We start from the raw sequence: 226,068 nt of genomic DNA, 5'->3' as shown, positions 1-226,068 counted from the left end.
TAAGGTAGAGCATGGGCACTTGGATCTCCCGGCACGATGCAAAGCCAAATGTTAACGAAGATAACTTATTCACGGCATAGGGTTTAGCCGAATGAGAGGACGTGCCCGTTCTCGGCGATTGCCCCCAAGCCGACGGCGCGCTGAACTATGTGTGAGCGGATGATGTTGGCGCTGCAAGATGAACCCGCGTCAGGGTGAGAACAGTAACCTTGCTGCAACTCGACATGCATCTTGGCGATCGTCTCCCTGAATCGCCCTGGGTTTTCTAGACACCTCTGAGCCTCAAACCTGAGGCCCAATAGGAGGTGCCATGAGCAAGCAGAGATACCCCGAAGAATTCAAGATCGAAGCGGTCAAGCAGATCACCGAACGAGGCCACAAGGTGGCCGATGTGTCGGCCCGGCTTGGCGTCAGCCAGCACAGCCTGTATCAATGGATCAAAGCCAGGCAGATGTCGCCTAACCAGCACCAAGCGCAGGGCTCGCAAGCCGACGAGATGCGCCGCCTGAAGGCTGAACTCAAGCGTGTGACCGAGGAGCGCGATATCTTAAAAAAGGCCGCAGCGTACTTTGCCAAGCAGTCCGGGTGAAGTACGCATTTATCGAGCGGCATGCACAGGAGCACAGCGTGCGCCGCATGTGCTTGTGTATGAAGGTGCACCCCAGTGGCTACTACACCTGGAAGGCCGATCCGATGAGCCCCCGTGCCCAGGACGATCAACGGCTGCTGGGCCTGCTCAAACACGCGTGGTTGGAGAGCGGTGGCGTGTACGGCTACCGCAAGCTCACCCTGGACATGCGCGATCTGGGCGAGTCCTGCGGCAAGCACCGCGTGGCCCGATTGCTCAAACTCGAAGGACTGCGCTCGCAGACCGGCTATCGCCGTCGCCCTGGCATGCGTGGTGGCAAGCCTGCGGTCGTCGCGCCCAACCACCTGCAGCGCCAGTTCACCGTGGCTGAGCCCAATCAATCCTGGGTGACCGATATCACCTACATCCGCACTCATGAGGGCTGGCCGTACCTGGCCGTGGTGGTCGATCTGTTCTCGCGTCAGGTGGTCGGCTGGTCCATGGGTAACCGCATCGATACCGGCCTGGTGCTCGATGCGCTGGTGATGGCCTTGTGGCGTCGTCGACCCAAGCAGCCAGTCACGGTGCATTCGGATCAGGGCCGTCAGTTCACTGGGCATGACTGGCAGGACTTCCTACGCGACCACAATCTGATCTCCAGCATGAGCCGTCGCGGCAACTGCCATGACAACGCGGTGGCCGAGAGCTTCTTCCAGTTGCTCAAGCGCGAACGCATCCGCCGCCAGATCTATCCAACGCGCGATGCCGCCAAGGCCGATGTCTTCCACTACATCGAGATGTTCTACAACCCAAAGCGGCGCCACGGCACTGCCGGAGATACTTCGCCGGTAGAGTTCGAACGCCGCCATTCCCAACGGCTCAAAAGTGTCTAGGAAATCCGGGGCGATTCAGTAGAGCTCTTGCCTCGCAACGCCCAGCCCTCAGGAGCAAAGCAACATGAACGAGACCACATTCGACCCGTCGCGCTTCTTGCAAGCTCAGGAAATGGTCTACGCCGACGTGCTGGAGGAACTGAGGGCGGGAAGAAAACGCAGCCACTGGATGTGGTTCATCTTTCCACAGCTTGCCGTACTGGGTCAGAGTTCGACCGCCCGCTTCTACGGGCTTGCCGGCAAATCGGACGCACAGGCATACGTCAATCACGCGGTGCTTGGCGGACGACTTCGGGAGTGCAGCGGGCTCGTCATGACCATTCAAGGACGCACGGTGAACCAAATTCTGGGCTCTCCAGACGACCTGAAACTGTGCTCATGCATGACCTTGTTCGAGGCGGCTTTGCCTGAGGAGCCAATCTTTGGCTCAGTCCTAGACCGGCTTTACGATGGAACGCGCGACAGATTGACGCTCGACTTCTTGCGTAGATCGGACTGAGCGGGCGTTGCAGCCGCGTTCCCGGCGGCATGCGCAAGCTGGCCGGCGAGGGTGTCCTTCAACGGGACCACAGCGAACTGTTCTGAAGGAATGAAACACGGACATCGCATCGAGTGGCACGGCGGCCGCCAGGGCAGGAGTGCGCCGGTGTTCAGCCGGCAAAAATCATCCTAGCGTCGCCTCGCAAGCCACTAGCGGCGTGCCGCGCGTGGGTGGGCTCCGCTCGCATCAGGCGGCGTGTCGCGAACCGGCATCGGAATTCCTCTGGCGGCCATCTGGGCGCGGATGCCGGCAGGGATGGGCCGGCATCCGCAGTGTTTGGCGTGAGCCAAATGCAGATGGCGAGTATCAGGCCCTATTCGCAATACCTCGAAGGCTTCGCGCGCGGCCTCGAGCGTGTCGGCTGGTTGGTGGTGGCGGCCCGTGCTCGGGCGCCGCTGGCAGGTTTGGACCGGGGCGAGCGCGCCCTGTACCAATACGCCTGCAACGCCTGCCACACCATCCCCGGGATCTCGGGCTCCACGCCCGCGGTCGGGCCGCCACTGGCGGGCATCGCCCGACGGTCGAAGATCGCAGGAAAGCTCGTCAACAACCCCGAAAACATGATCCGTTGGTTGCGCGACCCGAAGGCCGTCGACCCACTCACATCCATGCCGGCCATGGGCATCAACGAGCGGGATGCCAGGGACATGGCTGCCTACCTCTCCACGCTGAACTGAGTGATCGAGCGGGATTTGCTGGGGCGGCGGCCAGCGCGGGAATCACCTGAACAAGATGCCCGCGAGCAGCAGAATGGATGAGCATGCCTGCCGACCTCTGCCGCGCCGGGCCCGGGGTCGCGTAGCGCGTGCCGCTTCGGTTCTTGCGGTGGCCATCGCGGCAGAAAACGGGCGCAACAAGGGCCCCCGCAGCGGCTGACGCAAGGAGCTCGAGCACTGCGCTCGACGTTCGTCTAAGAATGCACGAGTCTCACTTCGTACCGCCGGGGTGCCGCGCGGCATGATCGATCACATCGGTAACCTCCTTCGGCTGCGTCATGAAGACCGCATGACTTGCCTGGACGTCCTGGACGGTCGCACCGATGCGTGCGGCCATCTTGCGCAGCATCCATCCATAAGGTGGCGACACCGCCATGTTGATGGGGACATGCAAGTCCCCCAGAAATGCGGGAGGCCGTGCCATGGGCAGGGTCGCAGCGGCATCGCCAACCTCGGGCAAGCGCGTTCAGCACTGACCTACACCGCCTGCGGCGCGCTGCGCCCATAAAAGACGGTCGGCCGAAGGACGTCCGCGGCCAATTTAGACCAGGAGCGCAACATGCCAAGAGGTGACAAGTCGTCCTACACGGACAAGCAAAGACGCCAGACGGAACACATCGAGGAAGGCTACGAGAAGCGCGGCGTTTCCAAGCCCGAAGCCGAGCGACGCGCCTACGCGACCGTCAACGCCGAGAGTGGTGGTGGCAAGAAGAGCGGCTCCGGTCGCGGCCGCCCGCTGAACCACGCACCATCGCGCAAGGGCGGACATGCGGGTGGCGCGGCATCGGGCCGCCGCACGGCTGCCGAGCGATCCGAATCCGCCAAGAAGGCCGCGGCCACACGCCGGCGCAACGCAGAGAAAGCGAGCTGATCCACCGCCCACATGGGTGCCAGCGCAGGGTCTGACGAAGCGGGCTGAGCGGCATCGGCCGGGAGCCGGCTCAGCCACGCGCAACCGGCGCCAATCCCGACGGCCGGCCGCGCGCCCAAAGAATTCCTCGCTGATCTGCAGGATCCAACGCGAACGTCATCCCCTACGTCCTAACCCAGACACGCCATGCATCTCGAAGGTTCTTGCCACTGCGGCAGCGTCAAGCTCTGTGCCGAGTCGAACGAATTCCTTCCGTTCATGCGCTGCTATTGCTCGATCTGGCGCAAGACCACCGACGCGGCGGGTTATGCGATCAACATCGGCCCGGACAACCGGACGATGAAGATCACCGGCAGACAACATCTGCGTGTCTATCGCGCCCCGCTCGACAACGAGACCCGACCTGATCCATCCACTGACTGCACCTCTTGGGCCACTCCTGCCGCACGTGGAGACCGGGCCTGGCAGCGAGGCGAACTGCGCCGACGTACAGCAGTCCGCTGGCGCAGCTGTCAATCACGCGCGACCGGCCCGCAAGCCTGCGGGTGAACCGCTGTAGGAGTGAAACCCTTATGACTCGCAAGAGCGCCCCTGAGCCGGTCGGCGTGACTGAATTGACGCACCGCAACATCGAATCAATTCTTTGTCTAGAGGATAAGGAAAAGCGCTCCAAGCCGTGGCTCTATAAAGCGGTCGCCAAGGCAGCGGCGTTCTGCGGTACCGTGGCCTTTCTTTGGGCCAACGTGGCCGTATTTGCAGCATGGATCGCGGTGAACGAAGTGTTCATTCGTGTCGATCCCTACCCGTTTACCTTTCTGCTCTTCCTGGTTTCTTTGGAAGCCATTTTCCTTTCGGTGTTGATTCTCATCAGCCAGAACATGGCTTCCGAGGTCAGCGAGCGCAGGCACCATTTGGACTTGCAAATCAATCTTCTGAACGAGCGTGAGATGACGGCGCTGCTCAAGCTGTCGCTGCGCATGGCGGAGAAACTGAAGATGGACGATGAGGACCTCACGGAAATCCGTGCCTTGACGGATGACACGGATCCCGGCGCCGTGCTGCACCAGATCGTCGACGCAGAGCTTGCCCACAAGTGAGACCCTGTGTGCGCTAGTGTCACCTTGCGAGCGTTTGCTGCCGATTGGAACTCCACACGTTCGGCTGCGCCGCTACCCGACAGTGCTAAAAGCCGGTGTTGCCGAGCTTGAGGCGCTGGGAGCGCCAAGTTTGGCCCCAGGAAGAAGACACTAGCGCGGTTGGCTGATGGTTGGCTTTCACAGACCGCCTGCTCGCTGTGCGATCAGGATCCCACAGATGGACCAGTTGGCCGGCCGACTGTGGGATCGCACCGTTTCCAGAGTCGCAGCGCATCGTCAAAGGTCACCCGATGCAGGTGCAGCGCGGCGACAAGCTCGTCCTCGTAGTCCGCATCAGCCCACTGCTCGAACACGACATCTCCGCGGCGGTAGACGTAGACAACGAACATTGGCCCCTCGTCGCTTCCGAAGCGAAGGAAGGCGCCACGATGCTCCTCGTAGTCGGCTTCGGTCAGGTGAGGATGGCTTTCGATGAAGACCTGCCTCAGCGCGTCTTCCAAGTCGCTGTCAGATGGGTCGCGAATGTCGCCGCCAAATCGGCGGCTGAGGATAAGAAACGATTCACTCAAGCAATGTCTCCTGATGGCGGTGGATTCGCAGGCCCTACAGTTCAACCGTCGAGAGTTGATACCTCGCAAACGAAGTGGCTCCTATCTTTACCACGCTATGCAGCTCGAATCCGAAGCTCTCATAGAGACTTCGTAGCCCTCGGCGGTCCGCGACGCAGTCCAGGCGAAGGTGAGCACGCCCAAGCTCTTGGGCTCGTGTCCGCGCATAGGACAGGAGCTCGGTCGAGACCCCCTTCTTCGCCCACGCTCGGCGAACGGCGAGCTTGTGAACAAATGCTGAGGTGCCAGCCAGGACCTCGGGCCAAAAATGGGCGTCCTCCAACTCGAACTTCATGACGCCAGCCACGTGTTCGCCTTGCCGGGCAACGTGGAAGAGCTCCCTGCTTACGTCCCGCAGGACGCGTTCGTGACCGATTTCGGCTGCTGACCAAAGAGCTCGACCGTCGCCGGCGAGCCATTCAGCCGCCTCTTGTAGAACAGCGGCAATCATCGGCACATCGGAGGAGCTCGCTTCCTGGATGTTCATAGACGAGAGTTCATTGAGCGACCGCAGCGAAGGTCCGGTGTTGGGCGATGGGGGGCTTACGGGCCCCGTGCTGCGACGCGGCGGTAACCCACCTGTGCAAGGGGCGACAAAGTTGGCGCCACCGAGTAGTGCTCATGAATACGCCACGGCGAGGAAAAGTCGGCGATGACCTCCGTCGCTGCTATCGCGAGCAAGTCTCTGTCCTCTGCAGTTGCCGCCGGGTCTATTTCATAGAGAAGGCTGACAATCTTTCGCGTGCAATCTGCGTCAATTGAAGCCTGGCGCAAACTGCTCACCACTACGCTCGAAAGTGCACGCTTCAACGAGGCCAACAAAAAGCTTTGGACTTCGATTTCAGTCATTTTATGGATGGAAGAATGTCCGCTTCTGGCCGAATTTTGCGGCACAGGCGAACGTCCGGTTCTGGCCGAATTCTGCCGCGCAGGCGAACATCCGGTTCTGCCGCTAAAAGCGGCCGGTCGCACGATGCCCCAGGGCACGTTCGATGCCCTGAACACGCGCTACGGCCGCGGGTCGATCCAGCTGGCCAGCGCCGGCGTTGGTGGGTCCGATCGGACTTGGACGATGAAGCAGGAGCTGAAGACGCCCAACTACACGACGTGCTGGAAGGATCTGCCGCGAGCGCGCGCTTAAGCAAATTCAGTTGCGGTTTGCGGATGTTCTCAGCTCACGTTCGACGACCGCTACTCGAGCGCCAAGCGCTTCGAAGCGATGCACCCAAGAATCCTTCGCTGCTAAGCTGACGTTGTCGACCAAAAGCGGCAAGGGCAATTGATGCTTGAGCTTCAGCAGGCTTGCGCCGGCGAGGTGCCTGTAGTCAGGATGCGCCTTGAGCGCGGTCAGCACCTGCAGGGGCTGAGGGCCTAGGTCCGTCAGGTGCGCCGTGTAGAAAAAAACCTTGGACGAAACCTCTTCTGCCAGATCTGGCGCATTGATTTCGATGCGCTCCATCAGCATTCGAAGATTCGGGAACAGCGGCTGCGGCGACCAGCGGCCGCTTCCGTGCCAGTCCCAGAGCACCGGCACTTCGGCCTGGCTGATGTCACCAATCAACGGATCGCCGTTGGCATTTTGCAGGACCACCCAGTGCGGCTGCCATTCACCGCTTTCCACGGCATCGCTCCACACTAGATGCGTCGGCGTACTCGCCTCCTGATCCAGGATGAAACGGTAGCCCTCCATGGACGCCAGGAGGCCGGGCACATCGACCGCACCCGAGCCGGTAAGCTCGCTATGGCAACCCTCGCGCCAATTTGCCTCGCTCAGCACGAGTGAATGGGTTCCCATGCTGCGACACCAGGTGAACCATTCCTGCATCGGTGGAGGCAAGGGCGGCAGAGCGAACTGCGCCGCCAACGAGGCCTGGATGTCGGCGGCATGAGGCCAGTCGTCGGGTGTCAGTGTCATGGATGTTCGAAGATTTCTCCAGCTTGCTTCCGCTGTCTGCGCTGCCCAGTGTCCGATCGTGGCCGAATCTTGCCGTCACCGGGTCTAGGCTGAAACCAGCGGCGGCTTCTTGAACATTACCGTCATCTCGCTCGTGGGGCGGCGATAGCCACAAGCCTCAAAGAATCGCTTGGCTTCTCCCAGGGCCTTTACGTAGACGGGAATGCCGGGAAACGCTTCCTCGACTGCGCCGATGAGTGCGCGTCCTATGCCCAAGCGCTGGGCGTTTGGACGAACGACCAGTTCACCCAACATCGTGGTGAACGCTCCATCGCTGAACGCAGAGACGTAGCCGAGCAAGAAGCCCTCGTGAGAGCGCGCATGCACGACCAGCGGGTAGGCGGAGTTCGACCGTCGAAACAAATCCTCGTCGTATCCCTCTCCCCACCCAGCCGACTCCATCAATGCAGCGAACTCTTGCCAAGTGACCGTTCGGCGCGACGAGATTTGGTAGCTCATGGAAGAAGCCTACTCGACGCGACCCGGCTCGCTTGATGTCTGCTTTTGGCCGCATGCAGGCGGCCCGTGGCGCGCGGACTGCATGGTTCTACGGCCGGGCCTGCGCTATACGGCCGCGAGAATGCACACAGCTCCATTTCGCGAACACGATAGGACAGCGAACCCGTCAAGATGCGACGAGAACCCTCACACTTGGCTTGTGTCTGCGCCAGATTTGCTGTGCCACAGCTGTGCCTCAAACAGGCGTTTTTCGGGGTTGGCAAGCGCTGCAAGTCGTTGATTTAATTGACTTTTAGCAGCCCGAATGCGCCTGCGGGTCCCCTTAGAACCGGCCCTTTCCGGCCCGCCCCGCTTCTCGGAGAACGGATCGCGCCCGCTGCGCGGCCAGCTGGAGCCAGGAGGACTTGGGCACGGGATCGGACGCCCGGTACTGCGGATAGTGCAATCGCAGCAGTTCCTCGTTGCCTTTCTCTGTGATGGCGACGACTTTGACCGCGCCCGCCGGCGGCTCCTCAGGTACGGCGATGACCAGGCCCGCTTGGCGCAGGATCCTGACGGCGTCGACATCTTTCGGGGTGGCGAAGGATGCCGGAAGTGGTGCGGCGGCGATCTGCCGCAAGAGCTCGATGGACATGACGTTCTCCTCTCTGATGTTCAAAAACCGGCGCGCAAAAGCGTAGCGATTTGTCGGTTTTTTTCAAGTCGGCGTGCGTCCTACGAGCGATCAGGTCGTGGTGCGTCGAGCGGCACTTCTCAAGTCCTGCGCAGTCCTCCGGCGGCGACGCACCATTGCTCACGCCCATGAAGCTGTGCTCAAGCCTCGGACCGGATCCTCGGTGATGGGGAAGGTGAAGCAGGCACATCGTTCATGGGAAGCGCGCAGCCTATGGGGATCCGAGCGACGTCCGGGCGGCCATACTCCAACCTCGAGGGCCGGTGTGACCGATGCGGTCAAGTTGCTCGGACGCCCTGCGGTCACCGGAGCGAGCAGAACCACGTCGTACGTCGATGCGGGGGTCGTGCTTCCGCGTATCCGTGGGCAGTGCTTCTTCGTGTTTCTTGAGGTCAGGCCAGCATGATGTCGCGCACATCGCGAAGCGATGCCGCGAAGGCTTCCCCCGCCTCGGCCAGGACATCACGCGCCGTGAGATCACCGAAAGACAGTCCCGTGATCTTTTCGATCGCAGCCAGTGGCCGCTGCTGGTTCTCGAAGTCACCGAAAACGAACGTCGGCTTGAGCTCGGCCACGGCTTTGGCCTGCGACGCCACGTAGCCTGTCGCCGTGAGCTCGCCCGTCTCGTCGTGCAGAAAGGCCACGACCTTCCAGAAGCGCACCGGTATCTTGATCCCTTTCACCACCGGATCATCAACCGCAAAGATCGGCCCCGTGAACACGCTCACCCGCATCTTGTCGCTGTTCGTGTTGGCCAGAATGTAGTCTTCAATATCGCCCCACAGACCCGCATTGAAATGCTGCACCTGGGGCGCTGCGTTCGTCGCGTGAAAGGTGTCCGCATCGGCCAGCGCGGCCACGGCCTTGGAACCCCAGTCGGGGTCCTTGCGGCGCGTCATGTGCCCACGGCTGAAATAGCCGTCACGCTCATTGCCATAGACCTCCTTGAGGATCTGGAATTTCTCGGGAATGCGCGGGTCGAATTTCCAGATATCACCCCGGTTGATCGCCTGGGCCTTGGCGCCATCGACGTTGCAGGCGCTGAAGATGGGCATGCGCCGCGATTTCGAGACCGCCGTGGAAAAGTGGGTGTAGTCCAGCACGTGCGTCTTGGCCCCCTTCCACGCGAAGGACACCGCATCGCGCTTGGCTGCGGCCCCCAGGCGCGGTAGCTCGACGGGGATGGTCGCATCGATGAAATCCGGCGCGTAGCCGGTCCGGTCCTCGTAGCTCTCGATCGGATCCGGGGTCAGGCGCACCCGCTGCGCATCCAGCTCCTGGGTCGGTGTGAACCGCAAACGCGGGGTGAGCTTCGTTTCTTTGACCATTTCGGATGCTCTCCGCCCAAGAAAAAGCCCGGTTGCCCGGGCCTGTTGTCGCCAGCCTAAACCGGCGCTTTGACGTGTTTGTGCGGCGGGGCAACCCCGACGCTGCGCACCGGAGAGAACGTCCAGTTCTGGCACTGCTGAACCACGGCCGCCACCTCGGCTTCGGGTCCCTCCACCAGGATAGAACCCGGCATGTGGTCAACCACCTTGGCCGTCTTCAGGGCGGACATGACCGAACGCTCCTCCTGACGCGAAGGATCGCTGGTGCCTTGGTAGAGAAGGACAAAACGGCTCATGACCGAAACACTTTACTTTAAAAGGCCAGCACCCTCAAATAGCGCACCGAAACCCATCGGCTGCGTGGTATTGAGCGCCAGTTTGACGATGGCGTCCGAGCGTTTTTGGTCGCGATCCATGCCCAGGATCTTGGGGTTGCGTCCCAGAAGCCGTGCCAGCGCCCCGGTCGTCACCGGACAGGCCATCGAAGTCCCATCCATGACGGCGTAGCCGCCAGGATAGGTGGACACGACGCCAACACCGGGTCCCACCAAGTCGACCTCGCTGCCTATGTTGCTGAACGATGCCATGAAGTTCTTCTTGTCCGACCCGAATGGCTTGAGCACCTCAAGGTCCTGCGCCGCGCCTGCCGGCCAGGTGCCTTTGCGGCCAAAGGCCGAGACGCCCATCACTGGGCTGTAACGCGCCGGGTAGTTCACTGCGCCGCGGTAGTCGTTGCCAGCGGCGGCAATGCACAACACCCCCATGGCGCGCGCCCGGTGAATTTCCCGGAGCACGTCCGGTACATCGGCTTCACCGCCCAGCGACAGGTTGATGAGATCGCAGCCGTCGTCCACGGCCTGCCGGATGCCCTTGGCGATGTTGAACGACAGCGCTTTTTCCTGTCCTTCGCCGAACACACGGTAGACGTGCAGCTCGACCCCGGGCGCGACACCACGCACCCCCTTGCCAGGCTGGCCGCGCCCAGCAATGATCCCGGCCACATGGGTGCCGTGGCCGAGCAGATCGGAAAAGTTCTTGGCACCCTCGCCCTTGACGACATTGAGCCCCTTGAAGCGCAGATCCGCGTGTTTGCTGGCGCCGGTATCGACCACGGCCACCTTGACGCCCTGCCCGTCCGTATCCGCCCCTTCGAAGCCAAAGTGCCCCCGTACCTCCTGCGCGGCCAGGTCGATGGGCTTGCAAGCCAAGGTGACGGCGCCGTCGGACATCGCCACACCCTTGGCATAGCCGGGCCAGTACCCCGAGGGCACAAAAGCCTCCACGGACTCCAGCATTGCAGCGCTGGCGGGGAACAGGAGCTTGGCCACGCCCTTGCCGTTGGTCTTGTTGCTGGCACCGATGCGGGCCGCGCGGTCGATCAGGCCAACGACATCCACGCCGGGCAACCCAGCGCCCGTTGTGGCATCTGTGACCGTCACCTCGATCACGACCTTCAGGCCGGCGGACACACCCAGAACCGGGGCAAGCCTGAAGCGCTGGAGCCACAAAGGCTCGAGTTCGCCAACCGGCACGACGCGCAACCCCGGGTGGGCACGCAGCAGATTCACCCGTTCGGACTCGCCCATCGACACCAGGACCGTGTCGCTCGGCGCGACTTCATCGACCAGCGTGACATCCAGGTCCGCCTTGCCAGGAGACAACGCGACAGGGGATTGCGTACCGGCGTGCAATTGTCGGCTGGCCGATCGAAGGAAAGCCTGCCCACCCCCTGGGTTGTCGGCGTTCCAGATATTCAGATTGGGAAGGATCACGAACAGTGATTTCCCGTGTCTTGCTTCTGCCATGGCCATTCCTTTTCAGGTTCGACGTTCCGGGTGCTCGTGGCACGGAGCCTTCGTTGCCGCACCCGTTTGATTCTTCATTGGATGACGTCCGTTGCCAAGTCGGCGCCGCATTGCGAAATGCTTCGAGCATGCGCGGAATCAACGCCTCCACGCTGACCGGCGCACCGTCGATCTGCGTGTGGAACGCTGCGTAGCGCTCCAGGCGGTCCTTCATCGTTGGTATGCGGATGAAGACGCAGGATCGAAGCCGAGCAGCCGAGCAGCCGAGTCGGCGCAGTCGTCATCGTGCCGTGACCCGAGCACGATCGGCTGCGGGAGGACGGCTTGGAAACTTGTCCCTCAGTTGCATGCACGAGGCAAAATCTCGCATTCCTCTCTAAAACTCACCGTATGACTAGCCAAATCCAGCTCGATGACAACAGGCTGTTGGAACTGCAAAGGTTTGAACTGCTGGTTTCGGCAATCCACGATTACGCAATCTACATGCTCGATGCACAAGGCTATGTGGTGAGTTGGAATACGGGAGCAGCCCGCTTCAAGGGGTATGCAGCCCATGAAATCATCGGTGAGCACTTTTCCCGCTTCTATTCACCCGAAGATCAAGCGTTGGGCATTCCGGGTCGGGCCCTGAAGACAGCGGAAGCCGAGGGGACGTTTCAAGCCGAAGGGTGGCGGGTTCGCAAGGATGGTTCGCGTTTCTGGGCGAATGTTGTGATCGATCCCATCTATACGGCCGACCGACGCCTGCTCGGTTTTGCCAAGATTACAAGGGACATCGGCGAGCAGCGCGCTGCCGAAGAGGTGCTCCGCAAGCGGGAACAGGAGTTCCGTCTTCTGGTTCAAGGGGTGACGGACTATGCGCTCTACATGCTCGACCCTTCTGGCGTGATCACCAGCTGGAACGCGGGCGCGCAGCGGATCAAGGGATACGCCGAAGCCGAAGTGCTCGGGACGCATTTCTCGCGTTTCTATACCCCGGAAGATCAGGCGTCCGGCCTGCCGAAACGCGCGCTCGCCACAGCGCTGGCCGAAGGCCGCTTCGAGCACGAGGGCTGGCGGGTTCGCAAGGACGGTTCCCGTTTTGTCGCGCACGTCGTGATCGACCCCATCCACGATGCCGATGGAAAATTCGTCGGCTACGCCAAGATCACTCGCGACGTCACTGAACGGCGAGCAGCCGCGGAGGCTTTGAAACGCTCGGAACAGGCCTTGCTGCAATCGCAGAAGATGGAAACCATCGGCAAACTCACCGGCGGCGTCGCCCATGACTTCAACAATCTGCTGCAGGTCATCGCAGGCAATTTGCAGCTGCTTTCCCGCGACGTCGCGGGCAACGAACGCGCCGAGCGACGTGTTCAGAACGCGATTGCCGGTGTGCGGCGTGGTGCCAAGCTGGCCGGACACCTGCTGGCATTCGGCAGGCGGCAGACGCTGGAGCCCAAGGTCATCCATCTGGGCCACTTCATCACCACGATGGACGATGTGCTGCAACGTGCCCTGGGAGAAGCAGTGCAGGTGCAGACCGACGTTGCAGAGGGCCTGTGGAACACCTGCATCGATCTCGCCCAGCTCGAGAACGCATTGCTGAACCTAGCCATCAACGCGCGCGACGCCATGGCTGGCGAAGGCAAACTCACCGTTGAAATCGGCAACGCCCTGCTGGATGACTCGTATGCGCGCGCGCATGCGGAAGTCGATGCCGGCGAATACGTCATGCTCGCCGTCTCCGATACCGGCAGCGGCATGTCGCCCGAAGTCATCGCGCACGCCTTTGATCCGTTCTACACCACCAAGCCCGAGGGGAAAGGAACGGGTCTGGGCCTCTCGATGGTCTACGGCTTCGTGAAGCAGTCCGGCGGCCACGTGAAGATCTACAGCGAGCCCGGCGACGGGACGACCGTGAAGCTCTACTTGCCGCGATCGACGGAGTCCGTACATCTGCTGGCTCCGGCTGATACGCGGCCCGCCGTCGGCGGAACGGAGACGATCCTGGTGGCGGAGGACGACGAGCAGGTGCGTGCCACGGTTGTGGAAACGCTGCAGGAGTTGGGGTATCAAGTGCTTGTCGCGAGCGGTGCCGAGGAGGCGCTTGCCGTGGTGAACAGCGGCATCAAGATCGATCTCCTGTTCACAGATGTCGTGATGCCCGGCCCTCTGCGGAGCCCGGATCTCGCGCGCATGGCAAGAGAGCGCCTGCCCGCGCTGGCGGTGCTGTTTACCTCGGGGTACACGCGAAACGCGATCGTGCACGGCGGCCGTCTCGACCCTGGCGTGGAACTCCTCAGCAAACCCTATTCGCGGGAGGACCTGGCGCGCAGAATTCGGCACTCCTTGGCGCGCAAGGTCTAGCGTCGTGGGGACCTGCGGCGCGCCAAGAGGTACGCCGTTCCCAACACTGCCACAACGGCCAGCGCTTTCTTCGCTGCGCCGACGGGGTTGTGTTGGAGTTCGGCCCGACCGCCCATTTCGGAATAGATGCGGGGGACGTGGCCGCTGGCCAGGTCCTCGACGAGCCCCTCTCCGACATCGATGCGGTCCGCCAGCAGGAGCAGCAGCCAGTGCCGCAGATCGTTCTCGCTGTAGCCGAAGGCAAAGCGCCGCATTCCCCCGCTGAGCCCGCGCGGCGGCTGCCCGCTGCCAAACACCGGCGTCATGGCGGGCCGTTCGGTTGAACGCAGCACCTCGACGTGCCGTGGCTGCATCTCGGGCTCCTTCCAATGCACAGGAGGATCGAGCCTGGGCGGCGTCCGCTCCTTGGGGTAGGCCGGCCGGTTCGCGTGGTCCAGATCGGAGCCCCATCCCTTGATGTGGGCGAACTTCGTGGGTGTGTCCATGTGGAGCTCCTGATCAGACAGTGACACCGGGCGGAATCAGCACCGGCTTGATGCAACCATCGAGCTTGCTCGAGAACAGGTGGTAGGCGTCAGAGACCTCCTCGAGTGGCATGCGATGGGTGATGACCTTGTGCGGTTCGATGTGCCCGGCCCGGATGTGCTCCATCAGCCGGGGCAGGTGCCGCTTGACGCTGGCCTGGTTCATTCGCAGCGTCAGGCCCTTGTTGACCGCGTTGCCGATCGGCACCGCGTTGAAGGTCGGTCCGTAGACGCCGACGATGGAGACCGTACCGCCCTTTCGCACCGAGTTGATCGCCCAGTGCAGCACCGTCGCGGAGCCTGCCTGCATCTTCAGTTTCACACCGGTCAGCCGCTGCAACGCGCTGCCTGCTGCTTCGCATCCCACGCAATCGATGCAGACGTCGGCACCCAGCCAGTCGGTCATCTTCTTGATGTGGATCGCCATGTCGTCCACCGACTTGAAGTCGATCGTCTCGCACTGCGCAAAATTGCGCACGAAGTCCAGCCGGTATTCCAGATGATCCACCACGATCACCCGGCCGGCACCGAGGAGCCATGCAGACTTGGCGGCAAAGATGCCGACCGGTCCGGCGCCGAAGACGACGACGGTGTCACCTTCTCGAATGCCGCCCATCTCCGCCGCTTGGTAGCCCGTCGGAAATGCGTCGGTGAGCATCAGCGCATCTTCGAGCAGCAGGTCGTCCGGAATCTTGGTCGGCCCCACATCGGCGAAGGGCACACGCACGAACTGGGCTTGACCGCCGTCGAAGCCGCCCGCCGTGTGGGAGTAGCCATAGATGCCACCGACGGCCGTGGCCTGCGGATTGGTGTTGTGACAGTTGCCGTACAGCTCGCGCTGGCAGAAATAGCAGCTACCGCAAAAAACGTTGAAGGGGACCAGCACGCGGTCGCCGCGCTGGAGGTTCTGCACGGAATCGCCGATGTCCACCACCGTACCGACGAACTCGTGGCCGAAGGTCGTACCGACGCGCGTGTCCGGTACCAAGCCGTGGTACAGATGCAGATCCGAGCCGCAGATGCAGGAACGCAGCACCTGAACAATGGCGTCATTCGGGTGTTCGATCACGGGATCAGGCTTTTGAGAGGCGCGCACCCGGTACGGGCCTCGATAGTTAAGGGCGAGCATGGATGAGCCTCGGGTGGTTGGTGCAGGAGCGATCAGTCGAGATCGCACACCTCCTCCGCCTTGTCCGCCGGAGTGTGAAATGGGCGTAGGAAGAGAACCACGCAGGCCTCTGCGATGCGATTCATCTCGCAAGAGCGAGGGGGCGAGGGGCGCGACGCGGCTGCCAGCCACTAGAGACCAGATCCACGTCGACCCGACGCATGCTTGCCTGTGGCTCTGCGGTAACGACGGTCCGATCACCCATCGGGTCGTCGCCCCGTAGTTCACAGCTGTCGTTGAGCGAGCAGCGCGCGAGTGCGCTTCAGGGTAGATGCCAGAGCACCCCTGTAGCCTGCGTCGCTGTCCAACAAGGCCTGCTCCGCTCGCTCTTCTGCGCCGCCGGGGGGCTTGCCACGAAGCCCGAGGTAACCGTAGAAGCGGAGTTGAAGCTGGCCGGATGCGTCTTCGAACAGCTCGTTGATGATGGCGCCTTCCCGCGGCCCGGTGGCTTGGAAGAAAGTGACCTTGCGCTCCGGTTCGAAACAGATGATCTCGCGAAGATCCTGGCCAGCGATGGTGGCTTCGCGGACGATGTGCGTCGCGCCCTCTTCAACGACATCGCACTTCGTGCAAAGGTCGGGCGGCAAGAACTCTCTCGCGTCGCGCGCCTTGAGAACCAGGCCGGCCCATGCCTGGGCGCGCGTGAGTGGCACCTCGCCTTCCGGATTGACCGGAACCGTGGCAGTCGAGTAAATCATCGGGAACTCCTTCGTGTGCGTCGGTTGAAAATGCGGGCTCAGGCCGATGCCGAGACTTCAGATGCGAATTCGCGGTACGAGCGCAGCGGGCGGCCCAGCAGCGTCGTCAGGCGCTCCACGTCACCTGCGTCCGGGGTCATGCCCTCGGTGAGGAAGCGTTCGCTCATGAGGCGCATGTCGTACGCCATCCAGCTCGGCATGACGTTCAGCAGGTTCTTCTCGAAGCCCGCACTGTCGTCGCCGCCGTAGTTGATCGGGCGACCCAACACGTTCGACCAGATGCCGGCGACGTCGGATCCCGTGAGCGTCTCGGGGCCAACCAGATTGATCCGGCTCAGGGGGAGTGATTCAGGTGCCTGTTCTCTGCGAAGCAACTCCAAGGCCGCGATTTCCGCGATGTCACGCGTGTCGATCATGGCCAGGCCCTTGCTGCCGATCGGCATCGGATAGACGCCGTAGCCGGTCACGACATCCTTCACGGTGAGGTCGTTCTGCATGAAGTACGCGGGCCGCAGGATGGTGGCGCCGAAGCCCATCTGCTCGAGCATCCGCTCCACGCCGAACTTGCCCGCGAAGTGGGGAACGTTCAGGTACTTGTCGCTGTGGATCACCGACAGATAGACGATCCGATCGATCCCTGCGTCACGCGCCAGGTTGAGCGCGACCAACGCCTGCGTGAACTCGTCGGGAACAACGCCATTGAGCAGGAACAGCGTGGACGCCCCGGTCAAGGCGCGCCGGAGCGACGCCACGTCCAGCAGGTCGCCTTGGATGACCTCGATCCCCGACGGGAAATGGGTTTTCGAGGGATCGCGGACCAGTGCACGAACAGGGGCTCCCCGATCGACGAGTTGTTGGACGACTTGACGGCCGATGGCGCCGCTGGCGCCGGTAACGAGGATGGTCATGGAAAACTCCGATTTGGTTGGAAAGAACCCGAATCTTCTTCGTTCCATCATCAACCCACTAGCCGCTATATTTAGACACTTCGTCTCACTTGTGGAACACATGGACCTGCTTGCCTTGGCTGACTTCAACCTCGTTGCACGGCACGGCGGGTTCGGGCGGGCCGCCCGCGAATCGGGACGACCCAAAGCAACGCTGTCCCGTCGCGTCGCCGACCTGGAGCGTGGGCTCGACCTGCGCTTGTTCGAGCGTGGAGCGCGTGCCCTGAAGCTCACCGAGGAAGGGCGCGCCCTTCACGAGAGGACCACCGTCCTGCTCACCGAACTCGAGGAGACGGCGGCAGCGATCGCTTCCGGCGGAGATGCGCCGCGGGGCAGCTTGCGGGTGAGCGCCCCATTGCTCTTTTCGCAGGCGGCCATGGGAAAGCTCGCGGCCCAGTTCGCCCTGCGGTACCCCGAGATCCGGCTCGAGGTCACCACCGAGGACCGGGCGGTCGACATGGTCGAAGAGGGCTACGACCTGGTCATCCGAGTCAATCCGGATCCGGACGCCCGATTGGTCGGACGGATCTTCATGAGGGATCGACTTGTCGTGGTCGCAAGCCCCCACCTTAGGCGCCCGGCAGGCCGGGCGACGGTTCCCGCCGTGGCACGTGGAAAAGGACCAGGCGACGCAACGGCCTCATGGGAATACACCGGCCCATCCGGCAAGAAGCGCATCGAGGTGGAACATGCGTTGCGCCTGTCCTCGTTGTTCATGGTGCGCGACGCGGTGCGTGCGGGTGTCGGTGCTGCGCGCCTGCCTCTGTCTCTCGTGGCTGGGGATGTGGCCGCGGGAACGCTGGCGCACTGGGGTGATGTCGAGGGGCCAGAAATTGCACTCTGGGCGCTCTACCCGTCTCGCAGGCTTCTGAGCAGCCGCGTTTCCACCTTCCTCGATTTCCTGAAGGAGGCCTTTCCGACCGGGTCGCCCGAGGAGTTGGCGTCGTTCATGGATTGAAGCTTGCCCAGTCGACCGCACACGAGGCGCCAGCCAGCCTCCACCGCCCATGGCGGCCCGCTGCCCGGTGCGGGTGCGGGCGAACAGGACGTGAGGTTCTGACGGCGCGATGTCTCGCCGCAAGGAGAAATCCGCCGTGTGGGCGGGAGTGCGGTCCCGCAGCCTCTCCGAATCGCGACCTCAGCGCACCATGCAGGGCCGCTTGTTGTCGAACTGCCAGCCCGGGATCAGGTACTGCATGGCCTGCGCGTCGTCGCGCGCGCCCAGGCCGTGTTGGAGGTACAGCTGGTGCGCCTTCTCGACCTCGTCCATGTCCAGTTCCACGCCCAGGCCGCCCTTCTGGGGAACCTGCACGTAGCCGCCTTCGATCTGCAGCGGTTCCTTCGTCAGGCGCTGGCCGTCCTGCCAGATCCAGTGGGTGTCGATGGCGGTGACCTTGCCCGGTGCGGCCGCGGCCACGTGGGTGAACATCGCGAGCGACACGTCGAAGTGGTTGTTCGAATGCGAGCCCCAGGTCAGGCCCCAGGCCTGGCACAGCTGCGCCACGCGCACCGAGCCGGCCATGGTCCAGAAGTGCGGGTCGGCCAGCGGGATGTCGACCGACTGCAGCGACAGGCTGTGCACCATCTCGCGCCAGTCGGTGGCGACCATGTTGGTGGCGGTCGGCAGGCCGGTGGCGCGGCGGAATTCGGCCATCACCTCGCGGCCGGAGAACACGCCTTCGGCACCGCACGGGTCTTCGGCATAGGCCATCACGCCGTGCAGGTCGCGCGTGAGGCGGATCGCGTCCTTGAGCAGCCAGCCGCCGTTGGGGTCGAGCGTGACGCGCGCCTCGGGGAAGCGCTCGTGCAGCGCACGGATCGCCTCGACCTCCTCCTCGCCGCGCAGCACGCCGCCCTTGAGCTTGAAGTCGGTGAAGCCGTAGCGCGCATGGCTGGCCTCGGCCAGGCGCACGATGGCCTCGGGCGTCATGGCTTCTTCGTGACGCAGGCGGAACCAGTCGTTGTCCGCCTCGGGCTCGCTGCGGTACGGCAGGTCGGTCTTGGTGCGGTCGCCGACGTAGAACAGGTAGCCGAGCATCTGCACCGCATCGCGCTGCTGGCCTTCGCCGAGCAGTGCGGCGACCGGCACGTTCAGGTGCTGGCCCAGCAGGTCGAGCAGCGCGGCCTCGGCGGCCGTGACCGCGTGGATGGCGATGCGCAGGTCGAAGGTCTGCGTGCCGCGGCCACCGCTGTCGCGGTCGGCGAACTGGGCGCGCATGGCGTTGAGCACCGCGTTGTGCCGGCCGATGGGCTGACCGACGATCAGGCCACGCGCGTCTTCCAGCGTCTGGCGGATCTTCTCGCCGCCGGGCACCTCGCCCACGCCGGTGTGGCCGGCGCTGTCCTTGAGGATCAGCAGGTTGCGCGTGAAGAACGGCCCGTGCGCGCCGCTCAGGTTCATCAGCATGCCGTCGTGGCCCGCCACCGGGACCACGCGCAGTTCGGTGACGACGGGAGTGGGTGACAGCGAAAAAGAGGAAGAAGAGGAAGGAGAGGATGTCGTCATGGCTTCGAAGAAGAGGAAGGGGCCGCTGCACGGCCCTGGGCTGTCAATCTGCAGTGATCTTCCGGGTGTCGATCAGGGTCTTCCAGCGTGCCCATTCCCGTGCCTGGAAGGCGGTGAACTCGGCCGGCGTGCTGGCCACGATCTCCAGGCCCTGCTCCACCATTCGCTTCTTCACCTCGGGGTCGTTGATGGCCGCGATCGCCGCTGCACTCAGCTTCTCCTTCACGGCCGGCGGCAGGCCCTTGGGCGCTGCCAGGCCCTGCCACGAATACACCTCCGCCCCCTTCACGCCCGCCTCGGCCAGCGTGGGGACGTCGGGCAGCACGGGGGAACGCTTGTCGCCCGTCACGGCAATGGCATGCAGCTTGCCGGCCTTGATGTGCGGCAGCACCGCATTCACGTTCTGGAACGAGAAGTCGACCTGGCCGCCCAGCAGGTCGTTGATGGCCGGCGCGCCGCCCTTGTACGGGATGTGCAGCCCTTCGGTGCCGCTCTGTTGCCAGAACACCTCGGCCGACAGATGGTCCGACGAGCCGTTGCCCGAGCTGGCGAAACTCACCTTGCCCGGGTTCGCCTTCAGCGTCGCGATGACCTCGGCCACCGTGCGCTCCTTCTGCTTCGGGCTGGCCACCAGCACGTTGGGCGCCTGCACCGGCACGCTGATGTAGTCGAAGTCCTTGGTGGCGTCGTACGGCACGTTCTTCTGCAGATGCGGCGTGACGACGAACGCGCCCAGCGACGACACGAGCAGCGTGTAGCCGTCGGGTGCCGCCCGCTTCACGAAGCCTGCACCGATCGTGCCGGTCGCGCCCGGCTTGTTGTCGACCACGAAGGGCTGGCCGAGCTTGGTCTGCATGTGTAGCGCGATGGCGCGGGCGACCATGTCGGTGGAGCCACCCGCGGGGAACGGCACGACGATGGTCACCGACCTCTCGGGCCATGCGGTCGTCTGGGCCATGGCGCTCAGCGAGAGCGCACACGACAGGGCCATCAGCATTTTTTTCATGGTGTCTCCTGGTTGGGATGAAGAGGGTTACTGGGGACCGAGCTTGTCGATCAATGCCTTGAGGATGTCCATCTCGTCGGGCTTGAGGTCCGTCAGCGGCGGGCGCACCGGGCCCGCGTCGTGGCCGACGATCTTGGCGCCGGCCTTCACGATGCTCACCGCGTAACCCTGCATGCGGTTGCGCAGCTCGAGGTAGGGCATGAAGAAGTCCTTGAGCAGGCGGTGCTGCGTGGCCATGTCGTCGTCGCGCACGGCTTCGTAGAACTGCATCGCGGTCTTCGGGATGAAGTTGAAGACGGCCGACGAGTACACCGGCGTGCCCATCGCCTTGTAGGCGGCGGCATAGACCTCCGCCGTGGGCAGGCCGCCCAGGTAGGCGAAGCGCTCGCCCATACGCTGGTAGATCGCGACCATGGTCTCGATGTCGCCGATGCCGTCCTTGAAGCCCACGAGGTTCGGGTTGCGTTCGGCCAGCTTGGCCAGCGTCTCGGGCTTGAAGCGGGTCGAGCCGCGGTTGTAGATGATCACGCCGAAGTCCACGCTCTTGCACACGGCCTCGACGTGCGCCGCCAGGCCTTCCTGGCCGGCTTCGGTCAGGTAGTGCGGCAGCAGCAGGATGCCGTGCGCGCCGGCCTTCTCGGCCGCCTGGGCGCACTCGATGGCGAAGCGGGTCGGGCCGCCGGCGCCCGCGATGATCGGCACCACGCCGCGGCAGGTGTCGACCGCGGTCTTGATGATGCCGGGGTATTCCGCGCCGGTCAGCGAGAAGAATTCGCCGGTGCCGCCCGCAGCGAACAGGGCGCTCGCGCCGTAGGGCGCCAGCCATTCGAGGCGCTTCTCGTAGCTCGCCTTGTTGAAGTCGCCGTTCGCGTCGAAGTCGGTCAGCGGGAACGACAGCAGGCCGGAGCCCATGATGGATTTGAGTTCTTGCGGGTTCATGAGATGTCAGCGACTAGTTGAACGAAGGCCTGCGCGATCTGATGTCGTGGACGCGGGACGGGTGCAAAGCCTCGATTGTTATCGTTAACACTCAAATGCGATTTCGGGTTTACCCCAGAACCCCGGGAATGGACTCGCACTTCACGCAGCTCCCACGTTCTCCCTGGGAATTCCATATCTTGCCGGGTTTGCCCTCAGAAATCGTGATCCTGGTTGCGCTAACAATCCCAATTTGTTAACGATAACCAAAAGGAGACGTCCATGAAGACATTGACGATGCTGGCCGTCGCATCGGCCGTGCTTGCCGGCTGTGGAGGTGGTGGCTCGAGCGATGCCGCCCCACCTCCCCCGCCGGCGACCGAAGCGCCTGCGACGGTAACCGCCGAGTGCGCGGCGCTACCCAATGCGGCTGCCGCGCCCTCGGCGGCGGCCGTTCCGCTGGTGCTTCAGACCATCAAGGTCAATGGCGAGGACCGCCAGTACTACGAGTACGCGCCGAGCGACGTGGCCGCCCTTCGCGAGAGGGATGCTCGCGGTGTGGAAGTCGTCATCTCGTTGCACCGCGCGGGCCAGTCGGCCGAGGACAATGCACGACTGACCGGCTGGCCAACGCTTGCGCAGGAGAAAGGCTTCGTCGCCATCTTTCCGGTGGCCAAGTCCGGTGGCTGGAATACCGGCAGGGACGCGGCGCGGTCCGACGATCATGCGTTCGTCGTGGCCGCCGCAGCGGCGGTTCGCACCCGCTACGGCCTTCCATCGACGATGTCCACGTTCCTGACGGGCGCCGGCGCTGGCGGGTCCATGGCGCAGGAACTTGCCATGCGAGAACTCGGCGTCATGGCCACCGGCGTCGCCGCGTTCGGTGCAGCCGCCGAACCTGCCACCCTGAATCTCCCGGCGGAAAGCCTTCCCAAGACGGCCATGGCCGTCTGGCAATTCCAGTGCGGGCCGGACGCCTTCACGAAGCAGACGGACTTCTGGCGGCAGGCGAATGGCACGAATGCGCAGGCCCAAGCGGCCGCGGGAACCCTGCCGACGGTGACCGATTTCGTGAAAGAGAACCCCGTCCAGCAGGTGAAAGTCTCACGACTCGATCGCCCCGCCGAGTCGACCGAGCTATCGAGGCTGGTGTGGGATGAAATGTTCGGGAAGGTCGTGCGCTTTCCGGACAACAAGTCCTACAACGGGACCTTGCATGCGGAGAAGAGCATCGCGGACATGGGACTCGCGGAGACCAACAAAGCGTTGCGTCCGGGCGAGCCACGGCGATGGTTGACCTATGTTCCGCCGCAGTACCAGCAACTGGTCGCAGAAGGCAAGAAGCTGCCCCTTCTCTTCTCCTTCCATGGCCGCAACGGCTCTGCCCGTTTCCAGGCACAGATATCCGAATGGCACGACGTCGCGCGCGACGAGGGCTTCATCGTCGTGTACCCCCACGGCCTGCAGGCGACCTGGACGACCTCCATCGACGCGAACAACACCGACGTCCAGTTCTTCCTCGACCTGCTGGATGAGATGAAGCGGACGTACCAGATCGACGAAGGCCGCGTCTTCCTGAACGGCTCGTCGCAGGGCACCGCGCTGACGAACCGCATCGCGGTTCAATATCCCCAACTCTTCGCCGCGATCGCACCCTGCTACTCCGGGCACCTGTCGGCGGCGAGCTACGCCAACCCGATCGTGCGCTCCGACATCGCATTGCCTGTGTGGCAATGCCGGGGCGAACAGGAACTCCCCAGCGAATTCCCGGGTGGCACGGCCGGCGAGACGGCCGCCAGAACGTTCTGGCGCGAGACAGTGAACCAGAACTTCTCGTCGCCGAGCATCGCGATCGACGGTCGGCGCACGACCGAGATCTGGAACAGCGGACGCGCGGAGTACCGCTGGCAGATCACGTCGGACATCGGCCACGCCTGGCATCCCGGCCAAGCCAGAAAGATGTGGGACGAGATGCTCAAGCGCTACCGACGGAACCCGGATGGGTCGCTGCAACGACTCTGAGGCGATCAGCGTCTCTTATCGCTCGCGCTGGCCATGGTCGCCTCGACAGGCAGCGCGCACCTTTTCCCCTGGAGATCACCCATGAAATCAGTTCTTGGTCGCTTGAATGTTCCTGCGGCGCTTGTTGTTTCCGCGCTTGCCATGGGCTGTGGCGGAGGCCACTCCGACGGCGGCTCCAACACGGGGGGTGGCGGCACCGTGACCCCGCCCGTGCCCTCGGAGCCGCTCGTCCGCTCGGCTGGCCTCGTCTACGGCCCCCCCACCACCACGCCGGGCAATGCGGGCAACGACACCGTGAGCGTCGCAGTGCTGACGCAGAGCGGCGTCAGAACCCTGTCGACCACGGTGGCCGCCACCAAGACGGCCGCCGTCGTGGCCAATCTGGTGCCCGGCAATCTCGTGGACTGGATACCCGGCAGCGATGCGAACGGCGTGGCCGTGCCGCCAGACGCTGCGCAGACCTTCAACGTCATCCTGTCCAAGAAGAATTCGACAGCCGCACAGTTCAACCTCAAGAAATACGGTGCCGCGGTCAGCCGGCACGACAACGCACCGGGTCCCATGGTCGCGGCGGGCTGGGTCTACGGCAAGACAGGCACCACCATCACGGTGGGCGACGGCAACACCGTGATGGCGGACCAGGCCGGACGGCCATACGCACAACCGATCAAGCGCTACGAGGAAACCTATGCCGTCGCGTCGGACGTGAAGGTGTTCAACGTCAACACCGCCGATTACGCGAAGAGCACGGTCGCCGACTTCGCCTCGATCCCGGTCACGGCCAACTACGACTACGCCACGACATCGCGCCAGAGCGCCTATCTGCTGTTCGACGGCAACTACCTCCAGGCCGACACGGCCAAGGTCGTCGCGATCTGGTACTTCACGCCGCAATCGACGACCGACGGCAAGCCGGTCTGGGACGTGCCGACGCTCAGCACGATGCTCGACGACAAGGGCAACGACCCCGTGTCCGGCCAGCCTTTCAACAAGATCAACGCGACCACCCCGACGACGGCGCCCTACTCCCGCAGCACCGAGCCGTTCGAGATGGTGAAGAACACGATGTATTACGTGGGCGACAACGAGGTGGCGTCGTACCTGCTGAAGGCCGACATGGGCACGCCCAACGATCCGTCCGACGACAAGGTGATCAAGGTCGACGCAGGCTGGCCCAACAGCGGCTACCAGTACTGGAAGAACATGGAGCTCGTCGGCGTCGATCCGCGTGCGGTCACCGACATCTGGCTGACGCACGGGCACAGCGATCACTACGGCACCGTCGTCGAACAGCTCAAGATGATGGACCACGCCGGCAAGCCGATCGCGCTGTGGGCGTCGAAGGAAGATGCCGTGGGTGTCACCGCCGACCTGCAAGGCAATGTATGGAACATTGCAGGTGCCCTCCCCGCCAGCGAAACCGTGATCCGCGAGCGCGTGTCCCATTCGTACGAGTACGACAAGTGGTACGACTACGGGAACGTTCAGATCATGGTCATCTGGTCGCCGGGGCACACGCCGGGAAGCACCAACATGCTGTTCAAGGTGAAGAACCCGGACGACGGAAAGTTCTACACCTTCGGCTATCACGGGGGCTATGGCTTCAACGGTCTCAACAGCCCGACCGCCGCCAACGGCTGGCTGCGGCTCTCGTTCCAGCATGGCTTCAGCTACCTGCAGAACACGCTGGACGTGGACTTCGTCGCACCGCAGCACACCAACCAGTTCCCGATCGTCGAGGTCTATCAGGCGCTCAAGGCCTACAACCGCGACCCGGCGAATGCAGGCGCCCAACTGACCATGATGGATGCGATGCGGTCGAAGGTGTTCGATTCGCCGGCGATCGGTGGCGTCAATCTCACGGGCGAGTTCTCCAACCAGCTCGAGAAGCGACGCTCGGTCGCCTCGTATGCCGCGAGCGATGCCGCGAACGCCACGTACAAGAGCATCGAAACCTCCGGGCCTTTCAAGCCAGGTCGCGAAGCCGGCCTGACGGCGGTATCGGCCAGGCTCCTCGACGACGGGAAGATCATCCAGGGCTTTGTCGGACCGCAGAACAAGAACCCGAGATTTCCGCTGCTGGCCAACGGCATCACGACCTCGACCGACCAGTACGTGAACGACCCGGGCGGCTACTACGTCCAGGTGGCGATCGACGTTCAGGACACGGCCTACAAGGGCTACATCCCCGAAGGATTCACCCAGTTCAGCCCGGGGCTGAATGCATCCATCGTCTACAAGGGTGGCCCCGTCGAATCGGTCCACGCGGAGAAGGGGACCTTTCACCCGCCGGAGTACCTGCGCACCCAGCGCCTGAATTCCCTGGCCGACGCTCAGGCCGTGCTGGCCACCATCGGCAAGGGTCAAACGAAGACGATCTCACTGACCCGTGCCAGCGAGATCGTGGTCCCCACGAACGTCACTCAGACCTTCCAATAGCTCCAGGAGCAGAAAGCCCGTGATGCCGTGTGCTCCTGCACAAGCGTCGCGGGCGCTCGATCAGCCATGACCATGAAACCGCCCTCGTCCAGACTGGCGTGTTCGTTCGCGGCCGCGCTGCTGCTCTGCGCAACGGCAGCTGCATCCGGGCAGACCGCGACGTCTCCTCCGGCGACGGCCGCCCTGGCCTCTTCGGCCGAGCTGCGCGTGGAGACGCTGTCGTCGCGCGCAAGCGCGGGGGATGCGCAAGCGCAGTACGAGCTGGGGCGAAAGTACGCCGATGGCAACGGTGTCCCGATGGACCGGCCGCGGGCGCTCACGCTCTACACCGCATCCGCCGGACAGGGATTTGCAAAGGCGGAGTACGAAGTAGCCAACCATTACGGTGGCCGCACCGGTCAGGCGCTGGACCTGCGCGAATCGTTCAAGTATCTCGAGCGCGCCGCAACGCACGGGCATCTGCCGGCGCAGGTCGATATCGGTTTCCTCTACCTCAATGGCAACAGCCTCACACCCAAGGACCCCGCGAAGTCGTATCCCTGGTTCAGGCGTGCCGCGAACAACGGCTCGGTGATTGCCCAATGCATGCTGGGCGACTTCCACAGGCTCGGCCTGGGCGGCGTCGCGAAGGATGCCCGCGAAGCGTACAAGTGGTACCGAAGAACCGCCACCCGATCCGATCGGTGTGCAGCGAAGTCTCAGTACGAGCTGTATGCCAGCCACATGTCGGGACAAGGCGCTCGCAAGGACATGGCCACGGCCATGGTCTGGTTGAAACGATCAGCGGACGCCGACAACCCCCAGGCGCAGCGCACGCTGGGGCGGGCCTACGAAAGCGGCACAGGCGTCCCTCGGGACCCTGTGCTTGCCCGGATGTGGCTCAGAAAGTCCCGGGAAGGGGTGGCGCCGCACGACGACCATGAACATGAGGACGAGCCACCGTCCGGACAGGCCCATCGCGGGCATGCGCACTGACCCCGAGGCGGACGTTTCCCGCCGCGCCTCAGGCGCTGGCGCGTCGGACGATCGTGAAGCCGACGTCCACGACCATCTCGGCCGGACGCCGCCCAGCGGCCCGCTCGACGATGCAGTCCGCGGCGATCTGACCGATGCGGCGCCCATCGATGCGCACGGTGGTCAACGCAGGATCGAGGTCCGCCGCGAAGTTCAGATCACCGAAGCCGACGACGGCCAGGTCGGCAGGAACGTCGATGCCGGCAACGCGCGCCTCGGTGAGGACGCCCAGTGCCAGCATGTCGGAACTGCAGAAGACGCCATCGATCGCAAGATTCGATTGAAGGATCGAGCGCAATGCGCGCCGGCCATCACTGAGCTTGGTAGGCGCAGGCACCAGGTGCGTGATCGGGGCCGCAGCGCCCTGCGCCTGGACCGCCGCCTTGAACGCCTCGGCGCGACGGACCGAGCGGGGGTCGTCGCCACCGATCAGTGCGAGACGCTGTCGACCTTTCTGCAGAAGAAAATCAGCCACGCTGCGTCCGACCGCCTCGTGGGAAAAGCCGACCAGCATGTCGATCGGGTCGAGCGCCACGTCCCAGGTCTCGACGATGGGAATGCCTGCCGCCAGAAGCCGCTGGCGGCCCAACGCGCTGGGCAGGACGCCCGTGAGCACGATCCCGTCGGGCCGACGCCCGATGATGTCGCGCACCAACTCGTCTTCGGTGGAACTGTTGTACCCGCTCTGCCCGACCATGAGCTGATAGCCCTGCTGCTGCAAGCGCGAGTTGAGCGCTTCGACCGTCTCCAGGAAGACGGGGCCAGAGAGGGTCGGCACCACCGCCGACACCAGGCGTGTCTTGCTCGAGCGCAGCCCGCCGGCGCCCCGGTTGGGCACGTAGCCGGTCGACGCGACCGCAGCCTGCACCTTGGCCAGTGTCTTCGCATGGACCGAGTGCGGCGCGTTGAACACCCGGGACACCGTCATTGCGGACACCCCGGCCAGCTTGGCGACATCCATCACGGTGACGCTCGGATGGCGAGGCTGGAGGAGACGATCTGTCATGGTGGTTGGGAGCGCACTATAACGGCCGGCCCGGCACTTGCCAGGCGTGCGCAGGTGCGCCCCGGTGCGGCTCTGGAACCGAGTAAGCTTTTCGAACCCCTACTCGCCTCTCTCGCATGCCGGCCCCTTCGAAGAAACCGCCCAGCGCCGCGCCACCTGCGTCCGCGTCGTTGCCCACGCGGCGTGGGCGCGCATCGGGCGGCACCACCCTCTTGGAGGTTGCACGATTGGCGGGGGTTTCGGCCATGAGCGTGTCCCGGGCACTGAACGCCCCGAACCAGGTGTCGCCCAGCATCCTCGCAAAGGTCCGCGCAGCGGTCGACGCGACGGGCTATGTGGCCAACAGGATCGCCGGAAGCCTTGCGTCCCGACGGAGTCGCCTGGTCGCCGCGGTCGTTCCCTCGATCGCGGGACCGGTGTTCCAGGGCATGGTCCAGTCGCTCATCGCCGAACTGGCGGCACACGATCACCAGTTGATGCTCGGTCAGAGCGGCTATGGCACACAGGAAGAAGATGCGCTGCTCGAGGCCATCATCGGGCGCCGCCCGGACGGCATCGTGCTCGGCGGCGTGGTGCCCTCCCCCGCGGGTCGACGGCGCCTGGCAGCGTCCGGCATCCCCGTGGTGGAGACATGGGACATGGTGGCCGACCCGATCGACATGCTGGTCGGCTTTTCGCACGAAGCCATTGCCGCGACCGTGGCGTCTTTTCTGATCGAGCGCGGCCATCGCCATTTGGGCTTCGTCGGCGGCAACCATGAGCGCGCCGCCCGCCGCGCGCGCGCCTTCGCCGATGCCGCGCTGAACCGCCCCGAGGGCGTCCCCGCGAGCACCGTCGTGGTCGAGACCGTGGTCGCGCCAGCGACGGTACGCAGCGGGCGAGATGCCCTGCGCGAGATGCTGCAGCGCGAACCCCGGACCGACGCGGTCTTCTGCAGTTCCGATGTGCTCGCGCTGGGCGTCGTGACCGAGGCAGGGGCCCGCGGTCTGCGCGTGCCGCAGGACATCGCCGTGATCGGCTTCGGGGATCTCGACTTCGCCGCGGACGTGTCGCCATCGCTCACGACCGTCCGCATCGACAGCACACGCATCGGCCAGCTCGCGGCGCAGTTCATCGTGCGCCGCAGCCAAGGCCTCGACGTCGACCACGCCCGGGTCGATGTCGGTTTTTCCATCGTCCCACGCGAAAGCGCCTAGATAGAAACCCGCGTACGGTGGCGGCGATGTCGTCGTACGATCGATCTTGGTAGCGCTACCAAATTAAATTCCCGAGACGATCCGATGTCCTCCACCATCCGCTCCGTCGAATGCCTCCAGCTTCGACTGCCCTTCGACCACGGCGCGCCTGCACCGCTGTTTGCCGGGCGCCCCCGCACCACGCTGGACAGCGGGCTCGTCCGCGTGGAACTCGACAACGGCCTGGTCGGCTGGGGCGAGTCGTACGGCGCCGAACTCGATGCGCTGTCAGCCGTCTTCCGCGGCCGCATCGCCCCGCTCGCCATCGGTCGCGACGCGATGGACGCCACGCTCATGGCATCGCTGGAACGCACGTTGCACAACATGGGCCGCTCGGGCCCCATCCTGCATGCCCTGAGCGGCGTCGACATCGCCTTGTGGGACCTGAAGGCCAAGATGGCTGGACTCCCATTGCATGCCTTGCTTGGCGGAGCGCGGCGCACCCGTATTCCGGCCTACGCGTCGCTGCTCCAGTACTACGGCGACAAGGCGCTGGTGCAGAAGAACGTGGATCGCGCCCTCGCGGCAGGCTTCGACCAGGTGAAGCTCCACGAGAAGACACTGGATGCAGTCGCTGCCGCGCGCGGGGCGATGGGGCCCGACGTGCCGCTGATGGTCGACACGAACTGCGCATGGACGGCCGACCAGGCGACCGAGGCCGTGGACGCCATGGCCGCATTCGACTTGCGGTGGATCGAGGAACCGATCTGGCCTCCCGAAGACATCGACGCGCTGCAGGCCCTGCGCGCGCAGACCGGCGTGGCGACGGCGGTGGGGGAAAACGCCAGCAGTGTGCATGAGCTGAGCTTCATCGCCCGGGCGGGCGGCGCCGATTTCCTGCAGCCCAGCGCGATCAAGTCGGGCGGCGTCACCACGCTGCTGCGGCTGTCGCGCGAGTGCGCCGGCACCGACGTGCATTGCGCACCGCAGTCCGCGTTCTTCGGACCCGGACTGCTGGCGACGCTGCACATGCTGGCGGCGCAGGAGGACGAGGTCCATGTCGAGCGCCTGTTCTGCGATCTCGGATTCACCCCCTACGGCGAAACCATCCCCTGCATCGACGGCGCCTTTGAATTGACGGATGCGCCGGGCCTGGGCGCCGATCCGGACCCCGCGCTGCTCGACAGCGGCTTCGTCCGCCACATCGGCTAACAAATTTCAGGAGACCACCATGCCGAAAACCAACAGGCGCACGCTGATCCTCGGCGGCGCCGCATTCCCGCTGATGGCTTCGCTCGGCGCAGTGCCGCGCGCGATCGCGGACACCAAGCCGGCCGTCCGACTCATCGTGCCCTACCCGCCCGGTGCAGCGACCGACACGCTCGGCCGACTGATGGCCCAGGCGCTGGAGCCCGCGACCAAGGCACCGGTGATCGTCGACAACCGCGGCGGCGCCGGGACGCAGATCGGTACGCGCGCCATCGCCACCGCGCCGCCGGACGGCCAGACGCTCGGCTTCGTCGACACGGCCTTCGTGATCAACCCCGGGCTGCTGGGCGCTGCCCTGCCTTACGACACGGAGAAGGACTTCGCGCCGATCTCCCTCATGGCGTCCGCGCCGTTGGTCCTCATCGTGCACAGCGCGGTGCCCGCGGCCACCGTCGCCGAATTCGTGGCGCTGTCGAAGAAGAAACCCGGTGGGTTCAACTACGGCTCGGCCGGTGTGGGCAGTGCGCCGCACCTGGCCGGCGAACAACTGCGCAAAGCTGCCTCGATCGACATCAACCATGTGCCGTACCGCGGCGGCGGTACGGTGTTGAACGACCTGCTCGCGGGACACATCCAGTTCGGATTCACCACGGTTCCGACCATGGTCGATCACATCCGGGCGGGAACGGTGCGCGCGCTCGCGGTCACAGGAGCGCGGCGCGCCCCCCAGCTGCCCGACGTCCCGACCATGCAGGAGGCAGGCATGCCGAGCGTCGACGCGACACCGATCTTCGGCCTCATCGGCCCGGCCAAGCTGCCGCCCAGCACGGTGGCCCTGCTGTCGTCCGCAGCCGCAGGCGCCGTCCGTGCCGGGCCGCTGCACCAGAAGCTGATGGAGCTGGGATTCGTCCCGGTGGGCAGTACCGCCGAGGAGTTCAGGGCGCGCATCCGGCAGGAGATCGACAAATGGGCGGCTGTCGTCAAGGCCGGCAACATCAAGCCCAATGCCTGAAGACAAGCCCACGGATGTGCATCGACAGACCCGGTTTCCTGGGACGCGGAACGCCCTGCGCACCGCGGTGCAGCGGGCGGCCCACGACCTGATCAAGGCGCGCCGCGGCCGGGTTCCCGCCCCCTATCTGCCGCTCCTCGGCAGTCCTCGCGTGGCGGATCTGTTCGAGCAGTTGTCTACCGAACTCTGGACCGGCACGCTGCCTCGATCCGTGTTGGAAGCCATCTTCCTCATGACGGCCCATCGGCAAAAGTGCCGCCATCAATGGCAGACGCATGCCGACAAGGCATTGGCTGCGGGCGTCACCGCGTCGATGATCGACACCATCGCTTCGGGCGGCATTCCGACGGATGGCGGTGCGCTGGAAATCGCTGGACGCTTCTATGCGTCGCTCGCGGATGCCCAACATGTTTCCGACGACGCCCTGCTTGACGCCATGCATCAATTCGGCGAGCAGGGCACCGCAGAGCTCGTCGCCTTCTGCGGCATGGCGAACATGGTCGCCATGCTGCTGAACGTGCAGTCCACCTTGGAGCCCTGTCCCATCCAAGCATGTTGATCGAACGGGAGAAAGACAAGAAGTCACGCACCGGAAAGGCCTGCGGTACATCAACGGCGAAGGACAAAAAGTGCCGGCGCGGTTGCACGGCAAGGGATTGGCCCGGCCCGTGTGGCCGCCTGCATCCGTGGCCGGCGGGCCTCACGCTGGTGATGACCACTCCGGCAGCGGCGCACGATCAGCGCCACCTCGGCCAGCGCACGTGCCGGATCGCCACGCATGAGCGGTCGTTGGCGTGTTCACCCTACGCCATCGCAACTACGGGCTGCCGGATTCGCGCCGGTCGATGCTGCTACCGCGCCGGCCAGAGCCAGTGTATGGACGTTCATGCCGTCGGTGATCGGTTTGGCATCGCCTGTAGAGTTAAGGGCAGCCATTCGCTGCACAGCAGACCGAGTGATCGACGCGCCGTCTCAAGAAGTCGAGCACCGTTTGGTTGAACTCCGGCGCCTTCTCGAAGTAGGCGGAGTGCGCGGCCTCCTCGACGACGACGACCTCGCTCCCTGGCAGGCGCTGGCCGAGTTCGCGCATGACCGTCGACGGAACAATGGGGTCTTCAGCGCCAACGAGAAACATCGTCGGGCAAGCCAGCTGGTCGAGCGCTGCGACGGCGAGCAGGTTCTCGGGCCGGTTCAGGCGCAGCACGGCCTCGCGCCAGACTTCGGGCGCAATGCTGTGCGCGCTCGGGTTGAAGTGGTTGATCTGCGCGTAAAGCGCTGCAAGCGCGGGCTGCGCCTTCAAGAACCAGGCGCCCAGCGAGCGCTGCTCGATGCTCACCGCGGAAACTGTCTTGAAGCGCCGCTCGATGCTGTCGACCAGCGTCGGGTGGTCGATGGCCAGCGACGTGTCGCACGCGACGAACGCGGCGACGCGCTCCGGATGGCGCAGCGCGAGCCGCAGCCCGATCATCCCGCCGAGCGATTGGCCGACGACTGTTGCGCGCTCGATGCCTTCGCGCGCCAGCACCGCCAAGGCATCGCCGACGAAGAGCTCCAGCGAGAACTCCTCCGGCGGCGCCACCGAACGACCGAAGCAGCGGATGTCCATCGTGAGACAGGTGTACTGCGGCGTGAAGGCCGGCAATTGCTGCCACCAGGTGGCGGCGTTCGAGCCGGCTCCGTGCAGGAACAGGATCGCCGGGCCGGCGCCGTGGCGCTCGTAGTAGATGTCGCGCTTGTTCGATGTGACAAAAGGCATTGGGTATGGGCTCGGGTCTCAGTTGGCCTTGAGTTGCAGGCTGCGCGTCAGTGCACCCCAGCGCTCGGTATCGCTCTTGACGACGCGCGTGAATTCGTCGGACGTCATCGTCATTGGCGTGATGCCTTCGGCGTCGAGCTTCTTTTGCACCTCCGGCCTCGTCATCGCTTCACGCACGGCTTCGTTGACCTTGCGCACGACCTCGGGCCGCGTCTTCTTCGGTGCCGACAGGCCCACCCACGAGATCACGGTCAGCTGCTTGTAGCCCAGCTCCTCGAAGGTCGGAACTTGAGGCAGCTCGGGGCTGCGCTTCGGGCTGGACACCGCCAGCACCTTGAGCTTGCCGCTCTGGATGTATGGCATCGAACCGCTCAACGGAATCACGGTGACAGCGACCTGGCCTCCCAGCACATCCATCAGTGCGGCCGCGCCGCCCTTGTAGGGGATGTGCACGAACGAGGTGTGGGTCGCCTTCTGCAGCAGTTCCATCACGAGATGGCCGGTGCTGCCGGCGCCCGAGCTCGCGTAGTTGATCGCGCCCGGCTCTCGTTTGGCGCGGGCGATCAGATCGGCGAAGGACTCGATGCCGGACTGGCTGTTGACCACCAGCCACTGCGCGCCGCCGCCGATCATGGCGACGTGGGCGAAGTCGTTGACGATGTTGAAGGGCACGTTGTCGTACAGGCCTTGGGCGATCGTGTTCACCATGCCCGTCATCGTGAGCGTGTAGCCGTCGGGCGCGGCCGTGGCGCCCGCCTGGGCGCCGATGATGTTGCCGGCGCCGGGCTTGTTGTCGATCACCACCGGTTGCTTGAGCAACGACGCCAGCTCCTGTGCGAGCGGTCGCATGGTGCGGTCGTAGGCGCCGCCGGGCGGGGTCGGCACGATCACCCGGATCGGCTTCGACGGCCAGACCTCGTCCTGCGCATGGGCCGGAAAGGCGCCGAGCAGGCAACAGACAACCGCGAGCAGCAGCCATGGTTTTTTCATTTTTTGTCTCCTGTCGCGTGGCTTGCTGCCCGCTATTTGTGAAGTCGTCATCATCCGTGGGCAAGCCATCGGCGACCAATTAAAAACGTCGCCCTCCCATTAGACTTGCCGATACCTTGAGCCATGACGCATCCGTCCTCTTGAACCGCCTGCTCGCGCGCGGCAAGTTTCGGCATGTGCAGATCCTCTTGAAAGTGGCAGAGCTGGGCAGCCTCCAGCGAGCGGCGGACTCGATCGGCATGACGCAGTCGTCGGTGACCCAGGGCCTCGCGTACCTGGAGCGGCTGCTGGAAGTTCAGCTCTTCGAGCGGCATGCGCGCGGCGTGCGGCCCACGCCGGCGTGCGAAGACCTCTTGCCCGTTGCGCGTCGCATGTTGATCGGCGTCGCCGACGGCGCCGAGGTCGTCGCCGCGCGACGGCAGCGCATCGGTGGCGCCATCCGCCTCGTCGCCTCGGTCGGCGCGATGAACGGGCTCCTGCTCGACGTGCTGCCTCGCTTCGCACAACGGCATCCGGATGTCACCGTCCAGCTCTCGGAAGCCGAAGGGGACGATCAGCTGCTGGCCATCGCGCGTGGCGAGGCGGATCTCGTGGCATGCCGACGGCCTCCCGCGATCCCGGAAGGCTGGCACTTCATGCCGGTGCGCGAAGATCGTTTCGCGGTCTTGGCGCGGGCCGATCATCCGCTGGCGCGCAAGCGTTCCCTGGGCTGGCCGCAACTCGCCAACGAGACCTGGCTGCTCGCCCCCACGGGTTCGGCCGCCCGTGAGCGATTCGACGAACTGACCGCGAACCTGCCTCGCCCGATCCGCACCTATCCGGTCGTCACTCGCTCGACCGCCATGTTGTGGTGGCTCTCGCAGCGAGAGAACCTACTGTCGTTCCTGCCGCTTAACTTCGTGCGGCCCCTCCTCGATGCCGGTTCGCTGCGCGAGTTGAAGCTACGGCCGCTTTACATGCTCGAGCCGCTCGGCTTGATGTGCCCGATCGCAGGACCGTTCGGGGCGTGGCGGCAACTGGTCGACTTTATGAACCCTGAAGCACCGCATTGACAGGGTTTGCGCTTGAAAAACGAATGCCCCGCACTACATACGAAGCATCTTTCCGGGGTTCATGATGCCGAGCGGGTCGAGTGCGCGCTTCACGTCGCGCATCAATGCAATGGCCTCGCCGTGTTCCACTTCGATCTGGTCGATCCGATGCAGACCTACCCCATGTTCGCCGGTGCAAGTGCCACCCATCCGGATGGCACGCAGCGCGACGCGCTCGGCCAATGACTCGGCCTTTGCACGCGCGGTCGGGTCCTTGTCGTCATAGATGATTCCAAGATGGAAGTTGCCATCGCCAACATGGCCGACGATCGGGGCATACAAGCCGCTTTCGCGAATGTCGGCTTCGGTTTCGGCGATGCAATCGACCAGCGCAGAGATCGGCACGCAGGCATCCGTTCCCATAGAACACCATCCGGGGTGCATCGCCAGGTTGGCGTGATAGCACGAGTGCCGTGCCTTCCAGAGGCGCGAACGTTCTTCGGGACGATAGGCGTAGCGAAAACCGCTCCCACCGTGGTCGTTGGCGAGCGCCTGCACCATTTCCACCTGCTCTGCCACCGCAGATTCGCTGCCGTGGAACTCGACGAACAGGGTCGGCCGCGCCTCGAACTCGTCCAGCTTGGAATAGCGAATGCAGGCGTCCATCTGCACGTCGTTCAACAGTTCGATGCGCGCGACTGGCACGCCCAGCTGGAGTGTCGAGATCACGGTGTCCATGGCGGCACGCAAGCTGTCGAACTGGCACACCGCGGCGACGACCTGCTCCGGCAGGCCGTACAGGCGCAGCTGCACCTCGGTGATGATGCCAAGTAGCCCCTCGCTGCCGACATACAGTCGCGTGAGGTCGAATCCCGAAGCGGATTTGCGAGCGCGTGTGCCCGTTCGCACGATGCGGCCATCCGGCGTTATGACCGTGAGACCCATGACCGTTTCGCGCATCGTGCCGTAGCGCACGGCCGCCGTGCCGGAAGCTCGCGTCGAGGCCATTCCACCCAGGGAGGCATTGGCACCGGGGTCGACGGCGAAGAAGAGACCGCTGGCACGCAAGTGTTCGTTGAGTTGTTCGCGCGTCACACCGGCCTGCACGCGACAGTCCATCGCATCGGTCGACACTTCCAGCACCTGATCCATGCGCGAGAGATCAATGCAGACGCCACCATGGATCGCGGCAACGTGGCCTTCCATCGACGTTCCGCTGCCGAACGCAATGATCGGAACAGCGGCGCCATGACAAAGGCGCACCGCCGCTGCGACCTCTTCATTGGTCAATGGGAACAGCACCACGTCCGGCTGCCCGGGATCGGGAAGCCCCTCACCGTGGCTATGGTGCGCCCGCACAGCGACCGACGTGACAGCACGGTCGCCGAGCAAATCGCGAAGGGCCGGCAGGAGTGCATCGACCGCCACGGCGGTTTGCTCGAGGGTCTGATGAAATGCCATCGTGCTCTCTTTCGGGGCGTCAGGCGCCGAGGTAGGCGTCGCGGACGTGATCGTCGTGCAGCAACTGCGCCGCCGTGCCTTCGAGAGCAATCCGTCCGCCCTCGAGCACGTAGCCGTAGTCGGCCACGCTGAGTGCGGCGAATGCGTTCTGCTCGACGATGACCACGGTACGCCCGGCGCGGGCGATGCGCCGGATGTCGATGAACATCGCCGTCGTCAGCTTGGGAGACAGACCCATCGACGGCTCATCGAGCAGCAGGATGCGCGGGCCGGCCATGAGGCCCCGTGCGATCGCGAGCATCTGCTGCTCGCCGCCCGACAGCACGCCGCCCATCTCGGTGGCCTTGCGCTTGAGCACGGGGAACAGCTCGTACACCTCGTCGAGTGTCGCGCTGACCGCGCCCTTGTCATGGCGCCGGACATAGGCGCCGACTTCGAGGTTCTCCTTGACGCTGAGCGTCGAAAAAATGCGGCGACGTTGCGGCACGCAGGCAATACCCCCCGCGACGATCTGCTCAACCGAATGGTCGACGATGCTCTCGCCGCGGTAAGTGACGCGGCCAGCCCCTGGTTTGAGGCGACCCACGATGAGATTCAGCGTGGTGGACTTGCCGGCGCCATTGGCACCGATCACCGCCACGATCTGACCCGAATAGGCGCGGATCGACAGGTCGAACAGGATTTGCACCTTCCCGTAGAACACGTCGACGTGCGAGAGCTCGAGTTCAGGGCACTCGGTGACCACCGAGCTGGGAAGGTCCGCTTGCATGGTGATGATCTCCGCGTCCACCGTCAGAACCTGACGGCCGAGCGCACGATCGGCTGACCGCCCTTGATCTCGACGATATTGACCTGCTTGTTGCAGTCCCCGGCCTTGTCGCACTTGTAGTCGGCAAGGAGTCCGTTGTAGCTAACCGTCGAGAAGGCAGCACGAATCTTTCCGACGTCGGTCGACTTGGCCTCGTTGATCGCACGCGCTGCAAGGATGGTCGCGTCGTAATAGGTGGCCGACCAGACATCGGGCGCCATCTTGAATTTCGCTTCGTACTTCTTCACGAAGGCCTGGACCGCTGGATTCGGATCGGTCGGCACGAAGTAGGACGCGCTCATCGAACCCTCGGCGGCGGTGCCGGCGAGCTTGAGGAAGGCTTCTTCGGACAGCACGGCGCCAGCGAATTTGAAAGGCAGCCCGAACTGTTTGGCCTGCCGCAGGATCAGCGCCGCGTCGGTGTCATGGGCCCACAGGATCACGAGCTCGGCGCCCGACTTCTGCAACTTGGCCAACTGTGCGGAATAGTCCTTGTCGCTCGGGTTGTGGCTTTCCACGGCCACCGGCTTGAGGCCGAGGGCTGCCATCTGCGCGACGACACGCGCCTGGCCTGATTTTCCAAAATCATCGTTGGCATAGAAAACAGCGGTCTTCTCGCCTGCCTTCAGCTCCTTCTGTGCGTAGGCGATGAGAGCCTTGGCCTGGACGTCGTCGTCCGAGCGCGTCCGGATCACATAGTTGCAGCCGCTCTGTGTGATGGCGACCGACGTGCCGCCGGTGACAGAGACCACCTTGCCGTTGCAGTAGGTCTTTTGCGTGGCCATCTGCGTCACCGAGTAGTGAGGCCCGATCATCACCGGCACCTTGCTCACCTGCATGATCTTGTTGACCGCGTTGATCGCGCCGTTCGGGTTGTCGCCCTGATCGTCTTCGAACACCACCTCCAGCGGTTTGCCAAGGACGCCGCCGGTGGCGTTGATTTCGCTGATCGCCAGTTCAACACCCTGCTTGAAATTGCGGCCCACCAGTGCCTTTGGGCCGGTCTGCGGCAATGAGACACCGATCAGGGCGTCAGCCATCGCCGGCATGGACATCGCCAGAGCGGCAGCGGCCACCCAGCGATAGCGTGAGAAGGCCATACGTTCGTTCTTCATGGTTTTGTCTCCAGTGGTTGCAAGATCGGGTTCAGACGGTGACTGGGGGATGCCGCAGGGGCTGCGGTGCTTCCTCGGGCACCCGTTCGCCCAGGTAGGCCTCGATGACGGCAGGCATGTCCATGACCTGCGCCGGCGTGCCGTCGGCGATCTTGTCGCCGAGGTTCAGCACCACGATGCGGTCGCACATGCTCATCACGAGCTTGATACGGTGTTCAACGACCAGGATCGACATGCCCTGCGAGCGCAAGTGCTGCAGGATCTGAGAGAGTTCCAGGATCAGCCCGCCCCGCAGACCCGCGGCCGGCTCGTCGAGCAACAACAGGCGGGGCTTGTTGACGACCGCGCGTGCCATCTCGACCAGCCGGCTCTGACCGAAGGACAGGTCGCCTGCCCGCCGATGCGCCAGGTGGCCGACGCCCATGCCGGTGAGCGCCTCGTGCGCCGCCGAGCGACTGTGCGCTTCGCGCGACCCCAACTGGCCGAGGGGTGCGCGGTAAGCGACCATGACGTTTTCCAGCACCGTCATCGATTCCCAGAGTCGGACGTTTTGAAAGATGCGCGCGACGCCATGGCCGTGGATGGTCCAGGGGGGCCGGTTGTCGATCCGGTCGCCGCCCAGTTCGATCGTGCCTTCGACGGCGACGGTGCCGGAACAAGCGTTGATCAGGGTCGACTTGCCCGAGCCGTTGGGTCCGATGAGCCCGAGGATCTCGCCACGGCGGACTTCGAAGCTCACGTCATTCAGGGCCTTGACGCCGCCGAAGGCGCGCGACACGCTGCGCACACGCAGGAGTGTTTCGCCCAAAGGCCCTGCATGGGGGTGACCCGTCAGCGCCGTGCTGGCCGCCATGGCGGCTGCCGTCAGGTTCAGCGGCGTGGCCGGCGCGTTGTCCACCGGCTTGCGCTCGCCGGTCAGGAAGGAACCGAGTAGCCAGTCGCCCACGACACCGAGGCCACGCGGTGCCACCAGCAGGATGACCACCACACCGATACCGAACGCTGCCAGGTAATAAGTCTGAAGGCCGCGGAGCGCTTCGGGCAACACCGTGATCACCAGCGCGCCCAGGAAGGTTCCTGCGATCGAGCCGAGACCGCCAAGTACCACCATCAGCATCATCTTGATACTCTCGAAGACGGTGAAGTTGCTCGGCGCCGTGAAGCCGACCAGCAGCACGTACAAGCCACCGGCCAATGCCGCCCACGTGCTGCACACGACGAACGCGATGGTCTTGACGCGTCGCGAGTCAACGCCCATGGCCTCGGCCGCAATCTCGTCATCCCGCACCGCGCGCATGCTGCGACCGATGCGCGTGCGATAGAAGAAGACCATCAAGGCGTAGGCGGCCAGACACACCCCGAGCAGCGGAAAGTACAGCTGCCTGTCGAGATGGTCGCCCAGTGCCGGGATGTTCAGGGTGGGGATATCGCGCATGCCCATCGGACCGCCGGTGAGCCACTCTTCGTTGAGCGCGACCATCCGGAAGATCTCGTTGAGCGCCAGAGTCACGATGGCCAGATAGTGGCCCTTGATCCGCGTGCTCACAGCGCCGAGCAAAACGCCAACCCCGGCGGTCAGCACCATCGCAGCTGGCAGCGCAACGAACCACGGCATGGACAGCCACATCATGAACAGGGCCGTCGCATAGGCCCCGAAGCCCACCAGCGCTGCCTGGCCGAGCACGATCTGGCCGGTGATTCCGGTCGCCACCTGCAGACCCAACGCGGCAATCGCGAAGATCCACGTCAGATTGAGCACGTGCAGGTAGTAGATGTTGAGGTCGAGCAGGAAGGGCAGCGCAAGCGCCATCAGCACCAGCAGCCACGCCAGAGGGCGCATCCAGGTCCTTGTCATGACGATGTCCTCAGGCCCGGTCAGCGTTGCGTTCGGGCAGCAATCCCTGCGGACGCACCAGCAGGAACACCAGCAGCACTGCAAAAGCGATCGCATCCTTGTAGGTCGAGGAGATCGTGAAGGCACCCACGTTCTCTATGACGCCCAGGAGCACGCCGCCCAGGATGGCGCCCGGCACGCTTCCGAAGCCACCGATGATCATGGCGACAAACCCCTTGAGGCCGACCAGCGTGCCCATCTCGGTCGTCACGTAGAAGAGCGGTGCCAGCAGGATGCCGGCAAGGGCTGCGAGCACGGATGAGAACGCGAAGGTGCCCGCAAGCACACGGTTGACCGGAATGCCCATCAGCAGTGCCGTCTCGCGATCCAGCGCCGTCGCGCGCATCACTTTTCCGATCATGCTGTACCGCAGCACCAGGTACTGCAGCGCCATGACCACGACGACCACCACCATGATCACGAGTTGCTGCACCGGGATGCGCAGCCCGGCCGCTTCCACCACGCCATCCCCGAAAGGACTGGCGTAGAGCAGCGGCTCGGGGCCGTAGATGATGCGGGCGAGCTCCTTCAGGAAGATGCCGAAGCCCACCGTGGCAATGATGGCCACCAGTGCCTTTTGCCGCTGCAGGCGCGCAAACACCAGCCGCGAGAAAAGCGCACCGAGCACCGCCATGACGGCCGCCGTCGCCAGTGCGGCCAGCCAGAACGGCAGTTGCAGGCTCACCGTGAAGGTCGCGATGAACACGAAAGCCGAGAAAGTCAAAAATTCGCCTGCGGCGAAATTGACGATCGCCATCGTGTTCCACACATAGGCGTAGCCGAGTGCGATCAGCGCGTAGATGCAGCCCATGGCCAGGCCGCTGACAACCACTTGTCCAAGCATTTTTTGTCTCCAGATTTGTTTGGCTTCGCTGGCCAGTCAGACGGCGTCGACCATGCGCTGCAAGGCGACCATGCCGGGGTCGTCCAGGCCGATGGTCTTGTCGGCAAACATGCGGGCGCGCCCCATGCGGTTGGGCTTGTCGCGAAAGGCGTCGAGCGCATCGCGTGCGGCCTGTCGTGCGGCGGGCCGCAGCGCAGCATCCTGCGGCGCCGTGGCGAGTGCCTGCGCGATGGCCTGCAGTCCATCGAGCACCGTCTTGTCGCCCAGCGCCGCACCGCCACGCGCCGACAGCACATGCACGATGTCGGTCAGCAGTTCGGCAAGATCGGTGCGCCCGAGCGATGTCGTACCGGCGCAGCGCTTCGCACCGGTCATCAGTGCGACGGTGAGCAGCGTCCCGAAACTGGAGCCGGATGCCTTGGCGGTCGCTTGCGCGCAACGCTTGAACACGCCCTCCAGCGTGTCGGGCATGTCGGGCAGCGCCTGCTCCACCAGCGTGGCGCATTTGTCGAGCGTGACGCCGAGATCGGCATCGCCAAGGCGGCCATCCAGCGCATTGAGTTCGGCCATGGCGTCGTGCATCGCGGCACACCAGCGCGGCAGCGCGGCGGTCAGGGCGGCAACGTCCAGCATCAGCGCACGCTCCAGAAGGGGCATTCGGCCGGTGCGGCCAGCAGCGTTTCCAGCTCGGCGTCGAGCTTCATCACGCTCAGCGAAGCACCAGCCATCTCCATCGAGGTCGCATAGCGACCCACCATCGGGCGCACCACCGTCACGCCGCGCTCTGCCATCACCTGCGCCACACGGCGGTACAGGATGTAGAGCTCTTCCGCCGGCGTGGCGCCCACGCTGTTGACGAGGACGGCCGCCCTGTCGCCGGCCGCGAGCGCAAGCTCCGGCAGCACATGCGCCAGCATCTCGTCGGCAAGTGCGTCGGCGTGCTTGAGCGGACCGCGCCAGATACCGGGTTCGCCATGGATGCCCATCCCGAACTCGACATCGCCCTCATCGATGGCGAAAGACGCCTGACCCGATTCCGGGACCACGCAGGGTGACAGGGCCACACCGATCGAGCGGCACGCCGCGTTGGCCTTGCGGGCCACCGCAGCGACCTGGTCCAGCGTGCCACCGGCGGCTGCCCTGGCACCGGCCACCTTGTAGACGAGCACGAGCCCCGCCACGCCGCGGCGCTTGTCGCCCTGCGCGGCCGGGGCACTGGCCACGTCATCGCACACACGCACCGAGGCCGTCGCCATGCCTTCGAACTCGAGCATTTCCGCCGCCATGTCGAAGTTCATGCGGTCGCCGCCGTAGTTCCCGTACAGCTGCAGCACGCCTGCGCCACTGTCGGCTGCGCGCATCGCCTCGATGCAGTCGTCCATCCGTGGCCCGGCGAACACGTTGCCCACGGCACAGCTGTCGAGCAGCCCTTCTCCGACGTAGCCCAGGAAGACCGGCAGGTGACCCGAGCCGCCACCCGTGACGATGCCCACCTTGCCGGGCACCGCGCCGCGGCTGCGAACGATGACCCGGCCGCCGTCGCCGCGACGTTGCAGTTCGGGATGCGCGAGGCAGAGTCCCTCGAGCATTTCATCGACGTAGGCGTTCGGGTCGTTGAGGATCTTTTTCACGTGGAATGCAGCCTTTGCAAAGAGAAGACGCGCAGCCGGATACCGGCGGGCGCGTGCGGCGGCCGGAGGTGCCCGGATGGGCGCGTGGATCGGGGTTTCAGTCGACCTTCAGGCGACCGTCTTTCGTGGCCTGGGCGGCCAATGTGTATTCGGCTTCCAGGATCTGTGCGAATTCCTGCGGGGTACTGGACAGCGCCACGCTGCCCAGTTCCCGGGCGCTGTTGACCGTCTGCGGGTCTTTGATGGCCTGAGCCAACGCCGACACGAGCTTGTCTTGCACGTCCTTGGGGAGGCCGCTCGGCGCGAGCACGCCCACATAGGTCGTGCCGTCGATGTTGCCGAAACCCAGTTCCGCAACGGTCTGCACGCCCGGCAGCAGCGGGTCCTGCGTGGGGCCGAGTACCGCCAATGCCTGAAGATTTCCGCCCTTGAGATGCGGCAGCGCACTCGGCACCTGGTCGAAATGCACGTCGATCTGGCCACCGATCAGGTCGACCAGGGCGGGCCCGGAACCTTTATAGCTGACGATGGTGAACTTGGTCTTCAACAGACTTTCCAGCTGCAGCAATGCCAGGTGGTTCGGCGTGCCCGGCCCCGAATGCGCGGCCGTCAGTTTCCCCTCGCCAGAGCGCGCATACGCTGCGAGTTCCTTGAAGTTGCGGAACCGTGTTTCGTTCTTGCGCGACAGCAGCACCATCGAACTCTTGTTGACCAGGCCAAGCGGTGCGAAGTTGGTCCGGCTGTAGTTCGTCTTGACCATCTCCGGAACGGTGACGATCACGCCGGCACCGCACAGCAGGAGCGTGTAGCCATCGGGCGCGGCGCGGGCCACCTGCGACGCACCGATGGAGCCGCCCGCCCCTGCCCGGTTGTCGACCACAACCGACTGACCCAGCACCTTGCCGAGCGCAACGGCCACGGTTCGGGCCACGATGTCGGTGTTGCCGCCCGGTGCGAAAGGCACGACCAGCGTCACCGGCTTGCTCGGGAAACCCTGTGCCCAGGCCGAAGTGCTCAATGCGCTGCCCGCCGCGGCGAGCGCGCCGAACGTGAGGATCTGTCTGCGTTGGATGGTCATTTTTGTCTCCAGTAGCGTTATCGCTTTAGTTGTCGAAGCGCAGCACGTTGTCCATCGCTGCCTTGATGCGGTTCAGTTGCTCCGGCTTGGTGGCTGGCATCGGTGCACGCGGCAGGCCTGCGTTGCAACCCTGCAAGGTGATGGAGGTCTTGATGTTGGCCGGCAGGCTGTCGCCCACCAGCGCGTTCCAGAACGTGAGCATCGCCGTGTGGATCTCGAGCCCCTTCTTGTGGTCGCCAGCCTGCACCGCGTCCCACAAGGTGACGCACACACCCGGAAGAGCAGCCGGCGTCGCCGCGATCGTGCCGTGGGCGCCCAGTGCGAACGACGAGTACAGCAAAGCGTCCACCGCCGAGAAGACCTTGCATCCCTCGGGCACCCCCAGCAGGAGGTCGGCCATGAGCTTGAGGTCGCCCTGGCTCTGCTTGATGCCCTGGACGCCCGGCAACTCCTTCATGAGGCGGATCATCTGCGCGGGGTTCAGGTAGTTCCAAGGCACCACGTTGTAGATCACGACAGGGACGTCCACCGCTTCGGTGAGCGCCTTGAAGTGGTTGTGGGTCGCCTCCTCGTCCGGCTTGAAGAGATAGTGGACCGGTGTCACCTGCAGGGCTGCGATCGACAGATGCGAGATGGCTTTGGCACGGTTGATGGCATCGCGCGTGCTGTTCGAGATGATGCCGGCCACGATCGGCACCTCGCCGGCCACTTCCGACGCCGTGATTTCCATGACGCGCTTGAACTCGTCGACCGTGAAGGTGTGGCCCTCGCCTGTGCTGCCGCCCGGACAGACGCCATGGACCTTCTTGTCCAGGTTGAACCGGATCACCTTTCGGAAGGCGACTTCGTCGATGCTGCCATCGGCGGTGAACGGCGTGACGAGAGGCGGAATGACGCCGGTGAGATCAAGACCCATGAAGTTGCTCCAGTGGAAGGTGTGTTGGCAAAGCGCGAAGGTCGCGGTGGACCGAACTATAAACTCACTGACATGTTAGTTGTATGTCAGTATTAACCCTAGTCGTGCACCAAGCGAGCGCCAACCCTTGTTCCGCCCTTACCATCCGTGTCATGAACCACCCTGCCACTGCCTCCGCGGCACCCCGGAAAGCCGCCGCGTCAGCCAGCACCGATGGCGCACACCTGAACCAGCGAAGCCGTGCGTACCAAGGTTTCCGGCAGCAAATCATCGACGCGCGGATCCGTCCGGGGCAGTTCGTCTCTCAACGCGAACTCGTGGAACTGCTGCAGATGCCGCTGGGCGCGGTGCGCGAATTGATCCCGCGGCTCGAAGCAGCCGGGCTGATCAAGACGGTGCCGCAGCGTGGTCTCCAGATTGCCTCGGTGGACATGAAGCTCATCCGCAATGCTTGGCAGGTCCGGGCGATGGTCGAACGCGAAGCCGTCGTCAATTTCGCGCGGGTGGCCAGCCAGGACACCATCCAGCGGTTGATCGACCAGCACGAGGCCATCTTGACGCGGGCGATGAAGCCCCTTCCGGACGACGACCTCGAACGCGACGCCCAGGCCGTGGATTGGGGTCTGCACGACCTGATGGTGGACGCCATCGGCAACGAGATCCTGACGGAGATCTATCGCGTCAACAGCTTGCATGTCCGCCTGATCCGCTACGACGCGGACTCCATGCGGCCGGTTCAGGTGGTGCCCGCGATGCGCGAGCACCTGGAATTCCTTCGTGCGCTTGCCGACGGTGATGGCGAAGGTGCACTGGCGCGGATGATGGCGCACATCGAACAGTCAAAGCACCGGGTGCTGGGCGGGATGCTGCGCGCTGGACAGGTTCCGGCTGGGTGAATCAACGGGCGATGACTGGGGCCAGACGTCCTCCGCGAGTGGCCTGCTGTCAAGGGCATGACAATGTCCAGCTGCGAGAATGAAGTCGCACGACATACCAGAGGATTCAGACATGGCCCAAACCTACTTACAACTCCAGCGACAGATCGAGGCACTCCAACGGCAAGCCGAGAAGCTCAAGACCCAAGAGATCAGCGGCGTGGTGCAACGCATCAAAGTCGCCATCGAGCACTACGGACTGACGGCCGAGCAATTGGGTTTCGGTCGAGCAAAGGCGATCTCACGGAAGACCGCGAACGCGGGTGCCACGCAGTCGTCCAAAGAATCCAGCGCTGCAAAGTACTCAGACGGTAAAGGCAACGTCTGGTCAGGTCGGGGGCCTCGTCCTCATTGGCTTCGCGATGCACTGGCTGCCGGGAGTTCACTCGAGAGCTTCGCGTCGGACGCCCAACCCACGACAAGTCGCAAGCGCAAATCCAAGGCGCCTGCAAAGCGTGTGGCGCAGCAATACCGGGACGACAGCGGAAACACATGGAGCGGCTTTGGCCCTCGCCCACGCTGGCTGAAAGATGCATTGGCTGCTGGCGCCTCGCTAGAGCAGTTCGCCTCCGACGGGACCGCGCGAGAACAAGCAGCGGCCTAGTCGGACCGGCTGCAGCGCCATCGGCTCCTTGATCATCTTGAGCTCGAGGTCACTGGTGTTCGACGGGTTGCCATCGAGATCCATCAATCTTGCAACCCCGAGTATCGACATCGAATCGTCAAAGGCCGAGGCACGTCAAAAGTTCGTCAAAGAGCTGACCGGCTGCCGCGGGGTAGCCGCAAACAGCGCTCGGAGGGCCGCATATTGGTGATCCGCTGCTCGAAATGCACGAAGACGAAGCGCGACAACCCCAAGCAGGCCACCAAACCAACGACCTTTGACAGTACGTTCACGGCAGTGCTCTCTCGAGTGCGGCCGAACAGTTCATACACCGTGAACAGCACGGGGATGTGGCTCAGATAGATGGAGTAGGACCATAGGCTCAGGTTTTTGATGGGCGTGCGCACGAAAACCAGTCGACCCGTCGGCATAGCGAGGCGCTGCAACCACGGAAGCATCAGCGCAAACGAGGCAGGGGCGAGCAGGAAAGTTGCGCGATACACGCCAACACCGTCCATGTCGAGCGCATACAACGCAAACAGCGCGAGCGTGAGCGTGAGCGACAGGCCGACCAGCATGCAGGCGAGACGCGCACGATCACCCAGGGGCCTGCGCCCCATCAAAAAGGCCGCGCCGACCCCGTAGAAGATGGCGTCCAGGCGCGGAAGCGTCATCATCCGCACATTCTCGGCTGGCGAGTGCATCAGCATGAACTCGCGCAGCGCCGAGGGTGCCACGATGAACACCACCGTCGTGGCAACGAAGGCCGCACGTTTGTGCAGTCCGGTGGCCGTGAAGGCGAGGATCACCAGGGGAAAAGTCAGGTAGAACCATTCTTCGACCGCCAGCGACCAAGACACGCCATAGAACGCGTTGTCGCCGGACATCATGTTCTGCATGAAGAGCAGATGCGCGGCCAGGTGGCGAGCCGTCGGCAGCCCCCCGAAGTACGCGTGGAAGAAAAGTGCGACGACCAAAAAAAGCAGGTAGTTCGGCACCGTGCGGTACCAGCGCCGCATCCAGAAGACCCGGACGTCCTCGAAGGACCAACGCGGCGTGGCCAGAAGCGAGCGATACAGAACGCCCCCGATCAGGTAACCGCTGAGCGCGAAGAACAACTCGACGCCGAAGATGCCGACGAATTCGAAGTCGTGTGCGAAATGGGAGAGGAGGACCAGGGCGATCGCGGCGACGCGTGCCATGTCCAGACCGAAACTGCGGGTCATGTGTGTCCAAGGTGACTAGGCGCCACGTCGCCATAGGACCGGGCACAACGTAATCAGATTGTAGTAAGCGATGTCAACGCGCAAGCGGCGAGTTGTCACAATGGGGTTGAAGCAGTAAGTCGATGCATGTATCGACACACTGCAAGCAGTTGCAAAGTGTCTCGCCGTGATTCGCCGCTGAACACTCGGCTAGAGTTGTCGTAGCGAGAGCCAGCGGCCGCGCGCGCCAGGGACGCATGAAATGGTCATTGACGGCCTAGATGCCGAGCAGGCCGTGAACCTGATGCCGCCCCGTCGAGACCGCGACGTGCCTCCGCAATCACCCCCCAATCAAGACCCATGGCATGAGCATGCACTTCAATCTCTTCCCCAACACAAAGCTCAAAATTCTTGAGTTCTTCGGCAGGTTGCCCAAAGAGCCATTGGAAACAGAACCTCGAACGGACGAGACTGCCGCGCGCTTTAAGGCAGCAATGGAACGGTTTTGGCTAGACGTCGACCAGGAAATTGTGACGCTGACAGACGACAACATTCATGAGGCGCTCGGCTTCTTTGGCATCAGCATTGATGAGACCGGTCAGGAGCTTCGTGCGCCAGGACCCGCTCTCTGACGGTCGATGGCGGTGGCCTGCGCACGCAGCAGGTCGCCCGTGGCCGCCACCAGCGCGTCGAGCTTGTCCGATCAGAGCCGCAAAGCGACTGGACGCCCCGCACTCACCCTGCGTCGACCCGCTCAGATCCACCGCGCCGAATAAGTTGGACTGGTGTCGCGCACCCGCTCCTTGTGGCATTCCTGGCACACGTAGATCTCCAGTGCGCCTGCCGCGCGCTTGTTCAACGCCTCGGCCCATGGCTTGGCGCTCAACAGTCGAAGGGCTGCATGCGGCGGCGTTTCGCGGGCCGAGTGCTGCACGAGTTCCACGCACAGCGGGCAGGAACTCGGCGTCTGGGAAGCTTCGGTGGACATGAGGGGCTCGATCACGGGTCTGCCCCGCCGACATGGCGGGACAAGCGCGAATGCTAACGGCTCGGCAATGAGTACCTAGGTTCGCATCGATGGCGGATTGCGTGAAATATGTCCGCTTTCAAGAACACAAAGGTATTCATTTATGGCCTCTTCGAGGTTCAATAGAGACCTCTGCCCGAATCCAATGATCGCCATGTCCGATGCCTCGAACCCCTTCACTTTCGAGTACGCCCTCGGCGCACTCGAGGTAACGGCCTGCGACCTGGTGGTCACGACGCCGCAGTCGCGCGACCCGATGGCCGACGAAACGGTGCGGAAGGTCTTGACGCTGCTGAAAGAGCAGCACGGCACCGACGCGGCATTCGTCGCCGAACTGCATGACGAATCACCGATGCAGCCAGCGACCGCCATGGCGCCGCGCAGCGGATTCCATGACGACGCGACGGGCGACGTCTATGTGCTGGCAGTCTGCCGTCAGGTGTTCGGCCCCTTCGCGCGATGCTTCATCCGCGTCCCGGTGGTGCTGGCCGACGGCCGAAACTACGGAACGCTCTATGCCGCCTGCAAGGGCCCGAGCGAAGACGAGCGCCGACGCGATGCAGCCCTGGTCGAAATGACGGCGCAGCTCACCGCACGTCTGGTGGATGCGCGTCGTGTGCCGGCGCGCTCCAAGTCCGTGAACGAAGCACAACCGCAATACGCCTGAAGCGGCGCAGTGCCCTGAACGGGCAGAGGCATCTGCCGTGGGGCGATCAGGCGCCCTCGCTCAGAGTCCGCCCATGAAGGTCGAGGGCTCGCCAGCACCTTCGGCCGCGGCAAAACGGGCCGACTCCTCATCACCCGGTCCGTTGGAGAACACAAGGGTTGCAAGTGCCAGGGCGAAGCACACCAGGATGGACACAAAGCCAAAGCTGTAGACCAACGCGGCCATCGCCAACGGGCCCAGAAGGAGTGCGATGAGTTTGTACATGTCCGCATCATTGCGGACAACTTGAGAAACGCTCTGTGATCAATGTCACAGATGACTGCTCGTCCTACGTCCGCCTACATGGATATTTATCCATGCGACTTCGCACGTAAGTCCAAAGAATTACAGCCTCGACGGGCGACGCGCCGTTGCCTCTGGAGGACCGTCAGTCCGGCTCGTCCAAGGCGGCGATGGTCGTCTCGACACGCTCGGCCATCTTCTGTTCGAGATGTCCCCATCCACGGTAGGTCGGCACGATCGTGAGCCACCCGATGCCGATCACGCAGAACAACGCCACGAACAGTTCGAAATCCATCGCTGCCTTACCTGCCTCAAGTTACTCACCTCGAAGAGAGGCAAATTCTAAGCATCGAAGCCCTGATTTCGTCCGAGTTGTCAGCGCTCCTCCAGGCGCCTGACGACGCCCAGACCCGAGAACCACGCGTCGATGGGGGTGGTGTGGGCCCGCTCGCCCATTTCACGGGGTCGGAAACAGAGCAGCTCGCCGGGCATCGTGACTGCCTCGAGCAAGACATAGTGAAACTCGCCTTCTTCCAGCTCGTTCACACTCAATGCCAATCGTCCAGAACCCGTCATGCTGCCTCCGGTGAATCTTCGATGGGGGTTTGTAGCCGCTCACGTCATGAAGGCCGAGGGACTTTTCCGCGCTTCTGCGTCGCCAGACCGTGCGCCGCTCGGTTTAAGACACACTTCGTGACACATTCCCGCAACAGGTGGTATTGCAAGGCGGCCGTTGGGAGAGACATCCCGCTCACGCCGGTCTGGCCTGCAACGGCCTGCCTTCCCCTGCTGCGGCATGGCCGCGCGCGCCCATGGTCATTTCGGTGATCCACGAGACGAGCAAGGTGCCATACGACTGCCGCCACTCCTCCTTGGACAGCGCATGGTCGGCGTCCGAGATGACGCGGTAGGTGACCGAACGCACGCGCTTGAAGGCCGCCAGGTAGTTTTCGATCACCGGATGCGGCACGGTCTTGTCGTGCTCGGACTCCACGATGAGCGCATCTCCACGGAAGGCCGCACAGGCCCCGAGCGCGCGATTGTCGGCGGCGCCCAGCGGGATGCGCCGGTAGGTCGCCAGGTCGTCCCGGTCCAGCTTGCCTTTGGGCACGTCCCAGTCGCCGTCCCGGTAGAGCGCAGGCGCGCGCAAGGCCAGCCAGCGCACCGGTCGCAGCGAACTCACGATGGCCCCCAGGTAGCCGCCGTAGCTGCTGCCCACGATGGCGATCGACTCCGGGTCGACGGTCGGGTGGCTGACCAGCACGTCGTAGGCCGCCAGCACATCGCGCAGGTTGTCTTCTCGCGTGACTTCCTGTCGCTGTGCGACATGGCGCGCATGACCACGCAGGTCGAAGGTCAGGCACACACAGCCCAATGCAGCGATCTGATGTGCGCGGCGGATGTACTGCTCCTGGTTGCCGTCCCAACCATGCACCAGCAGAACGCCGGGCACCGTCATGGAGGACGCGACGAGGGTGCCGGCAATGTGCTGGTCGTCGACGGGAATGTCGACGGTGTTGTGTCGGGTGTTCAGCATGCCGGGTCGATCAGGGTGTACTTGGTGAGCCTGCCGACGTCCGGCACCTCGCCCTCGTAATAGACCAGGGCGCCCGGTGGCAGGGCCCCCGGGTCACCGTGAACCTCGACGCAGCGCGCATGGACGCGGTCACGCTCCGGACGGCGATGGAAAAGCTCGAGCGCAGCGAGTTCGGCGCCGGTCGCGCCGCCCACGCGCCACGATTGCTCCAGCACGCCCGAGCGCCACTGTCCGAGCGGGCCACGGCCGCGCGCGACGTCGTAGTTCAGCCGGGAGGTGAAGAAGCCGGGGAAGCACTCGGCCACCGCGTCGTGATAGAGCCGGGCCTGATCGATCGCCAGGCGCACGTCGAAGGGTGGCCGGGTCGCCAGCAGGGCGTCGAAGCCGCCGCGCACCAGCCACAGGTCGGATCCGCCGTAGACCTCGTTCCCGCGTCGGTCGCGCGTCAGGTATTGGGTGCCATGGTAGGTCGCGGTGAGTCCGCCAACGACGACCTGCCCGACGCTGAAGGTGACGGGGTCCGTGAGATTCTCTTCCAGCACCACGCCATGCGCGCTCAGTTCGGCCTCGTCCATCTCGGCCAGACACTGCAGCAATGCCTCTGCGTCCGTCACGACCCGTTGCCCGCGCCCACCTGTCGCCCGCACGGGCTTGATGCGCACGGCCCCCAGGCGGAGCAGCGCACAGCCCGCGGCGCGTGCATCGTCCCGTGAGAAGGCGGTGAAGCCCGTGAGCACCGCGCCGGCCACGTGCGCGGCGAACTCGTTCGACCAGCCAACGGGGCACGCCGCATCCGGCTGCACCAAGGGATGGGTGATGGCCTTGGTCAAGACGAAGGGATGCGGCACCACCCCCCCGAAGAGGTCGTGCGGCCCCGTGATGCCCAGTGACTGCGCCTCACGCGTGTCGGACAGCGTGTCGCTCGGCACGAAGTACAGCGGGCGCTCATACGACTCTCCGGGAACATATTCACCCCGGAAATCCAGCCCCTTGAGCGCCGCGATGCGCTCGGCGAAGGCAAGACGCGTTGCGCACTCGTGCACGCTGGCGTAGGCATGGTCGTCCCGAGAGAGGGTGACGACGCAGCCGTCGTGTTGCGCCGCAGAGGCGCCGACGGAAACGACGGGGTCGCCGACAGCGGCGACGTGAAGGGCATCACGGGTCATGGTCGAGGCTCCGGCGGAGGGCGAGACGGTCGTTCCGCGCTCGCACCAGGGTTCGAGAAAACAGCGCTGTGCAACGCAGGGGCCTGCGCCGACAGCACCATCGTCGACGGGCCGGCCAGCCCTGTCTGTCGGAATTCGCCTGCACATGGACCGATACAGCCCCTGTGCGCCGGGTGGACCAGGTGCGCCAGCCACCCCGGCTTCGTCCCCCCGAAGGCTTGACGCGCGTCAAGCCTTCATGACCCCCGGACTTCCATACTGAACGCCTTCCCTCACCACGGAGCGTCTCTATGTACCAACGAATCCTGGTCCCTGTCGACGGCAGTCCGACGTCCGATCGCGGTCTGCAAGAAGCCATCCGCCTTGCGCGCCTCACCGACGGCAAGCTGCGATTGATCCATGTGGTGGACGACCTGTCCTTCGCGCTCGCGATGGACGCCTACGCCGGCTACTCGGGCGACTGGATGAACACCCTGCGCGACGGCGGCCGCAAGGTGCTCGAGGACGCGAAAGCTCAAGTCACCGCTGCCGGCCTGGAGGCCGAGACGGTGCTCTACGACAGCGTCGAAGGACGCGTGCACGAACTCACCGTGTCCGAGGCCAAGACCTGGCCGGCCGACGTGATCGTCATCGGCACGCACGGCCGCCGCGGCGTCGGCCGGCTGGTGCTGGGCAGCAGCGCGGAGTACGTGCTGCGTCTGTCGCCGGTGCCCGTGCTGCTCGTGCGCGCCGCAGACGCCCCGGCCGAACCCGTGCGCGAGACCGCCGACGAGAAGCCGCTGCGCGTCCACCTGCCCAGCGGCGCGCTGTCCATCGAATAGCGCCTGCGCATGCGACCGCCCGCCCTTTGACACGCCCGGACCCGAACCATGAAACCCCTCAGCCCCTCCGACCTCGTCAGTCTCGCCGAGCAGCTCGAAGCGATGCGCCGGAAGGCGCTCGACGAGCTCCGCGAGGTCGACGTGCCTGCGTCGCTCGCCCCCGAAGTGCACGACCGGGCCGACGAAGCCGAGACCGAGCGTGTCGACGACATGCGCCTGGCCGAAGCGGCCATCGACCGGGCCACCGTGCGCGACATCGCGCTCGCGGAGCACCGCATGAGCACGGGCGACTACGGCGTGTGCATCGATTGCGGAGAGGGCATCCCGCGCGCCCGGCTGTTCGCGCAGCCCACGGCCGTGCGCTGCGCGGCCTGCCAGACCGCGTTCGAGACGCACTCGCCCCACTGAGTCCCGGTTGGCAGAAGGTCACGCGCAGGCGCTAACATGCCGCCGTGACCTCCCCCCTCCACCTGGCCGTCCTCGACGACGAAGAAGACATCACCCGGCTGCTGGCCACGTATCTGCAGGGCCACGGCTTCCGCGTCAGCCAGCTGCACCGCGGCCGCGACCTGCTCGCCCTGATGGCCAACGACCCCCCGGTGCTGGTGCTGCTGGACCTGGGACTGCCGGGGGAGGACGGCTTCGTCATCGCCCGGCAACTGCGTGAGCACTGGCAATGCGGCCTGGTGATCGTCACCGGACGCGGCGACGCGGTCGACAAGGTGGTGGGCCTGGAGGTGGGCGCAGACGACTACGTCACCAAACCCTTCGACCTGCGCGAGTTGCTGGCGCGCATCAAGGCGGTGCTGCGCCGGATCGTGCCGGCACTCGCGCCCGCGAGCGCGGCGACACCGGCGACGCCCCCCTCGACCAAGCGCTTCGAGGGTTGGGAGCTCGACGTCGCGGCACGACGGCTGACCGCGCCGCAGGGCCATGAGGTCGTGCTGACCAGCGGCGAATTCGACTTGCTGCACGCCTTGAGCGACGCGCCGGGCCGGGTCCTTTCGCGCGACTACCTGCTGGAACGCACCCGCGGGCGCGATGGCGGCCCGTTCGACCGAACCATCGATGTGCAGATCGGACGCTTGCGCCGCAAGATCGAGAGCGACGCCGACAGCCCGCAGATGATCAAGTCGGTCCGCGGCGCGGGCTACCTGTTCGCGCCGCGGGTCGACACGGCCTGACCGCCCGCGATCGCCATGGACCATGTTCCCTTCAACTTCGATGCCGAGGACGGCAAGGTCTTCCGCTCGATCTTCACCGCCTACCCCGACGCGCTGCTGCTGGTCAACGCCAAGGGCACGATCGTCCTGGCGAACCCCTTCGCCGTCGATCTCCTGGGCTACAGCGGCGACGCGCTGATCGGCCTGCCGGTCGAAGCGCTCGTGCCCGACGCGGTGCGCCCGCGCCACGCGGCCTACCGCCATGCCTATGGCGAGCAGCCGCGCTCCCGCCCCATGGGGACGCAGATGGACCTGGTCGCCCGGCGGCGCGACGGCTCCGAAGTGCGTGTCGAGATCGCGCTGAGCCCGCTGCACGACCACGGCCTGCCCTACGTGGTGGCGGCCATTCGCGACGTGGGCAGCTACCCGCGCGTGCGGCAGGCCTTGCAGCGTGCCCGCTATGCGGAACACCTGGCGCACTTCGGTCGTCTCGCCGTCGATGCGCGCGACACCCAGGCGCTGCTCGCGCAGGTGCCGGCCATGGCCGCGGAAGCGCTCGAGGCCGATGCGGCCATGGTGCTGCTGCTCGAACCCGACGGGCTGACTTTCCGCATCGCTGCCGGCACGGGGCTCACGGCGGACAAGTGCGCCGGCCAGGCCGTGCCGGTGGAGGTGGTCGAACTCGCCACGCGCGTGGTCGCCACCGGCGGCACGGCACGGGCGGGCCCTTGCAGCGGCGCCGACACCGGCCACCTGCTGGCCGTACCGCTGTCGGACCGCGGCCGGACCATCGGTGCGCTGGCCGTGCGCTGCGCCTCGCTGCAGCACCTGGGCGACGACGAGTTGCGCTTTCTCGACTCGCTCGCCAGCCTGCTGGCGACGCTGCTGCAGCGCGAGAAAAGCGAAGAGGCCCTCAACCACGCCCAACGACTGGAAACCGTGGGCCAGCTCACGGGCGGCATCGCGCACGACTTCAACAACCTGCTGACGGTGATCTCCGGCAACCTGCAGGTGCTGGAAGAGCTGCCCGGCTACGCCGAGGAGCCGATGGTGCAGCAGCTCCTCGGTGCGGCCACGCGCGCTGCGCGCCGCGGCGCCGAACTCACCGGCAAGCTGCTCGCCTTCTCGCGCCGCCAGGTGCTGCAGCCGACGGTGATCGACGCCGCCGCCCTGCTGCACTCGCTGGGCGACATGCTCCGCCGCACGCTGGACCAGCGCATCGCGATCGCGCTGGACGCCGATGAGGCGCTGTGCCTGGCCGACCCGGTGCAGCTCGAATCGGCCCTGCTCAACATCGCCATCAACGCGCGCGACGCCATGCCCCAGGGCGGCACGCTGGCCTTCACCTGCCGCAGCGTGCCGGCGCTGCCGCCCGAACTGCGCGCCGAAGCCACCGGCCCCTCGGCAAGCGGCTACGTCGCGATCACCGTCGCCGACACCGGCACCGGGATGTCCGAGGCAGTGCAGGAACATGCCTTCGAGCCCTTCTTCACCACCAAGGAGGTCGGCCGCGGCACCGGGCTCGGCCTGTCGACGGTCTACGGCTTCGCCAAGCAGTCGCGCGGTGCCATCGGTCTGCGCAGCACGCTGGGCGTCGGCACGGCCATCACGCTCTACCTGCCGCAGTTGGGCGACGGAGACGACATCGACAACCCCGAGACCGATGCGGGCGGCCGCTTGCCCACCGGGCTGCGGGTGCTTCTGGTCGAGGACGATGCCGAAGTCCGGCAGGTGGCCCAGCAGTTCCTGCTGACGATGAGCTGCGCGGTCACGTCCTGCGCCACCGCAGAAGCCGCGCTCGAGGTGCTCGACACCGACACCGCCTTCGACCTGCTGCTCAGCGACATCTCCCTCGGCCTCGGCCTGCGCGGTACCGAACTCGCCCAGCGCGTCGAGCAGCGGCTGCCGCAGCTGCCGGTACTGCTGATGTCGGGCTTTTCGCAGGAACTGGCCGGCGCATCGTCGGGGCGCGAGCTGCTGCAGAAACCGTACACCCGCGAGGCGCTGGAACGCGCGATGGTGCGCGTGCTGCACACGGCCCGCTGACGGACTGGTTCGCGCGGCGCCTCGACCGAAAGCACGGCCGCAGCCTGGCCAACCGGCCGGCTGACCCGGAGGGCCCGACGTGCGAGCATCCGCTCATCCACCGCTCGGAGATGCCGATGCCCGCCACCGCCCCGCCGACATTCGCCAGCCTCTTCGACTGGCGGCTGCCCTTCAGCCTGCCCGGCAGCTTCGCGCCCAACCCGGGCTGGACCTTCGGCAATGTGGTGATCAACACCACGAATTCGCGGGCGCCGCAGGTCGAACAGGCCATCGTCGGCAAGCTCAGCTACGGCCGGCAACTGGGCAAGGTGATCGAGGCGGTCGAGGTGCTGTGCGCGTCGTTGAAGACCGACCGCGGCGATCCGCGGATCACCGCCTTCGAGGCTTTGGCAGACGAGGTGCGCGAGATCAAGCAGTCGATGGCCGCCGACCGGCTGTCGCAGTTGAAGCGCGAACTCGAGCAGCTGCGGGCGCAGGACCCGACCGCCTGGAAAAAGCTGGTCGCATCCAGCGGTTGACCACGGCGGGGCCACTGGGCTGTATATTCATCCAGTGAACTCCAGCCCACCCGCCGCCACCGACACCACGCCACTGCAGAACGTGTCGGTGCGCGCGCTGTGCGCCTTCGGTGCGAAGGCGGGCGACCTGGACTTTCGCTTCGTCCCGGCGCCGAGTGCGCAGGAAGGCGTGGCCGGGCATCTGCTGGTGCAGGCGCGACGCGGCGCCGATTACGAGTGCGAGGTCTCGCTGTCCCTCGCGTTCGAAGGCCTGCGCGTGCGCGGACGGGCGGACGGCTTCGACGCCGAGCGGCTGCGCGTGGAAGAGATCAAGACCTTCCGCGGCGAATTCGCCGCCCTCCGCGCCAACCACCGCGCGCTGCACTGGGCCCAGGCGAAGACCTACGGCTGGATGCTCTGCTGCGTGCGCGCACTGCCGGCCGTCGACGTGGCGCTGGTCTACCTCGACATCGCCAGCGGCGAAGAGACCGTGCTTGAGGAGCACTGCAGCGCCGAGGCACTGCGCACCCATTTCGAGGCGCTCTGCCACCGCTACATGGCGTGGGCACGACAGGAAACCGTGCATCGCACGGTGCTGGCGCAGGAACTCGGCGCGCTCGCCTTCCCGCATGCCGGCTTTCGCGCCGGCCAGCGCGAACTGGCCGAAGGCGTGTACCGCGCCGCCTCGACGCGGCGCTGCCTGATCGCGCAGGCCCCCACGGGCATCGGCAAGACGGTCGCCACCACTTTTCCCTTGCTGCGCGGCTGGGCCAACCAAGGCACCGACAAGCTGTTCTTCCTCACCGCCAAGACCTCGGGCCGCGCGATTGCACTGGAAGGCATCGGCCTGAGCGCGCAGTCGGCGAAGTCGCTGCGCGTGCTCGAGCTGACCGCGCGCGAGAAGGCGTGCGAATACCCCGGCCGCGCCTGCCACGGCGACGCCTGCCCGCTCGCGCGCGGCTTCTACGACCGCCTGCCCGCCGCGCGTGCCGATGCGGTCGGACAACGGCGACTGGATACCGCGACGCTGCACCGCGTGGCGCTCGCGCACACCGTGTGCCCCTACTTCCTCGCACAGGAGATGGTGCGCTGGAGCGATGTGATCGTGGCCGACTACAACTACTGGTTCGACGGCAGCGCCTTTCTCTATGCGCTGGCGAAGCAGGAGGAATGGCAGGTGGCGGTGCTGGTCGACGAGGCGCACAACCTGCTCGAACGCGCGCGCGGCATGTATTCGGCACCGCTCGACCTGGCCGCTCTCGACCAGGCCCGCGCCACGGCGCCCGCGGGCGTGCGCCCGACGATCGACCGGCTGCGGCGCGAGTGGCTCGCGCTGCAGCGCGACCAGTCCGACACGTACGTGGCGCACGACGATGTGCCCGAGCGCCTGCAGGCGGCGCTGCAGGAAGCCGTTGCCGCGCTGGCCGAGCATTTCGCGCAAGCGCCCGAGACTGCGCAAGGCCCCCTACAACGCTTTTTCTTCGACGCCCTGCAGTTCGCCCGGCTGGCCGATGCACTGGCCGACCACTCCGTCTTCGAGAGCCTGCGGCCGACGACCGACACGGCGGGCCGCCTCGCGATCCGCAACCTCGTGCCGGCGCCCTTCCTGCGGGCACGCTTCGCGGCGTCGATGACCACGGTGTGCTTCTCCGGCACGCTCGCGCCCTTCGCCTTCTACCGCGACATGCTGGGGCTGCCGCAGAACACGGCCGAGGTCGAGGTGGCGTCGCCCTTCCAGGCGCACCAGCTGGACGTGCGTGTCGTCACCGATGTGTCGACGCGCTACCGCGATCGCCCGCGCTCGCTGCCGCAGCTGACCGCGCTGATCGGCCACACCTACGCACGCCGGCCCGGCAACTACCTGGCCTTCTTCAGCAGCTTCGAATTCCTCGAACAGGCACACGCGCGCTTCGTGCACGAGCACCCCAGTGTGCCGACCTGGACCCAGTCGACCGCCATGCGCGAGGCCGAGCGCGAGGCCTTCGTAGCGCGCTTCCGAGTGGAGGGCCGCGGCGTGGGTTTCGCGGTGCTCGGCGGCGCGTTCGGCGAAGGCATCGACCTGCCCGGCGACCGGCTGATCGGCGCCTTCATCGCCAGCCTCGGCCTGCCGCAGCACGACGCGATGAACGAGGTGATGCGCGAGCGGCTCGACGCGCGCTTCGGCGATGCGCGGGGCTACGACTACACCTACCTCTACCCGGGCCTGCGCAAGGTGGTGCAGGCCGCCGGCCGCGTGATCCGCACCGAGCAGGATGCCGGCGTGCTCTACCTGTTCGACGAGCGTTTCGCCTGGCCCGAGGTGCATGCGCTGCTGCCGGCGTGGTGGGCGGTCGGCCGGTGCCGCACGGACGCCGCGCACGCGCCGGACGACCCCGCGCCCCACCCCTCATCCCAATGACGAATACGATAACGGCCATGAGCCCCGCACCGACCGCCGACCTGCCCTTCGACAACCCCTACACCCACGGCTTCGCGCGCCTGGCCGTGGCGGTGCCGCGCAACCACGTCGCCGACCCGGTATTCAACGGCCGCGAGACCGTGCGCATGCTGCGCGAAGCCGCGGCCGAGGGGGCCGTGCTGGTGGCCTTCCCGGAACTGGGCATTTCCGCCTACACCTGTGACGACCTGTTCCATCAGACGGCGCTGCTCGAAGGCTGCGAGGCGGCGCTGGCCGAGGTCATCGAGGCCTCGCGCGGCCTGCCCACCGTCGCCGTGGTGGGCCTGCCGGTGCGCGCCGACCATCGGCTCTTCAACTGCGCGGCGGTCGTCGCCGACGGCACCCTGCTCGGCGTGCTGCCCAAGACCTACCTGCCGAACTACGGCGAGTTCTACGAAGGCCGGCAGTTCGCCGCCGCCGACAGCGCCGTCTCCCGTGAGATCACCCTGTGCGGCCAGCGCGTGCCCTTCGGCACCGATCTGATCTTCCAGGCGCGCAACCTGCCGCTGCTGACGCTGCACGTCGAGATCTGCGAGGACGTGTGGGTGCCGATTCCGCCCTCGAGCTACGCGGCGCTGGCGGGCGCAACGGTGCTGGTCAACCTGTCGGCCTCGAACATCACCGTGGGCAAGGCGGACTACCGCCACAAGCTGGTGAGCCTGCAATCGGCCCGCTGCCTGGCGGCCTACCTGTATTCGTCGGCCGGCATCGGCGAATCGACCACCGACCTGGCCTGGGACGGGCAGGCGCTGATCTACGAGAACGGCGAACTGCTGGCCGAGAGCGAACGCTTCAGCAACCGCTCGCACCTGATCACCGCTGATGCCGACCTCGAGCGCCTCGCGCACGAGCGCATGCGGCAGAACTCCTTCGGCGTCTCGGCACAGCGCCACGCCGCCGTGCTGCGGGACTGGCGCACGGTCGAGTTCGACCTGCCGGGCCTGCCGCAACAACCCGGCGCGCTGCGTCGCAATGTGGAACGCTTTCCCTACGTGCCCGCCGACGCCGCCACGCGCGACGAGCGCTGCCAGGAGGTCTTCAACATCCAGGTGCAATCGCTGGTGCAGCGGCTGGAGGCGAGCAACATCCAGAAGGTCGTCATCGGTGTGTCGGGCGGGCTCGACTCCACGCACGCGCTGCTGGTGTGCGCGCAGGCCATGGACCGCCTGGGCCGCCCGCGCAGCGACATCCTCGGCTACACGATGCCCGGCTTCGCGACCAGCGACCGCACGCTCAAGCAAGCGCATGCGCTGATGGCCGCCATCGGCTGCCAGGCGAAGGAAATCGACATCCGCCCGAGCTGCCGGCAGATGCTGGCCGACCTGGGCCACCCCTTCGCCGACGGCGTGCCGCAGTACGACATCACCTTCGAGAACGTGCAGGCCGGCGAGCGCACCAGCCACCTGTTCCGCCTGGCCAATCACCACGGCGCGATCGTGGTCGGCACCGGCGACCTGAGCGAACTGGCGCTGGGCTGGTGCACCTACGGCGTGGGCGACCACATGTCGCACTACAACGTGAACGCCAGCGTGCCCAAGACGCTGATCAAGCACCTGGTGCGCTGGGTGGCCGACGCCGCCATCCTGAGCGACGACGGCAGCGACGTGCTGCGCGCCATCGTGGCCACCGAGGTCAGCCCGGAACTGGTGCCGTCGGACGATGCATCGGCCGAGCAGCCGGGCCAGCGCACCGAAGACACCATCGGCCCGTACGAGCTGCAGGACTTCCATCTCTACTACATCGTCCGCCACGGTTTCCGGCCGTCGAAGGTGGCCTTCCTCGCCTACACCGCCTGGCGCGATCGCCAGCGGGGCAACTGGCCCGACGCGCTGCAGGGTGAACGCAACGAATACACCCTGCCGGCCATCACCGGCCACCTGCGCACCTTCCTCTGGCGCTTCTTCAAGACCAGCCAGTTCAAGCGCTCCTGCGTGCCCAACGGCCCGAAGGTCGGCTCGGGCGGTTCGCTCTCGCCGCGCGGCGACTGGCGGGCGCCGAGCGACTCCGAAGCGGAGGTCTGGCTGGCCGAGCTGGCACGGGTACCGACGCAGCCTGAACAGCTGTTGCGCGGCCGTTGAGGGCGACGTAGGACTAATTCGCGGCTTTTCACCGGAATACGCCACCGTTCCCAACAGCGGTGCCGAAGGATGGTAAAAAGTTGACAAACGTTAACTCTCTCCTTTCTGCTGCATGAGCGCCTCGTTCCTCTTACCGCTCGACCAGCAGGTCGTCGTCATCACCGGTGCCTCCAGCGGCATCGGCCTTTGCACCGCCCGTCTGGCGGCCGCCCGTGGTGCCCGCGTGGTGCTCGTGGCACGCAGCGGTGATGTTCTCTACCAGGCCTCCCGCGACATCGACGCCGCGGGCGGCCGGTCGATCGCCGTGCCAGCCGACGTCGCCTCGCGCGAGCAACTCGAAGCCGCCGCGCAGGCGGCCATTCAGGCCTTCGGCCGCATCGACACCTGGATCAACAATGCCGGCGTGTCCATCTACGGACGGCTCGACGCCGTGACCGAAGAAGACAGCCGGCGCCTCTTCGCCACCAACTTCTGGGGCGTGGTGAACGGGTCGCTGGTGGCCCTGCCCTACCTTGAGAGGCAGGGCGGCCGCCTGATCAACGTGGGCAGTGCGGCGGCGGAAGCGCCGCTGCCGCTGCAGGGCATGTACGCCTGCTCGAAGCTGGCGGTCCAGAGCTTCACGGACACGCTGCGGGTCGAGGTCGAGGAGATCGACAGGAGCCCGGTGCGCGTCACGTTGATCCAGCCGTCGGCGGTGAATACACCCCATGCGGAGCACGCCGCCAACTATCTGGGTAGGGCACCGGTGCGGCCGACCCCGATGCTCGACCCGATCGATGTGGCCGACGCCATCCTCCATGCCGCGACGCAGGGCGGCCGCGACGTGAAACTCGGGGCGGGATCCCGGCTGGGCATGGCGGTCACCCAGTGGATGCCGTCCCTGGGCGACAAGCTGGCCGCGCGGCAAGCCGGCCCGCAGCCCGGCGAGCGTCCGGCGCATGCGTCCGAAGGCGCGCTCTACCATCCGGGCAAGTCGGGCCGCACCCACGGCCACGCCACCGCCTGAAGCACGGCGCGGTGGCCGCGCCTTTCAATGCAGTGCCAGCGCAGCCGACGGCGTCCTGGCCTGCTGCATGAAGGTGGTCAGCGCCTCGACCTTCGGGATCTGGATGTCGCGACGGCCCTTTTCCTTGAAGCGGATCACGTCGCCACGCGCCATGCGCGACAGCGCCCGACTGACCGTCTCAAGGGTCATGCCCAGGTAGTTGCCGATCTCGGCGCGTGTCATGCGCAGCGTGATCTCGTCGGCGCGCAGGCCGCGCTGCGACACGGCATCGGCCCAGTACCGCAGGAAGCCTGCGACGCGGGCATCGGCCGGCAGCGTGCACAGCGACGCCATCGAGTCATGGTCGCGCGCCAGTTCGCGGCTCATCGCCTGGTGCAGCGCGCCAAGCAGCGCGGGCGTCCGGATGCTGGCCTCGATCAGCGTGTCGTACGGGATCGCCCAGACCTCGCCGGTGTCCATGGCCACGGCGTCGCAGCCGTAGCGGCCGGTGGCGATGCCGTCCAGCCCGAGCCAGTCGCCACGGAAGTGCAGGCCGACGACCTGCTCGCGACCCTCGTCCGACAGGTTGACCATCTTGAAGAAGCCGGCGTTGACGACGTAGAGGCACTGGAAAGGCTGGCCGACCTGGCAGACCACGTCCCCGGCGTGCACCAGGCGCTTCTGCAGCGGCAGCGCGTCCTGGAGCAGCTGCAGCATCGTGGCGATGCGCTGGGCGGGTTGGTCGGCGGCGGTGCGGCGGGGGGTGTCTGCGTGCATGGTGGGCTCCGGTGCGGGTCGATGGAAGGAGCGTACGAAGGCAATGCAACACGACCGACAACGGGACTACCCCGTTGGTAACAGTGATTGACGTTTTATGTCTGAAACGTGTCCGAAGGCGCCGGCACGGCACCGGTGCGCCGCGCGATGACGCCGCCTTGACGAACGTCAACCCGTTGGCCGCAGGCATCCGTACGCTCGCAGCCGTGACCTCGCCTCTACCGTCTCCCGCCCTGCGCGCCCTCGCGTCCAACACGTTGCTGGACGCAGCGGCGGCCAAAGAGCTGCTCGATCTCGCCCGCCGGCTCAAGGCGGCATCGATCGCCGGCCACCCGGCCCTGCCGCTGCTTCAGGGCAAGAACCTGGCCGTGCTTCAGCCGGCGAGCGGTGCCACCGTGTCGGCACTGCACGACGCCGCGGCCGATCTCGGGGTGCGCGTGGCGCGGGTCAGTCTCGGCGAGCCACCGCCGGAGGTGGCCGAGTGCGCGCGCATCGCCCGCATGCTGGGGCGCATGTACGACGCCATCGACGTCGGAACCACCGCGCCGGCCGCCGCAGCCGAACTGGCCACCCATGCGGGTGTGCCGGTCTACCGCGGTCTGGCCGACGGCAGTCACCCTGCGTTGGTGCTGGCCCGGCGCCTCGCACCGACCGATGCCGTCGTGCCTGACGACGCTGCCGAGGGCGACAACCGCCGATTCATGCTGCAGGCCCTGCTGCTCGCCACCATCGGCTAGCGAGACGCCGTGCACCGCCTCTCGGCGGCTGCAGGCGCTCGCCGTTCGTCTCCCTCAATCTACTTGCACGGTGAACGTCACTGCGCCGGATGCCCCGGGCGACAGCACCCCCGTGAAGTGCCAGCTCAGCGCGCCCGTGCCGCCGCCGGCCTGCGCCGCGGCACACGCCACCCTCGGCCCTGGCGCGGGGTTCGCGGGCGTCGTCTTCTGGCAAGCGGTCAGTGTGGCCGGCGTGCTGCCGGCTTGTGCACCGACGAAGCCGGTGTAGCTGGGCGTCGTGTCGTTCACGCTCAGGTTACCTATGGCCGACGCGCCGTTGTTCGTGTAGGTGATGCGGTATTCCAGCGTCTCGCCCGACTTCGCCTGGTTGTTAATCCCGAAGGTGCCGCCCTGCGTGACGTTGCGCACTTCCTTCTTCAACTCGAGCACGCTGTCGGAGACGGTCGTGATGTCGTGCACCGTGTAGCTCGCGCCGAGCGCCGGGCCGGCGTTGCTGAAGTCGAAGCTGGCCTGCACGGGGGCGTTGTTGCTGTGGCCGTTCATCGCCGTGGCCGGCACAAACTCCTGCATGACGAGGCAGACGCTCTGCCCGGCCACGACCGTCACGGGCACCGACGGCGGATACAGCAGCGCGGCGCCTGGCTGCAGCGCACCGGTACACCCAGCGTCCGCGAAGATCTTGCCGCTCCAGCCCGCCAGCACCGGCGTGGCGACTTCGCCGGGAATGCCGAAGCGCACCACCCCACCGGTCTGCGCCTTGAAGGTGTGCGGGTAGCTCACCGTGCTGCCCGGCAGGCCGGTCTTGGCACCATCGGCGGCGAAGGTGTTCGGCGCCACATCGCCGAAGTCGAGGCTTGCAGGGCCGGTGCCTTCCCAGGCGAAGGCGATGCGGTCGGGCGTGCCGGTGCGGATATAGGTGTACGCGGTGCCCGCCACCGTCGTGGCCGTGCCCGACGGCAGTGCCGTGCCGCCCACCGACGCCCCGGTCGAGGTCCAGGCCGAAGGCGTCGCCGGATTCGTCTCTTCCACGCAGAGCGGGGCCGCCGCCGCGGTGGCGAAGGGCACGGCGAGGGTGTAGCGGCCGGCGCCATCGGTCACCGCGCTGGCGAGCACCGTGGCGGCGCAGTTCGTCAGCCGCACGGCGACCCCCGCGATGCCCGCTTCGCCGCCGTTGAGGAGGCCGTCGTTCGCGGTTCCCGCGCCCACGCCGTTGTCGTTGAAGACCCGCCCGCCCACGCTGAGGCCGAAGCTGTTGGTGAAGGTGCAGGTGATGGCCGCACCGGCCACCATGTTCGCGGCGGGAATGGTCAGCTGGTTCGCCACCAGCGTGCCGAACGTCGCGGTGGGCGTGGCGCTGGCGGTGTCCACGCAGCTGGCGCTCACGGGGTTGGCCGGCCAGCCGGTCGGCACCGTCTCCTTGATCGAGGCTTCCAGGCCAGCGGTGCCCACGAGCGTGGTGCTGCCGCTGGCCGTGCCCGCACCCGCCACGGTGATGGTGTCCGTCGGCGCCGACAGGCCGCTCAGCGCAAAGCCGAACACGTTGCTGCCGGTGCCGCCGACGGTGGTCTTGACGATCTGCACCTTGGGGTACGGCGGCGTGTAGGTGTTGGTGAAGGTGCAGACGATGTTGCTGCCGGCGGCGGTGGCGGCGGCATCCAGCACGACCTTGCGGTTCGGCAGGTCCGGCGTGGCGGAACCGCCGGCGCCCAGGCCGGTGCAGGCCACCGCCGTCAGCGCGTAGTTCGCCGGCAGCGGGTCTTCGATGACGGTTGTCACCGTGGCAGGGGCGGCCAGGGTCTGGATGCCCGCCGCGACCGCGGTGCCGGCCGTTGCCGTCACGACGCTCTGGGCGCGGAGCCCGTTGTTGCCGGTGAAGCCGAAGCTGCCCACGTTGCCGATCGAGATCTTCTGGATCGTGACGGTCGCCGAGGCCGAATTCGTGAAGAAGCATTGCAGCGACTTGCCGTACTGCACGCTGGTCGCCGGGATCGTGTACGTCCGCGCATCGCCCCCCGTCCCGAGGCTGCCGATCGGCGCCCCGGCGTCGGTGCAACTCGCGCTCGCCAGATTCCACCCGGGCACGGCCGCCTCGGTGATGGTCACCGCCGTGCCGACCGCCGTCCCGCTGAACGCCTGCAGCCCCGCCGTGGCCGTGTTGCCATCGACCTGCACCGGGGTACCGGCGGCCGTGGTGGTGACACTGCCGCTGGCTTGCGCCGTGTTCGTCAAGGAGAAGCCGAAAGGCCCACCCGCACTGCCCGTGGTGGTCTTCGACAGGGTGACCGTCGGCGGCGCACACACGGTGGTGGCCGTGGTCTGTGCAAGGAAGCCCTCGGCGCCAGGGCCGCTCTTGATGTGGACGACGACCGTGTTGGTGCCGGTGTGCCAGTTGCTGGCCAGCGTGGCGCTGGCCGCGGCACCGGCCACGAAGCCGGCGTAGAAGTACGGATTGCCGGGGTTCTGCGGCACGCCCGGGACCGTCTGCAAGACGCCGTTGACGAACACCTCGGCCACCGAGTTGTCGGCGTAGAAGTCCAGCTTCAGCGAAAAGCTCGACGGCGTGACCGAGGGTGCCAGGTTGAAGGTGAAGCGGTGGTACACGTCCACGTTGTTGGGGCCCTGCCCGGCCGTCGTGTAGTTCGAGTTCCAGTTGGCGTTGCCGAAGGGCGAATTGATCCAGCTGGCCGGTGCCTGGTTGCCGACGTAGGCACGCTGCCAGCTGGCCACACTGCCGGGGCCACCCGTCGCCGTGCCTTCGCCGGATTCCCACACGGTGTCGCGCCCGGTGGTCAAGGCGCCGCCCGGGCCGCCGTAGCCGGTGTTGAAGACGGCGGCATCCGTCGTGCAACTGATCGTCGGCGGAATCGGTGGCGGTAGGACAGTCGAGCCCGTGTTGGTGAAGGTGCAGACCAGTTCGCTGCCCGGCGGCGTCGCCGCCGCATTCAGGCTGAGCACGCGGCCGCTGAGCGTGGCCGTGCCGCCGGCGCCCATGCCGGTGCAGGAGGCAGCGGTCAGGGTGAAGCCGGCCGGTGGCACCGCCTCGGTGAGCGTCATGGCGGTGTTCGGCGCCGCCAGCGTCCGAGTGTCGGCGGCCGCCGGCGAGCCGGCCACCAGGGTCGTGATGCTCTGGGCCCCGACACCGTTTGTGCCCGTGAAGTCGAAGGTCCCGGTGGCATTGAGCGAGATCTTGCGGATCGTCAGCGTCGGCATGGCGCCGAACCGGTAGGGCTGCGGACTCGGCAGGTAGGTGTTGCCCCCGGCGGTGAAGGTACCGGCCAGGGCCACGCCGCCGACCGTGACCGGCGTCGTGCCGTAGATCGCGGCCACCGTGCTGGTGGCCGTCACCTGGCAGAGGCCGGTGGCCGCCGTGGTGCAGGTCCCGCCAGCGCCGACGGCACCGCCGTTGAACGCCACGTCCGGCGTCGCACCGAAGCTCACCACCGTGCCGGCACCGACGGGATTGCCGCCGGCATCGCGGACGAGCACCTGCAGCACGTCCTGCGCGACGCCGTTGGCCAGCGCGTTGTCGGTGACGACGCGCAAGCCCGACATCGCGGCGCTCGGCGAGCCGAGCACGAAGCTGTAGGTCACCGGGCTGGCATGGTAGGTGTTGCCTCCCGCCGTGAAGGCGCCGGTGACCGTGCCCGCCGCGATGTTCATGGCGCTGCTCTTCGGGCCGACCAGGGTGCTGGTGGCCGTGACCTGGCAGGTGCCGGCGGCGTCGGTGGTGCAGCTGCCGGCAGCGCCGACGGCACCGCCGTTGAAGGCCACGTTCGCGGTCGCGGCGAAGCTCACCACCGCGCCGGCCACCGGGTTCTGCGCCGCATCGCGCACCAGGGCCTCCAGCACGTCCTGCGCACTGCCGTCGGCCAGCTGGTTGTCGGTGACGGTGCGCACGCCCGACTGCGCGACGGCACCGGCGCCGGTGGCGATCGTGGTGCTCGCCTCCGCGCAGCTCACCGTCGCGTCGGGCGCGCAGGCGGCGCCCGGTGCCGTCGTGGCCGTGCCGGCACCGACCACACGCGTGTTGGCGTAGTTGGTCAGCACGGTGCCAGCGGCCGCCAGCGCCGGTGCGGTGGGCGCCGTCGCATTCAGCGTGAAGCCGCGCACGCCGGTCAGCGCGGGGATGCCTCCGGTGATGGTCATCGTGCAAGTGAGTGCGGCGCCCGCTGCACTGGGCAAGGTGCCACAAGCAACCGCGGTCACGCCGGTGCCAAGGGTGACGGAGGTGGCGACCACGCCTGGCGGCAACTGTTCGCGCACCACCACCGTGGTACCCGTCGCGATCGCGCCCGTGTTCGCCAAGCTCAGGCCATACGCGATGGCGCCGCCCGGCGCCACCATGGCCGGCGCCGTCTTGCTGAGCGCGACGATCGGCGCCGCAGTGTTGGTGAAGGTGCAGGTGATGACCGCGCCGCCCTTCATCACGCTCGCCGGCAGCGTGGCGGTGTTGCCCGACAGGCTCGCCAGGTTGGTCGTCGCGTTGCCGCTGGTGGCGGCGGCAGAGTCCAGGCAGGACACGGCCGCCGGGTCGGCGGGCCACCCCGCGGGCACCGTCGATTCGGTGAGCGTCGCCTCGACACCGACCGTCCCCGTGTGCACCACCGTCGATGCGACGGCGGTGTTGACGGTCACGACCGACACCGTGTCCGCCGGGTTGGTCACACCGGTGAGCGTGTAGCCAAAGGCCTGCGTGCCGGTCACGTTGGTCTTGACCTTGCGCACCGTGACGCGCGGCTGCGCCAGCACGAGGGTGACCACCGTGCTGGCGCAGTTGCCGCCGCCGACGCACGTCGGGTCGCCGCCGCCGTTCGCCGTCGCCGTGTTGCTCACGCTCGGCAGCGCGGTGACCAGCGGCGTGACCGGAATCACGAAGGACGCGGTGCCCGTCGTGGCCGGCAGGCCGGTCGGCACGGTGCAGCTGACGACCTGGCCGGCCGCGCTGCAACCCGTGGGCATCGTGCCCAGCGTGAGCGTGGCGGGCACGGTGTCGGTGATCACCGTGTCGGCCAGCGTCGCGAACACGCCTGTGTTGCTCAGCGTCAGCGTGTAGCTGGCCGGCAGGCCCACGGCGAAGCTGGGCGTGCTGGCCGTCTTGACCAGCTTGAGCGCCGAGACGGCGGTGTTGGTGAAGGTGCAGGTGTAGTCCGCCCCGCCCTTCATGTTGGCCGCGGGAATCGTGATCGCGGTGCTGGTGCCGGTGACGGGCGTCGTGTTGCCGGTGATGGCACTACCCGTATCCACGCAGCGCGTCGTGGTCGTGTAGCCCACGGCCGACGCCGCCACCTCCGTGACGGTCGCCGCCGTGCCGACCGTGCCGACATGGACCCCCGTCGACGCCACGGCGGTGCCCGATGCCGTGGTCGTCACGCTGTCGGTGCCGGCCGTGACGCCGGTGAGCGAGAAGTTGAAGGTGCCGCTGCCACCCACCGACATCTTCTCGACCCTGACCGTCGGCCGCATGGTGTTGGTGTAGGTGCAGCTCAGGGTGCGCGCGGCGGCTGTCACGGCCGTGGCCGTGGTGGTGCCCGTGGCCGGCGTGGTGACGGTGCGGCTGGCGCCGCTGCCGCTCACCGTCACGGCGGCGCCGTTGCCGTCGGTACACGCCAGCGTCGGGATGTAGTTGGTCAGCAGCGTCCCGGCGCCGGCGGTCTCGGCCAGGGTGACGGTGGCGCCGGTGGCCACCCGCACGGCGCCGGTCGTGCCGCCGTGGCCGACGTCGTTCGCCGGATTGGTCCCCCCCGACGGCGCACCACCGCTGATCTGCAGGTTGAACTTGCCGCCATCGGCCGGCACACCGACGATGGCCTTGGCTAACGTGACGTTGACGTCGTTGTCGAGGATGGACACGGTGGCGGCGGCCACGGCGGCGCCGCCGCAGGTGCTGGTCGAGGACAGCACGTAGGGGCTGGAGGGGGTCGATGCGCCCAGGGTGATGATCACCGTCTCGGTGTCCTCCACCATCGTGTCGTCGAGCAAGGCGAGCGTCGGGCTGGCGTTGACCACGGTCCCCGCACCGTAGTTGCCCGCCGGAATCGTGAAATTCGAGGTGGCGAGCGCCGCGTAGTCCGAGCCGCTGGTGGCCGTGCCGCTGACGGCGAAGGGCACCTGCACGCCGCTCGCAGGCACGATGCCCGCCACGCGCAGCTTCAACGTGACCGTGCCGGCCGACTCCGCCACCACGTAGGTGCTGGCCGAGGCGCTGTCGAATTCGACCATCGGCTTGAGCGTGAACTGGATGTTGTCCAGGAAATTGCCCGCACCCAGCACCCCGTTGGCGCTCGACACCGCGGCAAACCCGATGTCGTGCAGTCCGGAGCTCCCGCCCCAGGTGAAGGAGCCGCTGTAGCGGCCCCAGTTCGCCACCGTGCTCGCCGTGCAGCTGTTGCCGGTCACGCCGCCGCTGGCCGCCGGGCAGTCGCCAGCGACGGTGCTGATCGCGCCCGTGGCGTTGGTGCGTGCCCGTTGCACGGTGTTCGCGCTGCTGTCCACACTGAAGAGCGCGACGTCCAGGCCGCTTCGACCGCGATGGGAAAACTGCCAGTTCACGCGATCGCCGTTGACCATGCAAAGGCTCTGGCTCACGCGACCCGGGTTGAAGGCGTTCAACTCGATGTGGTTGTTGCCTGCATCCGCGGTCACGCCGTTGAAGCTGTTGGCCCAGAACTCGATCGCGCCGCCCGAGCCGGCGGCCACGCCACAGGCGCCCCCTCCGCCAGCCCTCGTTTCGGTGGTCAGCCATCCGCCGGCAAGCGATTGGCTGAGGTACTCGTAGCAGGCCCCCGTGAGAGCCGGCGTCTCGAAGGACGGATTCAGGATGCTGCGCTGCACGGCGTGCGCGGGCAGCGCCCACAGCAGCACGGAGAGCGCGAGGACCAGCGCACGGTGCATCATCGCGTCACCCCGTCGGTCGTCGTGGCGGGCAGGGTGTCGGGTGCGGGCATGGTCGTCTGCGATGGTGGGGAAATGTTCGTGCGCGTGGCGTCCGCGGCGCCGGCCGGCGCCAAGCCCAGCCCGGTCTCGTCGAACTTGAAGCGCAGGCGGATGTAGGCGCCCTTGCTGGTGTATTCGTTGGCTGTCAGGTCGCGGTCACGCAGGCCCACGACGTTGTAGCCCGCCGACACCCACAGGTCCCTGGTGAGCTGGTAGCCCAGTTCGATGCCGGCCGTGCGTTGCAGTGCGCCGCCCTTGCCGTACAGCAGGCCGGCCTGCAGGCCGATGTCCCAGTCGCGGTTCAGGTCCTGCGTGTAGCGGCCCTGCAGCAGGTGCGCCCAGTAGCGGCTGGCGAGCTCGCCATCGTCGGCACGCGAGACCTTGGCCGCGTAGCGCGCGGTGACGACGCGGCCGCGTTCGGGGTTGAAGTTGAGATGGGCCGAGACGATGTCGGCGCTGGTGGTGCCGGGCAGCGACGCGTTGCCGTAGTCGGCGCCGAAGACGCTGCCGCCGGACAGCGCACCCGCCGTGTTCCCCGCACCCACGATGCGTTCCGACCGGTGCTCGTAGCGGGCCAGCGCATTCCAACTGTCGGTGTCGACCGGCCGGTAGGCCACGCCGACCTGGTGGCGCTGCAGGTGCCGCTCGTTGCCGCCATTGCTGCCCTGCCCTTCGCTGTCGCTCACGACGCTGCGTGCCAGCAGGCTCCATGACGGGTCGATCTTGTAGCCGACGCCGGCGCTCACGAGTCGCGTGTCGGCGTCGTCGCCCTTGCGGCCTTCGACGATGCCGCTGGCCTTGACCCGGTCGTCGAGGTACTCCAGGCCGCCCGTGACGGCCGTGGACTGGCCGAGGCCGCCCGCGTAGCCGTTGCCGCTGTTCGCATGGTTGTCGTAGCCGCCCATCTGGCGCGTGTGCTCGAGGCCACCCGTCAGGCGCAGGCGATCGGTGAGCTTGACCGTGTTGCGCACGCCGGTGGCGGCCTGCGCGGCGCGGCCGTCCAGCGTGTCGGCCAGGCGGTACTCGTTGTACACACGCCCGCCTTCCATGTAGCTGCTCTCGATGCCCAGCACGCCGACGTTGTTCGACTGTGCGGCGTCCAGCACCTGCAGTCCGGAGACCAGCTCGTAGCGGCCGTAGACGCGTGTCTTGTCGGTCACCGCGACGTTGCCGCCGATGGCCAGCGCGTGGCGGTCGGACGCATGCACGTCCTGCTCGCCTTCGACGAAGACCTGCGCCTGCGGCAGCCCGGGCACCTGCGTCGACAGACGCGCACGCACCGTCGTCAGGCTTTCGCGCTCGGCGTTGGCCGTGGCGGCCGCCCCCAGCGCGGTGACGTTGTTGGCGTTCACGTTGCTGCCGAGCTGGCCGTTGTAGGTCGAAATCTGGCCATAGTCGAAGCCCGCGCTGGTGCCCATGGCGGTGTTGCTCTGGCCATGGCGCATACCGACCTCCGCCACCATCGCGTCGCCGAGTTTCTGCTGCAGGCTCACGGTGGCGCTTTTGCGGTCGCCGTCGAGCAAGGCGTCCTGGCTGTAGAGCAGCTCGCCGCGCACCGCGGTGCGCGGGTCGACCTTGTATTCGGCCCGGGTGGCGGCCTCGGTGCGGCCGGCCGAGAAGCTCGCGCCGGGGTTGTCGAAACCGTCGCTGGTCTTGCTCGCGAGCGCCACCACGGCGAGCTGCTCGGTCTGGTGGCGCAGCTCGGCCCGCGCCCCGTGGCCGCTGCCCTTTTCGTCGGACTCGGTGCGCACGACTTCGGCAGCCACCGTGGTGTTGTCGCCGACGCGCGCCACGGCCGTCAACGCACCCAGCTTGCGGCGGTTCTCGGGGTTCTCGTCGGTGCTGGCGACCACGCCGAGCTGCAGCCGCTCGCCGACCTTGGCCTGCACATCGGTGCCGGCCACGGTGAACTTCGGTCCGCCGCTGTCGACCTCGTAGGTGATGCGGATCGACTGCGGGTTGAGGTTGGCATCGACCGAGGCGATCGCATGGGTGAACAGCACGCGCCGCGTGAACGGCTCGATCGTGTAGTCGACGTAGCGCTCGACCGCCGTGCGCTGCAGCACGAGGTTCGGCTGGCCGCGGTCGCGCACCACGATCTCGACCTGCTCGCTGTTCTCGACGAACGCGCCGCCACCGGCGCTCAGGTAGTACGGGCCCGAGGTGCCCACCGCGCGGAACTCCTCAACCTGCTGCGTCTGCGTGGTGCGCGAGGCATACGTGGTAGTGCGCACGTTGGCGTCTTCATAGACATGCTTCAAGCCGGTGAGCGACCGGTTGCTCTGGCTCAGGTTGCGCACCTCGGTGCTGCTGGCGGTGGTGAAGTCGCCGTACAGCAGGTAGGAGCGGTTCTTGTCGATGCGCACGTACAGCTTCTGCGTGCTCTGCGCGTCGAAGCCCTTGACCGACGAGTCGCCGTAGACGGGGTAGAACTCGTCGGACCGGATGTCGCGGAACAGCCGGTCGTCGCGCGTCTTGTCGGAGTCGTAGGCGGCGGTCAGCAGGTACTCGCCCTTGACGGTGCCTTTCAGGAAGAAGGCGGCACGGCCGGCAGCGCGGTGGTTGTCGTGGTTGTCCGTGAGGCCCGTCAGCTCGCTCTCGAAGGCCGCACCGGCGGGCATCGCACCGAGCGGCACACCGCCGCGCTGGGTGAAGTCGAGCACGCCTTCGACGATGCCGACGGCCAGCATCGGGCGCATCTCGGGCAGCAGCGCGAGGCGCACTTCCTTCACGAAGGTGCCTGCGCTCACGCGCAGGCGCACATCACCTGGCTCGCCCGGCGGCACCAGACGGAAGTCGGCCACGCCGCCATCCATGAAGACCTGCGTGCCGGGCTCGGCGGGGTTCAGGTCCTCGTCGAGCCAGCGGCCGCGGTCGGCCTCCAGCGTGAGCTGCGTGCGCGCGGTGACGGGCACGCCGGCCGCATCGGTGAGGCGCACCTTGACGGCCACCGGCGTGCGCAGGTCGGCACGCGCCACCTCGGGCAGCGCGATGTCGATGGCGCCGAGCTTGTCGGGCGCGACCACCGTGATCTGCTGCGCGCCGCCGCGCACGTTGCCGAAGTCGTCGACCGCTTCGAGCGTCAGGCGATTGCGACCGGGCTGCAGCGCCACGCCGATGTATTCCCACGCACCGAGGGCCTTCGACGGCAGCTGCGTCTTCTTGCCGACGCGGCGTTCGTCCAGCGCCTGGCCGTCGACCGACAGCCGCAAGGCCACGCCCGCCGCGCCCTTGACCCGCACGTTGATCGAGGGGCCGGGCACCGTGTCGCCGTCCTTCAAGTCGATGAAGCTGAGCGTGTTGTCGCCCAGCTGCGGCAGCAAGGCCTCGAGCTCGATCGGGCTGGGCGCAGCCTGCGGCAGCAACGGCGCGCTGCGCCGCGCGAGCGTGGACTGCGCGGTGGCCGGCAGGCCGTTGAGCGCGGCGAACAGGCTGCCCGCCGGCGCAGCGGCCGTCGCCGACGATGTGGCGGTGCTGCCCAGTGTGCCGCTCAGGCTGCCGGCCGCGGCACCGACGAAGCTGCTGGCATTGGCCGCCGCGGCGGGCATGGCGATCAGCGGTCCCGAGGTGGTGGTCGTGCTGCCCACGCCGCCGCCGGCGAGCGCCTGGCCGCTGGCCGGCTGGGCCACCGAACGATTGACGGCGACGATAGTGTTCTCGGGGTCGAGCCGCAGCCGCACCTGGGCTTCGGCCTCGGTGTCGGGCAGCGCCGCGATGGCCGCGCGCCGTGCCGCCACGTCGGCGGCCACGGCGGGGTCGTCGCAGTTCGTGACGATGAAGTTGGCCTTGTGGAACTCGCCCTTCTTGAGGTCGACGAAACGGCTTTCGGGGCTGCCCGAATGGCGGTTGTCGAGCACCTCCATCCGCGCGCCGGCCGGCAGCGTGGTGGGGTCGACGCGTATCACGTGCGTGATCGGCTTCAGGCCGTAGAGGCTCCACTTGCCTTCGATGTCGGTGATGGCGTGGGTGCCGTCTTCCATGTAGAGGCGCACACCGGGAATGCCGATCTCGTCGACGCCGTCCTGCCGGCCGTCGCGCTTGCAGTCCATGTAGACCTTGCCGAACAGGAAGGCTTCGTCGGAGAACACGCCGCCGCTCACGCGCACCGTCCAGTTCGCCAGGTTCGACTGCAGCGGCCCCGCGATCGCGCGCGCCCGGTTCACCGCATCGCCGTTGGTCGGCGCGCCGACGCCAATGCGCACGCGGTAGCGCACCATGGCCGTCTGGTCGATGCCGAGCGTCAGCGTCGGGTAGCTGAAGACCAGCTGGGGCCCGGCGCCACCCGTCGGGTTGCCGGTGGCCGCGCCGTTGAGCCGCGCGCTGTTCGCCACGTAGGCGAAGCCGGGCGGCAAGCGATCGTCGAAAGTGACGCCGGTGATCGGCACGCCGGTCTTGTTGGTCACCGTCAGCGCGTAGTCGATGAAGTCGCCGAACTCGGCCTGCCGCTTGCTGCCGTCCTTGCGCAGCACCAGGCCGAGGATGTTGCCCGGGTCGAGCGGGATGTGGTTGTGCGTCACGTCGCAGGCGGCGCCCGCGGCGTCGAAGCCCGCGTTGACGCGGGCGTAGTGCGTCGTCGGGTCGGCGCCCTGCGGCGGCGCGGCGTTGGGCGCGACGGGGCTGCAGGCGGCGAAGGTGCCGGGCGTGACCGGGATGAGCTGCGACGGCGCCACGTAGCCGCTGCCCGCCGGCGGCACCACGCCGAGCGTGTAGGTGCACAGGCCCGTGACCGGCGGCGACTGCAGGAAGAACTGGTAGCTGCCGTCTGCGCCCGTGGTCATCGAGATGCTGCCGTTGGCGTTCACCGTGTAGGTCCCCGACGCGGCGCCGAAGATGTCGGCGGCCGTCAGCGGCGCGACCGGCCCCGCGCTGCAGGCCGCGCGCGTGAAGGTGACCACCGCGCCGGCCACCGGCGCGCGCGTGACCGCGTTGTAGACCGTGCCCTGCGGGTCGGCCAGCAGCGACTGCACGCTGTGGGCGCTGGCGGCCACCAGCATCGCCGGCGTGAGGTTGATGGCGTTCTGCTCGAAGGCCGCGGCCCAGGCCTTGTTGGTGACGGCCAGGCGCTTGCCGATGGCGGCCGGCTTCTCGGTGATGCGCACGCTGAAGCGGATCTCCTCGCTCTGGCCCGGCAGCAGCGCGCGACTGCCGTCGGTGAGGCTGAGTGCGACCTCGGTCGGCAGGTCGAAGGCGTCGGCGCTCGCCAGTGCGCCGCGGTTGCAGGCGGCCCGGCCGGTGAAGCTGCCGGCCGGGTTGAGCAGACCGCTGCGCACCGTCGGTGCGGCCGAGAGTTCCCACGACGCGACCTGGCCATCGGCCTTGTCCATGTCGAAGGTGCAGTTGAGGTTGTCGATCACGCGCACGTTCGGCGCCACACCCGCGCCGGTGTTGGTCACCAGCAGCCGGTAGTCGATCTCGTAGACGCCCGGCCCGGCCCGCCGCGGCAGCGAGGCGCTCTTGACCAGCGTCAGGGCCGGCAGCTGCAGCGACACCGGTGTGGGAGCAGCGTTGTTGTTCGGGTTGCCGTCGCCATCGGGGTCGGGGTTCGCGCCGTCGACCGAATCGTCGAAGGCGACCGGCACACCGTCCGGCGTGAGCGCGCCCTGCGAACGCACGCTGTTGTAGAGCGTGCCGGTACGGCCCGTGAGGTTGACCCGCACATCGAACTGCACCGTGAGCTGCGCGCCCACCGGCAGCACCGCGCCGGGCGCCAGCAGGTTCTGCGTCGATGCCGTGCCGGTGAACGCACCGTTGACCACGGCCACGGTGCCGCTCACGCCATTGCCCTGGTCGCTTGCGATGCGCAGCGAACCGGCGACCACCGTGTACTGGTGAGCGCCCGGCACCGCGGCGGGGGTGTAGCTGCCGAACTGTGTCGCGCCCGCGCCTTCCAGCAGGTCGGCCGCCTGCACGCCGTAGAGCCACACCGCGCCGTAGTTGCGCACGTTCACACTGAAGCGCACGGTGGCCGTGCCGTCGAGCTGGCCGTCGGCGCCGCGGTTGACCTGCGGCGCCGATGCCGACTTGGCCACGCCCATGCGGCTCTGGCTGGTGGGGATGAGCACGGTGTTCGACTGCGACACCGCCGGCCCCGTGCCGTCGCCGTAGTAGCTCTGCGCGGCGTTGCGGATGTCGCCGCTCTGGTCGGCCTTGACCTGCACCGCGAACTGCATCGCGACCGAGGCATTGCGCGCCACCGCCGTCGGCAGGCCGATGGCGACTTCGACGGCCGCCGCATCGTCGCTGGTGCGGTAGCTGAAGGGCGCGTCGCCCGGCAGCCGGAACAGGCGCACCGCGCCGGCCGCCGTGCTCTGCAGCGTGCCGACCAGGTACTGCGTGCCGGTGGGCACCACGTCGCGCACCAGCACCAGGGCGGTCGGCACGCCGTTGACCAGTACCGGCGTGCCCGCGGGCGCGGCCGTGTTGCCGGGCACCGCATCGCGTGCGCCGATGTTGGTGCCGGTCACGGCGAAGTCGATGCGCGTCTGGCCCGGCACCACGTGGCCGGGGTAACTCGCCGATTTGACGAGGGCGATGACGGCGACGTCGCCGACGGTGACGACGTCGCGATTGCTCGCCTGGAGGTTTTGCAGCGCCGTGGTCGCACCGAGCACGACGCAGGCGCTGCCGGTGGCCGTCGCCGGGATGGTGCCCTGCACCAGCAGCGACGCCGTCTCGCCCGGCTCCAGCGCCAGCGCGCCGACGGTGCCCAGCGGCAGCACCGGGTCGGCCGCATCGACCACGCCGTTGTTGTTGAGGTCGCGCACCAGCCGCAGCGCCGACAGGTCGAGCGTGTCGGCTGCGCAGCCGCTGCCGTTGTTGGCGAAGGCCAAGCTGTAGCGCGACGGCACGTTGCCGGTGTTGGTCAGCAGGTGGTTCAGCGTGACCACGGTCGCCGGCGGACGGTTCACGGACTGGTCCTGCGTGAGCACCAGCGCCTCGACCGGCAGCACATTGGCGACGACGCCGTTGGAGCTCGCGGTCTCGGTCTGCGCGAAGCCGGAGGGCACATAGGTGGCCTTCGCCACGTTGCGGATCACGGTACCGCCCGGGGCCGGCGCGGCCACGGCCGAGGCCATGCCGAACAGCGCCGACAGGCCGAGCACCAGTGCGGCACCGAGGCGATGCTGCCACGGCAGCGGGTACAGGCGCGAGCACGGGCTCGTTGAGTCTGAGTGAGATTGCACGCCGAGAGACCTTCCGTCGACCCTCCCCCCGGAGTGCCGTGAACACAGGGACTTTTTTCCGCTGGCGTCGGGCCGGTGACACGACCCGACGCCAATGGAAAAAAGCGAAGCGCGCGCCGTGGGGCGGCGCTTCGCACAAGCCGGCAGACCCCGAGGTCTGCCGGCGACTCAAACAGCCGTCAGTTGTTGATGCGCACCGCGAAGGTCAGCGTGGCGCTGCCGCTCGGTGACACGGTGTTGCCGGTGCTGCCGCAGCTCACGGCGGTGGCGCTCTGGGCGTAGGCCAGGGCGGTGCCGGTCACACCGGTGGCGACGCACTGGTTGGCCGGCTGCGTGGCACCGGTCAGGCTGGTGTACGCAGGCACTGCATCGTTGATGGCGATGTTGGTGACCGGCGAGGTGCCTTCGTTGGTGGCCTTGACCTGGTAGACGATGCATTGGCCGGGCTTCAGCGACAGCGGCGTGGCTGCGAAGACGCCGCCGTCGGCCGTACCGTCGCAGGTGAGGTCGGCCGCTTGCGTCTTGAGGACGCGGATCTGGCCGGTGATCACGGTGCTCAGGTCGGTCGCCGTCGGCGTGCCGCAGTTGGCGGCCGGGTCGGTGAAGGTGGCCGTCACGGTCGTCAGGTCGGTGGCACCGGCGCTGGCGCCGCCCGGCGCGAACACGCGCACCAGCAGCTTCTGCGCGCCGCCGACCGCGAGCGGACCGGCCAGCGGGCCGGTCACCAGCGTGTCGCCCGCATCGATCTGGCCGTCGCCGTTGACATCGAGGTAGATCGAGGTGGTCCAGCCCAGCGTGGCGTCGGCCGCCGGCACCGTGGCCGTCAGCGTGTACGCGCCGCAGCTCTGGTTGCCGGTGTTGGTCAGCGTGTGGGCGTAGACCACGGTGCCGCCAGGGGCGACCTGGCCGACGTTGTTGGGCGTCAGCGTGGCGCTCAGCGTGGCAGCGGCGACCACGGTCACGGCGTCGAGCTTGGTGTCGGTCACAAGCACGCCGGTCGAGGCGACCGCGGTCGACTGCACCTGGAAGTAGATCTTCTGGGCCGTCACCGGCGTCTGCGTCGCAGGCGGCGTGACGCAGGCATCGACCTGCTGCTGCGCGCCGGCGGCCACGCTCACGCTGGTGAGCGCGGCACCGGTGCAGGTGCTGCCGGCGGCCACGAACTTGACGGTCCAACCGCTCGGCAACGTGCCGGGGAAGCTGGTCGACTGGCTGGCCGCCAGGCTGTAGCCGTTGGCGGCCGTGTCGTTGTTCTTGACGAACAGCGTGAAGATCGTGCCGGTACCGGCCGCCGTCGTGTTGGTGGTGGTCGGCAGCGGGCTCGGGCCCGGGCCCAAGTCACCGCCGGCGACGGCGCCCGAACCGGTGCCGGCGGCGCTGTTGGTCAGGTCGACCAGCGAGCCGATGACGACCGTGACGACGTCACGGGTGGCATCGAGCTTGGACGTGTCGCCGGACGAACGGCCGGTGACCACTGCGGCGAACGGCCCGCTGCCCACCACCGCGCTCGCCGGCACGTTGGCCTGCACCACGATGGCGACGCTGCCGCCCGCGGCGATCGGGCCGGTGTCGGGCACGCCGTCACCGGTCGTGTCGAGCAGCGGCGTGACGCCGTCGGCCGCGAAGAACAGGAAGCTCGTCCCGGCCGGGAAGCTGCCGTTGGCGATGGTCAGGTTGACGGTGTCGGGCGCATTGCCGGTGTTGAACACGGTCTGCCCGAACTTCACGCTGCCGCCAGCAACCACCGACGGCTGCGTGGTCAAGTCGGCTGGCGTGCCGTTGGGCGTGCCGGGCACGGTGTCGACCGCAGTGGCGGCCGTCGACGGGGTCGTACCCACCGCGAGGCCGTAGCTGGCCGTGACCGTGTAGGCCGCCGGGTTGGTGCTCGACCCCACGGTGCCGATCGCCGTCGAGGTGGCGGCCGGCGAATCCGTCGGGTTGTACTTGGCAGTGTTGGTCGTGGTCGACGTGCCGATCGCCGCGGTGTTGTTGACCAACACCACGAAGCTGATCGTCTGCGTGACGTTCTGGCCCAGCGAGGCGACGACCGCGTTCAGCGTGTTGCCGCTGGCCGCGAAGTCGATGCCGGTCGGGTCGCCGTCGACACCGTCGCCCAGGGCCGTGCCCGGTGCGCTGCTCCACACCGCAGAGCCCGCGACGTAGGTCATGCCGCTCGGCAGGGTGTCCGACAGCGCGAACTTGCCCGCGCCGCCGCCGGTGTTGTTGAAAGTCAGCGTGTAGACCGTGTATTGGCAGGTCGCGCTGGACGCGAGGCCGGCCGACCAGGTCGTCGCACATGCACCCGAGGACGAGCGCGGGCCGCCGGTCGTGGCTGTGGGCCACGCCGCGCCGCCGGGCCCGGCGACTGCGGGGATGCCGATGCTCTTGGTGGCGTTGAAGGCGGCGAACGTGGTCAGGTTGACCTGGTCCTTGTCCGCGGCGACGAGATTTGCCGGGGCGTACAGGGCCGGTGTGCCGGCGGTGGCTGTCACGGTCGCGAGCGCATACGGGGCGGTCGGCGTGGTGGCCGTGCCGGGGATCGAATACGCGACGACGAACTGGAAGGTTCCGTTGCTGCCCGGCACGGTCTGCGCCGGCACATTGCAGGTGGCCGAGGGCACGACCGAGCACAGCGGCGTGGTGCCGTCCGGCAGGCCGTCGCCGTTGGCATCGGCGTAGACCTCGATCTTCGAGAAGCGCGTGGTGGCGTCTTCGGCGACCGCGAGCGTGAAGGTGTCCGAGCCGTTGCCGGTGTTGGTCAGCACGTGCGGCGCGTAGACGATGGAGCCGGCGGCGCCGATCTTCGTGTTGACGACCGTGGTCGTGACCGTGCCGAATGCATCGAGCGTGAAGGAGCCGACCTGCTGGACCGTGGTCTGCACCAGGTTCGAGGTGGCCAGCTGCGTATTGCCGCCGGCATCCGAGTAGGAGGCCGAGGCCTGGTTCCCGATGACGGTATTGGCGGGCGGTGCGGCCGCGAAGACGGACGAGCTTCCGAACAGGAAGCCCAGCGTCAATGCGGCGGCGCCGGCCCACGAAGCACGCGGCCTGAAGCCGGTGCGTGGGGTTGGCAGGGTGGGACTCACTTGGTTTTCTCCTCGGTTGTCAAAAGAAAGGGAACAGGAAGAACCCGGCCGATGCGCTTCCCGAAGGGAAGGCATCCACCGGATCGCGCGTTGTCGGTCGAAGGAAAGAGAGAGCGGGACAACCAAGCGAGGCCACGGTCAGTGCAGCGCGCTGGCGGACGGCGTGGCCGGCGGCGTCGCACTCGCGGTCTTAGGCACCGGCGGCACCACGACTTCGACCTTGGCGCGCGCGCTGACCGACGCCACGCCGCCCGCGGGCAGCTGGCCCAGCGTCCAGCGCAGCGCGCGGTAGTCGCTGTACGGCACGGGTTCGGCCTTGCCGTCCCGGGTCTTGCGCATCAGCGGCTCGGCGGCGAACGCACCGTCTTTCACCGCCGCCTTCACCAGGGTCGCACCCGGCTTGGCACTGCGCGGCAGGTACTCGAGCCCTTCCGGAATCGGCAGGTCGGCGACCAGGCCCGACACCGGCTTGCCGGTCTTGTTGGTGTAGGTCACCGTGTACTCGAGCACGTCGCCGGGCTTGACCGATGCCGCATCGAGCAGTTGCTCCTTGCCGTCGGTAGCCTGGACCACCTTGGATTGCTGGAGCTCCACGGTCACGGCGGCGGTCTCCATGGCCTTGGCCAGGGGCGACCCGGTTTGCGCGACGGTGGAGAAGGCACACGCGGCCCCCAGCAGGACGCCGACGCCCAGGCGCGCGACACGGTGCCAAGGCGCAGCGTCGCGCCGGAGGAAGAAAGCTTGAGTCGATGTTGTAGTTGGCATTGGATGCTCCAGTTCAAAAGACAAGCGGCGGCCCGACACGGCCCGTCGCACCCACGACGGCTCGGGCCGCCGATCCATTGCAGACGCGCACGCCCCCCGCGGGCTGCAGCACGGCAGCAATCTTTAAAAGAAAGGAATCCCTCGAAATACTTCTGTTGTTATTCAGCCGTCAATTCCGGGCCACTGACGGGCCGTTGGAATTGACTCGACCCGTCCCCTGTGCCGGTGTCGAAGAAATTCTTATTTTTGAATGTGAATAAATATACCTACCCGGGCGCGCAAAATACCGGAACTAGTTCACACTTCGCAGCCGGTACCGGCGGTTCCATTTCCGACAACCAAGGCGGCGAATGCGCCTTGCCATCGCATCGGCCACCAAGAATCAATTGGTTGACAATTAGGAGATTTGGCGGATGCCAGCCGGGCGTTCGGCTTGCGTTGCATCCAGAAGATATTCGACGAACGCCCTGATCTTTCTGGAATTGCGGCGACCCGGGAGGAAGACCAGGTTGATCTCTTCCTCCGCCAGAGGAACGAACGGCAGCACGGCCACCAGTTCACCCTTTTCCAGCGCCTCCGCCGCCAAAGCGGCGGGCACCAGGGCAATGCCGCGACCGGTGCGCGCCAGCGCCAGCAGCAGGTCCGGGTCGTTGCAATGCAGGACCGTCGCCGCAGCGATGCTGCGCGGCTGGCCCACCGTGGGCACGGTCATCTCGCCGACCCGGCGGTGCGCGCCGCCGATCAGGAAGGCGTGGCCCGCCAGGTCGGACAGGGTGACGATGGCGGCGCTTCGTCCCAGATAGGCCGGTGAGGCGCACAGCAGCATCGGCACGGTGGCCAGTCGACGCGCCACCAGTTCCTCGCAGCCCTCGCGCCCGAGTCGCAGCAGCACGTCCGCCTCGTCACGGAAGAGGTCGACATGGCCATTGCCCAGCTCGAGCGACAGCTGCAACTGCGGGTGGGCGGCCATGAAATCCGGCAGATGCGCGGCGAGGAGTTGGCGGCCTGCATAGGTCGGCGCGGCGATGCGCAGGCGGCCGGTCAGGGCGCGCTCGTCGGCGTAGAGGCTCGACATCGCCCGGTCGACGGCACGGAGCATGTCGACCGCCGTCTCGAAGAACTGGCGCCCTTCTTCCGTCAATGCGAACCGGGCCGCGCCCCGGTGCAGCAGCACGTGGCCGACGCTGGCCTCCAGACGCTGCAATTGGCGAGATGCGGAGGCCTTCGGGACATCCAGCACATCGGCGGCGAGCGTCAATCCGCCCAATTCGACGGCCTTGATGAACAAGCGCACGTCGGCAAGTGAAAAGTCTTTCATGGATCTTCTTATTCACTGTCATGGAGCCCTTGCAACGCGCCCCCTCCCAGGGCCGCGCCACCCCCATTTGATCCGCGTCGTTTTCGACGTCGGCGTTTGGGCTCACGATGCTTGCATTCTCAACACATTTGTCTCTGGTTACACGCGACGCAAATGACATTGTCTGATTTGACAGGAATAGATCGTTATTTTGTGTACTGGTTAACGCTGCGGCCCGCCCATGAAAAAACCCGCCCTCCAGAAAGAAGGGCGGGTTCCGCCGGAATCGGCGCTGACAGCGAACTGATCAGCCGATGCGCACCGGCACGAAGATCCGATCGCCGCCGCGCTGAATCAGCAGCGCCACGGATTTGCCGGCCTTGGCGGCCACTTCCCGCACCTGCTCCACGCTCTGGGCGGGCGTGCCGTTGATGGCCAGCAGCACGTCGCCCGGCTGGACCCCGGCCATGGCTGAGGGGCCGCCGGCGTCTTCGATCAGCAGCCCGCTCTCGACTTCCGCCTCGCGCTTCTCCTGCGGCTGCAGCGGGCGCAACGCCAGGCCCAGCTTGCCCTTGCCCGTCGCCTCGTCGTTCTTGGCGACGACGCTGCCCTTCTCGGACGCATCGCCGAGCTTCGCGGTGATCTGCTCGCGCGCGCCCTGGCGCCACACGTCCAGCGTGACCTGGCTGCCCGGCTTGCGCTGGCCGATGACGGCCGGCAGGTCGCCGGACGACACGATGGGCTGCCCGTCGACCGCGCGGATCACGTCGCCCGAGCGCAGGCCGGCCTTGTCGCCCGGGCTGCCCTTCTCGACGTTCGACACCAGCGCGCCTTCGGGCTTGTCGAGCTTGAAGGAATCAGCGAAGGCCTGGTTCACTTCCTGCACCGCGACGCCCAGGCGCGCGTGGCTCGCCTTGCCGGTGGCGACGATCTGGTCCTTGATCTGCACCGCCACGTCGATCGGGATCGCGAAGGACACACCCTGGTAGCCACCACTGCGGCTGTAGATCTGCGAGTTGATGCCCACCACCTCGCCACGCGTGTTGAGCAGCGGGCCGCCGGAGTTGCCCGGGTTGATCGCCACGTCGGTCTGGATGAAGGGCACATAGCTGTCGTCGGGCAGCGAGCGGCCCTTGGCGCTCACCACGCCGGCGGTCACGGTGTTCTCGAAACCGAAGGGCGAGCCGATGGCCAGCACCCATTCGCCGACCTTCAGGTCCTTGGTGCTGCCGAGCGCGACGGTCGGCAGGTCCTTCGCATCGATCTTGAGCACAGCGATGTCGGTTTTCTCGTCGGCGCCCAGCACCTTGGCGCGGAACTCGCGGCGGTCGGTCAGCTTGACGGTGACCTCCTTCGCGTCCTTCACCACGTGGGCGTTGGTAAGGATGGTGCCGTCGGCGCTCACGATGAAGCCCGAGCCCTGGCCGCGCGTGGGCACTTCGCGTTCCTGCTGCCGACCGCGCGGGCCGATCTGCCCGCCGAAGCGGCGGAAGAACTCGGCCATCGGGTCGTCCGGGTCCATGCCGGCGGTACCGTCGAACGAGGTCTTGGTGGTGCCGGTGACGCTGATGTTCACCACCGCCGGGCCGTCGCGCTGGGTGATGGTGGAGAAGTCGGGCATCGTCACCAGCGGCGCGGCGGGCGCGGTCGCGGCCGGGGGCGTCGCCACGGCACGCGCGCTGGTGTAGGCGCCGGTGCCCACCGCGCCGATCACGCCGGCGGACGCCAGCGCCAGCACGAGGCCTTTGGTCGAAGTCAGTCGGGTGTTCATGGAGATTCCTTTCGAGGGTGTGGGATGAAACACGATGGAAAGGAATGTGCGCGCCCAGACTTAGGCAACGCTTAAGCATGCGGCGCCGTGCCGCATGCCGCGGCGGTTCAGCGGCCGCGGGGAAAGCGCACGACGACGCGCAGGCCGCCGAGCCGTTCCGACGCGCCCAGCACGACAGTGGCGCCGTGCAGGTCCGCGATCGACTTGACGATCGCCAGGCCCAGGCCGCTGCCGGGCGCCTGCGCCATCTGCGCCTGGCCGGCGCGGTAGAAGCGGTCGAGCACGCGTTCGCGTTCTTCGACCGGCAGGCCGGGGCCGCTGTCGTCCACCTGCAGCTCGACCCCACTGTCGTCAGCGGCAATGCGCAGGTCGACGCGACCGCCCTCGGGCGTGTACTTCACGGCGTTGTCCAGCAGGTTGCGCAGCAGCATGCGCAGCGCCTCGGGGTGGCCCTGCACGACGGCCGCATCGGCCTGGTCGAGCCCGATGTCGATGCGCCGCGCCTGCGCCGCCGCCACCACGTCGGAGATGGCCAGCCGCGCGAGCGCGGGCAGGTCGACAGCCTCCGCCGCCGCGCCCGCCGCCACGCTGGCCTCGTGTCGCGCGAGCGCGAGCATCTGCTCGACCAGCTTGGTCGCGCGGTCGATGCCGGCCGCGAGCCGGCCTGTGGCCAGCGTGCGCGTGGCCTCGTCGTTCGCGCGCTGCAGTCCCTGCACCTGCAGCTTGAGCGCCGCGAGCGGCGATCGCAATTCGTGCGCGGCATCGGCCACGAAATGCTTCTGCGCGTCGAAGGCGTGGCGCACGCGCTCGAACAACAGGTTGAGTTCCTGCACCAGCGGGCGCACCTCGTCGGGCAGGCCCTCCTCGCCGACCGGCGACAGGTCGTCGGCCTGGCGCGCGGCCACCTGGCGCCGCACCCGTGCCACCGGTGCGAGCGAACGGCTGACGACCCACCACACGACCAGCATCAGGATCGGCGCCATCAAGGCCACCGGCATGACCGTGCGCACCGCCAGCGCGCGCGCCATCTGCCGGCGCACCGCCATGTCCTGCGCCACCTGGATCACCAGGCTGCGCGTCTGCATCGAGAACACGCGGTAGGTGGTGCCGCGCGCACGCACGTCGGCGAAGCCCAGCACCGCGATCTGCGGCAGCGCGGCCTGCTCGGCCGACTCGAAGATGCGCACGCCGTCGGCCGTCCACACCTGCACCACGAACTCGAAGTTCTGCTCCGCTCCGCCGATGCCACCGACCGCAGAACTCGGCGGCAGGCCAGAACGCAGCGACAGCGCCATCTGCTGCATGTGGTAGTCGAAGATCTCGTCGGCTTCCTTGAGCACGGTGCGGTAGGCGACGAAGGCCTGCGCGCCCGCGGCGAGCACGATGGCGGCCAGCAGGAACAGCAGCAGGCGCGCGCGCAGCGAGCCAAAAAGCGACGACGGCGAGGTCGGCACGAAGCTCATGCCTTGGGAACCATGTAGCCCACGCCCCGCACGTTGCGGATGAAGTCGGCCCCCAGTTTCTTGCGCAGGCCGTGGATGTACACCTCGACCGCGTTGCTGCTGATCTCGTCCTTCCAGCTGTAGAGCTTCTCTTCGATCTGCGCACGCGACAGCACCAGGCCGGGTCGGGCGATGAGCGGCTCGAGCACCGCCCATTCGCGCGCCGAGAGGATCACCGGCTGGCCATTGACCGACGCTTCGCGCGTGCCGGGGTTGATGCTCACGCCCAGGTGCTCGTAGACCGGCTCGGCGCGGCCCGCAGCGCGGCGCAGCAGGGCGCGGATGCGCGCGAGCAGTTCGTCGAGGTCGTAGGGCTTGAGCACATAGTCGTCGGCCCCGGCGTCGAGCCCCTCGATGCGCTGCTGCACCGAATCGCGCGCGGTGGCGATCAGCACCGGCATGCGCTGCTTGCGCGCCCGCAGGCCGCGCAGCACCTCGAGGCCGTCGCGCTTGGGCACGCCCAGGTCAAGCAGCACCAGGTCGTACTGCTGGGCGCGCAAGGCACTCTCGGCGGCCTCGCCATCCTTCACCCAGTCGACGGCGTATTGCTCGGCCCGCAGCAGGTCGAGCACGGCTTCGCCGATCATCACGTCGTCTTCGAGCAGCAGCAGTCGCATGAGGGTCTTCCGGTCAGAGCAGGGCGCGCACTTCGCGCGCCGCCTCGTACAGCAGCGGCAGCAGGTCGCGGCGCAGGGCGTCGTCGCTGCGGTGCGCGCCGGACAGCACGACATTGAGCGCCGCGACCGTGCGCCCGCGCATGTCGCGCAGCGGCACGGCGAGCGCCTGCACGCCGAGCTCGTGTTCTTCGTTCGCAATGCAGTGGTCGTCCTTGCGCACCTGCGCCAGGCATCGCCGCAGCACGGTGGTCTGCGTCACGGTGTGCGGGGTGAGCCGCGCCAGCGTGCGACCCTTGAGCCAGTGTGCGAGTTCCGCACTGCTCAGCGCGGAGAGCAGCATGCGACCGGTCGACGTGGCATGCGCCGGCAGGCGCGCACCCAGGTGCAGGCCGTAGGCCAGCACGCGCGTGGGCGCGCCGAAGGCCACGCTGCGCGCGACGATCACCGCTTCTTCGCCGTCGAGCACGACGGCCGAGAAGGACTCCTGCGTCTGTGCCGCCAGGCGGTTGAGCGTGGGTTGCAGTGCCCGCGGCAGGCGCGACGAGGCGAGGTAGCTGCCCGAGAAGCGCAGCACCTTGGGCGACATCCAGAACGAACTGCCATCGGTGTCGAGATAGCCCAGATGCGCGAGCGTGAGCAGGTGGCGCCGCGCCGCCGCGCGGGTGAGGCCGGCGCGCTCGGCGGCCTGCGTGGCGTTCAGGCGCTGCCGCTCGGTGTCGAAGCTCTCGAGCACCGCCATGCCCTTGGCGATGCCTTCGATGAAGTCGGGTTTGGCGATGGTCATGGGTGGCAACCGGTTGCTGCGCGATCATCGCACAGCCGTTCGGCGCATCGCACACTGGCGCTTTGCGCGACGATGACCCACCTGCCGCGCGCCCTACGCTGTCACGGCGAGTTCGCGAGTTTCAGGAGACAACCCCATGCGCACCCAAGTTGCCATCATCGGTGCCGGCCCGGCGGGCCTGCTGCTGGGCCAGTTGCTGCACGAGGCCGGCATCGACAATGTGATCGTCGAGCGACAGAGCGCCGACTATGTATTAGGGCGCATCCGCGCCGGCGTGCTCGAGCAGGTCACGATGGACCTGCTGGCCCAGGCCCGCGTCGATGCGCGCGCGCAGGCCGAAGGCCTGCCCCACGACGGCATCGAGCTGCTGTTCCAGGGGGCGCGCCACCGCATCGACCTGCACGGCCTGACCGACGGCCGTCGCGTGACGGTGTACGGCCAGACCGAGGTGACACGCGACCTGATGGCGGCCCGCGAAGCTGCGGGCCTGCACACCTTCTACAACGCAGACCGCGTCGCACTGCACGACTTCGACAGCGCGCAACCACGCGTCGACTTCGTGCAGGACGGCGTCGCGCGGACCATCGACTGCGACTTCATCGCCGGCTGCGACGGCTTCCACGGCGTGAGCCGCGCCAGCGTGCCGCCGGCAGCGCTGCAGCTTTACGAGAAGGTCTACCCCTTCGGCTGGCTGGGCGTGTTGGCCGATGTGCCGCCGGTGTCGCACGAACTGATCTATGCCAACACGGCGCGCGGCTTCGCGCTGTGCAGCATGCGCAGCACGACGCGCAGCCGCTACTACGTGCAGGTGCCGGTCGATGAACGCGTCGAGCGCTGGAGCGACGAGGCCTTCTGGAACGAGCTGCGCGTGCGCCTCGACTCCGAAGCGCGCGAACGCCTGGTGACGGGACCGTCGCTGGAAAAAAGCATTGCTCCCCTGCGCAGCTTCGTGGCCGAGCCGCTGCGCTTCGGCAGCCTCTTCCTGGCCGGCGACGCGGCGCACATCGTGCCGCCGACCGGCGCCAAGGGTCTGAACCTGGCGGCCGCCGACGTGGGGTACCTGTCGCGCGCGCTGGAGATCTTCTACCGCGAACGCTCGCCGTCGGCGCTCGACCGCTACTCCGACCTGTGCCTGCGCCGCGTGTGGAAGGCCGAGCGCTTCTCGTGGTGGTTCACCTCGCTGATGCACCGCTTTCCGGACACCGGCGAGTTCGGCCAGAAGATCCAGGAGGCCGAACTCGACTACCTGGTGCATTCGCCGGCCGCCTCGACGGCGCTGGCCGAGAACTACGTCGGCCTGCCGCTGGAAGACTTCTAGGCCTGCAGCGCCTGCCAGACGCGCGCCGAACTCAACGGCATCTGCAGCTTCGGCGCCTGCGCGGCCAGGCCGGCACGCGCGAAGGCGTCGGCCACCGCGTTGACGACGGCGGGCGTCGCGCCGATGGTGCCGAGCTCACCGACGCCCTTGACGCCCAGCGGGTTGTTCTTGCAGGGCGTGGACTCGTCCATCTCGGTGCGGAACATCACCTCCGACACCTCGGCGCGCGGCACCGCATAGTCCATCAGGCTGCCGGTCACCGGCTGGCCGGTTTCGCTGTCGTACACCACGCGCTCGTACAGCGCCTGGCCGATGCCCTGCACCGCGCCGCCGTCCAGCTGGCCGCGCACGATCATCGGGTTGACCACGCGGCCGACATCATTGACCGAGCTGTACGCCACGACGGTCACCTCGCCGGTCGGGGCGTCGATCTCGACCTCACAGATGTGGCAGCCGTTCGGCCAGGTCGGGCCGCTCACGGTGCTGGTCGAGTCGACGAAGATCTGGCCGTCGGGCTGCTTGCCGGCCAGCTCGAACAGGCCGAGCTTCAGGTCGGTGCCGGCCACCGTGAAGCTGCCGTTGGCGTAGCGCACGTCTTCGGCGGCGGCTTCGAACTCCTTGGCCGCCAGCTGGCGCGCATGGTCGACGGTGCGCTCGGCCCCGATGCTCATGGCCGAACCGCCGGTGAAGAGCGAGCGCGAGCCGGCGCTGCCGAAGCCGTCGCCGCGGTCGGTGTCGCCCAGAATCACACGCACCTTCTCGATCGGCACGCCGAAGACGTCGACGGCCAGCTGCGCCAGTGAGGTGGCGATGCCCTGCCCCATCGCGTTCACGGCGGAGAAGACCTCGATGAAGCCGTCGGGCTTGACGGCCACGGTGACGCGTTCCTCGAAGACGTTGCCGCCGGTCCATTCGAGGAAGGTCGCGATGCCGAGGCCGCGCAGCTTGCCTTCTGCCTTCGACTGCGCTGCCCGCGTCTCGAAGCCCGACCAGTCGGCCAGCGCCAGCCCCTGGTCCATCACCTTCTCGAACTGGCCGGTGTCGTACACCTGCTTCATCGGGTTGGTGTAGGGCATCTGTTCGGGCCGGATGAAGTTGCGGCGACGCAGTTCGACGCGGTCGATGCCGATCTGGCGGGCCGCCTCGTCCATCAGGCGTTCCATCATGAAGATGGCTTCGGGCCGGCCGGCCCCGCGGTAGGCACCGGTCGGCGCGCAGTTGGTGAGCACCGCCTGGAAATGGAAATCGACCGTCTGGATGTCGTAGACGCTGGTCTGCACCCAGGGGCCGATCAGCAGCTGGATCGCGACGCCGGTACCGGTCGCGTAGGCGCCGACGTTGGCCAGCGAATGGATGCGCAGCGCCAGGATCTTGCCGTCGGCATCGAGCGCGAGTTCGGCATGCGACGCGACGTCGCGACCGTGCGCGGAGGAGAGGAATTCCTCGCTGCGGTCGGCCACCCACTTGACGGGCCGCTGGAGCACATGCGCGCAGTACGCGACGGCGATGTCTTCCGGGTAGGCGCCGGTCTTCATGCCGAAGCCGCCGCCGACATCGCCGACCACCACGCGCACCTGTTCCTTCGGCAGGCCGATGGCATCGCACACCGAGTTGCGCACACCCGAAGGCATCTGCGTGCTCATGCGGATGCTGAGCCGGCCCGTGCCCTCCTCGATGTCGGCCAGCACCACGCGCGGCTCGATGGTGAGCGCCACCACGCGCTGGTTGACGATGTCGAGCGCGACCACGTGCCTGGCCTGCGCGAAGGCCGCGGTCGTGGCCTCGACGCTGCCGTGGCGCGCTTCGGCGGCGATGTTGCCGGGCGCCTCGTCGAGGATCTGCGGGGCGCCCGGGGCAGCCGCTGCCGCGAGGTCGACCACCATCGGCAGTTCTTCATAGTCCACGAACACGGCCTCGGCCGCGTTGCGCGCCTGCTCGACCGTTTCGGCCACCACCGCGACCACCGGCTCGCCCACGAAGCGCACGCGTTCGTGCGCCAGCGCGCGCCGCGGCGGCGATACGCCGGGCCCGCCGTCCGGCCGCTTGAAGCCCGCGGTGCCGGGCATCGGCTTGACGCCCGCCTCATCCAGGTCCGCACCGCTCAGGATGCCGACGACGCCCGGCATCTCGAGCGCAGCCGACGCATCGACCGAGACGATGCGCGCATGCGGGTACGGCGAGCGGACGAAGACCAGGTGCGTGAGCCCCGCCGGCTGCACGTCGTCCGTGTAGCGGCCGGCGCCGGACAAGAGGGCTTGGTCTTCCAGCCGGCGGACGGCCTGCCCGCTGCCGAAACGAAGGGGATCGGGGGATGTTGTGTCGTGGTCCACGCGAGAGTCCTGCTAGACGCGCGCACCGGCCGGGTCGGCCATGGCACAGCGCGGGAGGTTGTCGAGCGGCCACTATACGGGTTGACCGCCGACGCTGCAGCGGCCGACGCGACACGCCATCGCTACCAGGTGGAATCCGGCGGACGGGCTCGCTGCCGCAGGTCGAATTCGGCGACGCTCTCATCCGCAGCAGGAGGCAGAGGATCGCGCTCGTCCAAACGCACCCATGGTGGCGGGGCGGCCTCGGCGGTGCCGTGGCCGGGACCGTGCATGGCGTCGACCTCGAAGCGCAGCAGCCCGAGCTCGAGCACGTCGCCATCGAACAGCGCCGGCCGCTTGCCCACGCCAATGCGCTGGCCGTTCAGCGCACAGACCCATGAACGGCTCTGATTGCTGAGCATCCATTGACCGTCGATCCGCGCAATGAAGCATCGGTCGGCGTCTTCGCTATCGACGGGACTCAGCGGCGGCCCCCCCAGATTCAACGCCGCCGCCAGGCCGGCGCCTTCCGGCGGAATGGCGAAGGCGCCGGAGCGTGGCAACCCGCGGCTGCGGACCAGCCGCAGCACCAGCGGCTGTCCGCCGGATGCATCGTCCTTGCCGCTCTGCCGTGACGTCACGACAACCCGCCCCACAGCGTATCGAGGCGATCCGACGCATTCACATAGCGGCCACGGGAGTCCTGCTGCCAGAAGGCGCATTCACCCGGCATATGGCGAAGCCGTTGCGGCCAGTCGGTCCAGGGCAGGTGGCGCACCCCCCGGAACCGACGCCCGGGGTCGTCCTGCCGCACCGGACCGGCCATCCGGTCCAGCAAGGCCTGCACCCGGACGCGTGTCGGCGCGGGCACACCATGACGGCCGGAGGTTGCGATTTCAAGCCAGGTCGGCGCGTGCAGGCGCCAGAGCGCGTTGACCATCCGCTCCAGGGTACGAATGTCCGCAGCATCGCGCAGGCTCCCATGGCGGGTGACGGTACGGGCCAGCCAGAAGAACCAGTCGTTCGGCTCGCGTGCCTGGCGCCGGAAGTGACACGCGACCCAGCGCGGATGGGCCTCGTGGTAGATCACGAGCGGGTAGGGTCGGCCGAACCGATCGGACGAGGCCGCCACGACACCGACGACGAAACGATGCGGCGCAAAGGGCAAGGCCCCGGGGGCGAGGACGAAGGCTGTGGGCAAGGCCCGCGCGTCCTCGGCGCCATCGCCATCGACGACACCCTCGCCCTGCGCCTCGAGCCATGCACGCCAGGCCTCGCGGTGCGACGTACTCAAGCCGCTGCCGACGAAATCGGCATGCGCGGGCAGCTTGCCCCAGATGGCGGGCGGCGTGATCGACGACGCGGCGAGCAGTCGCTGCAGCATGGCCGACTCTTCACGCGCGGCGCCTGCAGGGCGTCGCGGCACACGGGCTGACAAGGTATCCCGCTACGGTTCCATTTCGCATGGTCACTTTTCCCCTGAGTCGTTCTTGTGCCGCTATTCTTGCGCGGCCTACCGGCGCCGCGGGTGCCGCCGAGCCGCTGGACAGCGATGAGCCTTCCGCAACCGGCCATTTCGTGAAGAAGTCCTCCTGAAGGCATCACCCTCAAACGTCAGAATGCTTGTCACATCGTCGACAGACTGTTAACGCAACACCCTTGTCTTACCTTTTGTTTTTTCGGCCTCTCCGGCGCTCCGTCGGACAGCGCTCGCCAGAGTTTTCGCCATGAATCTGCCCTGGCTTGCACCCGGTGACCCGTTGCCGACCCCGGTCGAGGCCTGGGGCGCCCACGACCCCGTACCGGGCCTGCTGGCCGCCGGTGGCGCGCTCGATGTGCCCACCCTGCTCGACGCTTATCGCCACGCGATCTTTCCCTGGTTCAGCGACGACCAGCCGATCCTGTGGTGGAGCCCCGACCCGCGGATGACGCTGGCGCCGGCATCGTTCCGGCTGCACCGGTCGCTGCGCAAGGTGCTGCAGACCTTCCGCAACGACGCGCGCTGCGAAATCCGCGTCGACCACAGCTTCGACACCGTAATCCGCGCCTGCTCGGCCGCACCGCGCGAAGGGCAGTCGGGCACCTGGATCGTGCCGGCCATGGTCGAGGCCTACGGCGCGCTGCACCGGGCCGGCCATGCGCACAGTGTCGAGACGTGGGTCGACGGCGAGCTGGTCGGCGGGCTCTATTGCGTGGCGATCGGGCGCGCCGTGTTCGGCGAGTCGATGTTCGCGCGCCGTACCGATGCCTCGAAGATCGCGCTGGCAGCGCTGGTGTGCCTGTGCCGCCGCCATGGCGTGCAGCTGATCGACTGCCAGCAGAACACCGCCCACCTCGCGAGCCTGGGCGCCAGCGAGATGCCGCGCGAGCGCTTCGTCGAGCACGTTGCACGGGCGCGCGAAGCGCCTGGCCTTTCATGGCATTTCGAGCCCGTATACTGGACTGAACTCCTGCCTGCGCGACCTTCTTCGACGACGTGACGCACCTCAAGGAACTCCCGCTCCACACGTTGCAGTTCTATGCAACGGCGCCCTATCCCTGCAGCTACCTGCCGGACCGGCAGGCGCGCTCGCAGGTCGCGACGCCGAGCCACCTGATCCACAACGACGCCTACTCCGACCTGGTACGCAACGGCTTCCGGCGCAGCGGGATGTTCACGTACCGTCCCTACTGCGACGGTTGCAGCGCCTGCGTGCCGTTGCGCGTGCGGGTCCACGACTTCCAGCCCACCCGCAGCCAGCGCCGCGCCATGAAGCAGCACGCCGACCTGCAGGTGCGGGTGCTCAAGCTGTGCTTCATGCCCGAGCACTACCAGCTGTACCTGCGCTACCAGAATGGCCGCCATGCCGGCGGCGGCATGGACCACGACAGCATCGACCAGTACACCCAGTTCCTGCTGCAGAGCCGGGTGAACTCGCGCCTGGTCGAATTCCGCGAAACGCTGCCCGACGGCGGCGCCGGCGCCCTCAAGATGGTGTCGATCCTCGACGTGCTCGACGACGGCATCTCGGCGGTCTACACCTTCTACGAGCCGGAGGAAGGCACCGCCTACGGCAACCACGGCGTGCTGTGGCAGATCGCGCAGGCGCGCCAGCTCGGCCTGCCCTACGTCTACCTCGGCTACTGGATCGAGGCCAGCCCCAAGATGAACTACAAGGCGCGCTACGCGCCGCACGAACTGCTGATCGACGGGCGCTGGCAGACTCCCGATTTCACAAGGTAAAATCGCAGCCCGGACATCACCGCGTTGCGCCCATGAGAAAACCACAATCAGACGTCCCTGCCACGCCGGTCATTCAGGTCATCGAGCGCATGTTCTCGCTGATCGACGTGCTGGCTTCGCGCGAGGAAGCGATCTCCCTCAAGGAGATCAGCGAGAAGACCGGCCTGCACCCCTCCACCACGCACCGGATCCTGAATGATCTGGCGGTCGGCCGCTTCGTCGACCGGCCGGAAGCGGGCAGCTACCGGTTGGGCATGCGTCTGCTGGAACTGGGCAACCTCGTGAAGGGGCGCCTGAACGTGCGCGACGCCGCATTGGCACCGATGCGCGAACTGCACAAGCTGACACAGCAACCGGTGAACCTCAGCATGCGCCAGGGCGACGAGATCGTGTACATCGAGCGCGCCTACAGCGAACGCTCGGGCATGCAGGTGGTGCGTGCCATCGGCGGGCGGGCCCCCCTGCACCTGACGTCGACCGGCAAGCTCTTTCTCGCCGCCGACGATCCGCAACGCGTGCGCAGCTATGCCACCCGCACCGGCCTCGCCGGCCACACGCGCAACAGCATCACGCAGTTGCCGATGCTGGAACGGGAGCTCGCGAAGGCGCGCCAGTACGGCATCGCGCGCGACAACGAGGAACTGGAATTGGGGGTACGGTGCATGGCTGCCGGCATCTACGACGACCAGAGCAAGCTGGTGGCCGGCCTGTCGATCTCTGCACCGGCCGATCGGCTGGACGAAGGCTGGCTGCCCAAGCTACAGGCGACCGCCAGCGAGATTTCCAGCGCGTTGGGATACAACCAGAGCGCTCCAACCGCCGGCTGAAGCGCGACCGACCGACCGCCGAGGTCAGTCGCCGGCGGCGTGCTGCGAAGCGGCCTGCAGCGTCGGCGACATCAGGTGCGAAGCCTCCACCCAGCGGCGCACGCGCTCGGCGTCGGCGATCCGGCTGAACTTGCCGGCGGAATCCAGGAACACCATGATCACCTTGCGGCCCGCGATACGGGCCTGCATCACGAGGCACTGGCCGGCTTCGGAGATGTAGCCGGTCTTCTGCAGGCCGATCTGCCAGTCCGGGCTCTTCACGAGCCGGTTGGTGGTGTTGTACTGCAGCACCCGGTTGCCGACCTCGACCTGGTAGGCCGGCGAAGTCGACAGCTCACGCACGGTCGCGTTGCCCGAAGCGGCATTCACCAGCAGCGCCAGGTCCTGCGCGCTGGACTGGTTCTGGCTCGACAGGCCGGTGGGCTCGACATAGCGCGTGTCCTTCATGCCGAGCAGCTTGGCCTTGGCGTTCATCATGCTGACGAAGGTGGCCAGCCCGCCCGGAAAGGTGCGGCCCAGCGCGTGGGCAGCGCGGTTCTCGCTCGACATCAGGGCCAGGTGCAGCAGTTCGCCGCGCGACAGCGTGGCGCCGATGCGCAGGCGCGAGCTGCTGCCCTTCTCGGTATCGACGTCGTCCTGCGTGATGGTCAGCAGTTCGTCCATCGGCAGTTGCGCTTCGCTGATCAGCAGGCCCGTCATCAGCTTGGTGAGCGAAGCGATGGGCAGCACGGCATGGTCGTTCTTGCTGAACAGCACTTCGCGCGTGTCCTGGTCGATGACCAGTGCCGCACTCGATTTCAGGTCGAGCGCATCGTCGGTGCTGTGCAGGCCGGCCATTTGCCCGTAGGACAGGCGAGCGGGTTGCTCCACGCGGACCACCGAGCGGCGCTGGACCGCAACGACGGTCTTGCCACCGCTCTTGCGGATGGTGGCGACGACATTCCTGCCACCGCGCACGCTTTTCTCTGTCTTGTCTGCCCTGGAGGCGCGCTGCGCGACCGGCGCGGTCTTGCGCTTGGCGTCCGCGGCGGGCTGGCTCTTCTTGGCGGCCACGGGCCGCTTGGCACTGGCGGCATGGGCGGTCGGGGCGATGAAGGCCACGGCGCACAGCGTGGCGGCGATCAGACGGAGAGCTTGGCGGACCCGCTGGGGCGAAACTCGGTAAGGACGGGCCTCAGGCATTCAGAACTCTCCAGCGGCGTAAAAGGTGTCCGCAGTGTATCGAAATCAAAAAAAGCACGCAATAACAGTTACTTGCGGGCCTTTCTTCATTCGAAGCAAAAAGGATCGCCCGAAACTAGCCTTGTGCGGCCACTCTCTCAGCTTGGCTCTGTAACTTGTTGAGCGCACTCAAATAAGCCTTGGCAGACGCCACCACGATGTCGGGGTCGGCCCCGACGCCGTTCACGACGCGGCCGGCGTTCTGCAAGCGTACCGTGACTTCGCCCTGACTTTCGGTCGATCCGCTGATGGCATTGACCGAATAGAGCACCATTTCGGCGCCACTTCGCACGTGAGACTCGATCGCCTTCAGCGACGCGTCCACCGGGCCGTTGCCGTCCGATTCGCCCGTGACCTCCTGGCCCTGCACGGTGAACACGACACGCGCCTGAGGCCGCTCGCCGGTTTCGCTGTGCTGCGACAAGGATACAAATCCAAACAAGTCACCAACGCTTGCGCCCTCCTCGTCGCTGACAAGCGCCAGGATGTCCTCGTCGAAAATCTCGCTCTTTCTGTCGGCGAGCTCCTTGAAGCGGGCGAAGGCGGTGTTGATGTCCGCTTCGCTCTGCATGCTCACCCCCAGCTCCAGCAGCCGCTGCTTGAAGGCATTGCGGCCGCTCAGCTTGCCCAGCACGATCTTGTTGTTGGCCCAGCCCACGTCCTCGGCCCGCATGATCTCGTAGGTGTCGCGCGCCTTGAGCACGCCGTCCTGGTGGATGCCGGAGGCATGGGCGAAGGCGTTGGCCCCCACCACCGCCTTGTTCGGCTGCACCACGAAGCCGGTGGTCTGGCTCACCATCCGGCTCGCGGCCAGGATGTGCTGCGTGTCGATGCCCAGGTCGAGCCCGAAGTAATCCTTGCGGGTCTTCACGGCCATCACGACCTCTTCGAGCGAGCAGTTGCCCGCGCGCTCGCCCAGGCCGTTGATGGTGCACTCGACCTGGCGCGCGCCGCCGATCTTCACACCGGCCAGTGAATTCGCCACCGCCATGCCCAGGTCGTTGTGGCAATGCACCGACCAGATCGCCTTGTCGCTGTTCGGGATGCGCTCGCGCAGCGTCCGGATGAAGTTGCCGTAGAGCTCGGGGATCGCATAGCCGACGGTGTCGGGCACGTTAATGGTCGTCGCGCCTTCGCTGATGACCGCCTCGAGCACGCGGCAGAGGAAATCCATGTCGCTGCGGTAGCCGTCTTCCGGGCTGAACTCGACGTCGGCCACCTGGTTGCGCGCAAAGCGCACCGCCAGCTTCGCCTGCTCGAACACCTCGTCGGGCGACATCCGCAGCTTCTTCTCCATGTGCAGCGGCGAGGTCGCGATGAAGGTGTGGATGCGCCCGCGGGCCGCCCCCTTGAGCGCCTCGGCGGCGCGCGAGATGTCCCGGTCGTTGGCGCGCGAGAGGCCGCAGATGGTCGAGTCCTTGATGGTATTCGCGATCAGCTTCACCGCCTCGAAATCGCCGTTCGAGCTCGCCGGGAACCCGGCCTCTATCACATCGACCCGCAGCCGCTCCAGCTGTTTGGCGATGCGCAGCTTCTCGTCCTTGGTCATGGACGCGCCAGGCGATTGCTCGCCGTCGCGCAGGGTGGTGTCGAAAATGATCAGCTTGTCGGTCATCGGGGGTCCTTGTCTTCTTTCTGTGGCCGGGGCGGCTCAGGCCGCGACCGTGTCGGATTGTGCGCTGGGTGCGTTGCGCGCCCGGGCACGTGCCAGCCCCGAGACGATCGCCTTGAGCGAGGCCGACACGATGTTGGGGTCGATGCCCACGCCGAACAGCGTGTGCCGGTCGTCGACCCGCAATTCAAGATAGGCCACGGCCTGTGCATCGGCGCCGGCACCGATGGCGTGCTGGTGGTAGTCGATCACACGGATCGCATGGCCGGTGCTTTCCGCCAGCGCCTGGATGAAGGCGTCGATGGGGCCGTTTCCACGCCCTTCGATGCGGCGAATCTCGCCGCCCCAGGGCAGGTCGCCGCGCAACACCACCGACGCAGCGGCGCCTTCGCCCTCTTCCTCGATCACGCGGTGCTGCAGGGCCTGCACGGTCTTGAGGCCATACTCGCGTTCGAACAGGGCGTAGAGATCGGCCGCGGTCAGTTCCTTGCCGGCAACGTCCATCACGCGCTGCACCGCCTGCATGAATTCCATCTGCAGCCGGCGCGGCATCTCGATGCCGTATTCGCTCTCGAGCAGGTAGGCCATGCCGCCCTTGCCCGACTGGCTGTTCACGCGGATCACCGCTTCGTAGCTGCGGCCCACATCCTTCGGGTCGATCGGCAGATAGGGCATGTCCCAGAGGTCATCGTCCTTGCGCGCAGCGAAGGCCTTCTTGATGGCATCCTGGTGCGAGCCCGAGAACGAGGTGTAGACGAGGTCGCCCACGTACGGGTGCCGCGGATGCACCGGGATCTGGTTGCACTGTTCGACGACGACGCGGATCTCGTCGATGTTGGAGAAGTCGAGTTCGGGCGACACGCCTTGCGTGTAGAGATTGAGCGCGATGTTCACCAGGTCGAGGTTGCCGGTGCGCTCGCCGTTGCCGAAGAGGCAGCCCTCGAGCCGGTCGGCGCCGGCCATCAGGGCGAACTCGCCGGCCGCCGTGCCGGTGCCGCGGTCGTTGTGCGGGTGGACCGACAGCACGATCGCATCGCGCCGCGCCAGGTGGCGATGCATCCACTCGATCATGTCGGCGAAGATGTTCGGCGTGGAATGCTCGACGGTCGACGGCAGGTTGACGATGCACTTGTGCTCGGGTGTCGGCTGCCAGACCTCGGTGACCGCATCAACCACGCGCTTGGAGAAGGCGAGGTCGGTGCCGGAGAACATCTCGGGCGAATACTGGAAGGTCCACTGCGTCTCGGGCTGCTTCGCCGCGCATTCGTTGAACATGCGCGCATGCGTGGTGGCGAGTTCGACGATCTGGTCTTCGTCCATGCCGAGCACCACGCGGCGCATGATGGGTGCGACCGCGTTGTAGAGATGGACGATGGCGCGCGGCGCGCCCTGAAGCGACTCGAAGGTGCGCGTGATGAGGTGGTCGCGCGCCTGCGTCAGCACCTGGATCGTCACATCGTCCGGGATGCGGTCTTCCTCGATGAGCTTTCGCACGAAGTCGAACTCGACCTGCGATGCGGACGGGAAACCGACCTCGATCTCCTTGAAGCCAATGGCCACCAGCGTCTCGAACATGCGCATCTTGCGAGCGATGTCCATCGGCTCGACCAGCGCCTGGTTGCCGTCACGCAGGTCCGTCGACAGCCAGATCGGTGCCTTCGTCAGCACGGCGTCGGGCCAGGTGCGATCCTTCAGGCCGATCGGTGCGAATGCGCGGTACTTGGCTTGCGGTTGCTTCAACATGACGATTCTTTCGGTGGTAGGTGGACCACCAGCAACCCCAAACAAAACGGCCCGTTGCTGGTGCGAACGGGCCGTGGTGAGGGATGCGCGTGCGCTACCGTCTCCGCCCGAAGGGGATGAGTAGTAGGGCCAGCGAAATCTTGTTCATGAGAATTGCGAATGTAGCACAGGCCGCGCTCAGTTGTGCAAGCCGCGCTCGTCCGGCTCGTCGGTGGAAATACTGATCACGCTCACCGGCTGCCCCTTGGCCTTGCGCCAGGCATACACCACGTAGCCGCTCAGCCCGTAGGCCACGAACACGCCGAACAGCACCGTCGGCGGATGGATGTTGATGACCGCGATGCCCAGTGCGATGAGCACGATCGCCGCGAACGGCACGCTCTTCTTCATCTGGATGTCCTTGAAGCTGTAGAACGGCGCGTTGGTCACCATCGACAGCCCCGAGTACAGGGTGAAGGCGAAGGTGATCCAGGTGATCTGGGTCCACGAGAGGTACAGCACCTCGCCGCCGCGCTTGCCCCATTCGGTCATGAGCCAGATGAAACCGGCCACCAGCGCCGCCGCCGCGGGCGACGGCAGGCCCTGGAACCAGCGCTTGTCGACCACGCCCGTGTTGACGTTGAAGCGCGCGAGGCGCAGCGCTGCGCAGGCGCAGTAGACGAAGGCGGCGATCCAGCCCCACCGCCCCAGGCCCTTGAGCGACCATTCGTACGCAATGAGCGCTGGCGCGGCCCCGAAGGACACCATGTCCGACAGCGAATCCATCTGCTCGCCGAACGCGCTCTGCGTGTTGGTCATGCGTGCCACGCGCCCGTCCAGGCTGTCGAGCACCATGGCCGCGAAGACGCCCAGCGCGGCGAGGTCGAAGCGCGCATTCATCGCCATCACGATCGAATAGAAGCCGCCGAACAGCGCGGCCAGCGTGAAAAGGTTGGGCAGGACGTAGATGCCCTTGCGGCGCTTGCGTGGCTGGATCTCGTCGGGAAGGGTGTCGTCGTGCATTTGTCGGCAGTTTAGTTCAGGCCCCAGCTGCGCCCGGAAAGAAAAAGGCCACCGCGAACGGTGGCCTTCGAGACGGCAGATGCCGATCAGTTCTTGGTCTGGTCGACCAGCTTGTTCTTCATGATCCAGGGCATCATCTTGCGCAGCTGCGCACCGACCACCTCGATCTGGTGCTCGGCGTTGATGCGACGACGGCTGATCAGCGCCGGCTGGCCTGCAGCGGCTTCCAGCACGAAGCTCTTGGCGTATTCGCCGGTCTGGATGTCCTTGAGCACCTGCTTCATGACCTTCTTGGTCTCTTCGGTCACGATGCGCGGGCCGGTGACGTACTCGCCGTACTCGGCGTTGTTCGAGATCGAGTAGTTCATGTTGGCGATGCCGCCTTCATAGATCAGGTCGACGATCAGCTTCAGTTCGTGCAGGCATTCGAAGTACGCCATCTCGGGCGCGTAGCCGGCTTCCACCAGCGTTTCGAAGCCGGCCTTGATCAGCTCGACCGTGCCGCCGCACAGCACCGCCTGTTCGCCGAACAGGTCGGTCTCGGTTTCTTCGCGGAAGTTCGTTTCGATGATGCCGGCCTTGCCGCCGCCGTTGGCGGTGGCGTAGCTCAGGGCCAGGTCGCGGGCCTTGCCGGTCTTGTCCTGGTGCACGGCCACGAGGTGGGGGACGCCGCCGCCTTGCGTGTAGGTGCTGCGCACGGTGTGGCCCGGGGCCTTGGGAGCGACCATCCACACGTCGAGGTCGGCGCGCGGCTGCACGAAGCCGTAGTGCACGTTGAAGCCGTGCGCGAAGACGAGCGAAGCGCCTTCCTTGATGTTCGGTGCCACGTCGTTCTTGTAGACGGCGGCGATCTGCTCGTCGGGCAGCAGGATCATGACCACGTCGGCCGACTTCACGGCGTCTGCGACTTCCGCGACCTTCAGGCCGGCCTTCTCGACCTTGGGCCAGGACGCACCGCCCTTGCGCAGGCCGACCACGACCTTCACGCCGCTGTCGTTCAGATTCTGGGCGTGCGCATGGCCTTGCGAGCCGTAGCCGATGATCGCGACGGTCTTGCCCTTGATCAGGCTCAGGTCCGCGTCCTTGTCGTAATAAACCTTCATGATTGCTCCTTCGTTGACTCGTTGGTGGGTGTGAACTGAAAAACTAGACGCGCAGGATGCGCTCGCCGCGACCGATGCCGCTGGCACCCGTGCGGACGGTTTCGAGAATGGCGCTGCGATCGATGGCTTCGAGGAAAGCGTCGTTCTTGCCGTGGTCGCCGGTGAGCTCGATGGTGTAGCTCTTGTCGGTCACGTCGATGATGCGGCCGCGGAAGATCTCCGCCATGCGCATCATCTCCTCGCGTTCCTTGCCGACCGCGCGCACCTTCACCATCATGAGCTCGCGCTCGGTGTAGGAACCCTCGGTCAGGTCGACGACCTTGACCACTTCGATCAGGCGGTTCAGGTGCTTGGTGATCTGCTCGATCACGTCGTCGGAGCCGGCCGTCACGATGGTCATGCGAGAGAGGCTCGGGTCCTCGGTCGGCGCCACGGTCAGCGATTCGATGTTGTAGCCACGGGCCGAGAACAGGCCCACCACGCGCGACAGCGCGCCGGGCTCGTTTTCCAGCAGGACAGCGATGATGTGTTTCATGTGTGCGAACTCCTCTTTTCGCCGCCCTCCCCCGCGCACGGTAATGCGCGGGCTCGGCGGGCAATAGATTCGTCGATTAAAAGTTGAAACCCGGTCCTTCGGACACGGGGACTTGTGGCTTCGCTCTCGCTCGCGCTAGAGGTCTTCGGAACCCAGCAGCATCTCGGTGATGCCCGCCCCCGCCTTGACCATCGGGAACACGTTCTCGGTCGGGTCGGTGCGAAAGTCCATGAACACCGTCCGGTCCTTGAGCTTGCGCGCCTCGCGCAGCGCGGGCTCCACGTCCTGCGGCCGCTCGATCAGCATGCCGACGTGGCCGTAGGCCTCGGCCAGCTTCACGAAGTTGGGCAGCGCGTCCATGTAGCTGTGGCTGTAGCGGCCGGAGTACTCGATCTCCTGCCACTGGCGCACCATGCCCAGGTAGCGGTTGTTCAGTGCGCAGATCTTAATCGGCGTGTTGTACTGCAGGCAGGTCGACAGTTCCTGGATGCACATCTGCACCGAGCCCTCGCCGGTGATGGTGAACACCTCCGACTCCGGCTTGGCCAGCTTGATGCCCATCGCATACGGAATGCCCACGCCCATGGTGCCCAGGCCGCCCGAGTTGATCCAGCGGCGCGGCTCGTCGAAGCGGTAGTACTGCGCGGCCCACATCTGGTGCTGGCCGACGTCCGACGTGATGTAGGCATCGGCGTCCTTGGTCATATTCCAGAGCGTCTCGACCACGTACTGCGGCTTGATCACGTCCGTGTTGCCGCGGTCGTAGGCCAGGCAGTCCTTGCTGCGCCAGGTTTCGATGGTCTTCCACCAGTCGGCCAGCGCACCGGCATCGGGCTTCTGCGAGGCCTCGCGGACCATCGAGATCAGCTCGGTCAGCACGTCCTTGACGTCGCCGACGATCGGGATATCGACCTTCACCCGCTTGGAAATGCTCGACGGGTCGATGTCGATATGGATGATCTTGCGTTCGTTCTGGGCGAAGTGCTTCGGATTGCCGATCACGCGGTCGTCGAAACGCGCGCCCACGGCCAGCAGCACGTCGCAGTTCTGCATCGCGTTGTTGGCCTCGATGGTGCCGTGCATGCCCAGCATGCCGAGGAACTTTCGGTCGCTCGCCGGGTAGGCGCCCAGGCCCATCAGCGTGTTGGTGACCGGGTAGCCGAGCATGTCGACCAGCGCGCGCAGTTCGTTCGTCGCGTTGCCCAGCAGCACGCCGCCGCCGGTGTAGATGTACGGCCGCTTGGCATTGAGCAGCAATTGCAACGCCTTGCGGATCTGCCCGCCGTGGCCCTTGCGCACCGGGTTGTACGAGCGCATCTCGACCTTGTCGGGATAGCCGGTGTACGTGATCTTCTTGAACGAAACGTCCTTCGGCACGTCGACCACCACCGGACCGGGCCGACCGGTGCGCGCGATGTGGAAGGCCTTCTTCATGGTCATCGCCAGATCCTTGGGATCCTTGACGAGGAAGTTGTGCTTGACGATCGGTCGCGTGATGCCGACCGTGTCGCATTCCTGGAACGCATCCAGTCCGATGGCCGCCGTCGGGACCTGGCCCGAGATGATCACCATCGGGATCGAGTCCATGTAGGCCGTCGCGATGCCGGTGACCGCATTGGTCAGCCCGGGACCGGAAGTGACCAGTGCCACGCCGACTTCGCCAGTGGCCCGCGCGAAGCCATCCGCTGCGTGCACGGCCGCCTGTTCGTGGCGTACCAGCACATGCTGGATGGTGTTCTGCTTGTAGAGCGCGTCGTAGATGTAGAGCACCGCGCCACCGGGGTACCCCCAGACGTACTCGACGCCTTCGGCCTGGAGTGCCTTGATCAGCACCTCCGCGCCCATGAGTTCTTGCGATTGTCCGCCGGCAGCTGCAGCCGCGGAAGCGATCTCCGCCTTGGAGATTTCCATGATGAACCTTTCGAGTTTTCGGGAACGAAAAACCTTGGGTGCCCCTTGCCAGCCCTTGTGAGACCGCGTCGGGACTTGAGGCCAAAGCCATGAACGGACTGATGTTCCGCCGGACCTTGACCCGTTTGCCTGTGTGAATTGCAGGGCGGATTATGGCATCCCCGGCCCGCCGGTCGTGGTGGGCACACCACGGAAAGGGCCGATGCGATAATCGGGGCCGACAAGAAAGAACCCTCCCCACGGGGGGAAGCCCCCCTTCTGGCGCCCGATGCGCCCCTGTCCTTGGCCACCGAAAAAGAACTGTCAGATTTCCTGAAAAGTGTGGAACGACGTGCCTTCAAGCGCTCGGTCTACCACGTGCGGGACGAGGAAGCGGCGCTCGACATCGTGCAGGACAGCATGATGAAGCTGGCCGAGCACTACGGCGACAAGCCGGCCAACGAGTTGCCGATGCTGTTCCAGCGCATCCTCTCGAACTGCACGCTCGACTGGTTCCGGCGGCAGAAGACGCGCCGCGCCCTGTTTTCCAACATGAGCGACTTCGAGTCCGCCGACGACGGTGATTTCGACCTCCTCGAGAACTTTGTCTCGCCCACCGACTCACTGGAAACGGAGAGCGCGGAGGACACCACGCGACGTGCCCAGGTCTTCCACGAAATCGAAGAACAGATCGCGGCTTTGCCGGGCCGTCAACGCGAGGCTTTCCTGATGCGTTACTGGGAGGAAATGGACGTCGCCGAGACCGCGGCCGCCATGGGCTGCTCGGAAGGCAGCGTCAAGACCCATTGCTCGCGCGCGGTCCATGCGCTGAGCAAAGCGCTCAAGGCCAAGGGAATTTCACTATGAACCGCTCGATTTCTACCGTCAACGACGCCGCGGAGGCGCGATTCGGCCACCGTGTGGCCGCACGCCTGTCCGCCGGGACCGATGCGATGCCGCATGACATCAGCGAGCGCCTGCGCGTGGCGCGCGCCCAGGCCGTGGCCCGCCGCAAACAGACCGACCGTCCAGCGGCCGTGGTGGTCGGTGCGGGTGGCGCTGCCGTGCTCGGGAGCGTCTGGTGGAACCGATTCGGTGCCGTTCTTCCGCTGGTGGCCCTGGTGGTCGGGCTCGTCAGCATCAGCGTCTGGCAGGAGGATCAACGCTTCAAGGAGCTGGCAGAGGTCGACTCCGCCCTTCTCACCGACGACCTGCCACCTGCCGCCTACACCGACCCGGGGTTCGCGCAATTCCTCAAGGCCGAAGGCAGCCCGAGCCGCTGATGCGCCCTTTTCTCCAAATCACGCCGATATCCCGCCCCGCTCCGCCTGCATGACGTCCGACCGTGCCTCCGCTGCCCATTGCGCCTCGCTGCTGCGACCGTCTCGCACGCGCAGCGCAGCGTGGCTGACGGGCACGGTGCTGTGGGTGGCCGCGGCCGGTTGGATGGGGCAGGTGCAGGCTCAGGCACCATCGAGCGCACCGGCGCCAGCGGCCTCCTCGGTCAAACCCCTGGCCAAGCCCCTCTGGCGCGACCTGAGTGCCAAGCAGCAGCAGGCGCTGCAACCGCTGGCCGCCGAGTGGGATGCGCTGAGCGAGGGCCACAAACGCAAATGGCTCACCCTGTCGCGCAACCACGCCAAGCTGTCGCCCACCGAAAGGGCGACGCTGCACAGCCGCATGACGGAATGGACGGCCCTGAGCCGGCAGCAGCGCGATCAGGCGCGCTTCAACTTCGCCGAAGTCAAGCAGGTGCCGGCGGACGAGCGCAAGGCAAAGTGGGAGGCGTACCAAGCCCTCTCGCCCGAGGAGAAGCGTCGCCTGGCCGAAAGCGCCGCGCCGCGCCCGCCCGGCGCGGCCGGCACGATCCGGCCGGTACCCGCCCAGAAGCTGGTGCCGCTTCCGACCGAGGCCACCAAGGGACAGCACAGTGCGCGCATCCAGCTGGCGCCGCCAGCCGAAGCCGTGGCGCCAGCGCCTATGATCGCGACACCTTCGGCCTCCGTCGAAGCGCCGGCCCCGACGCCCGTCATGTCGCCGCCGGCACCCGTGGTCCCGCCCCTGCCCTGATTCCCCTGTTGCGTCGATGAATCCGAGTTCCCCTGCCGCCGCGCGCTCCGGCGGGCCGGCCAGCGCGCCGGCGATGCAGACGCCCGGGCTGTGGCGCCGCATGGCCTGCTGGCTCTACGAAGGCATGCTGCTGTTCGCGGTGGTCTTCGTGGCGGGTTGGCTGTTCAGCACGCTCGGCCAGATGCGCGACGCCATGGATTCGCGCCGGCACCTGCTCCAGGCCTTTCTCTTCGTGGTGTTCGGCGTGTATTTCGTCTGGTTCTGGGCCAAGGGCCAGACACTGGCGATGAAGACCTGGAACATCCGCATCGTCGACCGCGCCGGCGCCCCCATCACGCAGGGCCGGGCCCTGGCGCGCTACCTGCTGAGCTGGGTCTGGTTCCTGCCGCCGCTCGCAGCCATCGCGCCGTTCAAGTTGTCAGGGCCCGAGTCCGCCTTGCTCATCGGCGGCTGGGTGGTGGTGTGGGCGCTGCTGGCGCGTTTCCATCCCCGCCAGCAGTTCTGGCACGACGCCTGGGCTGGCACGCAGCTCATCACGTCGCGCCCGATGAGCCGCCGATGAGCACCCCGGCCCCCGTCAACCCGCAGAAGGCACGGCGCGGCATGGCCCGCGTCTGGCACGCCGCGCTCATCTCGCTGGACGGCTTCCGCGCCGGCTGGAAGGAAGCCGCCTTCCGCCAGGAGGTGGCCTGCGCCGTCGTCATGCTGCCGGCAGCCTTCTGGGTCGGGCGCAGCTGGGTCGAGACCGCGCTGCTGGCGGCCCTGGTGGTGCTGGTGCTGATCGTCGAGCTGCTCAACAGCGGCATCGAAGCGGCCATCGACCGCATCGGCCCCGAATGGCACAGCTTTTCCAAGACGGCCAAGGACCTGGGCAGTGCCGCGGTGTTGCTGTCGATCCTGCTGTGCAGCGCCGTCTGGCTGGCCGCGCTCTGGCAACGCTTCGCGGCCGCCACCCCCTGAACGGCATGCGTCACGCAGCCACGGCATGATTGACCCCATGACTCCTGCTTTCTCGATTTGCGTCTATTGCGGCTCCCGACCCGGTGAGCGCCCCGAATTTACCCACGTGGCCGAAGCCGTCGGCCGATGGATCGGCGAACGCCGCGGCCAACTGGTCTACGGCGGCGGCCGCACCGGCCTGATGGGCACCGTGGCCGAGGCCACGCGCCAGGCCGGCGGCCGCGTGGTCGGCATCATCCCCAAGGCCCTGGTCGACAAGGAGCTCGCCAACACGCTGTGCGACGAGTTGCACATCGTCGACACGATGCACGAACGCAAGGCCATGATGGGCGAACGGGCCGACGCCTTCCTCGCGATGGCGGGCGGCATCGGCACCTTCGAGGAACTGTTCGAGATCTGGACCTGGCGCCAGCTGGGCTACCACGACAAGCCGGTCGGCATCCTCAACAGCGCCGGCTACTACGACGGCCTGCTCGCCTTCCTGGCGAACTGCGTGCGCGAGGGGCTCATGGGCGACTGGCAGATGGGGCTGATCCGCAGCGGCACCGAGACCGCCCCGCTGCTCGAAGCGCTGATCGACGAAGCCGGCCGCCACAGCGGCAGGGACCGCCTCGCCGAAGTGCTCTGAGCCGGGCGCTCAGACGGCCGATTCGCCCTCTTCGCCGGTGCGGATGCGCACCACGCGCTCGACTTCGGTGACGAAGATCTTGCCGTCGCCGATCTTGCCGGTGCGTGCGGCGTTGACGATCGCCTCGACACAGCGCTCGACCTCGCCCTCGTTGACCACCACCTCGATCTTCATCTTCGGCAGAAAGTCCACCACGTACTCCGCGCCGCGGTAGAGCTCGGTGTGGCCCTTCTGCCGGCCGAAGCCCTTGACCTCGGTCACCGTGAGGCCGGACACGCCGACTTCCGCCAGCGCCTCGCGCACGTCGTCGAGCTTGAAAGGTTTGACGATGACAGTGATGAGTTTCATGGGCTTGTCTTCCTGCGGTTTCGTTGAATCGATTGTTCGATAGCGTAACGCCAATAGCGGCGCGCGCCACGTCTCTCGACGCGAATACCCCGGCGCGCCCCCGGGGCGGCGCACCGCCTTTGTGCGATGCCCTCCAGCGGAGCACGCACGCGTGCAGACTGGTACGCTCACCCGCGATGCGCGCTAGTTTCTCCGGTACCTCCTCCGTTCTCGGCTCCTGCTTCCACTGGGTCAACAGCCAGGCCTACGTCCTGCTCGTCTTCACCATGCTGACCTGGGGTGCGAACGCCGTGGCGGCGCGCCTGGCGGTCGGCGAGATCCCGCCGATGCTGCTGACCTGCCTGCGCTGGAGCGTCTGCTGCGCCGCGCTGGCCTTGACGTCGCGTGCGCAGATCGCGACGCACTGGCGCAGCCTGCTGCCGCGCTGGCGCTCCATCCTTCTGATGGGCGCGCTCGGCTTCACGGGCTTCAACGCGCTGTTCTACGCCGCCGCACACCACACCACGGCGATCAACATCGCGATCATCCAGGGCACCATTCCGGTGCTCGTGCTGATTGGCAGCCTGTTCCTCTACCGCACCCGCATCACGGGTCTTCAGATCGTCGGCGCGGTGCTGACCATGGGCGGCATCGCGGTCGTCGCCTCGCAGGGCGAACTCGCCCGGCTGGCGGCGCTGGAGTTCAACGTCGGCGACGTCTGGATCGTCATCGCCTGCGTGCTGTACGCCGGCTTCGCGCTCGGCCTGCGGCAGCGCCCTGCTGTGCCGGCCATCGTGTTCTTCGCGGCGCTGGCCGCCGTCGCCGCCGTCGTCTCGCTCCCCTTCGTCGCCGTGGAGATCGCGATGGGGCAGTCCTACCTGCCGAGCGCCAAGGGCTGGCTGCTGGTGCTCTTCATCGGGCTGCTGCCCTCCTTCATCTCGCAACTGACCTTCATGCAGGGCGTGGCGCTGATCGGGCCGGCGCGGGCGGGGATGTTCATGAACCTGGTGCCGATCTTCGGCCCGCTGCTCGCCGTGCTGGTGCTGGGCGAGCCGCTGTCGGCGTACCACGCCGTCGCGCTGGCACTCGTGCTGGGCGGCATCTACATCGCCGAATACCTCGGCGCGCGAAAGCATTGAGGCGTCGACCCATGGCCCAGCCCGTTCTCCGACTCCACGCGGCCCCCGGCGAGATCGACGCCGAGGCCTGGAACGCCCTGCTCGCGATGCAGGCCGCGCCCAGCCCCTTCATGCGCCACGAATACCTCGACGCGCTGCACCGCAGCGGCAGCGCGACGCCCGAGCACGGCTGGACGCCGCAGTTCGCCACGCTGTGGCGCGGCAAGACGCTGCTCGCGGCCTGCCCGCTGTACATCAAGGACCACTCCTACGGCGAGTACGTGTTCGACTGGGCCTGGGCCAACGCGTACGAGCAGCACGGGCTCGCCTACTACCCGAAGGCCCTCGTCGCCGTGCCCTTCACGCCGGTGCCCGGCACGCGCCTGCTGGCGCGCGACGCCGACAGCCGCGCGCTGCTGGTGCAGGGGCTCGTGCAGTTCTGCAAGGAGGCCGAACTCTCGTCGCTGCACCTGCTCTTCGGTGCCGACGAGGACATCGCCGCCTGCGCCGACCACGGCCTCATGCTGCGCAACACCGTGCAGTTCCACTGGTCGAACCAACCCGGTGACAGCACCGCGGGCTATGCCGATTTCGACGCCTTCCTCGCCAGCCTGTCGCACGACAAGCGCAAGAAGATCCGGCAGGAGCGCCGCAAGGTCGCCGATGCGGGTGTGCGCTTCCGCTGGTCCCGCGGCAGCGACATCTCGCCCGCCGATTGGGATTTCTTCTACCGCTGCTACGCCCGCACCTACCGCGAGCATGGCAACGCGCCCTACCTCAGCCGCGACTTCTTCCAGCGCATGGCCGACACGCTGCCCGAGGCCTGGCTGCTCTTCATTGCCGAGCGCGACGGCAAGCCGATCGCCTCGAGCCTGATCGCACTGTCGGTCGACGGCGCCGCCGCAGATGCGCCCCGGGTCGCCTACGGCCGCTACTGGGGTGCCCTGGAGCGGGTCGATTGCCTCCATTTCGACGCCTGCTACTACCAGCCGCTGGCCTGGTGCATCGACCACGGCGTGCAGCGCTTCGAAGGCGGCGCGCAAGGCGAGCACAAGATGGCGCGGGCCCTGATGCCGGTGAAGACCACCAGCGCGCACTGGCTGGCGCACCCGGCCTTCGCCGATGCCGTCGAGCGCTTCCTCGAGCGCGAGGGCGAAGGCATCGAGAACTACATGCAGCACCTGGACGAGCGCAGCCCCTTCAAGTCGCCGGGCTGACACGCGACCTTGCGCTGGCGCATCGCGCCAGCATCGCGACCAAGCGACACTTGCCCGATGCGCGCCGCCACCGACACCGACGAGTCCCTCCCCCAGAAGCACACACTCGCCGAAGACGCGCTCGCCGTGGCGAGCGGCACGCTGCTCATCTCGGTCGGCATCGCCTTCTTCACGACGGCCGGCCTGCTGACCGGCGGCACGGCCGGCCTCGCCTTCCTGCTGCACTACGCGACGGGCATCGGCTTCGGCCCGCTCTTCTTCGTGCTCAACCTGCCCTTCTACTGGCTTGCCTGGCGGAAGTTGGGGGTGGCGTTCACCGTCAAGACCTTCATCGCGGTCGCCTTGCTGTCGGCCCTGACGACGCTGCAGCCGCAGCTGCTGGCCTTCGCCTCGCTGCAGCCGGTGTATGCGGCGCTGGTGGGGGGACTGATCACCGGCACCGGCTTCCTGATCCTGTTCCGCCACAAGTGCAGCCTGGGTGGCATCGGCGTGCTGGCGCTGTGGCTGCAGGACCGCTTCGGCTGGCGCGCCGGCAAGGTGCAGATGGGCGTCGATTGCGCCATCGTGTTGCTGGCGCTGTTCTCGATCGAGCCGATGCGCGTGCTGTACTCGATCCTCGGTGCAGTGGCGCTCAACCTCGTGCTGGCCATCAACCACCGCCCCGGCCGCTACCTCGGCATGTAGGCTGAGACCCACCCCCGATGCGCCTTCGGCGCCTCCCCCTCGAGGGGGCGCACCCGGCGGCCTGGCAGCGCCAGTTCCGCGGGGGCCCCGGCATCCGGGCCGGGCCGCCGCGGGGCTCGCCAGCTTACTTCTTGCCGTAGTTGGCGAGACCGTCGGTGATTTCCTTCTTGGCGGAGTCGATGCCTTCCCAGCCGAGGATCTTGACCCACTTGCCCTCTTCCAGGTCCTTGTAGTGCTCGAAGAAGTGGCTGATGGCCTTCAGGCGCATCGGGTTCACGTCGTCGATCGACTTCCAGTGGCTGTAGATCGGCAACACCTTGGTGGTAGGCACGGCCAGCACCTTGCCGTCGACGCCGGCTTCGTCTTCCATCATCAGGATGCCGAGCGGCCGGCAGGGCACGACCACGCCGGGCAGCAGCGGGTACGGCGCGATCACCAGCACGTCGACCGGGTCGCCGTCGCCGCTGAGGGTCTGCGGCACGTAGCCGTAGTTGGCCGGGTAGTACATCGCCGTCGTCATGAAGCGGTCGACGAAGAGCGCGCCCGACTCCTTGTCCACTTCGTACTTGATCGGGTCCGAGTTCATCGGGATCTCGATGACCACATTGAAGGCGTCGGGAACGTTCTTGCCGGGAGAGACTTTGTCGAAAGACATGGTGTTGTCGCTGTAGTTTGAAAGTTGGGGCGGGATGCGGAGAAACCCGCAGTTTACTTTCCGGACCTGCAATGGATGGCACAGGTTGTGACATTTGCCTGTAAATTGCGCCCGTTGGCCAATCGGCCTGCGTCCGTCCGCGGTGCAGGCTTCGAGGAAGCAACGCGACGGAAGCCTCGACCCGTACGCGTTGCGCACCGGGCCGGGCTTTCGTCTCCACAAGTCACAACGAACGAATGGAGATGCAAGCATGATCGGCAACACCCCTCTGGTCCTCGCCATCGTCTGCGGCCTTGTCGCCGTCGGCTACGGTGTCTGGGCCCGCAGCTGGATCCTCGCGAAAGACCCGGGCAACGCCCGCATGCAGGAGATCGCGGCGGCGATCCAGCAAGGCGCAGCGGCCTACCTCGCCAAGCAGTACGTCACCATCGCCGCCGTCGGCCTGGTGCTGGCGATCCTGATCGGTATCTTCCTGGACGCCACCACCGCGGTCGGCTTCGTCCTCGGGGCTGTGCTCTCGGGCGCCTGCGGCTTCATCGGCATGAACGTGTCGGTGCGGGCCAACGTACGCACCGCGCAGGCCGCCACGCAGGGCATCGGCCCGGCCCTCGATGTGGCCTTCCGCGGCGGGGCCATCACCGGCATGCTGGTGGTGGGGCTCGGGCTGCTGGGCGTGACGGGCTTCTACTGGTTCCTGGTCGGCAACGGCAACCTGACGCCGGACAAGAGCCTGTCGTCGCTGCTCAACCCACTGATCGGCTTCGCCTTCGGCTCGTCGCTGATCTCGATCTTCGCGCGGCTGGGTGGCGGCATCTTCACCAAGGGCGCCGACGTGGGCGCCGACCTGGTGGGCAAGGTCGAGGCCGGCATTCCGGAAGACGACCCGCGCAACCCGGCGGTGATCGCCGACAACGTGGGCGACAACGTCGGTGACTGCGCCGGCATGGCGGCCGACCTCTTCGAAACCTACGCCGTGACGCTGATCGCGACCATGGTGCTCGGTGCGCTGATGGTGGCGGCGGCGCCGGTCAACGCGGTGCTGTACCCGCTGGCGCTGGGCGGCGTGTCGATCATCGCGTCGATCATCGGCTGCTTCTTCGTGAAGGCCTCGCCGGGCATGACCAACGTGATGCCGGCGCTCTACAAGGGGCTGGCGGTGGCGGGCATCCTGTCGCTGATCGCCTTCTACTTCGTCACGCAGTGGCTCATCCCCGACAACGCCATCGCGCCCACTGGCAGCGCGATGAAGCTGTTCGGCGCCTGCGCCGTGGGCCTGGTGCTGACGGCCGCGCTGGTGTGGATCACCGAGTACTACACTGGCACGCAGTACAAGCCGGTGCGGCACATCGCACAGGCCTCGACCACCGGCCACGGGACCAACATCATCGCGGGGCTGGGCGTGTCGATGCGCTCCACGGCCTGGCCGGTGATCTTCGTCTGCATCGCGATCCTGGCCTCGTATTCACTCGCCGGGCTCTATGGCATCGCCGTGGCCGCCACCGCGATGCTGAGCATGGCCGGCATCGTGGTCGCGCTTGACGCCTACGGCCCCATCACCGACAACGCCGGCGGCATCGCCGAGATGGCCGAGTTGCCCGCCAGCGTGCGCGCCGTGACCGACCCGCTCGACGCGGTCGGCAACACCACCAAGGCCGTGACCAAGGGCTACGCCATCGGCTCGGCCGGCCTCGCGTCGCTGGTGCTCTTCGCCGACTACACGCACAAGCTGGAAAGCTACGGCCAGGCGATCAGCTTCAACCTGAGCGACCCGATGGTGATCGTCGGCCTCTTCATCGGCGGGCTGATCCCTTACCTCTTCGGCGCCATGGCGATGGAAGCCGTGGGCCGCGCGGCCGGCGCAGTGGTCGAGGAAGTGCGTCGCCAGTTCCGCGACATCCCCGGCATCATGGAAGGCACCGCCAAGCCCGAGTACGGCAAGGCCGTCGGCATGCTGACTGGTGCGGCCATCAAGGAAATGATGATCCCGTCGCTGCTGCCCGTGGTGGTGCCGATCCTGGTGGGCCTGCTGCTCGGGCCGAAGGCGCTGGGGGGGCTGCTGATGGGCACCATCGTCACCGGTCTGTTCGTCGCCATCTCGATGTGCACCGGCGGCGGGGCGTGGGACAACGCCAAGAAGTACATCGAGGACGGCCACCACGGCGGCAAGGGCAGCGAAGCGCACAAGGCAGCCGTCACCGGCGACACCGTGGGTGACCCCTACAAGGACACGGCCGGCCCGGCGGTCAACCCGCTGATCAAGATCATCAACATCGTGGCGCTGCTGATCGTGCCGCTGGTGGTCAAGTTCCACGGCGGCTGAAGCAACACCGCGGGCGCAGCGCTAGAGCAGATCCTCGGGCACCAGCGGCCCGAGCAGGTTGATCTTCAGGCGCTGCAGCCAGCTCGATTCCGGCTCGTCGTACAGCACGACCTCCTTGTCCTCGTCCATCGACAGCCACTCGAGCCGGCCGGTCTTGGGCTCGAGGCGCACGCGGTAGGCACTCTCGAGCTTGCTGATGTTGATGATGCGCAGCATCTCGCGCGCCAGTTGCGGGCTGAACACGGCCAGGCCGAGCTCGGTGTTCTGCGTGGCCGAGCGCGGGTCGAGGTTGACCGAGCCGATGAAGATCAGGCGCTTGTCGACCACCGCCGTCTTGGCGTGCAGGCGCCCCAGCGAACTGCCGAACACGCCGAGCCGCTTGTTGCGCGTGGTGCGCGCCGGGCTCAGCTCGTACAGGTCGACGCCGTCTTCCAGCAGTCGCTTGCGATAGCGCGCATAGCCGCTGTGCACCAGCGGCTCGTCGTTGGCGGCCAGCGAGTTGGTCAGCAACGTCACGTCGACGCCCCAGTCCCGTAGCTGCCTGAAGCCGGCCATGCCGCGCTCGCCCGGCACCAGGTATGGCGAGGTCAGCACCACCTCGTTTTCCGCCGTGAGCAGGCGCTGCCAGAAGCGCGCGGTCACGCTGCTCTCGAAGGCCTCGTCGCTGGTCATGGAACGCAGCTTGGCCGGCGGGTCGGCCACCGCATTGGCCACGCCCCAGAGAAAGCCGATGCGGCCCTCGTCGAGCTCTTCCCCGATCGGCCCGTAGCCCAGCACGTCGGTCGGCGGCAGGATGACCTTGGGCGGCGGCGCGCCCATGCCGACGCGCGCGTCGAAGTCGCTTTCCATCACGGTGCGGCCGGCGTAAGGCGTCACGATGTCGCCGATGGGATAGACCTCTTCGCTGTTCCAGTAGGCGTCGAAGATGTTGGCCAGCTGCTCGATCACCTTGCCCACGACCAGCGCGTCCATGTCGATGAAGTTCTGCGCGCTGTTGAGCGTGAAGTACTCGTCGGCGATGTTGCGCCCCCCCATCACGCTCATCACGCCATCGGCGATGAAGAGCTTGTTGTGCATGCGGTGGTTGAGCCGGTAGATGTCGAAGACCGACGCCGCGAAGCGCCCCGGCAGGCTGGCGCGCGCGCAGCAGAACGGGTTGAAGAGCCGCACTTCGATATTGGGCGTGGCCGTCATGGCGAGCAGCATCTGGTCGGTGCTGGCGGTGTAGAGGTCGTCCACCAGCAGGCGCACGCGCACGCCGCGCTGGGCCGCCTCCTTCAGTGTGCGCAGCAGCAGGCCGCCCGCGCCGTCGTTGGCGATCACGTAGTACTGCACGTCGAGCGTGTGCTTGGCGCGCCGCGCCAGCTCGATGCGCGCGTCCAGCGAATACACGCCCAGCGGCATGAGGCGAAAGCCCGAATGTTCGTCCGGCGGTGTGGAGGCCGCCACCACCTTCGCCAGCGGCGTCGTCGGATCGGGCGCCAGCGACAGGGTCGGCGGCATGTGTTTGACGGCCGGCAGGCTGCCGCAGGCCGTCAGCAAGGCCACGAGCCCGAGCAGGGAAAGCCAGACGGCCGCGCGCGCCACGGCTCGCCGGAATAAGATGCGCGTCATTGTTGTTTGGGGATCGAGAACATGTTGCTGGCTGCTTCGACACGGTTTTCCATACCGCTGATGATGCTCTGTTTGGGGGTGTCCTTGCCAGCTGCGGCGGCGCTCGACATCGGCCAGCCGGCCCCGAAGTTCAGTGCCCCTGCGGCGCTCGACGGCAAGGCCTTCACCTATTCGCTGGGCGACGCCTTGCAGAAGGGCCCGGTGGTGCTGTACTTCTTCCCCGCCGCCTTCTCGACCGGCTGCTCCATCGAGGCGCATGCCTTCGCCGAGGCCATCGAGGACTTCAAGGCGGTCGGTGCCACGGTGATCGGCGTGTCGACGGACGACCCCGAGACCCTCGCCAAGTTCTCCAGCCAGTCCTGCCAGGGCAAGTTCCCGGTGGCGTCCGACGAGACACGGGCCATCAGCAAGTCCTTCGACGCGCTGATGCAGACCCGCCCGGAGTATGCCAACCGGATCTCCTACGTGATCTCTCCCACAGGAGCGATTGCCTTCTACTACCAAAGCCTGAACCCGGCCAAGCACGTCGAGAAGGTGCTGGCCGCGGTGAAGGAATTGCCACCGGCCAGAAAGTAAGGCGGGAGGGCGTTGCAGGCCCCGCGGGGCTGCCCGGTCACTCCACCTTCACGCCGGACGCGGCGACGATGCCCTGCCACTTGGCATGGTCGGCCTTCACCAGCGCGGCGAAGGCGGCCGGCGTCATGGGCCGTGGCTCGGCGCCCTGGGCATTGATCGCCTCCTTCACTTCCGGCAGCGCCAGCTGCTTGTTGATGGCGGCATTCATGGTCGCGACCACGTCCTTCGGCGCGTTGGCCGGCATGAAGACGCCATACCAGGAGCTCACGTCGAAGTCCTTCAGCGTGGTCGATTCGGCGATGGTCGGCACATCGGGCAGGCTGCTGCTGCGCTTGGCCGAGGTCACGGCCAGGGCGCGCAGCTTGCCGGCCTTGATCTGCGAGATGGCCGACGGGATGGACGACACCATCATTGCCACCTGGCCGCTCATCGTGTCGATGACCGCCGGGTTCGAGCCCTTGTACGGCACGTGCGTGATCTTGATGCCGGCCGCCATCTTGAACATCTCGCCGGCCAGGTGGATGGTCGTGCCGTTGCCCGGGCTGCCATAGGTGATGGTGTCCGGCGCGGCCTTGGCGGCAGCGATCACGTCGGCCATGTTCCTGAAGGGCGAATTGGCGGCGGTGACGATCACCAACGGCGACTCGGCCACCAGCGCCACGGCCGTGAGGTCCTTCGACGGGTCGTAGCTCAGGCCCTTGTAGAGCCAGGGCGCGACGGCCAGGTTGTCCTTCTGGCCCATCACCATCTCGTAGCCGGTGGCGGGCATGCGCACCGCCTCGGTGATGCCGATGGTGCCGCCGGCGCCGGGCTTGTTGTCGACCACCACGGTCCACTTGTTCGCCTCGGTCAGGCGGGTGCCGACGATGCGCGAGAGGATGTCCGTGCCGCCGCCCGGCGGGAACGGCACGATCAGGCGGATCGGCTTGTTGGGGTAGACGGCCGGCTGGGCCAAGGCCTGGTTCGGCCCGAGGGCGAGGATGGAAAGGGCCGAGCAGGCCACCAGCGAGAGCAGGGTTTTGCGGTTCATGTCCAGGGATGTCTCCGTCGCCGACGCGGAGATCGCGCCGGTCTTCAGGGCGCGCAGTCTACTGGAGCGGGATCCGCGACCGTCAATTGAGCCGGAAGCTGCCCGTGGTGACATGCCCGCCCGGCTCGGCGCGCAGCGCCGGCAGGCTTTGCAGCGTGTCGAAATCGGAGGGCACGTCGGGCACGCGCATCTCTTCCAGTTCGTGCAGCGAGGCGACCCAGCGGCCGGCCGGCGAATCGACCGGCTCGTCGTTGGTGAACACGCCGTCGCGGATGTAGAAGGTCTCGCCGGCAGGGCGCTCGGCGTGCAGCTCGCTCAGGCGGGCGATCGGGAAGGCGTAGGTCACCAGCTTTTCCTTGGTGCGCCGGTCACGCCCGCCGCAGCTGAAGAAGCCTTCGTTCGCGATCACGATGCAGGAGCCCTCGATCTGCTCCTCGAGCTGCGCGCCCGTGCGCCAGACGGCATTGGGCAGGCGCACGCGCACCTTGTCGATCACGAGGTCGCGTTGCTTGTTCAGCGTGGTGAGCTGGGGCACCAGGGACCGGAGCTGCCGCAGCCGCTCCACGAAGTGGTCGTCGATGGTGAAACCGACATGGTGCGTCGCCCCGCCGGAGCGTTTGACGACTTGCATGACGACGTTGCGCACTGTGCTCATGGTGATCCTCCTTGCTGCCGGGCCTGGAAGTCAGAGAAATGCACGGTTCGCAAACACAAAAGGCCCTTCGGTCAGGAATTGAATGACAAATGCAATTTTTGCACCCGTTTCGTTTTCGATTCTTGACCGAATTTCAACTCAGCACGCCGGGAAATTCAAGTACACGTTTGAATTACACACCGCACCATCGGGCGAATTCGGACGGCCCGGCGCTCTGGACCTAGCCGTCGACCTGCTCCTCCAGCGCCTTGCAGGAGGGCGCGCAGACGCTTTGGGACTTGCCAAGCACCTGTCGGGTGCGCATTTGCGACCGAAGACGGTGCTTGCCGCACATGAAGCAGGACATGGTGGCCCCGCTGAAGGAAGCGGATGCGCGGAACGGCGAACCCGAGGGCTTGGACTTGTAGCGCAGGCCGTCGGCCACGACCGCGGTCTTGGTATCAGGCTTGGACATCGGTGGCATCCGGGGTGCGGGGTGCGGGGCCGCCCATGGCGCGGGCAATGGCTTCCTTGGCGCGCAGCTCGGCGGCCATGGCGGCATCCAGGCCGGAACGGCACAGGCCGGCATGCTGGTATTGCAGGTTCTCGTAGACCTCGGCCGCGGCCGGGTAGCTGTCCAGCAGGCGGGCCAGTGCGGCACCGGGCGCCACATCGCCGAACTCGTTCACCAGATGCACCACCACCGAGCGGTACTGGTCGGCACCGACCGGCACGGGGCTGTGCTCCAGCCGTTCGAGAAGCTGGGCCAGCCGTTCGGTGACGTCGAGGCTGGTCTTGGAGACGGGGTGACGTGTTGCATTCATGCATCGCATGTGGGGCGCCCGCCCCCGATTGCAAGAGCCGCCACGGCACGCGGTACGCCTGGCGCTGCAGCCGGTCGCCGACCCTCTTACCATTGGCGGCCGCGCGCACGCCGCGCCCGGCATCTTCAGAGACATCCCCCAGCGGCCCTGCGCCGTCCATCGCCATGCAATTGAACTACATCGCCAATGCCGACGTCGCTTCCGCGTCGGGCCGCACCCTGCCCGTCATCGATCCGTCGGACGGCCAGCCTTTCGACGAGATCCAGCGCAGCAACGCGGCCGACATAGACAGCGCGGTGCGCGCCGCGCGCGACTGTTTCGACGGCGTCTGGCACAAGGTGAGCGCCGCCGAGCGCGGCCGCCTGCTCCATGCCCTCTCGCGGAAGATCGCCGAGCATGTCGACGAACTGGCCCTGCTCGAGCAGCGCGACTGCGGCAAACCGGTCAAGCAGGCCCGCGCCGACGCCTTCGCCCTGGTGCGCTACTTCGAGTTCTACGCCGGCGCCTGCGACAAGCTGCATGGCGAAACCATCCCCTACCAGGACGGCTACAGCGTCTTCACCTGGCGCGAACCGCACGGCGTCACCGGCCACGTCATCCCCTGGAACTACCCGATGCAGATCTTCGGGCGCAGCGTCGGCGGCGCCCTGGCCGCCGGCAACGCCTGCGTGGTGAAACCGGCCGAAGACGCCTGCCTATCGCTCATTCGCGTGGCGCAGCTGGCGGCCGAGGCCGGCTTCCCAGCCGGCGCCATCAACATCGTGACCGGCTACGGCCACGAGGTGGGCGACGCGCTGGCACGCCACGAAGGCATCGACCACATCAGCTTCACCGGCAGCCCGAAGATCGGCACGCTGATCCAGCAGGTGGCGGCCGAACGGCACTGCCCGGTCACGCTGGAGCTGGGCGGCAAGAGCCCGCAGATCCTCTTTGCCGACGCCGACATCGATGCCGCCATCCCGGTGCTGATCAACGCCATCGTGCAGAACGCCGGCCAGACCTGCTCGGCCGGCTCGCGCGTGCTGATCGAGCGCGCCATCTACGAGCCGGTGCTCGAACGCCTCGGCCGCGCCTTCGAGGCCCTGCGGGTCGGCCCCGCCGCGATGGACCTCGACGTCGGCCCGCTGATCCGCCAGACGCAGCAGCAGCGCGTGTGGGATTTCCTGTCCGACGCCCAGGTCGCCGGCATTCCGATGGTGGCCCAGGGCACGGTGGTCGACGAGGCGCCCGACACGGGCTTCTACCAGGCCCCCACGCTGCTGCGCGACGTGCCGGTCGACCACCGGCTGGCGCAGGAAGAGGTGTTCGGCCCGGTGCTGGCCGCCATGGCCTTCAGCGGAGAGGACGAAGCCGTGGCAATGGCCAATGCCACCCAATTCGGGCTGGTCGCCGGCGTCTGGACCGAGAACGGCGCCCGCCAGTTCCGCATGGCCAAGCGAGTGCGCGCCGGCCAGGTCTTCATCAACAACTACGGCGCGGGCGGCGGCGTCGAACTGCCCTTCGGCGGCGTGAAGTCCTCGGGCTACGGCCGCGAGAAGGGCTTCGAGGCGCTGTACGGCTTCACGACGCTGAAGACCGTGGCCGTCAAGCACGGCTGATGGGCCGCGGCGCGCGCCGGTCAGGCCAGCGCCGTGTCCAACAGCATCATCAGCACGAAGCCGATCATCAGACCACCGGTCGCGAAGGCCTCGTGCCCCTTGCGGTGCGACTCCGGGATGATCTCGTGGCTGATGACGAACAGCATCGCGCCGGCCGCGAAGCCCAGGCCCCAGGGCAGCAGCGCCGCCGAATAGCCCACGATGGCCGCGCCGAGCACGGCGCCGATCGGCTCGACCAGCCCCGAGGCCATGCCGATGCCCACGGCGAAGAGCCGCCGATAGCCGGCGCCCAGCAGCGCCACGGCCACCACCAGGCCTTCCGGCACGTCCTGGATCGCGATGCCAGTGGCGAGCGCGTTGGCGCGCAGGCCTTCGTTGCCGGCATAGCCGACGCCGATGGCCAGGCCCTCGGGCAGGTTGTGCAACGCGATCGCGATGACGAAGAGCCAGGTGCGGCGCAGCTTCTGCGCCGAATGCCCTTCGCGCCCCTTGATGAAATGCTCGTGCGGCAACAGGCGGTCCATCAGCAGCAGCGCCAGCGCACCCAACAGGATCGCGCTGCCGACCACGCCACCGGCGGCCCACGGGCCGCCACCGAAAACCGGGTGGGTGCGCGCCGCCTCCAGGCCCGGGATGACCAGCGAAAAGGCACAGGCCGCGAGCATCACGCCAGCGCCGAAACCGAAGAGCGTGTCCTGCACGCGGTCCGAGAGCTTCTGCGAGAACAGCACCGGCACCGTGCCCAGCGCCGTCGCCAGCGCCGCGATAGAGCCGCCGACGAAGGCGGCGAGCACCACCGGATTGCCGCTCACGAAACGCCAGAACTGGCTGACGACCACGAGAACGCCGGCGCACACGATCACCCACCCCACCCACTCGCGCAGGGTCCGACCGTTCCGCACCGGCATCGCTCGTGTTTCGTCCATCGTGTCGCCCTCCTCAGGCACGCGCTGCCGCGTAGCGCCGGGCCACTTCGACCCAGTCCACCACGTTGTAGAACGCCGCGATGTATTCGGGGCGACGGTTCTGGTACTTCAGGTAGTAGGCGTGCTCCCACACGTCCAGGCCCAGGATGGGCGTGTTGCCCGAGCCGATGCCGGTCATGAGCGGGCTGTCCTGGTTGCCGCTGCTCTCGACGGCGAGCCGGCCGTCCTTCGCCACGCCGAGCCAGGCCCAGCCGCTGCCGAAGCGCGTCAGTGCCGCCTTGGTGAAGGCATCCTTGAAGGCGTCGAACCCGCCCAGGTCGGCATCGATCGCCTTGGCCAGATCGCCTGCGGGCATCCCGCCGCCGGTGGGCGACATCACGGTCCAGAACAGGCTGTGGTTGGCATGGCCGCCGCCGTTGTTGCGCACCGGCGCGCGCAGCTGCTCGGGCAGCGTGCCGACATTCACGATCAGCTGCTCCACCGGCAGCTCGGCGTAGTCGGTGCCTTCGAGCGCGGCATTGAGGTTGTTGACGTAGGCCTGGTGGTGCTTGGTGAAATGGATCTCCATCGTCTGCGCGTCGATGTGCGGCTCGAGCGCGTCGTAGGCATAGGGCAGCTTCGGGAGGGTATGGGGCATGGAAGAAAAGTCCTTCGACGTTGAAAAATCGGGGTGTTGCTCAGTGCAGCGTGACGCCGGGCGGCGGGAAGGGCATGCAGCCGGCGCGCAGCGCGGCCAGGATGGCCGGGTGGCCGCCGTGCTCGCCCAGGTGCGCCACCAGGGCGGCGTGGGTTTCGCGGCTGTGGCGGCAGGCGGCCTGCTGCAACGCGGGCTCGGCCTGCGGGTCGCGCAGCAGCGCCATCAACCGGCAGTGCGCCACGCACAGGTGCGCGACCGCGTCCTCGGTGCGCTCGGCATCGCGGTGCAGATCGGACAGGTTGAGATGGGTGACGACGAAGGCCGCGATGCGGTCGTCGGCGCACTCGGCGCAGCCGGCATCGAGCAGCGGTTGCGCCAGGCCGAGCGCCTGCAGGTAGAGGCCCTCGGCCAGCAGCAGCTGACCGCCGCGGGCCGCGTCCACGCCGCGGCGCATCACGCGTTCCCAGGCGCGCAGACCGCCGATGGTCGGCTGGTCGATGGTTGCCGAGGCGCTGAAAGACGGATTCATGCAAGCTCCTGTTCGGCCCTTTGCGTCGAATGGAGCTTTGCGTACTCGGGCGTTAGATGATAGTCATTCTTATTTGACTCGTCCAATCCAGGAATTCCCGGTGTTGCACGCGGTCGGGCATCGGCCAGGCTTGACCCCGTCGCCCGAAGTGCGGCGGGCAATCAGGTAAATTGCCGCACCCCCGACATGACCGAGACCTTCGTCCCCCTCGCCGACATCGGACGCGCACGCCGCGTCTCGCCCACGCCGCTGCAGCCCGTGCCGGCGACCGGCCTGCTGCGCGACCGCCTGGGCCGTCCGCTGACCGATCTGCGCATCAGCGTCACCGACCGGTGCAACTTCCGCTGCAGCTACTGCATGCCCAAGGAAGTGTTCGACAAGGACTACAAGTACCTGCCGCACGGCGCGCTGCTGAGCTTCGAGGAGATCACCCGCCTCGCCCGCCTGTTCGCGGCGCACGGCGTGCGCAAGATCCGGCTGACCGGCGGCGAGCCGCTGCTGCGCAAGAACATCGAGTCGCTCGTCGAACAACTCGCCGCGCTGCGCACGCCTGACGGACTGCCGCTCGACCTGACGCTCACCACCAACGGCTCGCTGCTGGTGCGCAAGGCCGAGGCGCTCAAGGCCGCCGGGCTGCAGCGCGTGACCGTGAGCCTCGACGGCCTGGACGACACCGTGTTCCGCCGCATGAACGACGTCGATTTCCCGGTGGCCGACGTGCTGGCCGGCATCGAGGCCGCGCGGGCCGCCGGGCTCGGGCCGATCAAGGTCAACATGGTCGTCAAGCGCGGCACCAACGACGCCGAGATCCTGCCGATGGCACGGCACTTCAAGGGCACCGGCGTCGTGCTGCGCTTCATCGAGTACATGGACGTCGGCGCCACCAACGGCTGGCGCATGGACGAAGTGATGCCCTCGGCCGAGGTAGTGGCGCGCATCGCGACCGAATTCCCGCTCCGCCCACTGGAAGCCTCGGCCCCCGGCGAGACGGCCCAGCGCTGGGCCTACGCAGACGGCAGCGGCGAGATCGGCGTGATCAGCAGCGTGACGCAGGCCTTCTGCAGCGACTGCAGCCGCGCGCGGCTGTCGACCGAAGGCAAGCTGTACCTGTGCCTCTTCGCGAACGGCGGCCATGACCTGCGGCCGCTGCTGCGCGGCAATGGCGAAGGCGAGGCCGGCGCCAGCGACGACGACATCCTGTCGGCGATCGGCCACATCTGGCAGGGCCGGGCCGACCGCTACTCCGAACTGCGCGCCCTGCGCGGCCCCGACACCACCGACGCCGCCGCACCGCGCCGCGTCGAAATGAGCTACATCGGCGGATGACGATTTCCACGCAAGACATCACGGGCCTGGTGCTCGCCGGCGGGCGCGGCTCGCGCATGGGCGGGATCGACAAGGGCCTGCAGAATTTCAACGGCTCGCCGCTCGCACTGCACGCGGTGCTGCGCCTGGGCATGCAGGTCGGCGAGGTGATGGTCAATGCCAACCGCAACCTCGCCGCCTACGAGTCCTTCGGCACGCCCGTGTGGCCCGACGCCGACAGCAGCTACGCCGGCCCGCTCGCCGGCTTCCTCACCGGCCTGGAGCGCTGCGAAACGCCCTATCTCCTGACCGTGCCGTGCGACACGCCGCTGTTTCCGCTCGACCTGGCCGAACGGCTGAGCCAGGCCATGGCCGAACACGACGCGGAGATCGCCATGGTGAGCGCCCCCGAGGCCGACGAAGCAGGCGACACCCCGCTGCGGCCGCAGCCGGTCTTCTGCCTGATGCGCACCGCGCTGCTCGAAAGCCTCACCCGCTTCGTCGGCCAGGGCGGCCGCAAGATCGACGCCTGGACCGGGCAGCACCGCACGGTGCAGGTGCCATTCGACGGGCCTGGCGATGCCGCCGACGCCTTCGCCAATGCCAACACCCTGGCCGAGCTGCAGGCGCTCGAGGCCCGGCCCACCCCATGAGCCGCATCGCAGAGATCGCCGCCGCATTGGCCGGCTACGACGCCAAGGCACTGAGCGTCGAAGGCGTGCAGCAATTCGTCGAGCAGTTGGTCGCCCCAGGCGTGCCCGCGCTGCTGCGACAGCGCGAGGACGTGCCGCTGCGCGATGCGCTCGGCCGCGTGCTGGCCGACGACGTGGTGTCGCCGTTCAGCGTGCCGCCGCACGACAACTCCGCAATGGACGGTTTCGCCTTCGACGGCGCGGCCCTCGACGGCGCGACCGGCGAGCTGCCACTGCGCATCGTCGGCACCGCGCTGGCCGGCGCCGCATGGCGCGGCGAGGTCGGGCCGGGCGAGGCGCTGCGCATCATGACCGGCGCCGTCATGCCGGCCGGCCTCGACACGGTCGTGCCGCAGGAGTTCTGCACGGTCGATGGTGACACGCTGCACTTCCCCGCCAGCGCACTGCGCCGCGGCGACAACCGCCGCTTCGCCGGCGAAGACCTGATGGCCGGCAGCGCCGCGCTGCGCGCAGGCGACCGGCTCGGCCCGGCCTCCCTCGGCCTGGCCGCGAGCCTGGGCCTGGCCACGCTGCCGGTGCTGCGCCGCCTGCGCGTGGCCTACTTCTCCACGGGCGACGAGATCCTGAGCCTGGGTGACGCGCCGCGCGAAGGCGCGGTGTACGACAGCAACCGCTACACCGTCTTCGGCCTGCTCACGCGCCTGGGCTGCGAGGTCGTCGACCTGGGCCTGGTGCGCGACGACCCGGCCACGCTCGAGGCCACGCTGCGCCGTGCCGCCAGCGAGGCCGACGCGATCATCACCAGCGGCGGCGTCAGCGTCGGCCAGGCCGACCACACCCGTGCCGTGATGCAGCGACTGGGCGACATGGCCTTCTGGCGCATCGCGATGCGGCCCGGCCGGCCGATGGCCGTGGGGCTGATTCCGCGCGACGATGCAACGGGCGGCCATGCCGTGCTCTTCGGCCTGCCGGGCAATCCGGTCGCGGTGATGGTCACCTTCCTGGCCTTCGTGCGCCCTGCCCTGCTGCAACTGATGGGCTGCCACGCCGAGGCGCGCCGGCCGCCGCCCCTGCTGCGCGCCACCAGCGCCACCGCCATCCGCAAGAAGCCCGGCCGCACCGAGTACCAGCGCGGCCTGGTGCGTGCAGTGCCGGGCGCGCTGCCCGAAGTGCGCATCGCCGGCAACCAGGGCTCGGGCGTGCTGAGTTCGATGGTCGAGGCCAATGGCCTGGTGGTGCTGCACCACGCGCAAGGCAGCGTCGAGCCTGGCGAATCCGTCGACGTGATGATGTTCGACGGCACGATCTAGCCACCGATGGGTTCCACATGCTGGCCGCACGGATCGAGTGGATGCAGCAGATGCCGATCTTCGGCGCCATCGAGGCGGCCACGCTCGAGTTCCTGCTGGCCCCTGCACCGCTGATCGAGGTGCCGGCCGGCGCCTACTTCTTTCGCGAAGGCGACCCGGCGACGTGCATGTATGTGCTGGAAGCCGGCCGCGTGAGCGTCTCGAAGCACTGGCAGGGCGACGCCCTGCTGCTTCGCGAACTCGCCGCGGGCGACTGCTTCGGCGAGATGGCGCTGATCGACCTGTTTCCGCGCAGCGCCTCGGTGCGCGCCGACACGGACTGCCGCGCCATCGAACTCACACCCGACAACCTGTATCGGCTGTTCGAACACGACGCCGCGCAGTTCGCGCTGATCCAGATGAACATCAGCCGCGAACTGAGCCGGCGGCTGCGCGCCACGGATGCGTTGTTGTTCCGCGCCCGCATGGGCGAGACCTGGCCCGCGCCGGCGCCCTTGCCGCCTGCCGGCTAGAGCCGCCCCTGCGCCTTCAGCACACCCTTGTTGGCCAGCAGGTCGGCCCGCTCGTTGCCCGGGTCGCCCGAGTGGCCCTTGACCCAGCGCCACTCGATGGTGTGCCCCCCCTCCTGCACCAGCTTGTCGAGCCGCTTCCACAGCTCGACGTTCTTCACCGGCTGCTTGCTCGCGGTCATCCAGCCCTTGGCCTTCCAGCCCTTGATCCATTCGGTGATGCCCTGGCGCACGTACTGGCTGTCCAGGTAGAGCACCACCTTGCACGGCCGGGTGAGTGCGGCCAGGCCTTCGATCACCGCCTGCAGCTCCATGCGGTTGTTGGTGGTGTTGAGCTCGCCGCCGAAAAGCTCCTTCTCGGTCGTGCCCGACTTGAGCCAGGCGCCCCAGCCGCCCGGCCCGGGGTTGCCCTTGCAGGCCCCATCGGTGTAGATCTGTACTTCAGTCAAAAACCATGTCCTTCGGATGATGTGGATGAGGTGGGTGGTCCGCGGTGCACGCGCCCGGCGATCGGCACCGGCGCGCTGGCACGCTGCGAGGCCCGGCGCCAGTCGGCGCTCAAGAGGCGCATGCCGCGCACGCGCTTGACCGCGACCAGGAAATAGACGGCGCCGAAGATCGGCCACCAGCGTTCGCCGGCCCGGTCGAACCAGCGGCAGCGCTCGAGCCAGGCGTCGCTGCGCACGGCAGGACGGTAGGCGCCGAAGCGGCCCGACTCGACCTCGAAGCTCAGGAGCCGCAGCCAGTCGCGCAAGCGCCAGTAGCCGATGAAGTCGCCGGCCTCGGGCAGGAACAGCTCGCCGAAACCCAGGCGCTGGTAGAGCCTCGCGCGGCGCTGCCGCATGCCCCAGAGGCTGGCCGGGTTCAGGCCGCAGATGACGACGCGGCCTTCGGGCACCAGCACGCGTTCGACCTCGCGCAGGGTCGCATGCGGGTCGGGGCTCAGTTCGAGCGTGTGCGGCAGCACCACCAGGTCGAGGCTGTTGGCGCTGAACGGCAGGGCCGCGAAGTCGGTGAGGAAGGCGGCGCGCGGCGCAGGCACCACCGGGTCGGTCGTGGCGAGCCAGCGGTGCGGCATGCGGTTGGCCCGCAGGCCATCGACACAGCCCAGGCCCAGCTGGAGGGCGTGGTAGCCGAAGATGTCGGCCACCGCCTCGTCGAACTGGGCCTGTTCCCAGGCGAGCAGGTACCGGCCGGGGGGGGTCTCGAACCAATCCTGCAAACCTATAATTTGACCGCTCATGACCCTCGTTCCGCTGCCCGCCTTCGCTGACAACTACATCTGGATGCTGCAGGACGGAAGCCACGCCATCGTGGTGGATCCCGGGGAAGCCAAGCCGGTGTTCGACGCGCTGGCGCGCGCCCATCTGCAGCTGGCCGCGATTCTAGTCACGCACCATCACGCCGATCACACGGGCGGGGTCGCCGCGCTGCGCGAAGCCACCGGTGCGCGGGTCTTCGGGCCGGCCGGCGAGACGGTTCCCCAGCCCTGCACGCCGCTGCGCCAGGGCGACCATGCCGACGCGCTGGGCCTGCGCTTCGAGGTGATCGACATCCCGGGCCACACGGCCGGGCACATCGCCTTCTTCCTGCCGGCCGGCGCCCCCGGCATCGACACGCCGCTGGTGTTCTGCGGCGACACCCTCTTCTCGGGCGGCTGCGGCCGGATCTTCGAGGGCACGCCGGCGCAGATGCTCGCATCGCTCGACGCGCTGGCGGCGCTGCCGGACGACACGCGCGTATGCTGCGGCCACGAGTACACACTTTCGAACCTGCGTTTTGCGCAGGCCGTGGAACCCGACAACGCCGATCTGACTCAGTACCTCGCGCACTGCCAGGCCGTGCGAGCACGCGGCGCGCCCACCTTGCCTTCGCAACTGGACATCGAGCGCCGGATCAATCCCTTTCTTCGCAGCCGCGAAGCCACCGTCCACCGCGCTGTGCGAGCGCAGTCCCAGTTGTCCGCCGCCGCGGACGAGGTCGAGGTGTTCGCGGCATTGCGCCAATGGAAAAACGACTTCAGATGAAATTTCTCTCCGCGGCCCTCGTGGCCGGCGCCCTCTTTCTCACCGGCTGCGCAAGCACCACGCCCACCTCGCCCGACGCGGCAAGCCCCGGTGGCACCGCCGCCGCGCCGCGGGGCGACGCCGCCCCGGTGTACCCGGCCGGCGCCCTCACCCCCATCACGTCCGGCAGCTTCGGCTCGCGCAGCGTGGTCACGCTGGCCCCGCCCGTCGACATGTGGGACCGCATCCGCCGCGGCTTCAAGATGCCCGACCTCGACACCGACCTGGTGCGCGACCAGGAGCAGTGGTACGCCACGCGACCCGACTACGTGCAGCGCATGACGGAGCGTTCCAACCGCTACATCTTCCACATCGTCGAGGAACTCGAGCGGCGCAACATGCCAACCGAGCTGGCGCTGCTGCCGTATATCGAAAGCGCCTTCAACCCGCAGGCCGTGTCCAGCGCACGCGCTGCCGGCATGTGGCAGTTCATGCCCGCGACGGGCACCGACTACGACCTGAAGCAGAACATCTTCCGCGACGACCGGCGCGACGTGCTGGCCTCCACGCGCGCGGCGCTCGACTACCTCCAGCGCCTCTACAACATGTTCGGCGACTGGCACCTGGCGTTGGCCGCCTACAACTGGGGCGAAGGCAACGTGGGCAAGGCGATCGCGAAGAACCAGCGCGCCGGCCTGCCCGCCGGTTACACCGACATCAGCATGCCGGCCGAGACCCGCAGCTACGTGCCGAAGCTGCAGGCGGTGAAGAACATCGTGGCCGATCCGCAGCGCTACAACGTCGACCTGCCGATCATCTCGAACCACCCCTACTTCCAGACAGTGACGCTCACGCGCGACCTGGATGTGGCCCTGGCCGCCAAGCTGGCCGACGTGCGCATCGAGGACTTCCGCGCGCTCAACCCCGCCGCCCACAAGCCGGTACTGCTGGCCGCGGGCACCCCGCAGATCCTGCTGCCCTGGGACAACGCCGCCGTGTTCCAGCGCAACTTCGACGCCTACACCCAGGGCCAGTACGCCAGCTGGACCGCCTGGGTGGTGCCCAACACGATGACGGTCGCCGATGCGGCGCAGCGCTCGGGCATGAGCGAAGCCGACCTGCGCGCCATCAACCAGGTGCCGCCCCGCATGCTGATCAAGGCCGGTTCCACGCTGATCGTGCCCCGTGGCGTGCGCGTGCAGCAGGACGTGACCGCGCTGGTGGCCGACACCGGGCAGCTGAGCTTCCAGCCGGAGATCGTGACCCGCCGCACGGTGGTCAAGGCTGGCCGCCGAGACAGCGTCGCCTCCATTGCAAACCGCTACAAGCTGAGTGCTGCCAATGTGGCGGACTGGAACGACGTCAAGACCAACCACGTGTTCGCACGCGGCTTCAGCGTCATCGTCTACCTGCCGGTCCGCGCCGCCATGAGCGCCCGCGTCGGCACCGGTACCCCGCGGGGTGTGGGTGCCAAGGCGCCGGCGCGCAAGGGCCTGGTGAGCAAGACGCCGGCAGCGGCCAAGCAGCCCATCGTGCGCGAGAAGCGGGGCGGCACGCCGTCCAAGAGCAAGCGCTGACGCGCGACGCCCTCAGAGCTTCTCCGTCTCGCCGCTGCGCGGCTGCCACGTCATGAGGCGCCGCTCCACCACGCCGACGATCGCGTCGAGCACCAATGCGAAGGCGGTGAGCACCACGATGCCCGCGAACACGGTGTTCACGTCGAAGGTGCCCTCCGCCTGCAGGATCAGGTAGCCCACGCCGCGGGCGGAGCCCAGGTACTCGCCCACCACCGCGCCGACGAAAGCCAGGCCCACGGCGGTGTGCAGGCTGGAGAACACCCAGCTCGTCGCGCTCGGCAGGTACACGGTGCGCATCAGCTGGCGCTGGTTGGCACCCAGCATCCTCGCATTGGCCAGCACCACCGGGCTCACCTCGCGCACGCCCTGGTAGACGTTGAAGAAGACGATGAAGAACACCAGCGTGACCGCCAGCGCCACCTTGCTCCAGATGCCCAGCCCGAACCACAGCGCGAAGATCGGTGCGAGGATCACCCGCGGCATCGAGTTGGCCGCCTTGATGTAGGGATCGAGAATCAGGCTGGCCGTGGGCGCGAGCGCCAGCCACAGGCCGCAGGCCAGGCCCAGCACCGTGCCGATGCCGAAGGCCAGCACCGTCTCGAGCAGCGTCGTGCCCAGGTGCCGGTAGATGTCGGCGTTGCCCGCGAGCCCCTCCGGGAACAACGCGTTCGGCGGCACGGCAATGGGCAGGAACCAGTTCCAGATGCGCCCCGCCACCTGGATCGGCTCACCGAGGAAGAAAGCGAACTGGTTGTTGCGCGAGGCGAGGTGCCACGTCACCAGCAACAGCACGAGCAGGCCGAACTGCCAGAAGCGCGCATTGCGCGCGTTGGGTCGCACAGTCGCCATGCTCAGGCCGCCTTCTTCAACTGCTGCGCGTAGCCCTTGAGGACCTCGTCACGCAGCACGTTCCAGATCTGCGTGTGCAGTTCGACGAAGCGCGGATGCGTGCGCACCTCGGCCACGTCGCGCGGCCGAGGCAGGTCGATGACGAATTCACCGATCGGCCGTGTCGCGGGACCGGCCGACAGCACGACCACGCGGTCGCTCATGGCGATCGCCTCGTCGAGATCGTGCGTGATGAACAACACCGCCTTCTTCTTCGATGCCCAGAGCGCGAGCACTTCGTTCTCCATCAGCTGCCGGGTCTGCACGTCGAGTGCGCTGAAGGGCTCGTCCATGAGGATGATGTCCGGGTCGAGCACCAGCGTCTGTGCCAGCGCCGCGCGCTTGCGCATGCCGCCCGACAGCTGGTGCGGATAGCGGTCGCCGAAGCCGGCCAAGCCCACGCGCGCGAGCCAGGCTTCGGCCTGCGCGACCGCGTCGCCATCGGGCACGCCGCGGTACTGCAGCCCCACCCTCACGTTGTCGCGCGCACTGCGCCACGGCATCAGCGCATCGCTCTGGAACATGTAGCCCGCACGCGTGTTGATGCCCGCGAGCGGCTGGCCAAAGACCTTCACCGCACCGGACGACGGCGCGAGCAGGCCCGCGGCCACGTTCAACAGGGTCGACTTGCCGCAGCCGGTCGGGCCGACCACCGAGACGAACTCGCCGGCACGGATGCGCAGCGTGGTGTCGGCCACCGCGGTGTAGCGCTGGCCCGGGTTCTCCTTGGCGTGGAAGGTGCAGTTGATGTCGAGCAGTTCGAGCGCGTGGTCGGAAAGCGCGTCGGTGTCGGCCATGGCTCGACTCAGAGGCTGAGCGTCTCTCAAGCCTTGAACCGTTCTTTCGCGCGTCGGGCGAAGTCGTTGGTGTAGGTCTTGGCGAGGTCGATCTTGTCGGCCTTGACCGAGGTATCGAAGCTCGCGATGGCGGCCAGCGCCGTCTTCGGGCCGTCGGCCGGCACCAGGCCATCGACCGCGATCGACTCGCGCACCTTGTCGAAGGACGCAAGGTACAGCGCGCGGTCACCCAGCAGGTAGGTTTCGGGCACGGTCTTGATGATGTCGCTCGGCCCCGCCGTCTGCAGCCACTTGAGGCCATGCACGATGGCATTCGCGAGCGCCTGGCAGGTGTTGGGGTTCTTCTGAATGAAGTCCGCCGGGGCATAGAGGCAAGCCGCGGGCATCGGCCCGCCGAAGACGTCCTGCGTGCCCTTGAGCGTGCGCGTGTCGCTGATGATCTTCACGTCGCCCTTCTGCTCGAGCATGGTCATCACCGGGTCGGTGTTGCTGATGGCGTCGATCTGGCCCGAACGCAGCGCCGTGAGCGCGCCCGCGGCCACGCCGACACCGATGTAGCTCACGTCGCTCGCCTTCAGGCCGCCCCGCGACAGCACCAGGTTCGCCACCATGTTGGTCGACGAGCCCGGAGCCGACACACCGATCTTCTTGCCCCGGAGGTCGGCCACGCTCACATAGCCGGGCATGTTCTTGGTCGACACGCCCACCGCGATCTGCGGCGCGCGCCCCTGCAGCACGAAGGCCTGGAACACCTGGTTCTTGGCCTGCAGGTTGATGGTGTGTTCGTAGGCGCCGGAGCACACGTCGGCCGACCCGCCGACCACCGCTTGCAAGGCACGTGCGCCACCCGCGAAGTCGGCGATCTCGACATCCAGCCCTTCGGCCTTGAAATAGCCCAGCTGCTCGGTGATGGTGAGCGGGAGGTAGTAGAAAGCCGCCTTGCCGCCGACGGCGATGGTGAGCTTCGTGCGCTCGAGCCTGGCCTGCGCAAAGACGCGGGGGATCGCGATCGATGCGGCGGCCAGTGCTGCGGCGGACGTGAAGGTGCGGCGATGAAGCATGCGGTGGACCTGATTCTTCGGTGCTTGACGATCGAATCGAGCTTAGGCGCGCGCTCTGTTCACCTGCATCGGGAACATCCCGTGGGGGTTTCCACGTAAGCGGAAAGAGGACTACCGTCCCGCGAAAACGATGGCGATGTTGACCACGAAAGCCAGCGCCCAGACCGCGCTGCGCGCGGCGTTCGCGCCACGCAGGTAGAGCGCGATGAACACCAGCCGCAGCACCACGTAAGCCATGGCCAGCCCGTCGATGCGCCCCTGTTGCGCCCCGAGCTGATGCGCGATGACCACGGCGCCGATGAAGAATGGAAGGCCTTCGAAGCTGTTGGCCTGCGCGGCGTTGGCACGCGCGCGCCAGCCGCTCTGCCTTGTCGCCCAGTCGCGCGGCGTCACGTTGTCGCGCGGACCGAAGGCGCCGACCTTCGCGATGTACGCGCAGACGTAGGGCAGCGCGGCGGCGACGAGCACGCACCAGTAGGCGACCGTGAGATGGAAGTTCATGCGTGCGATCTCGTCGATTCGACGTGCAAGGCTAGCGTCGGTCGACCAGCGCATGCGCGATGGTGCCGAGGTCGACGTATTCGAGCTCGCTGCCGGCCGGCACGCCACGCGCGAGGCGCGTGACCGTGAGCCCGCGCTGGCGCAGCGCTTCGCCGATGACGTGCGCCGTCGCCTCGCCCTCGGCCGTGAAGTTGGTCGCGAGGATCACCTCGCTCACGGTGCCGTCGAGCGCGCGGTCAAACAGTTTCTGCAGGCCGATGTCCTTCGGCCCGATGCCGTCGAGCGGACTCAGCCGCCCCATCAGCACGAAGTAATAGCCGCGGAAGGCATTGGTGCGCTCGAGCGCGGCCTGGTCCGCCGGCGTCTCGACCACGCACAGCTTGCTTCCGTCGCGCCGCGGGTCCATGCAGACCTGGCAGATCGTCGCTTCCGTGAAGGTGTTGCAGCGTTCGCAGTGCCGCACGTTCGCGGCCGCTTCCTGCAGCGCGCGCGACAGCAGCTGGGTGCCCTGGCGATCGTGCTGCAGCAGGTGGAAAGCCATGCGAGACGCCGACTTGACGCCCACGCCCGGCAGGCGCCGCAGCGCATCGATCAGCGCGTCGAGCGAGCTGGTGTCAGCCACGTCGCTGGCTCGTGCGGACGCAGCGCAGGCGCGTCATCAGAACGGCAGCTTCATGCCGGGGGGCATGCCCGGCATGCCGGCGGTGAGCTTGCCCATCTTGGCCTCGCTGGTCTCCTCGGCCTTGCGCACCGCGGCGTTGAAGGCGGCGGCCACCAGGTCTTCGAGCATGTCCTTGTCGTCGGCCAGCAGGCTCGGGTCGATGGTGATGCGCTTGACGTCGTGCTTGCAGGTCATGACGACCTTCACGAGGCCGGCACCCGACTCGCCCTCGACCTCGATGTGGGCCAGCTCTTCCTGCGCCTTCTTGAGGTTGTCCTGCATGGCCTGCGCCTGCTTCATGAGGCCAGCCAGTTGTCCTTTGTTGAACATCGCGTTGATCCTGAAAGTTCGTTGATATGAAAGGGGTGATGTTAGGCGGGTCGCAGGGTGCCGGGGACGATCTTCGCGTCCCACTGCTGCATCAGCGACTGCACCTCGGGGTCATTGCGGATCGTGTCCTCCGCCGTCCGCTGGCGCGCTTCGGCGGCCAGCTTGTTGCGGCGTGCGGGGCTGTCCGTCACGCCGCCGATCTCGATCGCGATTCTCACCGCATGGCCCAACCCTGCGAGCGCCGCCTGCAGCTTCTCCCGGGTCGAGACCTGGTTGAGCGACTCGCGCTCGACGCGCAGCAGCCACTGGTCGACGTCGCGTGCCACGAGCTGCGACTGCAGCGCCAGCTCGCGCGTGAGGGCGCCGATGGCTTCGGCCACGACCATCTGCGTCACCGTGGCGTACCAGAAATCGCCCTCCTCGCTCCGCTCGATCGCCGCGACAGGCGACTCGCTCTCTCGCATCTGCTCACGCGCACCCGGCGCCGGCTGCACACGAACCGGCATCGCGAGCACGCGCGCCGGTGGTTCTTGCACCGGCGCAGGGCCGGCGGCGAAAGGCGGGGCTTCGCGCACCGGCAGGCGCTGGCCGGCGGGCACGGCGGCAACCGGTGCTGCTTCACGCTGCACGGCAGGCGCCGTCGCGGTTGGCGGCAGCGGTGAAGCCGCGCGCACAGCGGCGACCACCGGTGCCGCTGGCGCCTCCACCGGTGTGGCCGACGGTGGCGCGGCGACCGTGCGCGGCACCGCCTGGCCATCATTCAGAGTTTTTTTTTCCGCGGTGGCCGCGTCGGCAGGTTTGAAGGCCAGCAGCCGCAACAGCACCATCGTCAGCGCGGCGTACTCGTCGGGCGCCAGCCCGAGCTCGCCGCGGCCATGCAGGCAGAGGCTGTAGAGCAACTGTGTTTCGTCCGGCGGCATCAGGCCCGCGAGTCGGGCCGTCTCGGCCGCGTCGGGGTCCGTGTCGCTCGCGGCCGCCGCGCGCGAAGGCACCGCCTGCAGCACCGCCATGGCCTGCAGCACCGTCGTCATTTCTTCGAGCGTCGATGCCGCCGACAACCCGTCGCGGCGCAGCACCTCGGAGGTTTCGACGACGGTCTTGCCATCGCCCTGCGCCAGAGCGTCGATCAGCCGGAACACATGGCTGCGATCGGCACTGCCGAGCATCTGGCGCACGCCGCCTTCGAGCAGTTCGCCGTTGCCGAAGGCGATGGCCTGGTCGGTCAGCGACAGCGCATCGCGCATCGAACCGCGTGCGGCGCGCGCCAGCAGACGCAGGGCCTGCGGCTCGGCCGGCACCTGCTCGGCTGCGAGCACCTGCGTGAGATGTTCGAGCACCGTCTCCGGCGCCATGGGCCGCAGGTTGAACTGGAGGCAGCGCGACAGCACCGTGACCGGGACCTTCTGCGGATCGGTGGTCGCCAGCACGAACTTGAGGTACTCGGGCGGCTCCTCCAGCGTCTTGAGCATCGCGTTGAACGCGGTGTTGGTGAGCATGTGCACTTCGTCGATCATGAAGACCTTGAAGCGCCCCTGCACCGGCTTGTAAACCGCCTGCTCGAGCAGCGACTGGACCTCGTCCACGCCGCGGTTCGACGCGGCATCGAGCTCGGTGTAGTCGACGAAGCGACCGGCGTCGATGTCGAGGCAGGCCTGGCAGACGCCACACGGCGTGGCGGTGATGCCGCCCTGGCCGTCAGGCCCCTGGCAGTTGAGCGACTTGGCCAGCACACGCGAGACGGTGGTCTTGCCCACACCGCGCGTCCCGGTGAACAGGTAGGCATGGTGCAGCCGCTGCGTGGTCAGGGCATTCGAGAGCGCCTGCACCACATGCTCCTGGCCGACCATTTCTTCGAAATTGCGGGGCCGGTATTTGCGGGCGAGCACGAGATAGGACATCGCCCCATTCTAAAAGCCGTCGCGGCGCATTCCCGTGCGCGGCGTGGGCACTCCTTCGCACGCTAGAATGAAGGCTGACGGGCCTCCCCGCATGGTGAAGCGGCCAACCGGGTCAGGTGGGGAACCAAGCAGCCCTAACTGCGTAGCCAGTGCCGGGGGTAAGGCTCGTCAACCTCCTTCTTGACGTCTCGTTCCATCCGATCCGGCCGCTGCCCAGGCACTGCCGACGAACAGCCGAACGTGACGCGCTCCAGCAGACGCATCGTCTGGGTCGACCGCGCCGATGGCGCCGTCAAGCCGCGTCGTGGTCGGCGTTCAGCTTGACGTGAAGTGCGTCGGCCAAGGCCAAGGTGTCGTGCTCCATGCTGGCAATGCGGTACTTGCCCAGGCGCCTGCCTTCATAGCTCAGCACCGCGACAGTGAAATGGTGGCTGAGTGCGGTCGCGGCATCGTGCAGGCATTCGGCGACGGACCGCAGTCCTTCGCGAACATGACGCTCGTCAGCCGAGCCTGTGCTGACGCTGTAATTGAAATACCTGTCTCGGATCTTTCTGATATCGACTTGCGGATGCATGCGGCAACGAACCCTCTCGTGCGGGGATTGTGTGCGGGTCGCCGAACAAATGCATGTCAACCACAAGTACTACGGCGTTGGTACCGTCGCGTCCAAATGGTGCAGCACGCCCCGTGCCGCGTTCAGGCCGCTCGCCATCGACGCCGTCAGGAGGTAGCCGCCGGTCGGCGCCTCCCAGTCGAGCATCTCGCCCGCGCAATGCACGTGCGGCAAGGCGCCCAGCATGGCATCGGTGTCCAGCGCATCGAAGCGCACGCCGCCCGCCGTGCTGATCGCCTCGTCGATGGGCCGCGCTGCGACCAGCCGTAGCGGCAGCGCCTTGATCGCGCGCGACAAGGCCTCGTTCGCTTGCATTCCGTCACGACCGAGCGCTTCGTGCAACACACCCGCCTTGATGCCTTCGAGACCGAGCCGACTTTTCAGATGGCTGCTGAGCGAGCGCGACCCGCGCGGATGCATCACCGCGGCGTGGACCTGCTCGAAGGAACGATCGGGCAGCAGATCGACCGACAGCGTGGCGTGGCCCGCTTGGGCGATCTCGTCGCGCAGCAGCGCAGACGCCGCATAGACGAGGCTGCCCTCGATACCCGTGGCGGTTGCCACGAACTCACCCTTGCGTTCGAAGCTGCGGCCCGACGCATCGACCACGCGGATCGCCACCGACTTGAACGGGTGGCCGGCGAAACGTGAGGCGAAGTGCTCGCTCCAGACCACGTCGAAGCCGCAGTTCGCCGGCTGCAGCGGCGCGACGTCGACACCACGCGCCTGCAGCCACGGCGCCCATGCGCCATCGGAGCCCAGGCGCGGCCAGCTCGCGCCGCCCAACGCCAGCACCACGGCATCGGCGTGCACCGTGACGCTCCCCGCGGGCGTGGCGAAGTCGAGCGCCGTCGGCATGCCCTCGGAGGACGACCAGCCCTGCCAGCGATGCCGCATGTGGAAGCGCACGCCCGCGCCCCGCAGGCGTTGCAGCCAGGCGCGCAGCAGCGGCGCGGCTTTCATGTCGACCGGAAACACGCGGCCCGAGGTACCGACGAAGGTCTCGACACCCAGGCCCTGCGCCCAGGCCCGCAGCGCATCCGGCCCGAACTCACGCAGCATCGGCTCGATCTGCGCACGCCGATCGCCGAAGCGTTGCACGAAGACCTCGAAGGGCTCCGAATGCGTGAGGTTGAGGCCGCCGCGGCCGGCCAGCAGGAACTTGCGCCCGACCGAGGGCATGGCGTCGTAGAGGTCGACCTGCACGCCGGCGGCGCTCAAGGTCTCGGCCGCCATCAGGCCGGCGGGCCCGCCGCCGATCACGGCAACGGTCTTTGGAGTATTCATTCAGGGGATCCAAGTTCGAAGAGAGAAGGGCCTTTGGCTATCGCGCCCATAGCGTCCGCACCGGGGACGCTGCCACTTGGTTTCTGCCACAATGCCCAGCACTTTAGCTGCACCGCAACCCCGCGTCACAAGGACAACACCATGGCCAGCGATCTGATCAAACACATCTCCGACTCCTCCTTCGAAGCCGACGTGCTGCAGTCCGGCAAGCCTGTCCTGGTCGACTACTGGGCCGAATGGTGCGGCCCTTGCAAGATGATCGCGCCGATCCTCGACGAAGTCTCCAGCACCTATGAAGGCAAGCTGCAGATCGCCAAGATGAACGTGGACGAGAACCGCGACATCCCCGCCAAGTTCGGCATCCGCGGCATCCCCACCCTGATGCTGTTCAAGGACGGCCAGCTGGCTGCCACCAAGGTGGGCGCGATGAGCAAGGCGCAACTGACCGCCTTCATCGACCAGCAACTCGCCTGAGTCGGTCCCCCAGGGCGGTCGCCGCGCAATGCGCCGGCCGCCTCGTTTTTTCCTGTCATAATCTCTCTCAGTTCACCGGCCCGCCCGGTTTGAGTTCCCCGGTTTGTGAGGCAGTTCTCGCCTCTCCTTAAACCTCCCCCCGTTTCATCCCGTTCGACAACACCCCGAACACCCCGCAAGGGGTCGCTCCATGCACTTAAACGAACTCAAGGCACTCCACGTGTCTGAAGTCCTCAAGCAGGCCGAAGCCCTTGAGATCGAAAACACCGGCCGCATGCGCAAGCAGGAGCTGATGTTCGCGATCATCAAGAAGCGCGCGAAGGCCGGCGAACAGGTCTTCGCCGACGGCGTGCTCGAAATCCTGCCCGACGGCTTCGGTTTCCTGCGCAGCCCCGACACCAGCTTCACCGCCAGCACCGACGACATCTACATCTCGCCGAGCCAGGTGCGCCGCTTCAACCTGCACACCGGCGACATGGTCGAAGGCGAAGTGCGCACGCCCAAGGACGGCGAGCGTTACTTCGCGCTGACCAAGCTCGACAAGGTCAACGACGGCCCGCCCGAGCAGAACAAGCACAAGGTGATGTTCGAGAACCTGACGCCGCTGTTCCCCAAGGAACAGATGAAACTGGAACGCGAAGGCGTCAAGAGCGAAGAGAACATCACCGGCCGCATCATCGACATCATCGCCCCCATCGGCAAAGGCCAGCGTGCCCTGCTGGTGGCGCCGCCCAAGAGCGGCAAGACGGTGATGATGCAGCACATCGCCCACGCGATCAGCGCCAACTACCCCGACGTCCACATGATGGTGCTGCTCGTCGACGAGCGCCCGGAAGAAGTGACCGAAATGCAGCGCACCGTGCGCGGCGAGGTCATCGCTTCGACCTTCGACGAGCCCGCCGCGCGCCACGTGCACGTCGCCGAAATGGTGATCGAGCGCGCCAAGCGCCTGGTCGAGCTCAAGAAAGACGTGGTGATCCTGCTCGACTCGATCACCCGCCTGGCCCGCGCCTACAACAACGTCGTGCCCTCGTCGGGCAAGGTGCTGACCGGCGGTGTCGATTCCAACGCGCTGCAGCGCCCCAAGCGCTTCCTCGGTGCCGCACGCAACGTCGAAGAAGGCGGCTCGCTGACCATCATCGGCACCGCGCTGATCGACACCGGCAGCCGCATGGACGAAGTGATCTTCGAAGAGTTCAAGGGCACCGGCAACTCCGAAATCCACCTGGACCGCCGCCTGTACGAGAAGCGCGTGTTCCCGTCGATCCAGCTCAGCCGTAGCGGCACCCGCCGCGAAGAACTGCTGCTGGCCCCCGAGATCCTGCAGAAGACCCGCATCCTGCGCCAGCTCATGTACAACATGGACGAGATCGAGTCGATGGAGCTGATGCTCAAGAACATGAAGGCGACGAAGACCAATGTCGAGTTCTTCGACATGATGCGCCGGGGCGGCTGAAGCTAACCCACCCCCGAACTGGCTCACTTCGTGTAGCCAGCTCCCCCTCGAGGGGGCAACACCAGCGGCCCGGCAGAGCCGGTTCCGCGGTGTTCCACCAACGAAAGCCCGTCTCCCGACGGGCTTTTTTTATGGGGCGAGTGCGCGGCCGTCGCGGGCGCTGCGGGCGCCGAGGTCGAGCAACTCCATCAATGCCACGGCCTCTTCCGGCGGCACGGGGTTGGGGCCGACGCCGAGGATGGCGTCGCGCACCGCGGCGTAGTAGTCGACGTAGTTGCCTCGGCGGTTCGGCACGGTGCCCTCGCGCACCCAGTTCTCGATCGCCACCACTTTCAGTTCGCCAAGCACGGGGTCGACGCCCCAGTCGTCGCCGCCCGGGCGGCCGCCGGCGCGCAGTGCGTCCTCCTGCGGATCGACGCCATGCTTCACATAGCTCCCGCGTGTGCCGTGCAGGATGTAGCGCGGCGCGGCATGGGCGGCCAGCGTGGTGGCATGCAGGACGACGCGCAGGGGTGCATGCGGCCCGGCCTCGTAGCGCAGCAGGGCATGAAAGTGGTCTTCGACCTGGGCGCCGTCGCGCAGCACGGCGGTGTCGAGCTGGAGCGTGTCGGGCGTGCCGAAGAGTTGCACGGCCTGGTCGAGCAGATGTGCGCCGAGGTCGACCCAGAGGCCCGCACCCGGGACCGCCTGCTCCCGCCAGCGCTCGCGCACCTCGGGACGAAAACGGTCGAAGTGCGATTCGAAGTACACGGGCCGCCCCAGCTGTCCGCTGGCCAGCACGTCGCGCAGGGTCCGGTAGTCGGCGTCGAAGCGGCGGTTCTGGTAGACCGACAGCACGCGATTGCACTGCTGCGCCAGGGCCGCGAGCTCGCGCGCCTGCGCCGCATCGAGCGTGAAGGGCTTGTCGACCACCACATGCTTGCCGGCTTCGAGCGCTGCCTTGGCGATCGGATGGTGCTGGGCGTTGGGCGTCGCGACCACTACCAGATCGATGTCGGGCCGGGCGAGCAGCGCCGCTGCGTCGGGCTCGACCAACACCCCGGGCCAGTCGGCCTGCACCTTCTGTGGCTGGGAACTGGCGACGGCCGCCAGAACCAGACCCGGCGCGGCCGACAGCACCGGGGCATGAAAAGTCTGGCCGGCGAAGCCGTAGCCGACGAGGCCGACGCGGATCGGCGTGCCCGGTCGCAGAGAAGCGCTGGAAGCCATGGACAACAGTTCCTCAGGAAGGCCTTGACGGGCCAAATGCCCAGTATGCGATAATCACGGGCTTCGCGAAAAGTGCAGCCGGGCGCCGTGCCCTGCCGTTCCTCGATCAGGATGATCCAAGGAACCGTCTATGAGCCAGGTGCTCCGGATGTGTGGCTCTCGCATCGACCCCAAAGGAAACACCATGGCAAAAGAAGGCATTCACCCGAACTACCGCGAAGTTCTGTTCGTCGACATGTCGAACGGCTTCAAGTTCGTGACCCGTTCGTGCGCGAACACCAAGGAAATGGGCAAGACCGACGACGGTCGCGAACTGCCTCTGTTCAAGCTCGACACCACGAGCGAATCGCACCCCTTCTACACCGGCACGCAAAAGTCGGTGGACAACATGGGTGGCCGCGTCGAGAAGTTCCGCAACCGCTTCGGCAAGACCACCGGCACCGCTTCCAAGTAAGCTCGCCGCTTCCCGCAGACCCGGATCAAGGGCAGCCCGGTTTACCGCGCTGCCCTTTTTCTTTCTTCCTTCGAGCGCAGTCCTCTTCCGTTGAACGCCCAGCCGACGCCCGCCATCGTTGCCCAGAGCGCCGTCCGCCGCCTGCCGCGGCTGGCGCTCCTGCTGCTGTGTGCCGCCTACCTGATGCCCGGCCTGCTGGGACGAGGGCCGTGGAAGAGCGCGGACATCACGTCCTACGGCTACATGGCGGCGCTGGCCCGAAGCACCGAGGGTCTTGCCCATTGGCTCGATCCCCTGCTGCTCGGCCTGCGGCCGGACCCGCCGGCGCTGCTGCCGTACTGGATCGGGGCCGCGGCGATCAAGATCGCTCCGTCGTGGGTGCATCCCGATCTGGCGGTGCGCATCGCCTTTGCGCTGCTCCTCTGGGGTGCCTTCACCGCCACCTGGTACGCGGTGTACCACCTGGCGCGCACACCCAACGCCCAGCCCGTGGCCTTCGCCTTCGGCGGTGAGGCCCAGCCGACCGACTACGCGCGCGCGATCGCCGACGGCGCCCTGCTGGCGCTGATCGCCTGCCTGGGCCTGGCGCAACTCGGCCACGAAACCACGCCGGCGCTGGCCCAGCTCTTCTTCATCGCCCATCTGTTCTACGGCGTGGCGGCACTGCCCTATCACCGCGTCGGCGCCACCCTCGCCCTGTGCGTGGGCGCACTCGGCCTGTCCCTCAGCGGCGCCCCCTCGGTCGGTCTGGGCCTGGCCGCAGGTGCCGCCCTGCTCGTGGCCCTGGACCATCGGCGCGAGGTCGCCAATGCATCGAGCGACGAGCCGCGCTACCGGGCCATGGCCTCGTTCGAGATCGCCGGCGTCGCGCTGATTGCCATCGGCGTGGCGGTGGCCCTCGGGCTGTGGCGCTGGCAGATCGCCTTGCCAGGGCAGCAGGAGGGTCGCCCCCTGAGCGCGGACCTGCGCAGCCAGGCCAAGCTGCTGCTGTGGTTCACCTGGCCGGCCTGGCCGCTGGCGCTGTGGACGCTCTGGCGCTGGCGCCGGCAACTCACCGCGCGCCATGTGATGCTGCCGCTGTGGTTCGCGCTGGTGCCGCTGGCCGCCACCTGGACCACCGACTTCTCAGACCGTTCGCTGCTGCTGGCGCTGCCGGCCTTCGCCACGCTGGCAGCCTTCGCGCTTCCGACCTTCCGCCGCAGTGCTGCAGCGCTGGTCGACTGGTTCACCCTGCTCTTCTTCAGCGGCGCGGCCTTCATCATCTGGGGCTACTGGATCGCGATGCAGACCGGTGTGCCGCCGAAGATGGCGGCGAGCATCACGCGCCTGGTGCCCGGCTTCGCGCCGACGTTCTCCTGGCTCAACTTCGGCTTCGCGATCGTGGCGACGCTGGCGTGGGGCTGGCTGGTGCGGTGGCGCACCGGACGCCACCGGGCGGCGCTCTGGAAGACGCTGGTGCTGCCCGGCGGCGGCGCGGCGCTGTGCTGGCTGCTCGGCACCACGCTGTGGCTGCCGGCGCTTGACCATGCCTTGAGCTATGCCCCGCAGGTGCGCGCCATCGGCGAGCGCATCGGCACGACGCCTTGCGTGTCGGCCCTCGCCCTGACGCGCCCGCACATCGCGGCGCTCCAGTTCCACGGCCACTTCAACCTGAAGCCGCTTGCCGCTGCCGCAGCGGCAGGTGCGGACGATGCGGTCGACACGGCCTGCCCGTGGTTGCTGGTGAGCCCCGACGCGCTCGGCCGCCCCGGCGTGGCCATCGACTTCAGTCGCTGGCAACTGGTGGGCAGCTTCCGCCGACCGACCAGCGGGAGCGACGACATCTTTCTCTACCAGCGCATCGCCCGGTGACCAGCGAACGCCGGATGATCGCGCGGCACGCCGGCACCGTGCTGGCCGGCCAGTTCGCGGTGATGGCCTTCGGGATCACCGACACCATCGTCGCCGGCCGCTATGCGCAGGATGCCCTGGCGGCGCTGTCGGTCGGCTCGGCCATCTTCATCAGCGTCTTCGTCACGCTGATCGGCGGTCTCCAGGCGCTGCTGCCGGTCTGGGCCGAACTCCACGGCGCGCGGCGCCAGGCCGAGGTCGGCCGATCGGTACGCCAGGCCCTCTACCTGTGCGGCGGCGCCATCGCGATCGGCATGGCCGTGCTGCTGATGCCCGGCGCCCTGCTGCGCTGGACCGCCGTCCCCGACACCATGCGCGGCGACGTGGAGGCCTACCTCACCGTGCTGGCCTTCGCGCTGCCACCGGCGCTGCTGTTCCGGCTGTTCAGCACGCTCAACCAGGGCCTGGGCAAGCCGAAGCTCGTGACCTGGGTGCAGATGGGTGCGCTGGCGCTGAAGGTGCCGCTGTCGATCTGGTTCGCGTTCGGCGGCGCCGGGCTGCCGGCCCTCGGCCTGGTCGGCTGCGGCTGGGCCACGCTGGTGGTCAACTGGGGCATGCTCGCGCTGGCGGTCTGGCTGCTGCGCACGCAGGCCTTCTACCGCGCATACGGGCTCTGGGCGCGCATCGAGGCGCCCGACTGGCCGCAGCTGCGCCGCTTCGCGCGCCTGGGCGTGCCGGGCGGGCTGTCGGTGCTGGTCGAGGTCACTTCCTTCACGCTGATGGCCTTGTTCATCGCGCGCCTGGGTGCCACGGCTTCGGCGGCGCATCAGATCGCCTCGAACCTCACCGCCGTGGCCTACATGGTGCCCCTGTCGCTGTCGATCGCCACCAGTGCGCGCGCGAGCTACTGGCTGGGCGCGGGCGATGCGACCCAGGCGCGACGCGCCTGCGCGCGCGGCTTCGAACTGACGCTCGGTGGTGCGCTGGTCATCGCGACGCTGATGGTGCTGGCACGCGGCTGGCTCGCCGACGTCTACACCGACGACCTGGCCGTTACCGCCCTCGCAACCACCCTCCTGCTCGCGACGGCCTGCTATCACCTGGCCGACGCCACGCAGACACTGTGCGTCTTCGTGCTGCGCAGCTATCGCGTGACGGTCGCGCCCTTGGTGCTTTATTGCGCGCTGCTGTGGGGCGTGGGCCTGGGCGGCAGCTACCTGCTGGCCTACCGTGGCCTGGGCCCGTGGCCGGCGATGCAATCGCCGCTCGCCTTCTGGCTGATGAGCGCCGCGGCGCTGTGGCTGACCGCGCTGCTCTTCGCGGCGCTGCTGTGGCGCACCCTCAGGCGAGCGCGCCTGCCGCAGCCCGCGCGGCCCGCACGCGCGTGACCGGGAAGATCAGCGCGAAGCGCGAGCCCTGCCCCACGGTGCTCTCGATGCGCAGCTCACCGCCATGGCGCTGCACCACGTGCTTGACGATGGCCAGCCCGAGGCCGGTGCCGCCGGTTTCGCGCGAACGGCTGCGGTCGACCCGATAGAAGCGCTCGGTCAGGCGAGGGATGTGCTCCGCCGCGATGCCCGGGCCGCTGTCGCGCACCGCGTACTCGCCACGCCCGTCGGGCAGCAGGCGCCAGGTCACGCCGACCTCGCCGCCACCGGGGGTGTAGCGGATCGCATTGCTCAGCAGGTTCGACATCGCGCTCTGCAGCTCGGTCGGCACGCCGGCGATCTCGGAATCGGCCTCGACCTTGAACGACAGCCGATGCCCGGCCTGCGGCGCCAGCCGGCTCGACAGGCCGCGGCCCTCGTCCTCGCACTGGGCCATCAGCGCCCGCATCCGCGTCCACTGGCTGAGCGGCGGTGCGGCACTGCCCTCGAGCCGCGACAGCGTCAGCAGGTCGTTCACCAGCGTCTCCATGCGGTGCGACTGCTGCGCCATCAGGCCCAGGTAGCGGGCGCGCTCCTCGGGCTCGAGCGGCAGGTTCTGCAACGTCTCGACGAAGCCGGCGAGCACCGTCAGCGGCGTGCGGATCTCGTGCGAGACGTTGGCCACGAAGTCACGGCGCATCGCCTCGGCCTGCTCGACCGCAGTGATGTCGCGCGACAGCAGCATGCGGCGGTTGCCGGCGTAGGGATGCACCTGCACTGACAGCCGCATCGGCTGGCCGCTGCGGCCGCGCGCGTGCGTCGCGTCGATGACGACGTCACGGCTGTAGTTCCAAGAAGCGAGATACGCCACGAAGGCCGGGTCGCGCACCAGGTTCGCCAGGTGCTGCAGCATGTCGCGCTCGGCATCGATGCCGAACTGCGCCGCCGCCGTCTGGTTGCACCACTCGATGCGGCCCTGCTCGTCGACCAGCACCACGCCGTTGGGCGAGGCCTGGAACGCTGCCAGAAATTCCTGCAGCCGTTCCTGCGCCTGGCGCGTCTCCTGCTCGCGCTCGCGCAGCAGCTTGCGGATGCGTTCGGCCAGTTCGCCCCAGATGCCGGGACCACGCGATGGCAGGCCGGCGCCGCCCTGGCGCAGGACGTTCAGCAGGCGGTTGGCGCGCCAGGCGTCGAGCACCAGCCAAGCGAGCGCGCCGATCCACGCACCCCAGCCCACGAAAGGCCAGCCGAAGAACCACTCGGCGAGGCCCGCCGCGACCGCCGAAGCCGCGAGGAAAGTGGCGATGCGAAAAGGCATGGCAGGCGATTATCCGCCGCGAGCGCGGCGCGCTGCGCGGTTCAAACCGTGGCTTGCGCCGTCAGGCGATAGCCGGCACCGCGCACGGTCTCGACCATCGGCGCCGCCGCGCCGAGCGATTCGCGCAGGCGCTTGACGTGCACGTCGACCGTGCGTTCCTCGATGTAGACATGGTCGCCCCACACCTTGTCGAGCAGCTGCGCGCGGCTGTGCACGCGTTCGGCATGCTGCATCAGGTAGCCGAGCAGCTTGAATTCCGTCGGGCCGACCTTCAGCGGGGCGCCCTGCCAGGTCACGCGGTGCGTGGCCGTGTCGAGCACCAGCTCGCCGATCTCCACGCGCTCGGCCACCGCCTCCGGGGCGCGGCGGCGCAGCACGGCACGGATGCGCGCGAGCATCTCCTGGGTGGAGAAGGGCTTGGTGATGTAGTCGTCGGCACCGGCGTCGAGGCCGGCCACCTTGTCGGGCTCGTCACCGCGCGCCGTCAGCATGAGGATCGGGACCGACTTGGTGCGCGGGTCCTTGCGCCATTGGCGCGCCAGCTGCAGCCCGCTCTGGCCGGGCAGCATCCAGTCGAGCAGGATCAGGTCGGGCAGGAAGGCGTCGATTTCGCGTTGCGCCGAGACGCCGTCTTCCGACCAGATCGGCTCGAAGCCGTTGTGGCGCAGGTTGACGGCGATCAGCTCGGCGATCGACGACTCGTCTTCGACGATCAGGACGCGTGGTTTTTTCATTCGCTTTGGTGGGGCCTACTGCAGCGCAGACTCGATTTCCTGCATCGAAGTGTGCCGCACGTCCGCGCCCTTGACGATGTAGATGATGAATTCGGCGATGTTCTTGGCGTGATCGCCGATGCGTTCGATCGCCTTGGCCAGGAACAACAGGTCCAGGCTGGCCGAGATGGTGCGCGGGTCTTCCATCATGTAGGTGACCAGCTTGCGCACGAAGCCGTCGAACTCCTGGTCGATCAGGTCGTCTTCCTTCAGGATCGACAGCGCCGCGGCGGTGTCCAGCCGCGCGAAGGCATCCAGCGCCTTGCGCAGCAGGCCCGAGGCCAGGTCGGCGGCAATGCGCAGGTCGGTCGACGGCAGCGCGCGCGACGAACCGCTCTCGATGATCGACTTGACCATGCGCGCGATCTTGTTGGCCTCGTCGCCCACGCGCTCGAGGTTGGCCGTGGTCTTGCTGATGGCGATCAGGAGGCGCAGGTCGCGGGCCGTCGGTTGGCGGCGCGCGATGATCGACGACAGCTCGCGATCGATGTCGATCTCCATCGCGTTGACGCGCGTCTCGGTCTCGATCACGCGGTCGGCGGCTTCGGTGTCGAACTGCGCCAGGGCGTACACCGCCTGCTGGATCTGCGACTCGACCATGCCGCCGAGCTCCATCACGCGCGACGAGACGCCGTTGAGTTCGCTGTCGAACTGGCTGGACAAATGCTTTTCGGTCATCGCTGTCTCCTTAGCCGAAACGGCCAGTGATGTAGTCCTCGGTCTCTTTGCGCTGCGGCTTGAAGAACATCTGTTCCGTCGCGCCGAACTCGATCAGGTCGCCCAGGTACATGTAGGCGGTGTAGTCGCTGCAGCGGGCCGCCTGCTGCATGTTGTGGGTCACGATGACCACGGTGTACTCGCTTTTCAGCTCGGCGATCAACTCCTCGATCTTCGCCGTCGAAATCGGGTCCAGCGCGGAGCACGGCTCGTCGAGCAGCAGCACCTCGGGCTTGATCGCGATGCCGCGTGCGATGCACAGGCGCTGCTGCTGGCCGCCGGACAGGCCCGAGCCGCTCTGCTGCAGCTTGTCGCGCACTTCGGTCCAGAGCGCGGCCTTCTTCAGGGCCCACTCGACACGGTCGTCCATGTCGCTCGCGCTGAGGTTTTCGAACAGCTTCACGCCGAAGGCGATGTTGTCGTAGATCGACATCGGGAACGGCGTCGGCTTCTGGAAGACCATGCCGATCTTGGCGCGGATCAGCGCCACGTCCTGCTTGGACGTCAGCAGGTTCTCGCCGTCGATGGCGATCGTGCCTTCGGCGCGCTGCTCGGGGTACAGCTCGAACATGCGGTTGAAGGTGCGCAGCAAGGTCGACTTGCCGCAGCCCGAGGGGCCGATGAAGGCCGTGACCTTGTTCTCGGGGATCTCGAGGTTGATGCCCTTGAGGGCGTGGAACTTGCCGTAGTAGAAGTTCAGGTCCTTGACCGAGATCTTCGAGGGCGAAATCTGGGGAGCGAGCGTGGTGGGCATGGTGTCGCCTTCTTTAGAGTTTGGTGCGCGTCAGGACCCGCGCCAGGATGTTGAGTGCGAGCACGGCCACGGTGATCAGGAACACGCCGGCCCAGGCCAGGTGTTGCCAGTTCTCGTAGGGGCTCATCGCGAACTTGAAGATCGTGACCGGCAGGCTGGCCATGGGCTGGCTCAGGTCGGCGGTCCAGAACTGGTTGTTCAGCGCGGTGAAGAGCAGCGGTGCGGTCTCGCCGGCAATGCGGGCCACGGCCAGCAGCACACCGGTGACCACACCCGCGCGGGCGGCGCGCAGCGTGATGCTCAGGATGACCTTCCACTTCGGCGTGCCCAGGGCGTAGGCCGCCTCGCGCAGGCCGGGCGGCACCAGCTGCAGCATGTTCTCGGTGGTGCGGATCACGACCGGGATCACGATGAGTGCCAGCGACAGTGCGCCGGCCAGGCCGGAGAAGGTCTTGAAGTAGGCCACGACCACGGCGTAGACGAACAGGCCGATCACGATCGATGGTGCCGACAGCAGGATGTCATTGACGAAGCGGGTCACGCTCGACAGCCAGCCCTTCGGGTTGTATTCGGCCAGGTAGATGCCGGCCATGATGCCGATCGGCGTGCCGACGAAGGTGGCCATCAGCACCATCACGAAGGAGCCGAAGATCGCGTTGGCGATGCCACCCGCCTCGTTCGGCGGCGGCGTCATTTCGGTGAAGGTGGCAATCGCGAGCCCGCCGATGCCCAGGCGCAGCGTCTCCCAGAGGATCCACATGAGCCAGAACACGCCGAAGGCCATGGCGGCCACCGACAGCGTCAGCGCGACCTGGTTGACGCGCTTGCGCCCGGCGAACTTGGCGGCGCGGGTTTCGTTGAGCGTCTTGATGCCCAGGAGCTTTTCGGCGGTGCTCATGATGCCTTCCCTTCACTCTTCTTCATGCGCTGCAGCAGGATCTTCGACAGCGTCAGCACGACGAAGGTGATGAAGAACAGCACCAGGCCGAGGTACATCAACGCGGCCTGGTGCAGGCCGGCGCCGGCCTCGGCGAATTCGTTGGCCAGGGCCGAGGTGATGCTGTTGGCGGCCTCGAAGACCGACAGCGAGTTGAGCTGGTTCATGTTGCCGATCACGAAAGTGACGGCCATCGTCTCGCCCAGTGCGCGGCCCAGGCCGAGCATGATGCCGCCGACGACGCCGGCCTTGGTGTACGGCAGCACCACCTTGGAGACGACCTCCCAGGTGGTGGAACCGAGGCCATAGGCCGACTCCTTCAGCAGCGGCGGCGTGACTTCGAACACGTCGCGCATCACCGAGGCGATGAAGGGAATGATCATGATGGCCAGGATGATCCCGGCCGACAGGATGCCGATGCCCACCGGCGGGCCCGACACCAGCGCGCCCAGGTAGGGCACTCCGGCCAGCAGGCTCTGCAGCGGCTGCTGCACATAGGTCGACAGGATCGGCCCGAACACGAGCAGGCCCCACATGCCGTACACGATGGACGGCACCGCCGCCAGCAGTTCGATGGCCGTGCCCAGCGGGCGCTTGAGCCACGCCGGCGACATCTCGGTGAGGAACAGCGCGATGCCGAAGCTCACCGGCACGGCGATCACCAGCGCGATGAGCGACGTGGCCAGCGTGCCGTAGATCATCACCAGGCCGCCGTACTCTTCCTGCACCGGGTCCCACACGCTGCTGGTGAGGAAGCTCAGGCCGTACTTGGTGATGGCAGGCCAGGCGCCGACGATCAGCGACAGCAGGATGCCGATGAGCATCGCCAGGGTCAGCAGCGCGGCGCCCTTGGCGGCCCAGCCAAAGAGCCGGTCGGTCAGGGCGCCGGTGCGCGGCCGCTTGGCCGGTGGCGGGGTCGCGGAAACGCGAGCGCGCTCGGCCGCGAGGTCGAGCGTCTGGGCATTGGCGGGGAAGGTGGATGACACGGTGTGCTCCGGTGGAGACATGGGAGACGCGCCGTGGAGCGGATTGCTGCTCATACGGCGCGCCTGTCCTTCTTACTTGTACGCGATGGCCTTGCCCGAGCCGTCCTTGATCTCGCCCCAGCTCTTGGCGATGGTGGCCTTGACGGCGTCAGGCATCGGCACGTAGTCCAGGTCGTCGGCGGTCTTGTCGCCGGTCTTGTAGGCCCAGTCGAAGAACTTCAGGACCGTGGCCGCGTTGGCCGGCTTGTCCTGCGACTTCTGCATCAGGATGAAGGTGGCGCCGGTGATGGGCCACGATTGTGCGCCCGGCTGGTTCGTCAGCACCTGATAGAACGACTTGCTCCAGTCGGCACCCGCTGCGGCGGCCTTGAAGGCCGTGTCTTCGGGCGATACGAAGCTGCCTGCTTCGTTCTTCAGCTGGGCGTAGGTCATCTTGTTCTGCTTGACGTACGCATACTCGACGTAGCCGATCGAGTTGGGCAGGCGGTTCACGAAAGCGGCGACGCCTTCGTTGCCCTTGCCGCCGGCACCCACGGGCCAGTTCACGGCCGTGCCTTCGCCGACCTTGCTCTTCCACTCGGCGTTGACCTTGCTCAGGTAGTTGGTGAAGAGGAAGCTGGTGCCCGAACCGTCGGCGCGGCGGACCGGCGCGATGGCGGCGTCGGGCAGGGCCAGCGAACCGTTCAGGGCCTTGATGGCCGGGTCGTTCCACTTGGTGATCTTGCCCAGGTAGATGTCGCCGAGGACTTCGCCGCTGAGCTTGAGTTCGCCCGGCTTGAGGCCGGTGATGTTCACCACGGGGATCACGCCACCGATCACGGTGGGGAACTGCATCAGGCCCTTGGCTTGCAGTTCTTCGTCCTTGAGCGGCGCGTCGGAGGCGCCGAAGTCGACGGTCTTGGCTTCGATCTGCTTGAGGCCGGCGCCCGAACCGACCGATTGGTAGTTCACTTGCGTGCCGGTGGCCTTGGCGAAGTCGCTGGCCCACTTGGCGTACAGCGGTGCGGGGAAGCTGGCGCCGGCGCCGGTCACGTTCTGGGCGAAGGCGGGAACATGGGCGAAAGCGGCGGCCACGAGGCCGGCGGCTGCAAATTTGAAGGTCGTTTTCATGAGGCTTCCTTTGTGAAGTCAGGCTATCCCGAATCGGGTTGAAGCGGACTGTAGGAAGCTTGTGTGACATCGATGTGACACCGCTCTGCCCAATGAAAACGGGCCTTGCGGCGGTCGAGACTTCGTGACGCCGTCACAGAACCGTCACGTTTCGCTACGTGCGCTGCGGCTACCATGCGCGACTGCCTTCCTCTCTCCTGCGACCGCCCTCCTCCTTCATGCAAAACGGCACCCTTCTCGCTGCGGTCGACCTCGGCTCCAACAGCTTTCGCCTCGAAATCGGTCGCGTCGACCATGGCCAGATCCACCGGACCGAGTACCTGAAGGAAGTGGTGCGTCAGGGCAACGGCCTGGACAGCAGCCGCAACCTGACCCCCGAAGCCATGCAGCGCGGCTGGGACGCCCTGGCCCGCTTCGGCGAGCGGCTGGCCGGCTTCAAGCGCTCGCAGGTGCGCGCCGTGGCCACCCAGACGCTGCGCGAGGCGCGCAACCGCGACGAATTCCTGCTGCGCGCCCGCACGGTGCTCGGCTTCGGCATCGACGTGATCCCCGGCCGCGAAGAGGCCCGGCTGATCTACCAGGGCGTGGCCCACATGCTGCCGCACAGCGACGTCTCCGACCGCGAACGCCGCCTGGTCGTCGACATCGGTGGCCGCTCCACCGAGATGATCATCGGCCGCGCGCTCGAGGCGCAGGTGATGGAGTCGTACCGTGTCGGCAGCGTCGCCTGGTCGATGAAGCACTTTCCGCAGGGCCAGTTCACCGCCACGGCCTTCCGCTCCGCCGAGGTGGCGGCCAAGGCCGTGCTGGACGACGCGTTGTCGACCTATGCGGCGGACCAGTGGGATGTCGCCTACGGGGCGTCCGGCACCATCGGCGCCGTCGGCGACGTGCTGGCCGCCGCGGGGTCCGCCCCCGGCATCGTCACGCGCGATGGCCTCGACTGGCTGCTCGACCGGCTGCTCAAGGCCGGCAGTGTCGACAAGCTGCGCATGGACGGCATGCGCGAAGACCGCAAGGCCGTGATCGGCGGCGGCCTCGCCGTGCTGCGTGCGGTGTTCGACCTGCTCGACATCCGCGAAATGAAGATCGCTCAGGGCGCGCTGCGCCATGGGGCGCTCTATGAACTATTGGAGCGCGACGACAGCGTGGCCGACCTGCGCAGCGGCACGGTCACGCGGCTGGCGACCCGTTTCGCCACCGACACCGCACAGGCCCGGCGCGTCGGCGAGACCGCCTCGGCGCTGTACGTGCAGCTCGACCCGGCCGCGCGCGGCGGCAGCACCACCAGCCGGGCCGGCCGGGCCCTGCGCAAGCTGGGATGGGCCGCGCAGCTGCACGAAATCGGCACGCTGGTCTCGCACAGCGACTACCACAAGCATGGCGCCTACATCCTCGACAACGCCGATGCACCCGGCTTCGCGACCAATGAACTGCACCAGTTGAGTCAGTTGGTGCTGGGCCACCGCGGCAAGCTGCGCAAGCTCGAAGCGTCGCTCGACGACGAGACCTTCGTGGCGCAACTGGTGGCCCTGCGTCTGGCGGTGATCCTCTGCCATGCGCGGCGCGACCCCGACACGCAGGGGCTGCGCCTCGCCAAGCCCGACGCGCGCACCTTCTCGGTCACCTGCCGCGCCGACTGGCCCGACGCCTATCCCCAATCGGCCCACCTGCTGCGCGAAGAGGCACTGGCCTGGCAGAAGACCGGCTGGCGCATGCTGCTGAGCGGCGGCTGAGCGCCGGAACCCGTCCGCCCCCCGGGCGGCTCTACAGCAGCTCGGGCGCCTGCACCGTGACCACGACGGTCTGAACGTCGCCGTCGCGCTCGCGCGTGCGAATCCACCAGACCGAGCCCTTGCGCACCGGGCAGCTGTCCTGCTGCATCCCGAGCAGCAGCGCGATGGACTGGCCCAGGGCCGGCTGGTGGCCCACCAGCAGCATCACCGATTTGCCGTTGGGCCAACCGGCCGCAGCCAGCACGCCCTCGGCGGTGGCGTCGGGCGCCAGTTCGTCACGCAGCTTGTACTTGCGGCCGAGCGCGAGCACGGTCTGCTCGCAGCGGCGCGCCGGACTGCAGATGATGCGCGTGCCCTCGGGCAATTGCCGGTCGAGCCAGCCCGCCATGCGCTTGGCCTGCTTTTCGCCGCGCGCCGTGAGCGAACGCTGCATGTCGTCGCAGCCCTCGGTCCAGTCCTCGGCCTCGGCGTGGCGCCAGAAGATCAAGTCCATTGCTGAAAATCTCCTTCAGTTCGACCGCCCGCCCAGCCCGCGTGACGCGTACCGGCCCATCAATGCCGTCTGCGCGCCATGCGCCTCGATGCGGCGCGATGCGCCCGCTTCGCCCGGGTAGGTGTCGCTGTTGACGCGCCGGTACACCCCGTCGGCTCCCAGGTCCCAGGCGTCCTGCCCATCATGCAGGTAGGCCACCAGACACTCGTCGATCAGACGCTGGCGCAGCCCCGGGTCGGTCACCGGCCAAGCCAGTTCGACGCGCCGCATCATGTTGCGATTCATCCAGTCGGCACTCGACAGGTAGAGCGATTCGTCGGGCCCGTTGCGGAAATAGAAGACCCGCGAGTGCTCGAGGAAGCGACCGATGACCGAGCGCACGCGGATGTTGTCGGTCAGCCCCGGCACCTGCGCCGGCAGGGTGCAGGCGCCGCGTACGATCAGGTCGATCTTCACGCCCTTCTGCCCGGCCCGCACCAGCGCCTGCACCAGCGCCTCGTCGGTCAGCGCGTTCATCTTGGCGACGATGCGCGTCGGCGCGCCCTGCGCGGCCGCGGTGCTGAGCGCGTCGATCTGCGCGACCAGGCTGCGGTGCAGGTCGAAGGGCGCGAGCCACACGCGGTGAAGCTTGGGCAGCCGGCTCTGGCTCGCCAGATGCACGAAGACGGCTTCCATGTCGGCCGTGAGCAGCGGGTCGGCCGTGAGGTGGCTGATGTCGGTGTAGAGCGCCGCGGTGCGCGGGTTGTAGTTGCCGGTCGACAGGTGGCCGTAGCGCACCAGGCGCTTGCCCTCGCGGCGCGTCACCAGCAGCATCTTGGCGTGTGTCTTCAGGCCCACCACGCCGTACACCACCTGCGCGCCGATCGACTCCAGCATCTCGGCCCAGTTGATGTTGGCCTCTTCGTCGAAGCGCGCCTTGAGCTCGACCACCACGGTCACTTCCTTGCCGCGGCGCACCGCCTCGCGCAGCAGGTCCATCAGCGCCGAATCGGTGCCGGTGCGGTAGATGGTCTGCTTGATCGCCAGCACCTGCGGGTCGAGCACCGCCTCGCGCAGGAAGGCGAGCACGCCGTCGAAGCTCTCGAAGGGCTGGTGGATCAGCACGTCGCCGCGCTGCAGCCGGTCGAAGAAGGACTGGCCCGGCGACAGCGTCACCGGGTACGACGCCGTGTACGGCGCGAAGCGCAGCGCGTTGAACTGCGGCTCGGCGAGCAGATCGATGACCTGCGTGAGCCGCGCCAGGTTGACCGGCCCGTGCACCCGGTAGAGCGCCAGCGGCGGCAGGTTGAACTGCGCCAGCAGGAAGCTCGCGAGCGATTCGGCACAGCTGGCCGACACCTCCAGCCGCACCGCCTGGCCGTAGTGGCGGTGCTCCAGGCCCTGGCGCAACGCGGTGCGCAGGTTCTTGACGTCTTCCTCGTCCACCGCCAGGTCGGAATGGCGCGTGACGCGGAACTGCGAGAAGTCACCCACCTCGCGCCCGGGGAACATGCTCGACAGATGCGCCCGCACCACGCTCGACAGCGCCACGAACAGGGTCTGGCCGCCCGACACCTTGGCCGGCATGCGGATGATGCGCGGCAGCACGCGCGGCACCTTCAGGATGGCGATCGGGTTCTCGCGGCCGAAGGCGTCCTTGCCGGCCAGCCGCACGATGAAGTTGAGCGACTTGTTCGCCACCTGCGGGAACGGGTGCGACGGGTCGAGCCCGACCGGAATGAGCAGCGGCCGCACCTCGCGCTCGAAATAGTCGTGCACCCACTTGCGCTGCGCCGGGTTGCGCTCGCCGTGCGACACGATCTGCACGCCGTGCTGGGCGAAGGCCGGCATCAGCTCGTTGTTGTAGAGCGCGTACTGCGTGTCGACCAGCGCATGCGCGGCCTCGGCCAGGCGCTCGAAGGACGCGACGGTTTCGTTGCCCTTGGCTTCGCCGAGGCTGGCGGCGATCAGGTGCGGCGCGGCGCGCACCTCGAAGAACTCATCGAGGTTCGAGGAGACGATGCACAGGTAGCGCAGCCGCTCGATCAGCGGCACCTCGGGGCGCTGCGCCCAGTCGAGCACGCGCTGGTTGAAGGCCAGGATGCTGTGATCGCGGTCGAGCAGCGTCAGGACGGGCGCGGAAGGCGCCGCCTCGGGGGCGGTCGGCGTGTCGGCCGGGGGCGGGGCCGTGAAGGGCTGCATGGTCAATGATTCTGTCGCAAGGAAACCGACGGTCTCTGTCAGTGGGTATATGACAGTGTCGAGGCCCCTCATGACATTTTCGTGACGATGTCACATTCGCCCATGACGTGCGTCAGTTCCCCAGGAAATGCTTCCGGTAGCGCGGCGGCAGGTCGTCGATGCGCATGAGCATCGGCAGGTCGGCGGTGTTGAAGTCCGGGTCCCAGGCGGGCGCGCCCAGCACCTTGGCGCCCAGGCGCAGGTAGCCCTTGATCAGCGCGGGCGGCTCGACCACCAGGTCGCCGTTCAGCCGCTCGACCGGCAGCGCCAGTCGCGGCTGCACCTGGTACTGGATCGGTGCCATGTGCGTGGTCGACAGCTGCCGCCAGATGCTGGCCGCCGCGTCGCCACCGTTCACGCCGTTGTGCTGCATCGGGATGCTGGCGCAGCCGATCATCGTGTCGAGCCGGTTGCGGTGCATGAAGCCGGCCAGCGCGCCCCACAGCGCGAGGATCACGCCGCCCTGGCGGTGGTCGCGATGCACGCAGCTGCGGCCGAGTTCGACCATGCGCTCGCGCAGGTCGCGCAGGCGCGTCAAGTCGAATTCGGTGTCGCTGTAGGTACTGCCGATGCGGCGGGCCTGGGCCGGCGTCAGCACGCGGTAGGTGCCGATCACCTGATTCGTTTCTTCCTCGCGCACCAGCAGGTGCTCGCAGAAGTCGTCGAACAGGTCGATGTCGTGGCCTTCGAGCGTGGTGGTCAGGCGCGCGCCCATTTCACCGGCGAACACCTCGTGGCGCAGGCGCTGCGCGGCGCGCACGTCGTCCTGGTGGCGGGCCCAGCTCACCGTGATGCCCTGCCCTGCCGCGCGCGGCGCCTCCACAGCCGCCGGGGCTGCGGGCACCGGGGCCGGCAGCCGGGTCGACGGGGGTGCCCGCCAGAAAGCCGGGCGAGCGCCCAGTTGGGACAGCGGGAACATCGGATTGGGCAGTTCTTGCATGGGGACCCTTCTTCGTTCGGGGGAGTCTCCAGGCCCCAAGTGAAAGTGCCGTGTCTCTCCGATGGCAGTTACGTGACGGTGGCCGGAGGTTGTCTAATGCCGTTCATTCCGACAGGAGTTGCCATGGCCGACCAAGTGAGAGTGGAAGTCGAGACCCGACGCCATCAGATGTTCCCCGTGTTGTCGCACGCCGATATCGACCGGATGCGCCGCTTCGGCACGGTCCAGCGCTACGCGCAGGGCGACTGCATGTTCAGGGCCGGCGAGCCGGGCCTGGGCATGTTCGTGCTGCTCGACGGCTATGTGGAGATCACCCAGCGCGACGGGCTGGGCCACATCGTGCCGATCGGACGGCAGGGCCCGGGGCAATTCATGGCGGAGATCGCACAGCTCTCGGGACGGCCGTCGTTGGTCGACGGCCACGCCGACACGGACGTCGAGGCGCTGCTGATCCCGCCCGAGCAGCTGCGCGCGCTGATCATCGCCGAGGCCGACCTGGGCGAACGCCTGGTGCGGGCGCTGATCCTGCGGCGCGTGGCGCTGATCGAATCCGGTGCCAGCGGCCCGGTGCTGATCGGCCCGCCGGACACGGCCGACGTGCGGCGCCTGCAGAACTTCCTCACCCGCAACGGCCACCCGTACCAGGTGGTCGATTCGACCCAGGAAGCCGACGCCGCCGCTCTGCTCGAGCAGTACGGCGAGGCGACGCTGCTGGTGGCCTGCCCCAACGGCTCCGTGCTGATGAACCCGAGCGAGGACGCCCTGGCCCGCTGCCTCGGCATGATCGACAGCGTGGCGCACGACGACCTGTTCGACGTGGTGGTCGTCGGTGCCGGGCCGGCCGGCCTGGCCACCGCCGTGTACGCCGCGTCCGAGGGGCTGCGCGTCATCGTGCTCGACTGCCGCTCCTACGGTGGCCAGGCCGGCGCCAGCGCGCGCATCGAGAACTACCTGGGCTTTCCCACCGGCATCTCGGGCGGCGCGCTGGCCGGCCGGGCCTACGTGCAGGCGCAGAAGTTCGGCGTCGAGATGCTGATCCCGACGGAGGTCGCCTCGCTCGACTGCAGCGGTTCGGCCAAGGGCGAGATGTCGATCCAGCTGGCCGATGGCCGGCGCCTCCGTGGCCGCACCATCGTGATCGCCAGCGGCGCCCGCTACCGCCGGCCTGACGTGCCGCGCCTGCGTGAGTTCGAGGGCCGCGGCATCTGGTACTGGGCGTCGGCCCTGGAGGCGCGCACCTGCGCCAAGCAGGAAGTGGCGCTGGTCGGCGGCGGCAACTCGGCCGGCCAGGCGGCGGTGTTCCTGTCGCAGCAGGCCGCCAAGGTCAACGTGCTGGTGCGCGGGCCGTCGCTGGCGGCCAGCATGTCGCGCTACCTCATCGACCGCATCGAGGCCACGCCGAACATCGAGCTGCACCCCTACACCGAACTGGTGACCCTGCGTGGCGACCCGCTCACCACCGGCCTGGAAGGCGCCACCTGGCGCCACCGCCGCACCAAGGAGGAATACGACTGCCCGGCGCGCAACATCTTCCTGTTCGTCGGCGCCGAACCCGAGACCGGCTGGCTGGCCGGCTGCGAGGTGGCGACCGACCGCAACGGTTTCGTGCTGACCGGCGCGGCCGCCAGCGGCGGCTTCCCGGCGCGACCGGCGGCCCCGCTCGAATCGAGCGTGCCCGGCGTCTTCGCGGTGGGCGACGTGCGCTCGGGCTCGGTCAAGCGCGTGGGTGGCGCGATCGGCGAAGGCGCGGCGGTGGTCGCGCAGATACACCAGCACCTCGCCGCCACCAACGCGGCCAGCCTGAGCCGCGCCTGAACCGCGCCTGGAGGGGGCCGACCGGCGCGGCCCCTGCGAGAAATGAGGGCCGCGTATATGCTGGCGGCCCCCTCTTCCATCGCTTCCCACCGCCGGTAACAACGACATGCCCCAAGCACCGATCGACGTCTATTCCTGGCCCACGCCCAACGGCCACAAGGTCCACATCATGTTGGAGGAATGCGGCCTCCCCTACGTGGCCCACCCGGTCAACATCGGCAAGGGCGACCAGTTCGCCCCCGACTTCCTGGCGATCAGCCCCAACAACAAGATCCCGGCCATCGTCGACCCAGAGGGGCCGGACGGCCAGCCGATTTCGCTCTTCGAATCCGGCGCGATCCTCGTCTACCTGGCCGGCAAGACCGGCCGCTTCATGCCCGAGGGCGACCGCGCCCGCTACGACGTGCTGCAGTGGCTGATGTTCCAGATGGGCGGCGTCGGGCCGATGCTCGGCCAGGCGCATCACTTCCGCCTCTACGCGCCCGAGAAGCTCCCCTACGCCATCGAGCGCTACACCAACGAGGCCAGGCGCCTCTACGGCGTGATCGACAAGCGCCTGTCGCAGAGCGCCTTCATCGCCGGGCCGGACTATTCCATCGCCGACATCGCCATCTTCCCGTGGCTGCGCAGCTGGGAGAACCAGGGCATCGTGCTGACCGAGTACCCGCACCTCAAGCAATGGTTCGACGGCATCGCCGCGCGGCCGGCGGTGCAACGTGGCGTGAAGGTGCTGGCCGACCTGCGCAAACCCCTCACCGGCGACAAGGAGCGGGACATTCTTTTCGGGAAATCGCAGTACGCGAGGCGCTGAGCAACCGCGCTTCGGAAGGCACACCCGAAACTCAGGCTAGAATCGAGGGCTTGTCGGGGCGTAGCGCAGCCTGGTAGCGCATCTGCTTTGGGAGCAGAGGGTCGTGAGTTCGAATCCCACCGCCCCGACCATTGGAAAAGTGAAAGCCGGTGAAGACTGCAAGGTCCTCACCGGCTTTTCGCTTTCATGCCCCACCAGGGCATGCGTGGCAAAATCCGCGCCACAGCGACGGCGCGCGCAACGCCCTTCGATCTGCACCTGCTGCCCGTAGCTCAGTTGGATAGAGCACCTGCCTTCTAAGCAGGTTGTCGGGGGTTCGATCCCCTCCGGGCAGGCCATCGGGCGATTTCACGCACGCGCAAAGACGCTCCCGTTCAGGTGAGCTTCCACCCCGGCGCGCGCACCAGCGCCCGCAGCATCGGCGCGGCAGTACTCGGGTCCGCGGCATAGAAATCGAGCTTGGCGTCCGGAGAAAAGCTGCGGAAGATCCCGCGCGTGTTGTCGTCCCACTCCAGAAGCGCCATCGACCACTCGGGAAAAGCGCGCTTTGAAATGGCGCGTCGTTCGAGCAGGGTGACGCTCCCATGGCGCCTGTCGGCGCGAATGCTTTTGAACAAGGCGTCCACCTTGCTTTCTTCGCCTTCCAGATACTGCATGTAGATGCCATCCAGATAGCACAGCACCCCGGTCACTTCAAGTTCTGGATTGACGCGGCGGGACCATTCGAGAATGGCGGGCAGATCGTGTGCGGAGCAATCGGTGCTTCGGCTGGCGTAGACAAGGCGTATGAGCATCGGACATGCTACCCGTGCAGCGCCGCGCTCGCCGTACTGCGCCATGCAGCACCTTGCGCAGCATCAACCCACGGCGACTCAGCGCGGGCGACCCGGCATTCGTCCCAACGCACGTCCACGCGCCAACGCCTCAACTCCCCTCCCGCTTCCGCGAAGTGAACTTCTTCGCCCCCGCCGAATAAGCCCCCGACGCAAAGTTGGTCGCATGCCCTTCACGTGCCGCGGCGCACGCCTTCTCGAACAGCTCGTCGCCCATCTCCTTCCACCACCCCTTCGTGATGGCGACCGAGGTCTCCGACCAGCCGGCCATCAGTGCGCAGCATTCGGCCACGCGCGTGTCCAGCGCATCGTCTTCGACCACTTCGTGCACCAGCCCCAGGGCGAGCGACTGCTCGGCCGACGCGATCTCGGCCAGCAGCACCAGGCGCTTGGTGGCGGCCTCGCCGATGATCGGCCAGAGCAGCGCACTGCCGACGATGGCGGCGGAGCCGACCTTGAACTCGGTCATGCCGAAGCGTGCCTGGGTCGATGCGATGCGCAGGTCCGACAGCAGTGCGATCTGCAGCCCGGCCCCGGCCGCCACGCCGTTGATGCGGGCGATGACCGGCTTCTTGAGCGCGCGGAAGATGCGGTACAGGTCGAGGTAGCTCTCGATGCGCGCCGCCGATCCGGCCGCGTCCATGGCGGCGCTTTCGTACTGGTCCTGTCCGGCGCAGAAGGCCTTGCCGCGGCCGGTGATGACGATGACGCGCACCGCCTCGTTGGCATCCGCCTCGAGCAAGGCCGCGCGGAACAGCTTGCGCTGCTCGGCGTTGAAGGCGTTCATGGCCTCCGGCCGGTCCATCGTGATGAGCGCGCTGGTCCCGTTGACGCGGAGGGTGACGCAGGGTGGCGTGGCGGTCGGTTCGGTCATGGTGTGGCTCTCGTTCATGGGAAGGATCAGCGGTTGGCCGCCTTGATGGGCTGCACGATGCGCTCCCATTTCGTCGATTCGTTCAACAGCAGTTCGCGCGACTGCGCCGGGGTGCTGTGCACGATCTGTACGCCGAGTTGCGCGAAGCGGCGCCGGGTCGCTTCGTCGTCGAGCGCGTCGTTGAGCGCCTTGTTCAGTGCCACGACGACGGCGTCGGGCGTGTCCTTCGGCGCGAGGATGGCGTAGACGGACGACGCGACGAACTGCGGCAGCCCCTGCTCCGCGAAGGTCGGCACGTCGGGCATGACGGCCAGCCGCTGGGCGCTGGCGACACCCACCGCCTGGGCGCGGCCACTGGCGAGATTGGTCAACGCGGTGGGCGACGTGGTCACCATGATCTGGATCTGGTCCGAGAACAGGTCTGCCATCGCCGGTGCGGAACCGCGGTACGGCACATGCAGCAGATCGAGGCCGGCCTGCTGCTTGAACCACTCGGTGACGATGTGCTCCGTCGATCCGTTGCCCGACGAACCGTAGGCGAGCTTGCCCGGGTTCTTGCGGGCCGCCGCACCCAAGTCCTCATACGACGTGATGCCGCTCTGCTTGGACACCAGCATCACCAGCGGCAGTTCGCCGATGGTGGCGACCGGCTTGAAGTCCTTGGCGATCTCGAAGCCCGAGACTTCCGGCCCGACCATCTTCTCGGACATCACATAGGACGTTGTCGGCGCCATGAGCAAGGTGTAGCCGTCCGGCGCCGCGCGTTTCACGTATTGCGCAGCGATGGCGCCGGCGGCGCCCGTCCGGTTGTCGACGACCACCGAGGTCTTCAACTGCACCGAAGCGCTCTGTGCGATGGCCCGACCGACCACGTCCACGCCGCCACCGGCGGAGAAGCCGACGATCAGGTTGATGGGCTTGTCGGGAAACGCCGCGTGGGCGCCCGCGCACAGCAAGAGAACCGCCGCGCCGGCCGCAGCCGCTCGACACCACGAAACCAGGTTGGCTCGAATCATGTTCTTCCGATCGAATGAGAAGACGGGACAGCAACTGGATGATCGGTCAGCCAGGCGTCTTCAGCGCTTGGCCACCCGGAAATCCGTGTGGGCGCCGTCCCAGACACCCACCACCTCGCGAGAGAGTTCCTTCTTCTGAATCCGCTGCGTGGGGGTCTTCGGAAACGCATCGACGAACTCGACGTAGCGCGGAATCTGAAAGTAAGGCAAGCGCAGGCTCGACCAGCGGATCAGGTCCAGCGGCTCGACGCGCACGCCATCGCGCACCCGCACGAACAGCTTCAGTTCGTCTTCGCCGAGCTCGCTCGGCACGCCGACCAGTGCGACCTCGGCGATGGCTTCGTGTTCGGCGAAGACGCTTTCCACGTCCCACGCGGAGATGTTGATGCCCCGGCGGCGCAGCATGTCCTTCTTCCGTCCGGCGTAGAAGAGGTTGCCGTCGGCGTCGGCATGCGCCAGGTCGCCGGTCAGGAAGAGATCGCCGCGCCGGGCGGCGGCGTCTGCCCCGGCATTGTTGAAGTAGCCCAGGAAGCCCAGTCGCGCGTCGCGCGCGCGCACCGCGATCTCGCCCTTGTCGCCGGCGTGCACCGGCGTGCCCTCATCGTCGATCAGCGTCACCTCGTAGTACGACAGTGGCTTGCCGATGGAGCCCGGCGTGCCGTCGACGTTTGCCGTCACGAAGGTGATCAGTTCCGAGAGGCCGTAGCCCTCGCGCATCGTGACCCCGAAGCGCTCAGCGAACGCTTGCCAGATGTGCGAGGGGCAGCCGCCGCCCCAGGCGATACGCACGCCGTGTTCTCTGTCGTCGGCGCGCGCGGGTTGCTTCAGCAGCATGGGCAGCACGCTGCCGAGGTAGTGGATATGCGTGGCCCGGTGCTGCCGAGCCTCGTCCCAGAAACGCGATGCGCTGAAGCGTTCCAGCATCGCCAACTGGAAGCGGCCGATCAGCGCCGCGATGGCGACGGCCACGCCGGAGCCATGGTGCAAGGCTTCCCAGAACAGGAACACGTCACCCGGCTGGGCTTCGGTGAGGCGAAGCACGGCCATCGGCCCGGCTCGCAGATGGCGATCGCTCTTGAGCACCCCTTTCGGCGCACCGGTGGTGCCGGAGCTCGGGGTCAGCGCGACGATGTCGTCCGCGGCGACGTCCAACGGCGCCGTGTCCTCGACGCATGCCGCATAGGCATCGAACTCACCGTCGACCCCGTTGCGCCGGATGAGGGTGGGCAAGGGCGACGCCAGGCCTGCGAGCGCGGCTTCGTAGGCGCAGTCGACCACCAGTGCCTGGGGCGCGAGCTCGGTCAGCAGGTGCTCGAGCGGTGCGCCGATCAGATGCACGTTGATCGGCACCCGCACCATGCCCAGCTGCGCCAACGCAAAGATCACGTAGAGGTGCTCGGGGTGGCTCGGCAGCATGACGGCGACGCGGTCGCCCCGCGCCAGCCCATGGGCCTTGAGCAGGGTGGCGACCTGGTCGACCCGGCGCTTGAGCAGGCGGAAGGTGATGCGCTCGTCCCGGAACGTGCAGTAGGTGTCGTCCGGGTGCAGGCGCGCACGGCGCTCCAGCAGCGCGCCGATGGTCTCGTCTCCGACGTCGTTCATCGAGACCTGAGGCGAAAGATCGTCGTGCAGGGGCATTCCAAATCCAGTGAGAAGTGACACATAAATTGCAATGCAATTTCATGAATTGAATAACAATTTGCGAAGCTTCTGGCTTTGTCATGCGGTTGTCAAGATGGGCTGCGTACGTGGTTGTGCGTACGCGACCGGTGCGCACGCCGACGTGCACACCGGGTTCAAGCGTGCCGAGGGGCTTAGATCGACGCTTCGCGCGCCGTCTGTTCGAGCAGGGGAAGAATCGCCTTGCGCGCCTTGGCCAGGTCGAAGCGGGTGCGCACGGTCGAGACATTGATGGCCGCGACGATGCGCCCGGCGTCGGTCACCGGCACGGACACGGAGATGCCGTCTTCCGCGAAGTTCTTTTCCGTGAGCGAGTAGCCGTCCTTGCCCGCCTTGCGGAAGATGGCGACGACTTCCGCTTCGCTGCGCGAGCCGAAGCGTGCGCGGACCTCGGGGGCCAGGGCTTGGTACATCGCGACCAGTTGCGAGGCCGGCGCCTGCGAGAGCAGCACCTGGCCCGATGACGATGTCAACGCGGGAAACCGGCTGCCGACCGGCAGGTTGACGGCGGTGACGTGGGCGCCAGCGAAGTTCTGCAGCACCACCACGTCGTCACCGTCCAGCTCGACCCAGGACACCGTTTCCAGCGTCTCTGCGGCGAGTGCCTGAAGCAAGGGATAGGCGAGGTCCATCTGCGAGCGGTGGCGGTGGATGCCGCGCACCAGGCCGAGCAGTTTCAGCGCCGGAAAGTAGCGCTTGGACTCCGCATCCTTGGTGAGATAGCCCAGCTGGTGCAGCGTGTAGACATAGCGCTGCGCCGCGCTGCGGCCCATCTCCGTGCTGTCGGCGATGTCGCCGATCGACAGGGGCGCCGCCTGCTCGTTGAACAGCTCCAGCACGCGCATGCCCTTTTCCAGCGAGGCGATGAACAGCCGCGCATCGGGCTCGCTCTGACTACCGGTCTGTTTCGAGGACGCCATGTGTAGCGGCAAATGAGGAATTCCTGGGCGGCATCCGCGGGGCGCCAAGAGGGTTGGCGCGCGGAGTTTATCGCGCCGGGCCCCGTGCGGATGCGCCGACGCCCGGCCACCGCCAGCGGATCACCAGCTTGCGCAATTCGCTGTACCAGAGGACCACGCTGGCCATCGCGGCGCACAGCAGCCACTGGTCGAGCGCGAGCGGCGCGGTGCCGAACGCGAGGTTGAGAAACCCCAGATGGACGACCGCCACCTGCAGCGCCACCGACAGCGCGATGGCGGCCCAGAGCCAGCGGTTGACGAACAGGTGCGAGAAGGCACTCCGGCGGTCCGAACGCGCGTTGAAGCAGTTGAACAACTGCGCCAGCACCAGCGCCGTGAAACCGGCCGTGCGGGCCGTGGCCAGGTCCTGGCGGCCTTCGATCATGCCGCCGGGCAGCAGGATGTCGATGGTCAGCAGGGTCGTCAGCGCCATCACCAGGCCGCCCTGGATCACGCCCGACCACATGCGCGCGTCGATCACGCGCTCGCTGCGGCCGCGCGGGCTGCGGGCCATCACGTCGTCCGTCGGCGGGTCGACGCCCATGGCCAGCGCCGGTCCGGAGTCGGTGACGAGGTTGATCCAGAGGATCTGCGTCGCGAGCAGCGGCAGTACCACGGCCCCGTCCGCGCCGGCCAGCCCCAGCACGCCGGCGCCGACCACGCCCAGGAACACGGTGAGTACCTCCCCCATGTTGGACGACAGCAGGTAGCGCAGGGCCTTGCGGATGCTGTCGAAGATGCCGCGCCCTTCGCGCACGGCCGCCACGATGGTGGCGAAGTTGTCGTCCACCAGGATCATCCGTGCCGCCTCGCGCGTCACCTCGGTGCCGGTCACGCCCATGGCGACACCGATGTCCGCCGCCTTCAACGCCGGTGCATCGTTGACGCCGTCGCCGGTCATGGCGACGACGTTGCCGTCGGCCTGCAGCGCAGCGACGATGCGCAGCTTGTGCGCAGGCGCCACCCGCGCGAAGACCGCGGTGCGGCGCACGGCCTCTGCCAACGCAGCGGCGTCCAGCCTGTCCAGCGCCAGCCCGGTGAGGGCCGTCGCGCCAGGCGCCACGATGCCCAGGTCCGCGGCGATGCGGGCCGCCGTGCGCGGATGGTCGCCGGTGATCATGATCACCCGGATGCCGGCGTGTTGCGCCTCCCGGATCGCCACGGCCGCTTCCGCGCGCGGCGGATCGATGATGCCGACCGTACCGACGAAGATGAGCTCGTGTTCCAGCGCATCGATCCCCTCGACCGTGTCCATCGCCAACGCCTGTTCCAGCGCCGTGAGGGGCCGGTAGGCGACGGCCAGCGTGCGCAGGGCCGCATCGGACAGCGCGTCGACATCGGCCACGATCCGCGCGCGCATCGCCGCGTCGAGCGCGATCACGTCCCGGCCCACGCGCACCCGGCTGCAACGGGCCAACAGCACGTCGGGCGCGCCCTTGGTGACGAGCACGGCCTGGTCGCCGTGGTCGTGATCGCGCTCGAGCGTCGACATCATCTTGCGCTCCGAGGTGAACGGGATGGCGGCGATGCGTTCGAAGCGCTGCACCCGGCGCGCGTTCAGTCCCATCTTGCGTTCGGCCACGAGAAACGCCGCTTCGGTGGGGTCGCCATGGATCCGCCAGGCGCCCCCCGCGTCCTGGCGCAGTTGCGCATCGCCGGCCAGGCTGCCGCCGGCGAGCACCACGGTCTGCTCGTCGCGCAGCGACCCGGCGGGTAGCTCGGCCCCCTCGTGCTCCACCCGCCCCGTCGGCGCATAGCCCGCGCCGGTGATGCGGGTGCTGCCCGAGGCGGTCACGACGCGTTCGATCGTCATTTCCGCGCGCGTCAACGTGCCGGTCTTGTCGGTGCAGATCACCGATGCAGCGCCCAGCGTCTCGACCGACGACAGGTTCTTGACGATGGCGTTGTGCTTGGCCATGCGCTGCACGCCCATCGCCAGCACCACCGACAGGATCGCCGGCAAGCCTTCGGGCACCGCCGCCACCGCCAGCGACACACCCAGCAGCAGCACGGCGACCACGTCGGCCGCCGTGCGGATGTCGGAGATCAGCAGGACCGTCGCCACCACCACGGCGGCGATCACCACCACCGCGATGCCCAGCATGCGCCCGATGCGTGCCACCTCGATGCCGAGGGGTGTCGGCGCTTCCACGGTGGCGTCCAGCATCCCGGCGATGGCGCCCACCTCGGTGCGCATGCCGGTGGCGGTGACAACGGCGCGGCCGGTGCCCTGGGCGATCGCCGTGCCCTTGAACACCATGTCGAACCGGTCGCCCAGTGCTGCGGGCGCCGGCAGCGTCGTGGCGTCCTTCAGCACGGCGTCGCTCTCGCCCGTCAGCGACGCCTCGAGCACGCGCAACGACGACGCTTCCAGCAGCCGGGCATCGGCCCCGACGGCATCGCCTTCGCCCAGCACCAGCAGGTCGCCCGGTACCAGCTCGGCGCTCGGAACGCGCAGCGCGTGACCGTCGCGCACGACGGCCGAGGTGACCGCCGTCATGCGGGCCAGCGCGGCTACCGCGTTCGCCGCCTTGGCCTGCTGGACGAAACCGAGCACGCCGTTGAGCAGCACCACCGCCGCGATCACCAGCGCATCCAGCGGCCAGCCGGCGTAGCCTTCGATCGCCCAGGCACCGAGCGCGATGCCGATGGCGGCCAGCAGCAGGTAGACCAGCGGATCCTGAAACTGCGCCAGGAGGCGCCGCCATGTCGCCACGGCGGCCGCGCCGCGCAGTTCGTTGCGGCCGTGCACGGCCAACCGCCGCGCGGCCTCCTGCGACGTCAGCCCGCGTTCGGCATCGGCCGCGAGCGCCTGCAGCACCTGGCCCGCCGCCTGCACGGACGGATCGCCGAGTTCAGGGGCTTTCAGCGCACCGGTCATTCGCGGGCCAACACCGCCGCGACGGGGCGCCGCAAGGACCGTGGCATCTCGCGGCCCCGGCCGAAGCGCACCACCAGATCCGGGCGCCGCGCGCCCACGCCCAGATCGCGCGCCAACTGCGGCCGCATGCTGGCGACCTCCACCGGCTGGTTGAGGAAGGCATTGCGGATGCCCAGCGCCGTCGCCTGCAACGCGAATCGCTGGTAGCAGCGGCCCACCTCCACCCAGTGCGCCTTGTCGTTCGCGGCGGAGACGAACACGGCGATGCCCGCCGAACTGCGAACCTGCTTCGCATATTTGTCGTTCTCGTTCTTCGCGGTGAAGAAGACGGAGAAGAGCCGTTCGCCGAGCCATCGCGGCACGGACGGATTGCCGGATGCCCCCGTGAACAAGCCGTCCCCCGTGCGTACCGCCTCGGCGTCGCCGAACCGTATCCAGTGCTTGAGTTCGTCGACGAAGGCCGGGTCGCCCATCTGGACGGTGTTGGCCGCGACGACACGGGCCAGCATCCTCTCCATCGCGGCCTGGTCGTCGAGGATCAGCAACTGGACGCCGTTGCCGGTGCCGGCCCGCTCGAGCAGCTTCAGGTCTTCGGCCGACACCGGCTGGCCGTCGAATTCGGCGCGCGTGCATTGCCGCTCGAAGATCGCGTCGAACAGCGTGGACGCCGCCGCCCGGGTCGGCTCGAGTCGCACCCTCACCGCGCTGTTGGCCGAGGCATCGACGACGGCCTCGGCCTTCAGCCCGTGCGCCAGCGCCGCCTGCGCCAGGTTCTCCGTGGCGCACCCGAGCGACACGAACAGATGGTGGTCGTCCGGATCGACCGCCGGACATCGGCGCGACAGATCCGGCATCACGCTGATGGCCTGTTCCTGCAGGGCGAAGGTCCAGCACTGGGTGTTGTGACTCGACGGCGCCAGCGTGGCACAGCGCACCAGTTCCTCCAGCAGCGGCACGCGGCCCGTGGCCGCGGGCGCATCCGGCCGCCAGGTGCGTTGAACCGCCTCGGTGTAGCTCGGGTCTCCGGTGCCCAGGGAGCATCCGTTCAGCAGCAGCGGCGGGGTCATCGCGCTGGCGCAGCGCGTCGCAAAATGCCTTCGAGTGATGTGCGTCATATCCCGTCCTTGCGCCACTGAATCGCCAGCGTCGCCTCGAGTCCATGATGCGCCCCGGTCCGATATCCGACCATGCGCTGGCGCAAGGCCGCTCGCAGCTGCCGGGCCCACATTGCCTGTATGGTGCATTGCATGAATCCCTCGTCACCCCTGGCCGTGGCACGCGAGCGCGTTGCGGCGCTCCAGGCCTCGCTCACCGCCACCGACGGCGTGCCGGCGACGCTGATCGAAACGCACATCTCGTGGCTGCTGCTGGGCCGGACGACGGTCTACAAACTGAAGAAGCCCTTGCGGCTGTCCTTTCTGGACGGCACGACGCTGGCCGCGCGGCGCCGGTTCTGCGAGGAGGAGTTGCGGCTGAACCGGCGGCTGGCGCCCTCGCTCTACCTCGACGTGGTGGAGGTCTGCGACAACGGGCAGGGCCCCACCTTCGGCGGCCCCGGCACGGTGCTCGATGTCGCGGTCCACATGCGCCGGTTTCCGGAGGGCGCCTTGTGGCGCGACATGCTGAGGGCCGACACCCTGGCGCCGCACCACGTCGACGCGATGGCGAAGACGCTGGCGGCCTTCCACCGCGACGCCGCGGTGGCACCCGCGGGCAGCGCGTTCGGGTCCGCCGCCGCCCATGCGCAGGTCGTGCAGGGCCTTGAAGAAACGGTCGAGACGCCGGCGCTGCGCGCCTGGATGGCCGGGCAGTTGCAGGCGCTGGCGCCCTGGTGGGCCGCGCGTCAACGTGAAGGCCATGTCCGCGAATGCCACGGCGACCTGCACCTGGGCAATGTGCTCCAACTCGAAGGCCAGGCCACCGCCTTCGACGGGATCGAGTTCGACCCGGCGTTGCGCTGGATCGACGTGGTCGACGACATCGCCTTTCTCGCCATGGACCTGCTGGCGAACGACCGCCGCCAGCTCGCCTTCCGCTTCATCAACGCCTACTTGTCCGCCAGCGGCGACTACGACGCCCTCCCCGGCCTGCGCTTTGCCATGGTGTGCCGCGCGCTGGTGCGCGCGCAGGTGACCACGCTCGCCGAACGGCAGGGCGTGCAGGCGGTCGGCGCTGGCGATGCGTCCGCTTACCTGGCACTCGCAGAAGCGCTGTCGACCGCCGGCGATGCGCGTCTGGCCATCACCCACGGGCTGCCGGGCTCGGGCAAGAGCTTCGTCTCGCAAGGTGTGCTCGAAGCGGCGGGCGCCATCTGCGTGCGCTCCGACGTCGAGCGCAAGCGCCTGTTCGGGCTCGAGGCGCACGCGTCGTCCCGCGACCGTGTGCCCGGCGGCATCTACGATGCGGCCACGACACACCGCACCTACGCGCGTCTGCAGCAGGTCGCCGAGACGGCCCTGCGCGCCGGCTGGCCGGTGATCGTCGATGCGGCCTTCCTGCGCCATTCGGAAAGGGCCGCGTTCGCCGCACTGGCGGCCGCGATGGGTGTGCCGTTTGCCGTGCTCGATTGCCGCGCCGCGCTGCCGCTGCTGCGGCAAAGGGTCCAGGCGCGACAGGCCGTTGGCACGGACCCGTCGGAGGCCGATCTGGCGGTGCTGGAGAAGCTGGCCGGCGCGGATGAAGCGCTCAGCGCCTCCGAGCGCGCGGCCGCGATCGTCGCCGATGCCGATGCCCCGGCCCCCGTGTCGCCGCAGGCGATCGCCGCGCAGTGGCTCGCGGCGAGCTGACCACGCTCAGTCTTTCAGGCGCTCAGGCCGGCGTGCCCGTGCCGCCCATCTGGTCGTACTTGACGAAGTGCTTGCGCGCCAGCGCCAGCAGCGCCTTCTCGCTCGGGTGATCCACGACCTCGTAGCCGGTGATTCGCGCGGCCGTCAGCGGACGGTGCTTCTCGACGTAATGGCGGAAGTCGGCCAGGCCGGTGTGCCCGCCGGTCATGAGCACCTCGGCGATGCCTTCGAGCGCATCGCAGACCTCGGCGAAGAATTCATGTTCCGAGCGCACGGCGCTGCCATGCTGGCGCGTGTAGTGCGCATGCGCGTGGATCTTTTGCTCCACCGTGTGTTCGGCGTCGAACTGCACGACCTGGGCGGACTGGTGGTCGACAAAAGCGACTGCGTGAAAGAGGGACATTTCTGACTTTCTAGGGGTTGGGAAGGATCGAATTCGTAAGGGCGCTCGAGTCTGTTGGGCTCCTCGAGCGTGGGGTCATGGCTCGACTGCGAGATGCACCACCGGCGGTTGCGCCCGCAGGAAGCCCAGCGCGTACTGCAACGCCCCCACGCTGCCCGCGTGCAGCGTGAAGAGCGGCTGACCGGCCACGATGCGTTCGCCCACACGCACGTGCATGACGGCACCGGCCGACGGGTCGCGCGGTGCGCCGGCGAGCTTGGCGGCGCGCGCGGCCAGGCGCGTATCGATGGCCGTCGCCCGCCCCGCCACCGGGGCGCACAGCACCTGGGTATGGGCCGCTCGCGGCGGCACCCGCATGCCGCCCTGCGCCTCGCAGATGGCGATGAACTTGGCCAGCGCCCGACCGTCGTCCAGCACGCTGCGCGCCAGCACCAGGCCGGCGCCGGGCGCGGCCTTGCCGGCCATCTCGAGCAGCAGGCCGGCCAGCACCAGGGCACGGTCGCGCAGGTCCGTCGGCGCATCGGGCCGGCGCTCGAGCACGGCCATCACGTCGAATGCCTCGAGCGCCGGACCGATGCCGCGGCCGACCGGCTGGAAGCCGTCGCTCAGCACGGCGCACACCTGCAGCCCGAACTCGGCCCCGACGGCCACCAGGCTGCGCGACAGGGCCTCGGCCGCCGACGCCGTGCGCACCTTCGTCTGCGGGCCCACCGGCAGGTCGATCAGCACGCGCTGCGCACCGGCCCCCACCTTCTTCGACAGGATCGACGCCACCAGCAGGCCTTCGCTGTCGAGGTTGAGTGGCCGCTCGACGTGGATCAGCATGTCGTCGGCCGGACTGATGTGCGCAGCCGAGCCACCGACGATGCAGCCGCCCTCGCGCTCGACGACGCGGCGCATCGCCGCCACGTCCAGGCCGATGGGTGCGAGCGTTTCCATGGCGTCGGCCGTGCCGGCCGCGGACGTGATGGCGCGCGACGAGGTCTTGGGCATCACCGCGCCGCAGGCCGCGACGATGGGCACCACCAATAAGGTGGTGCGGTTGCCGGGCAGCCCGCCGATGCAGTGCTTGTCCATGACGGGCGCGACGCCCCAGTCGATGCGTTCGCCCACGTCGACCATGGCGCGGGTCAGCGCCACCGTCTCGGCCAGGTCCAGCCCGCCGCCGGCGCAGACGGTCACGAAGGACGCCAGGTGGATGTCCGACACACGCCCCTGGCTCACGTCCGCCATCAGCGCATGCAGCGCCGTGTCGTCGAAGCGGGTGCCGTGGACCTTGCCCCGCAGGTACGCCAGCGACGCGAGCTGTGGTGGATGCCGCACCTGGACGTCCTCGCCCTCGGCCGCACCGAGCAGCGCCCAGGCCGCCTCGGACAGGGCGATCTCGTCGCGCCGCAGCCAGTCGCTGCGGACGTGGTGCAGGATCGCCAGCACATGACGGCCGCGCACGATCAGCTCGATCTGGGCCTGGGCCTCGAAGCCCTCGGCCAGGCAGACGGCACTGTCGGCGCGCAGGTAGGCCACCGGCTGCTGATAGGTGTCGATGCCCGCGCGGCGGGCAGGCAGGCGGTCGAAGGCCATGGCCATGCTCCGGTGCCGGTTCAGAGCACGACGCTGTCGCGGTAGTCGGGCACCCCCACTGCCCAGCCATGGCGCTCCGCGATGGCCAGCCGCAGGGCATCGGCCGCCACCGGTTCTCCGTGGGTGACGAACACCCGCCGCAGCGCCTGCAGCTGGCCGATCCAGGCCAGCAGCTGGGTGCGGTCGGCATGGGCCGACAGGGTGTCGAGGTTGGCGACTTCGGCGCGCACCGGCACGTACTCGCCATGGATCTTCACCGCATCGGCGCCGCCGACCAGCGCCGCGCCGCGGGTGCCCGCGGCCTGGAAGCCGGCGAAGAGGATGGTGTTGCGGGCGTCCGGCGCGTAGGCCTTGAGGTGATGCAGCACCCGGCCGCCGGTGGCCATGCCGCTGGCCGACACGATGATCGATGGGTACTTCAACGCATTCAGCTGCTTCGACTCGGCCACCGTGTTGACGATGGTCGCCTCGTGGCTCATCGCGGTGCACTGCTCGGCGCTCAGGCGGTGCTCGTCGAGATGCCGACGGTAGATGCGCGTCGCGTCGGCAGCCATCGGGCTGTTGAGGAACACCGGCATGTCGGGAATGCGCCGCGCCTGCTTGAGCAGGTGCAGGCCGTGCAGGATCGTCTGCGCCCGTCCCACGGCAAAGGCCGGGATCACGAGCATGCCGCCGCGTGCGGCCGTGCGATTGACCACCTCGGCCAGTGCGCCCAGCGTGTCGACCTCGGGGTGCTGCCGGTTGCCGTAGGTCGACTCGATCACGACATGGTCGGCCGGTTCGGGCGCCTGGGGTGCGCGCATGACGAGGTCGTCGCTGCGGCCGAGGTCGCCCGAGAACAGGATGCTGCCGCCCGGCCACGCGACGTGCACGCTCGCGGCGCCCAGAATGTGGCCCGCGCGGCGCAGGCGCACGGTCCACCCGGGCCAGGGCGACCAGCCCTCATCGAAGGCCACGACCTCGAAGCGCTTAAGTGCAGCGCGCGCGTCGTCCTCCGTATAGAGCGGCAGCGCCGGGCTGTGCTTGCTGTGGCCGTGCCGGTTGGCGAAATCGGCTTCTTCCTCCTGCAGGCGTCCGGAATCGGGCAGCAGCAGCCCGCACAGGTCGCGCGTGGCGGCCGTGGCATACACCGGCCCCTGGAAGCCCATCGTCATGAAGCGCGGCAGGAAGCCGCTGTGGTCCATGTGCGCATGGGTGAGCAGCACCGCGTCGACCGACGCCGGGTCGAAGGGCAGGCGCTCCCAGTTCCGCAGACGCAGTTGCTTGAGGCCCTGGAACAGGCCGCAGTCGACCAGCAGCCGACGTCCCTCGTGCGTCAGCAGGTACTTGGAGCCGGTGACGGTCCCGGTACCGCCGAAAAAATCGATCGGCATCGCGTGTCCTTCGCAAGAAGGCCAGCTTCCCACGGCGGGCGATCGACGGCTTGACCGGCGTCAACGCACGCTGCGGTGCATGGCGTCACTTGCGGGAAATGCATTGCGCTGGGTCAACCCGCCCCGCCGCGCCGCTGGCGATGATGGGCTTTGCGCCAGGAGGCCGCATGACCCCCCATCACCCCACCCGTCGGACGATCGATCGCCGCCACGCCTGATGGGCTGCCGTCGCCTGCTTTTCCTCCGGGCGGCGCTGCTGCTCGGCGCGCTGTGCGCGGCCGCCGCCGGCACCCTGGCAGACCCGGCCGCGTTGAGCCAGAGCTACCGCAACGAGGTGGATCGCCGCCTGGAACTGCCGGCCGACGAGGCACACCGTTACGACGAACTCGCACGCGCCGCCCTGGCCGCAGCCGGGATCTCGCTGGCCTCGGCCGAGTACGTCGTGGTGATCGATCGCAACCCGCACGTGCAGGCCCTTCTGCTCTACTGGCTGCCTCCGGGGGCGCCGGGATGGCTGGTGGGTGCCTCACCGGTCTCGACCAGGCGCGGTGGCGCCTTCGATCACTTCGAGACGCCGCTCGGCGTGTTCGAGCACGGCACGGCGTGACGGAGGGCGCTGCCTCGTGGGTGCTCGCCCCCAACCGCACGCCCCTGGCGGACGCAGGGCGCTGGGTCATCGTCGTCGACACCGAGCGCACGGAGCGCCCGCTCTGGTCGCCGGCGCCGCCGGGCGAGGCGTTGCGGTGAGGCCGTGCAACGCGCAAGGCCCTATAGAAGGCCGATGCGGCCCTTCACAGCGCAGCGCGCACCGCCCGCGAAGCCGCCCGCCGTACCGTCGAGGCGGCCAAGCAGCGGCAGCGATCGGGCGCGCCGGCGGGCGGCTGACGCCGATGGTTCAGGCGGCACCCGGCGCGCGCAGCACCCGCTGAATCTTTCCGCTGCGCCCGCGCTGTGCCGGCTCACCCGAGCGGCAACGGATGTGCACCCCCACTGCGCCCTGCGCCGCGAGGAACGCAGCCAGCACCGGGCGCGCGGTCCGCAGCGCCGCAACGGCGGCGGGCCCTTGCAGGCCGGTGCGCAGCGTGAGTTCGCACGGCCCTTCCTGCACCAGCTGGAAGTCGACCAGGTCCGCGTCCTCCTCGAGCACGGTGGTGAGCGCGAGCGGCGTCAGGGGCACGCGCCGCGCGCCGGCGCGGCCCAGCCGCAGCGTGTCGTCGCAGCGGCCGTGGATCTCGATCACGGGCAGGCAGGAGCCGCACGCGCAGGGCTCGGCCGCGTACGCGACCCGGTCGCCCAGGTCGTAGCGCAGCAGCGGCTGGACGCGGTTGGCCAGGTTGGTCAGCAAGGTGGTCGCGCCCCGATGCCCCGGGGCCACCGCCGCGCCGTCGGCATCGACCGATTCGAGGATGCACCAGTCGCTGTTCAGGTGCAGGCGGCCATGGCGGCATTCCGACGCCAGCGAGAGAAATTCCGACGCGCCGTAGCTGTTGACCACCGCGCAATCGAAGGCTTCCCGGATGCGCTGGCGCTGCGCACCGGACAGGTCCTCGCCGCCGGTCCAGATCTCGCGCGGCCGCGTGCGCAGCCGGCCCCGTCGATGCTCCTCGGCGAGCAGCAGCGCGACGCTCGGGTAGGTGGCGATCACCGTCGGCGCCATGGCGTCGAGTTCGGCCACCAGCGCCGCGATGGGCTGCAGGAAGGAGATGCCGTGCAGCCGGGACGACAGGTACGGGTTGAGCCGGCGCAGGCGTTCGATCGAGACGGTGCTGGCGAAATGCCCATCGATGGCGCCGACGAATGCGATGCGTTCGGCCAGGCCCATCGGGTCGACCAGGGCACGCATCGGATCGAGGACCGGGCGCCGCAGGGCCTCCAGCGCATCGTTGACGGCCATGGCGAACGGGTCCTGCACGAAGATGCCCGGCGCCCCGCTGCTGCCCGAACTCTCCCAGACGATGTATCGCCCACGAAAGGCTTCGCCGATGCGCGTGCGGTCCGCCATGAAGGTGCGCACGGCATCCAGCGTCAGACCCGGGTCCGTCACCCATTGGTCGAAGCGCTGCATCAGGTCGGCCTTGCGCATGACCGGCAGGTCGGCCAACGGCACCGTCGACGCCGGGCGCCCGCCGAGCACCTCCCGATAGAGCGGCGAGTGGCGCGCCGCGTGCGCGAGCAGGTCGGCCAGGCGCTGCTGGACGCGCTGCGCGATCGCGGTGGCACCGCCGAAGGGCGCCACGGCGACATCGGCGGCCACGCTGCCGATCAGCCAGGCATCCGGAAAGGCGGACGAGAAAGAGGGGGACATGAACGCCCTTGCGGTGCAGCGCCCTGAGGGCAGGCGCGTGACAAGGCCGATCTTGCGGGCGCGCGGCGCCTTCCCGTTGACGCAGATCAACTCCGCGGCCGTCGCGGCGCACGCCCTCCGATCGGTGCCGTTCGCCGCCCCCTGCCGACCTGCGGCACCGCGGATCCGCATTTCGTCGCATCGCACTGTCGCGGCTTTCGTCACGCGGGCACAGTCGCGTCCGTCCCATCGCTTCCCTTGTCACTCTTGCTTTCAGGAGCCTCTCATGCTGATCCAGATCCTCGCCGGCACGCCCCGCTGGGTGTTCGCCCTCTTCGCCCTGCTGCTGTGGCTGGGCGGCCGACAGCTGGTGGCGCACGACGTCGCCCTCCGGCGCGCCACGATCCTGCCGTTCGCGATGACCGCCCTGTCCATCTATGGCCTGCTGTCGGTCTTCAGCCACCAGCCGGTCGCCGTGCTGGGCTGGGCCGTTGCCGCGCTCATGACCGGCATCGCCGTGCTGCAGCGCGCGCTGCCGGACAGCACGCGCTACGACCCGGCCGCGCGCCGCATCCATCTCGCCGGCACGGCGGTGCCGCTGGCACTGATGATGGGCATCTTCTTCACCAAGTACGTCGTGGCCGTCCAGATCGCGATGCATCCGTCCCTGCCGGACGACCGGGTCTTCGCCCTGTGCGTGGGCGCGCTGTACGGCGCATTCAGCGGTATGTTTGCAGCGCGGGGCCTGCGGCTGTGGAAGCTCGCGTTGCGGCGCGACGCGGCCCTCGTCACCCCCACCCAGCGCGCCTGAAACCATCGGAGTCCTCCATGCAACAGCACACCGACCTTCAGCTCGACCAACTGGCCCGCCGCCGCGCCAGGGCGAAGCTGGGCTTTTTCTTCCACGCGAGCGTCTATGTCGCGGTGAACTTCGGGCTGATCGCGCTCTCGCTGTACCACGGCCGGGCCTGGGCCATCTTTCCGCTGCTCGGCTGGGGCATCGGCCTGTTCTTTCACGGGCTCTCCGTCTGGGTGTTCGCGCCAGGCAACGACCTGATGGAAAGCATGGTGCAGCGCGAACGCGCCAGGCTCTCCGCCCGTACCAAGGGGGAGCCGTGATAGCCGCGCGCACGCGCCGGCTGCTGGCCACGGCGACGCTCGGCCTCGCGAGCGCGGTGGCATCGGCCGCCACCGGCATCACGACGCTCGCCGCACCGCCCGAGAGCGGTCCGATCACGGTGTTCTATCCCACGGCCGCACCCGACGCGCAGTTGCAGCGCGGCCCCTTCGTCATCGAGGCGGCGCTCGACGCGGTGCCGCAGCGCGGCAATGGCCGGCTCGTCGTGATGTCGCACGGTTCCGGCGGCTCGCCCTGGCCGCAGGCCGACCTGGCCGTCGCGCTGGTGCAAGCCGGCTTCACCGTCGCGATGCCCGAGCATGCCGGCGACAACTACCACGACATGAGCGCCGTCGGGCCGCGCTCCTGGCAGCATCGTCCTCGCGAGGTGTCGCAGGCCATCGACGCCATGGCCGCCGATGCGCGCTTCGCGCCCCTGCTCGACGTCCAGCGCGTGGGCCACTACGGCATGTCCGCCGGCGGCCTGACCGCGCTGACGCTGGCCGGCGCGCAATGGTCGCCGTCCCGGCTCGCCGCGCACTGCGACGCCCACATCGCCGACGACTTTCCGACCTGCGTCGGCCTGGCGACCGAACTCACCGGCGGCGCTTTCGACGGGCTGAAGCTGGCCGTCGCTCGGCGCGTGGTCGACTGGAAGTTCGGCAACGAGACCACGCCGCGGGGCTGGAACGAACCGCGCATCGCCGCCGTGGTCGCGGCGGTGCCGATGGCGGCGACGGTCGACATGGCCTCGCTGGCGCAGCCGCGCGTGCCACTCGGCCTGGTGCGCGCCGGCAAGGACGCATGGCTCGCGCCGCGATGGCACATCGACGCGGTGCGCGCCGTCTGCAAAAGCTGCACGCTGCTGGCCGACATGGCGGGCGGCGGGCACGGCTCGATCCTTTCGCCGCAGCTGCCCGACCTCCCGCCCAGGGCCGCGCGCCTGCTGAATGACCCGCCGGGTTTCGACCGCGCGGCGGTGCCCTTGGCCTACGCGGCCATCACACGCTTCTTCATCCAGAATCTGGCGCCATGAACATCCGCTGGACCGATGTCGCGCGCCACTACCTGCAGGTGGTGGCGTTCTGCTTCGCGGTGGCGGTGGTGACCAACCTGATCTGGCCGGCCAAGAGCTACCTGATGCAGGTCGGCTACGCGCTGTCGGTCGGCACCATCACCTGGGCCGTGATCGAGTTCGGCCGCTTCGTGTTCGACCAGAAAAACTGCCACAGCGACGGCGCGGGCGGGCATGGCTGGCCGAAGGGGTGGCGCGGCCTGCTGCTGACCGGCGTGGGCATCGGCTGCGGATTCATGTTCGGCGACCCGATCGGCGATTTCCTGTTCGGCTTCAGGACCGTGAACACGCCGCGCGACAACCGGTTGAGCCTGGCCGTCACGATCATCGCCGGCGCGATCGGCAGCTTCTACTTCCACGCGCGCGGCCGGGCCGCCACCATGGCCGCGAAGATCAGCGCGGCCGAGCGCGATGCGAGCGAAGCCAAGCTCAAGTTGCTCGAGACGCAGCTCGAGCCGCACATGCTGTTCAACACGCTGGCCAACCTGCGCGCGCTGATCACGCTCGACCCGCCGCGTGCCGTGGCGATGCTTGACCGGCTCGACAGCTACCTGCGCGTGACGCTCGCCGGCTCCCGCGCGCTGTCGCATCCGCTCTCGGCAGAGTTCGCCCGCCTGTCGGATTACCTCGCGCTGATGCAGGTGCGCATGGGTCCCCGCCTGCGCTACACGCTCGACCTGCCGGAGGATCTGCGGGACCTGCCGGTGCCGCCGCTGTTGCTGCAGCCACTGGTGGAGAACAGCATCCGGCATGGCCTGGAACCGGCCGTCGAGGGGGGCGAGATCACCGTGCGTGCACGCGCGACGAGCGGGCACCTGACGCTGGAGGTGTGCGACACCGGCGCCGGGCTCGACCCCGATGCCTCGCCGTCGCCCGACGGCGGCTTCGGCCTGACGCAGGTCAGGGAACGGCTGGCTGCCGCCTACGGCGACCGGGCCGCCCTGCGGTTGTCCCCCTTGCGCGACGGCGGCACCTGCGCGAGCATTTCGTTCCCGGTGCCCACATGAAGCCCACTGCTCTCATCGCCGAGGACGAGCCGCTGTTGGCGCAGGCGCTACAGGCGGAACTCGCCCTCGCCTGGCCCGACCTGCAGGTGATCGCCAACGTCGGCGATGGCCGCAGTGCCGTGCGGGAGAGCCTGCGCCTGCTGCCGCAGGTACTGTTCTTCGACGTGCGCATGCCGGGCCTGGACGGCCTGGCGGCCGCGGCCGAACTGGCCGATGTCTGGCCGACCGACGAAGCGCCGCTGCCGCAACTGGTGTTCGTCACGGCCTACGATGAATACGCGGCCCGCGCCTTCGACGCCCAGGCCATCGACTACGTGCTCAAGCCGGTGCAGCCCGATCGCCTGAAGCGCACGGTGGTGCGGCTGCAGAAGGCGCTGGCGCTGCGCCGCTCGGCCTCGCTGCCGAGCGAAGACATCCTGGCCAGCACGCTGGCGCAGTGGCGCAAGCTGCTGAGCGTTGCCGGTGGCTCGCTCGGCGCCACCGAAACCAGTGTGCCGCTGAAGTTCATCGCGGCAAGCCAGGCGGGTACTTCCGGCGCCACGGTGCACATGGTGTCGATCGACGACGTGCAGTATTTCGAGGCGGCCGACAAGTACGTGCGCGTGCTCACCGCCGCCGACGAATATCTCATCCGCACACCCTTGAAGGCGTTGCTGCCGCAACTCGATACCGGCGTGTTCTGGCAGGTGCATCGCGCGGTGGTCGTGCGCAGCGATGCGATCGAATCGGTGCACCGCGACGACGCCGGCAAGCTGTCGCTGAGGCTGCGCGGACGCCGCGAGGCGATCCCCGTCAGTCGGCTCTACGCCCACCTGTTCCGCGCCATGTGAGCGCCGGGGCACGGCGTGCCCTTCAGTTTCTGCACCCGGCGCCGATAAGCCTGATGAGCCCTTCGGCAGCGGCCGCGCTCGAGCGCCGGCCATGGCATCGCGGACGGTTTTTCAATGCAGCCATGCGGGTATCGATGTGATGGAAACTAATTCAATGTTCGGCAGTGGCGGCGCGCCGGCCTTCAGCCCCTTCACGATGGCGTTCCAGCCGATCGTGGACGTGGTGCGTCACGAGGTCTTCGCCCACGAGGCGCTGGTGCGGTCGCCGGGCACCTCCTGCGTGGCCGCGCTCTTTGGCGACCTGCAGCCCGCGCAGCGCTATGCCTTCGACCAGGCCTGCCGGGGCAAGGCGATCGCGCTGGCCGGCTCGCTCGGCATGGAATCGCGCCTGAGCCTGAACATGCTGCCCAATGCGCTGGCGCGGCCGGAGGACTACGCGTCGCAGACGGTGCTGGCCGCCGAACGCAGCAACTTTCCGATCGATCGCCTGATGTTCGAAGTGACCGAAGGCGAGCAGATCGCCAACGTGCCGCACCTCACCGACGTGCTGCGCGCCTACAAGCCGCGGGGCCTCACGTCGGCCATCGACGACTTCGGGGCGGGCTTCGCCGGCATCGAGCTGCTCGCGATGTTCCAGCCGGACGTGGTGAAGATCGACATGCACCTGGTGCGCGACATCCACACCGACCGCGTGCGCCGCACCATCGTGCGCGGGCTGGTGGGCATCTGCCGCGAGCTCGGCATCCGCGTCGTGGCCGAGGGCGTGGAGACGCGCGAGGAGCTGCAGGTGCTGCGTGGCTTCGGGGTCGAGCTGTTCCAGGGCTACCTGTTCGCGCGCCCGCAGGTCGAGGCGCTGCCGGTCATCGACTGGCGCGCCCTCTGAGACCTCAGTCCTCCTTCAGCTCGTCCTTCAAACGCGCACGCAGCCGGCTGATCGCCTGGCTGTGCAGCTGGCACACGCGCGACTGGCTCACTTCGAGGATGGCGCCGATCTCGCGCAGGTTCAGCTCTTCCTCGTAGTAGAGGTTCAGCAGCAGCTGATCGCGCTCGGGCAGCGTGGAAATCGCATCGATCAGCTGGTGGCGAAAGCCGCTTTCCAGCAGTTGCGCCAGCGGGTCGTTGCTGGCGCCGCGATCGTGGCTCGCCGCCTGCGCATGCATATCGATGAAGGGGTTCTCGGCCTCGCCCTTGGCGAAGTCCTCGACGTAGAGCAGCTGGCAGCCCTGCACGTCCTGCAGCAGCGACTGGTAGTCGTGCAGCTCCATCTTCATTTCCTTGGCGATCTCGCCTTCGGTCGGCGGGCGCCCGAGGACGTGCTCCAGCTTGTGGATCGCCTTCTCGACGGCGCGCGCCGACTGGCGCAGCCCGCGCGAGCCCCAGTCGCTCGCACGCAGCTCGTCGAGCATGGCGCCGCGGATGCGCTGGCTCACGAAGGTCTCGAACTGGGCGCCCTTGCCCTCCTCGAAGCGGCTCGACGCATCGAGCAGGCCGATCATGCCAGCCTGGATCAGGTCGTCGAGTTCGACGCTGGCCGGCAGCTTGGCCAGCATCTGCAGCGCGATGCGCCTCACCAACGGCTGGTGCTGTGCCAGCAGGTGGGACTTTTCAATGGTTCCCTGTGCGGTGTACACGCGTTCCCTTTCGATGGGGGTTCAAAAACTGCTGCCCTGGAAGGCAGCGGCGGGATGGGAAGCGGCATGCGCCGCATCGATGGCGCCGTCGACGATGCGATGGCCCTGTTCGGCCGCACGCGATCGCAGCACCTTGGAGCGCCACGGCGAGCGCCACAGCTCGTCGGCGATGCGGCGGAAGTCGACGGCGGCGGGACTGGTCCCGTAGGCCTCGACCACGGTCTGGTACAGGCGACGGGCGTCGGCCTGGTGCGGGTCGGCGCGCACCAGCCCGCCGTCCTGCAACGACACCGCCAGGTGCCGGCTGCCGGTGTTGACGAGGTTGGTCAGCATCTGCTGGGCCGAGTCGGCATCGCGCACGCCGTTGAAGATCAGCCGCGCCTGCTTCAGCGCATGCGCATAGTGCAGTCGCTTGATGCCGGCGTAGGCAGCGGTCACGGCGCTCGGCGTGGGCTGGAGCACCAGCACCAGCTCGTCGGCCATCTGCGCCAGGGGCAGCAAGCGGCCCTCGTCGTCGATCGCCGCGTCGATCAGGATCGCGCCGCCCTGGTAGAACTCGCGCGGGTCGGACGTGGCCACGGCCGGGTCGGGCGGGGCCGGCAGCACGTGCACGCCGGAGCCACTGGCCACCGCCGCGCCGGCACAGCGCAGGCGGTGCTGGGCCACGTCGGTCCAGGTGCCCAGCGCATCGATCGCCCACTGCGCGCAGACCGAGCCCGCGCGCGCCGCATGCTGGTCGAGCAGCAGCACGTTCTTGCCCTGGAGCACCAGTGCAGCGGCGATGTTCATCGCGGTCGTCGTGGCCCCGGCGCCCCGCGCCATGCTGGCCACCGCGATCACCCGCGTTGGCGCCGGCGCCAGAAGGCGCCTCAATCCGTCGGCCTGGTCTGCGACCTGCTTGCTCATGCCCGTGTCCTCATCCGAGTCATCCCAACTGTTCCAGCGGCTTCGACGTCTGCGTCGGCGCCGTGGATTCCGTTCCCAGCGCTTCGAGCAGCAGGAACAACTTGCCCATGCCCGCGTACAGGGCGTTGCCCGTGAGCGGACGGCTGGCGCGCGCCGGGCGGCCGCTCAACTGGTTCAGCAGCATGCGTGTGCGATCGGCCCATTCACCGTCGGCACGCAGCAGGCGCCACACGGTGGTCGTCATCTGACCGGCGATCAGCACGCGCTTCATCATGTGCGGGTCGCCCAGTTCGCCCAGGCCGCCGACGAGCTGAACGCCCTGGCGGATCAGGCGGAAGCAGGGTTCGTTCTCGTTGGCCCAGGCCTGCCACTGCGCCAGTTGCGTGCCGGTCACGTCGCCGCCCAGGTTCGACAGCGCATAGCTCTGCTGCAGCAGCTTGCCGCTGCGGGCGTCGACGATGCGGGTGACGACGCAGCGCAGCGTCGGCATGTCGGCGCGGGTCAGGCCCGATGCCGCGGCGGCGGCATTGAAGCGCAGCAGCACGTCGCACTCGGCCTCGGACTGCAGCACCGGACGACCGCCGAACTGCACCGTGCGGGGTTCGGCGAAACGATGCTCGAGCCGCGCGAGCGTGCGGCCGGCACCGGTCGCGGTGTCGGTCACGGCCGTGGAGGCCACGGCGCGCGCCAGCCAGCGCTGGCCCTGCGCCTGCCACTGCAGCATCGTCTCGGCCGTCGGCAGCTTGGTGAGCACGTGCACCAGCGACTTGCCGAAGTCCTGCTGGCGCAACCACTGCACCTGGCGCAGGCCGGGCCGGCGCACGGCGTCGGCACTGGCGGTCGACAGCCAGCCGTTCGGCGCGGCCAGCGGCTGGCCGGTGCGGTCGGACAGCAGCAGGCTGGTGTGGCATTCGTAGGCGTCGTCGCCTTCGGAGCGCAGGCCCACCTGGCTGCTCAGCGCCAGCACATGGCCGCGGCAACCGGCGGCGACTTCGCTGCGGGCGTGCACCAGCAGGTCGTCCATCACGGTGCGCTGGGCCGCGCCCTCGTCGCCGGCCTGGCGCCACAGGCCGCGGGCCCGCTCGAACCCGATCTGCGCGCCGGCCAGCGCGCCGGCGGCGGTCGCGAGTTCCTGCGCGTCGTGCGCCATGGCGCGAATGAGGTTGTGGTACTGCGAGCGCAGGCGGTCGGCTTCGGCCTGGGCCTGCACGGTCTGGGCCGACGGGGCACCCGGCTCCTCGCTGCTCTCGACTTCCGGCGGCACGAACAGCGGGCTGTGGCGACGCGGCTGGAACACGCTGTCGATCAGTTGGGCGCGGTCGGCCGGCATCAGGTTCTCGGGCACCTTCTGGCCGCAGGAGATGTAGTGCACCGGCAGGCGGTGGCGGATCACGGTGTCGATCAGCGCGCCGGGGTGCGTGGCTTCGTCGACCTTGGTGAAGATGCAGCCGGCCAGCTCGTTGCCGCCGTTGCCGTTGCGGTAGGCGTGCACCACTTCGTTGAGCGTGTCGCCGTGGCTGGTGGCGTTGAGCAGCAGCAGGCGCTTCACGGGGCGGTGGCTGGTGCACAGCATCGCGATCTGGTCGGACACGGCGCGGTCGCGCTGGCTCATGCCCACGGTGTCGATCAGCACCAGATGCTTGTCGCGCAGGTCCTGCAGCACCAGGTGGAGGTCGGCGCTGTCCTTCACGGCGTACACCGGCACGTCGAGGATCTGGCCGTAGATGCGCAGCTGCTCGTAGGCACCGATCCGGTAACTGTCGGTGGTGACCAGCGCCACCTTGTCGGCGCCGAAGCGCATGACGCAGCGCGAGGCCAGCTTGGCGGTCGTGGTGGTCTTGCCCACGCCCGTCGGCCCCATCAGCGCATAGACACCGCCCTGGCGGAACAGCGCGTCTTCGTCTTCATGCACCGGCACGGCGCGGATCAGTTCGCTGCGCGCGTAGGCCATGCCTTCGGCATAGCTCTGGCCGGCCGGCATCTTCTCGAGCATGGCCCGCGACAGCCGCGCGGAGAAACCGGCACCGAGCAGCGTGCGCAGCACGCGGCCGCGCACCGGGTCGCGGCGCTGCTTGTCGTTCCAGACCACGCTGGCGAGCTGCTCTTCGAGCATGCCGCGCATGGAATGCAGTTCGTTGAGCACGGAGTCGTCGGCAGCGACCGGGGCCGGCGCCACCGAGGGGGCGGCCACCAGGGGCGCGGCCGGCGTCATCGGTGCGGCTGCCATCGGTACGACGGGTACGGGCGCCGCGCGCAGCGGTGGCGGCGCGGCGGGGAGCGTGGCCTCCGGCGTGGACGGGAAGCCGATGTGTGGCCGCGTCGGCGCAGCGATCGCCGGTGCTGCAGCCGCGGGGCTCGCCACCTGCGCGACGGCCGCGTTCACGTCGCCCTCGGCCATGGCCACGATCTCCACGCCATCAGCGGAAGCGCGGTTGGTCAGCACGATGGCCTCGGCGCCGAGGGCCTCGCGAACGAGTCGCAGGGCCTCGCGGCTGGTGGCGGCGACAAATTTGCGGGCAGTGGTACGCACGTCGTGGGTCATGGTCAAACTCTTCCTCCAAGGGTGGCGGTGATCTTGATGTTGCGGCTGTCAGGGATCTCCGAATGGGAGAGCACCTTGAGTTGGGGCAGGCTGCGTCGCAGGAAACGGGCGAGCAGCACGCGCAGGCTGTGTTGCACCACGAGCACCGGGGCGAGGCCCATCTGCTCCTGGCGCGCGATGGCGGCCTGCGCCTGGCGCAGCAGGTTGTCCGCCAGGCCGGGTTCGATGCCGCTGTTGCTGCTCATGGCCTGCTGCAGCACGCCGTCGAGCGAGCCGTCCAGGCCGATGACCTGCACTTCCGAGTCGCCCGGGAAGAGCTGCTGCACGATCGCGCGGCCCAGGGCCAGGCGCACGAGCGAGGTGAGTTCGGTCGCGTCCTTGACGGTCGGCGCGTGCTCGGCCATCACGTCCAGGATGGTGCGCATGTCGCGGATCGAGACTTCCTCTTCCAGCAGGTTCTGCAGCACCTTGTGCAGCGTGCTGAGCGACAGCACCTTGGGCACCAGGTCCTCGGTGAGCTTGGGTTCGGTCTTGCTGATCTGGTCGAGCAGCTGCTGCACTTCCTGGCGGCCGAGCAGGTCGGCCGCGTGCGTCTGGATCAGGTGGTTCAGGTGCGTGGCCATCACGGTGCACGCATCGACCACCGTGTAGCCCAGGATCTGCGCCTGCTGGCGCAGGCTGCCGTCGATCCACACCGCCGGGAGGCCAAAGGCCGGGTCCTGCGTCGGCGTGCCGGCCAGCGTGCCCGAGACCTGGCCCGGGTTGATCGCCATCCACTGGTTCGGGAAGGCTTCGCCGCGGCCGATCTCCACGCCCTTAAGGCTCACGACGTAGCTGTTGGGCTTGATCTCAAGGTTGTCGCGGATGTGCACCACCGGCACCAGGAAGCCGATGTCCTGTGCGATCTTCTTGCGGATGCTCTTGATGCGGCCGAGCAGTTCGCCCTTTTGCGACTGGTCGACCAGCGGGATCAGGCGGTAGCCCACTTCCATGCCCAGCGGGTCGACCAGCGCGACGTCGTCCCAGGTGGCTTCGGCCGTGTCGGGGTTCTGGGTCTGCACGGCGGCCTGTTCGGCAGCCACCTGCTCGGCACTCGGAATGGCCGCGATGCGCTGAAGGCCCTTGCGTCCCATCCAGACCAGCGCGCCTGCGATCAGCAGGAAGGCCAGGTTCGGCATGCCCGGGATCATGCCCAGCAGGCCGACGATGCCGGCCGTGAGGAACATCACGTTCGGGTTCGAGAACAGCTGCCCCGTGAGCTGGCTGCCCACGTCTTCGTCGGTCGCGACGCGCGAGACGATCACGCCGGCCGCGGTCGAGATGACCAGCGCCGGGATCTGCGCCACCAGGCCGTCGCCGATGGCCAGCAGCGTGTAGGTGGTCGAGGCCGTCTGGAAGTCCAGGCCGTGCTGCAGCATGCCGACGACCAGCCCGCCGATGATGTTGATGATCATGATCAGCAGGCCGGCGATGGCGTCGCCACGCACGAACTTGCTGGCACCGTCCATGGAGCCGTAGAAGTCGGCTTCCTGCGCCACCTCGGCACGACGCTTGCGCGCCACGTCTTCGCCGATCAGGCCGGCGTTCAGGTCGGCGTCGATCGCCATCTGCTTGCCGGGCATCGCGTCCAGCGCGAAACGCGCGCCGACTTCCGCAATGCGGCCTGCGCCCTTGGTGATCACCATGAAGTTGATGAGCACCAGGATGATGAACACCATCACGCCCACGGCGAAGTTGCCGCCCACCAGGAAATGGCCGAAAGCCTCGATCACCTTGCCGGCCGCATCGGGGCCGGTGTGACCGTGCATCAGCACGACGCGGGTGGACGCGACGTTCAGCGACAGGCGCAGCAGGGTCGAGAACAGCAGCACGGCTGGGAAGGCCGCGAAGTCGAGCGGCTTCATGGTGTACATGCTCACCAGCAGCACCATGATCGACACCGCGATGTTGAAGGTGAACAGCAGGTCCAGCAGGAACGGCGGCAGCGGCAGCACCATCATGCTCAGGATGAGCACGATCAGGATGGGGCCGGTCAGCCCCTTGAACTGTTTTGCATCGAGCATGCCCTTGGGCATGCGCAGCAGTCCGGCGAGTGAATTCATGCGGCGCTCACGTTGTATTGAAGCTCGGAGGGAACAGGCAGGTCGGTCGGCGTGCGCGGCGCATCACCGCCCTCGTCCTTCCAGCGCTTGAGCTGGTAGACCCAGGCCAGCACTTCGGCAACCGCCGTGTACAGGCCCGCGGGAATCTCGTCGCCCAGGCGGGTGTGCTTGAAGAGCGCCCGGGTCAGTGGCGGCGCCTCGAGCACGGCCACGTTGTGTTCCTTGGCCAGCTCGCGGATGCGCTGGGCCACCAGGTCACTGCCCTTGGCCACGACACGCGGCGCACGCATGTCGCCATCGCGGTACTTCAGCGCCACCGCGAAGTGCGTCGGGTTGGTCACCACGATGTCGGCCTTGGGCACCTCGGCCATCATCCGGCGCTTGGCGACCTGCTGCTGCATGCGGCGGATGTTCGCCTTCACATGCGGGTCGCCTTCGCTTTCCTTGTGCTCCTGGCGCAGGTCCTCGCGCGACATGCGCAGCTTCTTGGCGTGACTCCAGAGCTGGTAGGGCACGTCGATCATCGCCACGATGACCAGCGTGGCGGCGATCACGGCGCAGTCGACCACGATCATGCGGATGGCGTGTGGCAGCGCGCGATGCGCCGGCTCGCCCATCAGCGCCACCATGTCGCCGACGTGGCCTGAGATGACCCACCAGGCCACCAGGCCGACCAGCAGCGACTTCGCCAACGCCTTGGTCAGCTCAGCCAGCGACTGGGTCGAGAACATGCGGCCGATGCCGGCCAGGGGGTTGAGCTTGCCGAAATTGGGCGCGATGGCCTTCGTCGAGAAGAGCCAGCCGCCCAGGATGATCGGGCCGACCAGCGCGGCCAGCATCATCATCCCGAAGAACGGCGCGATGGCCAGGAGCCCCTCCAGCACCATCGACCCGGCCTGGGTCAGCATGTGGGAGGCATCGAAGGCCGACTTGCGGTCAAATTGCAGGCCGTGCTGCAGTGCACCGCCGAAGGTGGTGCCGAGCGAGCTCGACGTGAGCCAGAGCCCGGAGATGCCCGCCCCCAGGATCACCAGGGTCACGAGCTCGCGGGAGCGGGCGACATCGCCGTCCTCACGCGCCTTCTCCAGGCGCCGCGGGGAGGCTTCTTCCGTCTTCTCGAGATCGCTTTCCTCAGACATTCTTGCTCCGGACCGGCATGCGCGAATCGCGCCTTGCACATGACTGAATTATTGAATTCAGTCGTCCGAAACAATCGGTCGATCAAGCCCCCGAACCCCCCGCTTCTCGCACAATGAGCCGCCCGGGCAACGGGACGGCCGCCGCTTTCCCGCCTAGAAACCCAGGCTCGCCAGCAGGTCGTCGACCTGCGACTGGTCGCTGACCGCATCCGGGTTGCCGGCCACGACCTGCGGACCGTTCTGCAGGCTCGTTGTCTCCGCCGGACGCCGATCGGCGGGCACGTTGTCGATCAGGACCTGGAGCAGCTGCGTCTCCATCTCGTTGACGACTTCCATCATCTTCTTGATCACCTGCCCGGTCAGATCCTGGAAGTCCTGGGCCATCAGGATCTCCATGAGCTGCGAGTTGATCGCGCTGGCCTTCTCGGGCACGGCGCCCAGGTAGCTGCGCGTGTCCTCGACCAGACCACGGGCCTGGTCGAGCTCGATCGGGTTGGCGAACCAGGCGTCCCAGCGCGACGTCAACCCCTTGGCCGAGCGGGCCAGGTCTTCCTGCAGGGGCTGCGCCGCATCGACCGCGTTGAGCGCCCGGTGGGCGGCGCGCTCGGTCATGTCGACGACATACTTGAGCCGGTCCCGGGCATCGGGAATGGCCTGCGCGGCCTTTTCCACCTGCTTGTCGAGCCCGAGCTCGCGCATGCCTTCGCGCAGTTGACGCGTGAGATGGCCGATGCGACCGAGAAGTTCTTCGGCTGTGTTTTGGTGTTCTGCTGTTGCCAGCGCTTCGGTTGACATGATCAGGCGGCCTCTTTGGCGAGCTTCTCGAAGATCTTGGTGAGCTTGTCCTCCAGCGTCGCCGCCGTGAAGGGCTTCACCACGTAGCCGTTCGCGCCGGCCTGGGCCGCCGCGACGATGTTCTCCTTCTTGGCCTCGGCGGTCACCATCAGCACCGGCAGCTTGCACAGCGCGGGATCGGCGCGGATGGTCTGCAGCATCGTCAGGCCGTCCATGTTGGGCATGTTCCAGTCCGACACGACGAAGCCGAAGCCACCGCCCTTGAGCTTCTCGAGGCCGGCGGCGCCGTCTTCGGCTTCGTCGACGTTGAGGAACTCCAGCTCTTTCAGCAGGTTGCGCACGATGCGCCGCATGGTCGGGAAGTCATCCACGACCAGGATCTTGATGCTCTTGTCAATCACGATATTTCACTCCACAAAGTCGTTCATCAAACACGGTTGGTCCGCTCGCCGAAGGTGCGCAGATGGGTCAGCACACGCCGGCACATTTCTCCCAGGGGGGCCACTTCGTCGGCGGCGCCGATCGCGATCGCCTCGCGCGGCATGCCGAACACCACGCAACTCGCCTCGTCCTGCGCCAGGGTGTGGGCACCGGCCTTGCGCATGCGCAGCAGGCCCTCGGCACCGTCCTTGCCCATGCCCGTCAAGAGCATTCCGATGGCGTTCTTGCCGGCATACTTGGCGGCCGAGTCGAACAGCACATCGATCGACGGGCGGTGCCGGTTCACCGGCGGTTCCTGGTCCAGGTGCGCCACATAGTTGGCGCCGCTGCGGCCGAGCGACAGGTGGAAGCCGCCGGGCGCGATGTAGGCGTAGCCGGGCAGCACGCGCTCGCCGTGCTCCGCCTCCTTCACATGGATGCGGCACAGCGAATCGAGCCGCTGCGCGAAGGACTTGGTGAAACCGCCGGGCATGTGCTGCGCGATGAGCACCGCCGGCGAATCGGGCGGTAGCGGTTGCAGCACTTCGCGGATGGCTTCGGTGCCGCCGGTGGAGGCACCGATGATGATCAGCTTCTCGGTACTCAGCAGCGGGCTGCGCAGCAGCGACTCTTGCGGCACATCGGCCGCCTTGGCCGAGGGCTGGCGCGCGGCGATGATGCGCGCGCTGGCGGCTGTCCGGATCTTGCCCGCGATCAGTTCGGTGTAGTTGAGCAAGCCGTCACGCACCCCCAGGCGGGGCTTCGTGACGAAGTCGATGGCGCCTAGTTCGAGCGCGCGCAGCGCGATCTCCGAGCCGCGTTCGGTCAGCGACGACACCATCACGACCGGCATCGGCCGCAGGCGCATCAGCTTCTCGAGGAACTCCAGGCCGTCCATGCGCGGCATCTCGACGTCGAGCGTGAGCACGTCCGGGTGGGTGACCTTGATGAGGTCGCGTGCCACCAGCGGGTCGGCCGCGGTGCCGACCACCGTCATGTCGGGCTGGCTGTTGATGATTTCGGTCATCACGCTGCGGATCAGTGCCGAGTCGTCGACACACAGGACCTTGATCTTGTTCGTGCTCACAGTCTTCCTTTGTTCCTGGCCCCGGACAGCGTGGCCGTGGCTGCGGTTTTCTCGGTGCCCAGCACGCGCGGCGCCACGATCTGCCGCAGCAGTTCGCCCTCCTCGCGCTGGACCAGTTGCACGTCCGTCTGTGCGCGCAGCTTGCGCACGCTGGCCTTGCCCGTGGAGGGCACGAAACAGACACGGCGCGCGTGCGGGCCGCGCAGGTCCTGCGCCGCAACCACGATGCGTTGCTCGGCCAGATAGCGCAGCACGAAGTCGGCATTGCGGTCGCCGATGTTCAGCGTCGTCATGTTCGCCAGCACTGCGCCGCCGCCGAAGACCTTGGCCTGCAGCCGCTCGCGGCGCGCGCCGGCGCGCAGCATCTCGGCGATCAGGACGTCCATCGCATAGGTGCCGTAGCGCATCGACTCGCGCGCATCGCGAGCGGTGCGGTCGCTGTCCTCGGGCAGCATGAAGTGGTTCATGCCGGCGATGCCGGTGTCGACGTCGTGCAGGCAGGCCGCCACGCACGAGCCGAGCACCGTGCTCAGCACGGTGTTGGTGGTCGTGACGTAGTACTCCGCCGGCAACAACTTCACCGCCATCTGGTTCAGATCGCGGTCGAAGTAGTGGTGGCTGGCGAGCGCACTCGACGCCGAAGGGTTCATGCTGGCACCGCGCTCTTCGTGCGCACCACCGAATACACGGTATGGCCCAGCGACTTGAAGCTCTGGTTCACCAACGACGCGTTCTCCGAATGCCCGGCGAACAGCAGCCCGCCCTGTTTGAGCAGCGGCAGGAAGCGCTCGAGGATCTTGTTCTGCGTCGGCTTGTCGAAATAGATCATCACGTTGCGGCAGAAGATCGCGTCGACCGGCTCCTTGACCGCCCACGAGGCGTCCAGCAGGTTCAGGCGCGAGAACTTCACCAGTTGCGCCACCTCGGGCTTGATGCGCACGCGACCGGCATTGCCGCCAGTGCCCTTGTTGAAGAAGCGGCGCAGCCGCTCGGGCGACAGGCGTTCGACCTGCTCGAGCGTGAACACGCCGGCCGCCGCCTTCTGCAGCACGGCCGTGTCGATGTCGGTGGCGATGATGCGGGCCGAGGCGGCCTTCTGCTCACCCAGCGCCTCGATCAGCGTGATCGCGAGCGAATACGGCTCCTCGCCGGTGGAGGCGGCCGCGCACCAGATCGTCACCGGCTCGCGCGTCTTCTTCACATGCTCCGCGAGCACCGGAAAATGGTGGGCTTCGCGAAAGAAGGACGTGAGGTTGGTCGTGAGCGAATTGATGAAGGCCTGCCACTCGCCCTCGTCGTTGCCGGCCTCCAGCATGGCCAGGTAGGTCGCGAATTCGGGAATGCCGAGCTCACGCAGACGTCGCGACAGACGGCTGTAGACCATTTGGCGTTTCTGGTCGCCCAGGGCGATGCCCGCACGGCGATGAATCAGCGTGCGGACCTTGGCGAAATCGCTGTCGGTGAAGGTGAATTCGGTGCTCAAGGGTGCCTCGGGTTGTGGGAATCAATGTACTGGGCGTTCACTGGATTCGAGCGTCCGATCAGAGGGGCCAAAGCCGCGCTTTTCAGGCAACGCGGCCTAGGCCACGTCCGCTCCGGCCCCCACGTCCTGGGCCCAGGCCAGCGCCATGAGATGGGCGCCGTTCACCTGGTCCTGGCTCAGGAAAAGTTCTTCCGACAGCTCGGCGGCGAGCGCACCGTCCGACTCGCAGCTCTCGGCCAGCGCCAGGAAGGCGCCGTACACACCGCTGCGCCGCAGGATCGCGTCCTGCACCGGCGTGGGCAGATGCACGTGACCGAGGATCTCCTCCATCGGCACGCCGAGCAGTTGATCGATCAAGGACAGCATGCCCACCACGAAAAGGTTGTCGGCTTCGGCCGGCGGCAGCAGGCCCTGGCCGAGCAGCTCGACGAAGCGGCCGCGGATGATCGCCTTCTTCGTCATGTAGGGCGTGCCCGCCGTGCTGTGGCTGCTGGCCAGCAGCATCGTCAGCCAGCGGAACATGGGCGTGTAGCCGAGCATCGACACCGCGTGCCGCAGCGAATGGATCTCCACGCCGCCGCCGATGGCCGGCGAATTGATGTGGCGCAGCAGCCGGTAGGTCAGGCGTGCGTCGAGCTTGAGCGTCGCCTCGATCTCGCGCGTGTCCTCGTTGCGATGGATCATGCGCATGAGCTTCACGATCAGCTGCGCATCGGGCTGCAATGCATCGACGAGCTGGCCCACCGGCAGCAGCGGGAAGCCGCCGTCGACGAAGGCCTTCATGTGGAAGTTCGCGGCGGCGTCGAGGTCGCCGAGGTCGTGGATGCGCGTCGCCACCCACTGCACCCGCAGCGGGTCCGGGCCTTCGCTCATCCGCGCCAGCACCAGCGGGTTGACCGTTCCCACGTCCATGTGCGTGACGATGCGCCGCAGCTCCGGGTCTTCCGGAACCTCCGACGCGCCGCACAGCATGAAGCCGAAGCCCTGCTCGCGCAGGTACAGCAGCATCGGGCGCGCATCCGCATCCGACATGTCCTGCAGCGACATGCACAGCACCATGTGCTCCGCCGGCAGTTCCTGGAGTTCGCTCGCGAAGAGCGACTCGATGGTCGCGTCGACGAACAGCTCCATCTCGTCGAGGGCCCAGGCGCGGCCGTCGCCGTTGAGGTGCTGCGAGATCGCACGCAGCAGCGACTTGAAGCCGGCCACGCCGCCCTGCTCCGCCGTCACCCCGGTGACGCGCCAGCCCAGGCGATAACCCACCGTCCGCTTGCGGCTGTCGAGCAGCATCGCATGGACGATGTGCCCGGGCGCCTCGCCCGGATCGCTCACCCGCGGCGTCGCCACGGGCGCCTTCACCTCGACGCGAGGCTGCTGGTCGGCAGCCTTGTGCTCGGAATCGGAACGCCTGAAGAAATCGAATCGCATGGCGGTTCCCTGTGTTCCCTGTTTGCTCGCTGGCGGTCGGCTGTGGCGCGCGGCCTCAGGCCGCCGCCACCGACGTGCGCGATGCGGTCGCCAGCGCCGACAGGCTCACCGCCTGTGCGCGCTGGATGCGAGGCATGGCGGCCACGTCGATGATGAAGGCCACGCTGCCGTCGCCCAGAATCGTCGCCGCCGAGATGCCCGGCACCTTGCGGTAGTTGGTCTCGAGGTTCTTCACCACGACCTGGTGCTGACCCAGCAGCTCGTCGACCATCAGCGCGAAGCGCGTGTCGTCGGCCTGCACGATCACCAGGATGCCCTGGGTCGGCTTGGTCTGCGCGCCGGCCACGTCGAAGACGCGGTGCAGCTCGATCAGCGGCAGGTACTCGCCGCGCACCTTGATCACATGGCCGTCGGCCGTGATCGAGTGCAGGTGTTCCTCGAGCGGCTGCAGCGATTCGATGACATAGCTCAGCGGCAGGATGTAAGCCTCGCTGCCCACCTTCACGGACATGCCGTTCAGGATGGCCAGCGTGAGCGGCAGCACGATGCGGGTGGTGGTGCCCCGGCCGCCGCGCGACTGGATCTCCACATGGCCGCCCATCTCCTGGATGTTGCGCTTGACCACGTCCATGCCCACGCCGCGGCCGGAGATGTCGGTGATCTGCTCGGCGGTCGAGAAACCCGGCGCGAAGATCAGCTGCCACACCTCGTCGTCGGTCATCGCCTCGCTCACCGGCATGCCCTGCTGCAGGGCCTTGGCCAGGATCTTCTCGCGGTTGAGGCCGGCACCGTCGTCGCTCACCTCGATCACGATGTTGCCGCCGTGGTGCTGCGCGGACAGCAGCAGCTGGCCGGTCGCATCCTTGCCGTTGCGCGTGCGCACGTCGGGCGTCTCGATGCCGTGGTCCAGGCTGTTGCGCACGAGGTGGGTCAGCGGGTCGACGATGCGCTCGATCAGGCCCTTGTCCAGCTCGGTTTCCTTGCCGAAGGTGTCCAGGCGAATCTGCTTGCCCAGCTTGGCGCTCACGTCGCGGATCACGCGCGGGAAGCGGCTGAAGACGTAGTCCATCGGCATCATGCGGATGGACATCACCGACTCCTGCAGGTCGCGTGCGTTGCGCTCCAGGTGGCCCAGGCCGCTCAGGAAGCGCTCGTAGGCCACCGGGTCGAGCATGGTCGCGGCCTGCGTGAGCATCGACTGCGTGATCACCAGTTCGCCCACCAGGTTGATGAGCTGGTCGACCTTCTCCACGTCGACTCGGATCGAACTCGACTCCTTGCCCGCCGCGGCCGCGGCGGCGGGTGCCGGTGCGGCCGAGGGTGCCGCGGCGGGTGCCGCAGCCACGGGTGCCGACGCGGGCGCCGGGGCGGCAACCGCCGCCGGAGCCGCCACCGGCGCGGGCGCTGCCTCTTCGCCGCCGGTGCGCTCGATCTTGATCTGCGCCTCGTCGATCACGAAGCAGCAGACAGCGCTGATCGCATCGGCGTCGCAGGTGGTGTCGAGCATCACCACGAGCTCGGTACCGCTGCGCGTCTGCGACAGCACCGTGCCGAGATTGGCCAGCTCGCCGGCCAGCAGTTCGGATTCACCATCGGACAAACCGGTGAAGCGAACGCGCAGCACGCCCTCGCCGCCGATCGGCGCCTCGGCGACGGCCGGCGCGGGTGCCGGTGCAGGCGCCACGACGGGCGCAGGTGCTGGCGCTGGTGCCGCAGCGGACGCACCGCCTTCGGCGCTCTCGCGAGCGAGTTGCTGAAGCACGCCACAGATGTGCGCGACGCGGTCGGCCTCGGGTTCCCGATTGGCCTGGTAGGCGGTGAGTTGGTCTTGCAAGGCGTCCTTCGTTTCCAGAAAGGCATCGATCATGGGACCGCTCAGGCGCAACTGCCCGTGTCGCGCCCGGTCCAGGAGGGTTTCGAGAAGGTGGGTCGTTTCCGTCAGCGCCGAGAAGCCGAACGTCGCCGCACCTCCCTTGATCGAGTGGGCGGCGCGGAAGATCGCGTTGAGTTGTTCGTTGTCAGGCTGTTCGAGATCCAGCTCGAGCAGCAACTGCTCCATCTGCGCGAGGAGTTCGATGGCTTCGACGAAGAATGCTTGCGTGAATTGACTGAGGTCCATTTTTTATCCCCTGCCGCCGGCACCGTGCCAGCGACGCTGAGGCTCGCTGTGATCTATTTCGTTGGAGAGGCCGGTTGCAATGCGACGGTCTTGACGTTCGCCGGAAGGGAGGACGCCAGCGCTGCCGTCGGCGGGGCCTTCTTCAGGTCCAACGAATTGGCGCTGCCGGCGTTCTCGCGCTCGATCTGCGCCTGCGTTCGGTGATTGAGCAGGATGACGCTGATGCGGCGATTGATCGGGTTGCGCGGATCGGCCTTGTCCAGGTGCATCGTGTCGGCCACGCCGATCACGCGCATCACCTTGCCATCGGCCAGGCCACCGGTCATGAGTTCGCGGCGGGAGGCATTGGCGCGGTCCGCCGAGAGTTCCCAGTTGCCGTAGGCCCGGTCGCCGTTGGTGTAGTTGAAGGCGTCGGTGTGGCCTGTCAGCGTGATCTTGTTCGGCAGGTCGTTCAGCATCGGGCCGACCTCGCGCAGGATGGCGCGCATGTGCGGCACCACCTTGGCGCTGGCCAGGTCGAACATCGGGCTGCGTTCGTTGTCGACGATCTGCAGACGCAGACCCTCGTTCGTGATGTCGATCAGGATCTGCGAGCGAAACTGCTTGAAGACAGGGCTGCTCTCGAGCATCTTGTCCAGGCGCTCCTTCATGCTGGCCAGCCGCTGCGCGTCGATCTCGTCCTCGCTCGGCGTCTCGGCGTTGTTGACCTCGCCCTGCACGCGCATCGGGTCGGCCCCACCGCCGGGAATCATGCTGTCGCTCATGCTGCTGCGCTCGCCACCGGCCAGCGCGACCTTCAACGGCATCTTGAAATGCTCGGCGATGCCTTCGCGCTGCTTGGGGGTCGCGATCGACAGCAGCCACATCACCAGGAAGAACGCCATCATGGCCGTCATGAAGTCGGCGTAGGCGATCTTCCAGCCACCGCCATGGTGGCCCCCGGCCACGTTGATGACCTTCTTGACGACGATGCGGCTTTCCTTGGCGGCGCTCATGGTGAAACTCCGTGCCCGTCCCGGTCAGCGCGTCTTGACGTCGCGAACATGCGAGTCGAGTTCGGTGAAGGACGGACGCTCGGTCGAGAACAGCACCTTGCGGCCGAATTCGACGGCCAGCTGTGGCGTGTAGCCATGCATGCTCGCCAGCAGCGTGACCTTGGCGCACTGGTAGGTCTTCATGTTCTCCTCGACCTGCTGGTCGATCAGCGTCGCCAGCGGCGTGACGAAGCCGTAGGCCAGCAACACGCCCAGGAAGGTACCCACCATGGCGTGCGCGATGAGGGCGCCCATTTCCGCGGGCGGCAGGTCGGCCGAAGCCAGCGCATGCACCACGCCCAGCACGGCCGCCACGATGCCCAGGGCAGGCAATGCGTCACCCACGCGCGACAGGCTGTGCGAAGGCACTTCGGCCTCATGGCGGATCGTCTCGATCTCGTGGTCCATGAGCGCCTCGATCTCGAACGGGTCGGTATTGCCGCTGATGGCCAGGCGCAGGTAGTCGCAGATGAACTCCATCAACTCCGCGTTCGACAGGATGTTGGGATAGCGCCCGAAGATCTCGCTGCCCTTCGGATCTTCCACATCCGATTCCAGTTTCATCATGCCTTCCTTGCGTGCCTTGGCGAGCAATTCATACAGGAGGGCCAGCAGGTCCATGTAGAGCTGACGGTTGTGCTTGGACGAGCGCAGAAGCCGGGGCAATTCACGCGCCGTGGCCTTGATCGTCTTGCCGTTGTTGCCGGCAATGAAGGCGCCCAGGGCAGAGCCGCAGATCATCAACACTTCGATGGGCTGGAACAGCACACCGAAGTGGCCGCCCATGAGCGCATACCCACCGAACACGGCGCCGAGCACAACGAGATAACCGAGAAGAACGAGCACACGCGCCCCCTTTCGCCCTGAGGCATCTAGATCAATTAATGGGAACGGCGGCGCGGACCATGGTCAATGCACGCCGCCGCTGTTCAAAGGCAAACCGAAACCGGAGCGGTCCAGCGCATGCGCATGGGACACCGGCACCATCGCCTCCGCCGCGACATGCTTGGGAGGACGCGCCTTCCCGGCGCGCGACGGCGGACGGCAGAGCACGCACACGTACCCGGTCTTGGTGTCATGCGCATGCGCCACGAATTGCCCGCCGCAACGGCTGCAGGAATTCAATTGCAGCATGTCGCTGTCGAAAAAACGGACCATCGTGTAGGCGCGGGTGAAATCGAGCACCACTTCCCCGCCTTGATATTCGCTTTGCTCTTGATAAAGCCTGTAGCTCTTTATCAATGCCTGGAGTTTCGATTCTTTTGCCTGATCCAGCATGAACCTGTAAATGTTATAAAACATCGACGAATGAATATTCGCCAGCCAGGTCATATACCAATCGGTCGAAAAAGGCAAAAGTCCTTTTGGCGGAGAAACGCCTTTCAATTCTTTATAGAGCTTGATCAGCCGTTCACGGCTCAATCCAACTTCGGCCTCGAGAAATTGAAGACGGGCGCCCAAAGCGATCAATTCAATGGCGAGCTTGACTTCCTTGACTTCGCCCAGAACGGTTTTTGCGCTCATGCGACCCCCGTCGAAGCCATGGCGGTCTGCTGCCGGGCGGCCATCAGGATGGACATGTGCGCCTGCTGCAAAGCGCTGTCCTTCCCCTGCCCCACCACGGCGAACATGGGGTTGTCGTCGAGGCGAAAGCTGCACAGAAGCAGGTTCGAGGCGGCCAGCTTCACGATCTGGGCCAGCGACATGTTGGCCAGCAGTTCGGCCAGTTCCTCGCCGATTCCCAGGCGGAACATGGCTGCGCCCCTGTCCTGCTTGACCAATTTTTGGGCCAACAACATGTAAGCCAGATTAATATCTCCGATTTCACGGAAAATCTCACTGTTCACCGAAACGACTTCTCTTTCGATATGCACGCTGACTCCATTTAGATAGCTTGGTAGCATCTTAAAACACATTGTTAACAAGTGTTACCGAGACTCGGAGCCACGGCGTGCGAAACGAGACTTTTCGCACGCGACGTGGGACATTTCCTACACGACTTGAGCATCGTTCGCATTGCGCGCGACCACCGCGCAATGCGGCGATAGGCAATTCATGTGCGAAAAATGGAATAGCTAGAAGAAAGTTTTCATTGCACGAGAATTTCCGGCTCAGCGCCAAAACCAAACGCAAAGTATTCATTCCGGCGCCTGCACGGATGGCACCCGTCGAAAAAATTAGCGACAAAGTATTCATCGCGCAGCCCCGGTGGCTTCTTCCAGGCCGTGCAGCCAGGCCATGACCTCGGCCACCGCCACATACAGCTGCGGCGGGATCTGTTGGTCCAGGTCGACCTGCATGAGCAGCTTGACCAGGTCGCCGGAGGCGTGAACGTACAGACCGTTCTCGCGCGCCTCGCGCATGATCGATTCGGCAACCACGCCGTAGCCCTTGGCGACGACGATCGGCGCGCGTGTCTTGTCGTCGTACGACAGGGCGACGGCGCTCTGGCGAGCGTCGAGCGACGGTGCAGCGGTCATGCCACGGCTCCCTGCGCGACCTGGAACTGCTCGAGCCGCAGATCGGCCGCGTCGAAACGCGCAGCGAGCGTGCGGCCGTCGCCGGCCAGCAGCGCGCGGCTGCGCTCGCTGGACGACACCACGGTGGCCCGGACGTCACCGCCGGCCACGCTCAGGCGCACGTCGACGGTGCCGAGGTGGGGCAGCTGCAGCGACACATTCGTGGACCAGCGGCGCGGTGCGTCGTCGGGCGACTCCTCGCCGTTGGCGTGACGCTCGCCCTCTTCCTCGATGCGCCAGTCCATCGCCACGCCGGGCCAGGCTTCGCCGGTCCAACGGAACGCGGCGGTCGCCAGCAGGTCGAGCTGCTGATGGACCGTGGTCACCAGTTGCGGGTGCACCACCTCGCCACCGCTCGGCGGGGTCGCGGCAGCGCGTGCGACAACGGTCTGATCGCTGTCGCCGGCCTTTTTCTCGACGGATCGCATCGCGGCGCGCTCCGCGGCGGCGGCCGCCGTCTGGGCGCTGTCGCCCCAGCGGTAGGCGGCCTGCATCTTGAGGGCGTCGGGTGTGGCCTCGGCGCTCGCCGGCTCGGACGGTGCCGAGGCGGCGGCGGCCGACGGACCTGTCGGCGTGGCCGGTGCCTCGATGCGCGCCGCAGCCAGGCCGGACGGCGCGGCCTGCGCGACGGCAGCCACCGTGGCGGCCGCCACCGCGGGCGACGCGACCGCCGGCTGCGCCGGATCGGCCTTGCCCGGTGCGGCGGGCGTGCTGGCATCTCCCGCCCCGGCCACCACCGCCATGACCGCCTGCAAGGTCGTGGCGCCGCGCCCGCCCGCAGCCACGCCGGGTGCCGGCCACGCGGCCTGCGGTTCCTGCGCCATCTGCGCCAGCGTGCGGTGTCCTTGCGCAAACTGCGCCAGGTGCGATTCGTAGAAGAGCCCGCTGTTCGACACGGCGTGGGCCAGCGAGCCGGCCAGCACCGGGCCGGCCGGCTGCTGCCGTGGCGCCCAGACGGGGCCCTGACCGCGCACCGGGCCGACGTCGACCTCCAGGTCGGCCAGCACGGCGCTGATGATCCGTGCCGCGAAGGACAGCCGGGCCACCGCCGACGCCGGCAGCCCGGCGCCAGCCGTGGTGCCCAGGCCCGCGCCACGCGTCGAGGCAGAGTCGACACCACCGAGCTGGCGGTCGAGCGCCGCGTTCGACAGCAGACGCACATCGTTGACGACCCCTTGCACCGCCGACGCCGCACCCGGCGCCTTGATGGGCGCGTTCGGGTCCACGGCACCGGCATCCAGCGGCGGCGAAACCTTCGCCGTCAGCAGGGTGTCCAGAAGTCGTACGAGGCCGGTCATGGTCGGGTCGCGCTCAGTGGGCCTGGCCGTAGGCCTTATCGAGGCTCTTGCGCTGCTGCAGCACGCTCATGTTTTCCATCAGGCGTTCGAGCTGCGGCTTCACGAGGCCGTTCACGATGGCCTGGTCGGCCTGGATGCAGACGATCAGACGTTGGGCTTCGGCGGCATCCGCCGGACCGAGCGCCACGGTCGGCTCGATGGCGCGCAGCCGGTCGACGATGGCCGCGCATTGCGCCTCCACGGCCGGCAGCGCGCCCCAGTTCTTGGCCTGCGCCAGCACGACCATCTGGGCCATGGTCGAGGCGAGCTGACCGTAGCAATGCACGATGTCGCGCGGGTAGGCCATGAGGGGTTCCGGGGAGGTCATATCGGTTCAGAAGCCGCCGCGGCCCGGTTCGATCTCGCGCCAGGCCGAAGCCAGGCTGTCGAGCAATGCGTCCACCTCGTCGAGGACCGACGCGTCGTTGTGCAGGTTCGCGTAGAGCAGGCGGCGGATGACGTAGTCGTACAACGCCGACAGGTTGCTCACCAGCGTCGTGCCTTCGGTGCCGGCCGCCTTGGCGTCCAGGCTGGCCTTGAGGCCGTTTTCCACGATGCCCATGGCCTTCGAGATGGCGTTGCCCTTGGCTTCGATCTCGCCCGCCCCCATGTGATGGCGCGCCATGCCGATCGCCGTCTTGGCGCCGTCGAAGAGCATCGCGATGAGCTGGTGCGGCGACGCGCTCATGGCCAGCGTCTCGACGCCGACGCGCGCGTAGGCGCCAGCGCCGCTGCGGAAGTTGTGGGGGGTGTACATCACTTGCTTTCGATCGGGGCTGGTCGTTTACTTGCCGCTGCTCGCGTTCATCGCCTCGAACTGCTGCGTGAGGTAGGCCTTGGTGTTGTTCATGCTGTTGATCAGCACGTCGAGCTGGGTGAACTGCTTGCGATAGCGGTCCACCGTCGCATCCACGCGCGCCTGCACCTGGTCGTACTGCTCGTCGAGCTGCTTGATGGTCGAGGTCACGCCGTCCTGCGCGACCTTCAGCGAGCCGCCGGTCTTGTTCAGGTCGGTCACCAGAGCATCGATCTGTTTGCCATAGCCCGCGGTACTGTCGCTCGCACTGGCGAAAAGCTTCGACACGCCGGCGAGGTTGGTGTCCAGTGCCTTGTCGAGCTTGGCCGAATCCACCGCCAGCGTTCCGTCCTTCTGGAAGGTCACGCCGATCTCGTTGAGCACCTTCATGTCGTCGGCGCCACCGCTCTGCGGCGCGGTCAGCGTCTGGCGAATGCGGGTCTGCAAGTTGCGCAGGGTCGAGTCGCCGACCAGCGGTGCCGCCGTCTTGGTGTCGGCGTCGTAGGTCGTGAGCGACTTGGCAGTGCTCTGCAGCGCGTTGTAGGCTTTGACGAAATCGTTGATCGCCGTCTTCACCGAAGCCGTGTTCGACTTCATCGACAGGCCGGTCGTGCCGGTCTGCACCAGCGTCAGCGTCGCGCCCTGGATGGCTTCCTTGACGGTGTTGGTCGGGCTCGTGATGGCGATGCCGTTGACCGTGAGCTTCGCGCTCTCCGCGGCCGCGGTCTGCTGCAGGTTCTGCGTACCGGCCGGGTCGTTGCCCAGCAGGTTCTTGAGGGCCGCGTCGGCCGCCCCGTCGACGCTGATCCGCATGCTCGACGCCTCGCCGGTCTGCGTCGAGGTCAGCACCAGACGATTGGGCGTGCCGCTGCCGTCATTGATGATGGTCGCGGTCACGCCGGCATCCGCCGCGTTGATCGCATCGCGGATACCGCCCAGCGTGTTGTTGGTCGGGTCGATCGTGATCGTCTTCGCAGCGCGGGTGCCGTCCACCGTGAAGCCTGCGCCGGTGTACTTGCCGGTCGCCGGATCGAGCGTGCCGCCGGTGACCGTGCCGAAGTCGATCGTGAATTTTCCGTTGCCGATCGCGGTGGTCGTGTTGGCCTGCCCGGTCGTGAGCAAGGACTGCGACTGCGCCAGTTGCGACACCTTGATGGTGTAGTTGCCGGACGCGCTAGTGTCCGTGGCCGAGGCCGAGAGGATGCCGCTGACGGTCGGTGTGCCGGTGACGCTCTGGAAGAGCGCGGGGTCCGACAGCTTGAGGGCCGCGGTCTGCAGCGCGCTCAATGCACTCTGCACCGAGCCGTACGCCGACAGCTTGCTGGTGTAGCTCTTGGCCTTGGCCTCCAGGGCCACCAGGGGCTGGCTTTCGGCCTTCTCGAGATTGGTGAGCAAGCCGGCCAGGTCGAGGTTGGCGCCGACGCCGATGCTGCTGATGGTTGCCATGTGCGGGTTTCCTGAATGCGTTGGAACAATGTGGGGGAGGCTCAGGCCGCGCTGTCGACCAGCAGGCCGGACATCTCGCCCATGACCTTGGCGATGCGCACCACTTCCTCGTTCGGGACCTGGCGAATCACCTCGCCGGTGTTGCGGTCGATCACCTTCACGATGACCTTGTCGGTGTCCTTGTCGATCTCGAACTGGATCCCGATCGAACGGATCTCCAGAGCCGCGTTGACCTGCTTGACTGCCGCCTCGACCTGCACGGGCGTGGCTTCCGGCTCGGCATCATCGGCCACCCGCGATGCGCTGCTTGCGGCCGGCGCAGCACGGCCGACGGCCAATTGCATCCACGGGCTTTCCGGAGCGGCGCTGGCAGGCACGGGGTTCGACATGGCATTCACCTTGGTTGCGGGTTTCGCTTTCCTCTGCGGTCTTGCACCGCAAGGCCGCAGAGGAAAGCGCAGGGGGCCGGGTCGGGACCCGGCGCCTGCGGTAGCCAGGCCCGCCCCTTGCGGGATGGAACCTGGCTTGGCTCTCGCGTTTCGTCGGTTCGACTTAACGCAGGAGGGACAGCACGCCTTGCGTGGTCTGGTTGGCCTGCGACAGCACCGAGGTACCGGCTTGTTGCAGGATCTGAGCGCGCGTCATGTTCGACACTTCCACCGCGTAGTCAGCGTCTTCGATGCGCGAACGCGACGAGGACAGGTTGGTCACCGTGGTGCCCAGGTTGGCGATGGTCGAGTCGAAACGGTTCTGCACCGCACCCAGCGAGGAGCGCAGCTTGTCGACCTTCGACAGGGCGGCATCCAGGGCGGCGAGCGGATCGACCGTTGCCTTGGAGTCGCTGACAGCCTTGGTCGTCACTTGGCCAGGCTTCGTGGCATCGGCGTAAACCAGGCTGCCATTGGACGTCGTGACGTTGCCGTTGTCGTTCAGGTTGATCACTTCGGCGGCGACGGTGGTGAGACCGGCCACGCCCATGAAGGCACCCGTCACCGCGCCACCAGCAGCAGCCACCGCGTAGGCAGCGGTACCGCCAGCGCCGTCGATGTCGATGCTGCCGGCACCGGCGTTGATCTTGGCTTGCACGGCACCAGCCGTCGCTTGTTCGCCGGTGACGTCGAACGTCGCGGCAACGCCTGCACCCGGGGTGTTCACGGTGTAGGTTGCGCCCGTCGCACCGATCTTGATGAAGTCACCAGCGGCCGACATGCCGTTCGTGTTGTCGACGAGGTTCGCCAACGTTGCAGCCACCGTGGCGCCCGAACCGGTCTTGGTCAGGTTGTTGCTGGCGTCGAGGTACAGCGTGCTGTTGTCGGCTGCATCGGTGATGACACCGTTGCTGTCGATCTTGACATCCATCGAGTTGGTGCCGAGCTTGACGGTGGCCGTCACGCTGGTGCCAGCCGGCGGGGTCAGCGACGCGAGCGTGTTCGTGGCGGTGCGCGCCGTTTCCGTCGCGGTGTAGCTCTTGGTTGAAGCGCTGTAGGTGTAGGTTGCAGCGCCCGTGATGGACACGGTGCCACCGTTCTGCATCTTGGCCAGGACGTCGTCGGCCTTGGCACCGTTCGCAGCAGCAGTCAGCGTGCGGCTGTAAGGCGTCACGCCAGCAGCCGTCACACCTGCGGTGAAGCCGGCAATCAGGAGGTCGGTCGCGGTCGCGGCCTTGTTGGCGGCGCCCTTGCCGTTCACGTTGAAACCGTCGAGGCCGAGCGTCTTGGCGCTGATTTCTTGCAGGTCGATGTCGATGGTTTCGCCATCGTTCGCGCCGACTTGCACGGTCAGCTTGCCAGCGTCAGCCGACAGAACCTTCACGCCGTTGAACTGGGTCTGTTCCGACACGCGGTTGATTTCGTCCAGGCGTTGGGTGATTTCCGACTGGATCGAGTCCAGGTCGCTGGCCGAGTTCGTGCCGTTGGCGGCTTGCACCGACAGTTCACGGACGCGTTGCAGGTTGTTGTTGACTTCCGTCAGCGCGCCTTCGGTCGTTTGAGCGATCGAGATGCCGTCGTTGGCGTTGCGGGTGGCTTGCGTCAGGCCCTTGATGTTGGCCGTGAAGCGGTTGGCGATGGCCTGACCAGCAGCGTCGTCCTTGGCGCTGTTGATGCGCATGCCCGAAGACAGGCGCTCGATAGCGGTGTTGAGGGCCGATTGCGACTTGTTCAGGTTGTTTTGCGTGAGCAGCGAGAGGCTGTTCGTATTGATGACTTGCGCCATTGAAGACTCCTGGTTGACTAAAGGTTGTGGACTCCGACCCGGGGGGCCGTAACGCTGGACTCAAGCCATCGTTGGATTAGTTATCGGCAGGGCTTTGCAAACATTTAGGGGCGTGCCCCAAAAAGTTGCAGCGCGTCGATCCACACCGCGCCACCCGCGTCAGGCCTGCATGCTCATCATTTCCTGGTAGGCCGAAACCAGCTTGTTTCGCACCTGCACCCCGGTCTGGAACGCCACGTTGGCTTTCTGCAGATCGACCATCACGTCGTTGAGCGCCACGCCCGGCTTGCCCAGTTCGAAGTCCTCGGCCTGGCCGTAGGCCTTGGTCTGGGCGCCGCTGATGTTGTCGATGGAACGCTTGAGCTCGGCGGCGAAGCCGCCGTGCTCCACCGCAGGGCCGGCGATTCCCGCGGGAGAGGTGATGCCGGACTGCACGGCAGTGGCCCGCATCTGCTGCAGGACGGATTCGATGGCTGAAATCGACATGGCGTCGTGTTCCTCGGGTTAAGTGAACTTTGGGTTGACTACAGAAGCACCCAGGTGCCTCCTCGCCTATTCAGCGTACCTGCGAAGCCCCGATTCACATGGGGCCAACTGACGGCGAAAACCCCGGCTGTTCGGCCAATCGAATTCGGCGCCGATCCAGACAATGAACGCCGTACCCCAAGCCTGCCGGCCTCCTTTGTCGGCGCCCGGCATGGCCACTGAACATCGACGACTCATCCTCTTGAACATGAACATGGACCATCTGGATCCAGCGGGCGCCACAGGGGCTTTCGCATGAGTTCGGCTGCGACCCTCGGCGCCGCGCCGACGTCCCCCGCCGCCGGCGCCACGTCGTGGACCGACAAGCTGCGCGCCCAGCCCAAGCTCCCGCTGATCATCGGCGGTGCCGCGCTGGTGGCCGTCGCCATGGCCTTCGCCCTGTGGAGCCGCGGGCCTGATTACAAGGTGCTCTACACCAACGTGTCGGACCGCGACGGCGGCGCGATCATCGCGTCGCTGGCCCAGATGAACGTGCCCTACAAGTTCGCCGAGGGCGGCGGTGCGATCCTGGTGCCGGCCGACCGCGTGCCCGAGGTCCGGCTCAAGCTGGCCTCGCAGGGCCTGCCCAAGGCGGGCGGCGTCGGCTTCGAACTGATGGACAATCAGAAGTTCGGCACCAGCCAGTTCGCCGAGCAGGTGAACTTCCAGCGTGCGCTCGAAGGCGAGCTGGCGCGCTCCATCGAGTCCATCGGCACCATCGAGTCCGCCCGGGTGCACCTGGCCATGCCGAAGCCTTCCCTGTTCGTGCGCGAACAGAAGAAGCCTTCGGCATCGGTCGTTCTGACCCTGCACCGCGGCCGCAGCATCGACGAGGGCGCCGTGAGCGCCATCGTGCACATGGTGTCCAGCAGCGTGCCGGAACTCGACCCCAAGAGCGTGACGGTGGTGGACCAGCGCGGCAACCTGCTGTCGGCGGCCAACGCCGGCGCACGCGGCCTGGATGTCAGCCAATTGAAGTACACGCAGGAGATCGAGCAGGGCTACATCCGCCGCATCGAAGCGATCCTGCAGCCGATCCTGGGTACCGGCAACGTGCGCGCCCAGGTGGCGGCCGACATCGACTTCTCGGTGGTGGAACACACCGACGAGAAGTACCGGCCCAACACCGACCCGGCGAACGCGGCCATGCGCAGCCAGCAGTCGAGCGAATCGAACCAGCTCGGCGGCACCCCGCCCGGCGGCGTGCCCGGCGCGCTGTCGAACCAGCCGCCCACCGCACCGAACGCGCCGATCACGACCCCGCCGAACACGCCACCAGGCACCCCGCAGACGCCGGCGCAGGTCGCCGCCGCGCAGGCTGCCCAGCGTGCCGGCACCGCCACCACCACGACCGCTGCCACCGGCCCGTCGAGCAGCCGCAAGGACACGACCACCAACTACGAGCTGGACCGCTCGATCCGCCACGTGCAGCAGGGCGCCGGCGGCGTGCGCCGCCTGTCGGTGGCCGTGGTGGTGAACAACCGCGTGGGCGACGACAAGGGTGCCAGCCGCGCCCTGACGCCGGCAGAACTCGACCAGATCCGCAACCTGGCGAAGGAAGCCATGGGCTTCAGCCAGGACCGCGGCGACTCGCTCAACGTGGTCAACAGCGCCTTCGCCGACGAACGCGAGAAGGAAGCCCCTGCACAGGCCTTCTGGCGTGACCCCGCGAACATCCCGCTGGCCAAGACGCTGGGCATGTACCTGCTGATCGCCCTGCTCGCCCTGTTTGCCTGGTTCGCGGTGGCCCGTCCGCTGCTGCGCAAGCACCTGGCGCCGCCGGCACCGGCCCCGGTTGCGGACATCGACGAGAACGACGTCTTCGCCAAGGTGGTGGCCGATGAAGGCCCGAGCCCGGACGAAGCCATGCGCCAGCGCGAGGCCGAACGCCACAAGGCCGACCTCGACTTCGCCCTCGAGGCCGCCACCCAGGACCCCAAGCTGGTGGCCATCATGATCCAACACTGGATGACGACCGATGAGCAATGAAGTTGGAACCCGTAAGAGCGCCATCCTGTTGATGGCCGTGGGCGAGGACCGCGCTGCCGCGGCCCTGAACCTGCTGCCCACCGCGATGGTGCAGGAGCTCGGCCTCGCGATGTCGAAGTTGAGCCAGGTCTCGCGTTCCGAGCTGGCCTCGGTGCTGCGCGAATTCCGCGAGGAAACCGAACAGCTGTCGGCCCTGCACCTCGGTTCGAGCGACTACATCCGCGCCGTGCTCAAGAAGGCGCTGGGCGAGGACCGCGCGAGCGACCTGCTCGAAGACATCCTCCGGGCGGAAGAGCCCGACAGCGGCATCGGCCGGCTCAACCAGCTCGAAGCGAGCGAAGTGGCCGAACTCATCCGCGACGAGCATCCGCAGATCCTGGCCACGCTGCTGGTCCACCTCGACCGTGCCAAGGCCGCCGAGGTGCTGGAGAAGCTGCCCACGCGCCTGCGCCACGACGTGGTGGTGCGCGTGGCCACCTTCGGCGGCGTGCAGCCGGCCGCGCTCAAGGAACTCACCGACGTGCTCACCGAGATGCTGTCGGGCGAAGGCTTGAAGCGCAGCCGCCTGGGTGGCGTGCGCACTGCGGCGGAGATGGTCAACCTGATGAACAGCGCGAACGAGGAGGAAACCATCGCCCACGTCCGCGAACTGGACGACACGCTGGCCCAGCGCATCGTCGACGAGATGTTCGTCTTCGAGAACCTGCTGGGTCTGGAAGACCGCAGCATCCAGCGCCTGCTCAAGGAAGTGGAGTCCGACTCGCTCATCATCGCGCTCAAGGGTGCACCGATCGAGCTGCGCGACAAGTTCCTCAAGAACATGTCCAACCGCGCCGCCGAGACGCTGCGCGAAGACATCGAGCTGCGTGGCCCGGTCCGTGTGTCGCAGGTCGAGGCCGAGCAGAAGACCATCCTGCAGGCGGCCCGCCGCCTGGCCGAAGCCGGCGAGATCGTGATCTCTTCGCCGGGTGCCGATGAATTCGTCTAAGCCCACCACCGCGACCGCGGCGCGGCTGGCGTCGCTGTACGCGTCGACGCGCGCGGGCGGCAGCGCCCCGACGCAGGCCGAAGCGGCGCCGTCCAAGCCGGTACTGTCGGCCTGGGAACGCTGGGAGATGGGCAACATCGCCGGCGATCCGAGCCGCGCCACCGCCGCCGGGCGGATGGCCGCCGCCCGGGCGACCTTGCCGCCAGCGCCGCCCCCGCCGACCGTGCCTGTAGGCGTCGCCCAGGCTGAGCTGCGGCGCCTCCGCCAGGAAGCCACCGCCGCAGGCCACGCGACCGGCCACGCCGAGGGCTGGGCCGCCGGCCACGCCGAGGGCCACATCGCCGGGCTCGCCACGGGCCTGGCCGCGGCCACCGCACACGCCGAGCAGCTGCGCGCGCTGAGCACCTCGCTGCCCGAAGCCTTGCGCGGCGCCGAGCGCGAGATCACCGACGTGCTGCTGACGCTGGCCCTGGACATCGCCCGCCAGGTGGTGCACCGCACCCTCCGCGCCGAGCCCGAGTGGTTGCTGCCTCTGGTGCAGGACCTGGTCCATGCCGAACCCACGCTGCAAGGCGAACCCCGACTGTTGCTGAACCCGGCCGATGTCGCGCTGGTGAAGGACAGCCTGGGCAACGAGCTGCAGCAGGCCGGCTGGCAGGTACGCCCCGACGACAGCATCCAGCGCGGCGGCTGCCGCGTGCAGTCCCCCGCCGGCGAAATCGACGCGACGCTCGAGACCCGCTGGAAGAGCGTGACCGCGGCGCTCCATCGCGACGCCGACGCGCAGGAATGAACACGATGAGCGGCACGGTCGCCTCCAACCCCCACGTCCAGCACTGGGTCGACGCGCTGACCCAGGCGCGCAGCGACATCGCCCGGTGCACCACCACCGTCGCCTCGGGCCGGCTCACGCGCGCCGTGGGCCTGGTGCTCGAAGCCACCGGCCTGCAGCTGCCCGTGGGCAGCGACTGCCTGATCGAACTGCCGCCCGGCTACCCCGTTCGCCACGCCGAGGCCGAAGTCGTCGGCTTCGCGGGCGACCGCATCTTCCTGATGCCGCAGAGCGAAGTCGCGGGCCTGCTGCCCGGCGCACGGGTGTTCCCGCGCATGTCCGCTGGCGGCACTGGCGGCGACAACCACACCAAGCGGCTGCCGGTCGGCGAAGGCATGCTCGGCCGCGTGGTCGATGCCGCGGGCCGTCCGCTCGACGGCCTCGGCCCGCTGGACGTCGCCAAGCGCGTGCCGCTGTCGAGCCCGCCGGTGAACCCGCTGTCGCGCGCGCCGATCGATTCGGTGCTCGATGTCGGCGTGCGCGCCATCAACGGCATGCTGACCGTCGGCCGCGGCCAGCGCATGGGCCTGTTCGCCGGCTCGGGCGTCGGCAAGAGCGTGCTGCTGGGCATGATGGCCCGCTACACCAGCGCCGACGTGATCGTGGTCGGCCTGATCGGCGAACGCGGCCGCGAAGTCAAGGACTTCATCGAGAACACGCTCGGCGAGGAAGGCCTGGCCCGTGCGGTCGTGGTGGCCGCGCCGGCCGACAACTCGCCGCTGCTGCGCCTGCAGGGCGCGGCCTATGCCACCTGCCTGGCGGAGTACTTCCGCGACCAGGGCAAGAGCGTGCTGCTGATCATGGATTCGCTCACCCGCTACGCGATGGCGCAGCGCGAGATCGCGCTGGCCGTGGGCGAACCGCCCGCCACCAAGGGCTACCCGCCCTCGGTCTTCGCCAAGCTGCCCGCACTGGTCGAACGCGCCGGCAACGGCGCGCGCGACGCCGACGGCAACGGCGGCTCCATCACGGCCTTCTACACGGTGCTGTCCGAGGGCGACGACCAGCAGGACCCGATCGCCGACTCGGCGCGCGCCATCCTGGACGGCCACGTCGTGCTGTCGCGCTCGCTGGCCGAAGCCGGCCACTACCCGGCGATCGACATCGAGGCCTCGATCAGCCGCGCCATGACGGCGCTGATCGAGCCGGCGCAGTTCGAGACCGTGCGCCGCTTCAAGCAGATGCTGTCGCGCTACCAGCGCAACCGCGACCTGATCAGCGTCGGCGCCTACGCCCCGGGCCACGACGCGCAGCTCGACCAGGCCATCGCGATGTACCCAAAGATCGAGGCCTTCCTGCAGCAGCCGATGGACGAGCGCACCGACTACGACGCCTCCATCTCCCGGATGCGAAGCCTCTTCGAACCGGCCCGCGCGGCCTGACCCCTTTTCAAGGATCTCAAGGAGTCCCATGTCCACCAAGCTTCCCCTCGACATGCTCACCGAACTGGCGCGCACGCAGACCGACAAGGCCGCGATCCGCCTGGGCGCCCTGCAGACCGCGCGCATCACCAGCACGCAGAAGCTCGAGCTGCTGATGCAGTACCGGCAGGACTACGTGAACCAGTTGAACGACCTGATGGTCCACGGCATGCCCGCCGCCAAGCTGCGCAACTACCAGAACTTCCTGGTCACGCTCGACGGCGCCATCGACCAGCAGCGCGCCATCGTCGCGCAGGCCACCACCCGCCTGGACCACGGCCGCGTCGACTGGCAGCACCAGAAGCGCCGCCAGAGCTCCTTCGACACCCTGGCCGAGCGCGTGCGCCAACAGGAAATGCTCGTCCAGGCCAAGCGCGAACAGCGCGAAAGCGACGAACGCGCCACGCGCAAGTTCTTCGACCGCGCCGCGAACCCGACCCTCTGACCCCAGGAGCCCCCATGCCCGCACTCGTCTCCCCCGCAGCACTCGTCTCGCCCGGCCTCTCGTCCACCTCGTCGCCGGCACGCGGCCGCCAAGCGGACGAGCCGCAGGGCCGCAGCTTCCATGCGGCACTCGACCGCTCGCGTGCGTCGCAGGCCAACACCGACGCTAGCGACCCCACCGACAGCGCGACCGCGCGCCCCGGGACGCCACGCCGCGGCGCGTCCGTGCCCAAGGACGACACCCTGCCCCAGATCCCGAACCTCGACTTCTTCGTACCCGCCGTGTCGGCCCAGGTCACGACGGCGGCCGCACGCACCGGCGCCGAAGCCGTCACTGCGGCCGCCCTGCGCGGTGCCGCCACGGCCACCGAACGCACCGACGTGCAGGCGGCCCTGGCAGGCACCGACACGGTGGCCGACGCCGCCAAGGCCGTGACCGAACCCGACCTGCCGACGGCCGAAGCCGCGGCCAAGGCCGCGCTCGCCGACGGCGCGCCCGCCGACGCGAGCGCCACCGATGCCCTGCGCGCCGCGGCCGGCAAGACGTCGACAGCCGTCTCGGCCCAGGCCGACGCTGCCGCTGCCACCGCGAAGGCAGACGCCGCGGCGGTGCCGGCCACGCCGGTCGCCCCGTCGCTGCTCAACGCCGCGCTGGCCAGCACCGTGCCGGCCACGCCAGCGCCCGCCGCTCGCACGGGCCGCACCGACGCCGCCAGCCGCGACACGGCCGCCACCGCGGTCACCACCACCACGGCCGCCGCCGCAACCGCCGAGGCCGACCCGTTGGATCTGCTGGCCGCCCGCATCGAAGCCGCCACCGGCAACGACGCCGGCCTGGCCGACGACAGCGCGCCCAACACACCGCTCGCATGGATGGCGGCCCAGCCCGGCAGCGCCGGCATCGGCAACGGCGCCGCCACGACCGAGAGCCGCGTGCCCGTGCTCTCGCTGGCGCCACCGGTCGACAGCGATGCCTGGGCGCCCGCCCTCGGCCAGCAGATGCTGCGCATGAGCGCCAGCGGCATGCACACCGCCCAGCTCAACCTCAACCCCGAGAACCTCGGCCCGCTGCAGATCACGCTCAAGCTCGGCGACGACCAGGCCCAGGCGATGTTCGTCTCGGGCCATGAAAGCGTTCGCAAGGCGGTCGAGGCCGCGCTGCCGCAACTGCGCACCACGCTGGCCGAACACGGCATCAGCCTGGGCCAGACCGCCGTGGGCGCCGATACGCGCCAGCCGGGCAGCCAGAGCAGCTTCGCCAGCGATAACCCGTCGGGTCGCTCGGGCGGCAACGGCGGCAGTGCCTACCCCGGTGCCGCACGCAGCGGCACGGTGGCCTCGAGCGCGGTGCCTGCCGCCGCCGTGCGCAACACCCGCCCCGAGGGCGTCGTCGACACCTTCGCCTGACCGGAAAGCAACCGCAATGCCGGGATCTGACGCGCTTTTGCCCGCTTGATCCCCCGTTGCGCCCGCGACGAGTTCGCCAAGAATAAGACCCATACCGCAACCAGCTCCACCCATGGCCACCAGCACCGCACCCGTCTCTGCCGCACCGTCTTCGCGTTCGCCGAAACTGTTGATCATCGTCCTGAGCGCGGTCACCCTCTGCGCACTCGCCGGTGGCGGCTACTTCTATCTCGCCGCCGGCAAAAAGGCCGAAGCGGAACCGGCCGCCAAGGTCGCCGAGAAGCCGATCTTCGTCGCGCTCGAACCCTTCACCGTCAACCTGCAGTCCGAAGGCCGCGCCCGCTTCCTGCACGTGGGCATCGCCCTCAAGGTGAAGGACGAGAAGGCCAAGGCACAGGTGGTCGAATTCATGCCCGAGCTGCGCAGCCGTGTGCTGATGCTGCTGTCGAACCGCCAGCCCGAATCGCTGGTGACGACCGAAGACAAGTCCAAGCTCGCCGAGGAAATCCGCACGGCGATCAACGCGCCGCTGTCGGCCGACCTCCCGCCGCAGGGCGTCTCGAGCATCTCCTTCAACACCTTCGTGGTGCAGTGACCACTTTCAGGCAACCGACCCATGGCCTATGAACAAGTCCTCTCGCAGGACGAGGTCGATGACCTGCTGCGGGGCGTCACCGGCGGCACGGTCGACCAGACCGCCACGACCAGCGCGCCTGCGCAAACCGGCCTGCCCGCCTACGACCTGGGTGCGCCCGACCGTGTCGTGCGCAGCCGCATGCACACGCTGGAGGTCATCAACGAGCGCTTCGCACGCGGCCTGCGCGGCGCCCTGCTGAACTTCATGCGGCGCAGCCCGGACATCTCGGTCGGGCCGATCCAGATCCAGCAGTACGGCGAGTTCGTGCGCCACCTGCCGGTGCCGGCGAACATCAACATGCTGCACATGAAGCCGCTGCGCGGCACCGCACTGTTCGTGTTCGACCCGAAGCTGGTGTTTCTGGTGGTCGACAACCTGTTCGGCAGCGACGGCCGCTACCACGTCCGCGTGGAAGGCCGCGATTTCACGCGCACCGAGCAACGCATCATCAAGCGCCTGCTCGACCTGTCGCTGCAATGCTATGGCGACGCCTGGAAGCCGGTCTTCCCGCTGGACTTCGACTACGTGCGCGCCGAGATGCACGGCAAGCTGGCCAACATCGTGGCGGCCAACGAGGTGGTGGTGAACACCACGCTGCAGATCGAGTTCGGCCCGGTGGGCGGCTTCCTGCACGTGTGCATCCCCTACTCGATGATCGAGCCGATCCGCAACCAGCTGTCCAACCCGATCCAGGACGAGGTCGAGGTCGACAAGCGCTGGGTGACGCAGATGTCGCGCCAGATGCAGTCGGCCGACGTCGAGCTCGTCGCCAACTTCGTGCAGATGACCTCCACCATCGGCAAGGTGCTCGCGCTGGAAGTCGGCGACGTGCTGCCGATCGAGCTCCCCACCACCGTCACCGCCAATGTCGACGGCATCCCGGTGATGGACTGCACCTTCGGCACCTCGAACGACCGTTACGCGCTGCGCGTGCAGCACATGATCACCCACCAAGACACCGACCCGAAGAGCGACCATGACTGACAACACCCCTGCTTCCGACGACATGGACGACTGGGCGGCTGCGATGGCCGAACAGACCGCCGCCACACCGGCGCCTGCCCCGGCCCCCACGCCGGCACCGGCACCTGCTGCAACGCCCGCCACCGCGCAGGTCTTCCAGCCGATGGACGCGCCGACGGCGGCCAGCGGCGTCGCCGGGCTCGACCTGGCCCGCGTGCTCGACGTGCCGGTGCAACTGACCGCCGAGATCGGCCGTACCCGCATCACCATCAAGAGCCTGCTGCAGCTGTCGCAGGGCTCGGTGGTCGAGCTCGACGGCCTGGCCGGCCAGCCGCTGGACGTGCTGATCAACGGCTACCTTATCGCCCAGGGCGAAGTGGTGGTGGTGAACGACAAGTACGGCATTCGCCTGACGGACATCATCACGCCGTCGGAACGCATGCAGAAGCTCGCACGTTCATGAACCTGCTGCGCTGGCGCTCGCACACCGCCCTCGTGTGCGGCTGGCTGGCCGCCGCGGGCGCGCACGCGTCGCTGCCGACCGTGCCCGCACCGGTGGCCGAAGCCGCCCCCGTGGCGGTCGGTGCCGGTGGGGTGCTGCAGGCGGCCTTCGGCATGGCGATGGTGCTGGGCCTGATCTTCCTGTGCGCCTGGGCCGCCCGCCGCTTCGGGCTGCAACGCTTCGGTACCGGCAACGTCGTGAAGGTGGTGTCGAGTTCGTCCCTGGGCCAGCGCGAACGCGTGGTGGTGGTCGAGATCGACGGCACCTGGCTGGTCCTGGGCGTCACCGCCAGCCAGATCCAGACACTGCACACCCTGCCGGCCAAGCCCGGCGCGCACGCCGCCGCCGGCACGGCCACGCCGGCCGCCCTGCAGCGCCCGCTCGACCTCTTCGCGCAGAAGTTCCGCGAATCGCTGGGCGTCAAGAGCCGACCGACCGCATGACCCCACGCACCGTTCTTCGCAGCCTGCGCATCGCGCTGGCGCTGCTGGCGGCCACGCTGCCGCTGGCCGCCTGGACCCAGGGCCTGCCGGGCGTGACCAGCACCCCCGGCCCGGGCGGCAGCCAGACCTGGTCGCTCAGCGTCCAGACGCTGATGATGCTGACCTCGCTGACCTTCCTGCCGGCGCTGATGCTGAGCATGACCAGCTTCACCCGCATCCTGATCGTGCTGGGCCTGCTGCGCACCGCCATCGGCACGCAGTCGTCGCCACCCAACCAGGTGCTGGTCGGTCTGTCGCTGTTCCTCACCTTCTTCGTCATGTCGCCGGTCTTCGACAAGGTCTACGCCGACGCCTACAAGCCCTTCTCCGAGAACAAGATCACCGTCGAGACCGCCCTTACCCGCGGCATCGAGCCCTTCAAGACCTTCATGCTGCGCCAGACGCGCGAGAACGACCTGGCCCTGTTCGCCAAGCTGGCCAAGGTACCGGAAATGCAGGGCCCCGAAGACGTGCCGCTGCGGATCCTGCTGCCGGCCTTCGTCATCAGCGAACTCAAGACGGCCTTCCAGATCGGCTTCACCATCTTCATCCCCTTCCTGATCATCGACATGGTGGTGGCCAGCGTGCTGATGTCGATGGGCATGATGATGGTGCCGCCCGCCAGCATCGCCCTGCCCTTCAAGCTGATGCTCTTCGTGCTGGCCGACGGCTGGCAGCTGCTCATCGGCGCCCTGGCGCAGAGCTTCTTCACCTAGCCCCTCCCGCCCAGTCTTTCGCGACGGAACCCGAGCCATGACCCCCGAAACCATCATGACCATGGGCAACCAGGCCATCAACGTGGCGCTGCTGCTGGGCGCCCCGATGCTGCTGGTCGCGCTCATCATCGGCCTGGTGATCAGCATCTTCCAGGCGGCCACGCAGATCAACGAGGCCACGCTGTCCTTCATCCCGAAGCTGCTGGCGGTGTTCGCCACGCTCGTGATCGCCGGCCCGTGGATGCTCGGCAACATGGTCGACTACATCCGCCAGCTGTTCGGCAGCATCCCCACGCTCGTCGGCTGAGCCCTTGATGCCGGCCGTCTTCTCGGTCACCTCGGCGGAGCTGACCGTCTGGCTGACCACCTTCTTCTACCCCTTCGTGCGCATGCTCGCGCTGATGAGCACCGCGCCGGTCTTCAGCGAAAAGTCGGTGCCGCGCCAGGTGAAGGTCGGCATCGCCGCCATCCTGGCGGTGGTGCTCACCCCGGCGATCGGGCCGGTGCCCGCCGTGCCGATCGTCTCGCCCGGGGGGATCTGGATCATCGTCCAGCAGGTGCTCATCGGCGGTGCGATGGGCTTCGTCATGCGCCTGGTGTTCGCGGCCGTGCAGGCGGCCGGCGAATACATCAGCCTGCAGATGGGCCTGTCGTTCGCATCCTTCTTCGACCCGATGGCCGGCGGCACCACGATGGTGGTCGGGCGCCTGCTCAACCTGCTGGCCATGCTGCTCTTCCTGGCCCTGGACGTGCACCTACTGCTGGTGAGCGTGCTGGCCGAGAGCTTCCAGACCCTGCCCATCGGCGACGCGCCCTGGTCCGCCGGCGGATGGATGTTCCTGGTGCAAGGCGGCTCCCAGGTGTTCGCCAGCGGCCTGATGCTGTCGCTGCCCCTCGTGACGGCCCTGCTCATCCTGAACCTGGCCATGGGCATCCTCAACCGCGCATCGCCGCAGTTCAGCATCTTCGCCGTGGGCTTTCCGCTCACGCTGCTGGCGGGCATCGCGATGCTGCTGCTGCTGATCCCGAACCTCGGCGCCTTCCTCGAGCCGCGCTTCGCGGAGAGCGCGGCAGGGGTGCTGCGCTTCACGCAGGCCCTGCGCGGGCCATAAGCCCGCGCCACCCGCCCCCGGCGCCGACCATCGTTCACATTCATCGCCCCGGCGTCGCCAGCGATGGCGCCTCTTCCTACACGAGGGCCCTCCGGACGACATAAGACTTCGGTCTTTGTTTCCGACCACGGTCGGCAAGTCCCCAGACCCGCCGTGACGGTCGAGCAGCAACTCTTTTTTCGAAAGCCAGTCCGATGACGCAGCCCGTCTTGACCGCCTTCGACGTGGCCCCCGCCGACGTTTCAGCCTTCCTGGGTCGCGCCTCTGCGGCCGACCTCGACGCCCTCGAATTCGGCGTCATCGGGTTCGATGCCGGGGGTGTCGTTCGGCGTTACAACGCACATGAGTCGCGGATGGCCGGGCTCTCGCTCGATCGCGTGGTGGGCCATGCCTTCTTCACCGTGGTCGCGCCCTGCATGAACAATTTCATGGTGGCCCAGCGCTTCGAGGACACGGCGCAGGCCGGCGGCACGCTCGACGAGACGATCGACTACGTCCTGACCCTGCGCATGCGACCGGTCAAGGTCAAGCTGCGCCTGCTGGCCGACCCGGCGATCCCCCTGCGCCATCTCTTCGTGCAGAGGCAGCAGTGATTCCCGGCGACAGCGCGCCGTCGACCCTGGAACAGGACTACGAGGCGCTGCTGCAGTTTCTCTACATGGCGCCGGTCGGTCTGGCGCAGCTCTCGCGCGACGGTGGCACCGTGCTGATCAACCCGCTGTGTGCACAGCTGCTGATGCCGCTGGCCAAAGAGGGGGACCTCTCGAACCTCTTCACCGTCCTGGCGTCGGTGGTCCCGGACCTGGCCTATCGGGCACGCGCTTACGCCCCCCTGCACGGCAGGGTCTGCGACGCCGTCCACATCCAGACCCGTGCGGGCGTGCCGGGCCGCGAAGACGCACAGATCCTGTCGCTCACCCTGGTCAAGCTCGACGCCGATCGATTCATGGCGGTGCTGGACGACGTGACCCTGTCGGTCAAGCGCGACCGCGAACTGCGCCACAGCCAGATGTGCACAGACAGCGTCGCCTACGACGCGCTGATCCAGTTCCTGTACCAGGCGCCCATCGGGTTGCTGCAGACCGAGCTCGACGGGGAGATCACCATGATCAATCCGATGGCCGCGTCGCTGCTCATGCCGCTGACCCGGGCCGGCGCCCTGACCAATCTGTTCGATGTGCTCGAGCCTTTCGCGCCCGGGCTCTGTGCCCAGGCCACTGCGCACACCAGCCCGGGCAACACCGTGGGCGACAGGACGCTGCCCATCCCGATCGGCGATCGCGCCCGGCCAGGCACGCTGTCGACCCTGGGCCTGCGGCTGGTGCGGCTCGACGCGCAGACATGGATGGCCACGATCAGCGACATCACGCAGGCGGTGCACGACGAAGAGCAGCACCTGCAACAGCGCTTGCGCGACCTGTCGCGCAGCGACGAGCTGACCGCGCTGCCCAACCGCGCCGTCGCCGCCGAACACATCGAGGCGGCACGGACCCACGCCGCGACCTCGCCCGATGGCCTCTTCTCCATCGCCTTCATCGACCTCGATCGCTTCCACCGCATCAACACCACGCGCGGTCAGGCGGCGGGCGACCTGCTGCTGCGGCTGGCGGCAGACCGACTGGCCCGGCTGGTCGCACCGGGCGGCGCGATCGAGGCGCTCGGGGCCCGCGGGCTGCTCGCCGCCCGCCTGGGCGCGGATGAATTCCTCGTCGTGGCGCGCCAGATGGCGCACCGCGACGTGGCGGCGCAGCTGGCGAAGAAGCTGGTGGACGCGCTGGGCGAGCCCTACGCGATCGACCACCAGCCCGAGCACGTGAGCGCGAGCGTGGGCGTGGTGCTCGGGCAGCGCGACGCGGGCAGCGCCGACTCTCTGATGCTGGACGCCAGCCTCGCCATGGACGAAGCGAAACGCGCCGGCGGCGCCGGCTACAGCGTGTTCGACCCCGCGATGAAGCTGCGCGCCGCCCGGCGCGCCACCATCGAGACCGACCTGCGCGGCGCGGTCGGCCGCGGGGATCTCGCGGTGGCCTACCAGCCGATCGTGTCGCTGGCGAGCCGGCAGTGCATCGGGATGGAAGCCCTGGTGCGTTGGAACCATCCGTCGCTGGGCAGCGTGCCACCGTTGGAGTTCGTCGGGATCGCGGAAGAGACAGGCCTGATCACGGAGCTCGGCCGATTCGTCCTGAACGAAGCCTGCCGGGCCTGCGTCGCATGGAAGCGCCAGTTCGGCGCCCATGCGCCGCGCAGCGTGTCGGTGAACGTCTCGCGCGCGCAGCTGCTCGGGTCCGACCACGCCGACCATGTCCGGCAGGCGCTGGCTTCGAGCGGCCTGGATGCCGTGGCGCTGCAGGTGGAAGTGACGGAAAGCCTGGCGGCGCAGGACGATCGGGTTCAGCGGAGTCTGCACGACCTCAAGGCGCTGGGCGTCACCGTCGCGCTCGATGACTTCGGCACCGGCTATTCGTCGCTGGCGACCTTGCATCTGCTGCCCATCGACGTGCTCAAGATCGACCGGTCGTTCGTCATGCAGGTCGGAAGCAGCGACCACCACCGCGTCCTGATCGAGGCCGTGATTCTCGTGGCGCGCAGCCTGAACATGCGGACCGTCGCCGAGGGGATCGAGACGGAAGAGCAGGCCACCGCCCTGACGGGGCTGAACTGCGACAAGGGGCAGGGCTACCTGTTCGCGCGGCCCCTGTCGCGCGAGGCCATGACGGCCTGGCTAGACGCGCGCATGCGGCCTGGTGGCTGGCCCTGATCGGGCGGGCCGCCTGCGCCCTTGCCCGGTCGATGGGTCGGCCGGTCAGATGTAGTTGAACAGCGCGATGTTCGACAGGCGGGCGAAGGTCAGCTGCGTGGCCTTGAGCGAGGTTTCGCGCTGGTAGAAGTCCGAGATGGCGCTGGTCAGGTCCAGATCCTCGATGCTCGAGAGGTAGCTCTTCTCCATCAGGTCGCGCGAGGCGCCACCATCGTCGAGCGCATCGATCTCGTTCATGCGCGAGCCGACCGAGGAGCGGATCGTCAGGACGTTGTCGTGTGCGTTCGTCACCTTGACGTTGGCGGTGCTCAGCGCATTGAGCAACTTGGCGCGCGCCGGTTCGCCGCCGCCTTCCAGCGGCGTACGCAGGGCGGTCACCAACTGGCCGATGCTGGCGAACACATCGGTGCCGGCGTTCTTGGCCGTCGTGACGGCGAAGGTGTCGCCGTCGGCGGGCGTGCCGGAGATGCTCAGCTGCACGCCGCCGAAGGCGATCGGCGTGCCGGCCACGAAGGCGCCGGTGGCCGCGACGACCGGCGGCGTGTCGTTGGTGGTGACGGTGTAGGCGCCGGCCGCGAAGCTGACGACGAAATCCTTGCCGTAGTTGGCCGCGGTGGCATCCACGACGCTCACCGCACCGAAGATGCCGGTGCCGGTGTTCGCCGCCCCACCCGAGGTCACGTAGCCGGCGCCGCCCTGGACCGACTGGAACACCGAGCGGCCGTCGTCCGAGCTCGACATCTGGCGTGCCACGTCGACCTGGATCATGCGCTGGCCCTGGTCACCCACGAACTGGATGGCGCCACCGGCGCTGGTCGCGAACGGCGCGCTGCCGCTCTTGTAGCCCGCAAACAGGAACTGGCCGTTGCCGTCGTCGGTGTTGCCCACCGCGACGAGCTGGTCGAGCTTGCTCTGCAGCGTGGTCGCCAGCGTCGCACGGTCGGCGTCCGACAGCGTGCCGTTGCCGGCCTGCACGGTGAGCGTCTTGATGTCCTGCAGGATCGTCGTGGCGCTGTCCAGCGCCGTTTCCTCGTGCGACAGGGTGAGCATGGCACGTTCGCGGCTGGTGGCGAACTGCTTGGACTCCGACAGGGTCTGCGTCACGCCGAGGACGCGGGTGGCCGCCACCGGATCGTCGCCGGCGGTCAGGAACTTGGTGCCGGCCGACAGCATCTGCTGGGTCCGGAAGAGTTGCTGCTGCTGCGAGTTCAAGGCAGACAGGTTGCGCTCGTAAAAGGTGCTGGTGCTGATACGCATCATGACTCCTGGATTCGAAAGAAGCGGGGGCTCAGTTGCTGATGCCCAGGATCGCGTCGAACATCGTCGAGGCGGTCTGGATCACTTTGGCGTTCGCCTGGTACATCTGCTGGAACATCAGCAGGTTGGCGGTTTCCTCGTCCTGGTTGACGCCGGACACCGACTGCTGGCTCATCTTGATCTGGGCGGCGACGCTGACCTGCGTCTTCTCGGCGACCCCGACTTCCATGGCGCGGTTGCCCACCGTGCTCACCAACTGGGCATAGGCACCGTTGAAGGTGCTGGTGCGGCCACCGATGATGGTCGCGCGCTGCAGGCCCGCCAGCAGCAGCGCATTGCTGCCGTCCGACACGCCGCCGACGTTCTTGCCGATGGTGAAGGTGTCGCCATTGGCCGGGGCGCCGGTCAGCTTCACCGAAATGCCATCGAAGCTGATGCTCGCACCGGCGGTGTAGGGCACGGGCGTACCGGCCGCGTACACGGTCGACGTGCCGTCGGCCAAGGTGACGGTCACGGCCGACGTGGCCGGGAAGCCCGACAGCGTGCCGGTGGCGGCGTCGTAGCTCATGGTGACGTTCGACGCGAGCGGCGCGGCGAGGTAGCCGGCGTTGATCGTGGCCTTGCCCAGCAGGCCCGAACCCTGGTTGGTGGCGGTGTTGCCGGTGACCACGGGAGAAGCCGCGGCCACCTTGGCCGGATCGAGCACCTGCACGGTCATGTCGCGCGCGCCGGTACGGGTGGGCTGCACCGTGAAGGTGTCGCCGAGCGTCGGCGCGCCGCTGTCCAGTGCGACGGTGACGCCGTCGAAGGTGGCTGGGAAGGTCGTGAAGCTGCCGACCGGTGCCTTGTCCGAGACACGCGTCACCACATAGGTGGGCGTGCCGGCCACGTCCTTGTACTCGACGGAGTAGTCGCTGGTGGTGAGCGCGGAGGTGTCGGTCACGCTGGCCGAGATGACGGCGTTCCCGGTGTTCCGGGCATTGCTGAGCACGCCGGGCGACCCCACCGCGAAGAAGTCTTGACCCAACGCCCCCGTGAGATCGACGCCCAGCTTGTGCTGGTCGTTGAAGGCGTCGGCCAGGGCGATCGACAGGCGGCCGATGGCGTTCTGCGTGGGGATCAGCGTTTCGGTGCGGAAGGACATCAGGCCACCGAGCGAGCCGCCCGTGATGGCATTGGGGCTGAGTTCCATCACGTTGCCGGCCAGGCCGACCAGCGCCACGGCCGTGCGGGTCGGGTCGGCCGCCGAGGGCACGGCCATCATCGTCGCCGCACGGTCGCCCACCACCAGCGACTGGCCGGTGGCGATGAAGACGTTGTACTTGCCGCTGTCCTGCTCGAGCACCTTGATGTCGGCGATCTGGCTGAGCTGGCTGACGAGCTGGTCGCGCTGGTCGAGCAGGTCGTTCGCCGGCTGGCCGCCGGACGTCGCGGTGAGCTGGCTGATCTGCTGGTTCAGGCTGGCGATCTGCGTGGCGTAGGTGTTGATCTGTTCGACGCTGCCCTTGATCTGGTCGTTGACCGAGCCGTTCAGGTCGGTGAGGTACTGGTCGGTCGAGCGGAACTTGGTGGCGAGCGCCTGCGCCGAACTGATGAGCTGCTGGCGTGCGGCCGGGTCGGCCGGCGTGTTGGCCACGCCCTGCGTCGCCGTGAAGAAACTCTGCATGAGCGGGCTGATGCCGGAGGTCTTGTCGGCCAGCAGCGAGTCGATGCGGTCGATCTGGGTGCCGTAGCTGGTCAGGCCCGCTGCCACCGACTGCGCGGTGTTGAGCTGCGCCGTCAGGTAGCTGTCATAGCTGCGGCTGGTCGTGGTCACCAGCGCGCCCATGCCGACGAAGCCGGAGCCCGTGGCGATCGCGCCGTTGGTCGAGATCTGCGCCACCTGGCGGCTGTAGCCTGCCGTGTAGACGTTGGCGGTGTTGTGGGCGGTGGTGACCAACGAGCTGCGCGCTACGTTGAGGCCACTGAGGCCCGTCAGGAACATGTTGCCGGCCATATGCTTGGATACCTGTTTGGTAGAGATGTGAAGGGCACCGTGCGATGCCGTTGACTGTTTATCGGCAGGGCCGCCCGAATCTGAAGAGGGTTCGATGGGCCAAACAGCGAGGCTTTCACCCCTCTTCTCCCCGTTTGGGCGGTGTTCTCAGCGTTCTTCGCCCACGCGGAACACCCCGACGGCCTGCACCAGGTGGCCGGCCTGCTCCTGCAGCGACGAGGCGGCCGCGGCGGCCTCCTCCACCAGCGCCGCGTTCTGCTGCGTCACCTGGTCCATCTGCGCGATGGCCTGGTTGACCTGCTCGATGCCCGAGGTCTGCTCCTGGCTGGCCGACGAGATCTCGCCCATGATGTCGGTCACCCGCTTCACGCTGGCGACGATCTCGTCCATGGTGCGACCGGCTTCGGCCACCTGCTGGCTGCCGGTCCCCACCTTGCCCACCGAATCGTCGATGAGCACCTTGATTTCCTTGGCCGCGGCGGCCGAGCGTTGCGCCAGGCTGCGCACTTCGGAGGCCACCACCGCAAAGCCGCGGCCCTGCTCGCCGGCGCGAGCCGCTTCCACCGCCGCGTTCAGCGCCAGGATGTTGGTCTGGAAGGCGATGCCGTCGATGACGGAAATGATGTCGACGATCTTCTTGCTCGATGCATTGATCGCGCTCATCGTGTCGACCACCAGGCCGACGACGCTGCCACCGCGCACGGCGACTTCCGAGGCCGACGAGGCGAGCTGGTTGGCCTGGCGGGCGTTGTCCGCGTTCTGCTTGACCGTCGATGTCAGTTCTTCCATCGAGGCCGCCGTCTGCTCCAGCGAGCTGGCCTGCTCTTCGGTGCGCGAGGACAGGTCCTGGTTGCCCGAGGCGATCTGGCTCGAGGCCGTGGCGATCGTGTCCGTGCCCTGGCGCACCTGGCTCACCACCCGCACCAGCGCATCGCGCATGGTTTCGACGGCGCGTGTGATGGCGCCGATCTCGTCGCGCCGCGGCGAGGTGAGGGGCTGCGACAGGTCACCGTCGCCGATGCGTTGAACATGCTGGCTCAGAACCGTCAACGGCCGCACGGTGCGGCGGATGTACACCACGAGCGCCACGCCGAGCAGCGCCGCGGCCACAGCGATGAAGGCGCCGAGGCCGGCCATCTGCCGGTACAGCGGGTCCAGGACCTCGGCGGCCGGCACTTCGGCCACGACGCGCCAACCGGTCATCTGGCTCTGGGCCACCGAGGCATAGCGGCGCCCGTCGACACCCTGCGCCAGCACGGCCGGGGCGTCGTCGATCCAGAGCACACCGGGCTCGGTGACGCGGCGCGCCCACGCGGCCGCGCCGGCACCGAGCACGCCCGCGAGCGGTTTGCCCGCGGCCGTGGGATGAAACACCAGCCGGCCTTCGCCGGCCGGATCGAGAATGTAGAGACCGCCCTGGTCGAAGATGCGCGTCTGTTTGACGGCCTCCGCGAAGGCGGCCTGCTGCTGGGAGATATCGAGGCCGATGTACAGCACCGCGACCACCTGGCCCGACGCGTCGCGCACCGGGTCGTAGACCGTGATGTAGGGCCGGCCGAACAGCGTGACCCGGCCCATGAAGCGCTTGCCGCTGCGCAGCAGCGGGTAGGCGGCGCTCTTGCGGTCGAGCAGCGTGCCGACCGCGCGCTCGCCGTTCTCCTTCTTCACCGAGGTGGTGACGCGGCGAAAGTCCTCGCCGACCGCCACGAACACCGTCGCATTGGCGCCGGCGAAGCTGCTGGCGAACTGATCCACCTCGTGGGTCGATGCCGCATCGATCGGCACGCCCCCCATGCTCAACACACCCTTCGCCGCGTCGTCCAGCACGAACGCCGCGGTGAACTGGCGGCGGAACACGCCGAACGCGTTCTCCGCGTTGAGCTGCATCGTCTGGTCGAAGATGTCGAGCGACTTGGCGATCGCCTCCGCCTTGGCGTGGGCGTATTGCGCGGCGCTCTCCCGGTGCTGGGTCGACGCCAGCATGTAGAACACACCCAGGATCAATGCCGTCACCGCGACGATCGCGAGCGTGGCGCGGACACTGAGGGTGCGAACCAGCGAGACGAACGCAGGGGGCGTGGCGGAAGAGTGCATGGATGTGCCTATGGGGACATGGTTTTCAGAACTCGGCCCAGTCGCCGTCGTCGCCGGCCGGCAGGGCCTTCGGTGCCGGCTTCTTGGCTTGCAGCGCGACCGTCCGTCCGGCGGCCGAGGCGCGCGGGGTGGGAGCGACGCTGCGGACGGCCGGCTTCGCCACCACCGGCGTGAAGCGCGGCTCGACCGCGCTGGCGCCTTCTGCGATGCGGAAGATGCTCACGGCCTCGACCAGACTCCCGGCCTGCTCCTGCAGCGAGGCGGCAGCGGCCGCAGCCTCTTCCACCAGGGCCGCGTTCTGCTGCGTGACCTGGTCCATCTGCGTGATCGCCTGGTTGATCTGCTCGATGCCCTGCGTCTGCTCGTGGCTCGCCGCACTGATCTCGCCC

At 67.5% G+C, this 226,068-nt stretch carries 210 protein-coding genes, 2 tRNA genes, 1 other RNA gene and 1 pseudogene; 87 read left to right on the top strand and 127 right to left on the bottom strand.

Annotated features, from left to right (window positions below):
- Positions 1 to 310 precede the first annotated feature (310 nt).
- The 3 genes from QTH86_RS01065 to QTH86_RS01055 all read left to right on the top strand — a co-directional run bounded on the left by QTH86_RS01065 (position 311) and on the right by QTH86_RS01055 (position 2,679).
- Positions 311 to 1,461 (top strand): IS3 family transposase gene (locus tag QTH86_RS01065; protein WP_286646509.1). Its coding sequence is split into 2 segments (ribosomal slippage): positions 311 to 557 and positions 557 to 1,461, totalling 1,152 coding nucleotides; the frame shifts between segments, so codons are not numbered across the junction.
- A gap of 64 nt (positions 1,462 to 1,525) precedes the next feature.
- Positions 1,526 to 1,960, top strand: a complete 435-nt coding sequence (locus QTH86_RS01060) for a DUF1810 domain-containing protein (protein WP_286646510.1) — start codon at positions 1,526 to 1,528, stop codon at positions 1,958 to 1,960.
- A 332-nt stretch (positions 1,961 to 2,292) separates the two neighbouring features.
- Complete coding sequence (locus QTH86_RS01055; RefSeq protein ID WP_286646788.1) at positions 2,293 to 2,679, top strand: c-type cytochrome; 387 nt, start codon at positions 2,293 to 2,295, stop codon at positions 2,677 to 2,679.
- A 250-nt stretch (positions 2,680 to 2,929) separates the two neighbouring features.
- On the opposite strand, the gene QTH86_RS01050 is transcribed toward QTH86_RS01055, so the two are convergent.
- On the bottom strand, positions 2,930 to 3,142 hold the full coding sequence (locus QTH86_RS01050; protein WP_286646511.1) for a hypothetical protein: 213 nt from the start codon (positions 3,140 to 3,142) through the stop codon (positions 2,930 to 2,932).
- Positions 3,143 to 3,277: 135 nt separating this feature from the next.
- Here QTH86_RS01050 and QTH86_RS01045 point away from each other — a divergent pair, with 135 nt between their 5' ends.
- The 3 genes from QTH86_RS01045 to QTH86_RS01035 all read left to right on the top strand — a co-directional run bounded on the left by QTH86_RS01045 (position 3,278) and on the right by QTH86_RS01035 (position 4,686).
- Positions 3,278 to 3,589, top strand: a complete 312-nt coding sequence (locus tag QTH86_RS01045) for a plasmid stabilization protein (protein ID WP_286646512.1) — start codon at positions 3,278 to 3,280, stop codon at positions 3,587 to 3,589.
- A 186-nt stretch (positions 3,590 to 3,775) separates the two neighbouring features.
- Positions 3,776 to 4,138, top strand: a complete 363-nt coding sequence (locus tag QTH86_RS01040; RefSeq protein ID WP_286646513.1) for a GFA family protein — start codon at positions 3,776 to 3,778, stop codon at positions 4,136 to 4,138.
- A 23-nt stretch (positions 4,139 to 4,161) separates the two neighbouring features.
- Positions 4,162 to 4,686: a DUF1003 domain-containing protein gene (locus tag QTH86_RS01035; RefSeq protein WP_286646514.1), complete on the top strand. Its 525-nt coding sequence runs from the start codon at positions 4,162 to 4,164 to the stop codon at positions 4,684 to 4,686.
- A gap of 203 nt (positions 4,687 to 4,889) precedes the next feature.
- On the opposite strand, the gene QTH86_RS01030 is transcribed toward QTH86_RS01035, so the two are convergent.
- From QTH86_RS01030 to QTH86_RS27085, 3 genes are all read right to left on the bottom strand, one after another.
- Positions 4,890 to 5,255: a hypothetical protein gene (locus tag QTH86_RS01030; RefSeq protein ID WP_286646515.1), complete on the bottom strand. Its 366-nt coding sequence runs from the start codon at positions 5,253 to 5,255 to the stop codon at positions 4,890 to 4,892.
- Between the two features lie 34 nt (positions 5,256 to 5,289).
- Entirely contained in the window at positions 5,290 to 5,745 is a 456-nt protein-coding gene (locus QTH86_RS01025; protein WP_353506076.1) for a GNAT family N-acetyltransferase, read from the bottom strand.
- A 92-nt stretch (positions 5,746 to 5,837) separates the two neighbouring features.
- Positions 5,838 to 6,143, bottom strand: coding sequence for a MafI2 family immunity protein (locus QTH86_RS27085; protein ID WP_506555348.1), 306 nt, complete (start codon positions 6,141 to 6,143; stop codon positions 5,838 to 5,840).
- On the opposite strand from QTH86_RS27085, the gene QTH86_RS01020 reads away from it, so the two are divergent.
- The gene (locus QTH86_RS01020) at positions 6,037 to 6,435 is read left to right on the top strand and encodes a DUF4113 domain-containing protein (RefSeq protein WP_286646516.1); all 399 of its coding nucleotides are present in this window, start codon (positions 6,037 to 6,039) and stop codon (positions 6,433 to 6,435) included. The genes QTH86_RS27085 and QTH86_RS01020 overlap by 107 nt on opposite strands.
- Before the next feature lie 6 nt (positions 6,436 to 6,441).
- Here QTH86_RS01020 and QTH86_RS01015 read toward each other — a convergent pair whose 3' ends face one another.
- The 6 genes from QTH86_RS01015 to QTH86_RS00990 all read right to left on the bottom strand — a co-directional run bounded on the left by QTH86_RS01015 (position 6,442) and on the right by QTH86_RS00990 (position 11,513).
- The gene (locus QTH86_RS01015; protein ID WP_286646517.1) at positions 6,442 to 7,209 is read right to left on the bottom strand and encodes a hypothetical protein; all 768 of its coding nucleotides are present in this window, start codon (positions 7,207 to 7,209) and stop codon (positions 6,442 to 6,444) included.
- A gap of 84 nt (positions 7,210 to 7,293) precedes the next feature.
- A complete protein-coding gene (locus QTH86_RS01010; RefSeq protein WP_286646518.1) occupies positions 7,294 to 7,707 on the bottom strand; it encodes a GNAT family N-acetyltransferase in 414 nt (137 codons plus the stop codon).
- Between the two features lie 322 nt (positions 7,708 to 8,029).
- Positions 8,030 to 8,341: a hypothetical protein gene (locus QTH86_RS01005; RefSeq protein WP_286646519.1), complete on the bottom strand. Its 312-nt coding sequence runs from the start codon at positions 8,339 to 8,341 to the stop codon at positions 8,030 to 8,032.
- Between the two features lie 431 nt (positions 8,342 to 8,772).
- Entirely contained in the window at positions 8,773 to 9,708 is a 936-nt protein-coding gene (locus tag QTH86_RS01000) for a DNA/RNA non-specific endonuclease (protein ID WP_286646520.1), read from the bottom strand.
- 56 nt (positions 9,709 to 9,764) lie between these two features.
- Positions 9,765 to 10,004, bottom strand: coding sequence for a hypothetical protein (locus tag QTH86_RS00995; protein ID WP_286646521.1), 240 nt, complete (start codon positions 10,002 to 10,004; stop codon positions 9,765 to 9,767).
- Positions 10,005 to 10,016: 12 nt separating this feature from the next.
- On the bottom strand, positions 10,017 to 11,513 hold the full coding sequence (locus QTH86_RS00990; RefSeq protein WP_286646522.1) for a S8 family peptidase: 1,497 nt from the start codon (positions 11,511 to 11,513) through the stop codon (positions 10,017 to 10,019).
- 390 nt (positions 11,514 to 11,903) lie between these two features.
- Between QTH86_RS00990 and QTH86_RS00985 the strand changes: the two genes are divergently transcribed.
- Positions 11,904 to 13,862: a hybrid sensor histidine kinase/response regulator gene (locus QTH86_RS00985; protein WP_286646523.1), complete on the top strand. Its 1,959-nt coding sequence runs from the start codon at positions 11,904 to 11,906 to the stop codon at positions 13,860 to 13,862.
- Here the strand turns inward: QTH86_RS00985 and QTH86_RS00980 are convergent.
- The 4 genes from QTH86_RS00980 to QTH86_RS00965 form a co-directional block, all read right to left on the bottom strand.
- Positions 13,859 to 14,347, bottom strand: a complete 489-nt coding sequence (locus QTH86_RS00980) for a hypothetical protein (protein WP_286646524.1) — start codon at positions 14,345 to 14,347, stop codon at positions 13,859 to 13,861. The genes QTH86_RS00985 and QTH86_RS00980 overlap by 4 nt on opposite strands.
- Positions 14,348 to 14,360: 13 nt before the next feature.
- Positions 14,361 to 15,515, bottom strand: a complete 1,155-nt coding sequence (locus QTH86_RS00975) for a zinc-dependent alcohol dehydrogenase (protein WP_286646525.1) — start codon at positions 15,513 to 15,515, stop codon at positions 14,361 to 14,363.
- Positions 15,516 to 15,778: 263 nt separating this feature from the next.
- Positions 15,779 to 16,252, bottom strand: coding sequence for an AtaL-like protein (locus QTH86_RS00970; RefSeq protein WP_286646526.1), 474 nt, complete (start codon positions 16,250 to 16,252; stop codon positions 15,779 to 15,781).
- Between the two features lie 38 nt (positions 16,253 to 16,290).
- Positions 16,291 to 17,160, bottom strand: coding sequence for an SDR family oxidoreductase (locus QTH86_RS00965; protein WP_286646527.1), 870 nt, complete (start codon positions 17,158 to 17,160; stop codon positions 16,291 to 16,293).
- Between the two features lie 100 nt (positions 17,161 to 17,260).
- Between QTH86_RS00965 and QTH86_RS00960 the strand changes: the two genes are divergently transcribed.
- On the top strand, positions 17,261 to 18,157 hold the full coding sequence (locus QTH86_RS00960) for a LysR family transcriptional regulator (RefSeq protein WP_286646790.1): 897 nt from the start codon (positions 17,261 to 17,263) through the stop codon (positions 18,155 to 18,157).
- 180 nt (positions 18,158 to 18,337) lie between these two features.
- Here the strand turns inward: QTH86_RS00960 and gudD are convergent, their stop codons facing one another.
- Genes gudD through kdgD form a run of 3 tightly spaced genes read right to left on the bottom strand, consistent with a single transcriptional unit; the run spans position 18,338 to position 21,650 of the window.
- Positions 18,338 to 19,705: a glucarate dehydratase gene (gene gudD / locus QTH86_RS00955; protein WP_286646528.1), complete on the bottom strand. Its 1,368-nt coding sequence runs from the start codon at positions 19,703 to 19,705 to the stop codon at positions 18,338 to 18,340.
- A gap of 43 nt (positions 19,706 to 19,748) precedes the next feature.
- Entirely contained in the window at positions 19,749 to 20,711 is a 963-nt protein-coding gene (locus QTH86_RS00950; RefSeq protein WP_286646529.1) for a Bug family tripartite tricarboxylate transporter substrate binding protein, read from the bottom strand.
- Between the two features lie 27 nt (positions 20,712 to 20,738).
- On the bottom strand, positions 20,739 to 21,650 hold the full coding sequence (gene kdgD / locus QTH86_RS00945; RefSeq protein WP_286646530.1) for a 5-dehydro-4-deoxyglucarate dehydratase: 912 nt from the start codon (positions 21,648 to 21,650) through the stop codon (positions 20,739 to 20,741).
- A 261-nt stretch (positions 21,651 to 21,911) separates the two neighbouring features.
- Here kdgD and QTH86_RS00940 point away from each other — a divergent pair, with 261 nt between their 5' ends.
- The 3 genes from QTH86_RS00940 to QTH86_RS00930 all read left to right on the top strand — a co-directional run bounded on the left by QTH86_RS00940 (position 21,912) and on the right by QTH86_RS00930 (position 27,065).
- Positions 21,912 to 23,651 carry a PHB depolymerase family esterase gene (locus tag QTH86_RS00940; protein ID WP_286646531.1) on the top strand — a complete coding sequence of 580 codons (1,740 nt, stop codon included), beginning with the start codon at positions 21,912 to 21,914 and terminating at the stop codon, positions 23,649 to 23,651.
- A 198-nt stretch (positions 23,652 to 23,849) separates the two neighbouring features.
- Entirely contained in the window at positions 23,850 to 26,090 is a 2,241-nt protein-coding gene (locus QTH86_RS00935) for an MBL fold metallo-hydrolase (RefSeq protein ID WP_286649411.1), read from the top strand.
- Positions 26,091 to 26,162: 72 nt separating this feature from the next.
- Positions 26,163 to 27,065, top strand: a complete 903-nt coding sequence (locus tag QTH86_RS00930; protein WP_286649363.1) for a tetratricopeptide repeat protein — start codon at positions 26,163 to 26,165, stop codon at positions 27,063 to 27,065.
- Positions 27,066 to 27,093: 28 nt separating this feature from the next.
- Here QTH86_RS00930 and QTH86_RS00925 read toward each other — a convergent pair whose 3' ends face one another.
- Positions 27,094 to 28,065, bottom strand: a complete 972-nt coding sequence (locus tag QTH86_RS00925; RefSeq protein WP_286646534.1) for a LacI family DNA-binding transcriptional regulator — start codon at positions 28,063 to 28,065, stop codon at positions 27,094 to 27,096.
- Positions 28,066 to 28,226: 161 nt separating this feature from the next.
- Between QTH86_RS00925 and QTH86_RS00920 the strand changes: the two genes are divergently transcribed.
- The 4 genes from QTH86_RS00920 (at position 28,227) to QTH86_RS00905 (ending at position 32,065) form a co-directional block, all read left to right on the top strand.
- Positions 28,227 to 29,306 (top strand): LacI family DNA-binding transcriptional regulator, encoded by a 1,080-nt coding sequence (locus tag QTH86_RS00920; protein WP_286646535.1) that lies wholly within the window; start codon positions 28,227 to 28,229, stop codon positions 29,304 to 29,306.
- A gap of 84 nt (positions 29,307 to 29,390) precedes the next feature.
- Positions 29,391 to 30,497 carry a mandelate racemase/muconate lactonizing enzyme family protein gene (locus QTH86_RS00915; RefSeq protein ID WP_286646536.1) on the top strand — a complete coding sequence of 369 codons (1,107 nt, stop codon included), beginning with the start codon at positions 29,391 to 29,393 and terminating at the stop codon, positions 30,495 to 30,497.
- Between the two features lie 19 nt (positions 30,498 to 30,516).
- Positions 30,517 to 31,506: a Bug family tripartite tricarboxylate transporter substrate binding protein gene (locus QTH86_RS00910; RefSeq protein WP_286646537.1), complete on the top strand. Its 990-nt coding sequence runs from the start codon at positions 30,517 to 30,519 to the stop codon at positions 31,504 to 31,506.
- A complete protein-coding gene (locus QTH86_RS00905) occupies positions 31,499 to 32,065 on the top strand; it encodes a carboxymuconolactone decarboxylase family protein (protein ID WP_286646538.1) in 567 nt (188 codons plus the stop codon). The genes QTH86_RS00910 and QTH86_RS00905 overlap by 8 nt, the downstream gene beginning before the upstream one ends.
- Positions 32,066 to 32,428: 363 nt before the next feature.
- On the opposite strand, the gene QTH86_RS00900 is transcribed toward QTH86_RS00905, so the two are convergent.
- The gene (locus QTH86_RS00900; protein WP_286646539.1) at positions 32,429 to 33,262 is read right to left on the bottom strand and encodes an alpha/beta fold hydrolase; all 834 of its coding nucleotides are present in this window, start codon (positions 33,260 to 33,262) and stop codon (positions 32,429 to 32,431) included.
- Between the two features lie 18 nt (positions 33,263 to 33,280).
- Entirely contained in the window at positions 33,281 to 34,252 is a 972-nt protein-coding gene (locus tag QTH86_RS00895) for a Bug family tripartite tricarboxylate transporter substrate binding protein (protein WP_286646540.1), read from the bottom strand.
- Positions 34,253 to 34,392: 140 nt separating this feature from the next.
- On the opposite strand from QTH86_RS00895, the gene QTH86_RS00890 reads away from it, so the two are divergent.
- Positions 34,393 to 35,304, top strand: a complete 912-nt coding sequence (locus QTH86_RS00890; protein ID WP_286646541.1) for a LysR family transcriptional regulator — start codon at positions 34,393 to 34,395, stop codon at positions 35,302 to 35,304.
- 33 nt (positions 35,305 to 35,337) lie between these two features.
- Here QTH86_RS00890 and QTH86_RS00885 read toward each other — a convergent pair whose 3' ends face one another.
- The 9 genes from QTH86_RS00885 to QTH86_RS00845 form a co-directional block, all read right to left on the bottom strand.
- A complete protein-coding gene (locus QTH86_RS00885; protein ID WP_286646542.1) occupies positions 35,338 to 36,744 on the bottom strand; it encodes an FAD-binding oxidoreductase in 1,407 nt (468 codons plus the stop codon).
- A 19-nt stretch (positions 36,745 to 36,763) separates the two neighbouring features.
- Positions 36,764 to 37,534 (bottom strand): ABC transporter ATP-binding protein, encoded by a 771-nt coding sequence (locus QTH86_RS00880; protein ID WP_286646543.1) that lies wholly within the window; start codon positions 37,532 to 37,534, stop codon positions 36,764 to 36,766.
- Between the two features lie 2 nt (positions 37,535 to 37,536).
- Complete coding sequence (locus QTH86_RS00875) at positions 37,537 to 38,667, bottom strand: ABC transporter substrate-binding protein (RefSeq protein ID WP_286646544.1); 1,131 nt, start codon at positions 38,665 to 38,667, stop codon at positions 37,537 to 37,539.
- A gap of 31 nt (positions 38,668 to 38,698) precedes the next feature.
- Entirely contained in the window at positions 38,699 to 40,522 is a 1,824-nt protein-coding gene (locus tag QTH86_RS00870; RefSeq protein WP_286646545.1) for a branched-chain amino acid ABC transporter ATP-binding protein/permease, read from the bottom strand.
- A gap of 10 nt (positions 40,523 to 40,532) precedes the next feature.
- Positions 40,533 to 41,405 carry a branched-chain amino acid ABC transporter permease gene (locus tag QTH86_RS00865; protein WP_286646546.1) on the bottom strand — a complete coding sequence of 291 codons (873 nt, stop codon included), beginning with the start codon at positions 41,403 to 41,405 and terminating at the stop codon, positions 40,533 to 40,535.
- 36 nt (positions 41,406 to 41,441) lie between these two features.
- Positions 41,442 to 42,038 carry a dihydroxyacetone kinase subunit L gene (locus QTH86_RS00860; RefSeq protein ID WP_286646547.1) on the bottom strand — a complete coding sequence of 199 codons (597 nt, stop codon included), beginning with the start codon at positions 42,036 to 42,038 and terminating at the stop codon, positions 41,442 to 41,444.
- The gene (locus QTH86_RS00855) at positions 42,038 to 43,036 is read right to left on the bottom strand and encodes a dihydroxyacetone kinase subunit DhaK (protein ID WP_286646548.1); all 999 of its coding nucleotides are present in this window, start codon (positions 43,034 to 43,036) and stop codon (positions 42,038 to 42,040) included. The genes QTH86_RS00860 and QTH86_RS00855 overlap by 1 nt, the downstream gene beginning before the upstream one ends.
- Before the next feature lie 97 nt (positions 43,037 to 43,133).
- The gene (locus QTH86_RS00850) at positions 43,134 to 44,114 is read right to left on the bottom strand and encodes a Bug family tripartite tricarboxylate transporter substrate binding protein (RefSeq protein ID WP_286646549.1); all 981 of its coding nucleotides are present in this window, start codon (positions 44,112 to 44,114) and stop codon (positions 43,134 to 43,136) included.
- Positions 44,115 to 44,139: 25 nt separating this feature from the next.
- The gene (locus QTH86_RS00845; protein ID WP_286646550.1) at positions 44,140 to 45,030 is read right to left on the bottom strand and encodes a dihydrodipicolinate synthase family protein; all 891 of its coding nucleotides are present in this window, start codon (positions 45,028 to 45,030) and stop codon (positions 44,140 to 44,142) included.
- A gap of 152 nt (positions 45,031 to 45,182) precedes the next feature.
- Here QTH86_RS00845 and QTH86_RS00840 point away from each other — a divergent pair, with 152 nt between their 5' ends.
- Entirely contained in the window at positions 45,183 to 45,926 is a 744-nt protein-coding gene (locus tag QTH86_RS00840) for a GntR family transcriptional regulator (RefSeq protein WP_286646551.1), read from the top strand.
- 112 nt (positions 45,927 to 46,038) lie between these two features.
- Positions 46,039 to 46,569 (top strand): H-NS family nucleoid-associated regulatory protein, encoded by a 531-nt coding sequence (locus QTH86_RS00835; protein ID WP_286646552.1) that lies wholly within the window; start codon positions 46,039 to 46,041, stop codon positions 46,567 to 46,569.
- 146 nt (positions 46,570 to 46,715) lie between these two features.
- On the opposite strand, the gene QTH86_RS00830 is transcribed toward QTH86_RS00835, so the two are convergent.
- Positions 46,716 to 47,795: an acyltransferase family protein gene (locus QTH86_RS00830; RefSeq protein WP_286646553.1), complete on the bottom strand. Its 1,080-nt coding sequence runs from the start codon at positions 47,793 to 47,795 to the stop codon at positions 46,716 to 46,718.
- Between the two features lie 344 nt (positions 47,796 to 48,139).
- Between QTH86_RS00830 and QTH86_RS00825 the strand changes: the two genes are divergently transcribed.
- Positions 48,140 to 48,406, top strand: a complete 267-nt coding sequence (locus QTH86_RS00825; protein WP_286646554.1) for a hypothetical protein — start codon at positions 48,140 to 48,142, stop codon at positions 48,404 to 48,406.
- 122 nt (positions 48,407 to 48,528) lie between these two features.
- On the opposite strand, the gene QTH86_RS00820 is transcribed toward QTH86_RS00825, so the two are convergent.
- Positions 48,529 to 48,762 carry a hypothetical protein gene (locus QTH86_RS00820; RefSeq protein WP_286646555.1) on the bottom strand — a complete coding sequence of 78 codons (234 nt, stop codon included), beginning with the start codon at positions 48,760 to 48,762 and terminating at the stop codon, positions 48,529 to 48,531.
- 193 nt (positions 48,763 to 48,955) lie between these two features.
- Between QTH86_RS00820 and QTH86_RS00815 the strand changes: the two genes are divergently transcribed.
- A complete protein-coding gene (locus QTH86_RS00815) occupies positions 48,956 to 49,468 on the top strand; it encodes a hypothetical protein (RefSeq protein ID WP_286646556.1) in 513 nt (170 codons plus the stop codon).
- A gap of 60 nt (positions 49,469 to 49,528) precedes the next feature.
- On the opposite strand, the gene QTH86_RS00810 is transcribed toward QTH86_RS00815, so the two are convergent.
- The 5 genes from QTH86_RS00810 to QTH86_RS00790 all read right to left on the bottom strand — a co-directional run bounded on the left by QTH86_RS00810 (position 49,529) and on the right by QTH86_RS00790 (position 52,453).
- A complete protein-coding gene (locus tag QTH86_RS00810; RefSeq protein WP_286646557.1) occupies positions 49,529 to 49,732 on the bottom strand; it encodes a hypothetical protein in 204 nt (67 codons plus the stop codon).
- A gap of 163 nt (positions 49,733 to 49,895) precedes the next feature.
- Positions 49,896 to 50,045 carry a hypothetical protein gene (locus QTH86_RS00805; protein ID WP_262076858.1) on the bottom strand — a complete coding sequence of 50 codons (150 nt, stop codon included), beginning with the start codon at positions 50,043 to 50,045 and terminating at the stop codon, positions 49,896 to 49,898.
- 80 nt (positions 50,046 to 50,125) lie between these two features.
- Positions 50,126 to 50,326, bottom strand: coding sequence for a hypothetical protein (locus QTH86_RS00800; protein ID WP_286646558.1), 201 nt, complete (start codon positions 50,324 to 50,326; stop codon positions 50,126 to 50,128).
- A 175-nt stretch (positions 50,327 to 50,501) separates the two neighbouring features.
- Positions 50,502 to 51,284, bottom strand: coding sequence for an alpha/beta hydrolase family protein (locus QTH86_RS00795; RefSeq protein ID WP_444813779.1), 783 nt, complete (start codon positions 51,282 to 51,284; stop codon positions 50,502 to 50,504).
- Entirely contained in the window at positions 51,281 to 52,453 is a 1,173-nt protein-coding gene (locus QTH86_RS00790) for a DUF3182 family protein (protein ID WP_286646560.1), read from the bottom strand. The genes QTH86_RS00795 and QTH86_RS00790 overlap by 4 nt, the downstream gene beginning before the upstream one ends.
- Before the next feature lie 290 nt (positions 52,454 to 52,743).
- On the opposite strand from QTH86_RS00790, the gene QTH86_RS00785 reads away from it, so the two are divergent.
- The 8 genes from QTH86_RS00785 to QTH86_RS00750 all read left to right on the top strand — a co-directional run bounded on the left by QTH86_RS00785 (position 52,744) and on the right by QTH86_RS00750 (position 62,501).
- The gene (locus tag QTH86_RS00785) at positions 52,744 to 53,274 is read left to right on the top strand and encodes a universal stress protein (protein WP_286646561.1); all 531 of its coding nucleotides are present in this window, start codon (positions 52,744 to 52,746) and stop codon (positions 53,272 to 53,274) included.
- A 48-nt stretch (positions 53,275 to 53,322) separates the two neighbouring features.
- A complete protein-coding gene (locus tag QTH86_RS00780) occupies positions 53,323 to 53,682 on the top strand; it encodes a TraR/DksA family transcriptional regulator (protein ID WP_286646562.1) in 360 nt (119 codons plus the stop codon).
- Positions 53,683 to 53,726: 44 nt separating this feature from the next.
- Complete coding sequence (locus tag QTH86_RS00775; RefSeq protein ID WP_286646563.1) at positions 53,727 to 54,458, top strand: winged helix-turn-helix domain-containing protein; 732 nt, start codon at positions 53,727 to 53,729, stop codon at positions 54,456 to 54,458.
- Positions 54,459 to 54,473: 15 nt separating this feature from the next.
- On the top strand, positions 54,474 to 56,483 hold the full coding sequence (locus QTH86_RS00770; protein ID WP_286646564.1) for a PAS domain S-box protein: 2,010 nt from the start codon (positions 54,474 to 54,476) through the stop codon (positions 56,481 to 56,483).
- 116 nt (positions 56,484 to 56,599) lie between these two features.
- Entirely contained in the window at positions 56,600 to 57,001 is a 402-nt protein-coding gene (locus QTH86_RS00765) for a hypothetical protein (RefSeq protein ID WP_286646565.1), read from the top strand.
- 34 nt (positions 57,002 to 57,035) lie between these two features.
- Positions 57,036 to 59,378, top strand: coding sequence for an ATP-dependent DNA helicase (locus QTH86_RS00760; protein ID WP_286646566.1), 2,343 nt, complete (start codon positions 57,036 to 57,038; stop codon positions 59,376 to 59,378).
- 17 nt (positions 59,379 to 59,395) lie between these two features.
- On the top strand, positions 59,396 to 61,495 hold the full coding sequence (locus QTH86_RS00755; protein ID WP_286646567.1) for an NAD(+) synthase: 2,100 nt from the start codon (positions 59,396 to 59,398) through the stop codon (positions 61,493 to 61,495).
- 112 nt (positions 61,496 to 61,607) lie between these two features.
- The gene (locus tag QTH86_RS00750; protein WP_286646568.1) at positions 61,608 to 62,501 is read left to right on the top strand and encodes an SDR family oxidoreductase; all 894 of its coding nucleotides are present in this window, start codon (positions 61,608 to 61,610) and stop codon (positions 62,499 to 62,501) included.
- Positions 62,502 to 62,525: 24 nt separating this feature from the next.
- Here the strand turns inward: QTH86_RS00750 and QTH86_RS00745 are convergent, their stop codons facing one another.
- The gene (locus QTH86_RS00745; RefSeq protein ID WP_262076843.1) at positions 62,526 to 63,257 is read right to left on the bottom strand and encodes a Crp/Fnr family transcriptional regulator; all 732 of its coding nucleotides are present in this window, start codon (positions 63,255 to 63,257) and stop codon (positions 62,526 to 62,528) included.
- A 158-nt stretch (positions 63,258 to 63,415) separates the two neighbouring features.
- Here QTH86_RS00745 and QTH86_RS00740 point away from each other — a divergent pair, with 158 nt between their 5' ends.
- Positions 63,416 to 63,994, top strand: a complete 579-nt coding sequence (locus tag QTH86_RS00740) for a Rossmann-fold NAD(P)-binding domain-containing protein (protein ID WP_286646569.1) — start codon at positions 63,416 to 63,418, stop codon at positions 63,992 to 63,994.
- Positions 63,995 to 64,048: 54 nt separating this feature from the next.
- Here the strand turns inward: QTH86_RS00740 and QTH86_RS00735 are convergent, their stop codons facing one another.
- The 9 genes from QTH86_RS00735 to QTH86_RS00695 form a co-directional block, all read right to left on the bottom strand.
- Positions 64,049 to 70,888, bottom strand: a complete 6,840-nt coding sequence (locus QTH86_RS00735) for a prealbumin-like fold domain-containing protein (protein ID WP_286646570.1) — start codon at positions 70,886 to 70,888, stop codon at positions 64,049 to 64,051.
- The gene (locus QTH86_RS00730) at positions 70,885 to 78,003 is read right to left on the bottom strand and encodes a DUF11 domain-containing protein (protein ID WP_444813777.1); all 7,119 of its coding nucleotides are present in this window, start codon (positions 78,001 to 78,003) and stop codon (positions 70,885 to 70,887) included. The genes QTH86_RS00735 and QTH86_RS00730 overlap by 4 nt, the downstream gene beginning before the upstream one ends.
- Positions 78,004 to 78,290: 287 nt before the next feature.
- Entirely contained in the window at positions 78,291 to 81,197 is a 2,907-nt protein-coding gene (locus QTH86_RS00725) for a beta strand repeat-containing protein (protein WP_286646572.1), read from the bottom strand.
- A 138-nt stretch (positions 81,198 to 81,335) separates the two neighbouring features.
- Positions 81,336 to 81,962, bottom strand: a complete 627-nt coding sequence (locus QTH86_RS00720; protein ID WP_286646573.1) for a hypothetical protein — start codon at positions 81,960 to 81,962, stop codon at positions 81,336 to 81,338.
- 397 nt (positions 81,963 to 82,359) lie between these two features.
- Positions 82,360 to 83,280, bottom strand: coding sequence for a LysR family transcriptional regulator (locus QTH86_RS00715; protein ID WP_286646574.1), 921 nt, complete (start codon positions 83,278 to 83,280; stop codon positions 82,360 to 82,362).
- A 286-nt stretch (positions 83,281 to 83,566) separates the two neighbouring features.
- Positions 83,567 to 85,030: a DegQ family serine endoprotease gene (locus QTH86_RS00710; RefSeq protein WP_286646575.1), complete on the bottom strand. Its 1,464-nt coding sequence runs from the start codon at positions 85,028 to 85,030 to the stop codon at positions 83,567 to 83,569.
- Positions 85,031 to 85,137: 107 nt separating this feature from the next.
- On the bottom strand, positions 85,138 to 86,493 hold the full coding sequence (locus tag QTH86_RS00705) for an ATP-binding protein (RefSeq protein ID WP_286646576.1): 1,356 nt from the start codon (positions 86,491 to 86,493) through the stop codon (positions 85,138 to 85,140).
- The gene (locus QTH86_RS00700; RefSeq protein ID WP_286646577.1) at positions 86,490 to 87,149 is read right to left on the bottom strand and encodes a response regulator; all 660 of its coding nucleotides are present in this window, start codon (positions 87,147 to 87,149) and stop codon (positions 86,490 to 86,492) included. Before QTH86_RS00700 ends, QTH86_RS00705 begins: the two co-directional genes overlap by 4 nt.
- Positions 87,150 to 87,162: 13 nt before the next feature.
- Complete coding sequence (locus QTH86_RS00695; protein WP_286646578.1) at positions 87,163 to 87,933, bottom strand: IclR family transcriptional regulator domain-containing protein; 771 nt, start codon at positions 87,931 to 87,933, stop codon at positions 87,163 to 87,165.
- Positions 87,934 to 88,069: 136 nt separating this feature from the next.
- Here QTH86_RS00695 and pobA point away from each other — a divergent pair, with 136 nt between their 5' ends.
- Complete coding sequence (gene pobA / locus QTH86_RS00690; protein ID WP_286646579.1) at positions 88,070 to 89,251, top strand: 4-hydroxybenzoate 3-monooxygenase; 1,182 nt, start codon at positions 88,070 to 88,072, stop codon at positions 89,249 to 89,251.
- Here the strand turns inward: pobA and QTH86_RS00685 are convergent.
- The 3 genes from QTH86_RS00685 to tagF all read right to left on the bottom strand — a co-directional run bounded on the left by QTH86_RS00685 (position 89,248) and on the right by tagF (position 92,944).
- Positions 89,248 to 91,581, bottom strand: a complete 2,334-nt coding sequence (locus tag QTH86_RS00685) for a xanthine dehydrogenase family protein molybdopterin-binding subunit (RefSeq protein WP_286646580.1) — start codon at positions 91,579 to 91,581, stop codon at positions 89,248 to 89,250. The genes pobA and QTH86_RS00685 overlap by 4 nt on opposite strands.
- A 122-nt stretch (positions 91,582 to 91,703) precedes the next feature.
- A complete protein-coding gene (locus QTH86_RS00680) occupies positions 91,704 to 92,201 on the bottom strand; it encodes an FHA domain-containing protein (RefSeq protein ID WP_286646581.1) in 498 nt (165 codons plus the stop codon).
- Positions 92,198 to 92,944, bottom strand: coding sequence for a type VI secretion system-associated protein TagF (tagF, locus tag QTH86_RS00675; protein WP_286646582.1), 747 nt, complete (start codon positions 92,942 to 92,944; stop codon positions 92,198 to 92,200). The genes QTH86_RS00680 and tagF overlap by 4 nt, the downstream gene beginning before the upstream one ends.
- Before the next feature lie 343 nt (positions 92,945 to 93,287).
- On the opposite strand from tagF, the gene aat reads away from it, so the two are divergent.
- Genes aat through QTH86_RS00660 form a run of 3 tightly spaced genes read left to right on the top strand, consistent with a single transcriptional unit; the run spans position 93,288 to position 95,610 of the window.
- Positions 93,288 to 94,040 carry a leucyl/phenylalanyl-tRNA--protein transferase gene (gene aat / locus QTH86_RS00670; protein WP_286646583.1) on the top strand — a complete coding sequence of 251 codons (753 nt, stop codon included), beginning with the start codon at positions 93,288 to 93,290 and terminating at the stop codon, positions 94,038 to 94,040.
- Entirely contained in the window at positions 94,037 to 94,783 is a 747-nt protein-coding gene (locus QTH86_RS00665; RefSeq protein ID WP_286646584.1) for an arginyltransferase, read from the top strand. Before aat ends, QTH86_RS00665 begins: the two co-directional genes overlap by 4 nt.
- Positions 94,784 to 94,815: 32 nt before the next feature.
- Positions 94,816 to 95,610 carry an IclR family transcriptional regulator gene (locus QTH86_RS00660; protein WP_286646585.1) on the top strand — a complete coding sequence of 265 codons (795 nt, stop codon included), beginning with the start codon at positions 94,816 to 94,818 and terminating at the stop codon, positions 95,608 to 95,610.
- Between the two features lie 24 nt (positions 95,611 to 95,634).
- Here the strand turns inward: QTH86_RS00660 and QTH86_RS00655 are convergent, their stop codons facing one another.
- From QTH86_RS00655 to QTH86_RS00625, 7 genes are all read right to left on the bottom strand, one after another.
- Positions 95,635 to 96,792 carry a serine hydrolase gene (locus QTH86_RS00655; RefSeq protein ID WP_286646586.1) on the bottom strand — a complete coding sequence of 386 codons (1,158 nt, stop codon included), beginning with the start codon at positions 96,790 to 96,792 and terminating at the stop codon, positions 95,635 to 95,637.
- A gap of 115 nt (positions 96,793 to 96,907) precedes the next feature.
- Positions 96,908 to 98,446 carry a 2-isopropylmalate synthase gene (locus tag QTH86_RS00650; RefSeq protein WP_286646587.1) on the bottom strand — a complete coding sequence of 513 codons (1,539 nt, stop codon included), beginning with the start codon at positions 98,444 to 98,446 and terminating at the stop codon, positions 96,908 to 96,910.
- 36 nt (positions 98,447 to 98,482) lie between these two features.
- Positions 98,483 to 100,186, bottom strand: coding sequence for a 2-isopropylmalate synthase (gene leuA / locus QTH86_RS00645; RefSeq protein WP_286646588.1), 1,704 nt, complete (start codon positions 100,184 to 100,186; stop codon positions 98,483 to 98,485).
- A 177-nt stretch (positions 100,187 to 100,363) separates the two neighbouring features.
- The gene (gene pssA / locus QTH86_RS00640) at positions 100,364 to 101,188 is read right to left on the bottom strand and encodes a CDP-diacylglycerol--serine O-phosphatidyltransferase (protein WP_286646589.1); all 825 of its coding nucleotides are present in this window, start codon (positions 101,186 to 101,188) and stop codon (positions 100,364 to 100,366) included.
- Positions 101,189 to 101,274: 86 nt separating this feature from the next.
- Positions 101,275 to 102,378 (bottom strand): ketol-acid reductoisomerase, encoded by a 1,104-nt coding sequence (ilvC, locus tag QTH86_RS00635; RefSeq protein ID WP_286646590.1) that lies wholly within the window; start codon positions 102,376 to 102,378, stop codon positions 101,275 to 101,277.
- Positions 102,335 to 102,826 carry an acetolactate synthase small subunit gene (gene ilvN / locus QTH86_RS00630; RefSeq protein ID WP_262076813.1) on the bottom strand — a complete coding sequence of 164 codons (492 nt, stop codon included), beginning with the start codon at positions 102,824 to 102,826 and terminating at the stop codon, positions 102,335 to 102,337. The genes ilvC and ilvN overlap by 44 nt, the downstream gene beginning before the upstream one ends.
- 135 nt (positions 102,827 to 102,961) lie before the next feature.
- A complete protein-coding gene (locus QTH86_RS00625; RefSeq protein WP_286646591.1) occupies positions 102,962 to 104,737 on the bottom strand; it encodes an acetolactate synthase 3 catalytic subunit in 1,776 nt (591 codons plus the stop codon).
- Between the two features lie 282 nt (positions 104,738 to 105,019).
- Between QTH86_RS00625 and QTH86_RS00620 the strand changes: the two genes are divergently transcribed.
- From QTH86_RS00620 to QTH86_RS00595, 6 genes are read left to right on the top strand one after another with little or no spacing between them, the layout of a single operon-like run.
- Positions 105,020 to 105,583 (top strand): RNA polymerase sigma factor, encoded by a 564-nt coding sequence (locus QTH86_RS00620; protein WP_286646592.1) that lies wholly within the window; start codon positions 105,020 to 105,022, stop codon positions 105,581 to 105,583.
- The gene (locus QTH86_RS00615) at positions 105,580 to 105,999 is read left to right on the top strand and encodes a DUF3619 family protein (RefSeq protein ID WP_286646593.1); all 420 of its coding nucleotides are present in this window, start codon (positions 105,580 to 105,582) and stop codon (positions 105,997 to 105,999) included. Before QTH86_RS00620 ends, QTH86_RS00615 begins: the two co-directional genes overlap by 4 nt.
- A gap of 49 nt (positions 106,000 to 106,048) precedes the next feature.
- A complete protein-coding gene (locus QTH86_RS00610; RefSeq protein WP_286646594.1) occupies positions 106,049 to 106,786 on the top strand; it encodes a DUF3106 domain-containing protein in 738 nt (245 codons plus the stop codon).
- Positions 106,787 to 106,802: 16 nt separating this feature from the next.
- The gene (locus QTH86_RS00605) at positions 106,803 to 107,348 is read left to right on the top strand and encodes an RDD family protein (RefSeq protein ID WP_444813535.1); all 546 of its coding nucleotides are present in this window, start codon (positions 106,803 to 106,805) and stop codon (positions 107,346 to 107,348) included.
- A complete protein-coding gene (locus QTH86_RS00600; RefSeq protein ID WP_286646595.1) occupies positions 107,345 to 107,746 on the top strand; it encodes a diacylglycerol kinase in 402 nt (133 codons plus the stop codon). Before QTH86_RS00605 ends, QTH86_RS00600 begins: the two co-directional genes overlap by 4 nt.
- A 37-nt stretch (positions 107,747 to 107,783) precedes the next feature.
- Complete coding sequence (locus QTH86_RS00595) at positions 107,784 to 108,374, top strand: LOG family protein (RefSeq protein WP_286646596.1); 591 nt, start codon at positions 107,784 to 107,786, stop codon at positions 108,372 to 108,374.
- Between the two features lie 9 nt (positions 108,375 to 108,383).
- Here QTH86_RS00595 and QTH86_RS00590 read toward each other — a convergent pair whose 3' ends face one another.
- Positions 108,384 to 108,722 carry a P-II family nitrogen regulator gene (locus QTH86_RS00590; protein ID WP_286646597.1) on the bottom strand — a complete coding sequence of 113 codons (339 nt, stop codon included), beginning with the start codon at positions 108,720 to 108,722 and terminating at the stop codon, positions 108,384 to 108,386.
- A 176-nt stretch (positions 108,723 to 108,898) separates the two neighbouring features.
- Between QTH86_RS00590 and QTH86_RS00585 the strand changes: the two genes are divergently transcribed.
- Genes QTH86_RS00585 through QTH86_RS00575 form a run of 3 tightly spaced genes read left to right on the top strand, consistent with a single transcriptional unit; the run spans position 108,899 to position 111,720 of the window.
- On the top strand, positions 108,899 to 109,840 hold the full coding sequence (locus tag QTH86_RS00585) for a DMT family transporter (RefSeq protein ID WP_286646598.1): 942 nt from the start codon (positions 108,899 to 108,901) through the stop codon (positions 109,838 to 109,840).
- An 11-nt stretch (positions 109,841 to 109,851) separates the two neighbouring features.
- Entirely contained in the window at positions 109,852 to 111,036 is a 1,185-nt protein-coding gene (locus QTH86_RS00580; protein WP_286646599.1) for a GNAT family N-acetyltransferase, read from the top strand.
- A gap of 57 nt (positions 111,037 to 111,093) precedes the next feature.
- Entirely contained in the window at positions 111,094 to 111,720 is a 627-nt protein-coding gene (locus QTH86_RS00575; RefSeq protein ID WP_286646600.1) for a YitT family protein, read from the top strand.
- A gap of 124 nt (positions 111,721 to 111,844) precedes the next feature.
- On the opposite strand, the gene ppa is transcribed toward QTH86_RS00575, so the two are convergent.
- Complete coding sequence (ppa, locus tag QTH86_RS00570) at positions 111,845 to 112,375, bottom strand: inorganic diphosphatase (RefSeq protein WP_286646601.1); 531 nt, start codon at positions 112,373 to 112,375, stop codon at positions 111,845 to 111,847.
- 250 nt (positions 112,376 to 112,625) lie between these two features.
- On the opposite strand from ppa, the gene QTH86_RS00565 reads away from it, so the two are divergent.
- On the top strand, positions 112,626 to 114,695 hold the full coding sequence (locus tag QTH86_RS00565; protein WP_286646602.1) for a sodium-translocating pyrophosphatase: 2,070 nt from the start codon (positions 112,626 to 112,628) through the stop codon (positions 114,693 to 114,695).
- 21 nt (positions 114,696 to 114,716) lie between these two features.
- Here the strand turns inward: QTH86_RS00565 and QTH86_RS00560 are convergent, their stop codons facing one another.
- Entirely contained in the window at positions 114,717 to 116,309 is a 1,593-nt protein-coding gene (locus QTH86_RS00560) for a phospholipase D family protein (protein WP_286646603.1), read from the bottom strand.
- Between the two features lie 60 nt (positions 116,310 to 116,369).
- Between QTH86_RS00560 and QTH86_RS00555 the strand changes: the two genes are divergently transcribed.
- Positions 116,370 to 116,885: a peroxiredoxin gene (locus QTH86_RS00555; protein WP_286646604.1), complete on the top strand. Its 516-nt coding sequence runs from the start codon at positions 116,370 to 116,372 to the stop codon at positions 116,883 to 116,885.
- A gap of 37 nt (positions 116,886 to 116,922) precedes the next feature.
- Here the strand turns inward: QTH86_RS00555 and QTH86_RS00550 are convergent, their stop codons facing one another.
- From QTH86_RS00550 to QTH86_RS00535, 4 genes are all read right to left on the bottom strand, one after another.
- Positions 116,923 to 117,915 carry a Bug family tripartite tricarboxylate transporter substrate binding protein gene (locus QTH86_RS00550; RefSeq protein WP_286646605.1) on the bottom strand — a complete coding sequence of 331 codons (993 nt, stop codon included), beginning with the start codon at positions 117,913 to 117,915 and terminating at the stop codon, positions 116,923 to 116,925.
- Between the two features lie 82 nt (positions 117,916 to 117,997).
- Positions 117,998 to 118,570 (bottom strand): hypothetical protein, encoded by a 573-nt coding sequence (locus QTH86_RS00545; protein WP_286646606.1) that lies wholly within the window; start codon positions 118,568 to 118,570, stop codon positions 117,998 to 118,000.
- A gap of 220 nt (positions 118,571 to 118,790) precedes the next feature.
- Positions 118,791 to 119,024, bottom strand: coding sequence for a hypothetical protein (locus tag QTH86_RS00540; RefSeq protein ID WP_286646607.1), 234 nt, complete (start codon positions 119,022 to 119,024; stop codon positions 118,791 to 118,793).
- Positions 119,011 to 119,373, bottom strand: a complete 363-nt coding sequence (locus QTH86_RS00535) for a hypothetical protein (protein WP_286646608.1) — start codon at positions 119,371 to 119,373, stop codon at positions 119,011 to 119,013. Before QTH86_RS00535 ends, QTH86_RS00540 begins: the two co-directional genes overlap by 14 nt.
- A gap of 164 nt (positions 119,374 to 119,537) precedes the next feature.
- Here QTH86_RS00535 and QTH86_RS00530 point away from each other — a divergent pair, with 164 nt between their 5' ends.
- On the top strand, positions 119,538 to 120,971 hold the full coding sequence (locus QTH86_RS00530; protein ID WP_286646609.1) for an aldehyde dehydrogenase family protein: 1,434 nt from the start codon (positions 119,538 to 119,540) through the stop codon (positions 120,969 to 120,971).
- 20 nt (positions 120,972 to 120,991) lie between these two features.
- Here QTH86_RS00530 and QTH86_RS00525 read toward each other — a convergent pair whose 3' ends face one another.
- The 3 genes from QTH86_RS00525 to QTH86_RS00515 are packed head-to-tail and all read right to left on the bottom strand — an operon-like array spanning position 120,992 to position 123,063.
- Positions 120,992 to 121,879: a ZIP family metal transporter gene (locus tag QTH86_RS00525; RefSeq protein ID WP_444813776.1), complete on the bottom strand. Its 888-nt coding sequence runs from the start codon at positions 121,877 to 121,879 to the stop codon at positions 120,992 to 120,994.
- Positions 121,880 to 121,910: 31 nt separating this feature from the next.
- Positions 121,911 to 122,534 (bottom strand): superoxide dismutase, encoded by a 624-nt coding sequence (locus QTH86_RS00520; RefSeq protein WP_286646611.1) that lies wholly within the window; start codon positions 122,532 to 122,534, stop codon positions 121,911 to 121,913.
- Positions 122,535 to 122,574: 40 nt separating this feature from the next.
- On the bottom strand, positions 122,575 to 123,063 hold the full coding sequence (locus tag QTH86_RS00515; RefSeq protein ID WP_286646612.1) for a DUF2753 family protein: 489 nt from the start codon (positions 123,061 to 123,063) through the stop codon (positions 122,575 to 122,577).
- A gap of 186 nt (positions 123,064 to 123,249) precedes the next feature.
- Here QTH86_RS00515 and moaA point away from each other — a divergent pair, with 186 nt between their 5' ends.
- From moaA to QTH86_RS00495, 4 genes are read left to right on the top strand one after another with little or no spacing between them, the layout of a single operon-like run.
- On the top strand, positions 123,250 to 124,389 hold the full coding sequence (moaA, locus tag QTH86_RS00510; protein WP_286646613.1) for a GTP 3',8-cyclase MoaA: 1,140 nt from the start codon (positions 123,250 to 123,252) through the stop codon (positions 124,387 to 124,389).
- Positions 124,386 to 125,021 carry a molybdenum cofactor guanylyltransferase MobA gene (mobA, locus tag QTH86_RS00505; RefSeq protein WP_286646614.1) on the top strand — a complete coding sequence of 212 codons (636 nt, stop codon included), beginning with the start codon at positions 124,386 to 124,388 and terminating at the stop codon, positions 125,019 to 125,021. The genes moaA and mobA overlap by 4 nt, the downstream gene beginning before the upstream one ends.
- A complete protein-coding gene (gene moeA / locus QTH86_RS00500; protein WP_286646615.1) occupies positions 125,018 to 126,331 on the top strand; it encodes a molybdopterin molybdotransferase MoeA in 1,314 nt (437 codons plus the stop codon). Before mobA ends, moeA begins: the two co-directional genes overlap by 4 nt.
- Before the next feature lie 17 nt (positions 126,332 to 126,348).
- Complete coding sequence (locus tag QTH86_RS00495) at positions 126,349 to 126,843, top strand: Crp/Fnr family transcriptional regulator (RefSeq protein WP_286646616.1); 495 nt, start codon at positions 126,349 to 126,351, stop codon at positions 126,841 to 126,843.
- Here QTH86_RS00495 and rnhA read toward each other — a convergent pair.
- Both rnhA and QTH86_RS00485 read right to left on the bottom strand, forming a co-directional pair.
- Positions 126,840 to 127,289, bottom strand: coding sequence for a ribonuclease HI (gene rnhA / locus QTH86_RS00490; protein ID WP_286646617.1), 450 nt, complete (start codon positions 127,287 to 127,289; stop codon positions 126,840 to 126,842). The genes QTH86_RS00495 and rnhA overlap by 4 nt on opposite strands.
- A complete protein-coding gene (locus QTH86_RS00485) occupies positions 127,286 to 128,083 on the bottom strand; it encodes a class I SAM-dependent methyltransferase (RefSeq protein WP_286646618.1) in 798 nt (265 codons plus the stop codon). The genes rnhA and QTH86_RS00485 overlap by 4 nt, the downstream gene beginning before the upstream one ends.
- On the opposite strand from QTH86_RS00485, the gene gloB reads away from it, so the two are divergent.
- Positions 128,082 to 128,867, top strand: coding sequence for a hydroxyacylglutathione hydrolase (gene gloB, locus QTH86_RS00480; RefSeq protein WP_286646619.1), 786 nt, complete (start codon positions 128,082 to 128,084; stop codon positions 128,865 to 128,867). The genes QTH86_RS00485 and gloB overlap by 2 nt on opposite strands.
- The gene (locus tag QTH86_RS00475; RefSeq protein WP_286646620.1) at positions 128,864 to 130,423 is read left to right on the top strand and encodes a transglycosylase SLT domain-containing protein; all 1,560 of its coding nucleotides are present in this window, start codon (positions 128,864 to 128,866) and stop codon (positions 130,421 to 130,423) included. Before gloB ends, QTH86_RS00475 begins: the two co-directional genes overlap by 4 nt.
- 12 nt (positions 130,424 to 130,435) lie before the next feature.
- On the opposite strand, the gene QTH86_RS00470 is transcribed toward QTH86_RS00475, so the two are convergent.
- The 7 genes from QTH86_RS00470 to dnaX all read right to left on the bottom strand — a co-directional run bounded on the left by QTH86_RS00470 (position 130,436) and on the right by dnaX (position 136,559).
- Positions 130,436 to 131,272, bottom strand: coding sequence for an ABC transporter permease (locus QTH86_RS00470; RefSeq protein ID WP_286646621.1), 837 nt, complete (start codon positions 131,270 to 131,272; stop codon positions 130,436 to 130,438).
- Between the two features lie 2 nt (positions 131,273 to 131,274).
- A complete protein-coding gene (locus QTH86_RS00465) occupies positions 131,275 to 132,108 on the bottom strand; it encodes an ABC transporter ATP-binding protein (protein WP_286646622.1) in 834 nt (277 codons plus the stop codon).
- Positions 132,109 to 132,134: 26 nt separating this feature from the next.
- Complete coding sequence (locus QTH86_RS00460; protein WP_286646623.1) at positions 132,135 to 133,169, bottom strand: ABC transporter substrate-binding protein; 1,035 nt, start codon at positions 133,167 to 133,169, stop codon at positions 132,135 to 132,137.
- Positions 133,170 to 133,280: 111 nt separating this feature from the next.
- Positions 133,281 to 133,670, bottom strand: a complete 390-nt coding sequence (locus QTH86_RS00455) for an MAPEG family protein (protein ID WP_286646624.1) — start codon at positions 133,668 to 133,670, stop codon at positions 133,281 to 133,283.
- 31 nt (positions 133,671 to 133,701) lie between these two features.
- A complete protein-coding gene (recR, locus tag QTH86_RS00450; RefSeq protein ID WP_286646625.1) occupies positions 133,702 to 134,292 on the bottom strand; it encodes a recombination mediator RecR in 591 nt (196 codons plus the stop codon).
- Positions 134,293 to 134,328: 36 nt separating this feature from the next.
- On the bottom strand, positions 134,329 to 134,661 hold the full coding sequence (locus tag QTH86_RS00445; RefSeq protein ID WP_262076774.1) for a YbaB/EbfC family nucleoid-associated protein: 333 nt from the start codon (positions 134,659 to 134,661) through the stop codon (positions 134,329 to 134,331).
- Positions 134,662 to 134,702: 41 nt separating this feature from the next.
- Positions 134,703 to 136,559 (bottom strand): DNA polymerase III subunit gamma/tau, encoded by a 1,857-nt coding sequence (gene dnaX / locus QTH86_RS00440; RefSeq protein ID WP_286646626.1) that lies wholly within the window; start codon positions 136,557 to 136,559, stop codon positions 134,703 to 134,705.
- A 76-nt stretch (positions 136,560 to 136,635) separates the two neighbouring features.
- Between dnaX and ffs the strand changes: the two genes are divergently transcribed.
- Positions 136,636 to 136,732: signal recognition particle sRNA small type (gene ffs, locus QTH86_RS00435), an RNA gene on the top strand.
- 119 nt (positions 136,733 to 136,851) lie between these two features.
- On the opposite strand, the gene QTH86_RS00430 is transcribed toward ffs, so the two are convergent.
- Positions 136,852 to 137,133, bottom strand: coding sequence for a hypothetical protein (locus QTH86_RS00430; RefSeq protein WP_286646627.1), 282 nt, complete (start codon positions 137,131 to 137,133; stop codon positions 136,852 to 136,854).
- Positions 137,134 to 137,202: 69 nt separating this feature from the next.
- The gene (locus QTH86_RS00425; RefSeq protein WP_286646628.1) at positions 137,203 to 138,459 is read right to left on the bottom strand and encodes a TIGR03862 family flavoprotein; all 1,257 of its coding nucleotides are present in this window, start codon (positions 138,457 to 138,459) and stop codon (positions 137,203 to 137,205) included.
- A 141-nt stretch (positions 138,460 to 138,600) separates the two neighbouring features.
- Here QTH86_RS00425 and trxA point away from each other — a divergent pair, with 141 nt between their 5' ends.
- Positions 138,601 to 138,933: a thioredoxin TrxA gene (gene trxA, locus QTH86_RS00420; RefSeq protein WP_262076770.1), complete on the top strand. Its 333-nt coding sequence runs from the start codon at positions 138,601 to 138,603 to the stop codon at positions 138,931 to 138,933.
- Between the two features lie 190 nt (positions 138,934 to 139,123).
- Positions 139,124 to 140,389 (top strand): transcription termination factor Rho, encoded by a 1,266-nt coding sequence (gene rho, locus QTH86_RS00415; protein WP_262076769.1) that lies wholly within the window; start codon positions 139,124 to 139,126, stop codon positions 140,387 to 140,389.
- Positions 140,390 to 140,518: 129 nt separating this feature from the next.
- Here the strand turns inward: rho and QTH86_RS00410 are convergent, their stop codons facing one another.
- The gene (locus tag QTH86_RS00410; RefSeq protein ID WP_286646629.1) at positions 140,519 to 141,598 is read right to left on the bottom strand and encodes an oxidoreductase; all 1,080 of its coding nucleotides are present in this window, start codon (positions 141,596 to 141,598) and stop codon (positions 140,519 to 140,521) included.
- 184 nt (positions 141,599 to 141,782) lie between these two features.
- Between QTH86_RS00410 and QTH86_RS00405 the strand changes: the two genes are divergently transcribed.
- The 3 genes from QTH86_RS00405 (at position 141,783) to QTH86_RS00395 (ending at position 145,270) form a co-directional block, all read left to right on the top strand.
- On the top strand, positions 141,783 to 142,052 hold the full coding sequence (locus QTH86_RS00405; protein ID WP_140838007.1) for a type B 50S ribosomal protein L31: 270 nt from the start codon (positions 141,783 to 141,785) through the stop codon (positions 142,050 to 142,052).
- Positions 142,053 to 142,142: 90 nt separating this feature from the next.
- Positions 142,143 to 143,903, top strand: a complete 1,761-nt coding sequence (locus QTH86_RS00400) for a hypothetical protein (RefSeq protein ID WP_286646630.1) — start codon at positions 142,143 to 142,145, stop codon at positions 143,901 to 143,903.
- Positions 143,904 to 143,917: 14 nt separating this feature from the next.
- Positions 143,918 to 145,270: an MATE family efflux transporter gene (locus QTH86_RS00395; protein ID WP_444813774.1), complete on the top strand. Its 1,353-nt coding sequence runs from the start codon at positions 143,918 to 143,920 to the stop codon at positions 145,268 to 145,270.
- Here the strand turns inward: QTH86_RS00395 and phoR are convergent.
- Genes phoR through pstS form a run of 7 tightly spaced genes read right to left on the bottom strand, consistent with a single transcriptional unit; the run spans position 145,224 to position 151,844 of the window.
- Complete coding sequence (gene phoR / locus QTH86_RS00390; protein WP_286646632.1) at positions 145,224 to 146,567, bottom strand: phosphate regulon sensor histidine kinase PhoR; 1,344 nt, start codon at positions 146,565 to 146,567, stop codon at positions 145,224 to 145,226. The genes QTH86_RS00395 and phoR overlap by 47 nt on opposite strands.
- A gap of 41 nt (positions 146,568 to 146,608) precedes the next feature.
- Positions 146,609 to 147,301: a phosphate regulon transcriptional regulator PhoB gene (gene phoB / locus QTH86_RS00385; RefSeq protein WP_286646633.1), complete on the bottom strand. Its 693-nt coding sequence runs from the start codon at positions 147,299 to 147,301 to the stop codon at positions 146,609 to 146,611.
- Positions 147,302 to 147,316: 15 nt separating this feature from the next.
- Positions 147,317 to 148,018, bottom strand: coding sequence for a phosphate signaling complex protein PhoU (gene phoU, locus QTH86_RS00380; RefSeq protein ID WP_286646634.1), 702 nt, complete (start codon positions 148,016 to 148,018; stop codon positions 147,317 to 147,319).
- A gap of 10 nt (positions 148,019 to 148,028) precedes the next feature.
- A complete protein-coding gene (pstB, locus tag QTH86_RS00375) occupies positions 148,029 to 148,811 on the bottom strand; it encodes a phosphate ABC transporter ATP-binding protein PstB (RefSeq protein ID WP_286646635.1) in 783 nt (260 codons plus the stop codon).
- A 13-nt stretch (positions 148,812 to 148,824) separates the two neighbouring features.
- On the bottom strand, positions 148,825 to 149,709 hold the full coding sequence (gene pstA / locus QTH86_RS00370) for a phosphate ABC transporter permease PstA (protein WP_286646636.1): 885 nt from the start codon (positions 149,707 to 149,709) through the stop codon (positions 148,825 to 148,827).
- The gene (gene pstC, locus QTH86_RS00365) at positions 149,706 to 150,755 is read right to left on the bottom strand and encodes a phosphate ABC transporter permease subunit PstC (RefSeq protein ID WP_444813534.1); all 1,050 of its coding nucleotides are present in this window, start codon (positions 150,753 to 150,755) and stop codon (positions 149,706 to 149,708) included. Before pstC ends, pstA begins: the two co-directional genes overlap by 4 nt.
- A gap of 51 nt (positions 150,756 to 150,806) precedes the next feature.
- Complete coding sequence (gene pstS, locus QTH86_RS00360) at positions 150,807 to 151,844, bottom strand: phosphate ABC transporter substrate-binding protein PstS (protein ID WP_286646638.1); 1,038 nt, start codon at positions 151,842 to 151,844, stop codon at positions 150,807 to 150,809.
- Between the two features lie 218 nt (positions 151,845 to 152,062).
- Between pstS and QTH86_RS00355 the strand changes: the two genes are divergently transcribed.
- On the top strand, positions 152,063 to 153,580 hold the full coding sequence (locus tag QTH86_RS00355; RefSeq protein ID WP_286646639.1) for a Ppx/GppA phosphatase family protein: 1,518 nt from the start codon (positions 152,063 to 152,065) through the stop codon (positions 153,578 to 153,580).
- 31 nt (positions 153,581 to 153,611) lie between these two features.
- On the opposite strand, the gene QTH86_RS00350 is transcribed toward QTH86_RS00355, so the two are convergent.
- From QTH86_RS00350 to QTH86_RS00340, 3 genes are read right to left on the bottom strand one after another with little or no spacing between them, the layout of a single operon-like run.
- Positions 153,612 to 154,073 carry a SixA phosphatase family protein gene (locus QTH86_RS00350; protein WP_286646640.1) on the bottom strand — a complete coding sequence of 154 codons (462 nt, stop codon included), beginning with the start codon at positions 154,071 to 154,073 and terminating at the stop codon, positions 153,612 to 153,614.
- A gap of 15 nt (positions 154,074 to 154,088) precedes the next feature.
- On the bottom strand, positions 154,089 to 156,326 hold the full coding sequence (gene ppk1, locus QTH86_RS00345) for a polyphosphate kinase 1 (RefSeq protein WP_286646641.1): 2,238 nt from the start codon (positions 156,324 to 156,326) through the stop codon (positions 154,089 to 154,091).
- A gap of 40 nt (positions 156,327 to 156,366) precedes the next feature.
- Positions 156,367 to 157,233, bottom strand: coding sequence for a GNAT family N-acetyltransferase (locus QTH86_RS00340; RefSeq protein ID WP_286646642.1), 867 nt, complete (start codon positions 157,231 to 157,233; stop codon positions 156,367 to 156,369).
- Positions 157,234 to 157,356: 123 nt separating this feature from the next.
- Here QTH86_RS00340 and QTH86_RS00335 point away from each other — a divergent pair, with 123 nt between their 5' ends.
- The 4 genes from QTH86_RS00335 to QTH86_RS00320 all read left to right on the top strand — a co-directional run bounded on the left by QTH86_RS00335 (position 157,357) and on the right by QTH86_RS00320 (position 160,197).
- Positions 157,357 to 159,048, top strand: a complete 1,692-nt coding sequence (locus tag QTH86_RS00335; RefSeq protein WP_286646643.1) for an FAD-dependent oxidoreductase — start codon at positions 157,357 to 157,359, stop codon at positions 159,046 to 159,048.
- A gap of 106 nt (positions 159,049 to 159,154) precedes the next feature.
- On the top strand, positions 159,155 to 159,859 hold the full coding sequence (locus QTH86_RS00330) for a glutathione binding-like protein (RefSeq protein WP_286646644.1): 705 nt from the start codon (positions 159,155 to 159,157) through the stop codon (positions 159,857 to 159,859).
- A gap of 54 nt (positions 159,860 to 159,913) precedes the next feature.
- Positions 159,914 to 159,990, top strand: a tRNA-Pro gene (locus QTH86_RS00325).
- A gap of 130 nt (positions 159,991 to 160,120) precedes the next feature.
- Positions 160,121 to 160,197 (top strand) — tRNA-Arg (locus QTH86_RS00320).
- A 36-nt stretch (positions 160,198 to 160,233) separates the two neighbouring features.
- On the opposite strand, the gene QTH86_RS00315 is transcribed toward QTH86_RS00320, so the two are convergent.
- From QTH86_RS00315 to QTH86_RS00285, 7 genes are all read right to left on the bottom strand, one after another.
- A complete protein-coding gene (locus QTH86_RS00315) occupies positions 160,234 to 160,698 on the bottom strand; it encodes a BLUF domain-containing protein (protein WP_286646645.1) in 465 nt (154 codons plus the stop codon).
- Positions 160,699 to 160,783: 85 nt separating this feature from the next.
- Complete coding sequence (locus QTH86_RS00310) at positions 160,784 to 161,566, bottom strand: enoyl-CoA hydratase/isomerase family protein (protein WP_286646646.1); 783 nt, start codon at positions 161,564 to 161,566, stop codon at positions 160,784 to 160,786.
- A 26-nt stretch (positions 161,567 to 161,592) separates the two neighbouring features.
- Positions 161,593 to 162,582, bottom strand: a complete 990-nt coding sequence (locus tag QTH86_RS00305; RefSeq protein ID WP_286646647.1) for a Bug family tripartite tricarboxylate transporter substrate binding protein — start codon at positions 162,580 to 162,582, stop codon at positions 161,593 to 161,595.
- Between the two features lie 60 nt (positions 162,583 to 162,642).
- Positions 162,643 to 164,184, bottom strand: coding sequence for an AMP-binding protein (locus QTH86_RS00300; protein WP_286646648.1), 1,542 nt, complete (start codon positions 164,182 to 164,184; stop codon positions 162,643 to 162,645).
- A gap of 212 nt (positions 164,185 to 164,396) precedes the next feature.
- The gene (locus QTH86_RS00295) at positions 164,397 to 165,182 is read right to left on the bottom strand and encodes an IclR family transcriptional regulator (protein ID WP_286646649.1); all 786 of its coding nucleotides are present in this window, start codon (positions 165,180 to 165,182) and stop codon (positions 164,397 to 164,399) included.
- A 67-nt stretch (positions 165,183 to 165,249) separates the two neighbouring features.
- Positions 165,250 to 168,102 carry a cation-translocating P-type ATPase gene (locus tag QTH86_RS00290; protein ID WP_286646650.1) on the bottom strand — a complete coding sequence of 951 codons (2,853 nt, stop codon included), beginning with the start codon at positions 168,100 to 168,102 and terminating at the stop codon, positions 165,250 to 165,252.
- Positions 168,099 to 169,235 (bottom strand): Acg family FMN-binding oxidoreductase, encoded by a 1,137-nt coding sequence (locus QTH86_RS00285; RefSeq protein WP_286649361.1) that lies wholly within the window; start codon positions 169,233 to 169,235, stop codon positions 168,099 to 168,101. Before QTH86_RS00285 ends, QTH86_RS00290 begins: the two co-directional genes overlap by 4 nt.
- Positions 169,236 to 169,349: 114 nt before the next feature.
- On the opposite strand from QTH86_RS00285, the gene QTH86_RS00280 reads away from it, so the two are divergent.
- Entirely contained in the window at positions 169,350 to 170,888 is a 1,539-nt protein-coding gene (locus QTH86_RS00280; protein WP_286646652.1) for a bifunctional aminoglycoside phosphotransferase/ATP-binding protein, read from the top strand.
- 22 nt (positions 170,889 to 170,910) lie between these two features.
- Here QTH86_RS00280 and QTH86_RS00275 read toward each other — a convergent pair whose 3' ends face one another.
- The 3 genes from QTH86_RS00275 to QTH86_RS00265 form a co-directional block, all read right to left on the bottom strand.
- A complete protein-coding gene (locus tag QTH86_RS00275; RefSeq protein ID WP_286646653.1) occupies positions 170,911 to 171,291 on the bottom strand; it encodes a hypothetical protein in 381 nt (126 codons plus the stop codon).
- A 75-nt stretch (positions 171,292 to 171,366) separates the two neighbouring features.
- The gene (locus QTH86_RS00270) at positions 171,367 to 172,872 is read right to left on the bottom strand and encodes a thymidine phosphorylase family protein (protein ID WP_286646654.1); all 1,506 of its coding nucleotides are present in this window, start codon (positions 172,870 to 172,872) and stop codon (positions 171,367 to 171,369) included.
- A 20-nt stretch (positions 172,873 to 172,892) separates the two neighbouring features.
- Entirely contained in the window at positions 172,893 to 174,245 is a 1,353-nt protein-coding gene (locus tag QTH86_RS00265; protein ID WP_286646655.1) for an MBL fold metallo-hydrolase, read from the bottom strand.
- 217 nt (positions 174,246 to 174,462) lie between these two features.
- Between QTH86_RS00265 and QTH86_RS00260 the strand changes: the two genes are divergently transcribed.
- Together QTH86_RS00260 and QTH86_RS00255 are read left to right on the top strand one after the other, a co-directional pair.
- Positions 174,463 to 174,852 (top strand): hypothetical protein, encoded by a 390-nt coding sequence (locus tag QTH86_RS00260; RefSeq protein WP_286646656.1) that lies wholly within the window; start codon positions 174,463 to 174,465, stop codon positions 174,850 to 174,852.
- On the top strand, positions 174,849 to 174,992 hold the full coding sequence (locus tag QTH86_RS00255) for a hypothetical protein (RefSeq protein WP_286646657.1): 144 nt from the start codon (positions 174,849 to 174,851) through the stop codon (positions 174,990 to 174,992). Before QTH86_RS00260 ends, QTH86_RS00255 begins: the two co-directional genes overlap by 4 nt.
- Before the next feature lie 148 nt (positions 174,993 to 175,140).
- Here the strand turns inward: QTH86_RS00255 and QTH86_RS00250 are convergent, their stop codons facing one another.
- Positions 175,141 to 176,550: a phenylacetate--CoA ligase family protein gene (locus tag QTH86_RS00250; RefSeq protein ID WP_286646658.1), complete on the bottom strand. Its 1,410-nt coding sequence runs from the start codon at positions 176,548 to 176,550 to the stop codon at positions 175,141 to 175,143.
- Positions 176,551 to 176,815: 265 nt separating this feature from the next.
- On the opposite strand from QTH86_RS00250, the gene QTH86_RS00245 reads away from it, so the two are divergent.
- From QTH86_RS00245 to QTH86_RS00220, 6 genes are all read left to right on the top strand, one after another.
- Positions 176,816 to 177,340, top strand: coding sequence for a DUF6622 family protein (locus QTH86_RS00245; protein WP_286646659.1), 525 nt, complete (start codon positions 176,816 to 176,818; stop codon positions 177,338 to 177,340).
- Between the two features lie 17 nt (positions 177,341 to 177,357).
- The gene (locus QTH86_RS00240) at positions 177,358 to 177,648 is read left to right on the top strand and encodes a 2TM domain-containing protein (RefSeq protein ID WP_286646660.1); all 291 of its coding nucleotides are present in this window, start codon (positions 177,358 to 177,360) and stop codon (positions 177,646 to 177,648) included.
- Positions 177,645 to 178,682: an alpha/beta hydrolase family protein gene (locus QTH86_RS00235; protein WP_286646661.1), complete on the top strand. Its 1,038-nt coding sequence runs from the start codon at positions 177,645 to 177,647 to the stop codon at positions 178,680 to 178,682. Before QTH86_RS00240 ends, QTH86_RS00235 begins: the two co-directional genes overlap by 4 nt.
- Entirely contained in the window at positions 178,679 to 179,728 is a 1,050-nt protein-coding gene (locus QTH86_RS00230; protein WP_286646662.1) for a sensor histidine kinase, read from the top strand. Before QTH86_RS00235 ends, QTH86_RS00230 begins: the two co-directional genes overlap by 4 nt.
- Positions 179,725 to 180,558, top strand: coding sequence for a LytR/AlgR family response regulator transcription factor (locus tag QTH86_RS00225; protein ID WP_286646663.1), 834 nt, complete (start codon positions 179,725 to 179,727; stop codon positions 180,556 to 180,558). The genes QTH86_RS00230 and QTH86_RS00225 overlap by 4 nt, the downstream gene beginning before the upstream one ends.
- A gap of 139 nt (positions 180,559 to 180,697) precedes the next feature.
- A complete protein-coding gene (locus tag QTH86_RS00220; protein ID WP_286646664.1) occupies positions 180,698 to 181,441 on the top strand; it encodes an EAL domain-containing protein in 744 nt (247 codons plus the stop codon).
- A gap of 4 nt (positions 181,442 to 181,445) precedes the next feature.
- Here the strand turns inward: QTH86_RS00220 and QTH86_RS00215 are convergent, their stop codons facing one another.
- The 24 genes from QTH86_RS00215 to fliE form a co-directional block, all read right to left on the bottom strand.
- Positions 181,446 to 182,189 carry an RNA polymerase sigma factor FliA gene (locus QTH86_RS00215; RefSeq protein ID WP_286646665.1) on the bottom strand — a complete coding sequence of 248 codons (744 nt, stop codon included), beginning with the start codon at positions 182,187 to 182,189 and terminating at the stop codon, positions 181,446 to 181,448.
- Positions 182,190 to 182,210: 21 nt separating this feature from the next.
- On the bottom strand, positions 182,211 to 183,095 hold the full coding sequence (locus QTH86_RS00210) for a P-loop NTPase family protein (protein WP_286646666.1): 885 nt from the start codon (positions 183,093 to 183,095) through the stop codon (positions 182,211 to 182,213).
- Between the two features lie 19 nt (positions 183,096 to 183,114).
- Positions 183,115 to 185,637: a flagellar biosynthesis GTPase FlhF gene (gene flhF / locus QTH86_RS00205; protein ID WP_286646667.1), complete on the bottom strand. Its 2,523-nt coding sequence runs from the start codon at positions 185,635 to 185,637 to the stop codon at positions 183,115 to 183,117.
- Between the two features lie 2 nt (positions 185,638 to 185,639).
- Positions 185,640 to 187,739 carry a flagellar biosynthesis protein FlhA gene (flhA, locus tag QTH86_RS00200; RefSeq protein WP_286646668.1) on the bottom strand — a complete coding sequence of 700 codons (2,100 nt, stop codon included), beginning with the start codon at positions 187,737 to 187,739 and terminating at the stop codon, positions 185,640 to 185,642.
- Positions 187,736 to 188,878, bottom strand: coding sequence for a flagellar biosynthesis protein FlhB (gene flhB, locus QTH86_RS00195; protein WP_286646669.1), 1,143 nt, complete (start codon positions 188,876 to 188,878; stop codon positions 187,736 to 187,738). Before flhB ends, flhA begins: the two co-directional genes overlap by 4 nt.
- A gap of 153 nt (positions 188,879 to 189,031) precedes the next feature.
- Positions 189,032 to 189,673 carry a protein phosphatase CheZ gene (gene cheZ, locus QTH86_RS00190; RefSeq protein ID WP_286646670.1) on the bottom strand — a complete coding sequence of 214 codons (642 nt, stop codon included), beginning with the start codon at positions 189,671 to 189,673 and terminating at the stop codon, positions 189,032 to 189,034.
- Between the two features lie 2 nt (positions 189,674 to 189,675).
- Positions 189,676 to 190,074 carry a chemotaxis response regulator CheY gene (cheY, locus tag QTH86_RS00185; RefSeq protein ID WP_286646671.1) on the bottom strand — a complete coding sequence of 133 codons (399 nt, stop codon included), beginning with the start codon at positions 190,072 to 190,074 and terminating at the stop codon, positions 189,676 to 189,678.
- A gap of 26 nt (positions 190,075 to 190,100) precedes the next feature.
- Positions 190,101 to 191,120: a protein-glutamate methylesterase/protein-glutamine glutaminase gene (locus QTH86_RS00180; protein WP_444813773.1), complete on the bottom strand. Its 1,020-nt coding sequence runs from the start codon at positions 191,118 to 191,120 to the stop codon at positions 190,101 to 190,103.
- A gap of 56 nt (positions 191,121 to 191,176) precedes the next feature.
- A complete protein-coding gene (cheD, locus tag QTH86_RS00175) occupies positions 191,177 to 191,830 on the bottom strand; it encodes a chemoreceptor glutamine deamidase CheD (RefSeq protein WP_286646673.1) in 654 nt (217 codons plus the stop codon).
- Positions 191,827 to 192,663, bottom strand: a complete 837-nt coding sequence (locus QTH86_RS00170; RefSeq protein WP_286646674.1) for a CheR family methyltransferase — start codon at positions 192,661 to 192,663, stop codon at positions 191,827 to 191,829. Before QTH86_RS00170 ends, cheD begins: the two co-directional genes overlap by 4 nt.
- A 96-nt stretch (positions 192,664 to 192,759) precedes the next feature.
- Positions 192,760 to 194,091 (bottom strand): EAL and HDOD domain-containing protein, encoded by a 1,332-nt coding sequence (locus QTH86_RS00165; RefSeq protein WP_286646675.1) that lies wholly within the window; start codon positions 194,089 to 194,091, stop codon positions 192,760 to 192,762.
- Positions 194,092 to 194,146: 55 nt separating this feature from the next.
- On the bottom strand, positions 194,147 to 196,210 hold the full coding sequence (cheA, locus tag QTH86_RS00160; RefSeq protein ID WP_286646676.1) for a chemotaxis protein CheA: 2,064 nt from the start codon (positions 196,208 to 196,210) through the stop codon (positions 194,147 to 194,149).
- A gap of 53 nt (positions 196,211 to 196,263) precedes the next feature.
- A complete protein-coding gene (gene motB / locus QTH86_RS00155; RefSeq protein ID WP_286646677.1) occupies positions 196,264 to 197,205 on the bottom strand; it encodes a flagellar motor protein MotB in 942 nt (313 codons plus the stop codon).
- A 24-nt stretch (positions 197,206 to 197,229) separates the two neighbouring features.
- The gene (motA, locus tag QTH86_RS00150) at positions 197,230 to 198,090 is read right to left on the bottom strand and encodes a flagellar motor stator protein MotA (protein ID WP_286646678.1); all 861 of its coding nucleotides are present in this window, start codon (positions 198,088 to 198,090) and stop codon (positions 197,230 to 197,232) included.
- A 63-nt stretch (positions 198,091 to 198,153) separates the two neighbouring features.
- Complete coding sequence (gene flhC / locus QTH86_RS00145) at positions 198,154 to 198,768, bottom strand: flagellar transcriptional regulator FlhC (RefSeq protein WP_286646679.1); 615 nt, start codon at positions 198,766 to 198,768, stop codon at positions 198,154 to 198,156.
- A complete protein-coding gene (flhD, locus tag QTH86_RS00140; protein WP_286646792.1) occupies positions 198,765 to 199,112 on the bottom strand; it encodes a flagellar transcriptional regulator FlhD in 348 nt (115 codons plus the stop codon). Before flhD ends, flhC begins: the two co-directional genes overlap by 4 nt.
- 324 nt (positions 199,113 to 199,436) lie before the next feature.
- On the bottom strand, positions 199,437 to 199,724 hold the full coding sequence (locus tag QTH86_RS00135) for an EscU/YscU/HrcU family type III secretion system export apparatus switch protein (RefSeq protein WP_286646680.1): 288 nt from the start codon (positions 199,722 to 199,724) through the stop codon (positions 199,437 to 199,439).
- The gene (gene fliK, locus QTH86_RS00130; RefSeq protein ID WP_286646681.1) at positions 199,721 to 201,061 is read right to left on the bottom strand and encodes a flagellar hook-length control protein FliK; all 1,341 of its coding nucleotides are present in this window, start codon (positions 201,059 to 201,061) and stop codon (positions 199,721 to 199,723) included. The genes QTH86_RS00135 and fliK overlap by 4 nt, the downstream gene beginning before the upstream one ends.
- 13 nt (positions 201,062 to 201,074) lie before the next feature.
- The gene (locus QTH86_RS00125; protein ID WP_286646682.1) at positions 201,075 to 201,407 is read right to left on the bottom strand and encodes a flagellar protein FliT; all 333 of its coding nucleotides are present in this window, start codon (positions 201,405 to 201,407) and stop codon (positions 201,075 to 201,077) included.
- A gap of 27 nt (positions 201,408 to 201,434) precedes the next feature.
- Positions 201,435 to 201,857 carry a flagellar export chaperone FliS gene (gene fliS / locus QTH86_RS00120; protein WP_286646683.1) on the bottom strand — a complete coding sequence of 141 codons (423 nt, stop codon included), beginning with the start codon at positions 201,855 to 201,857 and terminating at the stop codon, positions 201,435 to 201,437.
- A 27-nt stretch (positions 201,858 to 201,884) separates the two neighbouring features.
- A complete protein-coding gene (fliD, locus tag QTH86_RS00115; protein WP_286646684.1) occupies positions 201,885 to 203,342 on the bottom strand; it encodes a flagellar filament capping protein FliD in 1,458 nt (485 codons plus the stop codon).
- Between the two features lie 41 nt (positions 203,343 to 203,383).
- Positions 203,384 to 203,731 carry a flagellar protein FlaG gene (locus QTH86_RS00110; RefSeq protein WP_286646685.1) on the bottom strand — a complete coding sequence of 116 codons (348 nt, stop codon included), beginning with the start codon at positions 203,729 to 203,731 and terminating at the stop codon, positions 203,384 to 203,386.
- Positions 203,732 to 203,894: 163 nt separating this feature from the next.
- Positions 203,895 to 205,556, bottom strand: coding sequence for a FliC/FljB family flagellin (locus tag QTH86_RS00105; protein WP_286646686.1), 1,662 nt, complete (start codon positions 205,554 to 205,556; stop codon positions 203,895 to 203,897).
- A 159-nt stretch (positions 205,557 to 205,715) separates the two neighbouring features.
- Entirely contained in the window at positions 205,716 to 206,042 is a 327-nt protein-coding gene (gene fliE, locus QTH86_RS00100; protein ID WP_286646687.1) for a flagellar hook-basal body complex protein FliE, read from the bottom strand.
- A gap of 294 nt (positions 206,043 to 206,336) precedes the next feature.
- Here fliE and fliF point away from each other — a divergent pair, with 294 nt between their 5' ends.
- The 15 genes from fliF (at position 206,337) to QTH86_RS00025 (ending at position 220,332) form a co-directional block, all read left to right on the top strand.
- Positions 206,337 to 208,070, top strand: coding sequence for a flagellar basal-body MS-ring/collar protein FliF (gene fliF / locus QTH86_RS00095; protein ID WP_286646688.1), 1,734 nt, complete (start codon positions 206,337 to 206,339; stop codon positions 208,068 to 208,070).
- Entirely contained in the window at positions 208,060 to 209,058 is a 999-nt protein-coding gene (gene fliG / locus QTH86_RS00090; protein ID WP_286646689.1) for a flagellar motor switch protein FliG, read from the top strand. Before fliF ends, fliG begins: the two co-directional genes overlap by 11 nt.
- On the top strand, positions 209,045 to 209,851 hold the full coding sequence (gene fliH, locus QTH86_RS00085) for a flagellar assembly protein FliH (RefSeq protein WP_286646690.1): 807 nt from the start codon (positions 209,045 to 209,047) through the stop codon (positions 209,849 to 209,851). Before fliG ends, fliH begins: the two co-directional genes overlap by 14 nt.
- A complete protein-coding gene (gene fliI / locus QTH86_RS00080; protein ID WP_444813533.1) occupies positions 209,848 to 211,272 on the top strand; it encodes a flagellar protein export ATPase FliI in 1,425 nt (474 codons plus the stop codon). Before fliH ends, fliI begins: the two co-directional genes overlap by 4 nt.
- Before the next feature lie 28 nt (positions 211,273 to 211,300).
- Positions 211,301 to 211,756 carry a flagellar export protein FliJ gene (gene fliJ, locus QTH86_RS00075; protein ID WP_286646692.1) on the top strand — a complete coding sequence of 152 codons (456 nt, stop codon included), beginning with the start codon at positions 211,301 to 211,303 and terminating at the stop codon, positions 211,754 to 211,756.
- A gap of 14 nt (positions 211,757 to 211,770) precedes the next feature.
- Complete coding sequence (locus tag QTH86_RS00070) at positions 211,771 to 213,162, top strand: flagellar hook-length control protein FliK (RefSeq protein ID WP_286646693.1); 1,392 nt, start codon at positions 211,771 to 211,773, stop codon at positions 213,160 to 213,162.
- A 112-nt stretch (positions 213,163 to 213,274) separates the two neighbouring features.
- Complete coding sequence (gene fliL / locus QTH86_RS00065) at positions 213,275 to 213,757, top strand: flagellar basal body-associated protein FliL (RefSeq protein WP_286646694.1); 483 nt, start codon at positions 213,275 to 213,277, stop codon at positions 213,755 to 213,757.
- A 21-nt stretch (positions 213,758 to 213,778) separates the two neighbouring features.
- The gene (gene fliM / locus QTH86_RS00060) at positions 213,779 to 214,783 is read left to right on the top strand and encodes a flagellar motor switch protein FliM (RefSeq protein WP_286646695.1); all 1,005 of its coding nucleotides are present in this window, start codon (positions 213,779 to 213,781) and stop codon (positions 214,781 to 214,783) included.
- Positions 214,776 to 215,225, top strand: coding sequence for a flagellar motor switch protein FliN (fliN, locus tag QTH86_RS00055; RefSeq protein WP_286646696.1), 450 nt, complete (start codon positions 214,776 to 214,778; stop codon positions 215,223 to 215,225). The genes fliM and fliN overlap by 8 nt, the downstream gene beginning before the upstream one ends.
- Complete coding sequence (fliO, locus tag QTH86_RS00050) at positions 215,222 to 215,707, top strand: flagellar biosynthetic protein FliO (protein WP_286646697.1); 486 nt, start codon at positions 215,222 to 215,224, stop codon at positions 215,705 to 215,707. Before fliN ends, fliO begins: the two co-directional genes overlap by 4 nt.
- Positions 215,704 to 216,462 carry a flagellar type III secretion system pore protein FliP gene (gene fliP, locus QTH86_RS00045; RefSeq protein WP_286646698.1) on the top strand — a complete coding sequence of 253 codons (759 nt, stop codon included), beginning with the start codon at positions 215,704 to 215,706 and terminating at the stop codon, positions 216,460 to 216,462. The genes fliO and fliP overlap by 4 nt, the downstream gene beginning before the upstream one ends.
- Positions 216,463 to 216,499: 37 nt before the next feature.
- Positions 216,500 to 216,769, top strand: coding sequence for a flagellar biosynthesis protein FliQ (fliQ, locus tag QTH86_RS00040; protein ID WP_286646699.1), 270 nt, complete (start codon positions 216,500 to 216,502; stop codon positions 216,767 to 216,769).
- 7 nt (positions 216,770 to 216,776) lie between these two features.
- Positions 216,777 to 217,574, top strand: a complete 798-nt coding sequence (gene fliR, locus QTH86_RS00035) for a flagellar biosynthetic protein FliR (protein WP_286646700.1) — start codon at positions 216,777 to 216,779, stop codon at positions 217,572 to 217,574.
- Between the two features lie 194 nt (positions 217,575 to 217,768).
- On the top strand, positions 217,769 to 218,167 hold the full coding sequence (locus QTH86_RS00030; protein WP_286646701.1) for a phosphonate transporter: 399 nt from the start codon (positions 217,769 to 217,771) through the stop codon (positions 218,165 to 218,167).
- Entirely contained in the window at positions 218,164 to 220,332 is a 2,169-nt protein-coding gene (locus tag QTH86_RS00025) for a putative bifunctional diguanylate cyclase/phosphodiesterase (RefSeq protein WP_286646702.1), read from the top strand. Before QTH86_RS00030 ends, QTH86_RS00025 begins: the two co-directional genes overlap by 4 nt.
- Before the next feature lie 45 nt (positions 220,333 to 220,377).
- Here the strand turns inward: QTH86_RS00025 and flgL are convergent, their stop codons facing one another.
- From flgL to QTH86_RS00005, 4 genes and pseudogenes are all read right to left on the bottom strand, one after another.
- Entirely contained in the window at positions 220,378 to 221,589 is a 1,212-nt protein-coding gene (gene flgL, locus QTH86_RS00020) for a flagellar hook-associated protein FlgL (protein WP_286646703.1), read from the bottom strand.
- A gap of 31 nt (positions 221,590 to 221,620) precedes the next feature.
- Positions 221,621 to 223,585, bottom strand: a complete 1,965-nt coding sequence (flgK, locus tag QTH86_RS00015) for a flagellar hook-associated protein FlgK (protein WP_286646704.1) — start codon at positions 223,583 to 223,585, stop codon at positions 221,621 to 221,623.
- 147 nt (positions 223,586 to 223,732) lie between these two features.
- A complete protein-coding gene (locus tag QTH86_RS00010) occupies positions 223,733 to 225,679 on the bottom strand; it encodes a methyl-accepting chemotaxis protein (protein WP_286646705.1) in 1,947 nt (648 codons plus the stop codon).
- Between the two features lie 25 nt (positions 225,680 to 225,704).
- Positions 225,705 to 226,068, bottom strand: a pseudogene (locus QTH86_RS00005) (methyl-accepting chemotaxis protein); the annotation flags it as partial.

The sequence above is a fragment of the Variovorax sp. J2L1-78 genome, from assembly GCF_030317205.1.
Taxonomy (GTDB): Bacteria; Pseudomonadota; Gammaproteobacteria; order Burkholderiales; family Burkholderiaceae_C; genus Variovorax; species Variovorax arabinosiphilus.
The sequence above is the reverse complement of the archived record's forward strand: the minus strand, read 5'-3'. Positions and strand labels throughout refer to the sequence as shown.

Coding starts and splice junctions, on each gene's coding strand:
- QTH86_RS00335 (WP_286646643.1), top strand. CDS start 157,357: ATGGCCGACCAAGTGAGAGTGGAAGTCGAGACCCGACGCCATCAGATG.
- QTH86_RS00565 (WP_286646602.1), top strand. CDS start 112,626: ATGATCGGCAACACCCCTCTGGTCCTCGCCATCGTCTGCGGCCTTGTC.
- QTH86_RS00470 (WP_286646621.1), bottom strand. CDS start 131,272: ATGGCGACTGTGCGACCCAACGCGCGCAATGCGCGCTTCTGGCAGTTC.
- QTH86_RS00290 (WP_286646650.1), bottom strand. CDS start 168,102: ATGACCGGTGCGCTGAAAGCCCCTGAACTCGGCGATCCGTCCGTGCAG.
- QTH86_RS00825 (WP_286646554.1), top strand. CDS start 48,140: ATGAGCATGCACTTCAATCTCTTCCCCAACACAAAGCTCAAAATTCTT.
- QTH86_RS00810 (WP_286646557.1), bottom strand. CDS start 49,732: ATGTACAAACTCATCGCACTCCTTCTGGGCCCGTTGGCGATGGCCGCG.
- QTH86_RS00840 (WP_286646551.1), top strand. CDS start 45,183: ATGAACCACCCTGCCACTGCCTCCGCGGCACCCCGGAAAGCCGCCGCG.
- QTH86_RS00785 (WP_286646561.1), top strand. CDS start 52,744: ATGTACCAACGAATCCTGGTCCCTGTCGACGGCAGTCCGACGTCCGAT.
- QTH86_RS00590 (WP_286646597.1), bottom strand. CDS start 108,722: ATGAAACTCATCACTGTCATCGTCAAACCTTTCAAGCTCGACGACGTG.
- QTH86_RS00845 (WP_286646550.1), bottom strand. CDS start 45,030: ATGGGTCTTGATCTCACCGGCGTCATTCCGCCTCTCGTCACGCCGTTC.
- flgL (WP_286646703.1), bottom strand. CDS start 221,589: ATGCGTATCAGCACCAGCACCTTTTACGAGCGCAACCTGTCTGCCTTG.
- QTH86_RS00800 (WP_286646558.1), bottom strand. CDS start 50,326: ATGACGGGTTCTGGACGATTGGCATTGAGTGTGAACGAGCTGGAAGAA.
- fliO (WP_286646697.1), top strand. CDS start 215,222: ATGAACCTGCTGCGCTGGCGCTCGCACACCGCCCTCGTGTGCGGCTGG.
- fliM (WP_286646695.1), top strand. CDS start 213,779: ATGGCCTATGAACAAGTCCTCTCGCAGGACGAGGTCGATGACCTGCTG.
- QTH86_RS00310 (WP_286646646.1), bottom strand. CDS start 161,566: ATGACCGAACCGACCGCCACGCCACCCTGCGTCACCCTCCGCGTCAAC.
- fliI (WP_444813533.1), top strand. CDS start 209,848: ATGAACACGATGAGCGGCACGGTCGCCTCCAACCCCCACGTCCAGCAC.
- QTH86_RS00545 (WP_286646606.1), bottom strand. CDS start 118,570: ATGAGCACAGTGCGCAACGTCGTCATGCAAGTCGTCAAACGCTCCGGC.
- QTH86_RS00270 (WP_286646654.1), bottom strand. CDS start 172,872: ATGGCCTTCGACCGCCTGCCTGCCCGCCGCGCGGGCATCGACACCTAT.
- QTH86_RS00515 (WP_286646612.1), bottom strand. CDS start 123,063: ATGAATCCGTCTTTCAGCGCCTCGGCAACCATCGACCAGCCGACCATC.
- QTH86_RS00940 (WP_286646531.1), top strand. CDS start 21,912: ATGAAGACATTGACGATGCTGGCCGTCGCATCGGCCGTGCTTGCCGGC.
- pstS (WP_286646638.1), bottom strand. CDS start 151,844: ATGAAAACGACCTTCAAATTTGCAGCCGCCGGCCTCGTGGCCGCCGCT.
- QTH86_RS00885 (WP_286646542.1), bottom strand. CDS start 36,744: ATGGCATTTCATCAGACCCTCGAGCAAACCGCCGTGGCGGTCGATGCA.
- QTH86_RS00900 (WP_286646539.1), bottom strand. CDS start 33,262: ATGCCTTTTGTCACATCGAACAAGCGCGACATCTACTACGAGCGCCAC.
- QTH86_RS00245 (WP_286646659.1), top strand. CDS start 176,816: ATGCTGATCCAGATCCTCGCCGGCACGCCCCGCTGGGTGTTCGCCCTC.
- QTH86_RS00925 (WP_286646534.1), bottom strand. CDS start 28,065: ATGGATGTCGCCAAGCTGGCCGGGGTGTCCGCAATGACGGTGTCCCGG.
- QTH86_RS00475 (WP_286646620.1), top strand. CDS start 128,864: ATGAAATTTCTCTCCGCGGCCCTCGTGGCCGGCGCCCTCTTTCTCACC.
- QTH86_RS27085 (WP_506555348.1), bottom strand. CDS start 6,143: ATGACTGAAATCGAAGTCCAAAGCTTTTTGTTGGCCTCGTTGAAGCGT.
- QTH86_RS00275 (WP_286646653.1), bottom strand. CDS start 171,291: ATGTCCCTCTTTCACGCAGTCGCTTTTGTCGACCACCAGTCCGCCCAG.
- QTH86_RS00915 (WP_286646536.1), top strand. CDS start 29,391: ATGTCCTCCACCATCCGCTCCGTCGAATGCCTCCAGCTTCGACTGCCC.
- cheZ (WP_286646670.1), bottom strand. CDS start 189,673: ATGTCAACCGAAGCGCTGGCAACAGCAGAACACCAAAACACAGCCGAA.
- phoR (WP_286646632.1), bottom strand. CDS start 146,567: ATGCCTTTTCGCATCGCCACTTTCCTCGCGGCTTCGGCGGTCGCGGCG.
- QTH86_RS00700 (WP_286646577.1), bottom strand. CDS start 87,149: ATGCGACTGCTGCTGCTCGAAGACGACGTGATGATCGGCGAAGCCGTG.
- QTH86_RS00920 (WP_286646535.1), top strand. CDS start 28,227: ATGCCGGCCCCTTCGAAGAAACCGCCCAGCGCCGCGCCACCTGCGTCC.
- fliG (WP_286646689.1), top strand. CDS start 208,060: ATGAGCAATGAAGTTGGAACCCGTAAGAGCGCCATCCTGTTGATGGCC.
- QTH86_RS00710 (WP_286646575.1), bottom strand. CDS start 85,030: ATGAACACCCGACTGACTTCGACCAAAGGCCTCGTGCTGGCGCTGGCG.
- fliF (WP_286646688.1), top strand. CDS start 206,337: ATGAGTTCGGCTGCGACCCTCGGCGCCGCGCCGACGTCCCCCGCCGCC.
- QTH86_RS01040 (WP_286646513.1), top strand. CDS start 3,776: ATGCATCTCGAAGGTTCTTGCCACTGCGGCAGCGTCAAGCTCTGTGCC.
- QTH86_RS00705 (WP_286646576.1), bottom strand. CDS start 86,493: ATGAGCTTCGTGCCGACCTCGCCGTCGTCGCTTTTTGGCTCGCTGCGC.
- QTH86_RS00860 (WP_286646547.1), bottom strand. CDS start 42,038: ATGCTGGACGTTGCCGCCCTGACCGCCGCGCTGCCGCGCTGGTGTGCC.
- QTH86_RS01015 (WP_286646517.1), bottom strand. CDS start 7,209: ATGACACTGACACCCGACGACTGGCCTCATGCCGCCGACATCCAGGCC.
- rho (WP_262076769.1), top strand. CDS start 139,124: ATGCACTTAAACGAACTCAAGGCACTCCACGTGTCTGAAGTCCTCAAG.
- QTH86_RS00600 (WP_286646595.1), top strand. CDS start 107,345: ATGAGCACCCCGGCCCCCGTCAACCCGCAGAAGGCACGGCGCGGCATG.
- QTH86_RS00930 (WP_286649363.1), top strand. CDS start 26,163: ATGAAACCGCCCTCGTCCAGACTGGCGTGTTCGTTCGCGGCCGCGCTG.
- cheD (WP_286646673.1), bottom strand. CDS start 191,830: ATGAACCCTTCGGCGTCGAGTGCGCTCGCCAGCCACCACTACTTCGAC.
- phoU (WP_286646634.1), bottom strand. CDS start 148,018: ATGACCGAAAAGCATTTGTCCAGCCAGTTCGACAGCGAACTCAACGGC.
- flhF (WP_286646667.1), bottom strand. CDS start 185,637: ATGACCCACGACGTGCGTACCACTGCCCGCAAATTTGTCGCCGCCACC.
- QTH86_RS00250 (WP_286646658.1), bottom strand. CDS start 176,550: ATGTCCCCCTCTTTCTCGTCCGCCTTTCCGGATGCCTGGCTGATCGGC.
- QTH86_RS01010 (WP_286646518.1), bottom strand. CDS start 7,707: ATGAGCTACCAAATCTCGTCGCGCCGAACGGTCACTTGGCAAGAGTTC.
- QTH86_RS00790 (WP_286646560.1), bottom strand. CDS start 52,453: ATGACCCGTGATGCCCTTCACGTCGCCGCTGTCGGCGACCCCGTCGTT.
- QTH86_RS00110 (WP_286646685.1), bottom strand. CDS start 203,731: ATGTCGAACCCCGTGCCTGCCAGCGCCGCTCCGGAAAGCCCGTGGATG.
- QTH86_RS00770 (WP_286646564.1), top strand. CDS start 54,474: ATGGACCATGTTCCCTTCAACTTCGATGCCGAGGACGGCAAGGTCTTC.
- cheA (WP_286646676.1), bottom strand. CDS start 196,210: ATGGACCTCAGTCAATTCACGCAAGCATTCTTCGTCGAAGCCATCGAA.
- fliK (WP_286646681.1), bottom strand. CDS start 201,061: ATGACCGGCCTCGTACGACTTCTGGACACCCTGCTGACGGCGAAGGTT.
- gloB (WP_286646619.1), top strand. CDS start 128,082: ATGACCCTCGTTCCGCTGCCCGCCTTCGCTGACAACTACATCTGGATG.
- phoB (WP_286646633.1), bottom strand. CDS start 147,301: ATGAAAAAACCACGCGTCCTGATCGTCGAAGACGAGTCGTCGATCGCC.
- QTH86_RS00850 (WP_286646549.1), bottom strand. CDS start 44,114: ATGACCATCCAACGCAGACAGATCCTCACGTTCGGCGCGCTCGCCGCG.
- QTH86_RS00960 (WP_286646790.1), top strand. CDS start 17,261: ATGGACCTGCTTGCCTTGGCTGACTTCAACCTCGTTGCACGGCACGGC.
- QTH86_RS00425 (WP_286646628.1), bottom strand. CDS start 138,459: ATGAATACTCCAAAGACCGTTGCCGTGATCGGCGGCGGGCCCGCCGGC.
- QTH86_RS00985 (WP_286646523.1), top strand. CDS start 11,904: ATGACTAGCCAAATCCAGCTCGATGACAACAGGCTGTTGGAACTGCAA.
- QTH86_RS00280 (WP_286646652.1), top strand. CDS start 169,350: ATGAATCCCTCGTCACCCCTGGCCGTGGCACGCGAGCGCGTTGCGGCG.
- QTH86_RS00535 (WP_286646608.1), bottom strand. CDS start 119,373: ATGAATGCAACACGTCACCCCGTCTCCAAGACCAGCCTCGACGTCACC.
- QTH86_RS00300 (WP_286646648.1), bottom strand. CDS start 164,184: ATGAACGACGTCGGAGACGAGACCATCGGCGCGCTGCTGGAGCGCCGT.
- QTH86_RS01055 (WP_286646788.1), top strand. CDS start 2,293: ATGCAGATGGCGAGTATCAGGCCCTATTCGCAATACCTCGAAGGCTTC.
- QTH86_RS00105 (WP_286646686.1), bottom strand. CDS start 205,556: ATGGCGCAAGTCATCAATACGAACAGCCTCTCGCTGCTCACGCAAAAC.
- flhB (WP_286646669.1), bottom strand. CDS start 188,878: ATGTCTGAGGAAAGCGATCTCGAGAAGACGGAAGAAGCCTCCCCGCGG.
- QTH86_RS00395 (WP_444813774.1), top strand. CDS start 143,918: ATGATCGCGCGGCACGCCGGCACCGTGCTGGCCGGCCAGTTCGCGGTG.
- QTH86_RS00595 (WP_286646596.1), top strand. CDS start 107,784: ATGACTCCTGCTTTCTCGATTTGCGTCTATTGCGGCTCCCGACCCGGT.
- QTH86_RS01050 (WP_286646511.1), bottom strand. CDS start 3,142: ATGGCACGGCCTCCCGCATTTCTGGGGGACTTGCATGTCCCCATCAAC.
- QTH86_RS00575 (WP_286646600.1), top strand. CDS start 111,094: ATGCGCGCCGCCACCGACACCGACGAGTCCCTCCCCCAGAAGCACACA.
- pssA (WP_286646589.1), bottom strand. CDS start 101,188: ATGCACGACGACACCCTTCCCGACGAGATCCAGCCACGCAAGCGCCGC.
- flgK (WP_286646704.1), bottom strand. CDS start 223,585: ATGGCCGGCAACATGTTCCTGACGGGCCTCAGTGGCCTCAACGTAGCG.
- QTH86_RS00980 (WP_286646524.1), bottom strand. CDS start 14,347: ATGGACACACCCACGAAGTTCGCCCACATCAAGGGATGGGGCTCCGAT.
- trxA (WP_262076770.1), top strand. CDS start 138,601: ATGGCCAGCGATCTGATCAAACACATCTCCGACTCCTCCTTCGAAGCC.
- leuA (WP_286646588.1), bottom strand. CDS start 100,186: ATGTTGAAGCAACCGCAAGCCAAGTACCGCGCATTCGCACCGATCGGC.
- QTH86_RS00865 (WP_286646546.1), bottom strand. CDS start 41,405: ATGCTTGGACAAGTGGTTGTCAGCGGCCTGGCCATGGGCTGCATCTAC.
- QTH86_RS00815 (WP_286646556.1), top strand. CDS start 48,956: ATGTCCGATGCCTCGAACCCCTTCACTTTCGAGTACGCCCTCGGCGCA.
- QTH86_RS00455 (WP_286646624.1), bottom strand. CDS start 133,670: ATGAACTTCCATCTCACGGTCGCCTACTGGTGCGTGCTCGTCGCCGCC.
- QTH86_RS00615 (WP_286646593.1), top strand. CDS start 105,580: ATGAACCGCTCGATTTCTACCGTCAACGACGCCGCGGAGGCGCGATTC.
- QTH86_RS00580 (WP_286646599.1), top strand. CDS start 109,852: ATGGCCCAGCCCGTTCTCCGACTCCACGCGGCCCCCGGCGAGATCGAC.
- QTH86_RS00305 (WP_286646647.1), bottom strand. CDS start 162,582: ATGATTCGAGCCAACCTGGTTTCGTGGTGTCGAGCGGCTGCGGCCGGC.
- QTH86_RS00750 (WP_286646568.1), top strand. CDS start 61,608: ATGAGCGCCTCGTTCCTCTTACCGCTCGACCAGCAGGTCGTCGTCATC.
- QTH86_RS00965 (WP_286646527.1), bottom strand. CDS start 17,160: ATGACCATCCTCGTTACCGGCGCCAGCGGCGCCATCGGCCGTCAAGTC.
- QTH86_RS01025 (WP_353506076.1), bottom strand. CDS start 5,745: ATGATTGCCGCTGTTCTACAAGAGGCGGCTGAATGGCTCGCCGGCGAC.
- pstA (WP_286646636.1), bottom strand. CDS start 149,709: ATGAGCACCGCCGAAAAGCTCCTGGGCATCAAGACGCTCAACGAAACC.
- QTH86_RS00990 (WP_286646522.1), bottom strand. CDS start 11,513: ATGGCAGAAGCAAGACACGGGAAATCACTGTTCGTGATCCTTCCCAAT.
- flhC (WP_286646679.1), bottom strand. CDS start 198,768: ATGAGCGCAAAAACCGTTCTGGGCGAAGTCAAGGAAGTCAAGCTCGCC.
- ilvN (WP_262076813.1), bottom strand. CDS start 102,826: ATGAAACACATCATCGCTGTCCTGCTGGAAAACGAGCCCGGCGCGCTG.
- QTH86_RS00010 (WP_286646705.1), bottom strand. CDS start 225,679: ATGCACTCTTCCGCCACGCCCCCTGCGTTCGTCTCGCTGGTTCGCACC.
- QTH86_RS00530 (WP_286646609.1), top strand. CDS start 119,538: ATGCAATTGAACTACATCGCCAATGCCGACGTCGCTTCCGCGTCGGGC.
- QTH86_RS00730 (WP_444813777.1), bottom strand. CDS start 78,003: ATGGCCTCGGCCGTGGCCGCGCCGGCCCCGGGCGGTACCGTGATCCGC.
- QTH86_RS00295 (WP_286646649.1), bottom strand. CDS start 165,182: ATGGCGTCCTCGAAACAGACCGGTAGTCAGAGCGAGCCCGATGCGCGG.
- QTH86_RS00210 (WP_286646666.1), bottom strand. CDS start 183,095: ATGAGCAAGCAGGTCGCAGACCAGGCCGACGGATTGAGGCGCCTTCTG.
- QTH86_RS01060 (WP_286646510.1), top strand. CDS start 1,526: ATGAACGAGACCACATTCGACCCGTCGCGCTTCTTGCAAGCTCAGGAA.
- QTH86_RS00870 (WP_286646545.1), bottom strand. CDS start 40,522: ATGACAAGGACCTGGATGCGCCCTCTGGCGTGGCTGCTGGTGCTGATG.
- QTH86_RS01035 (WP_286646514.1), top strand. CDS start 4,162: ATGACTCGCAAGAGCGCCCCTGAGCCGGTCGGCGTGACTGAATTGACG.
- fliE (WP_286646687.1), bottom strand. CDS start 206,042: ATGTCGATTTCAGCCATCGAATCCGTCCTGCAGCAGATGCGGGCCACT.
- pobA (WP_286646579.1), top strand. CDS start 88,070: ATGCGCACCCAAGTTGCCATCATCGGTGCCGGCCCGGCGGGCCTGCTG.
- QTH86_RS01045 (WP_286646512.1), top strand. CDS start 3,278: ATGCCAAGAGGTGACAAGTCGTCCTACACGGACAAGCAAAGACGCCAG.
- QTH86_RS00995 (WP_286646521.1), bottom strand. CDS start 10,004: ATGAGCCGTTTTGTCCTTCTCTACCAAGGCACCAGCGATCCTTCGCGT.
- fliQ (WP_286646699.1), top strand. CDS start 216,500: ATGACCCCCGAAACCATCATGACCATGGGCAACCAGGCCATCAACGTG.
- QTH86_RS00225 (WP_286646663.1), top strand. CDS start 179,725: ATGAAGCCCACTGCTCTCATCGCCGAGGACGAGCCGCTGTTGGCGCAG.
- QTH86_RS00430 (WP_286646627.1), bottom strand. CDS start 137,133: ATGCATCCGCAAGTCGATATCAGAAAGATCCGAGACAGGTATTTCAAT.
- QTH86_RS00525 (WP_444813776.1), bottom strand. CDS start 121,879: ATGCCGGTGCGGAACGGTCGGACCCTGCGCGAGTGGGTGGGGTGGGTG.
- QTH86_RS00220 (WP_286646664.1), top strand. CDS start 180,698: ATGGAAACTAATTCAATGTTCGGCAGTGGCGGCGCGCCGGCCTTCAGC.
- QTH86_RS00330 (WP_286646644.1), top strand. CDS start 159,155: ATGCCCCAAGCACCGATCGACGTCTATTCCTGGCCCACGCCCAACGGC.
- fliL (WP_286646694.1), top strand. CDS start 213,275: ATGGCCACCAGCACCGCACCCGTCTCTGCCGCACCGTCTTCGCGTTCG.
- fliR (WP_286646700.1), top strand. CDS start 216,777: ATGCCGGCCGTCTTCTCGGTCACCTCGGCGGAGCTGACCGTCTGGCTG.
- QTH86_RS00605 (WP_444813535.1), top strand. CDS start 106,803: ATGAATCCGAGTTCCCCTGCCGCCGCGCGCTCCGGCGGGCCGGCCAGC.
- QTH86_RS00240 (WP_286646660.1), top strand. CDS start 177,358: ATGCAACAGCACACCGACCTTCAGCTCGACCAACTGGCCCGCCGCCGC.
- QTH86_RS00230 (WP_286646662.1), top strand. CDS start 178,679: ATGAACATCCGCTGGACCGATGTCGCGCGCCACTACCTGCAGGTGGTG.
- moaA (WP_286646613.1), top strand. CDS start 123,250: ATGACCGAGACCTTCGTCCCCCTCGCCGACATCGGACGCGCACGCCGC.
- QTH86_RS00835 (WP_286646552.1), top strand. CDS start 46,039: ATGGCCCAAACCTACTTACAACTCCAGCGACAGATCGAGGCACTCCAA.
- QTH86_RS00735 (WP_286646570.1), bottom strand. CDS start 70,888: ATGATGCACCGTGCGCTGGTCCTCGCGCTCTCCGTGCTGCTGTGGGCG.
- QTH86_RS00755 (WP_286646567.1), top strand. CDS start 59,396: ATGAGCCCCGCACCGACCGCCGACCTGCCCTTCGACAACCCCTACACC.
- QTH86_RS00780 (WP_286646562.1), top strand. CDS start 53,323: ATGAAACCCCTCAGCCCCTCCGACCTCGTCAGTCTCGCCGAGCAGCTC.
- fliS (WP_286646683.1), bottom strand. CDS start 201,857: ATGTACACCCCCCACAACTTCCGCAGCGGCGCTGGCGCCTACGCGCGC.
- fliP (WP_286646698.1), top strand. CDS start 215,704: ATGACCCCACGCACCGTTCTTCGCAGCCTGCGCATCGCGCTGGCGCTG.
- QTH86_RS00695 (WP_286646578.1), bottom strand. CDS start 87,933: ATGACCATCGCCAAACCCGACTTCATCGAAGGCATCGCCAAGGGCATG.
- QTH86_RS00715 (WP_286646574.1), bottom strand. CDS start 83,280: ATGAAAGACTTTTCACTTGCCGACGTGCGCTTGTTCATCAAGGCCGTC.
- QTH86_RS00625 (WP_286646591.1), bottom strand. CDS start 104,737: ATGGAAATCTCCAAGGCGGAGATCGCTTCCGCGGCTGCAGCTGCCGGC.
- motB (WP_286646677.1), bottom strand. CDS start 197,205: ATGAGCGCCGCCAAGGAAAGCCGCATCGTCGTCAAGAAGGTCATCAAC.
- QTH86_RS00745 (WP_262076843.1), bottom strand. CDS start 63,257: ATGCACGCAGACACCCCCCGCCGCACCGCCGCCGACCAACCCGCCCAG.
- dnaX (WP_286646626.1), bottom strand. CDS start 136,559: ATGTCCTATCTCGTGCTCGCCCGCAAATACCGGCCCCGCAATTTCGAA.
- QTH86_RS00905 (WP_286646538.1), top strand. CDS start 31,499: ATGCCTGAAGACAAGCCCACGGATGTGCATCGACAGACCCGGTTTCCT.
- flhA (WP_286646668.1), bottom strand. CDS start 187,739: ATGAATTCACTCGCCGGACTGCTGCGCATGCCCAAGGGCATGCTCGAT.
- QTH86_RS00340 (WP_286646642.1), bottom strand. CDS start 157,233: ATGCAAGAACTGCCCAATCCGATGTTCCCGCTGTCCCAACTGGGCGCT.
- QTH86_RS00465 (WP_286646622.1), bottom strand. CDS start 132,108: ATGGCCGACACCGACGCGCTTTCCGACCACGCGCTCGAACTGCTCGAC.
- QTH86_RS00950 (WP_286646529.1), bottom strand. CDS start 20,711: ATGAAAAAAATGCTGATGGCCCTGTCGTGTGCGCTCTCGCTGAGCGCC.
- QTH86_RS00895 (WP_286646540.1), bottom strand. CDS start 34,252: ATGAAAAAACCATGGCTGCTGCTCGCGGTTGTCTGTTGCCTGCTCGGC.
- fliJ (WP_286646692.1), top strand. CDS start 211,301: ATGTCCACCAAGCTTCCCCTCGACATGCTCACCGAACTGGCGCGCACG.
- mobA (WP_286646614.1), top strand. CDS start 124,386: ATGACGATTTCCACGCAAGACATCACGGGCCTGGTGCTCGCCGGCGGG.
- QTH86_RS00125 (WP_286646682.1), bottom strand. CDS start 201,407: ATGGCCTACCCGCGCGACATCGTGCATTGCTACGGTCAGCTCGCCTCG.
- QTH86_RS00165 (WP_286646675.1), bottom strand. CDS start 194,091: ATGCGATTCGATTTCTTCAGGCGTTCCGATTCCGAGCACAAGGCTGCC.
- QTH86_RS00135 (WP_286646680.1), bottom strand. CDS start 199,724: ATGACCGCTGCACCGTCGCTCGACGCTCGCCAGAGCGCCGTCGCCCTG.
- QTH86_RS00655 (WP_286646586.1), bottom strand. CDS start 96,792: ATGCCTGAGGCCCGTCCTTACCGAGTTTCGCCCCAGCGGGTCCGCCAA.
- aat (WP_286646583.1), top strand. CDS start 93,288: ATGAATCTGCCCTGGCTTGCACCCGGTGACCCGTTGCCGACCCCGGTC.
- QTH86_RS00975 (WP_286646525.1), bottom strand. CDS start 15,515: ATGCTCGCCCTTAACTATCGAGGCCCGTACCGGGTGCGCGCCTCTCAA.
- QTH86_RS00585 (WP_286646598.1), top strand. CDS start 108,899: ATGCGCGCTAGTTTCTCCGGTACCTCCTCCGTTCTCGGCTCCTGCTTC.
- QTH86_RS01005 (WP_286646519.1), bottom strand. CDS start 8,341: ATGTCCATCGAGCTCTTGCGGCAGATCGCCGCCGCACCACTTCCGGCA.
- moeA (WP_286646615.1), top strand. CDS start 125,018: ATGAGCCGCATCGCAGAGATCGCCGCCGCATTGGCCGGCTACGACGCC.
- QTH86_RS00970 (WP_286646526.1), bottom strand. CDS start 16,252: ATGATTTACTCGACTGCCACGGTTCCGGTCAATCCGGAAGGCGAGGTG.
- QTH86_RS00410 (WP_286646629.1), bottom strand. CDS start 141,598: ATGGCTTCCAGCGCTTCTCTGCGACCGGGCACGCCGATCCGCGTCGGC.
- QTH86_RS01000 (WP_286646520.1), bottom strand. CDS start 9,708: ATGGTCAAAGAAACGAAGCTCACCCCGCGTTTGCGGTTCACACCGACC.
- QTH86_RS00650 (WP_286646587.1), bottom strand. CDS start 98,446: ATGACCGACAAGCTGATCATTTTCGACACCACCCTGCGCGACGGCGAG.
- QTH86_RS00560 (WP_286646603.1), bottom strand. CDS start 116,309: ATGACGCGCATCTTATTCCGGCGAGCCGTGGCGCGCGCGGCCGTCTGG.
- QTH86_RS00555 (WP_286646604.1), top strand. CDS start 116,370: ATGATGCTCTGTTTGGGGGTGTCCTTGCCAGCTGCGGCGGCGCTCGAC.
- QTH86_RS00355 (WP_286646639.1), top strand. CDS start 152,063: ATGCAAAACGGCACCCTTCTCGCTGCGGTCGACCTCGGCTCCAACAGC.
- kdgD (WP_286646530.1), bottom strand. CDS start 21,650: ATGAACCCGCAAGAACTCAAATCCATCATGGGCTCCGGCCTGCTGTCG.
- pstB (WP_286646635.1), bottom strand. CDS start 148,811: ATGCCCACCACGCTCGCTCCCCAGATTTCGCCCTCGAAGATCTCGGTC.
- QTH86_RS00765 (WP_286646565.1), top strand. CDS start 56,600: ATGCCCGCCACCGCCCCGCCGACATTCGCCAGCCTCTTCGACTGGCGG.
- QTH86_RS00460 (WP_286646623.1), bottom strand. CDS start 133,169: ATGCTTCATCGCCGCACCTTCACGTCCGCCGCAGCACTGGCCGCCGCA.
- ppk1 (WP_286646641.1), bottom strand. CDS start 156,326: ATGAGGGGCCTCGACACTGTCATATACCCACTGACAGAGACCGTCGGT.
- gudD (WP_286646528.1), bottom strand. CDS start 19,705: ATGACGACATCCTCTCCTTCCTCTTCTTCCTCTTTTTCGCTGTCACCC.
- fliD (WP_286646684.1), bottom strand. CDS start 203,342: ATGGCAACCATCAGCAGCATCGGCGTCGGCGCCAACCTCGACCTGGCC.
- QTH86_RS00445 (WP_262076774.1), bottom strand. CDS start 134,661: ATGTTCAACAAAGGACAACTGGCTGGCCTCATGAAGCAGGCGCAGGCC.
- QTH86_RS00610 (WP_286646594.1), top strand. CDS start 106,049: ATGACGTCCGACCGTGCCTCCGCTGCCCATTGCGCCTCGCTGCTGCGA.
- QTH86_RS00660 (WP_286646585.1), top strand. CDS start 94,816: ATGAGAAAACCACAATCAGACGTCCCTGCCACGCCGGTCATTCAGGTC.
- QTH86_RS00540 (WP_286646607.1), bottom strand. CDS start 119,024: ATGTCCAAGCCTGATACCAAGACCGCGGTCGTGGCCGACGGCCTGCGC.
- fliN (WP_286646696.1), top strand. CDS start 214,776: ATGACTGACAACACCCCTGCTTCCGACGACATGGACGACTGGGCGGCT.
- QTH86_RS00830 (WP_286646553.1), bottom strand. CDS start 47,795: ATGACCCGCAGTTTCGGTCTGGACATGGCACGCGTCGCCGCGATCGCC.
- QTH86_RS00350 (WP_286646640.1), bottom strand. CDS start 154,073: ATGGACTTGATCTTCTGGCGCCACGCCGAGGCCGAGGACTGGACCGAG.
- QTH86_RS00485 (WP_286646618.1), bottom strand. CDS start 128,083: ATGAGCGGTCAAATTATAGGTTTGCAGGATTGGTTCGAGACCCCCCCC.
- QTH86_RS00180 (WP_444813773.1), bottom strand. CDS start 191,120: ATGACCGAAATCATCAACAGCCAGCCCGACATGACGGTGGTCGGCACC.
- QTH86_RS00260 (WP_286646656.1), top strand. CDS start 174,463: ATGGGCTGCCGTCGCCTGCTTTTCCTCCGGGCGGCGCTGCTGCTCGGC.
- QTH86_RS00820 (WP_286646555.1), bottom strand. CDS start 48,762: ATGTCCACCGAAGCTTCCCAGACGCCGAGTTCCTGCCCGCTGTGCGTG.
- QTH86_RS00520 (WP_286646611.1), bottom strand. CDS start 122,534: ATGCCCCATACCCTCCCGAAGCTGCCCTATGCCTACGACGCGCTCGAG.
- QTH86_RS00265 (WP_286646655.1), bottom strand. CDS start 174,245: ATGCCGATCGATTTTTTCGGCGGTACCGGGACCGTCACCGGCTCCAAG.
- pstC (WP_444813534.1), bottom strand. CDS start 150,755: ATGTCTCCACCGGAGCACACCGTGTCATCCACCTTCCCCGCCAATGCC.
- QTH86_RS00805 (WP_262076858.1), bottom strand. CDS start 50,045: ATGGATTTCGAACTGTTCGTGGCGTTGTTCTGCGTGATCGGCATCGGG.
- QTH86_RS00315 (WP_286646645.1), bottom strand. CDS start 160,698: ATGGCGCAGTACGGCGAGCGCGGCGCTGCACGGGTAGCATGTCCGATG.
- QTH86_RS00070 (WP_286646693.1), top strand. CDS start 211,771: ATGCCCGCACTCGTCTCCCCCGCAGCACTCGTCTCGCCCGGCCTCTCG.
- QTH86_RS00405 (WP_140838007.1), top strand. CDS start 141,783: ATGGCAAAAGAAGGCATTCACCCGAACTACCGCGAAGTTCTGTTCGTC.
- fliH (WP_286646690.1), top strand. CDS start 209,045: ATGAATTCGTCTAAGCCCACCACCGCGACCGCGGCGCGGCTGGCGTCG.
- ppa (WP_286646601.1), bottom strand. CDS start 112,375: ATGTCTTTCGACAAAGTCTCTCCCGGCAAGAACGTTCCCGACGCCTTC.
- QTH86_RS00550 (WP_286646605.1), bottom strand. CDS start 117,915: ATGAACCGCAAAACCCTGCTCTCGCTGGTGGCCTGCTCGGCCCTTTCC.
- QTH86_RS00875 (WP_286646544.1), bottom strand. CDS start 38,667: ATGAAGAACGAACGTATGGCCTTCTCACGCTATCGCTGGGTGGCCGCT.
- QTH86_RS00030 (WP_286646701.1), top strand. CDS start 217,769: ATGACGCAGCCCGTCTTGACCGCCTTCGACGTGGCCCCCGCCGACGTT.
- QTH86_RS00495 (WP_286646616.1), top strand. CDS start 126,349: ATGCTGGCCGCACGGATCGAGTGGATGCAGCAGATGCCGATCTTCGGC.
- tagF (WP_286646582.1), bottom strand. CDS start 92,944: ATGCTGCAGCGACTGCTCGCCGCGTCGTCGATCACGCCGCCCGCCATC.
- QTH86_RS00720 (WP_286646573.1), bottom strand. CDS start 81,962: ATGCCAACTACAACATCGACTCAAGCTTTCTTCCTCCGGCGCGACGCT.
- QTH86_RS00910 (WP_286646537.1), top strand. CDS start 30,517: ATGCCGAAAACCAACAGGCGCACGCTGATCCTCGGCGGCGCCGCATTC.